The organism is Paenibacillus sp. GP183 (assembly GCF_900104695.1).
In the GTDB taxonomy this organism is placed as follows: domain Bacteria; phylum Bacillota; class Bacilli; order Paenibacillales; family NBRC-103111; genus Paenibacillus_AI.
On sequence record NZ_FNSW01000002.1, the window covers coordinates 115,344 to 346,029 of the forward strand.

The window sequence follows — 230,686 nt, forward strand, 5'->3', positions numbered from 1 at the left end:
CCGCTAATTCGACCGCATGCCGTTCCCAAAAAAGTTGCACGGAAGATTTGGTGCCATGAGATTTCGGAACGACCAGTATCAATTTATGAATGGCATCCGGATAGTCAGCAGCCAAACCCTGCGCGATATAACTTCCTCCCGAAACGCCGATCACACGGGTTTTCTCTATACGCAATTCCTCCAACAAAGCCTTTGCATCTTGAATATGATCATTCAACGTATAGCTTGCCGGCTTATCCGAATTTCCGTGTCCGCGACAATCATAAGCAATCGTTTTGTACTTTGTGGACAACCACTTCATATCTGCACGCATTTGATCGATGTTGCCGCCCAGTCCATGGATGAGCAGAAGCGGCTCTCCCTCACCTTCAATTTCAACGTTCAGGTGGATCCCGTTTACAAGAAATTTCGACATATTGTCAGCCTCCTAAGAGTCATTTTCAGTGTAGTCTATGAAGCATAACTAAAGAGATCCCTGCGCTTTCTTCCTCGTAATAAAGTTCCCGTTTAAAATGACTCCTCCCGTTAGTTCACGTTGAGGTTGTTGCCGACGCGTTGAAGGTAGGTAATTTTTGATGCTTACTTGGACTGCTGATCACTACTTGTAGATCATCCGACCGCTCCGCCCCATATCAGTGACAGACGACCTTCTATTGGTTTAATTTGGCTCGAAATGATTCCAAGGTGATGGCTTCGTGCATCAGGGCGAAGTTAAACAACTCGCAGGCGGTAATGATTTGAAAGGGGCCCATTTCAAACGGCGATTTCAGATTCTTGTCCAGCAATTCTGGCGTCTGCCCGGAGAGACGGGAAAGTTGTGCCACTAACAATTGGGTCAGCTCTTCCTTTGATGGGAGCTATCGTCCAATCAGAGGGCTTCGTTCCAGAGCTAAACAGTGCCTCATATTGAGCCGGAATTGCAGACGGGGATCCGAAGGATAGGGTGGAGTACTTATCCATCCAATAAACCATGTGACCGACGTTCCAGCGAATTGTATTATTGAAGCCTTCTGGTTGAATGTCGAATTGAGCCTCTGAAACGTCCTGAAGCTGCCCGATAACGATCTGACGCAGAACTTTTCCCGTATTAATGATCGATTGTGACATCATTGAAACGCCTCCCGATAAATTGTTGAATGTGTTTCGCTTTCACATCCAAAGTGTACCTTTCCCTCCACAAAGCAACAATCACGAGATTCCGATGCAATTGATCAGTTTTAGTAATAATTGAATAGAAATTGTTTGGATATATTGGATTGACCGTAATAATGCCATTATAATTAATGAAGGGAGATCGCTTATAGGAAGGGGCATGGAGGATGGAACTTAGACAGCTTGAATATTTTGCTGCCGTATGTAAGGAGATGCATTTTTCAAGAGCGGCCGCAAACCTCTGCACCACACAATCGAATTTGAGTCAGCAGATCAAGTTTTTGGAGAACGAGCTCGGGCTTCCTCTATTCGATCGCATTGGCAAACGTATCGCGTTAACGGATGCGGGTAAGATCTTATTGGAGCAATGTCATACTATCTTCGAACGCATCGACTATATTAAAGGAGCGATAACGGATCTTAAGCGAATGGAAGGCGGCAGGCTTGACATCGGGATACTCCCTGGCGATGGGGACTTGCTATTTGATGCGCTGTTGATCAACTTCCACCTTGCATATCCTAAGCTCTCAATAAGTGTTACGGAGACCATGGAGGTGTATGAACAGGTTGTCGACGGCACAAGAGATCTTGGAATTACCACAGTGCCTATGAATCCGGATGACCGAATCTCTATCATCCCTTTGTTCCACGAGGAGTTTGCTTTAGCCATCCAATCGGATCACCCCGTTGCGAAGTCAAAGGCAATCCCCTTCGAACAGTTACAGCAGCTGAAGATGGTGATGTTCGGTCCTGAGCACCAGATTACGAAGGTCATCCATTCTTGTTGCCAAGAAAAAGGGATTTCAATAGACACTCCGATTGTAACCTCTACGTTATCGACGCTTCTGTCCTTAGTCGAACAAGGGTTAGGAGCCTCAATTCTCCCACGAATGCTGCTTGATTATCTGAACCGCGATAACATCTCAGCGGTAACACTGCTCAATCCTACACCTAGTCAAGATATCTGCATTATATATCGGACGGATAAGTTTATGGGGCAGGCAGCAAAGTTATTCATAGACGAATTGAAGTCTTTCATTCAAAGTGTAATGGAGCGTACCATTCGGTCGTTCGGGTAATAAAGGGATCTAATTGGATCCACCACTAAGAACATCGCGAACATGATTCTACTAAACTGCCCGTTGAGCTGAGCGAAGGCATCAATGTGAGGTGCTCTGAAAACCGAAGTTCTGCTTTTGGATCGGCAATGGATGTAAGTTCTTGTCCTTGGCCAAAGACAAGAACTTACATCCATAAAATTAAAAAACCGCGCTTGGCGCGGATCTCAATAGATGTATGTTCTTGTCCTCCGACAGATGATAGAACTTTATCTCATTCCCGCGATTTGCAATTCGGATGTGTCGGATGTCTAAGGACACAAATCATCCTACATTAATGACACAAACTTCCCTACATTCTCATCAAACGTGCATATTGAGATGCCAGGGTACAATGCCAACATCCGCGAGTCCGATCAACGAGTACTTGGTATTGTCACTGATCAGGATCTTATCAATAGTAACTTTTATTATCCCTTAGCGTGCGAAATCCGTGTTTTTTTGGCAAAATACCTTTACGTCCTTAAAATGTTGGCTGAACCCCTTACATGAAAGGGGCGAATATCTTCCTCAGGCATGCTTGCCACGGCGAAATTTGGGTGAATATCAGGCTTAAAAAAGCAGATCCAGCCGAGAAAGCCACTCAATTTGTAATAAAAGAGCCACGACACTGGTCCGCGACTCAAAATTTGATATTCAGCTTTATGCATCACGCTGTTTTTGCAGTCTTTGCTGTTTTCTTATGTACAGCGCTTGCCTTTTTAAATTTGCTCACAGCCTGCTTTTTAGATTTAGCCGTAGCTTTTTTCTTAGCTGCTGTTACATTTTTCTTAGCATGAGTTACGGTGTGTTTAGTTTGAACGGTAGTTTTTGTAGCAGCAAATGCGGAACCAGTGAAAGTAAACAGTAGGCAAGCGGAAAGTCCTAATACGAGCAACTTCTTCATCATGATTTTTCACCTCTTCCTTTTAACTGATTTTACTTACATTTTGAGTATAATCATAGAACCTTGCCCCTTTTAAAAGGGACTTCACACTGAGTGTATTCATCGATCAATTATTGTTATTGACCGTTGTCGATATTGCCCATTTGACCATCATCTTTGTTGCCTTGTGGACCGTTGTCGATGCTGCTCATTTGAGAGTCATCTTTGTTGTCTTGTTGACCATCATCTTTGTTACCCATTTCACCGTCATCTTTGTTGCCTTGTTGACTATCATCTTTGTTACCCACTTCACCGTCATCTTTACTGTAAGTTGCTTCTGTGACAGTTAAAGATTGTCCAGATATTGTTGTTGTAACGTCAGACGATGCTGCATGAGCGACAAGCCCTCCACCTACTACTGTCAATAAAAGAGAAGCTACTAATAATTGTTTTTTCATTTTAAACCCTCCTATTCCTTCTACACTTCTACACTATTATTCGTTTTTATCAGTTTTTTTAAGGGGGTAATGATCTGAAAATAGTAATTATTAAGACTTTCCTTCCTTATTCGGCCATTTGAATGAACGTTCAAGCAGCAGTATATCTTTCCCTATTCACTTGCGCAATCATCAAGCAGGACCCACCACCCGAGCCGACTCACTATGCTGCCCGTTCAATAAACCAAAAGAGGAGGTGCCTGAAGCAAGCTCCTCCACTATCGTTATCGGTTAGTTGAAGAACTCATTGTTATATAAAACCCATTTATGCCGACCCGATCTGACAGCGCATGGCCGAACAAGCAGTGCGTCCATATATTGGGCATTCCGCAATTCCTCCAACATACCAAAATAGTCTCTTTATTTCTTGAGGTTGATTCACGCCACTTTACCTGCTGCAATTATTGTAGCATAACCTGTTCATTCGGGTGTGTCCGGCCGCAGTGATAGAAAGGAGTTATTCCGCTCGTCCGTGACGAGGCGCTGTCAGAGTGACTTGTGCCGACGCGTTTCCAATCAATCAGCACTTTTTTTTATTTTTGTGTAAACTGAGGTTTTTAACGAGAATAGTAATGTACAATGATACTAAGATTTTATCTCGGAGGGAATGCCTTTGAAGCTGGGACGGCTGTTTACGTTGTTTTTACTCCTTAATGTCGTCAATTATTTGGACCGCAACATTACTTCGGGTGTGCTGCCGCTGCTGAAAGAACATTTTCATGCATCGGATATGGCGCTCGGCTCACTGGGCACCGCATTTATGCTGACGTACTCACTCATCGCACTGCCGTTCGGAGTATGGTCGGACCGTTGGAAGCCACACAAAGTGGCCGCGATCGGCGTCGCAATATGGAGCGTAGCTACGCTGCTGTCGGCATTCGCCTGGTCGATGACCTCCCTTTTTGCATTCCGCGCGCTGGTCGGAGTCGGCGAAGCAGCGTATGTGGCGACAGCCAGCACGATATTGTCGTCCCATTTTCCGAAAAACCGGCGCTCCGTGATCCTAGGACTGTTCAATCTCGGCATGCCAATCGGCGGAGCCGCCGGCGTCGTGCTCGGCGGCATGATCGGTGTCGCCGCCGGCTGGCAGGCGGCGTTCGCGATCGTCGGACTACCCGGCCTTATTTTGGCCATCCTGACTTGGCGGTTGCCATTAGGCACGCAGGCGGAAAGCGGCGAAACGGCAAAGCGCGATGACGGGGTAAAGCTGGGTCTCCCGGCCATAGCCGCGCTTTTCCGCAATCCCGCATACGTCTGCGCATGCTTGGGCTACGCGGGCATCAGCTACGCGTTCGGCGCCATTGTCTTGTTTGCTCCGTCACTATTTGAGCGCGATTTCGGCTATACGGTAGACCAAGCAGGCATGGTTACTGGTGCTATACAAGTGGGCGCGGGGCTGCTTGGTGCCCCGCTCGGCGGCTGGGTCGGCGATGTGTGGCAAAAACGGCATCCGAGGGGGCGCGTTTACGCGCTTACTTTGGTAATGGTGCTTTCTGCATGCTTCTTATATGCAGGTCTGGCTATGAACAATATGGTGTGCTTCTTCTTCTCGACGTTTTTCGTGCTGTGGCATGTCGGTGTGGCTTCGGCTATCGTGTTCGACTTAACGGAAAAGCCGATATGGAATACGGCCCAATCACTCGCTATGCTGCTAATGCACCTGCTCGGCGATATACCGAGCGCGGTTATTACAGGCTATATTTCGGACCGGACGAACCTGCATTATTCGTTGTCAATGCTGCCTATTCCTATGCTTTTTGCGGCGGCATTCTTTCTGGCGTCCGGCTATGTACGCCGTTCCAAACGCAACGGAAGCTGGATTGAGGCGTAATTATGTGATGTAGTGGTACTCGCTATGCAATGGACAGGCTGCCGCGAGGCAGCCTTTTTTTCGCCGCAGCATAAGAAAGAATTTTCACATCCGAAGGTCGAAATGCATTGGATTCTATTAATCCTCGCCATTATAGCCGAAGTCGCTGGTACGACAATCGATGAAACTGTTACTGGATTCAGTAAATTTATGCCTTCCTTATTGATGTTCGTATTCTATGGACTGAGCTTGTCTCTTATGAATTTCGTCCTGAGAGGCGTTGATGTCAGCATTGCCTATGCCATCTGGTCGGCGCACGGAATGGCGCTTATTGTGACAATCGGCATTTTGTTCTATTCCGAACAAATGACCTTGCTGAATTGCTGGCGTCATTGGACTGAACGTCGGCAAGCAAGTTAGGAAACGGCTAACGCGGCATACACAGTCAGATTCCCGACATTAGAAGGACGCCCCCTTCATTCAGCTACTTTCATTTATTCGGAAGCCTGTACCTCTTTAATCGAGAAAAGGCTCCCGACATGTTCTTCGGCAGCCTTTGCGTTTCGTTCAACTATCGTTACCCGTAATAAGAGAATATAAGTCTTTCTATTTTCTCTCCATAACTGGAATGTTATTCGACAGGTATTAATAGCTCAACTTTCTCTTCTTCTGCTTCTTCTATGTAAAAAATCTCAATAGAGCAAGCTCCATTGAGTTGCTTGTACCCATGTTTTTGAATCCAATCAAATACATGACCGTACCCGTCACGGATTGTTTTATTGGTGCAAGTCACCTTTGCATATGTATGACCAGGAAGCTTGAAGCTTACGACACCTTCTGGAATTGCAGTACCTTCAGGTACCTCATAACATGCAAAATATGTAGCTAGATTGTCGCACACATAATACGGACTAAAAACAACGTCTGTGTTTATGCTTGGAGTAAATTCAGACTTTCTGCTTCCAAGTTGTTGCTGAACTTTCACAGCTTCAGAAGGAAATGATTGCGGGAAAGGTCCTGAGAAGCTAAATCCAGCAAAATTTCTGGTATCTCTTGTTATGAGTTCACAATCAAACATGACGCAGTTCACTCCTTTATTTTTTGAATTCCTTATCCACAAGGAAAATACTAATGCAAATGTATTTATCTGTAAACGTTTTTTTTAAAATTGAGGGGTAATTCAAGAAATCTGCCCGTTTAGCACAGCAGGCCACCGAGCGAATCTTCGGCAGCCTGCTTAATTGTGATGTTCTATCAAAAGTGCCTTGCATATCTCATAATGAATACAGGTGGCACAGCAGTGATAATCTTTCATGTCCTTTTACTCCATATTGATATCGTAACCTATTTCATCACAAGGAGATAACATGAGACATTTGCTGTTAAAGAGGCCCGATCACACTGGTATAACAACAAGTTAATCTAGGAGTTCAACAACACTTTATAATGCTTGATTGAGTTGAAATGCATGCCCTCATGATACAAACTGAAGTTCAAAAACTCTCCAATGGTTTCAAGTGTCATCCCGCTGGATGTCGTATACGGCGAAGGTGCTTTTTCCCCAATGCGATCCTTTAAAGCCTGTTGGATACGCTGCTGCTGCTTTCCCAGCATGTCTGTAACTTCCGATAAAGACGGCGGGGTCTCAGTCCAGGCTAGCGGCGTTGTCCCCGGGGCGAACAATGCCATAAACGGTTCTGGGAGATGTGCGTCGAAACCATGAATCAAAAATGCAAACCTTTCTTGGACCAAATAAATATGCCCGGCCTGCCATAGAATATGGTTTCTAAATTTTTCCGGTATGCGAGCCACCATGCTCGCAGGAATCCCCTCGAGTGTTTTAAGCGTTTGATTTCGGACAAATTTCAACTGCTTGAATATGAAAGTTTCCATTTGATCTGCTCCTTTAGACACGATAAAGAGATAAAGTGATTTTAGTATACCATAATTGAATAAGGTTCAGCTTTAACCACTTTACCACTCACTGTCATCATATTATTCGGCCGCCCGTTAGTGACGCAAAACGAGCAGACCGCCGTGGAAAACTGCTCGTTCAAGTTTCATTCAACTATCGTACCCGTCCCTCGGTTTTAAGGGGTTCTCTCACGTATACTCACTCATTCGCAGGATTTCATCACCATTGGATACAGTGATCGTTAGGGATGTAAGCTGATGAGAGCCCGCCGTTACATTTTTGGGCATGCGGGAATAGAAGAAATGGCTGGAGCATTTCCCCAAAGCCTTTTTTTCTACTGCACGCTTCCTCCACCATTTCCCTGGAAGTTCACCATCCCATGGCTCAACGGGTCTAGGCCCTTACATTCCATCGTCATACTTGTCCAAGGTGTGGAGACCGATAGCGTTTAGCGGATGGGTCTGTGCCCTTATCGGATACGAACTTGGTTCTCCGTGCTTTCTTTGTTTGAAATCCTGCGAATGAGTCAATCTACGTGGCTTTCAGATTTCTTATGCAGCGTCTGTAAAAACGGCACTCGCTTTTTCGGGAGAAAACGTTTCTCCTCGTTGGACGATGCCGATCAGTATCCGAGCCAGTTTTCCAAGCAGTTTAAATATCGACTGTTGTTTCTTCATTTTCTTGACTTGAACATTGTTTTCATGCATCTGTCGAAAGACGGGATTCGTTCCCACGAGGGTGATCGTAGCCAGATACATATATTTTCGCAGCTTCGCATCTCCCCGTTTGGAAAGCACGATCTGCCCCTTGCGCTTGCCAGACATGCTTTCGGCCAGATTTAAGCCCGCTTTACGCAATAACTGACGTCCATGGGCATACTGTTTGAGGTCGCCTGCACCGGAGAGAATGGCCGCGATGAAGATCGTGCCGAGGCCTTTGACCGACCGTAGTTGCTGGGCCATAGGGATCTTAACGAGAAGTGCCCGTACTTCCTGTTCCATCTTCTCTAGCATTTCAACGATACGCTCATACTCTTCCAATAACCGCTCTAAATCCTGCTTCGCTTCGCTCAGAGCTGTCGTGTCTCCCACACTCTTCTTCGCTTGAGCGATGAGTTGCGCCGCTTTCTCCATTCCGGTTGACCCGCCCGCTCGCTTCATATGCTGCTCTCTCCAACCGGTGATGACCTCCGATACGGATAGAGATTCTAATTCTAGCGGAGAAGGAAATTCTTTGAGCGTAGCCAAGGATCGTGGGCAGGTCCAATCCTTGAAAACCGACGTGTACTCGGGGAACCGAATGTCCAACCAACGGATGAGCCGATTCTGCAGACGGACGCTATGAGTCACCCAAAATTCCCGATCACTCATCATCGTACGCAACCTTTGGAACACGCTTGCCTGTCGAGTATAATCGTAGTAGTATCCTCGACAGACGACGTCTGCAATGACAAGTGCGTCCTTGGGGTCACTCTTGGATGGACTGTTATCGCGGTTCTCCTTGTTTCTTTTGGTGGTGGCCGGGTTCACCATGACGACGTTAAGGCCTTTGTTTGCAAGCCAATTCGCCAAGTTCCACCAATAGTGTCCTGTAGGTTCCATACCGATGATGACGGTCTTCAGTCGGTGCTTTCGTTGTAATTCATCCATCCAACGTTGTAATTTTTCATAACCTTCAAGCGCATTTTTGAACGTGAGATGTCGCTTAGCAAGAACGATGCCTCGAAAGTTAGTGGCTTGAGCTACATGAGTTTCCTTTGCCATGTCGATGCCTACAACGAGCTGAGTCGGGGAAATTCGTTCAATCCGTTGATTTTGTCCGTTGATTTGTTTAAACTTCATAATAAGAGCGCCTCCTTTGATGTTGTTGTGGAAAAACCCATCATACCGAGGCGCTCCTTTTTTAGCAAAGGCCATTTCTTAGCCCATACAGGAATGTTTAGCGTAACGAAGGGCTGCTGGATGCATCATAATCTCACCTTCATCAACCTAATCAGGCATCCGCATAAGTGCAACCCTCAGTATGTTTTTGCCCTCTTCACTATTCAATAAATCGATAGGCTTGACGTTATCTAAAGCTGGTACCGATTTAAATAACCATGTTCTAGCATGATTCCTAAGTCTATAGTTCAGTACAATCGCAATATCTTTCGGTACACTGATATCACCGAATTCGATTTCACTCTCAACAACACTTTTACTGCAATTGTCTACAAACTTGAGCCAATGATCTTCGTGATAGTCTTTTAAGGATACTTCAAATCCCATGACCATTCTCACCTCTTGTATCCGTTAGCTCAGTCCTTTAACTTTTTCTTCAACAAAAGCTCGTCATCTTTAATATAGTTGCAATGATACCAGAATGATGCACTTCCACGACAGAGTAGTTTAGTGCAATCGTTGACTGCTTCTTTATGGACGACGTGGTATCAAGACTTTGTTTAATCAATATTAATGTCACCTCTATATTACTCATATAGCCTCTGCCGGAGGTATAAATTATTGGCTACAATTCATTGATAAATGCATAATTTCCTTGAACTTGTACGTATTCGTGTGCTGGTGCAGAAATCTTGTCTACCTTGCTCGCTTTAATCATTATGACTTCATTTCCTTTATACGTTGTTTTACTTATTGTACCTGTAACTTTAATCCAATTGTCTTTGGCAAATTTCTCAGCATGGTCGAATTGGACCAATACTCCGAAAGGGAGAGCATCAGCCGAACAGCATTGAATTTCAAATCTGGAAATCGAAAACATGTTCTGCGGCATCGCCTGTTCTCGATAAACAAATCCGCTGTTGATTTCGATCTGTTTTCCAACAAAGCTGTCTTTGAACATCTCAAGTGTGGACAATACTTCTACAAATCCTTTGTCTTTAACCTTAATCTTCTCTTTTTTATACAACTGTATGGCGAAATTTGCAAAATCATTGCTATATTTGTCCAATTTAAGTTCTTCTTTAATTTGTTCATCTTCCTTAGTCAATGACTCTGTCTCAGTGTTGTGTACTATGGCTGGATTGTAGGAAACACCGGATGATGAATATGCAGCTTTAACAATATTAGCCGAACCAGTCAGATTCATTCCCTTTTTGGCAGCCATTGCACTGCCGACCGACGTATCAGGAAGGATAAACCCAAGCATCAGAGGAAATAAGAACAAGCCGTAAATCGTACCTCTAAGTATGAGCGAATTGGAAGGTTCATGGTGGCAATCGCAGTCGATCTGCTGTCCCCGGAAGATGCGGTAAGCCGAATAGCCTTGATAGGCCGCTATAACGTATAATCCGACTGCCGATGCCTTCACATAGATTTCCATATTCGGTGCAATATAATAAGAGATATGGCCGGAACGAACAAGATATATAATATAAACGGCAAATCCACATAAAATGATAGCCCGGGCCAAAAAGTGATTCATACGGTTACTTTCCATAAAAATCCCCCTATTGTTAAAACGGTAGCTCTCCAATTGGCATTATTAGTATAACCGTTGCAAGTATCAACACAGTGAGCAACAACACAAATTTACTTTTGAATATAGACAAAAGCATGATCGTACCCTTTAAGTCTAGCATAGGACCAAAAACCATAAATGTAAGAAGCGATCCTTTGGAAAAAATCGGTACAAACGATGAAGCGACGAATGCGTCAGACGTGGAACATAAAGACAAGAGATAGGCATAAGCCATCATAAAGAAGTGTGAGCTCCAGTAACCCGTTCCCAAAGATTCAAGATTTTCTCTGGATACCAGAACTTGAATAAATGCAGTAATCAGAGAACCGATCAGCAAATATTTGCCCATTTCAAAAAATTCCTCACCCGCATGGCTAAGAACATCGGTAAAACGATTTTCGCCATGATTGGGATCGTTTGGATTAATCCCATGCCGGACTCGTATCATATTTGTGAAAGTTTTGCGCTGAATACGAATCGGTTTATTAACATGCTTTACAACTGATTTTTTCAGTTTGGGCCACGAAGATTTGGATTCGGCACGCAGTGGATTTGTTTTGATAAACTTGTAAACGATCAAGCCAATAATACATGCGATAAAAAATGCTAGGATCAACCGGGTATAGGCCATTCCCGGTTCCGTACGAAACGCCATGTATGTCGAAAAGAAGACGACTGGATTAATGATAGGGCCTGCAAGGATAAAAACAATCGCCACATAAAGCGGCATGCCTTTATGCATTAAACGTCTTACGACAGGCGTAAGTCCACATTCACAAATCGGAAAGACAAAGCCAAGTACGCAGGCAAACATGACAGCAAGTAATGGATCACGGGGTATGAACCTTTGCACAGTCCGTTCCGACACGAAAACCTGCAGGATGGAAGAAAAAAGAACTCCTAGCATCATGAAAGGAAGCGCCTCAAGAATGATACTGATAAATAAAGTTTTAAAGGTGGACAGAAACTCGGATGAAGAAGTTGAGTTGGTGTACATCTTGATAATAAGTACAGCCAGTCCGATCATGATGGCGGGTGCGGCTAATGGCAGGATTGTACTCATATAGCTGTTCCTTTTAATGGAGACCTGCAAACGAAATCCTCCCTAACAGTGTTTTTCTATATTATATTCCTTAAAATGACATACTGCATCCAATCTTTTAAACAGAGATTGATTCGCAGTAATGGTTATGAAAATTTCGAGATGGATTAATTAAGGAAGGATCTTGCCGTAGCAAGATCCTTCCTTATTTTTCCAAGATCTCATTCTTGTTATCACATTAATTGTTCAAAATTTTTCTTATTCCCGTTACCATGTAAATGACCCCTTCACCAATATTGGTTATATGGTCCGCAACTCGTTCTAAGTGATGTGCTACCAAAATCAAATGGGTTAGTTGACGGTTTTTCGCTGTTTCAGAACCCATTAATTCAACCATTTCGGACATAATCTTGCTGTAAAGTGTATCGGCTTGCTCTTCCTTCTCCGAAAGTGCGGCGGCACGATGCACGTTTCGCTCCGTGTAAGACAACAAACTCTCCAACAGCATTTCCTTAGGCAGATTTACCATTCGGGGAATGTCTTCCACCGCCTGTACCAGTTCTTCGCCACTCAATCGAATGGTAATCTTTGCAATATCGACAGCATGGTCAGCGATACGTTCCAAGTCTGTGGATATTTTCAGTACCGTTCCAATAATACGAAGATCGCTGGCCATCGGCTGCTGCAGGGCGATCAATTGCAAGCATAGTTCTTCAATATGTTGCAACGACTCATCAATTTTATCATCGCTATCTATAACATCATTCGCCAACTTATCGTCGTGACGAGCTAGGGACTCCCCGGCTGAATGGATCAAATGCTCCACACTTGCTCCCATATCAAGCAATTTTCGTTGCAATTCATCTAAAGAATGGTGAAAACTGGATCTAGTTTCCATGCTTTAGCCTCCTTTACCCATATCGGAAAGATTTTCACTGGAAAATCTCACTTACCACATATTTCCAAATCCAATAATAATTAAACTATGCCCCTCCTTTAAACCTATGTCAAAGTTCGCTCAGACATATTTTTAAAAAATGGCATGTAGGTTTTTTTGGGCTTTTGGGAAGGCTTTGTTTACGGACATGATCACAAAAGCGAGTGTTTTTGTTCAGATGACCTTTTTTTGAGCTATCATTCTCAGTTAGCATTGAAGGGGTGGATTATATAAGTGCCTTTTTATATCTGATTTGACTTAGTTCTATATCTCTAAAGATTTTCCTTTCTATTCCGTCATGCCAAAACCCTTGTTTTTCATAAAAGCTAATAGCATTTTTATTTTCTTTAAGTACCCATAATATTGCCGTAGTATATCCAAGATCTTTTAATTTTTCTAAGCACCAGTTCAACAACTGTTTTCCAAGCCCGATAGCCCTAAAGTTTTGAACAAGATATATTGCTGAGATTTCACCACTACATTTTTCCAATCCTTGTCACTGCAAGCTTTTAGTATCAAACAGCCAACAGCTTTATTATCAACTAACATGATTGCTATTCGTTCCGCACCTTGAATAAGAGTATTATAAAAGTACCTCTCTCTAGCGACGGGTGTATACTGATTTAGAAACTCATCAGGCATTATGCCATTATATGTATTTCGGTAAGATTCTGAATGGACAAACCCCAAGTTCCTTGCATCTTCTAACCTAGCCCATCGTATTTCTGTCATTAGAAGATCTCCTTTAAATCAGGTATTTCCTAACATTATTCGGCAATTCTTCACCCATTCCTTCTTCAACTAATCTGCCCGTTTAGTTGGTTGTTCCATCAACTCACGAAGTCCTTTTTTATGATGTTCTAATTTCCCCATGTGACATGCTCCCATGCCTAAAGGCAGGGGCTTCTCAGATCATCGGGGATCGTAACCTTTCCCCTCCTTGGAGGCTCTATCCAAGCCTAGTCTTTTTTAGGTTACGATACGTTTTTCAAAGCTAGGTTTAGTATGTTAATCGCCGCATTTACGTCCCGATCTGCAACATATCCGCAAGAACATTGATGCGTTCGTTCGGATAGTGTTTTTTTGACGATTTCACCACAGTTGGAGCATTGTTGAGATGTGTTGTATGGATTCACTTGCACGACTTGACGACCGGCACTTTCAGCCTTGTACATCACGAATTGTACGAGTTGCTGCCATCCTGCATCAACAATGCTTTTTGCAAGATGATGGTTCTTAACCAACCCTAATACGTTTAAATCTTCAAAAGCAATCAATTGGTACTGGTTTACGAGTTTACGAGAAACTTTGTGCGCATGATCTTTTCGCTGATTGGCTACATGCTCATGCAATTTCGCCAATTGATGTACAGCTTTGCTTCTACGTTTCGAACCTTTTTTCTTTTTGGATACGGCACGTTGTAGATGTTTCAATCGTTGTTCACTTAGACGAAGATATTTGGGTGATTCTATCGGTTCTCCTTCAGATGGTATTGCAAGGTGTTTGAGTCCTAAGTCTATACCAACCTTCATGTTTGTTATAGGCAAAGGTTTGGCTTCAACTTCACACGAAAAACAAGCATAGTATTTTCCGTTTTTGACAAGGATGGAACAGGTTTTCATCTTGCCTTGCAGTTCTCGATGTAGTTTTATTTTCACTTCACCGATCTTGGATAGCTTTATTTTATTGCCATGGATTGTGTACCCGCCTTGCGGATAGGTAAACGAATCGTACCTTGATTGTGGTTTGAAACGTGGGAACCCTGGAGTCTCGGCTTGCTTCACTCGTCTAAAAAATGCTTGATACGCCTTATCCAATCGTTTCGCAACATCCTGTAACACTTGCGAATGCACTTGCTTTAATGCCGGAATGTGTTGTTTACGCTCGTTGAACGTGTTTGCTTGATCGTAGTAGTTCGGTGTTTTCCCTTCTTGTTTGTAGGCAAGAATACGTTCCTCTAGTAACCGGTTATACAACAAACGGCAGCGTTCAAGAGTAAATTGTATCTGCTGTTTTTGCTCTTTTGTTGGGTATATTCGGTATTTGTAGGCAACAAGCAATACTATTCACCTCGTTCTTTTTGGCTTTCAATATATTTTTTGATTACATCCCGTTGAACTGTACCTACGGTTGCAACAAAATACGAGTTTGTCCATAGGGAAGGGAGTCTACTTTTTAGATGGCTAAACTCTAGTCTTAGCACTCTTGACGTGTACCCTTTCAAATGTTTCACTACTTTGTGGATTCCAAACTGTGGATCGCATTTGATGAGCAAATGAACATGATCGGGCATAATTTCCATTTCAACGATTTCTGTGTTTAACGCTTTAGACTTCTCTAAAAACAAACTTTTTAGCCTTGTATCAATTGGTTCTTTGAGTACCTTTTTTCGATACTTAGGACAAAAAACAACATGATATTTACAATCAAAAACGATATTATGATTACTTTCTGCTTTTCTACTCAATGTCATCACCTACAGTAAATTGTACCACAAATAGTTAGTTTAATGTAGTTTATCTAACATGTTTTAAAGAGAGAATTTAAGAATTTTGCTCTTAACATCCCTAAAGGGATGCAGAGCAAATTGCCTTATATCCCCATGGCTAAAGCAAGGGGTTTTACGGCGAATTTGATAAGTTGCTAAAGTTTGTGGAGTGTTCAAAGCAGAAATCCCACTAACCCTAAATATTTTTTGATCCATTCAACACCAGTGTACCGGAACCTAATTAAGTATTCGCTTATAAAAACAGGGAAATATTGACATAATATAGTAGAGGTGATGCCCTTGAATTTTGAACTTTACATTAAACTAACCTATGCCCTGTTTTTAGGATTGCTTATCGGTATAGACCGGCAACTCAAACACAAACAACTGGATATTAATACGACCATTGTAATTTGTGTTGCTTGTTGTTTAATTACGATCATATCTATAGAATCGGTAACGAAGTTTGCTGTCCTTGGGCTTAACAACCGGGATCCCATGCGTTTAGCAGCACAAATTGTAAGCGGAGTGGGTTTCTTAGGCGCCGGAATTATTTTGAGAAGAAACAATGATGTGATTTCTGGGCTTACTTCTGCAGCCATGATCTGGGCCGCTTCCGGTCTCGGTATCGCAGTTGGCGCAGGCTTTTATTTAGAAGCGTTGTACGTAGCGGGTCTTCTTTTACTAGCCGTTAATGTATTTCCTCATGCGATTAAACGGTTGGGTCCGGTCAAATTAAGACAGCGGGATGTATCCGTAAAAATTGTCATGGAAGCCAATTACAAACTAACCGATCTGATCAAAACCATTGAGGGTAAGAAGCAAACAGGAATAGAACACAATCAAAAGGTAATGGATATTAGACATTTGAAAATTAAAGATTTGGATTCAAGCTTCCAACAAGTCGAATTAATTCTAGCCGCACCTGAGAAACAATTTACAAGCGAGATCTATTATTTTATTAAACGCATTGATCATGTTGTATCGGTGGAGGTAGAGCATCTATAAATAAATAGCCCCCATATCGTTACACCAGAACCTCAAAAAAAACAAGATTGTTAATTTTAGCAATTGTGACTTAAAAAAAAGAAAAAACAGCCTGAATTGGCAACTAATCTCAACTAAAGCACCCATTCGTGAAAAATAGAAAGAATGCTCAGGACATACAGCAGTTCTCTTGTACCCCCTGCTGCTAGCGAACTGCTTGAAAATAATAGCCACTAACTAAATATAGGGGAAATAATGAAGATTGGTTTGCTCATTCATTACTTAACGAAGTTGGTCATCATCATCAACCAAAAGAAATGGATTATGAGGAATCAGAAATTAGACGCCCATTGTTAAGCATTGAAATACTTGCAAAATTTTAAAAAACAATTGAGCTTAATCCTCATCCCAGATACTGGCCAATACATTTGACTGATAAGAACAAGAATCCGAGGGAGAAATTTTAAAGTTTGAAAGTTCAAAGAAAACCCTGGGTCAAAATAATCCATTATATGGGCTGGGTAACAAAAAGAAAAAGAATCCATGGATGCTTAGTTGTTCGTTAATGTAGGTAATCCGTAATAAGTGAAGACGTAAAATCCAATTCTATAATGGTTGTGGAAATGAATATGTTTTGATTGTAAGGAGCGTAGATAATGAAACATACAGATAGTTTAAGCCCGATGAACCTGTTTGACGAAAACATTTCCAATTTAAGCGTAGAAGAGTTCATGTATTTGTTCTTACATTGTGCAGCTCATGGAGTTGCGATACCAAGGGTTTATTTTCTCTATCCAAGCAAGCCAAATCCTGCATATAATGCAATCGTCAATTTGTTAAACAAGGAGTATTTATTCTCTAGTGCTCCAGTCACTAAAGATGAGCATAGTTTTCCTAATTATGATCAGATATCCTTTAAGTTTCAGGGATATGAATCATTTTTGATCAGCAATGATGGCTTAGAGTACTTAAAGTTTAACTCCAAAACAGAGAAAGCGATGGAAGCTATCGAGCGTGTCGGGGAAGTCGCTGCGAATTTAGCTAGGCCTTTTGAGGTACTTTTTATGTTAACGCTCGTAGAATGAGTGTCGTGTGTTGAGGTATCCTAAGTCACCTGAACAATTGCATAGGTTCTGCGTGCTTCGTTTGCGCAATAATTCAAGTTATATCTCGTGAAGTATTGGTCAAATTAACAGGTGTAAACCCCATTATCCGTTAGTCATTCATACAGCGCAAGAACAGCGCTGCACCACAGAGGATGAAAATGGATAAAAGCGGTCAATACTGCTACTACGGCTGGGTGAGGAAGGTCGATCAACTATGGTGCCATAGAGCCCATCCGTTTGTCTGACTCCAACGACCACGGTGCATCACAGAATGTCGCTCCCTTTCGGGAAGCACTCATGGTAGATTAATCCTATTTTGGTTTTTGCACCAGCCTTACCTTCATCTAAGAAGAAAGTTGCTTAAATACCACCCAAGTCTATAAGGATCAATCAGAGGCTCAGCCTTTTTTTAAATTTTAAAAAGTGTTTTCCTGGGTCTGCTTTAATTTGCTCTTTTTTAACATTTAAAGCATTTTAATTTTCATGGGAGCTTAGTAAACGCTTCGATCTTATTGCTCGAGAACACGCTTAATGAATGCCGATTTCGCCTCTGTATATGCTTCCCGATCATGCATAAACTCTTGTGCCAGCTTAAGTTTTAGATTTTTGTATTCGTCCAATAAATGGGGATTTCCCCTTAAGCGGTCCCGAAACAAAAGTTGTTTCTCCCAACGTTCCTCTCCTGCTCGTATAAGGTGTAAGTGAGCGACTCGTTTATCGTCTTTAACTTTCACAAAAAATCTTCTCCACGGTTTATTGTCTAATTCATGAGGCACGTGACATGCTCCCATGCCTAAAGGCAGGGGCTTCTCAGATCATCGGGGATCGTAACCTTTCCCCTCCTTGGAGGCTCTATCCAAGCCTAGTCTTTTTTAGGTTACGATACGTTTTTCAAAGCTAGGTTTAGTATGTTAATCGCCGCATTTACGTCCCGATCTGCAACGTATCCGCAAGAACATTGATGCGTTCGTTCGGATAGTGTTTTTTTGACGATTTCACCACAGTTGGAGCATTGTTGAGATGTGTTGTTTGGATTCACTTGCACGACTTGACGACCGGCACTTTCAGCCTTGTACATCACGAATTGTACGAGTTGCTGCCATCCTGCATCGACAATGCTTTTTGCAAGATGATGGTTCTTAACCAACCCTAATACGTTTAAATCTTCAAAAGCAATCAATTGGTACTGGTTTACGAGTTTACGAGAAACTTTGTGCGCATGATCTTTTCGCTGATTGGCTACATGCTCATGCAATTTCGCCAATTGATGTACAGCTTTGCTTCTACGATTCGAACCTTTTTTCTTTTTGGATACGGCACGTTGTAGATGTTTCAATCGTTGTTCACTTAGACGAAGATATTTGGGTGATTCTATCGGTTCTCCTTCAGATGGTATTGCAAGGTGTTTGAGTCCTAAGTCGATACCAACCTTCATGTTTGTTATAGGCAAAGGTTTGGCTTCAACTTCACACGAAAAACAAGCATAGTATTTTCCGTTTTTGACAAGGATGGAACAGGTTTTCATCTTGCCTTGCAGTTCTCGATGTAGTTTTATTTTCACTTCACCGATCTTGGATAGCTTTATTTTATTGCCATGGATTGTGTACCCGCCTTGCGGATAGGTAAACGAATCGTACCTCGATTGTGGTTTGAAACGTGGGAACCCTGGAGTCTTGGCTTGCTTCACTCGTCTAAAAAATGCTTGATACGCCTTATCCAATCGTTTCGCAACATCCTGTAACACTTGCGAATGCACTTGCTTTAATGCCGGAATGTGTTGTTTACGCTCGTTGAACGTGTTTGCTTGATCGTAGTAGTTCGGTGTTTTCCCTTCTTGTTTGTAGGCAAGAATACGTTCCTCTAGTAACCGGTTATACAACAAACGGCAGCGTTTAAGAGTAAATTGTATCTGCTGTTTTTGCTCTTTTGTTGGGTATATTCGGTATTTGTAGGCAACAAGCAATACTATTCACCTCGTTCTTTTTGGCTTTCAATATATTTTTTGATTACATCCAGTTGAACTGTACCTACGGTTGCAACAAAATACGAGTTTGTCCATAGGGAAGGGAGTCTACTTTTTAGATGGCTAAACTCTAGTCTTAGCACTCTTGACGTGTACCCTTTCAAATGTTTCACTACTTTGTGGATTCCAAACTGTGGATCGCATTTGATGAGCAAATGAACATGATCGGGCATGATTTCCATTTCAACGATTTCTGTGTTTAACGCTTTAGACTTCTCTAAAAACAAACTTTTTAGCCTTGTATCAATTGGTTCTTTGAGTACCTTTTTTCGATACTTAGGACAAAAAACAACATGATATTTACAATCAAAAACGATATTATGATTACTTTCTGCTTTTCTACTCAATGTCATCACCTACAGTAAATTGTACCACAAATAGTTAGTTTAATATAGTTTATCTAACATGTTTTATAGAGAGAATTTAAGAATTTGCTCTTAACATCCCTAAAGGGATGCAGAGCAAAGTGCCTTATATCCCCATGGCTAAAGCAAGGGGTTTTACGGCGAATTTGATAAAGTTCCTTTTTTAGTGTCAGTCCTTTTTCTTTCCAGTTAGGATTGTAATCCTTTATTTCGACCGGCTCTGTTGCCCAAACAGGCCAATCTGTCATTTATATCAATCCCCTCCTTGAGCTATAAAATAATTAAAGATCAATATTCGTCATTTTATTTCACTATCCTGCCCGATCGTATTATGAGGTCACCAGATCTTTCTGGTCGACCTCATTTTTATGTGGTTGTAATACAAGGCACAAATGTGCAAAATTCGATCTTTTGTGGAGTTGTCTTATTACAAGGTTTTACTAAAGTAATCTAGTCCTCCGGACTTATAGAAATGATTAGAGTCTGTCAGTGTTCCTAAGTACCCCTTAAATTCTAAATCAGGGTGATTAGGATCTAAGTTCTGATTACCTTGGTAGTCCTCTTTAGGAACAAAAAAATTCAGCATTAGTTCGTTACCGGGTGAGATGTTGAGTTTGTTCCCTGTTGCCTCCACTTTAAGTTTATTGCCTTGACGCTGGAGTCCATTATTTGATGTGATAGGATAGCTCAAGTACAACTCATTTTCCACTATTACATAATTTGACTTGTTACTGAGTTTAAAAGTATATGCTGTTCCACTTGGCTGCTCAGATTTATCAACTAATACAATTTTGATCTTATCCAGATCTTGAGGTTGAAAATGGTCTGTAGATTTGCAACCAGAAATAAGTATTAAGATAACTATTAGCGAAAAAATTATCCTTAACAAAAATACACCTCACTTCAAATTTATTTCTAAATTATACCATGGTCTGTATAGGTCGTTCCCCTGATTTTAAAAATTATGTATAAAGACCCGTATTTTGTGAGGTGAAAAGGAGCTGCCGCGGCAGCTCCTTTTCAAGTAAGCATTAGACTGTCTTCATGCACCGAAAGCGATGCAGTAACCATTATTTTCACGGATGGTCATCCACTCCATCCATCGGACAAATGAGGTCCAAATTTGGGGAACTGTATGACGTTTCCATCAGATTCTGAATGAAACCTTTTGGCCATTCGGCCACCCCTTTTTTCCAGAAGAGGAAGGGCACAAGAACTTTGGTTCATTCCATGTAAATGGGTGGGTAATTCAATATGTGTGAATAAGGGTGTTGAATTGCTGTGAGTCCAAGTTACCAGACCCCAAACGCATACCCTGGAATAGCAGAGGAACTAAAAGAGGTTGTTCTTATTTATAGAATCCGTCTTGCTTCCAACATACGTTGCATGGCCGTAAATAACTCTACGGCGAAAAAAATGACGGTCAACCAGATAAGCCACTGGGGCAGCAAAATCATCAAAGTAAAAAGAATAAACCCTTCCGTACGCTCAGCCAAACCTGCCTGATAGTAAAAGGATTTCATCCCCTTTTTCTCTGTTAAAGCGCCCACGGTCAGAAAAACCGTCATAGAGAACACAATGGAAGCGGTGAGAAGAAGAAGCACAAATTTAGCTTCTGGAAACTTCGCAGCCAATCCGATAATAACCGACAGTTCCACTATACGGTCAAATGTAATATCCATCAATGTTCCCCAAGCGGTCGATTTCTTTTGTATTCTGGCCATGGAACCATCTACGGCATCCAGGAATCCCGATATCCAGAGAATCGCAGCGGCCCAGTAAGAATGACCAATATATATAAGAACTCCCGTGGAAATACCAAGAAAAAAAGCAAACCAGGTCACCTGATTAACAGTAAAACGAAGCCTAATTAACAGATTTGCGGTTGCACCTATAGCTGGCTGCACCAGATGCCTGGCATGCGTATCCAACATCTATTCTTCCCTCCTTTCATGCAGCGTGTGGAATAAAATACGCTTGTCTAATGTCAAACTGGACTGAGACCGCATCACCCGGTTTGGGTGGTGTTCGAAACCCTGGCTTCTCTATCATAAAAAGATCTTGAGTATCGAAACCTATCTTGAGATGATATAATCCTTGGCGATATGAAATCTCCTGAACCGTGCCTTGGAGCGATCGAGAATACTTGTCTTTAGCAATATCCGTTCTCAAATCAAAGTCGGCCTCCGACAAATGCACGCTTTCCGGACGGATCACGAGCCATCCTCGCCCGTTCAGTTCGTCCGTCGTTGGACCAAGCTTCACTTTTACACCACCGGAAATAAAATGTCCATCTCTCGTCTCGCCTTCCCAAACATTTTTTGCCCCCATAAAAAAAGCAATCTCAGGACTTTGCGGATTTTCGTAAATATCCTGCGGGCTGCCGATCTGGCGTATGCTTCCTTGCATCATAACTGCCATGCGATCAGCTAACAGAAATGCTTCCTCCCGGTCATGGGTGACAAAAATAATGGTCGTCTTGTACTGACTATGAATGTACTTCACTAATTCCCTCATCTCATCTCGCAGGCCGGGATCAAGTGCACTAAATGGTTCGTCCATGAGCAGCAGTTTCGGGGTAGACACAATAGCCCGTGCTAGCGATACCCTCTGCAGTTGACCGCCACTCATTGCGGAAGGGTAACGAGGCCCGTAACCTTTCAATCCGACGCCCTCGAGGATTTGCTCTGCCTGATGCAAACGCTCTTGCCTGCGGATCCCCTGCATTTTCAATCCGAACGCCACGTTTTCCTGGGCGGTCATGTGCGGAAACAGCAGTGGTTGTTGAAACACCATGCCGAAACCTCTTTTTTCTGCAGGCAGTGCGGAGACGTTTTCAGAGCCAAAGATGATCTCTCCTTGGTCGGCGTGGAGCAGACCTGCGATCAGCTTTAACAATGTGGTTTTGCCGCATCCTGAAGGTCCGAGCAGTGCAAAAAATTCACCTTCTTCTATGGTCAGGTTTACTGGCTGCAATGTAAACAAAGGGGAAGTATCCTTCATACCCCCTTTATAACTTTTCCCGATGTTCATTAGCTGTAAGTTCGGCAAAGGTTCCCTCTCCCATTAAACAAGAATGGTCATCTGTTTGCGGTAATACCGCCGCAAAGCGATATCCATCAGCCAAAGTAATATAACCGAGACCGCAGCAAAGAGTAATGTATAGGTAGATCCAATGGCGGGATCGCCGCCACTGATAAATGGAAACAGGATAATCGGCAGCGTAATCACTTGCCCGCCACCAACAAGAAACGTAATTAGATACTGGCTCATGGAAACGAGAATGCTTAAGCTTGCTCCTGCAACCATTCCCGGTAAAATGTGAGGCAATACGATATATCGGAACCGATGCCATTTTCCTGCCCCCAGCATACGTCCCTGATCCTCCCACTGAAGACCAAGCGTGCCAAAGCTTACCATAAGTGCCCGTATCATATAGGGCATCGTTGGCGAAAGGTGAGCTAGGACTACTCCGGTAGTTGTTTCTGTCAGATTGAGTCGGATAAAAGTGGTATAAAGCCCCATTACAGCAACGAACGACGGTACGATCATAGGCGCATACAACATGCCTTCCACGATCCGTTTACCTTTGAAATCCATTCTTGCGAGCGCATCTGCCGCCGGAACGGCAAGAACCAAATTAATGAGGGTAACGAGTAATGCAATGAAAACGCTCGTCCCGATGGCATTCCATGTTCCGGAGTTTACGGAGAACACATAAGCCCATGCACGGCCGCTAAACGATTCGGGCCAAATCTCCGGCCATCGCCATCCTGCAGAAAAAACGGAGAAGATGAGCGGAATAAAGGGCATGACAATGACGACAATTAATATTGTCGTAACGAACGAGTGTACCCTATGCATCCGTTTGCCCATTACCTCACCACCCTTCTCTTGCCCCCGTTAACCAGCGTTTACTTATCCGGTACGCCAGCCAGCCTAACACTGCCGTTATCAGTGCCAGCAGAACATTCACCGCCAGCGCTTCCGGGCGCTGTTCGAGCCCGCCGCTCGTATACAGTTCGTACGAAAGGACAGGAAGCATTTTGGGATAAGTGACCCCAAGCAGAAAAGGGACCTCAAACGCAGAGAAGGAAAAGGCAAACACAATAAATGAGGCAGACAGCCAAGCCGGAAGAAGAAGCGGAATCACGATTTCCCGCAGAAAATTCCATGAATTTGCACCGAGCACCTGAGCGGCTTCATACCAGGAGCCATGTATCCGCAGCAGAACCGGATAGACCATCAATGCAATAAAAGGCGCTTCTTTCCAAGCATAAGTGAACACGATTCCCCATCCGAACGGATCATTAATCCATACTGGGAAATCACTAATTTCTCGGATCAACCCCAAATGGAAACCGATTCTCGACAACCAGCCACTTTGCATGAACAGAAGTACCATCAAATAGGCGCCAACAAGATGAGGAATGATTAAGGGAAGCTCGAATCCTTTCGCCAGTAAGCTTCTCCCAAAGTTATTCCCTTTTTGTTTCAGCATAAACAAGCAAACCGCAACAAATACTCCCAATACGCCGGCTGTAAGGGTAGACAAAGATGATATTCGCAGTGTAAGCAATAATGAACTCCAAAATTCCTCGGAACCGAGGAGCTCAGCATAAGCAAATAAGGAAAAACGGGATTGACCCGCTGCAGGAAAATATCCCATACTTTGGATCAATCCTTCAGCGAGTCCGCCAAAAAACAATACCGTAATCACGATCCATGCGGGCAATACAAGAACATACGGCTTACTTCTTAGCCACATTGGAAGCCCACCCTTTGTCCAGAACGTCTACATATTGGGAAAGCATTTCAGGAACACGGTGACTGGCCAATACCTCTGAAGGAAGTGTTGCCTCTCCTCGGTCTATCACCGCTACCCTCTTTTGATCCTCAGCCGACAGCTTTTTAGGGTTGAGAGACATGTCTTCTCCCCAAATTGCCGAGTCCATCTTGGCAATTTGGGCATCTGGGGAAAGCATCAGATTAATTGCGGCCATCGCACCTGCTTGATGGACAGAATTAAATGGGATAGACAAATAGTGGGTGTTGGACAGCGTACCGTGCTCGAGCACAAAGGTTCGTGTCGATTGGGGAAAAAATCCTTTTTTGATTTGATTTGAAGCATTAGCCGGGTCATATCCCATTGTCATCCATACTTCGCCGCTGCCGAACAATTGATCCAGTTTGGTAGAGCTTTCGGGGTAGGTTTTGCCTTCCCTCCACAAAAATGGTTTAAGTTGATTCAAATACGCCCATGCTGGTTTAGCTTTGTCTTCCAGAGTTTTGGCATCAATTGATTTCGTATACTGCTCGTATCCACCCGTTTGTTCATAAAGAACGTGACGAATAAAGGCGCTTCCCGTGAAATCCGGAGGAGCCGGATACGTAAATTTACCAGGGTTTTGCTTTGCCCATTGAAGCAGTTCGTTCATCGATTTGGGCGGATTCCTCACCTTGTTCGAATCGTAGACGAAGACAAACTGGGCTTTCCCCCACGGTGCTTCCTTTCCATCCGTCGACAGGCCAAAATCATTTGCGATATCCGGGGCGTTAACGTCGACATACTTCTGAATATTGGGGAGCGTACCTACAAAAGATCCCCACAACAACGAGTTGTCTTTCGCCGTCTTAAAGTTTTCTCCATTAATCCACATAATATCGATACTTCCGTCTTTTTTCCCCGCCTGCTTGTCGGCTAGCAGCTTGTTAATGGTATCCTTGGAATCGTTTACTGGGATGCGTCTTAGGTTAACGCCGGTTTCATTCTTCAGTCGGGGCGCCACCCACTCGTCGATATATTTGTTAATGGAGTCACTCCCGCCCCACATATACATTTTAACATTTTGACCCTTGGCCTCAGTCAAAACATCATCCCATTTTGCGCTGAGCAAGCTGCTTGAACTGTTGCTTTTCGACGCTTCATTTGCATTTGATTTTTTAGATATTTGCGAGCAACCCGCCGAGAGGATTCCGAATGCAATGATAAACGCAACACTAATCCAAACCAATCTTTTCTGCAAATCGAATCCCTCCCAGAACATTTTGTTTTCTGCAATTCAATACTAACAAATTTTATGTTCAGGGCTCTGTATGCTACCTTACAAAGCTACAATTTTTCGTTTTTAAATATGGAGCACTCCTCAAAGACGATCTCTTTAATCCCTGTCAAACCCATTATAATCACTCTATTCCTAGACTCGATATTTGTCCATAAAAGCTTTATCGATATGTCGCTTAAGCTTCCAACACCATCTACCGTGCATAGCCATACTGCCGTACAAAAAAAGTGCCTCTCGGTTACCCGTAGAAAGCAGTGACAAAGATCTTTTCTGCGGGTGATATTTCTTCATAGCAATACCCCTAAAATACGCTTTCAAGTTGCTCCATAAAACGGGGGCTTCTTTCACAGCATAAACCCCTGATTTCGGCAGATCGGGATAACCGATGATTGAAATACAGTCACCTGCACCAAATACATTCGTATATTCTGTTGATTGCAACGTCGGGAAGACTTTCATATATCCATGATCATCTGTATTCAAACCGGATTTTGCAAAAAGGGAGGGCGCCTCAGGTCCCGTGACCCAGATTAGCTCATCGCACTGAAGTTTTGCACCTGATTTCAAACAAACGTGGTCCGAGAAAACGGATGTGACCGCATCGCCTACGCAAAGCCGAACCCCTTTTTGTTTGAAGATATTGGTTAATTTTAAGGAAGTGTGGTGCCCAGTATTTAGCATAAGGGCCTCTGTACTGATCAGAGATACATGCTTCGTCTTCCTGCCTCCACTCGCTCTTATCGCCAAGCTTAATTCGATACCGGATGAGCCCCCACCAGCCACTACAATTTGTTCAGCAGATTTTAGCTTCTCCAATAAATGAACAAAACGGTCCATTGGTTTGACTAAAATTGCATGTTCTTTAACTCCAGGAGTGGCGGTTTGCGCTGTAACGGATCCCATGTCTAGCGATATTGCGTCATATGACCAGCTTCCACTCTGCTCCGTGTACAGAATTCGTTTCGCCGGATCCACAAGGACTGCAATGTCCTGAATGAACTGTATGCTGGCTGATTGAGACAAGCGGCGCAAATCGATCCTGATTTCATCCAATGTATAAAGATTTTCCACATAACCGGAAATCATACCCGAATAATATTGATACACTGAAGGGGAAATTAGGACAACCTTGACATTCGGCAAAGGTTCCGACTGCAGCATTTTCAGGATATGAAGATGAGCGTGCCCGCCGCCGATTAACAATAATGTTTTCATTGGCCACCTCTCCCGCTCAACGGAACCATTCTATATACTTTTTTAGAATTTTCCCAATTGTCCCCTCAAATAACCGTCTCCGCCAGTACAGGTCTGCGGTCTGCTGAAGCGCAGCGGCGTGCGTCGGGTATGGATGAATGACGGTCGAAATGTCCCCGATTTTATGCCCGTGCTGTTTAGCGAAGACGATTTCCTGCATCCAGTCCCCTGCATTTTTTCCTGCAGCATGGGCACCAAGAATTCGACCTTTCGCATCGGTTATGACTTTGACCAAACCAACTGTGTTTCGATCTGCAATGAACCGATCCACTTCGCCAAGTGTGACCTGATGCACACGAATGCCATCACCATGCTTTTCTTTCGCTTGCTTTTCTGTAAGGCCAAGGTGAAATACTTCAGGGTCTGTAAAGGTTACCCAAGGAACATGGTCATAGTTCACTTTTCTTCGTAATCCGAGTAAAGCATTACTTACAATTATCTTGCCTTCCATAGCCGCTGCATGCGTAAACGGAAAATCTCGTAGTACATCACCGGCTGCATAAATATGTGGTACTGTTGTCTGCAACCTATCATTAACAATAATATATCCCTTTTCCGTTTTCACTCCTGCTTCATCCAAACCGAGATTGCCCGTATTCGGCTTACGGCCGGCGGCCACCAGAATCCCATCTGCCTCCAGTTGGATTTCTTTCTGCTCCTGTGACACCACGACTGCTTTGCGTCCATTATGTAATTTTTTAACCTGCCGAACTTTGGCATTGAAAAGAAATTGAATTTCCTTCTCCAAAGCCGCTTTAACGAATGGCACCATATCAGCGTCTTCTTTTTCCATCAAAGCTGGAGAATGCTGAATCACAGTCACCCCAGAACCCAAACGTGAAAAAGCTTGTCCAAGCTCCAATCCAACAGGACCGGCACCAATCACAATTAAAGTCTTCGGTAGTTGATTCAAATCGAAAATGGTTTCGTTGGTTAGGTATTCGACTTCGTTGATCCATTCAATGTCTGGAATGACTGGCTGGGAGCCAGTTGAAATGACGATTCGTTTTCCAAGAATGACCTGGCCGTCACTGATTTCCACTTGATGACTACCTTTTAACCGACCAAAGCCATAATAAACATCCACTCCCATTTTATGAAATCGTTCTGCGCTATCGTGTTTTTGGATTTTTTCAATTGCCGCTTTCACCCGTGTTGCGACTGCGGAAAAATCAACTTCTCCTTGCAAATCGAAACCGAATTCGAGCGAACTCTTTTTCGCATAATATACTTGCTTGGCCGATTCGATCAACGCCTTTGAAGGGATGCAGCCATAATGCAAGCAGTCTCCTCCGAGATTACTCTGCTTTTCGACCAATGCCACGTTCGCCCCCATGGCGGCGGCACCGGCGGCAACGGTTAGACCTCCGGAACCGCCGCCGATCACAACAAGATGATATTTTTTCATGGCCGATGCCTCCCTTCACGAGAACCTAACAGATCAACCTTTTTTCGAAAAATGAAAGGAATGGCTAGAACCACGGCAAACATCAAAGCTGCGATGACGATAGCGTATATAGATCCTTTCGTAAAGCTGGATCCCAGAAAATTGTAGGCAAATGTTGCCGGAATGATTCCGATAAACGTTCCGAGCAAATAAGGCAGTAGTCGTATTTTCGACACACCGGCAGCATAACTAACAAAATCAAACGATACGACAGGAATTAAGCGAATGAGAAGCGTATAAAGGAAGCCATGCTCTTCCAGCTTCATTTCAAGCTTGCTCCATTTACCTGTCCATTGTTTATTGACCAGCCGTTTGCCGAAATAACGTGAAACGAGAAACGACAACAACGCCCCCAGTGTGGCTCCGATGATCGTGTATACGGATCCCCACAAAGCGCCGAACGCAAGGCCCCCGGTCAACGACAACAGTGATGCCGGAAATAAAATCAGGGGCCTAAAGGTGTATAAAAAAATATACAGCGGCGGAGCCATCCATCCGAACGACAAAATCCAATCACGGATGTTCTGCGGAGTAATATGCAAATATTGGTGATTCATCCAAAGCAATATAGAGATTACAAAAAGCAGAAATACGAGTTTTATGACAAGCGACTTCTTTTTCAAGTCGTCACACTCCTTCCTTCCTTTTAAACGTTTAGCATTTGTTCCGCCCGTTCGATATCGATATGGACGGACATTCTACCGGTTTGAATCACACTTTCTTTAGACAATTCGTTTAAGACGACCGTAACGGTTTCACGGGTGGAACCGATCATATTGGCTATCTCTTGATGGGATAATGGCATATCAATATTATGATATTTCTCTTCACGTACTCCGAACTTTCTCGCTAAATTGACCAGCAAATGCAGCACTTTATCTCGAACATTGCCCATAGCCAACTGGACAAGAAGAGCATCTCTTTCCTGTAAAAGCGTGCTTAGCTCTTTCATTATTTTCACGGCGAGATGAGGCCGATCGATCAGCAACTGCTCAAATTGTTCTTTCCCAAGCGAACAGAGAAGCGTATTCTCCATGGTTTCAATAAACGTATCCCGAGTCCCGAGAGAAAAGGAGTCGATTTCACCGAACACATTCCCTGCACCCAAAATGCTCACGATAAATTGCTTGCCGTCCGAATTCATTTTATATAACTTGAGCTTACCTTCCTTGATCATGTACAACCCTTCATGGAAAGTCTCAGGAGTTTGGATTAACTCACCTTTTTTCAATTTGGTCATTGGACTCATTTTATCGATTTCCATAAGATCTTCCATAGGCAGCGCATCAAAAAGGCTGATTTGCGATAAATACCAAAGTTTATTCAATGGACTCCCTCCAACATTCGATCCAGTTTCTGACGGTCAAACGAATGAATGACATGCTCTCCAATCACAATCAGCGGCGTGGCAATCCCGCCCAAACTGAGCATTTCTTGAAATTTATCTTGATCATACGTTACATCGATTGTATCAACCGGCAATTTCTTCTCTTCAAAATATTCTATGACGCTTTTGCACTGGCTACAATGTTCTCTCCAATAGACTTTGATACTCATTATTCAATTACTCCTTGTAAGAAGGAATGACTACGTATTGAATATAACATACAATGACCAAATCCTACTGTAAGTTAACTTACACAACAAAGGACCGCCAGCTGTGGTGACCCACAGTCTCAGCGGTCCTTAGGTTTTTGTTACAGTGTAATAATTTGATAATCCTCAGATGCTAATTGCGCAATACTTGGATGTCCGTTTCGATCCCCAAGCATCGTCAAGCCGGATGTTTTCACTTCTTCGCTGACACCAAATGCACCAGCGCAATATTCGCAAACCCCTGTGATGACGCCAAGGTTTTTTACAGCTTTATATAAAGGATTGTACTTGTTTGCAGGATCTTCAAAATGTTTAACCCATACGGTTCCGGCACCATCAAAAATGACCTTTACCTCGTTACCGGCTTCTTTCAGTTCCTGTGCATATAATAAAGCATGCAGCGCTCTCCCCGATTCCTTTTCAGATGCGTGCAAGATAATGGCAAATTTTTTCATGATACTCCTCCTGTTTATTGCTTTTATTATTGTTCCAATTTGTTCTTCAAAAATTCCTTGCTATGAACTCCTACCATCGTGTCCACCAATTTTCCGTCTTTGAACATAAGCAAAGTCGGAATGCTCATTACCCCGTATTCAGACGCTAGCTCCGGTTCGTTATTTATATTCACCTTCGCAATGGTGGCCTGACGGCCCATTTCTTGAGCCAATTCCTCGACGATCGGTAGTTGGATCTTACATGGGCCGCACCAAGGTGCTCAGAAATCCACTAACGTAGCTCCTCGTTCAACTTGCTTGTTAAAAAAGTATCTTTTGTTAACACAACCGCTCCCATGGTACTCAATCCTTTCGGTTAGATGAGTCCATCGTATCTGAATTCAGCGCTCCCTTCTGTAATGTAACTTACAATGGTTTTCCTGGGTTTATTTTTATTTGCCCTTTTTTAAGATTTCGAGCTATTAATTTTGAAAAACTAATTGCCGGGCAGTTGGATGCCGCGCCAGCCGCTTACATCGCATTGGCCATATTCATTATCACCCACAGCAACCACCGTGCCGTCCGATTTAAGGCCGAGAGTATGAGCGCAACCCGCCGCAACCGCCACAATATCGCGCCAGCCACTTACATTGCATTGGCCATGCTCATTCCAACCCACAGCCGCCACAGCACCGTCCGATTTAAGGCCGATGGTATGATTACTACCCGCCGCTATCGCCACAATACCGCGCCAGCCGCTTACATCGCATTGGTCATGCTTATTCCAACCCACAGCCGCCACCGTACCGTCCGATTTAAGACCGATTGTATGAAGATAACCCGCCGCGACCGCCACAATATCGCACCAGCCGCTTACATTGCATTGGCGATACCGATTATTACCCACAGCCGTCACCGTGCCGTCCAATTTAAGACCGATGGTATGCCAGTCACCCGCCGCGACCGCCACAATATCATGCCAGCCGCTTACATTGCATTCACCTTCATTATTTCGGCCCACTGCTACCACCGTGCCATCCGATTTAAGCCCAATGGTACGACGCCAACCCGCCGTAACCGCTACAATATCGCGCCAGTCGTTTACATCGCATTGGTCATGCTTATTCCAACCCACAGCCGCCACAGTACTGTCAGATTTAAGACCGATTGTATGAGCATTACCCGTGTTCGTCGCCATATGAACATTACCAGCCGCGACCGCCACAATATCGCGCCAGCCGCTTACATCACATTGGCCATATTTATTATCACCCACAGCCGTCACCGTTCCGTCAGATTTAAGCCCAACGGTATGACGACGACCCGCCGCTATGGTATCTTTAGGCCAGCGTTTCACCTTTAACGCCGCTTCTTTCGGAGAAATGTAATCCATGTCTTACCTCCTTGAAAACATGACCTATTTTATTATATAAATTCATGCACCATATACTTCTGTATTCAACCGATAGAGATGATTGAGCAATAATAATCGGGTGTCTATTGCCATCATCGAACTGATCAGTAAGTGAATAAATACCAGCAGTCCTCATTTCGCAACCTCTGGTCGTCAAGTACGAGCTCCCGTATTTGGTCGTGAAGTTGTGCACGTTGCCACCGGCACTCCCGGCGACCAGACTCATCACGCTCATCTTCAGGAACCGCCGCACGTATGGCCCTAATCCCATAGGCTGCTGCACCCAACTCGTGAGCGGCTACATGCGCCACTGCCACGGCTTGTCCAGCGTGAGCCGCTTCCCTTGCAGCGCCGGTCACCTCTCTGGCTGCGGCGTTAGCAGCAAAGGTGTCCTTACGTGCTTGAGTCATTGTTATTTCGCCCCGAACCCAAGCGTGAGTGAGTTCAATTGCTCGGCGCGGACGGTCGTCATTTGGTTGTGCTTGCTCGAAATAATGTAGCACATGTTTTGTCCAATCGGCCGCCCATATTGCAAGAAGATGATGATCCGTATCCTGCAAGGTACCACCGCGACGCATAGTGACGAACCTAGGGTCTCGGATCTCGCTGAAATCATTCGTTTACCCATATTAATAACTCCACCACTTTACATTCATAGTTGGCTGGGGATGTGCTCGTTTTCCATCTTTATCATGGAAGATTCATTTTTAAAGCAGGACGCACACCATAACCGTCTATACTGTTATTCCCATAGCTGCGAATACTGCAACCTGTACCTACAAAAAACGCACGTGAAGGCTTGTTTCCTTGTGTTCGCAGCCACCACCAGGAACAGCCAACTTCTTCGCCGTCTCTGATGATATAGTCATCTTTGTTCGTTTTTTCATATACATATAAGCTGCATCCATCGGGCTTTTTCGTCTTGGCAAAATCGGTTCCAACAGCGCGCCTCAAATCCTTGCCGTGGATCTCAGATAAATCTTTTATCTCGGCAACGCTAAGCAGAAAGACCTTGTCCTCCGTATCCGGGCAGCCCTCTCCGTTGTCCGTGCAATGAGTCGTCTTTATGAATTGCTTTTCGGCGGCATTTAATGCGGCGTTATAGAATTCATTATTCAGCCACTCGCGCAAATCGCAGTCATGCCACGTAATTTCCATGCAATCACGCCACTTCAGATCCGCGCTCTTGCCGTGATACCTCTTGCAGTCCAAAATATACTCACTCAAAACAAACAGCTCGCTTCCTGAATTTTGAAGAACACGCCATTTAATCGCCAGTTCTTTACCGTCTACAGACTGCGGATACGTGCCGAACGTAATGAATTCGCCGGGCTTTAGGTTCCGGTACGTTAAAGCAAAATGACCCTTTTCCATTAAGTTTTCCTCCTCGATTTTTCATTCCAACTTCGATCATATAACATTCATGCAAGATTTCATTTGATATACCAAGAATCCTTGTGTGGACGGCCATTGTCTCTTATAATATTGTTGCCGTACTTTAGAGTTTGACTTTAAGAAAGGTGTCGCAGATGGACAAAACCTTTACGCCGAAACAGATGGCCAAGAGACTTCATGTCAGCACCACAACCTTGCGAAGATATGAAAGTCTCGATTTGGTGCCTGACGTACCTCGGACAGCCAGTAATAGAAGATATTATACTCCGTTGCATGTTCAAGCTTTCCTTGCTTTACGGTCCTTGATCAAAGGATTCGATCTGCCTATCGCCTACGATGTCATGAACTTATTAAAAAAAGGTCACGTTGAACAAGCACTTTGGATGATCAATTTACAACAGTACAACATTCAGGTTGAGAAGCAACGAGTCGAGGAGGTCATGAGCCTCATTCATCAAACTGATTTCTCCATGTATAGGAATATTCAGGTCACGGATGAAATGAAAATCGGGGAGGTCGCCGTTATCGCTGGGGTAAACCCATCCGCTATTCGACATTGGGAAAAGGAGGGGCTTATTCGCGCTAAGCGGAATCCGGAAAACGGATATAGAGTCTTTACATCGCGGGAATTAAAAAAGATTATTGTGCTAAGCAGTTTAAGGAAAACCGTCTTTTTCATTGAAAGCATGAAACAGTTGCTTGAAGCTTTAGAGACACATGATCTAACTACGATTGAACGCTCCTTCAAAGTGGCTCTTCAGAAGCTGAATGAGCAATTGGAAAAGCAAATGAATGGCAATCAGAAATGATGAGATATATACAATTTTGCAAAATAGAGTAAGTGGTTCAAATTGCATCGCGGCACCTTTCATTTCATTTTCCTAATTACATCTGAGATTTTTCAACCACAAAGTCCGATATAACAATGTTATTGAGCGTCATTCAACTATATTTTCCGAAGAGCCAATTTTTCTAATGCAGTAACAAGCTCTTTTACCAGCATGTCATCGATTTGTTTAATTAACTGTGAACCGGCATCTTCCTCACCATTCCATGAACGAACAAAAACCCGGCTACCTTTTATACTAAGTGCATAGCAATTGCTTTCAAAAATTTCATTCAAATGATACTCACGCAAAAGGGAATCAAGAATTGTCATAAAGTGCCTCCTAAGTAAAGTTATGATCATGTAGGGGTCACCTCACGAAACGGAAATAATCGTACGCTAAGTAATGCATCCGGGTACTTTCTCTTTGGACATTTACACAAAAGGGATGCTGCCTTTTAAGGATTGAATACATATCCTGCAATTGATATTAACGCTAGGATGACAAATATAATCATAAACCATATCATGCAACCCAACTTGGGTTTATTCGTGCGTTTCTTATTTCTGAAATAGTAGTTTGTGAAATGCCTCGTTAATACCTTTGCAAAGATTCTTGATCCACCATTATGACGAGACATTATAAAAATCCCCTCCCTTACTTGTGTGAAGGTATATATGTACAAAACCACTTATTTTGTGAGCATGTCAAAAGAAGCTGCCGCGGCAGCTCCTTCATCGGTTGTATAGAATCCTTTATTGAGCTATCGTTCTCCGTTAGCGTAACGAAGGGCTGCTGGATGCATCATAATCTCACCTTCATCAACCTAATCAGGCATCCGCATAAGTGCAACCCTCAGTATGTTTTTGCCCTCTTCACTATTCAATAAATCGATAGGCTTGACGTTATCTAAAGCTGGTACCGATTTAAATAACCATGTTCTAGCATGATTCCTAAGTCTATAGTTCAGTACAATCGCAATATCTTTCGGTACACTGATATCACCGAATTCGATTTCACTCTCAACAACACTTTTACTGCAATTGTCTACAAACTTGAGCCAATGATCTTCGTGATAGTCTTTTAAGAATACTTCAAATCCCATGACCATTCTCACCTCTTGTATCCGTTAGCTCAACGATGACGTTCATCCTTTTTTGTTTTTGCTTCATAAAGACAATGTTACATAAAATAAATAAGCGATAAGATTTTGTTCCCTATCGCTTTGAAGTGATTCCTTAATTATTATTTATAAAAGACGTCACTATTTCATTAAACTCATCTGGACTATCAATGTTAGGGAAGTGGGCTGAGTTTTTAAATGTTAAGTGTTTCGCATTAGGGATATTGGTTACTAACAAATCTGCTGTTTTTATAAAATCGAGATGGTCTAATTCCCCTGAAACTACTAAAGTCGGTACTTGCACTTCAGATAAACGTTCACTAGGATGAGGATCCAACCATTTTGGTTTGCTCTGATTCATGGGTTTGCTATATATATCACGAAAAATCTCTTTTAACCATTCCCTATTTATTTGTACTCGACCTATATCCTGTTTTGGACCATCTAAAAATAAATGAAGGTTTATTTCTAATGCTCTCTCAATATTTCCTGAGCTCAATTCTTCATAGAACTTTTTCATCAGCAATTGCCTGTCCTCGGATATTGGGGCGAAACCGCCTGAACAAACAAGAATTAGACTTTGTACCATGTCTGGATATGCCAATGCGAATTCTACACCTGCATAACCACCAAATGAAACACCTATAAAATTAGCACTTTGGATATCCAACTTTATAAGCAAAGCATGGAGATCCTCATAAAATGTAAAAGGCAAACCAGGGTCAATTGTTTTCCCTAGACCTCTCATGTCAAATCGAATTACTTGGAACTTTTTAGACAGAGCATCCATTTGCGGTTCCCACATACGACTATCCAATGGAAATCCGTGTAGAAGTACAAGCGGTTTTCCTTCCCCAGAGACTTCATAATAAACATCTATACTGTTAACATTTACAAAACCAGTTTGTCCCAAAGTTTTCACCCTCTTCAATAGAAGTTAACCCATTATTTTCTATATAGTAACATTTAACCTGCATGTTCACAGTGAAAATATTGTGACAATACAGAATTTATTATCTCATCTAAGGTAGCAGTAAAATCTGGTGGTTTTGTTACGCTATTCTGCCCGTTCGTTGCACTATCATTATCCGTTAGCTTAATGACGTAAACGTTGCATAGATGTGATGTCAGCAAAACCACCTTCAATACAAGTGTGGTAAAATGATTGCAATCAAATGATAAAATGGTATAATATGTTAATTAGTTAGGGAAAGGTGGTCGCTAATGTTAAGACAAATCTCAGATTATTTGTTTATGGGTTCGTTACTTCTTCTTGTAATTACATTCATATTGTATGGACCAGGTAAACGAGGGACGACGGCGATACAAATGAACAATGATGGGTTCACTGGTGCTATTACTGACTTACAAATGGCACAAAACCATAAAGAGGTCACAACTAGACAAGATAGCATGCTGGGACGGATTTTAAAATCATATTTGTTTTGGATTGGTATTATTGGAATAATTGTATCAATTGTCTTATCAAAGATTTAAGAGCGATATTCTAGCCAAAGCGAAGCAATAAGCCATGAATTAAAGAAAGTGGTTCAAGCATCAAATAAGCATAGTTCAATGAAAGATTCTGTTAAAATGCCACTCCATTTATTGGGAGTGGCTTTTATCTTTATTCACATATAATTATTTCAACTTATTTTGTCAGCCCTGTTTGGTATTGAACTATGGTATCCGTTAGTTCAATCAAAATTCTTGTAATGATAGACTACCTCAGTAAATGGACGCCACCCATTGTGATTCCAAAAAGAAAGAGCATTTTCATCTTTTGTGCTTACAAATAAAAATCCATTATCTATTCCCGCTTCTGTTAAACAATTTATACATCTTTCGATCATTTGTTTTGATAACCCCATTTTTCTATGATCTTTAGAAACTACGACATGATACAACGAACCACGTCGTCCATCATGTCCACACAAAACTGTGCCCACTACTTCTCCATTAAAATATGCAATACTGCTGAATCCTGGATTCCTTCTAAGATATGAATCAATTCTGTTCTTACTATCAAATTCCAATGAGATCGTAAATTCTTTGACCTCACTCCAAAACTTTGAAACACCTTCATAATCTTGTATTGTCATAGCTTTAATTTCATACATAAAGTACCTCCTTTTTTGCTACCCTTGCCTTTTATCTTATTTGAATTATTATACGTTTTAGATAACCCATTTTCCTTCTAAACATTCCGCTAAACTGCCCGTTACTTCAATAAACCAAAAAAGGAGCTGCAACTAGTCAACTCCTCCGCTCTCGTTCTCCGTTAGCTGAATCGACCTGATTGATATTTTCCTGATGTTTATTCAGCTATCTTACCGTAACATTTAGGACTAAATAATTTTCGAACTTTTCGTCCATTTGTTCCTCCGCTCACGGACCTGTGCCGAATTCGCTGACTTTCCAGCCGTTTGCGAATTTCATCATTATAGCGAAGCGAGTATTGATACCGGCTTCATCGTCATTATGTGTATTGAATGCATTGTCCCTCCATTTAAGCCTGAGCCGAACCTCGATTTCTAAAGTCGTGCGGTCCCCAATGTCGTTGATTTCGGTTATGGTCTGGGGGTCCATGAGCTTGAAGGAAGTGGGTTTTGCCATAAGGAGATTTTCAACCATAGAGTTGTTCTCGCCGAATCCGGAATTGTAGAGCAGCGGCTTTCCGGCAATATTCACGATTAGCGAGTTCAACATTTCATTTGGACTCAGGCATGCATAAGCCCGTGTTTTGTTGCCCTCGTCCGCAGCTTTCAGGAACGCCGCAAGCACTTCTGTCGGACCCATCGCCCCCAAATCCGCGTTCTTGCCGGGATCGCTGAATAAGCCTTGCAGCGCGACCCACTTATCGAATGGCAGACCGGTGATTTCGGGCAAGTACCGTTTATTTACAGAAGGTCCAATGCTGAAATAATTGAAGGCGAGCCAGGCGCCGGCCGTATTCCCCGAGTCGACAAGTAGCACGACATTGGAAGGGTAATCGAAGTTGTTTTGTGGATTCGGGGCACGCAGTCCTTCGGCCAATGCATAACGCCAAACTACCACGGTTTTCCCTTTTAACTGAACCAAGTCAAGGCCCGCGTCTTTGGAATATTCGTTGGCAAGCCGCCAAAACAAACCCTGCGGAAATTCGCCCAGTTTTACGTCCCAGTTTTGAGGCACCTGTACGGTGAACTTCTCCGGTTCTCCCTTCACCTTGAGACCTTTAGAGTTTAGGAAATCCTCTGGCGATTGCAAAACAGTTGCTGTCGGGGTTTCGATTGCCGGGGCAAGTTGGATCTTATTTACGTGTACTGTGTTTTCTGGAGTGTTTTTTCTGTCTGTTATTGTACATCCCGTAGTTATAATAGCAATGGATATGATAATTGCAAAAATCCGCATATAAGCACCTCCAATTCTTAGACGTACTGAATAACAAAATTGTTACTTTTTACCATTAGGCTATTGAACGAATCTGCCTGTTCGGAGCAATAAAAAGCGGCTGTCGAAGCAACCGCCATTTTGCTATCGTTCTGCGTTAGTGCAGAAAAAATTTTACAATTTCTTCTTCCATCCACGGAGTTTAATGTAATAGTAGGTCGGTATTACTGCACACAGTATTATTAGGACCGCCATAAGGAATTTCATATAGTTCAATCCTCCAGTCGGTGATTATTCCGAAATAAATACTATACTAAATATACACTAAGGCAATAACTTTTTCCAATTTTTGTAACTCAACTATACTGCCCGTTAGTGCAGCGAGGCGACCGATAGTTGTGTCGGTCGCCTCTCTTTTTTTATTCAGCTATCGTACCCCGTCGTTCAACAAGATTAAACATTTCTACCGATATACAGTAAATGTGAAGCCGTTGCTCCTAATATGTAAGGGTCTTCAGCTGATTCATAAATTAATTCCATAAGCATTTCTTCTTCACCACGTGAAGACCAGTAGTCCCAATTTTCTTTAGTTAATCTTCCACCTATACCTGCCGAAGAAAGTAATTTTAATGTTTCAAAGCCATTGCTTTCAAAAAAAGGTTTGATATCTTCAATATTAAAAAAATATGCTCCTGTAAACCTGCCTTTGTCTGCATGATTAAACACACCCGTTTTTTTAAATTCATTTATTTCTGCCATACCGTCTAATGGCTTCCATTGTGTTGGGAACATTAATGTAGTTAGAACCTTACTTATTCGTGGCCGGATTGCAACAAAAACCGTACCTCCATCTTTTGTAACCCTTCGAAGTTCCTGAACAGCTTTAACTCGGTCTTGTTCATTTTGTAGATGATATAGTGGCCCTAACATAAGTGAAGCATCAAATTGATCCGATTCTAAACCAGATAAATCTCTTGCATCTTTGACTAGAAAATCCGAAAAATTATTTACAAGACCGAGTTCAGTTGCTTTTTCCTTTGCTACATTAACTAACCTTGGTGTTAAATCAGTAATTGTTACGTTATATCCAAGTTTCGCTAACTCCATCGAGTATTTCCCTGGTCCCGCCCCGTTGTCGAGAATTTTGCCTTTAGGAGGAAGGTTAGTCTTAATAAAATGCCAGTTAATCATGAATTCAAGTGGTTCTCTATCTAACCGTCCCCACTCATCAAAACTTGAATAATAATCAATTATGTCACTCACTAGGCACACCTCCAAAAATAATGTCTTCCGCAATACTGCCAAGAGAAGCTGTCACGAAGCAAGCTTCTTCACTATTGTTATCTAGCTTAATAAGAAAAAGACCAAGTTAATTCGTGAGAACAAATTATTCATTATTTAACACACATTCTTTTTTTCAGTTCGTTTACAATTGGTATAACTGGCGGACTTATTTCTTTAGGAATATCAAAGATATGTACGAATGAACCTTTCCTACTTTCATTATTTATCTTGACTTTACCACTAAATTTGTTAGTTATATATACAATATCTACGTTGTAGACTTCATCTCCATGCGGATATATATAATGTAAGTCTGGTCCCGAAAACACGCCAAATAACTCTAAGTCTTCAACCTCAACTTTTAATCCTGTCTCTTCATATGCTTCTCGCATAGCCGCTTCCTCTACTTTCTCTCCAAGCTCAACCGCACCACCTGGGAAACACCAACTGTGATTATCAGCCCTGTGTAACATAAGAACTTTGCCTTCTTCATCAAATATAATCACACTTGCACCGCACAAGAGAATCGGTCTTTTGCCAACGAAACTTCTTAATTCTTTAATATAATCTTTCACTTTTCTCCCCCTTAAAACTACATGTAAAAAGTCACTTTCACCACTGTACATACTTTTAAGACGGCTTGATTAGGGATTAGACAACTTTATTCAACTCAACTAATAACTTATTCTTTAATTCTTCCAATGCATCGTTACTTGGTTTAACACTTTCTGAATACATGGTATCTTTTGGAGTCCACCAAACAGGAAATTTGGGGTTGGTTTCAGTCAATCGTCTGGGGAAAATGTGCCAATGCATATGTGAATCACCGTTTCCAAGAAGTTCGTAGTTAAGCTTGTCTGGCTTGAACGCTCTATAAACTGCTTCAGATACTTTACTCATTTCATCTAGAAACTTCTGCTTATAATCGCTATCTAATTCGTGAAGCTCATTCTTGTGTACCTTACAAATATACAGTGTATAGCCTTCGAAATATTGATGGTCTCCAATCACCACATAGCCCGTTTCGAGTTCAGCTACAAAATATTTATTTATGCCTTCTTTAATCATGTTAATACGGTTGCATATTAAGCAATCTTCCATTAATGGAACCTCCTAAATATAATTGTAAATCCAACTTATTCCACAGTATCACAAAATTTTCCTGCATAGAGACAGAAGTTAAAATAGGAATGTAAAAATAGCAGCAATATTTATAAAAAGAGCCATTAGAAAAGAGGAGCTGCCACGAAACAAGCTCCTCCACTATCGTTCTCCGTTAGCTTAACACTTTATTCCGTCCACCAATAATAATGGGTGTTTTGGGGTGTTCATTTAAGACCCCAATTCGCTACAAAAGATTCGACGTATCTAATTAGTTTCACCTCGCATCTTCGAGACGGAGTTAACCCTGCGCAGTGGGACGGACAATAATCTCGCTCACATCAACGTCGGCCGGCTGCTCGATCGCGAACGCAATAGCGCGAGCAATCGCATCAGGCGGCAGCGCGAACTTGTCCCGGGACGCTTCGAGTTGGACTCTCATCTCCGGATTTGTCACACCTTCGGCAAAGTTTGTCCTAACGAAGCCAGGCGAGATGATCGTCACGCGCAGCTTATCGCCGGCCTCCTGGCGCAAACCCTCGGAGATGGCGCGCACGGCGAACTTCGTGCCGGAATAGACCGACTGGTTCGGTACAGTCTTATGTCCAGCTGTAGAAGCGGTGTTGACGAAATGTCCGAAGCCCTGCTTGCGAAAGACAGGCAGCGCTGCAGCGATGCCGTACAAAACACCTTTAATGTTAACGTCGATCATCTCCTCCCAATCCTCGACGCGCAGGTCATCGAGGGGGGAAATTGGCATAACGCCGGCGTTGTTGACCAGAGCATCAAGTTTGCCGAACCGTTCGCATGCCAGCTTGACGAGGGCGGTTAGGTCGTCGCGTCGTTTCACGTCTGTGCGTGCATAAACGACTTCACCGCCCATATTCGCGATGCGAGCCGCCACAGTCTCAAGGCGATCCAATCCGCGCGCCCCAAGCACAACTTTCGCGCCGCGCTCAGCGAGCAGAAGCGCAGTTGCCTCGCCAATTCCGCTGCTTGCGCCCGTAATTGCGATGACCTTGTCTTTGATTCCCGTCAAGAAGTTCTCTTCAAAACTCATATCCGAATCCTTCTTTCTTTTACTTATTGGTAAAGGCTTTCCTGTTGACCTGCCCTGTAAATTATAGATATTATCCATTCGAAACAGGTAGACTATTCATGTCCGTTCCTTGCCTAATCCTATCCGAATTGCTACACTGTGCTCATCAGACTGCACGTGAAAGGAACGCTGAACATGAACCAACTCATTGCTCCCCCTGCTATTGCGGCCTATCAACAAGAACTGGCTATGCTGATTCAGCGTCATTCCCCATCGGACGGCACGCACGCTTCAGCTCTGCCTGAGCTTCGTTTCAGGCGCTCATCCCATGTATCGGAGCCGATACATACCATTAACATGCCCTCTCTCTGCGTTATCGCACAAGGCTCTAAGACCGCCACATTGGCCGGAGAAAGCTACCGGTACGATCCGGCCACCTATTTCGTCAGCTCCGTTCATCTGCCGATTATCGGAAAGATTACTGAGGCCACTCCGCAAGTCCCTTACCTGAGTCTTCAATTAGACTTCAACGCAGATATCATTCTGGATATCGTCAAGGAGACCAATCAGAAATGGAACGGGAAGACGGAACGCGCCATTTTAGTAAATAAATTCACCCCCCCGCTGCTAGATGCTATACTCCGGCTTGTCAAACTTTTAGATACGCCTGGGGATATTCCGATCCTTGCGCCACTCATCATCCGTGAGATTCTTTATAGGGTGCTACAAGGCGAGCAGGGAGAGTTAATTAAGCAATTCGCCTATATCGGCAGCCAGGCCTATCGCATCTCAAAAGCGATTCATCTGATTAACAGTGATTATTCCAAGCCTCTCCTGATTGAAGAATTGGCGAAGGAAGTAAACATGAGCCCCTCATCCTTGCACAAACACTTCAAAAAGGTAACCACTTTGAGCCCCCTGCAGTATCAGAAGATCCTCCGACTACAAGTAGCACGCCGTTTGTTGCTTACGGAATCTTTGGACGCCGCCGATGCCGGATTTCGCGTCGGTTACGAAAGCCCTTCCCAGTTCAGTCGGGAATACGCCCGAATGTTTGGACGTCCGCCGAGTAGCGATGTCAAGCATTTACGTAATCTATTAAATGTACCGGTTATTTAAAGTCAGTACCACGTTGAAATCAAAACCAAAAACGAATAATGGCAAATAGGAGAGGACCAATTTTGTCCTCCCCTATTTAACTCTCCTGCCCGTTAGCTTAGCGATGATCAATTAAAACCTGCGATCACCACAATGTAGGAAGTTTTGTGCGTTTTTCCACGACACAAATCCTCCTACAATAAAAAAGAAAAGCCTGATTTCTCAAGCATTTTACTCTAATGTTATGTAGGAACATTTGTGTCGCTAGACATTTCCGGATTCTTCAATACCAGGAATGCGGCATGAATTCGGCCAAATGACGGTCTCCGGCTGCTGCGATCAGCCCGAATTTGCGAAAAAGGTCAAACTTCACCCGCTCCGCCTAGGCAAAATGATTGTTCATCCAGTGCCCCTCTCTTTAGGGCGCAGCTACTCCCTTTGTTTCGACGATATCGGTATTCAAACCGCAGACGTTTTACTTGCAAATCAGGGAACGTTCGTGTGCTCTTGGCGGGATTGGTTCGATTGGCATAAGATTTCTTTGACCTCTGAAAACGTCCCAGCCTCAAGCGGCGGTCATGTTGAAGCGGATGCTTCAATATTTGCAATTCATTAACTAACGATAACCCGGTTACCCTCTTAAAAAAAGACCGCTCTTCCATCCTGCTTTCTTGGCAAGATAAAGGGCGGTTTTTCATTTATTTATACAAAATCATTTTATGATGCAAGAATCGTTTCAATACGGTCGAGAACGTCTTGTTGCAGCTCGATTCCAGAGGCTTTCGTGTTTTCTTCAACCTGCGAGGGACGACTCGCTCCGACGAGCGCGCTGGCCACGTTCGGCTGGCGCAAAATCCAGGCGAGCGCCAACTGGCCGACGGTAATGTCCAGTTCGCCGGCGATTTTTGCGAGTTGGACGACTTTTTCGATCTTATCCTCGGTGATGCCGTTACGTATATTTTCCAGCTTCGCAGCCCGGCTGTCCTGCGGAAAATCCGACGCAGACTTGTATTTGCCCGTCAGCAGGCCTTGCGCCAGCGGCGAGAATACAACTTGACCGACGCCTTGCTTTTCTCCGAGCGGGATGATCTCTTTTTCGATGTAACGGTTCAACATGTTGTAGACCGGCTGGTTGACGACAATGCGGTCGAGCAAATATTTATCGGAGACGGCGAGCCCTTCCGCTATTTGCGCTGCTGTCCATTCGCTGACCCCGGCGTACAAAATTTTGCCCTGTGTTACGAGATCGTCAATCGTGCGAAGCGTCTCTTCCACAGGAGTTGCCGGGTCGTATCTGTGGCAATAGTAAATGTCCACGTAGTCGGTGCCGAGCCGTTTCAAGCTGGCATGCAGCTGCTCGAATACGTGCTTGCGGGACAATCCGCGATCATTAGGACCATCGCCCATTGGCCAAAATACTTTCGTTGCAAGCACATAAGAATCGCGGGGATACGGCTTTAACGCTTCCCCTACTACCTTCTCGGCTTCGCCTCTCTCATATACGTTGGCCGTATCGAAGAAATTGATGCCTAGGTCATAAGCTTTATAAATGGAATTAACCGCGTTTTCTTTTTCGACGTATCCTCCATAGGTCAACCAGCTTCCCAAGCTGATTTCGCTAACCTTCAAGCCGCTTCCGCCCAATCTCCGGTATTTCATGTTACCACTCCTCTATTATTAATATGCCGCTATATCTAGTATCATATCGAAGTTCCCTAAAGCTGAAAAGTACTGAAATATTAGTTAGATAGTTATATATAGTAAAGTTACCTAAAGTAGGGTAAGCCGACAAATTGACATATATAAAATGTTCACATATCATAACAATAATAATTGAATAGAAAAAAGTTCGTATAACCTCAAAAATTGGTTTGGGGGCTCTACTAGGGACCGAAAAAACCCTAACTACGAACGCAATATTTTCTTCGTATTGCGTTCGTAGTTAGGGTTTTTTTATCAATTGAGGAATTTGGAATATTTTACATAGAAAGGGTTTGATAGAATGTCTACACTGCTGATTAATAATGCGAGAAACATCATTACTATGGATCCGTCGCGGAATCGTTTTCCCAATGAGTTCGTCCACATTTCAAACGAATTAACGATTCATGGCGTTGTTCTCAAACCACCACCTCAAATCCACTCATAAATCAAGATGCAAATCGGACACACTTATTTTTCCCCGTTGTTTTCGCTTGGTACATTGCTATGTCTGCCTGTTTAATTAACACATCATGCGTGATACCCTTACCTTCTAATTTGCTGTATCCAATGCTAACAGTAACTATCGTTTCCTTTTCAATCCTAAAACGAATGCGCTCAGTCAGTTGCTTCATATCTATGCTCGGATCGGAAATCATAGCTACGATCTCTTCCCCTCCATAGCGCCCCGCCAAGCCTATTCCACCGACTTCCTCTTTAACAATAGTCGCCACCTGCTTTAAAACATCGTCACCAGCTTTGTGGCCCTTCGTATCGTTCAATCGCTTAAAATTATCGATGTCGGAGAAGATTATGGACGGTTTCTGATCGGTACGTATGGATTTTTCAACGGATAAATAAAAATGACGACGATTATATAGCCCTGTAAGTGCATCCGTGATGGAAGAAATATAAGACATTTGCATGACCTCGATTACACGTTCAAGCAAAAGGAAAAAGAGAATGGAATAGGATAAAGCAGGCAATGCCTTCTCTAAAAACGTTTCCCAATTAGCTGCTTGGTGCATGAAATGCTCATTCCATACTTGAATGACATCAGTTAAGAGAAAGGATCCTAGCGCCCAGCGGAATTTAAAATCGTTACCTACTTTTCCACCCAACGCAAGCAAACTGCCAATAATAAAAATCAAGATAAATGCTCTCCCTATCCAAACATTAGCAATTTCAGCTCCGCAAGAGGCTGCGCATAAGCCATAGAAGATCCAATGAGTACGTTTCTGCGTTACATGGTACAATTGGTAAAAGCCAAGTATTAGAAGTATAAGCGCACAATTACCTAAACAGGTTATTGCGTTTTCTATTCTTATTACTTTGATGAAGTGCCCAGGTTTGGGGCCTAAAGAAAGCCATATCGCACATCCGCGGTCTAGAAGGGTCATTGTTAGTGCTATCGTAAGTGTGAGGTAAGACTTTTTCCTCCTGCGTTTATACAGGTGAAGGGTTATTAACCACATCAGAATGAAAATGGGCAGCAATATCAAAGAAGATATGATGGTTCCTTGCTGACCGGAGAACAGTTCAAGAAATTTCAATTACATCACCCTTCCTCTACAACTATGAACATTAATTGCTCAAATTCTCCTTTAGCGCTGCAACAAAGACATTGGTTTTTATTTCTTGTTCTCCATCGAAAAGTGGACAAATTACTCTCTTAAGATAAAACTTTTCATATTAACCCCGCTTCACGAAATAGAACATAAAAAGGGGCACACCATATAATGGCGTGCCCTTGAGTCATTCTCCCGAGGCATCTTGATTACAGTAATTATAATGCAAATTTTATACAGATGGCAATAGTGACTAATATCTCATTGATCACCTATTCGTTATAATGAAGGAATTCACTTCTATGTGTAGAATCACTATTTATCGGAGGTGCATTATGTTAGAAAAATATCCTTTGCGGGAAGAATTGGGTAAAACAATGTTTGTGTTTGAGAAATTTGGAAAGTATTATGGCCATATTATCAAAAACAGGACAGATAAGGCACCAGCTTTATTTTTATTCGAAACTACTAAGTTAAAAGCTGAATATCCTCCTTCTGTTGAGGAGGTGTGATATGTACAAAAGCGGATTCGTTATAAAAACAACTGCTGATTTCGATAATGCAATAATGTTTGGGCTTAAAACTGAAGTCTGGCAAAACGGAGAAATCATTGATTACGCGGGTGTTATTGAATCTCATACAAATGACTCCGTTACGTTTATGAATGAGTCAAAATATTTAAAAGCCACTTGCGAATTCAGAGTTCGCTAAGTGGCTTCGTTTGTAGGCAGCCGCTCTTAATTGCTAAAAAGAATTTATTTCATTGGACCCATTCTTTAATCAACTCTTCTCCGTTATTTCTTACATTCCCGACTGCTTTTGAAACCGGATATGCTTTCATTTCTTCAGTTGGGTAGGGTACAAGTAAGTGACGAACCATTTCAGGTTCTGTCATCCCCGGATCAAGCCATAATTCTTCATCTTCTTTCTTTAGTAAAACGGGCATTCTATCATGGATTTCAGCCATAAGTTCGTTAGGTGTAGTCGTTATAATTGAGCATGAATTAATTATGTTTCCTTCCGGATCTCTCCAGGACTCATATAACCCTGCCATGCTAAAAAAATCCTCATTCTTAAGTAATATCCTCATAGGCTGCTTATCTGCTCCGATCTTCTTCCATTCAAAAAATGAACTGGTCGGTATCAAACATCGTTTACGCTTTATTGCATTTCTAAAAGCTGGTTTCTCAGCTACAGTTTCAGCTCGGGCGTTAATTGTTGTATAAGCTATTTTAGGGTTCTTCGCCCAGGTAGGAATAAGGCCCCATTTGAACTGATCCAATTTAGTTATTTCACCGTCAATCATGATGGCCGGTATCATTTGAGTCGGAGCGACATTATAATTGGGTCGGTTAAAAGGTGAGATAATTTCATCAATATCGTAACGAGTGATCAGTTCATCCATTGTAGCTACAATCGTAAATCTACCACACATATAGATCCCCTCCTACTGGGATTATACCATTTTCCTTACTATTACCATGTAATCTCCTTTAATTACCACTCCTCTAAACTATCGCCTATTGATAAAATTAATTTAGGTGATGCTTCTATGTTTATTCCTCCAATGCTCCTCGAGAAGAGCGATGAACCATTTAACGATCCTGCATTTTTATTCGAACCTAAGATAGACGGCCATAGATTGATAATGACGTACAAGAATGGTGAAACAAGGTTATTCACAAGACACAACAATGAATGTACCCGGCAATATCCGGAGCTCTGGAATCCTGCAGTCTCAGGCGATAATTTCATACTGGATGGGGAAGTCTGCAGCATTGACCCAAATACTGGAGCAATCGATTTTGAAAGAGTCATGGAGAGATTCCAGCTATCCAAGCAAACAAAAATAAAAGCCGCGGTAAAGAATAGGCCTGTGCATTATATTGTTTTTGATGTTTTGAGACATAACGACCGGGATCTGCGTCGAATGCCATTGATAAAGCGGAAATCTATACTGGAATCCATAATAAAGCCGAATCCATACATCAGCATTATCCCTGCTACTGAGAACAATGGAACCGACCTTTACAACACTATTTGTACTAACAAAATGGAAGGCATTGTCGCCAAGAGAAAGGACAGTCTTTACGTCAGTAAGCGCAGCTCCGATTGGCTGAAGATAGTAAGGTATGAATATGCTGAAGTATTTATCTCGGGGTACCGTAAGAATGATTTCGGTTGGATTGGACAAGTAGAGGAAAACGGTACAAAGCGGACGGCTGGCATCATTGAGCTCGGCGTACCTCCCAAACATAAAAAGGCATTCTACGGGATCGCCAAACAGCTCATAACCGGAGAAGATAAGCACTTTGTTTATTTGGAGCCCGTATTAAAAGCCAGGATTAAATTCCGGAACTGGACCCGCAACAATATGCTGAGAACTCCATCATTCGTTGAATTTGTTTTATAAATCAACAACATACAATAGACTGTTATCACTCAGAGAATGGCGAGTGATAACAGTCTATTTGTCTTTATTTAAATTACCGGGTTAAGCCACTCAATTGCTGCTCTGCAATCTGTACCATTCTTCTTACCATATGGCCACCAATAGCTCCTGTATCTCTTGTAGTCATATATCCGTAGTAACCATCTTGAGGAATCGCAATGCCCAACCCCTGAGCGACTTCATACTTTAATTGCTCTAATCCTTGTCGCGCTTGCGGGACTACCAGAATGTTGTTGTTAGATCGGTTAGCCAAGAAAATCACTCCTTAAGTGAGATTAATGGGTAGTATGAGAAGTGTTTTACTTATTTATCCATGAATGCAAAAGAAAAAAAGTTATATTCCAAAAATTTCACTTGCATACTCCATACCTTTTCGTTATATAATACAAAATACGAATATATGTTCTTATTTTTGGGGTGATGAATTTGAGTACAATTCCAAGGATTGAAACCGAAGAAGATTTTCAAGTTATCAAAGACTATACGCTGCTGCCCATTTTGCTGGATATGCTAGCCAGAGATATCGCTGAATTGCAAATCAATCAGGACAAGATTGTATACAGTCATGTTATTTTTTACCTTAAAGAAGTTGAGAAATTGATATTTATAGAAATGCAAATTGCCAGGAACATGATGAAAAAGCTTGACATTAAAATATTGAGCACAGACATGAATGCAAAGGGTATTGAAGTAGAATACAAGGTCCGCGGCTATTTCCATCGTTTCTGTATGCTTAGGAGTTTGGTAAAGGCAGAACTGATGACTATGCTTATGAATTTAGGGGGGCGTTTGTGGTGAGCAGCTTTGATGGATTAGGAGGTCGTTACACATTGGAAAAAAAACTCGACGGTCTGTGGAAATACTCACGGTTCTCCATTCCCCTGCATGCAGAACAAAGCCGAAGGTTGGAGATTCAGTCCAAGCGCCTGGAGCGACCGGTTCTAGACGATCAAGAAGTTGAGATCATTAGCACTGTTCTTTTTCAATCTCACCGATACCAAAAAGAGGTCAGGTTAACTCTATACACTGAGTACGATTCACGAAGCGTGACCGGCATTGTGACATGCTGCCAGCGTGACAGCTTCCGTCTGGATAACGAAGATCCCTATACAGGCGAAGCTGATTGGGAGTGGATTATGTTTGGTGATGTGATTAAAGCGCAGTTGTCCCAGGAGTGGGATCGAGGCTTAAATGTTTGATCCTTAGTCACGAAAAAACCTGATGGATACTTTCTCCTTCAGATTTTACCAGCGATTCCGGAATAAATATTATAGATAGAAAATGAACTTTACTCTCATTCACAAAAAAAAGACAAGCAAATCCATTACCGTAAGTCTTATTCTATTACAAATATATGATTACAAATCATGTTAATATGGAATATGGGTATAAAAACACAATTTACTAGTGAATACTATATTTGGAGATAATTTTGCGTCCGGACGCAATAGATCTACGTTTATTACTTATAGATATAGGCTTATTATTATATAATGAGAGGAGTGAATATGGTAACGATGCAACTTAATATACATATTAATAAGCAAAACCAGATAATCAACTTAGGACAACCTCTTGAAGTGGAATTGAAAGATGGTCAGATTATACAAGGATCTTTCTATGGAAAGCGGGAAATGACAAACAAAGAACTTGAAATGGTTATTATACAAAAAGTTTCGGATGAACAAGATAAAGTACATTACTTTAAAGAATCGATTATTTCAGAAGTACGTTTCCTCGGCCCACACGGCAAGCCTAACTTATATCGAATCAAGTGACATGCTCCCATGCCTAAAGGCAGGGGCTTCTCAGATCATCGGGGATCGTAACCTTTCCCCTCCTTGGAGGCTCTATCCAAGCCTAGTCTTTTTTAGGTTACGATACGTTTTTCAAAGCTAGGTTTAGTATGTTAATCGCCGCATTTACGTCCCGATCTGCAACGTATCCGCAAGAACATTGATGCGTTCGTTCGGATAGTGTTTTTTTGACGATTTCACCACAGTTGGAGCATTGTTGAGATGTGTTGTATGGATTCACTTGCACCACTTGACGACCGGCACTTTCAGCCTTGTACATCACGAATTGTACGAGTTGCTGCCATCCTGCATCAACAATGCTTTTTGCAAGATGATGGTTCTTAACCAACCCTAATACGTTTAAATCTTCAAAAGCAATCAATTGGTACTGGTTTACGAGTTTACGAGAAACCTTGTGCGCATGATCTTTTCGCTGATTGGCTACATGCTCATGCAATTTCGCCAATTGATGTACAGCTTTGCTTCTACGTTTCGAACCTTTTTTCTTTTTGGATACGGCACGTTGTAGATGTTTCAATCGTTGTTCACTTAGACGAAGATATTTGGGTGATTCTATCGGTTTTCCTTCAGATGGTATTGCAAGGTGTTTGAGTCCTAAGTCTATACCAACCTTCATGTTTGTTATAGGCAAAGGTTTGGCTTCAACCTCACACGAAAAACAAGCATAGTATTTTCCGTTTTTGACAATGATGGAACAGGTTTTCATCTTGCCTTGCAGTTCTCGATGTAGTTTTATTTTCACTTCACCGATCTTGGATAGCTTTATTTTATTGCCAGGGATTGTGTACCCGCCTTGCGGATAGGTAAACGAATCGTACCTCGATTGTGGTTTGAAACGTGGGAACCCTGGAGTCTCGGCTTGCTTCACTCGTCTAAAAAATGCTTGATACGCCTTATCCAATCGTTTCGCAACATCCTGTAACACTTGCGAATGCACTTGCTTTAATGCCGGAATGTGTTGTTTACGCTCGTTGAACGTGTTTGCTTGATCGTAGTAGTTCGGTGTTTTCCCTTCTTGTTTGTAGGCAAGAATACGTTCCTCTAGTAACCGGTTATACAACAAACGGCAGCGTTCAAGAGTAAATTGTATCTGCTGTTTTTGCTCTTTTGTTGGGTATATTCGGTATTTGTAGGCAACAAGCAATACTATTCACCTCGTTCTTTTTGGCTTTCAATATATTTTTTGATTACATCCAGTTGAACTGTACCTACGGTTGCAACAAAATACGAGGATAGGGAAGGGAGTCTACTTTTTAGATGGTTAAACTCTAGTCTTAGCACTCTTGACGTGTACCCTTTCAAATGTTTCACTACTTTGTGGATTCCAAACTGTGGATCGCATTTGATGAGCAAATGAACATGATCGGGCATGATTTCCATTTCAACGATTTCTGTGTTTAACGCTTTAGACTTCTCTAAAAACAAACTTTTTAGCCTTGTATCAATTGGTTCTTTGAGTACCTTTTTTCGATACTTAGGACAAAAAACAACATGATATTTACAATCAAAAACGATATTATGATTACTTTCTGCTTTTCTACTCAATGTCATCACCTACAGTAAATTGTACCACAAATAGTTAGTTTAATGTAGTTTATCTAACATGTTTTAAAGAGAGAATTTAAGAATTTTGCTCTTAACATCCCTAAAGGGATGCAGAGCAAATTGCCTTATATCCCCATGGCTAAAGCAAGGGGTTTTACGGCGAATTTGATAATCGAATTGATGATTAACGTACCATACCATATCGGAGCGAACTGGATCACAGGGTTGGACATCAGGATATCCGCCATAAAGAGTTTGTCTCTTCCCTTCTATTTGCCAATCGTCGCTGTCTGTAAAGTATTTATAGTATGTGTCCACTTCATCGTTAACAAAAAGGTCCTTTAGATCCGGACGTTTTTTATACTTCGCAGGAAATTGATAAAGCTTTCCCATCTCGCTTTCCCCTTTCTTGTTAAAAGTACTTAATCATACTAATTAGTGCTATTTGCCGATTCCCCGTAGAATCCAAGAACGATGTACGGAAGTAAGATAAAGATAATTGTCAGAATAACCATTCCCCAAGAACTAAGGATCCAAAATTTTGCAAATACCATGTTCTTTCGGATCTTGGAAAGTTTATAAAAAAAGATAAACATAATACAGCACATGATGGTAACCAGAACGCCGTACTTTTGCATGATACCAAGAATATTCATAAGATAATTTTCAACCGCTAGTGAGCTTGGCAAGCCAGGGAGTAAGTCTTTTCCACCGGTACTCGGAAGTTTATCAATTGCTAATAACGTAATAATCCCTCCTCCTAATAGTCACTGGCCAGCTTAGTGCTCTTGGTTTCAATATCAAAAATGCACCCTCCGCTGAAATAAAAGTTGATGCTTCCAGAATTCATTCGGCCTCGTTGTAAAATAGTTTCCATAAGGTCTAGTTGCCACGCTAAGTTATCTTCATCGATTTCATTTTTCACGAAATCAAGAAAAACTCTGCCTTTATCATACCGCGGCTGAATGGATGTCACTGTCTCTACGCGAGGCAGATCATGACGAGGTGTATAGTGCAGAATAATCGTGCCCTTATTTTCGCCACAATTTTGTTGGGTAATAAAAGGACACTCGGTAACAATCGTCTTTTTTATCAGTTCGATCGTGTGATCAATAACCAGTTGTTTCGGTAACATCGTAGTCATCCCCTCGAGATTAATGTATAAAATATTATGTATGAAATATCAAAAAGTAGTAATTAGTACTACTTATTGATTTGGAATTCACTGATTTCAATATTATGGTAAATAGGCATTTCTTGTCAATACAATTTTTAGGATAAAAGTTATACAAAACTAATGGATTTTGGAAATTTTACAGCCTTTGGTCATGGGTCAAAAGATGGAAACAAAGGTTGCCCAATTAAGTGGGCAACCTGAAAGTTATGCTGTAATAGCTGCTTTTTCAGATAGCCATACATTCACAACTTCTTTGTTCCTATCATTGACCAATACATGTAAATCTACAGGATCGCCTACCTGAAAACCATGAAGCTTCTCTGTGGAAAAATGATACTGATGGGTTCCGTTCGAGATTAGAGAAAAATCTTCGCCAAATTTTTGAACAATAGTCCCCTTCCAGAAATAGAGACCATTTTTATTTAGCGATGGAGCAGAAGAGATATGGGCGATTTCAATCTCTTCAAATAAGGAAGGTTGCTCAAAATGGTAACTCTCTTCCGGCTGCTCCTCAATTTGAGGGATAGCATGAAATGTTTCAAGTTCCAGTTCCGCATGATTCAGATCCACGCCAAGCTTTTTCAGAAATGCTGCTTGAGTTTCTCCGATTTCCGTTACCTCCAAATCTTGTGGAGGTTCAGGCAAATCCATTACCGTATACATTTCATGGTAAGGTTCGTCTGAATGTAACGGGTCAGCGTAATTTTGAGCAGCTGGTCGAAACGAAGTATCTTGACGCTGAATAAGTCTTGCTTTAAGCATCTCTACTTCCTGTTCCAAGTGTTCCTCTCTCATTAAAAAATCAAAAGCCTTACCTTCCAAAAAGGAAATGTCGGCTTTTGCTTTCTGCCATGCCATCAGAATAACAATGCACATGGCCATGGAGATCAGCAGAGCCCAATGCATAAGCTGTCCCCTCCTCATATAGAAATATCTATAATAAAAAAACCCCATTTGATGGATTTTCCTCAGGGAATGGTCTGTCCATTAAAGACGTAAAGTCAAAATGGACAGACTTATTCCGGGATCATTCCACCCAATAGGGTTTCTATCTTCGGCATCGGGCTACTGCTTGCCTATAATAAATAGGTCAAGTGAGCAAATAGAACAGGTTACATCACGATTATATCATAACTCTCCATAGATCGACAATCCATTTCCAATTGTCACCAATAAAAAAGCGCCTTACCGGCGCTAGAATAATCTTAGTTGTTCTGGCATTGATAGTACAGTTAAGCTCATCGATTCCTCTTTTTCCTTCATGATACTAGATCGAGAGTAAACTCTCTAGACTTTTGGCCTTATCATCCCTAAGTCCATATCCCTCCAGAGAATGAGCAAAAAAGGCAGCATTAAAACGAATTTCATTTTCGGGCGGTTCCAAATACGACAAATGCCATACCTCCTCCTTGAGAAATAAAAAAGCCGAAAAAGCAAGGAATATATCCTTGTTCTCCAGCCTTTTCGTAAACCACTCCCGAAACACAAAAAAGCCCAGTAAGCGACTATCCTCCACTTAAGGATAGACATAGCTATCTTAAGCAAATTCATACCGCCAACTAGGGCATTTATCTCTTCGGGATCAAGCTCATCCAAGAGCAATTTAATGTACAACTAAATTTTACCATAGCATCGGAAAAAGACGCAACCAGCAATATGCTGATCGCGTCATTGATACTTCACTCTCTCCAATCTATTAAACTAGGTGGAAATGTCATTTCGGTCACGAGGATCACTGGCTCGGAATGAACCATGCATATAAGCAGACACTAGGACCATAAGTCATCCATTCCAATCTTATCGCACATAAATAAGGCCCGCCTTATTGGCGAGCCTTGACACCAGTGCGTTCTTGTTTTAATTTAGCAATTGCTTCACTGATCAACTTATCACGTTCCGGATTAGGACCCGGCATAGACTGCACAACATAATGTCCATTGGTGAACCGGCGGGCAGCATCATCAAGACTTTCGCGAGGATATTTATCATTCTTCATAAGTCATCACCTCTTAGGATAAGTATAGCATAATAAGCTCTTCAGCAACAGATTCAGATATGATCATGTGTCCGCCGCCAATATGCTGAGCATGTATATCACGTATGTAATAAGCAAGAAGTCTCGGCCTGGTCTTCGAACGGAAGGCTACAAGTCCATCATAGCCAATATCCATGCTCCGCTTACAAGCAAATGCTACCAGATGTTCGCCGATAAGATCAAACTCCTTATCGTAGCGATTATTAGGAGCGCTCTCTATAAGATGTATATACACATGATCCTCTTTACGCTCCAAGGCAATAGCCCCTTGAATCACATCATTTCCTGTAATCAGCATCTTATACACTTCAACGCCAGGCTGGCCGAAATAAACTGTCCAATCGAATGCTTCATCCCAGTTATGTATCTGTTGTTTAACATCATATGGCTGAAGCGATAAGAATGAGACAGGATAAAGCTCATGACTTTTCACATGTAAGAGCAAAACCGAGACCTCCTCAAAAATTACGACCCACCTCAGGTGAGTTCATGATCATCATCATAGTAGCACCCACCAAAAATCTGCTAAGTATTCATTTCTTTATAAGGTGTACATTCATGCAGTGACATGCTCCCATGCCTAAAGGCAGGGGCTTCTCAGATCATCGGGGATCGTAACCTTTCCCCTCCTTGGAGGCTCTATCCAAGCCTAGTCTTTTTTAGGTTACGATACGTTTTTCAAAGCTAGGTTTAGTATGTTAATCGCCGCATTTACCCGATCTGCAGCATATCCGCAAGAACATTGATGCGTTCGTTCGGATAGTGTTTTTTTGACGATTTCACCACAGTTGGAGCATTGTTGAGATACAGTAAATTGTACCACAAATAGTTATTTTAATGTAGTTTATCTAACATGTTTTAAAGAGAGAATTTAAGAATTTTGCTCTTAACATCCCTAAAGGGATGCAGAGCAAATTGCCTTATATCCCCATGGCTAAAGCAAGGGGTTTTACGGCGAATTTGATAAAGAAAATCTCCTGGCTGTAGTTTCCTCTTGCTTGTCCCCTGCATACCCTGCTTCGCTACACCTAACCCGAACCATCTTTTGTACCTCGGAAAAGTAGTCCTGAATGGCTTCCTTCAGTTCTCGATCATATTCTAACAATTTCATTTGAACGAACATACTAGGATCCTCCTAATCAGAAAAGAGAGGGCAGCCGGAATACATACGGACATCCCTCTCCTAATATTGGTACAAACTCATTTCCAGTTGCAATTCAGCAACAGGGCATCGACTGAAGCCTGCTGCCACAAAGTCGCCTGTTTTCTTGACAATTCCGGCTTCCTCCAGAGCTTCCAAGATTCCTTCGTTTTCACTGTAGTTTTTAATTACGATGTGCCGTTTAGACGGAAGTTTCTCTTTCGTATTGATGGTCGCCGTAGCTACAGGAAAGCCGTCTTCGACATCATTCAAGATAGTATCACCGGATTACAGAAGAAACGTTTGTCCCTTATAGCCAGAAAGGAATAAATCATCTATTCCTTTAGCAATTTCTTCCGGCCAGATCGAGATCGCAAGTTCGATACCCTTTTCGTTCAAGATCGGCTTTGCTTCTTGTACACACTTTAGAACGGCTTTACCGACACTATCATCTTTCGATTGAGAGTCGGCATCGAAACCGAGTATGACACGTTTGGGCTTGATCTTCAATGTGGGCTCTAAAAGAATTTTCCAAGAGGAAACACCGGCGACTTGAAGATGCAGTTCTTCGGTGTAATCCGAAGAAATATCACCCTTGATTGGGCCTTCACCCCACCAAATCGTTGACGTATCCATAACCTCTGAAATATGTTGTCCTGGGTGCCAGTGTTCAAGCACCTCAGTAGGAACAGCTGCATGATAAGGAGCAGGGTCTCCATTCGCAGTACCCTTCAATATTCCTCTCTCAGGGTCTGGATTGGATGCCAGCCAGCCATACCAACGATACTTCTTCGAAACCGATGCTCCGTTTTCGAATTTCATATGGTTAAGCTGATCTTCGGTCCCTTCCCACAATATTTCACTGGTTTCCAAATCAATCACTTGAAGTGGATTTTTTTCAATCACCTTGATATTCCCGTCTACTTTAAAATTGACATTGGGTCGATCATAGCGAATTTGAAAACCAGTAATGTGATTGTAAATGTCCCTAAACGGAAGAAGAATTCCTGCTTTGCCCAAAATGGTCCAATAGTTAAATTGACTACCTTTGCAGAAAGCAAAACCAGGAATTCCCTCGGGTTCACCCAACTCCTTCATCACTTTGTCTGCAACCTGATACCTTTGTGTTTTGTTATCGAATAATGACCTATACTCACGCGTATGGATCTGCCGATCATTCATCTGTCGCTTCGTTCTGAAATGCTGAGTATTTTCAACTGTGAGAGGAAATTCTCTCATCATTCGCCGGAAAAATCGATCGAGCGTCGGATTGTCTTTTTTTAAATTCTCTCTGATTAACTGCGGCGCAGCTTTAACTCGAGGTGCTCCTGTATACGCTGCCGGAGTTACAACCTTCCCATCCTCATACTCAATCAGGACTCCTGCGATCTGCGCCACAGCCTCTACTGCTTCAATAAATTGCTCACCTTTAGGTTTTGGCGTGTTCCACTTGCGATATGAAAAATAGCTTATGGCCCCAAAGCCAGATTCGGTCGAACCAAAAGCGGTCCACATCCGTTTTTCCGGAGTGATACATAGGCTTGGCGTTTTCTCACCACCATTTCGATAAGTGTAATAATGCCTCCCTTCCCGCTTCAATTGGTCACCTAATTGCATTGCAAAGTCTGCTAAATCTAATTCTTCAAGTCGGTCAATTGTCGTCTGGCTTATCCTGGCCATAATATCCACATCTCCCTTGTTGGATTTTTTTGCAGGCGGAATCCACTTTTTTGATGTATAGCAAAGGCCGGTGTTAGTCAAAAATGGTGTAGCTGGACTTGCTTAACAAATATTCCACTATATCCGAAAAAAAGAATCGGGTTAGCCCCGATTCTACATAAAGCCTTTTTCTTTAAGACTGCAGAAGTCATTTCCAACGATGACGTGATCGAGCACTTCTATACCTATAACGCTACCGACTTCCACTAAACGCCCAGTCAACTGAATGTCTTCCGGTGATGGCGAACAGTCTCCGCTTGGATGGTTATGGAAACAGATAAGTGATGCAGCATTATTCAAAATAGCAGCTTTAAAAACTTCCCTCGGATGAACAAGTGAAGAATTGAGCGAGCCTTTAGATAAAATATGCATCCCAGCAATTACATTTTTCGTATTTAGAGTAATAATCCCAAATAACTCAGAAGCTTCATTGCTCAAATCGAGTACTTTTTCTACCAATTCATGAACATCTTTTGGCGAACGAATGACTTTGGATTGAAGGTCATATAATCCCGCCTTCTCTTTGACTTGCTTGATGGAATAGATATTAACTTTAAACATCGTTGAAAGCCTCCCTCGCATTATTTTCTTTCGCTATAAGCGCATCACATTGTGGCGCTTCTATGTACTTGACGCTCCCCATGAGAGTGTAAGGTGTTTCATTAACTCAGGTTTACTCCACCCCATGCACACTGCTCCACAGCCACAACATTCTACTTTAGACCATTATTCAAGAACTCGTCAGTACCGGAAATTTTATCGCTAAACCTACTTACGACCTTCACCATTATTTTAATGCCATTTTTTTCTTAGTTGCTGTAGTCATACTTCCATCTCCTTTAAATGTTTTGTATAACCTCCCAGGAACGCAAAAAAGCCCCGAGACGGTTTCCTCGCTTGAAATAGACGAAGCTATTCAAGGATTTCATACCGCCTCTAGGGCTTTAATCTTCAACGTAACGATTAACAAAGTGTTAATCAAAGGGAAATAATACCTCTTTATTTTAGCACGAGACGTTAAGTGTGGCAATATGCTTCAATGGGTTTCTTTATTGTCAACTTCAAAACTTATTTGTAAACAAACGCCTCAATCTATTTATCTTTTTTTCGCGGGAATTTTTCTCTAAGCTTCCTTATAGTTTCCTCACGTTGTTTTCTACGAACCTCTATAACGTCATTGATTGATTTCTTGGTTCGATGAATCGGAAATTGATAGAGTTTTCCCTTCATTTTACTACTCCCCCTATAAATGGAATAGTAGCAAGTATGGGCAAAATAATATAAAAACAAACATAAAAAAAGCCTTAGTTAGACTAAGGCTTTAGCTTGTTCAACTTTTTTATGGACTTGATCACGAACTTGCTTGATCAGCTGCTCTCTTTTCTCACGGCGATGTTCAATGATCTCCTTTTGTGACCGTGAATCTATGATTCCATAATTCGTCTTAAGCGCGTGTCTCATTGATACCATCCTCCTCTGAAAAAAGATTACTCTTTTGCATTAGCAAACAAAGTGCATGAATTAACCGGAATATCTCATTTGTTTCAATTATATCATCACTAAATGTAAATAACAAAGCTTTCTCATTATATGTTTCATCAATATGAAAATTAAATACCCATTTTTCTCCATTATGCATTTTCATAAAGTAAGAAACAATAACATGTCCATGGATCGAATTATTATAAACAGGCTTTGTTTGCTCCTCCTTCACAGCAATTACAGCGGCATAATCCGCATAATTCGGATCATCTAAGGAGATTACTGCTGGTGTATGACCTGTTGTTCGAATATCGGCCCGCTTAATTAGTCTATCATTTTTCCTCACATAAATTGAATAGCCCGAAATAATATTTAAGTCAGACTTATCCAAAGCATTGTTGTTCATCCGAAAGAGGATAATATTTATATCCTTTATGAGTTGAATTAAATATCCGATCGCTTTTTCAGCATCATAAACTTGTTTGTTCAACTCATCAATAACATCATTAAAGGCATCTAAAGCTTCCTCATATTTTTCTTCTAATTTATCAATCTTGTTTTCATACTTTGCTCGATCCTCATTAAAATGAGTCAAAATGAGCTGTACGGCTTGCTTTTGGTCCCTTTCCCCTAATAAAGCACCTGTCACCATATCGTACAGACCCGTAAAGGTGAAATCTTTTCTCAGAGCGTGTCGCATCAACTCATATTCCTTTGGTTTAAGGGTCTTGTACGCCCCTATGTGAAAATTAACATGGCCTAGTGTTGTCATCTGAAACAGGTATTTTGGGAGAATTAATACATAGAGCACAATAAAAGAGATTAATGCAATAACAATCTTTAACGACAAGTCAGCAGCAACAAAGTACCCGCCAATACCAACCAATATAGCTCCAAATACAGGCAAGGTTGCTACTTTTACAGACTTGAAGGATTTAGCTAGCTTTACTAGACTAACTAAATCCGAGATCGGTTTTGTCAGTAACGCACCTACCCATCCTTTTTCCCTGGTATCTATAAAACTATCTCGGAACTGTTTGAGCACGGGATCCCAAATTTCAGCTATCTCGCGTAATGAACTATGGTAATTCGTCCTTATTTCTTCGGTCAATTTTTTCACCTTCTCAACTTTTATTAGCAAGGGCCTCCCTCGCTGCCTCTAAATGCGGCCCTTGGAAATTTCCAGGCTTGTCCCGCGGGAACAAAGACATCCTCTGGGTTGAAAACTCCAGTCCTGATCTATTCAAGCGCCTTTGGCTCGACATCATCTATGCTGCTTTTAGCATCACCGATGAAAGTATTTAGATCCACCTTGTTATCAAATTCGCCGTAAAACCCCTTGCTTTAGCCATGGGGATATAAGGCACTTTGCTCTGCATCCCTTTAGGGATGTTAAGAGCAAATTCTTAAATTCTCTCTATAAAACATGTTAGATAAACTATATTAAACTAACTATTTGTGGTACAATTTACTGTAGGTGATGACATTGAGTAGAAAAGCAGAAAGTAATCATAATATCGTTTTTGATTGTAAATATCATGTTGTTTTTTGTCCTAAGTATCGAAAAAAGGTACTCAAAGAACCAATTGATACAAGGCTAAAAAAGTTTGTTTTTAGAGAAGTCTAAAGCGTTAAACACAGAAATCGTTGAAATGGAAATCATGCCCGATCATGTTCATTTGCTCATCAAATGCGATCCACAGTTTGGAATCCACAAAGTAGTGAAACATTTGAAAGGGTACACGTTAAGAGTGCTAAGACTAGAGTTTAGCCATCTAAAAAGTAGACTCCCTTCCCTATGGACAAACTCGTATTTTGTTGCAACCGTAGGTACAGTTCAACTGGATGTAATCAAAAAATATATTGAAAGCCAAAAAGAACGAGGTGAATAGTATTGCTTGTTGCCTACAAATACCGAATATACCCAACAAAAGAGCAAAAACAGAAGATACAATTTACTCTTAAACGCTGCCGTTTGTTGTATAACCGGTTACTAGAGGAACGTATTCTTGCCTACAAACAAGAAGGGAAAACACCGAACTACTACGATCAAGCAAACACGTTCAACGAGCGTAAACAACACATTCCGGCATTAAAGCAAGTGCATTCGCAAGTGTTACAGGATGTTGCGAAACGATTGGATAAGGCGTATCAAGCATTTTTTAGACGAGTGAAGCAAGCCGAGACTCCAGGGTTCCCACGTTTCAAACCACAATCGAGGTACGATTCGTTTACCTATCCGCAAGGCGGGTACACAATCCATGGCAATAAAATAAAGCTATCCAAGATCGGTGAAGTGAAAATAAAACTACATCGAGAACTGCAAGGCAAGATGAAAACCTGTTCCATCATTATCAAAAACGGAAAATACTATGCTTGTTTTTCGTGTGAAGTTGAAGCCAAACCTTTGCCTATAACAAACATGAAGGTTGGTATAGACTTAGGACTCAAACACCTTGCAATACCATCTGAAGGAGAACCGATAGAATCACCCAAATATCTTCGTCTAAGTGAACAACGATTGAAACATCTACAACGTGCCGTATCCAAAAAGAAAAAAGGTTCGAAACGTAGAAGCAAAGCTGTACATCAATTGGCGAAATTGCATGAGCATGTAGCCAATCAGCGAAAAGATCATGCGCACAAAGTTTCTCGTAAACTCGTAAACCAGTACCAATTGATTGCTTTTGAAGATTTAAACGTATTAGGGTTGGTTAAGAACCATCATCTTGCAAAAAGCATTGTTGATGCAGGATGGCAGCAACTCGTACAATTCGTGATGTACAAGGCTGAAAGTGCCGGTCGTCAAGTGGTGCAAGTGAATCCATACAACACATCTCAACAATGCTCCAACTGTGGTGAAATCGTCAAAAAAACACTATCCGAACGAACGCATCAATGTTCTTGCGGATACGTTGCAGATCGGGACGTAAATGCGGCGATTAACATACTAAACCTAGCTTTGAAAAACGTATCGTAACCTAAAAAAGACTAGGCTTGGATAGAGCCTCCAAGGAGGGGAAAGGTTACGATCCCCGATGATCTGAGAAGCCCCTGCCTTTAGGCATGGGAGCATGTCACCCAGTGTAAATCCAAGCTCTTTCTCGGCGTCTACGACCTGCTGAAAAAGATTAGGGTAGATCAATTTGACCGATGCCCAGTGGCTCGGTGAATTGAATACGCAAATAGCACAGCTGCATCGATTGAAGATCTCATAAGTAGGACAAGGTTGAATCCGAAATCTACGAATTTTTTCCCACACATCACTTAATGACCAATCAATGATCGGCCGGAAGACGTGTACGGTTCGACGATTTCGGATTTCCGCATTCATGCCGTGAATTTCACACTCATTGTAACGGCTGCGATTAAGGCTCTCGCCTCTGCGTTCACCCGAAACCATGAGAATCTTACAATTCGCCTTTGTCTCGCTTGAGTGAGCGATTGCTGTTGCACCGACCATGATTTTGAGATAAGCACTGCAGTACCGTGTACTGAGATCAGCTCCCTTTGCGGGAAACTTCATCCTAAGTCCCAGACCTTCAAGTTCTTCCTTACATTTCTGCAACAACACTAAATTATCCTCTAATTCAGCACTTGTTGCATCATCTTTTTCAATTCCAACGAACGCTGCCAAGCTTTTGGCTCGATCGTTTTAATTCCTTTATCGTCTTCAAAACTAACTGGTGCCGTGGATCCGAGCCTGTAAACCTCGCCCCACCAACCGCCTTCGCGCCAGCTTAGCTTAAGTTTAATGCCCAGTGCCTTCGCTACAGCTTTTGCATACGGTAACGTCACTTTATGATCTACCTTCCGATCCGATCCCTTGTCCAAAATATGATGCCATAATTCAATCTTTTCCTTGGGAACACCAAGCTCCAGTAAGTGAAGCAAACTGGCCAGGCTGTCTTTCCCAGATGAAAACAGCACGATAATTTTTGAATAGGTCTCCAGTGGAAGCAGTTTCACCAAATAATGGGCTTTATCGTGGTCCGTCTCCGTTCGTCCCTTTACCCGAGGCACTAACTCGATGCCTTTGCCGTAAATCGGGTCAACGGGTCCACCGAACTTAACCGGTGTTTCGATCGAACAATCGATATCTTTAATGACTTCAAATACATCCACTATATGGCCACTGTCAAAGTCAAATTGCATGCGTGTTACCACATCGCTACTCATACCACCACCTCACTCGGTAATCCTTCATTCGGATCCACTGTCGGTTGAAAGCAGCAGTAAAAACCGGGGTAATACGAATCTGTCATTTGCAATGACACCTTTTTGGCAAAATCGGCGGATAAGGTCCGGATTCTAAACCAATTTCCGTCCTCTAACAATCCCCATATGGTTAAAAGTCCTTCTAAGCTGAGTGGGCATGATATTTCTAATTCGGTTTTCATCGAATTCCTCCTAAGGTTATTTTAAAAAATAAAAGGGCACTGCATAAAAATGCAGAACCCTTATTTTTATTTCAGTGTGTCACGGAGAGCAGTTCGTCAAATTCCATTTCATCTGGAATAGGTTGACGATGATTCAGCCTCCATAACATCTCCTCATCAATCACTGATTCAATTTGCACATCCAACAGAAAATCGCCCATTATCTGGCCACAATCTTTGCATTGACTGCGCGGTACACCTTTCAAAGTCAATGAACGGTCTGTACCCGCTACATCCAGCAGCAGATGTTGATCTTCATTAACGATATGTAGCGACTCACTTCCGCAGCTGCAAGTCTCTACAGGCTTAGGTGTTCGATTATCATTGATCGCTAGATCACGGATATACGCCGAAACGTTACCTCCATTGTGTAGTTGTGCTTTCATTTGGATCATCCTTTTTTCCTCCCTGGTTAATCGAATTTCCGGCAGAGAGAACGTACGGGGGTTATCAGATTGGGGGCGGCCACCTTTATTAGCCATAACTACCAACTCCTTCATCAAACTGTGTACGCTCATTATACCGAAAATATTGAGTTTTTGCACCTACAAAAACTCAATTCCTTTGTTTGCTTTCACAAACACAAATACGCTGGCTATAACTTTTGTTCCACTTATATTTTTTGGTTCTCGGGTCATACACCGACTTTAACTCAATATGAAGCGGTTTGTCCTCTTTCATGACCACGGGTACATGAAAGGGACGATACTGGCCCGGACCAATTTTGAAGAAATGGCTGAGAAGAAAAATATATTCTCTGCTTTTCTTAAAGTAATGGCACTCAATAATCTCGCCTTGTTCTATGACTTCAAGTACTTGTCGCTTACTCACCGCACGATCTAATTCACGAAAAGTCTCGTGCGGCACAAACGTCATTGTTGCTCTCTTTTCCTCTAACGCCCTCCGATACTGCTCCATACGATCATAGGCCTTAGAAAAATGTGGCTCCATACGCACATAGCGTTCATTCGTGATATCACGACATTCATCTGGATTTTTACAGACCATCCGAACCCTCCTTCCAAGTTTCTAATGATAAAGGAGCCTCGAAGAGGCTCCTGCTTTTTAAGGTCATTCTGTAATCCGAATAGGGATTACAAGACCTAAGCTTTTGACTTCGCCCACTGGTAAAACGAGAACCGGTTGAACCGGACTCATAAAACCCAAACGAACCTCTTTTTCCCCAAATGTCTTCAAAGCTTCAATCAAGTAGAAGACGTCGATTCCAATCCGCATTTCTTTACCCAAGGTTTGGCAAGGCAACGAATCAACCACCTGCCCCACTTCCGCACGGCTGGTAATAGACAATTCATTGTCTTTCAGATTAAAAATCGCCATTTTCTTGTTTTTCGCAAACACAGTGGCCCGGGTCAAAGCCCCAAGCAGTTTATCTCGTTCAAACGTGACTTCCACTTCGTAATTTTTGGGGATTAATTTATCCGTTTCAGGAAATTCTCCATCAAGCAGTTTCGTAAAGAACATCGTCCCCGGTCCGGTGACAGATAAAGCTGATTCGGTGACCGCTACCTTCAAATCGGTTTCGATTCCCTCAAAAAAGCGAATGATTTCTTTACATGAAACAGCAGACACTGATGCCTTAAAAGGATTGATTGCAATCTCATCGATTTGAAAGCGAGAGAGTCGATTCCTATCGGTTGCAGTAAATTTCAATTCGTTCTGACCTTCATGCGATTGGATGCAAACCCCTTGCAAGACTTGCATAGTTTGGTTAGTAGAGCATGCATACATTGTGCTCCGAAATGCAACAGTCAATTGAGAAGCAGGTATCGTGAAATTGGTTATCGCAGATCCCCCAAAAGAGATAGATGGATACTCCTCTACATCTAGCACCTGTAGCTCAAATTTGGCTGTGCCCGCTTTAATAAGAAGAGTCTTCTCACGTAGAGTCATTTCAACAGCACCTGACGGCAGCTTATTAATAATTTGGGAAAATAAACCAGCTGGTACAGCAATAGCCGTATTTTCGTCTGCTTCCACAATATCTTTTTCTCCGATGCAAATTGTCCGGATCCCATCGCCACCCGTGAAAACTACACTACCAGCCTTGACTTCAATTTTCATGCAGGTAAGGATCGGGATACTTGACGAATTCGAGCAAGCATCTGCAACACGGGAAATCTTATCGCTAAACCTACTTACGTCCTTCACCATTATCTTAATGCCACTTTTTTGTTTAGTTGCTGTAGTCATACTTTCATCTCCTTTAAATGTTTTGTATAACTTCCCAGGAACACAAAAAAAGCCCGAGAACGGTTTCCTCGCTTGAAATAGACATAGCTATTCAAGGATTTCATACCGCCTCTAGGGCTTTAATCTTCAACGTAACGATTAACAAAGTGTTAATCAAAGGGAAATATTACCACATTATTGTAGCACGGGACGTTAAGTGTGGCAATATTGATTACGATACTAGTTTAATAATGAATAATAATAGATGTAGAATAGGCCGGAGTGCGGGAGCACCCCAACCAGGTCAGATTACATTACTGCAGTATATACTTTGAGAACCCATCAGTGTCTAAATAAAGTACAATCAATGTTGAATAATTGACGCGCTTAGTAATCTTCGGTGGATATTCCACCTGTTCATAAATTGGCATCATAATCTGACATACTGGCCATTGCGATTACTTTACCTGTCTTCACGTCTATTACGACCGCATAGCCTGTTGTAGCATTTTCTCCTGGTTTAATATATGGATTACTTTTTGCTTTATGGGATTTGAAAAAAGCTAATTGCAGGGTAATAGCTTTCTCTGTAGCAATCTGCTTATTAAGTGTGACCTGCAGGTTGCTCCCTTTGTCTATGGTTATCTGCTTGTTAATTCTCATTATAAGAAGCGATGAATTGAACTATTGTTACATGAAAGTCACATCAGTCAAAATAAAATCATAGTGGCTTTATTCATAAATGGCACCGGCAGTTGACCCATCAGAATATACATAATATGTGACTATTTTTCCTGATTTAGTGTCCTTGTACCATAGTTCTATTTTATCTACCTTACTTTCATTGGTCCAATTCACAATAAGTTGGGCACCTACTTTACCTTGTTCTAAACCTTTAAGATCAATGTTTAATCCGTCGTAGTGATAATCAGATGAGGGTGAAATATCATAACGCCAACCTGCTTTCTGCATATCGTCATTTGTTCTTTCTGCTACAGGTTGACCAAGAAGTTCTTTGACATATTTTTGATCATTGCCTACATTCAGTCGATATTGGATTAGCCAAGCCTTTTTAGTAACTTCATCAACGTTTGTAGGTTGATTCATAATTGAAATTACATTATCTCGATCAATATACCTTACACCTAAACCAAGACTTTCCCCTATAAAACGTATAGGAACATAAGCATGACCATTGTAATTCAAAACTTTGTATTCATTAGGTAATTCCTTACTTTGTTGTATTCGCTAAAATAGAATTGAGCCACTTAAGGGCAGTTTGATAACAATTTAAGTGAGCCACCGAATTACCAATTCTCTTAGAAACCTCGTATGCTAGAGTTTGCCGACAAACTAGCAGAGAGGAAGAAAAGGATGATCACAGTGGCTCAATTCCATCTTATCAAACATTGCATCGAGCGTGAAGGGCTCAGCCAGCGGGAAACTGCTCAAAAGCTAGGCATTTCCCGGAACACATAGGTAGGGCTCTCGAGCCAATTACTATATGATTCTTGAGCAATTCCCCATGCTTCAGTCCTCGATCTCCAACGATTATCTTTGAGAGTCGGTGGGGTAGGAGATCCCTGCTCCCTATCTAACCCGCATAAAGATATGATTGCGAATGCAAGACTCTGTTCGGAAGTATTTAAATGGTGAGCAGGCTGAATAGGAAAACCGAATTTGTACTCTAATGCTCGAAAAGTGTTATCTTGGTCAGGCCAAATGTAACTGGTTCGATCTTTGTTATGGTCAAGTTTATTTACATTGCAATATTTGCAAGCAAGCAAGAAATTGTCCCAATCTAGCTCTGGCCCTTGGTTGGCTACAGGAATAACATGTTCCACTTCGGGCATGTTTTTTATTGGCATTTCACAGTATGAACAATACCAACCAATTCTATTGCCCTTTTCAGAATCGTAATTATTTTGAATACTTAGCCGCTAAATCTACCGCCTTGTTATACTCATCCGTATACCATTTCACAAAGTCGTTGATCCCTACTTTATTCGCATCAGAGATCATTTTCTCCTTCAATGAATTATACTCGGCATCGTCTTTGGCAAAGACCATCTTCCAGGAATTGGTCTTAATGATATCCCCGGCTCTTGATGAAATATCTACCATAGCGTCCGTCAAGATCGGATATGTTGCTACCGCTTCTGTTTGTGTTTTGCTTGCGTTCTTTGTGAAGTAGCTATTCATATCATAAGCTCCAAAGTCGGCTTGCCACTCGAGTCTAAGCTTGGTATCTGCAGGAGCATAAGGCGATTTATCCCAAAATACATTTCCTACCGCAGCGCCGTCACTCGGGTTAATGCTGGAACCCCAAAGGGAAAGTGCATTCAGCGGTGAAGCACCCTTCGAATAGGTCTTGCCGTCAGCAAATACATAGTCCGGGTGCTGCTGTATATCATAGAATTTTTGTGTCAAAGCAGGCTTACCGTTTGCATCGATATCCCACGTAACACCCTTAGGACCATTTTGCGTAATGCGTGCGGCGTCGAAAGAATAATTCCAGTTAACAAACTGCATTGCTTTTTCAATATTCTTGGAAGACGCGCTCACGGACAGCGTCCATGGAACACCTACCGGCTGTAAAGCCGAAAGAAGCCTTGTGTAACCAAACGGGATCGGCATAAACCCAATATTCTGATTTTGTCTTTTCACTGTGGAGAAGTCACTGGTGCCCCAACCGTCAAGAGCAAACAGTACTCTACCCGCGGTTGTCTTTGCAACGGCATCGTTAAAACGCTGCGTAATTGAGTCAGGATCCAGCAGACCCATTTGATTTGCTTTATAGAGGAAATGCAAGAAGCTCATGTAGGAGCTATCATCACTCAGTATGGACTCAACCTTGGACTGCCCATTGGCGTTATGGATTTCTGCCAGACTTCTTTCATCGGGAATTTTACTGCCCATTAAAGGTGCTGCAAACATTCCCATTGTCATATAGGACTGGTCCCAGTCCTTCCAGATTGATAAGGCGTAAACTTTCTGTCCGTCAGCATTCGTTGGTTCCGCATCCTGCATCTTCTTTAAAACAGTAAGCAGGTCATCCAAAGTATTGATTTTCGGAGCCCCAACTTTTTTATATAGATCATACCGAATAAACGGTCCGACATCTCCCTTTGTTTCAGGTGCTGTCTTAATCTTTACGCCTACTCCATAAGCTTTTCCCTTTCCTTGGCTTATGTTATCTGCATAATACTTCAAAGAAGTTGCTGCATTCGCATAAAGATTCGGAACAAGTTTCTTATAACCATCATATGCTAGGAGCATACCAGCATCAACTGCATTCTCCACCTCTTTATAATCCTTAAATACAACGATATCCGGAAGACTTCCGCTCGCCATCAACGCTTGCAGTTTCTGTTCGCCCTTATCGCCGGCAGGCACAAAATTCAGGGTTACGCCTACCGCTTTTTTAACCTCATCTGCCCACCAGCCTTTCGCTACGCCCGATTCATTGGCCGGTAAACTTAACACGGTAAGCTCTACATTGTCCTGAGAACTGCTTGTATTTGATGGACTTGCATCTGATGTGCTTGCATTGGGCGTACCCGAACTATTGGCATTACTTGGTGTATTACCTTTGCAAGCTACCAAACTTGTCAGCATCACACTCGCAAGTAAAAATGCCAAAACTTTTCTTCTCATAAAGCGCCTCCAAATTTTATTTGTATTCCCTTAATTAGGGAATTACATTTGTTTTTATCCTTTGACTGCTCCAATCATGATACCGTTTACAAAGTACTTCTGTAAAAATGGATAGACACATAAAATGGGTATAACAACTACCATCGATATCGTCATTTTTACGCCTGTCGGCGTTAAAACCGTCGCAAGATTTACCTGTGAACCGTTCGCCGCCGCTTGTCTCAGCGAATCCGCCAACGCATTGGACTCGTTTAAATACTGGTACAGCATATACTGTAAGGAGAAATATTTTGAATCCGTCATTAAAAACAGAGTATCGGTAAATGAATTCCACTGACCTACTGCGGAAAACACAGCCAGGGTTGCAACAATCGGTTTGGACAGCGGCATAATCAAGCGTACATATTTTGTGATATATCCCGCTCCGTCCAGGTCCGCAGATTCTTCCAAAGACGCAGGTATGCTCTCAACATAGGTTTTAAACAAAATTAGAGAAAACGGCGCTACAATTCCCGGTATGATATAAGCTAAAAAATTATTTAAGAGACCCAGGTTTTTCATATTGATATACCAAGGTATGATTCCTGCATTAAAATACATGGTAATCAGTACGAAACGGTACCATAACTTTCGTTTCCAGAACTCAGACTTACTGAAGGCATACCCTAAAAACGTTGTGCCAATCACAGTCAGCACTGTTCCCAGAACAGTCCTTCCTACTGAAACCAGAACCGAATTGGACAATCCATCAATTTTGAGGATCTGAATATAGTTCTCAAACTGAATTCCTTTTGGAAGCCAAGTGATAAGACCTTTTGTGACTAAAGTGTTATCACTTATCGTATTGATAAACAGATAATAAAACGGTATCACACAAGAAAGAGTAAATAATGTCATAAATAAGTAATTTACGGAATTAAAAATATAATCGCCCATTGATAATTTATGTTTCAATACTCTCACTCCTTTCAATTACGATTAAATGATTGATTCCCCTCTTGATATCTTTGACAAGAAATTTGCAAAGATCAGCAGTAAAACGCTTACTACTGATTTCAGCATGCCCACCGCAGTAGCGAAAGAGTAATGATACCCCACCATCCCTTGGTTATATACATAAAGGTCCAAGACTTCGATGGCATCTTTATTCATGGCATTCTGAAATACAAAATAATGTTCCAACCCGTTATTCAGCAAATTACCGATTGACAGCAATAAAAGAACGAAAAATGTTGGTAGCAGGCCTGGAACCGTGATATGCCAAATCGATTGCATCCTGCCTGCTCCGTCAATCTTGGCTGCTTCATACTGCTCGGCATCGATACTAGTTAATGCGGCAATATATATAATTGCACTCCAGCCCAGACCTTTCCATATTCCGTAGCCCAACATGGAAAGCCAAACATGATGGCTGGATGCCAGAAAATTAATGCCTTCCTTCAAAACACCTGAATTTACCAATACTCTGTTTACAAGGCCGTCACTTGTAGAAAACATCGCATAGGCAATGGAATAAACCAAAACCCAGCTAATAAAATTGGGGATCGTTACCAGAGTCTGAACTGTTTTTCTGAATCGCATGATTTTTATTTCCGAGAGGAGTATTGCAAAAATCAATGGAAACACGGAAGTCACAATTCCCAAGAAACTCATTCCGAGCGTGTTTTTCATGACGCGTACAATATTTGTCATAGAGTAATGATCGGTAAACATCATTTTAAAATTCTGAAAACCGACAAAATCAGTGGAAAACAAATCTCTTCCCGGTTTGTAATTATAAAAACTATAGATCCATCCATAGAGTGGCATGTAAGAAAATACAAACACCAATATCAGCAGCGGCAATACCAAAAGAAACAATCTAAAACCCTGTTGATTCAATAGCGTTTTAAAACCAACCATTTTCAGACCTCCAATTGGCTTATTCAAAAATCCCTACAATATCAGACCAGCGGTCTTGTAATTGTCTCTATCATTTTTGCGTGTAGGTGCTGACAACGAATGTACGCGCGTACATTTTTTTCGTTAGTTGTTTTTACGCCTTACAATATTAAACATTTATGTAAACCAAAAAGACGAAAGCGCTCAATTGATGTAAGTTTATGTACATGTTAATTGCGTTAGTTGTTTAGCGCTCACATTGATGAAAATTAATGTACACGCGTACATTAATTAGTTGTAAGCGCCAACATTGTTTCAAAAATAATGTAACACAAGAAAATACAGAGCGCAATATATTATTTGATAGGTTGTCCACTTACGTATTTCCATCTCGAGAATAAATAATCCATGTCCAATTAACATTTTCTTTGACTACATCAATTCCTTTAATTTCATCCCAAATAGAATCCGCAATCTCGTTAAATGCTTCATGTAATGGTACACCTAAAAATAAATCAAATAAACTTAGAGTATGATTATCGGCATTAACTTCAATCTCAAACCATAAATCTTCATTGAGACTTATAATCACTACAATACTCTCCTTTTGATAGCCAAAATTCGTGTCATTAGAGAGAAAAAAGACTAGGAATCTGCTCGCTCAACAGCAAGTTGCATTACTTCGGATAAAACATGGGAATATATTTGCGTCGTCTTACCATCTTGATGGCCAAGCTGTTTCCGAAGTGCCTCGATGTCTTTGTTTTCATCATAATGGTTGCTTCCGAAGCTATGGCGCAGTTTATGGACAGTTAAGTAGGGACGTCCGAATGCCATAGCGTACTTTTCAATAAGCGCCTGAACCGCTCGTACTTTGAGTCTGCCGGCAGAGAAATTCGATGATTCTGGAGTAGGAAGGAAGAGGGCATTCTCGTACCTTTCAGGCCGATAACGCTTCTTCCGGATCCTTAAATATTCATTCAAGTCAGCAGCAGCTCTGGTACTTATAAAAATAATATCATCGTTACCGCCTTTTCGGGATACTTGAATAGTATTTTTCTTCGAATCGTAATCATTAACATTAAGGCCCACAAGCTCAGATACACGAATTCCGGATCCCAAGAAGAGGGGATTTCGGAGAATGGACGCAGGTATTCGGCGATGAGAAGCTCACCGCCGCTCTGCTCGACAGGCTCACGCATCGGGCTCATATTTTGCTCATGAATGGGGACTCTCACCGCTTCCGTCAAAGCATGGAACAGCTGACGAAGGAGGAGAGCCGTGCGTAAGCTGGAGTCGATTTATTACGACATCGAGCAGGAGAAATGGTGCATGAGACAAGGAGTCCGTTCATACGGTCTTCACTGCGGGGAATGTTTTGATCTGTACATCGGCAAAACCGCGTATCCTTGCCGATTGGAACTCGACACCGATTGGTACGTGATCTTACCCGAGACGAAATTTACCCTTCATCTCCGCACCGTGTACCAGGTGAGGATGTAAGCTCAAACCGCCAATAAAATGGGACTAATTTACAGTTTTCGCCCCCTAGGGGGTACCTTTTTAAACCTTTACGCCTTACAATATTAAACATTTATGTAAACCAAAAAGACGAAAGTGGCTCACTTTAATTATTATCGCTCTGGCTCAAAAAGATATTGACAAAAACACTTTGTCCATTAATTTCAATTTTAGCTGGAAACAAGTATGCCTGAATAGTATCAGAAGCATAAACAGCAGTTGTAGCAGTTAAAGCAATACCACAAGTCAGACCAATAAGAAATTTCTTCAATTTTCCCAACTCCCATAATCAATTTATTTCGAATCTTTTAAATCCATTTATTTACAGTTATTATACGTTTTTAACTCCGATAATTCCGCTTGGATCATAACGATCCTGGAACGAATATACGAAATCACCGTCATATTGATAATTACCTTGATTGTCTTTCTCTTTGTCCATCAGGGTCATGCTCATACCATTCGATGTATTTGTTTTCACGCCGTCCTTCCAATATTCGATGCTGATTGCTACCAAATTTTTCGGCCCCCGGTAATGAAGAGCAACCGCCACCGACATAGTACCCAGAAACGGCTTAAACTTCATGTTCTTATTGCCGTCAATTAGCGGTTCTGGGGAAGCCAACCATGTTGAACCATATGCTATTTTATCTATCGCCGAGATTGGCAAGTCCTTAACTTTATGACTCACAGCGTCATGTATCAAGGCTAAAGTGATCATGCCTGCAATGAAAATAATCGCAAGTATTCCTACAAACTTATTTGCACCCATACATTTGTTCCTCCCATTCTATTAGCACTTCAAGCGGTTAATTCCTTGACGTTATTTTAAGCAAAAGAAGAATTGCCCTCTCTTCTGTTTTCCGTATTGTGTCGAAATGTGAACTTCAATCAAAAAAAGAAAATAGAATCTAGGGCCATTTTGGTTCGTTTGGTACGTATTTATCGTAAACTGCCAACTGCCAACCGAAAATTCGATTTTAGTGGAAATTAGATCATGAGATAACCACCCAATTTATATGGACAATTGTACTCATTTCTCATTTCGGCATAGACTAATGTATTCTCAAATCAGAAAGGAGAAATTTCAATGGCTCTGGGATATCAACTGGAAACGACAGATGATCGACCCGTACACGGATACCATCCGCACGGATATCACGCATACGGATACCATCCTTATGCTCATCCCTATGGATATCATCCATACGGATACCACACGTACGGATATCATCCTTATGTTCTTCCCTATGGATATCATCAACACGTATACCAACACCACTACCGTTGATAAGTTATCACTACAACAAGAGCAGCTCAGTCCAACTTAGCTGCTTTCTTTACATATTTGTAATTCATTTTTGGTTTAATACCCCCACCTACTCCGGTTGTCATGAGCAATCAGGAAGATCGTCCAAAACCACTTCAACAACTTGGTTCGCGTTTTTTCAAATACGGTCCCTGACGTTACCGTCGTCTGATGATGGCAATTTGTAAACTCGGGTTATTTATGAGTCCTGAAAATTATTCTTTTTGGATCTACTATTTTAGTGACCCCATAAATGGCATAGATGGCTGCAAATATTCCGCTGGTTAAACTGGCACAGCGATGGAACTCGCTGAATCGGGCACAATTCCTGGGGATGGTAGTTATTGTTCCCTGAGTTCTGAGAGACATAAAATTGATTGTTATTCGTTAGCGGAACAGGCTATCGAGATTAAATCTACGGTAGCCTGTTGTGGTATTTTTATTAAGCTATCGTTACCCGTTTAGCGCAATGACGGCTGCCCTGCGGCAGCCGTTTTGGTGTAGAACTATCGTTTTCCGTTAGCGCAGTGCTTTCAAATCTAAAAAAGAACCCATCTATACTTTATACTCAAACTTCCATTTCATAAAAAGAAGTTTAAATTGAGCTAACGGGCAGTAATGCATAATACACCAAGTAAAAAAGGAAATAAACGGTAGTTACTCGAATTTGTATTAGTTAAGAGTGACATGCTCCCATGCCTAAAGGCAGGGGCTTCTCAGATCATCGGGGATCGTAACCTTTCCCCTCCTTGGAGGCTCTATCCAAGCCTAGTCTTTTTTAGGTTACGATACGTTTTTCAAAGCTAGGTTTAGTATGTTAATCGCCGCATTTACGTCCCGATCTGCAACGTATCCGCAAGAACATTGATGCGTTCGTTCGGATAGTGTTTTTTTGACGATTTCACCACAGTTGGAGCATTGTTGAGATGTGTTGTATGGATTCACTTGCACCACTTGACGACCGGCACTTTCAGCCTTGTACATCACGAATTGTACGAGTTGCTGCCATCCTGCATCAACAATGCTTTTTGCAAGATGATGGTTCTTAACCAACCCTAATACGTTTAAATCTTCAAAAGCAATCAATTGGTACTGGTTTACGAGTTTACGAGAAACTTTGTGCGCATGATCTTTTCGCTGATTGGCTACATGCTCATGCAATTTCGCCAATTGATGTACAGCTTTGCTTCTACGTTTCGAACCTTTTTTCTTTTTGGATACGGCACGTTGTAGATGTTTCAATCGTTGTTCACTTAGACGAAGATATTTGGGTGATTCTATCGGTTCTCCTTCAGATGGTATTGCAAGGTGTTTGAGTCCTAAGTCTATACCAACCTTCATGTTTGTTATAGGCAAAGGTTTGGCTTCAACTTCACACGAAAAACAAGCATAGTATTTTCCGTTTTTGATAATGATGGAACAGGTTTTCATCTTGCCTTGCAGTTCTCGATGTAGTTTTATTTTCACTTCACCGATCTTGGATAGCTTTATTTTATTGCCATGGATTGTGTACCCGCCTTGCGGATAGGTAAACGAATCGTACCTCGATTGTGGTTTGAAACGTGGGAACCCTGGAGTCTCGGCTTGCTTCACTCGTCTAAAAAATGCTTGATACGCCTTATCCAATCGTTTCGCAACATCCTGTAACACTTGCGAATGCACTTGCTTTAATGCCGGAATGTGTTGTTTACGCTCGTTGAACGTGTTTGCTTGATCGTAGTAGTTCGGTGTTTTCCCTTCTTGTTTGTAGGCAAGAATACGTTCCTCTAGTAACCGGTTATACAACAAACGGCAGCGTTCAAGAGTAAATTGTATCTTCTGTTTTTGCTCTTTTGTTGGGTATATTCGGTATTTGTAGGCAACAAGCAATACTATTCACCTCGTTCTTTTTGGCTTTCAATATATTTTTTGATTACATCCAGTTGAACTGTACCTACGGTTGCAACAAAATACGAGTTTGTCCATAGGGAAGGGAGTCTACTTTTTAGATGGTTAAACTCTAGTCGTAGCACTCTTGACGTGTACCCTTTCAAATGTTTCACTACTTTGTGGATTCCAAACTGTGGATCGCATTTGATGAGCAAATGAACATGATCGGGCATGATTTCCATTTCAACGATTTCTGTGTTTAACGCTTTAGACTTCTCTAAAAACAAACTTTTTAGCCTTGTATCAATTGGTTCTTTGAGTACCTTTTTTCGATACTTAGGACAAAAAACAACATGATATTTACAATCAAAAACGATATTATGATTACTTTCTGCTTTTCTACTCAATGTCATCACCTACAGTAAATTGTACCACAAATAGTTAGTTTAGTGTAGTTTATCTAACATGTTTTAAAGAGAGAATTTAAGAATTTTGCTCTTAACATCCCTAAAGGGATGCAGAGCAAATTGCCTTATATCCCCATGGCTAAAGCAAGGGGTTTTACGGCGAATTTGATAAAAGTTAAGAAGGTGAGCGAGGAATAAAACGAGTACACGTGTTTTCTGCCTTAGCGATCAGATTCAGAATTAATACGTATGCAGATTGGGAATGATCTCACATAACTAAAGAAAGGGCCGGTAATGTGTGCGAACAAACAAAATCACCTATATCATCTGTCTCTTTATCCTTTTTTGTGGGCAGACAACAGCCTTGGCAGTTCAACCAATAAACCAAGATGTCCCGTTCTTAATCAACAACGGAAAATGTCCGAATGCTAATGAAGTAGTCAATAACCCTACAAACGAAGGACTGAGGGAAGCTTTAGAAAGAATTATTCCTAATGCGTACACATGGGACAAGAAACATAACGAATGGAAAGTCCTTCAGATAACTCCACTGCCAACAACATATCCTGAATCCTATTACGATATGGGAAAGCATTACTGTGGCGAATATATAGCGAATAATTCTTGGTAATCATGGTAGATTTCCCTGCACCATTGGGACCGAGGTATCCAACTGCCTCCCCCTGTTCAATCTTGAAAGAAATGTTATCAACTGCTCTATTAATCGTATATTCTCTTGTAATCAAATTGCAGAAAGCACCGAATAATCCGGAAAATCTGCGATACTGCCGGAAGTCTTTCACTATATCAATAACTTCAATTGTTGCCACAGTTAACTCCTCCTAGTTCTATATAATCTGGAAAATATTCTTCGATTAAATTCGGTAATTAATGTTATTGTATTCGCTTCCAAAAAGTAATTTCCTTCCAATGACAACGTATGATTTGTTGCACTATTCTGCCCGTTTGCGGAGGGAATAAACAAACGGCTGCCGACGAGCAGCCGCAATTCAGATATCGTTTCCCGTTGGTTTAACAAGGCAACCCATTACCATCCCATGCGTTTTTTAAGTGAGGTAATTTGTTCAATATGGTGTTGACCATGCCAAGCATATCTTTGAGTTGCAGCGTCAAGACTCATTAGACCATGAGTTGGACTCGTAAATTTCCTTTATCGAGATACTTTTCCCTAATTTTTTGCCAGCATATGATGCCTCTCATGGTCAAATTTTTGTAGCAAAGGATAAGGAAAAAGGATGGTTCGCTTGGTTTAGATTTCATTAATAACTTTCAGGTCCATTTAACCTGCCCGTTACCACAACAGGCTACCGAGAAAATCTGCGGTAGCCTATTGTCGTATTTTTATTAAGCTATCAGTGTACCGTTAGTTCAATGCGAACATACGATCAAAAAATTGGTTATTGACGGGCATAATGGAGAAGTAACAACCGAAAAAATATATAGAAGCAGTCTTATCCTTCAACCAGGCTCATGTTATACTGCTTCTGACGTACTCTCTAAGGCAAGGATACGGACCACCAAAAATATGAGCCATGGTTACGATAAATTGGTGATGTTCCTCCAAAATTTTTGGGGAAATGCCAACGCGATTGGCTAGTAATTGTTGAACCGCTAATTCCCTTTCCGAACTTAGTGTGTTTAGCAACTCATTGTTTTGTGCGACCGTTCTGCTTATTTCCATTAAAGTCCGTGTTTCGACGCCTGATGACTGATATGCCAAATTCGAAAATTGAATGTCGAACTCCTCCAGCCGTCGCTTTAAGTGAAGAATCTCTTCTTGTCGTTGTACAGAAGCGTTTGACCTTTTAAATAGAAAAAGCTTCTTTACCTCTTTGGTTACGCTCTTAAAAAGCATGTCTAATTTCTCCTTCTTTCTCTTGACCGAAAAAAGGAAGCGAGGGAATAGAGCCCTAAAGTTTAAAGGTCCCATTTAATGTTTCTATCATTTTCTTTCTACGCTGACGAAGTTAGCTGACGGACTCGGGTCGAAAGTTAACCCTAACACTTAAAAAGTGTACTCACCCCAGAAAACTTGGTTCCCCCGCTTCTTTAATCCAAAGAATTAAGCGTAATATGATTCATTCTTACTTTATCAATATATCCCCAATACATATTTATAAACAATAGTAATATTTACTTATAATTTCTATGTCATTAGTCTCATACCGCCGCCACAAGGTTATGTATCCCCGTCTGGCTATCACAACTAATAGTTCAATTTTACTGCCCGTTACTTCAATAAACCAAAAAAGGAGCTGACGTTGAGCAAGCTCCCCCACTTTCTCCGTGTAAATACGTTCACATCCACCAGATTTAAAGCATCAAGTTGCATGTCTAATGACTGATCGATTGTTGATACCCTTGCGTAACCAATTTTCATTTGGTATCACAGCTCTTTTATGTTATTTATTACCTATTATTATTATAGAGTTCTTTTTTTGGAACGATGAGATCTTTCTATGCATTATTCTTATTTGTTCATAAAATGTCTAATAGTGATAAAACGAAAGAGGAACATTTGTGATACATGCTCCTCTACCTTAACATTTTAAATTGGCAACACTAATTCAAATGCAATCCAGCTCTCCATAAAAATGCACCCCTTTATACAGATCGCTATTGAGTGATGTTTTCTCAATGTCTATTTTAAGGGGTACACATCTCGAAGCCAGTGGTGAAATCATATTATTGGTAAATATCTATAATAATTAGCGATGGTAATACCTTTGGCGTATTCTCTGGTTTTGCCGCAAAAATAATTATGCATTGTTAGAGACTAGTCTTCAATCGGTTGGCCGGAAGCTTTCCGAAATTCATTGGCCAGCCGATGAAACCCGGCTTTTACCACATCATCATCTGTGGCTTTATAAGCTGCTTGCAATAATGCAATTCCTTTATTGGCGTCATCGGGCGAAAGCACATATGCTGGAAAAGTTTTTTCAATCTTAATTACAGCCACTTTATTGAGGAGTGGTTCAAAGGCATAGATCGTATTCGTATCAGGCATAATGTCTAATGTATGTGAGCCACCTTTTTTGCCGCCAACATACAAGTCAGGTAACCTTCGCATAGCATCCATATCAATGACCTCTGCCAACCCGGTAGATGATTCCGCAGCGAACAAAATACGATTTTTAAGATCAACCGTTATTTGGTCTTGTCCTGCAGTAGCATCAAACTTGGCAACTATGTTACCCGACGTTGCATCCACTGCAAACATCTGCTTGCCTTTTGTAGCGATCCAAAGGATTTTTTTAACTGAATCAAAATACAAACCTCTTAAAGGTTCTTTTTCTGGCAAGTCATATGTAAACATTTTGCCAATTGTATGTGTTTTTGGGTTAATGACTAAGACATTGTTATCCTCTGGTTGGTATAGCGTATTCGTCTCTGGTACATAAACTCCCAGATCTGGACCTACTTTGGGGGAATCTTTCAAATTCATGGTGGCTATAACTGAAAATGGACTTTGAGCCGAAATGAATGACATCGTATTACTCCCATTGTTGACTACAGCAACAGCATTTTCTTTAGAAATGTAATTTATGCTGTCCGGTGCTTTGCCTCCCGTAGGGACTTTCTTAACGATTGACCAATCTTTTTTCGATATGACTACAACAGCTTCGTCTTTCTCTGACGCAACAAAGATATAATCAGAATTATACGTCAAACCATTACCTACATTTACACCGTACACGGTTGCAGCCACTGTATTCGTGTCCGTATCAATCACAATAACGTTGTTGTTTCCTTTTTGGGAAAGGTAAACTTTGTGGAGTAAGGGATCAGCCGCCACAACATCTCCTGCACCTGGTTTTCCAGGTAAATCGATTGTTGTCACTAAGTTAAATTGAACGTCTGAAGCGGCTGATGCCACCGTAGGCACTAAAGCGATTCCCAGACAACAGAGAACCATTGAAGTTTGCTGAAAACGTTTGAATAAACTGTTTGAACTACCTCTACCCATAATTCCACTCATTCTCCACATACTCATTAGATCACCTCAACATTTAATTTTACTTACTTTGAAATAATTTCAAAATATGGCTATACTCAGGTTGACATATCAATCAGAACATAATGTTTGATATAATCGATACAAACGTATGTTTGGAGTGATTCACATGGCCATTAAAATACAATTCCAATGAAGTATGTTTATCTTGAAATTCCAAGGCATTCATTATTTCGTTATTAAGACTTACAAAGCAAGTTACCAATTTTCGGAAGTTAAAAGTGAGGGTCCACCGACGGAGAGCATTACTCTTCGAGCAGAGCAAATGGAATTTGAGTACACAGACATGAAGCCGGAACGACGGGAACAACCAATAAAATCAATATTGATCAGACGAAATACATTGCGAATTAATTCTGCGCTCTGATGTCAGGGAAGGGTAACCTTCAGGCCACTTCTTTTGGTATAAGAAATCAACTCCCTTCATAATGATACGTATTGTATCATACACCTCCTTTAAGAGCAATCTTTTTCACGACCAGAATTTTGTAAAGATGACTTATCTAATGTTATTGAAGTAACTATCCTGCCCGTTCGTCAACAAACGAAAAAGGAGCTGCCACGTAGCAAGCTCCTCAGCTATAGTTCTTCGTTAGTTGAATGATTCAATATGAAAGTAACTGTTTTAATCGCTTGTCTTACCATTAATATTCCAATAACCACCCGTTAATTTTGCATCCATAACTGGGAAAGATGTGCCAGCGACAACATTCCCACCCGCTAGGTGCACATAAACTTCCGTTTTTCCTTTGGCTTTCGTGTTACCACTTTTGTAATTATCCAAAGGGTGGTTTTTAACTATAAATTTTTCTACTTCCACTGTTTTTCCATATACATTTTCAGGGTTGTTTCCTGGGAGTGTCCAGTACATTGAATAAGGCAATGTTTTGACTAAATCTTTTGTTAGAACGTAAGTCCAAACAGAACCTTCATACGATAAAACTTTGTAACCTTCATTTTCTATATATGTCTTTGCGGTTTTTGCATTTTCCGTAAATTGCTGGTTTTCAGTGGCTCTACACCCAAATAAAAATGTAGTTATTATTAAGAAAGTTAAAAACAAAGCCGTTTTTCTCAAAGAAACCCTCCTTCAAATTATTATTTAATCCAATTTTAATGTGTTACTTGATTTTCTTATTCCCCTTGGTGTTCTCACGTTCTTTACCCTAAGTAACGAAAGCTCGCTAACTAATGTTGCAGTGGAACTATACTGCCCGTTAGCGTAGCAGGCTACCGTGATTAAATTTGCGGTAGCCTGCTGTGGTATTTTTATTGAGCTATCGATCCCCTATAGTTCAATCATAAAATATAGAGAATTCCTGATAAAACTCTAGATAGTGAAAGAAAAACAGTGTTGTATGCGCCTTCACTTTAACTATTATCTTTATATTGTCATCAATTCATTTAACATCCGATTTTACATTATTTACAAGTAGGAGTATTATTCAATTCATCAATTAAATACTGTTCCTAAATCGCTGAATCCTGATAAGGAACGGGGGAACCATTGACGATAACTTTTGGTTATCGTATGGGGTGAATCCATCAAGCAGATATTTATTTGCCTGGTGGTAGGGCAATCTCGTTGCCCTAATCCGTCAGCTAACCTCGTAAGCGTTGAATGAGAGAGGATGACCGCCATGATCAACTATCATTCACCACGGAGAGCCATGTGCTTCTGTGGTTTTTTTAATGCTAGATGCCAAATAATCGGATTCATAATCAAGACATTGGGATGGTCATGATTATTGGTTTGATTGAATTGCAGTACCATATGTTAAGTCAGAATCATTTCGCAACAGAACGTACCGTCTAACGAAAAGAGAGGTGATATATGTTTATGCTTACCTTGTATATCATAAGTTTTTGGGTAGGGCTGATTCTCACCTTGATTACAAGCTTTTTTGGGGGACACGGTGGCCATCATTTGAATGTCCATTTGGGTAACCACTCTACTGATTTTCATGCAGGTCACTCGCCGCTCAATCTTTCAACCATTCTTGCATTCCTTACTGGGTTCGGAGGAATGGGTTATATCCTTCTCAATAATAGTTTTATCGGCGGAATACTAATTATTTTCATCGCCACTATCACCGGTTTTATTATTGCTGCATTATTGTTCATTTTCTTATCTAAAGTATTATTGCGCGATGAGAGTGTGATGAAGGAAATGGATTACCAACTTGCCGGAACACTAGGTACGATAAGTATTCCAGTTCAAATAGAAAGCATTGGTGAAATGAAATTTATTTTAAATGGAACGACACGCTCTATTGGTGTGAAGGAACAAGATGGACAGATAATCCCTAAAGGTACAAAAGTGGTTATTTTGAAAATTGAAAAAGGGATTGCAGTAGTTTCTAAGTTTGAGAACAATGAATTCTAACTCCAAAAAAGAGGTGCATGTACTATGGTTGTTATTTATATTATCGGTGCCATTGTAGTTGTCGTTTTATTGCTCTTATCCAGTATGATTAATGCCTATAAAAAAGTCCCTCCAAACCAAGCGTTAATCGTCTATGGTCTTGGGGGGAAACGAGTTATACAGGGTGGAGGCCTGTTTGTAATGCCCGGTTTACAAAACTCTAAAACAATATCAATGATGCTTATGAGTTTTGATGTAGTTCCACAACAATCGATGTTCTCCAAACAAGGTATTGCACTCAATATTGAAGCAGTTGCACAGATCAAAATCAAAAGTGATCCTACAGCAATCCTCACTGCAAGTGAGCAGTTTCTGGACAGACCCGATACTGAGCGAGAAAATATCATCTTGCACTCCATAGAAGGGCACCTTCGTGGTATTGTGGGACAATTGGAGGTTTCCTCAATATTGAAAAACCCTGAGGAAATTAACAGTAAAATGCGTCAGACGTGTTCGGAGGATTTAGATAAAATGGGGTTGGAAGTCGTAAGCTTCACTATTAAGAGGGTAATGGATAAACTTGGGTATATAGATAATTTAGGGGTTCCAGAAATTGAAAGAGTTAAGAAAGAAGCCGCTATATCACGTACCCAGAATGAGAGGGACGTTGCAATTAACAAAGCTGAAGCAGATAAAGCAGCAGCCATTGCACAAGCTAGCGCACACCAAGAACGAATTGAAGCTGAATCTGCTTCAAAAACCAAAGAATCCGAACATCAGAAAGAGCTTGAAGTGAAGCAAGCTGAATTCAAGTTGGAAGTAGAAGCAAAGCGGGCACAAGCGGACCTTGCGTATGAGTTGCAGCAATCCAAGCTACAACAGCAAATTATCACTGAGAAAGTCCGCATTAATCAATTAGAAGCTGAAGCAAATGCCAAGGTACGTGATGCTGAGATTGAGTTGAAGGAAAAAGAATTACAGGCAACCATAATTAAACCTGAGAAGCAGATAAACAGGCTGCTGTGCTTCGTGCAGAAGGTGATAAAGCACAAGCTATTCTTCAAGCGGAAGCAGAAGCAGAAACCACAATAAAACGTGGAGACGCGGATGCATTAGCAACGCTCGCCAAAGGTAAAGCTGAAGCAGAGGTCATTAAGATGGCTGGTCTTTCTGAAGCGGAAGCATTAGAGAAAAAAGCTGAGGCTTACAAGGAATATACACAACAAGCATTAGTCGTCGAAATGCTGAGGATCTTACCTGAGCTTGCAGAACGCATTGCACAGCCACTAACTAATGTGGACAAAATTACCGTTATCTCGCAGGATGGTGCAACTTCCGGTATAAATAAAATCACTTCGGACATCACAAAAATGATGTCCTCAGTTCCAGAGTTGACTCAAACATTAACAGGCTATCCGCTAATGGATATTATCAAAAACGTACTTCACCCATCGAACAAAGAACCGGTTGAAGTCATGAAAATTGAGTCAGTGAAAAACTAATAATTGAAAAATAGGGGTGTGCTTCTCAAGTTTGCAAGGAACCGCATTACAGCATCTCCATCATCTCGCGTTTTATTTCGAGAAGTACAAAAATGGCTTTAAAAAGAAGGATTTTTTTATGATAGGAAGAATTTAACTATCAACGGCGTTAACACTTCTAACAAAAAATAACTTTAGCGAAGGGCAAGTGATTGAGCCATGATCAAACAACGATTGAAATATTGGAGATAGAAATTCCCGATAAAAACAAAGATATCGTACTTTATACCAAACACGTGATCAAATCGCTGGATGAATTTGAGGAACATCACCGAAAGCTAGTAGCGGCTCAAGCCATTGCTGGTATCAAGCCAATAGGTGATCAGGAAGTGGCGTTCTACGAAACCGTGAGACAGATGAAAGAGCAAATCATCTCAACGCTAGAGCAAACCATCGACGATCTCAAACACAAGGGCGACAAGTATTACGAGAAACAATTTCCGGACGGAGTTGAATAAATAGCGCATTCCCTATTGGTTCAGAAAGATCTTCTTTCATGAAATCGTCGGGCATTTTTTCGACCATATTTAAACAACTTTATATATCCTAACTGAACAGGAGCTACGTTGGCGCAGCTCCTGTTTTGCACATGGTGTTTTGTGTACATGTCCTTTATTGAGCTATCGTTTTCCGTTAGCTTAACAAACTAACGATTAAATAGGCGGCTGACCGTGGCGTCGTGATAGGTGTTTCCCATACCTGACGGACATACACATTTCATACGCTGTACGACTGGTGATGCAATACCGATTCAGGATGCGGCCATTATCATTTTTTTTAGGGGTTTAAGACGGTTAACGGGAGTTACCCGCACGCAACGCTTATCAGGGAAGAACCGGTGACGAGGACATGTAAATCGGAATATAATAGGCACAAAAGTGATTAGGCGGGTGTTGAATAATGGCGGTTACCAAAGATACTTTTGTGCCTGGTTTTGTTCCGGAGCATAATCATGGGTCAGTTGATTACACTTCCGTTGCCCAAGGACACGTTCACCAATGTTTGGATGTAACCTCCCCACCTATTCTGACGGCTGACGGAGGACATATTCATTTCACGGAAGGTTACGTAATGTTTGAAAATGGACACAAGCACTATTACAAAGCACATTCTGGACCCGCGATTCCGGTTGGGAACGGTATGCATGTCCATTACTATGATTTTTACACTACAACAGATGATGGCCATAATCATCATGTCCAGGGAGTGGATATGCCAGCGCCGGGAACCAAGTAAATTACCAAAAATGTTTAATACCGTTGTTAATGGGCTTTACCCAAGCATAAAGCCCCTTGTCCTCCCAAAGAATATCCCTGCTCAAAAAAAGTGTCTGTTAGCACAGCAGGCTACCGTGATTATTGTCGGTGGCCTGCTGTATCTTGTTATTGATCTATCGTTTCCGTTAGTTCAATCATTCAATAACTGTTTTAATCTCTTGTCTTACCATTAATATTCCAATAGCCACCCGTTAATTGTGTATCCATAACTGGGAAAGATGTGCCAGCGACAACATTCCCACCCGCTAGGTGCACATAAACTTCCGTTTTTCCTTTGGCTTTCGTGTTACCACTTTTGTAGTTATCCAAAGGGTGGTTTTTAACTATAAATTTTTCAACCTCCACCGTTTTTCCATATACATTTTCAGGGTTGTTTCCTGGGATTGTCCAGTACATTGAATAAGGCAATGTTTTGACTAAATCTTTTGTTAGAACGTAAGTCGAAACAGAACCTTCATATGATAAAACTTTGTAACCTTCATTTTCTATATATGTCTTTGCGGTTTTTGCATTTTCCGTAAATTGCTGGTTTTCCGTGTCTCTACACCCAAATAAAAACGTAGTTATTATTAAGAAAGTTAAAAACAAAGCCGTTTTTCTCAAAGAAACCCTCCTTCAAATTATTATTTAATCCAATTTTAATATGTTACTAACAACTCTACCAACTTTTTTTCTTATTCCCCTTGGTGTTCTCACGTTCTTCCTAATTAATGAAAGCAGCAGTGGAGTTATACTGCCCGTTACTTCAACAAACGAAAAAAGTACGGCAAACTCATCTACTTTCTTTTCCCGTTACTGCAATAATTGTAGCCTTACTTATTCTAGGTACTCATTACTAAGAATTTGATTTAAATACCTCGCCATTCCCGTTCTCACTTTTTTAAATCCAAGCTTTCGGTAAAAGTCTTCATTTCCAGTAGTTGAAATTAAATGAACGCATGAGACATGACAGAGATTTTCAAGTAAATTATTTATAATCTTTTTTGCTATTCCTTGCTTCTGAAATTCTATGTGGACGACAACATCATAAATTGCAGCATTAAAAACTCCATCTGAAATTGCTCTACCCAATCCAACAGTTTGACCATTAATTGTAGCTATTGCAATAACATTACTTGCTTCATAAATTTGTTTAATAATATCATTTGTGTGTCTTATCCAACCAACCGAGTTATAAATTCCTCTCATCTCGTCCAGATTAGCTTTAGAAAAATCACTATGTATTTTCAAATCCATCTTAATCCTCCTTATGATATATTGGGTTTTTGATATCCTTCTATTTTAAAATTAGATAATCCTTTCTTTGTTTCAGTAACTTGTAGCTCGTGTTATGAACAAGCTAAAAAGGAGCCGCAGCAAAGCAAGCTCCTCAACATAGCCTAGTGGGAACTCGCATGTACTAGATGTTGTGATAGGACAGGACTAACCATCTCCTCCTATTCGATTTCCGATTTTTTTATGCTGATTGATTGCCGTGTGCGGAATTCTGCTCACCCCTTTGGCGAAGAAGGAGAACGATCGCCGCAAGCAACCACCAAAGTCCTTGCCCCATTGCCAGATAATCGACCAGATATTGAAATTGGCCGTAGAGCGCAACAACTCCCATGATGGCAAAAGCGACCCCAATGAAAAGCGCGGCATAGCCGAAAGGGCGTGGGAGAGTCTTAGCTCCGAGAATGACGGTACCCAGCGAAAGAAACAAGGCCGGCGCCCCCACCTGAGAAGAGGTGTTGGGTAGACTTGATCAGATCGATATTGGCCACAACCGTCTCCCTCGTACTCGTGAGGGAATTAAGATAAAAGTTCACTTCGATCACACTGACGACCATCAGGAGCATCCCTCCGAAGAAGGAGGCCCAACCGGAAAAGCGATTGGCTGCTCCGGACAAATGGACAATGGCGAAGGCGAACAGAACAAGCAGCATCGTGCCCATCGTCTGCATCCAAGCCCCCGTAAGAATCGAGTTTTTATGCGCGGTGCCAAATGCGATTAATTGATCCAATGTATCGTCAGCCGGCGGTGCAGGATTAATGATAAAGGAAGTGATCAAAACAATAACGCCAATTATCCCCATGATGCCTATCAACTGTCGAAATCGGTTTTGAACCATTTTCATAATCCCTCCTGATTAATAATGATTTTGTTCTTATTAAGGCGAATCGCTTTCTTGATCGTATCGATCGCTAGGTCAATGATGAGCAAAAAACTTTGGTCATCCAGTTCATCCACATGCTGTAACAGCCATTCGTCTGTAGCCCCGTCAATTCCTTTAAACCAAGCTAATAGCAATTCGTCGGGCAAATCCTTGCGAATAAGCCCAAACTCTTGACCCCGCTTTATTATGGCACCCATCCCTTTCCTCATATAATCGCTCATCATGCGAATCTGGTTGGCAATTTGTTCATGGTGTTGTAGGGAGTCCGTAGATAAACGCTCGAGCGACCTCAAGGCTCCAAACAACCAAGGTTCGTGCTTGAATTGAAGCAGAGGTCGGTGATGAATCGCGGTCAGCGTCTCCCAAAATGTTTCTGCGTTTAGCGAATCAAGCTCGTTCGGTTTAGGTGCCAACTCGAGCTGATCAACACAATGTCTTCACAAGACAACAAAACTTATTTACCGAATATTAACTTTTTATCAACCAAATCCATGTAGTTTTTTTCAGCATATTCGGATAAACCTGTCAAAATATCAGTAGCCACTCTTGCATTTTTCTCCAATGATAGTGGATGATCATCTGTTTTGCCTTTAATAATTTGGTTCCAGTTATGGGTGACGTTCAGGATCGTATTTATTTGAGTTCGTTCGTTCTCGTCAAGATTTCGAATATCTCGAATCATTGCTTGCTCGTTACGAAAGTACATCCAGATAAGATAAGCAATATTCGACGTATAATTGTTGAGTACGGTCTGATTTCTCGAATCGATGGTTTTAACAAGGTTAAAAAGTTCACCTGATTGTTTGGATAAGTCCAAATATGTGTCCGTCAGCTGGTTTAATGTCGAAGCCGATAGCGTACTGTCTTTCAGTAGTTCATTTAGCATTCTTTCGTTGTCAGCCGTCTCTTGCACCAAACGATCGGCTACTTGATTAACTCGAGAGATATGCTCGTGTCGAGAAGTTACAATCGTCCTATACTGATGAAAATTGACAACTAGGGAAGCCGCCAATAAGATTCCTAGCACGATGGACGCAGTTCTTAGAAGGTACATTGTCTTCCTGATACTGGTTCACCTCCGGAACACAATAGAGCAAAACAATATTAATCTAAATCCATCTTGAGTTGTAAAGTCTCATCAAATCCTAATTGGTATATATTCCCTTAAAGCTGCATCATTCCTTTTCAAATCAAAAATATTAAGGGGGGGATTTATGAAGGTGTTCTATAACACAACCAACCAGTTGTCGTGGATCTTTGGCAACTGGTTGGTTGTTGTTATTCACGAGGCAACCCTTGAGATTGAACTATCGTTCTCCGTTAGTGCAATTACATAGTTAGATGTTAGTAATTTCATATTCCATTCGCTTTGCGGTGTTTAAGGCTATATCTTCGCTTATTAAACGACGTATTACATGGAAAGACATATGTATTCCTGATGATATACCTCCAGAAGTAATAATATTACCTTCATCCACATATCTCTTATTTCTTAACACTTTAACGTTTGGAAATTCAGTTTCAAGTCGATTTATATCCATCCAGTGAGTTGTTGCTGTTTTATTATCTAATAGTCCAGCTTTTGCGAGAAGAAACGCTCCTGTACAGACTGATGTAAGTAGTTCTACTTTTGTAGATTGTTCTTGAATCCATTTAATTACCTCCAAATTATGAATTTCTATTTCCTCTGCTCCATAACCACCTGGAACAATAAGAATATCAAATGAAGTAGCAGTTTCAAAACTGTAATCAGGTTTAACCATTAGTCCATTACGGGCTCTAATTAGATCTCCATGTTGAGATACTGTCTTTACATGAAAAGTCTTTTCTCCGGTTTCAGGAAACTCAGTAATGGAAAATACCTCGAAGGGACCCGCAAAATCTAAGACTTCTACCTCGTTAAATAAGAGCAAACCTACATTCCATTTTAAACTCATGTAAACAACTCCCTCACGTTTCTATTGTTTTATAATTCAATACAATCATTCAACTCCTGCAACTTTACTTTTGAAGTAAACTGCCCGTTGATATGAAAAAAAGGTTGAGTTTAGTCAAACTGTACCTATTGAGATTTTTTCATTAAAATTTGTGACCCAAAGGTCATGGATGGTTACTTCAATAAAAGGAACTGCAACAAAGCAAGCTCCTCCAGTATGTACCCGTCCCTCAATAATTTTCTTTAGAAATGAATTGAAATCCTAGGCCAAAGGCAGGATTGTTTCTCGCTCCGCATGGAAGAACAATTTAAGCGACTCACAAACAAAAAACGCTCTCACCATTACGTGAGAGCGTTATTCTATTGCGACAAGAGTTGTTGAGCTACAATATAGCCCGACCCGCCATTCACCCCATGACCTGGCCAGGTCGCGGCGCCGAGTATATACACATTCGGAACCGCCGACTGATGGCCTGGTTGTCCCGGCAGCGGGCTGAGCAGGTAGCTTTGTGCCAGATCGTGCGCACCGCCGTAGGGATCCCCCGGTCCCGCGTTCGGATTGAATCGAGCGATTGAGTTCGGTGTAACGACATGTTTTCCGATCACCGCGCTTGGGATGTTCGGAATATGTTTGCTCACAACATTCAGAACGCGTTCTGTAAAACGCTCCGTGAGATCATGCGTCCAAATGCCATCCCCCACATCGATCTGGCCGGCAGCATCCCCGCGCGGACGGGTTGGCACTTCAAGCACTTGGATGCGCATGATCGCCTTGCCTGCAGGCGCACGAGTGGGATCGAGGTTAGTCGAACAGTCGACGGTAAAGGTCGGCTTCGCCGGTAGCAAATCGACCATCCCCTGTGCAATCGCCAAAGTAAATCCGTCCAGCCCATCTGTCAGGTGAGGCTGACCGACTCGGTTAAAGCGTGCATCCGGCCAGCGTGGCGGCTCATTGAGTGCCAAATGAATCTGCACGCAGCCGCGTCCGTATCGATACTGTTTTGCTTGGGCACGCAGTGTCGGGGAGATGTCGCTATCGGAGAGCAGCGAGATATACAATTGGTCCGGTGTGGTCGAGGCCACGACCGCCTGCTTGGCAAGGTATTTTTTACCCTTTGCTGTACGGACGCCAACAGCACGACCGTTCTCCACTAAGATGCGCTCGACCTGCGAGTCCGTGAAAATCTCTCCGCCCTGATCCATCACCAATTGTGCCAATGCCTGAACCAGTTTTTCACTGCCGCCTACCGGAATAGGCATCCCGCCGCTCATAAGTGCCATCACGGTGAGCGGGACCCAAATTCCGCTTCCGACTTCATCCGGTGTACGGCCAAGATGGGTGACCCAAGAGGCCAACATACCCCGCATCACAGGAGACTGGAGGGAGTTTACCGCATGACGAGCAGTCGTAAACAACGACCCCGCGAACGACGAATAGCCGGTGCGACCCTCTTCGTGAAGTAAGCGCTTGAGGATGGGAGCGGCTTCCAGGCTGGAAAGATCCATGGCAAACAGGCCGAACACATCGTTGACATAAGGATTTAACTGTTCAAAGATGCTTGCCAAAGCAGTGCCGTCTCCAGGAGCCAACCGTTCCGCCTCAGCGATGAGGTCCTCAAAGGAGCGGGGTAGTACGGCCGTGCGCCCATCTTCCATAGAAACACCGGTCGGCAGGTCCGTATTCACATAGCGCAGCCCGCGAGCTTCCAAGGCCTCCCGCAGCTCTGCATAAGCCGGTCCCGTCGTAAAGAGCGGATGAGCGGCCGCATACACATCATGTTTGAATCCCGGGAGCGTGAGTTCTTCGGTGCGTACGAAGCCGCCCGGGCGATCGTTTTTCTCCAAGACAAGTACGCTGCGACCCGCGCGCGTTAAGTAGGCAGCAGTTATCAAGGCATTGTGCCCGCTACCGATAATCACTATATCGAAAGTTTCCATCGTATCTCTCCTTAAATGATGTGGCATCCGTAGAAAGATATTCGATTGGTTTATGTCTGATTACAAAAAAAATTTTGAACTCCAGGTTCTTGCTTCCGGTCTGACTCCCAACGCCATAGCCCCCACGCGACCGCTACCAAGAAGCATCTTCAGACCTCCTTTAAACACCAGGCACATGACATATTCCAACTATCGTTTCCCGTTAGTTCAATCTAGACTGATGTGGATCTTGTTCATTGCCAAGCCAATCAGGAGTTTTAAACCGAAGATTTTCTTCAGAGCGGTTGATGTGCTCACGAATATCTTTCACGCCTTCCGAACAGAGGGCGAGTAAAATACGTCACAATGCATATGCTGAATTTTGTCCCAGTTGCCGGGATTGGTCGTGTCTGGAGAGCGGTGCTCCAGAATGGCCTGATATAGAGCGGTTTTTTGTTCCAAATGGGCAACATGCCGTCTGGCTTCTTCGAGCTTAACGAGCGCCGCTTCTTTATGCTCCATCATGAGTGCGCTGCGTTGCGGAATGGTCGAATCCCCTTCGAGACAGAGGTCGACGTACGTTTTGATGACCTCAATCGGCATCCCGGATTGCTTGAGGCATTTGACTCCATGCAGCCAGTTGATCGATTCTTCGTCGAACATCCGAATGTTGTTTTGATTGCGCTGTACGCTCGGCACCAGGCCTTTATCCGTGTAAAAGCGCACGGCGTGCTCGGTGAGTCCCGTTATCAAGGCGGCTTCTTTGACCGTATGCATGTGGAATCCTCCTTGGGAAATAATTTATTGATGACGGCTTGACTTCGTGTTACACGAAGGCTCTAAGCTTATTGTAATGCAAATCAGCCGTAAGCGGAATCCCCGCTGCGGTGCCCAATTCCCGGGATGCGCGCCATTTGCTGTTTTACATTTGAACAATGGGAGGAATTACAATGCAAACTGTAACATTGAACAACGGAGTGAAAATGCCGATCATCGGCTTCGGTGTCTACCAAGTTCCCGATGCTGAAGAATGCGAGAACGCAGTATATGAAGCGCTGATGGCCGGTTACCGACTGATCGACACCGCCGCCGGTTACCTGAACGAGGAAGCGGTCGGACGTGCGATCAAACGCAGCGGCGTACCACGTGAGGAGCTGTTCATCACGACAAAGCTCTGGGTTCAAGATGCCGGCTACGAGAGTGCCAAGCTGGCGTTTGCCAAATCCTTGAATAAGCTACAGCTCGACTATCTCGATCTATACCTTATTCACCAGCCATTTGGCGATTACTACGGCGCTTGGCGTGCGATGGAAGACCTGTACCGCGAAGGCAAGATCAAGGCGATCGGTGTCAGCAATTTCCTTCCCGACCGTCTGATGGATCTCATCGTGCATAACGAACTCGTGCCCGCCGTCAACCAGGTCGAAACGCACCCGTTCTACCAGCAGATCGAGAGCGCAGCTTTTATGAAAGAGCAGGGAGTACAGCACCAGTCGTGGGCGCCGTTCGCTGAAGGACTCAACAACATGTTCGGCAACGAAGTGCTGATCTCGATCGCGGAAAAACACAACAAGTCCGTCGCCCAGGTCGTGTTGCGCTGGCTTGTTCAGCGTGAAGTCGTTGTTATTCCAAAATCGGTACGCAAAGAGCGGATCGTCGAAAACTTCGACATTTTCGATTTTGAGTTGAGCGCGGGCGATATGAAACATATTTCCGCCCTCGATACGCGGGAAACTCTTTTCTTATCGTACCACGATCCGAAGTTCGCCAAGATGCTGGGCACCTTGAGAGTCGATCTGTAAACCTTGATCGAACCGTAAAATCATCACGCGTTTATCCTCATCTATTAAGAAAGGACAGGGCGGGCGCCCCTGTCCTTTCTTTACTTGAATTGCAAATTCTAAGAATAGCAAAACTGCTTCTACCGGTGTAACGAAATCTATACTCCCACCAATACAGGTAACACACAGAACCACCGAGACCTCCATAACTATCCTGCCAAATAGCTTAACGGCTGCCAATCTGCCGGCAGCCGTTTGTCTCGTTTCGCTATAGTTCCTCGATAGCTTAATGACACAAGGCTACGAGACTTGTCCTTTACTCATTCAAGTTATCGTTAACTTACTTAGAAGTTGTTGCATATTTCGAGTACAGCATTAAATTCTCATTTTGCTTCAGCCGCATCATTCGTTGTACTTAATTGAACGAATACACCAGTTTTGCACCGACTCTACTTTTATGTGAGATCCCTCAGCCTGTGAATATCTTCATCTTTTCTGTCGCCGTGGATCACAATTTTAGCAAGTTCATTCTCAATTTGATTATATTCAACATCTGTTAGCTCGACGTCAGCTGCCCCTAGATTTTCTTGAATTCGCTCAAGTTTTCGCGAACCAGGAATTGGTACTATAAACTCTTTTTTATGCAACATCCATGCTAGAGAAATCTGCGCCGGGGTGGCACCCTTTACTTCTGCAAATCGGGTCAATAAATCCAGCAATGGCTGATTGGCCACAATATTCTCGTTGTTGAAGCGAGTGATCACTCTCCTTGCATCAATTCCGACATACTCAGTATCGCCTTGGACTTTCCCGGACAAAAATCCGTTACCAAGCGGAGAGAACGGAACGAAACCGATACCGAGTTCTTCACAAGTGGGGATCACATCCTTTTCAAATTTCCGTTCCATCATAGAATACTCGCTCTGAATCGCCGTCAAGGGAGTTACCGCATGTGCGCGCCTTATTTCATCTTCTGTGGCCTGCGACTGCCCCCAGCCCAGGATTTTTCCTTCTTTAATCAGTTCGCCCATGCAGTATGCGATATCTTCAACGGGAATGTCCTTGTTTACTCTAGCTTGATAATAGAGGTCGATATGATCGGTTCCAAGTCTTTTCAGTGAAGCTTCCACACGCCCCCTGATTTGCTGCAGCATCTTCTCGGTAGAGCTCGCTTCGTCGTTTTTTTCATACAAAATCTTGGTCGCGATGATAACCTGATCACGGATCGGTTTAAGTGCTTCACCCAGCAGTTCCTCATTGGAACCCATGCCATAGAACTCGGCCGTATCGAAAAGAGTACTGCCTAATTCATAAGCCTTGCGAATCAGATCAATAGCCTCTCTGCGGTCTGTTGCATCGCCATAGCCTATAGATAGGCCCATACAGCCATAACCGATTGCGGACACTTCTAAATTTCTTAATTTTCTTGTATGCATTGCTTTTGCTCCCTTCATTCTCTTCACTTCCCTTCTAATGTTATGGTAAGAGCGCTTGAAACGGAAGTTCAAACAAGTTAATATGGTATGAACTAAGAGTTTATACAAAGAGGTGTCTTTGAATGAATGAACAATTGAACACGTTTATTCAGGTGGCAGAGACGGGTAGCTTTTCAAAGGCAGCTGAAAAACTATTTGTTTCTCCAACCGCAGTGATGAAGCAAATGAATTTGTTGGAGAAGCATGTAGGAGTTCCTCTTTTGATTCGCACGAACCATGGTGTTGTGCTCACCGAGGCCGGAAAGTCCTTTAGCAAGGATGCGGCATTTATGATGCAGTACTTTCAAGAAGCCCTGCTGCGTACACATCATGCCGCACAGACAAGTCAGTTTGTTATTCGCGTGGGAACTTCTATGCTTAATCCCTGCAAGGTTTTGCTAGATTTGTGGAATGAAATCAGCGACCAATATCCGCAGTTCAAAATCAACATCGTCCATTTTGAGGATGATGTTTATACGCTCCCAACCACTTATCGTACAATTGGCAAACGTTTCGATTTTATCGTAGGACCAACCCTTGCGGAAAACTGGAAGGATTATTTCCGTGTACTTGAGCTCGGACGTTGTCGATTTTGCTTTGCCGTATCTCGCAACCATCGGCTGGCTTCCAAAAAAACATTGTCCGTCAAAGATTTGTATGGAGAGAAGTTGGTTGTGGTAAACGGTGGAAAAAGTTCAGTAATTGATGAAATTCGTGATTTTTTAATAAGGAACCATCCTAAAATCAAAATTAAAGATATTCTGCGACTTTTTGATCTTGATGTATTCAACCGTTGCGAGGAAAGTGGTTCTGTCCTCTTAACATTGGATGCATGGGCAGATATTCACCCGTCCTTAGTGACACTCCCTAGCGATTTGGATTTCACAATACCCTATGGTTTGCTATATCCCTTACATCCATCCGAAGATGTCAATCAATTTTTAGGAATCATTAAAGAAATGCAATCTAAGCACAGTTAACCGGCGCATAATGTAGTTTTTCCAGATCTAGGTATGCCTTATACAATGATTAATTTCGTTTTGAAAATGAGGAAATCACTAATAAATCACATTCCTTTTGTAATTAAATTATAACTCCATTTGTTGTACTCTTCTGCCCGTTACTTCAATAAGGCTGCCGATTTATATAACACGGCAACCTCATCTGATGTTTAGAATTATCTAACTGTTATTGTCCTCATATCCCCATCGTTCCAGAAGCCAGCCATATTCTTCTATATCCTCCTTAGTAAGTCGGTCCAGTTTCATTTTTGCAAGGAGAACGAGTTCTTTGCGACCTGTGTACTCGAAGTCCTTGTAAATTTCCTGGTTCTTTTTATGGAATAGGTGGATTCGCTCAGTTAGTTCGAAATATGGCAATTTCCCTTGTTTCCATTCTATGAAAGATTGATACAATGGCTCCAAGGCTTGTTCAGTTACCAATTTGTGATACTCATCAAGAAGTTCACGTTCTTGCTGTTTTTTAAGTTTGGAATTAAACTTTCTCTCCATCTTGTCAACCTCATTGTTGTGTATTTAGCTCTCGTACCCGTTAGTTCCGAAGGCTACCGATGATGCCGGCAGACTGTCTGTGTGATTTATTTATTTAGGGTATTCGGATTTTATGGTGGAAAAGGGCTTATAATTCGCCCTTCTCCAATTTCTCAATCAAGGTGGAAAGATCGATACCGAGCAGGGTTGTTTCTTCTGGTTCACGAATAACAGGTAGCATTTTGAACATCGGGAAGTTTTCTTCCAGTACGTAGTCATCGATCCGCCGCTGATACTTAGGCTTCCGTTGTTTTGCAAGCCCCTCTGTAAAAAGTATTTTGGCTCGTAAAACTTCGAATGAATAGCCCCTACCTAAACGGTTAATGACACGGATAAGGCTATTCAGAGACTCCGTATAAGCGTTGGTGACGCGGTAGTCGAAGTAGGCGAATATTTCAGCTTCCCAGTTATCCATAGCCTTTGTAAGAGGCTCAAAAGCGGATTGTAGTTCTTTTGGTATCATAGCTTTCCAAACGTGGTATTTGAGGTATGCCATTTGTCTGCTGTCGCTATCCCACAAAGCAAAGTTGGCTGTTGACCCGTAGCAAGCAGGCACGTTTAGAAAATAGACGACTGCTTTTCGGTACTCGGCCGGCAAGTGATCTCTGATTTTTCTGAAATGAATACGCAACCCCCTTGCCGGACTCAGATCTCTCTCGTGTACATGTTCAGATCTTGCAATTGAATCAGTACTTTTCCAAAACGTCCGCCTTCATGGATGACGACTTTTCCGGACGGATAGGCTTGCTCCAAATAGTCGGCAATGATGTTCCGATTCCGCTCATCAACAGGCAGACGGTGATGGCCAAGCCAAGTCATCGCTTCCTGCAACGCCGCTTCTCTGGAGACTTCCGTCGTTTTCGCTTCCCGCGTGATAAGTGATTCGTATGCATAACCTTTAAGATACAGCAGATGCAGCAAATATCCCATTTCCATAAGTTTCGTATGGTAGGGCTGACCAGTGATGAGCGGCCAAATTTCATTCACTAGGCTGTGCTCCGCAGGAATTACGGGCATACTGATATAACAGAACTTTCGAGCGCACTGGAGCACCTTCTCCACGCTCTCCCAATTGTGAATGACCGGGCACATCGAGACAAAGACGAGATCGAAGGCCTGGTTCCAGCCCTTGGCCTGAACATCAATATCTTCAAACTTTTCAGGAATAATCTTCACCTGGTCTTCGGCGAAGTTTGATATGTTTTCTTCCAGCAATTCGATCAGCGGGGGAGAAGTCTCTATGGCGGTTACACGGGCCCCTCGCTCCGCAAACGGTACTGAGAATACGCCCGATGCGGCGCCAATATCCAAAATGGAGCTGTTTTCGAATTGAACTCCTTGTCCTTCCAGCCAGTTCATGATTCGTTTGGTTCGCTTTCTTCCTTCTTCGTTAAACGATTGTTCGTTGAAGGTCTTGGCCTTATGGTCAAATGATCTGGCAGGATCGATTCCGGCCCTTCTCATCTTGTTTACGACGGTATCGGAATCGTCTTTCCATGCTTTTTCCCAAATGGATGCATTGAAAAAATCGTTCATGATCGTTCCTCACTCTTTCCTTTTGGTTTATGGAACCGGCGGTTATTCTCATCCTGCCGCCTGTTCATGCTTCGGCGATTTCCCTTTACGAAGAAAGAGACCGAGTACGAGCGCAACGAGAGCGATGATGCCGCCGAACCAGAACGCGTTGTTGATACCGGCTGCGAGTCCATTGGCGATTTCCGCCGGAGCCTGCGGATCGCTCGCTCCGCTCAAGTAATGCTTCTGTCCGCCCGACATAATACTGATGTACAGGGCAGTGCCGATTGCGCCGGACACCTGCTGCAGCGTATTCAAGATCGCTGTCCCGTGCGGGTGCAGATGGTTTGGCAACTGGTTGAGCCCCGCTGTCTGTGCGGGCATCATGACTAGCGCGATGCCAATCATCAGTGCGATGTGAACGGCGACGAGGAAACCTGTGCTCGTCGCTTCGTCGAATCGGGTGAATTGCCACAACGAGACGGCGGTAACGGCCAGTCCTGGGATGATCGTTACGCGAGGCCCAAACTTGTCAAACAGCTTGCCTGAGATCGGGGCCATGAACCCGTTCACAATCCCGCCAGGAAGCAGGATCAAACCAGACTTGAATGCCGTTACCATGAGCACGCCTTGCATAAACATCGGAAGCATGATCGCAGATGAGAAAAATGTCATCATAAGCACAAACATCAGCACCGCGACAAGCGCAAATGTCGGATACCGAAACGCCCGTAAATCCATGACAGGTTGCTTTAACAATAGCTGTCTCCAGACGAACAGCAACAAGGAAACACCGCCCGCAGCGATCGTCCAGGTGACTTCCGGTCCCGACCAACCGTGTTCGCCAGCACTGCTGAACCCATAAACGATTCCGCCGAAGCCGATCGTCGACAACACGATGGATAAGAGGTCCACTCGCGGTTTGGTGACTTCCGTCACATTCTTCAAGACAGCGGCTCCTATAATAATGGAGAGCAGCGCAAATGGTATCACAAGGTAAAACAGCCAGTGCCATGATAGCCCGTCAACGATTAAACCCGATATAGTGGGGCCAATCGCCGGCGCGAACATGACGACGAGCCCAAACATCCCCATTGCGCCTCCGCGCTTTTCCGGCGGATAAATGGTCATGATAATGTTCATTACAAGCGGCATCAGCATGCCGGTTCCTATCGCTTGAATAATCCGCCCGACCAGCAGCACGCCGAATTCCGGCGACACCGCCGAGGTGAACGTACCGACGAAGAACAGACTCATCGCCGACAGAAATATTTGCCGGGTCGTGAACCATTGCTGCAGGATTGCCGTCACCGGAACAAGCACGCCAACAACGAGCATGTAGGCGGTGGATAGCCACTGGCCCGTTGCAGCAGACACACCAAACGATTTTATCAATTCAGGAAGGGCATTGCCCATTAGCGTCTCGTTCAAAGCGGCGACGAACATGCCGATAATCAGAGCAAACATGATCGGACCGCGCTTTATATTATTTAAATCGATCATCCGTTTTTCCCCCAAGCCTCTGTATTCAGTTCACCGTTAATGACCGCGGCGGCTAATGCGCCCATCGAAGCCGCAGCTATGGCCTGATGCATTCGCGATGCTGAATCCCCGGCGCTATATACGCCCGGAATGTTCGTTTTTCCGAATTCATCGACAACGATCGCCCCCCATTCCGTAATCTCGCATCCGATCGTTTGTGGCAAGTCCGATCCTGTAACCAGATCCGGTTTGAAAAAGATCCCCGTGCATGGAACGGTCGTCCCGTCTTCGAGAATGACTTGCCGAACGATCCCGTCGCTAGAGTCGATGTGCCGGATCGGCGAGTCGAACAGAGGCACATGTTTCCGCTGGAGCTCCTCGCGCTCGGCATCTGTCAGTTCATCGGGGCCATTCGTGCAGACGGTAAAACGGTTCGTCCATCCGGATATGAGTGGAGCGAAATGCATAAGCTCAGACCCCCTATTAATGATGACAAGCGGCTGATCCCTTAACTCCCAGCAGTCGCAATACTAGCAGACGAAAGCGCTCTTCCCGTATACCTCCGCCAGTCCCGGAATGTTGAGCGGCCGATCCTTCATGCCGACGGCAAACAATACCTTTTTGCTTGCAAAAGTTTGTCCCTGCTCCGTCTCAATTTGAAACTGGCCGTCGGTTCCCACGATCGACACCGCCGTATCCGCCACGAATGATACGGAGGGATAGGCGCTGATCTCTTCTTTCGCAATTCGCCGAAACTCACTCGGACTGATCCCGTCGCGGGTAAGAAATCCGTGGACCTCGCGAGTCACAGCGTTGCGGGGACGGCTTTCATCGATTACAGCAACCTTTTTCCTTGCCCTCCCAAGCACTAGGGCGGCGTTCAACCCAGCCGGTCCGCCGCCAATAATTGCCACATCGAAAAGTTGTTTTTCCATTTATAAAATGCACCTCCATAGATCTAGAATATCCATAATTAAAACACAAAAAGTACATCACTTCTTGTTTACTTCATGGTTGCAACGCTTGAAAGCCTCATCCAGTACCGACTGGATCGTGTGTTCCCGCAAGTATTGATACAGATGCTGTTCCGCGCCGTCCATCACCTTCTCAACTAAACATTCGCTCTTTCCTGGATGTTTTTGATCTTGCTGTGCATTCCCCTCTTCAGCTAACAACCGATGCTGCTGTGATTTTGAATTTGAGCATTCAAACATCTGTTGTCTTCCTTCTATCACTTGAATAACATCAAGAAAAGTTATCTGTTCGGCCGGACGTGCAAGCTCGTAACCTCCGTTCGCCCCCGGCACCGCACGTACGATTCCATCCTGTCTCAGCTTGGACATGATTTTGGATAAATAGCTTTCCGAAACGCCAAGTGTCGTGGATAATTCCTTGATTCCGATGTTGTTGCGACGCTCCGAGTGACCCAAATGAATCAAGGCGTGCAGGGCGTAATCTGTACTTTTGGAGAACTGCATGTTTCCCTCCTCCCTCCTAAGATTAATATTAATATGGACCTACAATGTCCATAATATACGATTTGACTCCAATTTGCAATGACATTCTTGATCCGAACTTCGCTTCCAGTGGTGAGCGAATCTGGAAATCACATCAGTGGTGGCTGTCTCGCTCTCCTTATGTTGAAAAAATGAAAATTCATGCAACGATTCTTATTGTCCGGAGGAGAGTTATCCAAGAATTTTCAACCATATAATCCGATTTTATTAACAATGTCGCGAAGAGCTTTTCCACCACAAATTCCGAATAGCCTTTATTTAGTTCTTGTTTTCCGAGAACGTAATTAACAGCTTTATAATCATTACCTTACTGTCTGCGTTCAAAAGCAATACGTATAGCAAGACCAGTCAAGACACTTCCCATGAGCCAACGCTGCACCCGTAACCACGTAGGACGCATACCAAACCAAGCAGCAATCCTGCTAGCTGTAAGCACAATCAAGAGGTTGACAGTAAAACTAACGGTTATTTGAATAAGACCCAAAGATGCGCTCTGAATTAACAGTGATCCTCGTGCAGGATCTTCAAACTGAGGAAGTAGTGACACATAGAGGATAGCAATCTTGGGATTGAGCAGGTTGGTCATGAAACCCATCAGAAATAACTTCTTTGGCGGGTCAATAGAAAGAATTCGAGGCGACAGAATAGATGCAGCTCCAGGCTTGATGGCATTCCAAGCAAGCCAGAGTAAGTAGGCAGCACCTGCGAGCTTGACTGTTTCGAAAACAAATGGAACCGCAGTAAAAAGAACCGTCAGCCCTAACATTGTTGCAATAATGTAAACAAGAAAGCCAAGCATGACGCCAAGAAGAGAGATAATCCCAGCCAATCGCCCTTGCGTAATAGAACGAGAAATTAGGTATATCATGTTAGGACCAGGAGAACAAACCATACCAAGCGAAACTAATGAAAAAGCTAACAAAGTACCGAAACTCACCATGATTTTTCTCCTTAATGTATTCTGTCCAGTTATTCATATCAAGACCATCTTTTTTACCAGTCTATATTCCATTATGATTAGTGTCAATTCCGTCATGTTGCGTTATACTGCCAGTTAGCTGAGCGGATATCAACTGTTTTATTTTATCCTCAAGATTGCTTCGTCGGGAATGAGTACAAGTTCTTGTCACCCGACAACAACAAACATTCAGACGACATTCTATCACCTGCATATGCACCCCTGATACGAAAAAACAGTCGCAGAGTACCGGCGGTCATGCCGATGCCCTGCGTCTTTTCGGCGCGTCTTAGTTCATTTGCCTTCCTCGTCGGCCGAGGGACCGTAGAGGCCCGGCACCGGAATATCGAGAAGCCGCAAATAAACCCCGAGCTGCGCCCGGTGGTGGACCATGTGGCTTAATCCGAAGGTGCGAAGCGCGATCGCCCGCGGTTGGCGCAGGATGATATGGTCACCGTTCCGCAAGGTCCATTCCTCGCCGAGCGTTTTCTCGTCGCATTCGGCTAACAGCTTTTCAAGCTTGACGATGTTCGCGTCGAATTCCTCCAGCACGTCTTCGCGTCTTTCCAAAGGTTCCCGCCGAAGCGGCACGGTCGAAAGATCGAATTCCGGGTAAAGAAAAATCGCGACTTGCCAGTTCAGCAGGTTGATCAGGTGCGTGGCCAGCCCGCCCAACGTCATCGATTTCACGTGCGGCTTCCACGTCATATGCTCCTCGGGCAAGCGCTCCAGGATGCGGCGCGTAGTGGCCAGCTCATTCATGGCGTCTCCGACGATCAGTTGTTTCATCATAGATTCCCTCTCTTCCCTTATATGGCTAGCATACTATAAACCCGGTCGAGTGGAAAGGCTTGTCTCGGTCGTTCGGCATCGGATGACGGTGCGACATGCAGGGCAAACATACGTCCGTCCTCTGCATCCGCGGGCTCAGCCGTCCCCGTAAACGGCCGCCGGCTCCGGCAGCGGCCGGCCGATCGGATTGACCGCCACCCCCTCACTTTGCCCCCTCCGTCGGTGATCATCACGGCATCCTCGGCCACTGAAAAACGGACTGATTTTGTCTCCTTTTTTTTCAACTATCGTTCCTCGTTAGCGTAATCACGATGGTTAAGTCCAATGCACTGACATGGTCAGTACGTAGTTGTTAAGTCTAATGGTGTCATTGGGAAACAGTACTTACATCAATTCACCCAGATCTGGCGGACGACGGAAAAGTGTTGCCTGCTCAAAACTATAGGCGATGCTGATTAGTGTGGGCTCACTGAAAGCCCTCCCGGAAAAGACAACACCAAATGGACCCTGTGTCGAATCGCCATCCACATCAATTGTTCCTTTTGCTGAATAACCGGCGGGCACCGCAATAAGAGGATACCCTAACCGGGCAGCAATGTACATGCCATCAATGTCACCGGGTAACATTAATGCATCTAAGCCGTGTTGGTCTAGTGCATACTCAATCCCTTGCGTTACAGCCGAATGGTTATATTCTTGACGTTTAAATTGATAGGTTGTCTCGTTTAGCGCATTTTGTTCCGAGCGAATCAGATTGTCTTGGCCAAACTTCAATGCGGAAGCAGCGTGTTTCTGATTATAAGCAATCAGTTCTTGAAGAGAATGCACGGGCATATCCGAGTTCAATTTCGATAAGTAGCGATTCAGGCCTGTTTTGAATTCGTAACAGATAACATCATTGTTCCATGGCTGCTGTTCCAAATAGAGGTCCACAGGATCGATAACTGTAGCACCTTGCTCACGCAGAACATCGATGGCGGATTCCATGATGGAAAGTCTTTCTTCATCCAACGACCGATAGTAATGTCTGGGAATCCCAACACGAGCTTTACGCAGAAAGTCTCGGTCGAGATAAGTTGTATAGTCATGTAAAGTACGATGTGGGCTAGTCCATGTTGCCTTATCGTTTTCGTCAATCCCGACGATTGCCCCGAGTAGAATCGCTGCATCAGTGACTGTTCTGGAAATTGGTCCTGGTGTATCCTGACTTATGGAGATCGGGATAATGCCGCTGCGGCTCGCAAACCCTACAGTAGGCTTTATTCCGACGAGAAAGTGTTGGCTGGCCGGCCCAATAATCGAACCTGCGGTTTCTGTTCCGATCGCAGCTGCTGCCAGGTTTGCCGCTACGGCTGCAGCCGATCCTGAACTTGACCCGCTGACGAAGAGCTTGCCAGGTCCATATGGATTCAACACATATCCGCCTCTGGAACTGTATCCAGCTGGCATACGGTTGGACATAAAATTCGACCACTCGGTCATATTTGCCTTACCTAGAAGAACTGCGCCGGCAGCGCGCAGCTTTGCGGCTATGAACGAATCTTCAGGAGCAAACGATTCAGCCAATGCGATTGAACCAGCGCTCGTATGCATCCGGTCGTGCGTATCGATGTTATCCTTGAGCAGGATTGGAATTCCGTGCAGCGGCCCCCTACTACCTGTTGTATTTCGCTCAAGGTCAAGATTCCTTGCGATTTCAAGCGCATCTGGATTGATCTCTAATACGGCATTGATCAAAGGATTATACCTATGAATACGTTCGATATATGCAAGAACGAGGGCTTCGGAAGTGCATTCACCCGTAGTCATTGCCTTTTGCATGCTCACCAAATCGGCTTCCTGAATCCATTCTTGCAAGTTGATTCTCATATATTTAGATACCCTCCAGTACTGGTAAATTTTTCAGTAACAAGTAGTATGGTACTATACTGACTTACCAAGAGTATAGGGAAAGTTTCGTTTTGATAAAGAAAGTATCAGTTTAGCCCTTTTCCTTTATTTGTAACTAAAGAAATCTGCCCGTTAGCAGAGCAATGAAAAAGAGCTGCCTGCAAATCCAGCTCCTCAACTATCGTACCCGTCCAACGTCTGCATAAAATTAGTCTTTACTGAACGAATTTTAGCCTCCGTTCATCAAAAGTCTTTTCGTCAAGTGTACCGAACCCGTATCCGTCGCTAATTAACGATTTAACTGGAACAAGTGGAGTTAAGACAATTTTTCTTTTGCCATCCTCAATAGCAGTTACGATAAAGAAGTAGTTCACTCCGTTTATGTGATATTTGTCCTCCTTATATACTTTAAAGTCAACAGCCACATAAAAAATTTGAGGAGCGTTAAATGATTCGATATAACGAGAAGGTAAATAAATCTGTCCGTATTCATAGGGTATTTGCTTCGAAGCGACAAGATGAGCTTTTTTGATATTGAATATACCAACCATTTGTTTTTTATTTTGCTTGTTGTTGAAAAAATCAATCAATTCATCCCGTTGACCCTTAACCCACAAACCAGGGATGTCAGACCAATTCTTTTCATTTATTGATTTGATGTAACTTGTAACTAATTTTTCAGCGGACGCATCTTTTGCGTAAACTAAATTAGCCGTAAACATGTTCAAGCTAAGTAAGAGTAATAACGAAAATATTCGTATTTGCATTTAGGTAATCTCTCCCAATATATTTCTCAGTGGTAGTATGCCCACAAATGCTGACAATTTGTAACAGGTATTATCCACAATCCTGCCCGTTACTTCAATAAGAAAAGAGGAACTGCACCAAGCAAGCTCCTCCACTATCGTTATCAGTTAGCTTAATATTGCTACGATAATATATAGGAGCTTCCTGTTGTTACGCAGTTATTAAACCTTCAACAGTCGAAATAGAGTTTATGTTAAAAAATTGTAGGCACCATGCCCCCGTCCATACGGATTGGAGAACCTTTAAATGCGGATGCATAAGGGCTGCATACGAATGCAGCCAGCCTGCCTATTTCAAAAGGCTTGATAAACCGCTGTATTTCGGATTGGGGCAGGTTTGCAGCCATAAATTTTTTCTCTTTATCCGAAAATGCCATATCATCAGGAAACAAACTTTCAATGATTTGATATACATTTTCGGAAAGCGTTGGTCCTGGCATGATCGTATTGGATGTGACTTCCGTTCCTATCGTTAGTTTAGATAAGCTTTTTGACAGTGATAATAACATAGATTTGGTCATACAATACTGAGGCATTTGCCCTGAGGGCATAATCGCTTCTTCACTTGCAATAAAAATTATTCGTCCATAATTGTTTTTCAACATTTTAGGCAAATAAAATCTAGATAATCCATTAGCGGCAAGGACATTCGTTCGAAAGTATTTTTCCCATACTTCATCGTCAACGTCCTCATATGACATGATTTCATAAATACCCATATTGTTAACCAGAATATCAACATGGGGATATTTCTCAAATAAAGCTTCTCTTTGCTGCATATCCACAATATCGGCTGTAGCATTCTGAGGAGAAGTGGACGGGAACTCCGACTTCAATTCATTTACCGTTAGTTCTACATCTTCATTATTCCGTCCATTAACGAGGACATCGACGCCTTCTCTTGCAAGTTCAATGGCAATTGCTTTCCCTATACCTTTCGTCGATCCAGTTACTAAAGCTGTTTTGCTGCTTAATCCCATATCCATAACATATTCTCCTTTGTTGTCATTCGCGGCAAGCTGATTTTGTGCTCCGGATAGAGATTATATTACTTTGTTTGGATTGTTCGGTAACTAGCGTACAACGCCAAATTTCTTGTTTAACCCGCCAAATAATGAAACCCGGAAAATGCTATCCCTATGTAGAACGGGTTAGGTTGGGGATTCTATGACGGCGGGTTTGCCCCTAAATATTCGGAACGCCAATCTGAAGGAGTATTGCCTTCCCAAAGGCGAAAGGCGCGGTAAAACGAGTTCTGGTCTTCATATCCAATTAAGAAAGCCACTTCTTTTATATCGAGCTTGGGGTCTGCTAAGTATTCTCGTGCCTGTTCATGCCGAGCCTGTGACAACAGCTGCTTAAAAGTTGTCCCTTCGTTAGTAAGACGGCGCTGCAGGGTACGATCGCTCATGCCCAACTCACTCGCCACAGCCCGAATGTCAAGGCGCCCTCCGGTTAGGCTGCGCTTCAAGATCCATTTGACCATCTCGGGGATTGAACGGCTGCGCTGTTCATCCAATGATCGGTCCAAGACGGGAGTTAGGATCTCCAACAACTCTTTGTTATATGAAATAAAGAGGCGGTCCAGATCTCTTCGATGCAGCGTCAATCGGTTATTGGTTGCACCAATCCGGATAGGGCACCCGAAGTAAGCTTGAAGGGCCTTTACATCGCCCATCGAGTGAGAAAATTCCACGGATCGTGCAGTTAAAGGCTGGCCCGTGCCCCGTCGCCCAAGCTCAAGAAGAAAGGCCAGCGTGGTGCCAACCAACACTGGCGGTCCGGGTTGCTCGCTACGCATCCATTCTAATTCGATTGTACAGCGTTCGCCCTCTTCGGTTATACGCAAGCTTTCGGGAGGGCACAGTTGTTTGTACCGGGCCATTCGGTTAAGGGCGTCGCGATAGTCACGAGCATGGTAGGTCGCTAAGACGGTCGGTGGGTATTGTGTCGTTTCAAAGACGGTTACAAGCTTGATGATTCCGATGGCCGTGTCACCAACGAGATCAGAGTATGCTTGCCAGATTCTGAAATATTGGGCGGCGGTGACTGCAGCTGGTTCTGTAATAATGGTGAGCGGCAGCCGCGCTTTGCGAGCTACGTCGTGTGGGGCAATTCCTAATTGTTGTAATCCCGCCCAAAATCCCGGCGGTAATTTTATGCGGTCAGATTTCATCACGTATGGATCTCCTTTTGTTGCTGACCTATTCGTTCCGGCTATGATTAAGTATACATAAGAAAGTTCTTATCTTTATTAAAGACATTTACTTTTCTCTACGTATCAGATACATTATTTTCACTCTAAACTGCCCGTTACTTCAATGACAAAGCAGACCACCGCGGCAGTCTGCTCATTTTCACTATCATTTCTCGTTAGTGCAATCAGCTAATTGGTCTTCCAGCCGCTGTTTTTTGAACGGTTCCCGTTAACGTCACCGTTAGTTGAGATTCGACTATCGGACGCCTCGTCATATGAGATGCTGAGTGAGGAAAAGCGCAGCACGGTCCAGAGCTTGATCGGCTTCATCGAGGACACCGGCGAACGCCTGGAAAACGTGCGGGACGTCGGCGGTAACATCGAGGATCACGTCCACGCCTGCTGCCCGTGCACGGTCGGCCATCTGCGTGGAGTCGTCAAGGAGTAACTCGTTGGTTCCGACCTGGAGCAGGAGCGGAGGGAATCCGGTGAGATCGGCGAGCGTGGCGGGGCTCAGGAGTTCCTGATTCGGGTCCTGTCCAGCGAGGTACATCGCATCCGTGTAGGCAATGCCCTCACGGGTGAAGAACGGGTCGATCCCAGCCTTGCTATCCCTGCTCGCTCCGGAGTGAGTCTGATCCAAGACTGGCGAGAACGCCACCACTGCTGCTGGCATCGGCAGACCAGCGTCCCGTGCCATGAGGCAAGTCGAGACAGCGATACCACCACCGGCAGAGTCACCTGCGAACGCGATAGACGTGGCCTCGACTCCGTTGTCCAGAAGCGCGCGATAGGCGGCGAGCGCATCGTCTAGCGCCGCAGGGAACGGATGTTCCGGAGCAAGACGATAGTCGAGCGAGATAGACCGGATACTGGTCCTGCTGACGAGGTTCGCGGTGAGAGACATGGCAGTGTTGGGAGAACCTAACACGTACCAGCCGCCATGAAAGTAGAGGATCGTTCCCGGATGGGCAGCCCGTTCGGGTTCGACGAGCACACCGGGCCGATTACCTAGGTTCGTCGGTGCGGTCCGCACACCCTCAGGTACTCTAAAAGTCGCCATCATGGCAGCAAAGCTTGCTCGCATCTCCTCGATGGTTTGTGGGTTGGACGGTCGTGGGTGCCGTAGCATTGCATCCACTGCCTTACGTTGTTCTCTGCTCATTTGATGTCCTCCTCTTTCATTAAATAATTTCTTTCGAGATATAATATACTAATTAAAAAACAAATTAGTAAGTACGAACTTTAAAGTAACGTAGTACCCAATTCGTAACCAATGGAGTGTTGTATATGAGTGGATGTCCTGTGGAGGCAACCCTCTCGGTAGTCGGGGGGAAGTGGAAAGTCCTTATTCTTTGGAATCTAGTTAATGGTACAAAACGCTTTAATGAACTCGGGCGTTCCATTTCGCAAGTTACTCGCAAAATGTTAACTGAACAACTCAGAGAATTGGAAAGCGATAAGTTAATCGTGAGAAAGGTCTTTCCGGAAGTCCCACCAAAAGTGGAATACTCACTAAGCGATTACGGTAGAACATTTATACCTGTCATGCAGGCAATGGCTCAGTGGGGGATGACTCATACTGAGAGTAAATCTTGATTTCTCAGGTAGGAGTAACAATGATGCCAGACTATGGATGGTTCAGTTTTGCCAACAAAATTGACCGTCCTGACCTAGTTTCCCCGTTAAAGCTTGGGATATACCGTTTCGATCACTGAGGTTTCTTGATTTTACGGTATCCAGGATAATTAATTGACTCCGGTGCTGCACCTTTAAAAAACTAAAGAACTGCACCCCTCTTTGGTTTTGTCTTTTTTAGATGTCACTTCGATGAATTTTCATGGTAGTTGAACAAAGGCAACCGCTCAATCTGGCCGGCTGCCTACTTATTTTTATTGCGATTGCGTGTCCCGTTAGTGTTGCTTTGAAGAGAGCGTGATGAGTTACAACAATGAACGGACTGTGAAAGAGTAACGGTCCGTTTTTTTTGTGCTAGGCGTTAAATGTTGATTTGCGTTCAAAATAACACCGCCTTTATTAGAGGCGGTGATTGAACTATCCTGCCCGTTAGCTCAACGCCCAGCAGTACAAATGTATAAAATCTAGTGTTTTATACAAATGTCCTATATTGAGCTATCGCTGTTTAAATCACATAATCCAGCACTTCGCAATAAGGAGTGTACACTTTGATGCTGCGCAATGCCGGAGTGTAAACATGCAGCGAGATCATGGCTTCCTTTCGCGGGTTAATCATCTCATGGATTTGCCCGTAAGGCACCTCCAAAATATCTCCTTCTTTGATAAGGGATTCATTGTTTTGCCCCGGATACCCGTATTCATTCGCCAAATACGACCTGTTCAAAAACTCGCCTTGAACAACGAATGTGCATCCCATGGACTCGCCATGGTCATGTATCGCCGTAGCCCGATTCCCAGGCAAATAAACGACGATAATTTCATAATCGTCGTTCAAAAGCAGCACATTTCTGCCGTAGGGCAGCTTTTTAGGTTCTGTGCAGTAAGCTAGGACTTCCTTTACTAAATCTCCGAGTGAGATGACTTTTTCTTTTAATTCCTCCATAGTGAGTTTGTTCCCGGCAGTGAATGTTTTTTCCAAAACGTTTAATAGCTCCATACCTTCTCCTCCAAGCATGCATGTATTAAGAAACCTTTGGTTTCCTATAAAAAACTTTGATACATCGTATGCCAGAGGGAGGAAATGGGTGTTTGTACCCTGGATAAATACCCAGAAAAGGCGGCCTGTTTTCTGCGACTTATTCATGATCGACCTCGATCATCACTTGTTTCATTGTAGCAATAAAAGGGGTTCAGCCCATAGCATGGGGTTCAGCCAACATTTTGACGAAATTATACGCTAAGGACGTTAAGACGCATGAACAGCGGATTTTCTTTACTCTAAGCCCATTAGATTCCAGTATTGATTATCCAATGCACGTTGCAAAATCGGACTTCCTGCAGTTCGCCAATACCCTTTTCGGGTGTTTCCCTACTCAAAGGCTTTATCCTTGGGCATGCCTAAGGAATGCTTTGATAATTAATCGTGATTCCTTCAGACTATGCTTGCTTTACGCTTTAATGGAATTGGGTAAATACCCCTGTCGGGACATGACTGATATCCCGTAGACTGATGGTGTAGTTCAAGAATTGGAGGTATTAGTTAATGGCTTATAACCCTTTCGCTTTTCCATATGGTCAATTCCCAAGTTTGTTCCCTGGACAGTACCCAAACCATTATCCCGGGCAGTATCCAATGATAACGTATCCACCCTATTACCCTGGGTCTTATCCATATGAGGGAACTCAAAGTGGTCCAATTCAATACGTCGGGCCTCAAACTGGACAAATTTTTTTTGTGCCGCTATCTGGTAGGCTTTAAAGTAGGGCTTGCTGAAAGTTTCATGAAACGTGAAGACATATGTACAAAACCCCATATTTTGAACAGAAAGGCCCTATTTTACCACTTTCCCTTTACCGTCGAATTAACGTACGTTATTGGCTTTTTGTTAGGGAATGGCCGTAACCGATCCTTTTATCAGAACAACTTGAAGGATTAAGATCGAACCGGAACCCGGCGCGCGGTGCAATTCAAACTAACCAGGACATATGTATAAAATCACTTATTTTGTGAAGAAGTAAAAGGAGCTGCGGCGGCAGCTCCTTCGTTTTTTATGGATCGTTATTCAACTAACGTTTACATCAGTAGATCCCGTCATGCCCGATTCCAGTTACCTGGAGGAGTATTCATACCTTCTTGGGGCTCGTAGCCCTGCGGATATTCGACATGTTCCGTCAGTCGTTCCCTGCGGTACCATTTGAAGAAAACATACGCAAGCACCGAACCATAAACAATTTCCTGAATGATCTTCATAAGGACTCCGCCCAGCTGCTGATCGTCTAAGGGGGATAAATGGGCAAAAGGCACCGTAACATGGGTATACATATCATAAAGCAGACTGCCTGAAAAAATTATCAAAGCACATGCGGGTGTAAGGATAACCCCGTTAGCGAAGATATACGCAATCTTCTTCAAATCACAAAGCCGATGAGCTCAGGTAGCTGACCAAACACCGGGAACCACATGAGGAACGCTGTAACCAGGAGTACCAAGTGATAGCCAAGCAGCCATAAGGAGTGCTCCATTAAGCCATCCATAATAAACGGCATATGATAGATCGATAGTAGGATATTAAACATGAATATAGCAATTAACGGCTTGGTGAAAAAAGATAACAGTGCAAGCACCGATCGATTTCTAACCAAGGGCCTAAGCATCCATTCCGGAATTCCCGTCCATATGAAGATGGGCACCGTCAAATACAAAATCGATTGCTGCAGCATATGAATACTAAACAAATAGTGATGTCCGAAATAGTTAATAGGACTGCCTTGCCCGATATAAAAGAGCGTTAAACCTGTATAAAATGCAAGCTTTGACGCAAACTTACCGGCTCGGCACCTTTAATTACGTTAGCCAGCTTACCATATACAAACCCAACTACTACAACCAAGAGCAAAAGCACAGGATTCCAGAGATCAAAAAATCCTGCAGCTTGATGCATTGGATCCATTATTACCAGCTCCTTTCCAATCATGCTTCAAGAAAAAAAGAGGAGGCCCCTTACAAACAAAGCCGCCTCTTTAAGATCCTGCACCCAAAAACAACAGTGGCATGAAATGTCCTCGCTCCTTGGCATGCATCCAGAACAAGAGCTGGACCGCTCGGGGTTTACACCCGATTCCCTGTTACCCCTTGTCTTCACAAGGGACCTAGTTTGACGATATGAAATTTTAAGCATTGCTTTATTTATATTCGTGATTCGAACTCGAATTCCTTTTTTGAAGCGATGGATCGAGACATATGTATACAATTGGGTGTTTTGTTCATATGTCCTTTATTGAGCTATCGTTTCCGCTTAGCAAAGACGATTTTTTACAGCAATTCACCTAGAATATTTAATCTAATTTGCTTTGCGTTGCCATTGTACGACCATATAATTTGGTTATTCATGAAAAACAAATGTAAATTATTTATATCATTCTTAACCGAATAACCATATGATTCATATTTATTTAAAATTTCTTCGTAAGACAATCTAAGTGGATATTTGTGTTGACTAAAATAAGGGAATGGATGCACTTCAGTTAAACCCATTTGTGAAAGTTTTTCTTGATATCCATCGGGAACATAAATACGGTCAACCATAGCAATGTCCTTATTTGAACAACCATTGAAAAAGAGCGTGGCTAAAATAATTATAAATAACCACAGAAATCGTTTCACAAATATCAACCCCAATTCCATATAAAATTCAAAATTTTCTAACCTCACCACCTGCCTTGGTTTCTCCATATTTTACAGTTTACTCATAAAAATATCCATTATTATTGAACTTTACTACCCATTAGCATAGCGAAGGGCCGCCAGCGGCAGCCCTTCCGTCATTTAACTAACGTTCTCCGTTAGCTGAGCGGGTTGCCGATCGATCCCGCGGCAACGTCGTATTGTAGTTTATTGAGTTCTTGTTCTCCGTTAGCGTAGAATATCCGGCTCTATTAGGATCACAACATTTCCTTTTTTGTGTCCTTTTTCAACATATTCGTGAGCTTGAGTAATTTGGTCAAAAGGATAGCAGCGATCGATGACTGCTTTTAATGTTCCGGATTCAGCAAGTTCTTTAAGGAATTTCAAGTCTTCAACATTTTCTTTTGCAATTCCGTGTGAAACCGAAATATATTTGCCGCCCACTGATAGTGCATCTTTGCAATGGGATTTTGAGCTTTTTCCAACGGCATCGAAGATAAGGTCATACCGATTTTTCGTAAAATCTTCTTTCGTATAGTCAATGACGTGATCCGCTCCCAGGGATGTAACCAACTCAAAATTTTTGCTGCTGCATACTGCGGTAACCTCCGCTCCAAAACGCTTGGAGAGCTGTATGGCCGAAGTGCCTACTGACCCGGAAGCACCATAAATGAGCACCTTTTGGCCTTTGCGAATGTTTCCTTTTCTAAGAAAGTACAGGGCGGTCGTTCCTCCAAAAGCAATAGCTGCCGCCTGCTCATACGTCATGTTTTCCGGTTTGATGGTCAATGCCGCATGTTCGGAAAGGGTAATATATTCAGCGTGTGCACCGAATTTCATCCCGTTATAAGCAATGACAGGATCGCCCGGTTTGAATTTTTTCACGTTTTTGCCCACGGCCTCAATCTTTCCCGATAATTCACTGCCCAATATCGGTTTTCTTGGTTTTCTTATACCAAAGAGCAGTCTCATTGCCCACATCTTGCTCGTTCGCACCACGCAATCGCCGGGTGTTACGGTCGTTGCATATATTTTAATTAGCACCTCGTTGTCTTTTACAGGAGGCTTCTCAACCTCTTGAATCTGAATGACGCTGGGTGGCCCGTATGTTGTGCATATTGCAGCTTTCATTTTAATTGCCTTCTTTCTCATTGGATTATTTTACGGCTGTGACTGTTCCCGCCATTTTATTGTGCATAGCTGCCGGACCAGCACTTTCATATGAAATTATATGAAATTCAATTAAAATCCCCCTACATGTTATTCTCGTTTAATTTATCATTTGTTATTACGCAATTCTGCCAGTTAGTGCAGCGAAGGGGTGTCTCGCGGTACCTTTTCAATGTTTCGACTATCGTTTCCGTCGTGGAATAACTGATTAGAAAAAGGAGGTTGCCCATAAAGGGCATCCTCCTTCCAATTATAACGGAATCTCAAATTGTCCCTTTTGCTTCCGATCCAGACTAGCGATATAGGAACGCATCAGCTTCATGGAAAATTGAAAGATCGGGCTTTGAATAAAGGTATATGCTAACGTCATAATAAACACTGGACCGCCAAGGATGAAGCCGATAATCAAGACGATACTCTCGACAACGATTCTTGCCCGGCTGACCGATAACCCGGTTTTTTCCGAAATGGAAAGCATGAAACCATCCCGAGGACCGGCCCCGATTCCCGCAGCCACATAGATGCCTCCGCCAATGCCAGTTATGATGATACCCATCAACAAGATGAGTAGATTCAACCACCAATGATCCGTTTCATGAGGAAGAATGTTGAGATGCAAAAAGAAATCCATGATCGGGCCGATTGACAAGGTATTTAAAAACGTACCAATGTTAATATACTTCCTATCAACGACGAAGGCGATCAGCACAAGTACTAAGCCGCATATGACACTCCACGTCCCAATCGTGAACCCGAACCGATGGAACAGGGCGACGTTTAATACCTCCCATGGATGCAGCCCCAAAGATTGAACTTTCACCGCAATCGCATTCCCTAATCCAAAGAAAGTTAAACCAAGAAAAAAAATAAAATACCGTAATAGCCGGTATGCCATCTCTTCACCTCTAGATCATATATATCCATCTACTTTAGATGAAGAAGGATAAAAGTACAAGATTTATGAAATTCAAAGGTTGTTACCCGGTATTTCAAAAGCAATTTGTACTATTCTGCCCTTAGCTTGATGGAGCTATCACTCGTTCCGTAGCAGCTCCATTGCGTAATAATACTTAACTCTTGTATCCGTTAGTTCAATGAACTTTCCCGACTTCCTTAAGGTTTGCGCATTATTGAAGCTGCGAGAAATCATACGAAAATGTCAACATTCCACATTTTTCATGAGTGACCCAGATTTTTAGTGATTTAATAAATTCAAAGAAGAACTTGGAATTATTATGCTGCATTAAACTGCCCTTTAGTGCAGCGCGGCGTGCAAACGAAATAGCGATGGATCGGATCCCACCGCTGTTTGCGCTTTTGCTTACTTTAATATTGTCCTTTAATTACAAAAAACGAGCCCCGGATTGTTCCAGCTAGTTTAGATTTCTGCCTAGCAAACTTAAACTTCACTTCTAACTCCTTTGGTACCTCCATCCCCTCAGAAAGCTTAAAACCAACGGCCCGCTTCTTAGGCTCATCAATCATGACGTTGACCACAAGACCATCCTCATAAAAAACGTAGGCCATTTTGATATTTTCCACTTGAAAGCTCGACGTTTCTAAAGGTTTGGCTGCAAACTCAATATCACGTTCTTCTTTCAAAATTCGGTTCACATAATCAAGGGTCTCCTGGCTTTCACTAGCTGGTACAACCGTAAATTCATGTTTGTATTTGTTCATGAAGTAACGGGCTTCATTAGCACGTAAACCAGCAAGCGCTTCTACTACAGGTGAAGACTCTAAACCAACCGTAGACACATTATTAAAATCAACGGTATAGGACATTTCTATCTCTCCCTTTTCCTCTTTATCATTTCACAAAAACTAAGCCGTTTCGGTATATGTTGATTCGAGTCAATCAAGGTTCATCTTTCATTGCAATCTTGCTTCATTAGTGCGAACAAAGCAGTGAATTTCTGTATCAGATTGTATTACAAATCGGCCAACACTTTTTCAAGCTGTCCGCACATGCTCATCCAGCCGTATTTTGCTCCTCCAAGAGCTTGATCTTTGCTGAAGCCGGTTTGATCAAGATGCAGATGAACAGTTCCGTCTTTATCTACTTGCAATGTCCAGATCATCGTAGTGTTCTCTCCTCCGCTGACCCAGGTATAGGACAAACGGTGCGGTTCGTCCACTTCCAGCACTTCGCAATGGATGATGCCGTCCCAATCACCATACGGTTGCTGACGAAACTGAAAACGATGGCCGACAATCGGTTTGAAATCGTTGTCCATGACCCACTTGGCCAACGTATCCGAATCAGTAAGGGCGGCCCATACTTTTTCTATGGAACTGTTAAATTGATAATCCAGTGAAAGATCCTTGCTCATTGTTGTTCCTCCATTAATAAATGGTCTAATTTTTGCAGATTTGTTGTCCAGAATTTTTCGTAGTAAGATAACCAGTCTTCAATTTCTCTCAGCGGCACGGGGTTCAGGCGGTTGCGCGTTTCCCGGCCGACTTTGCGATCGGTTACGATGCCAGCTTCCTTCAAAATCGTCAAATGCTTGGCAACCGCGGTGCGGCCCATTGAAAAATGCACCGTCAGCTGGTTGAGCGGCAGTTCATCCGCGTCCGCCAACAGGCGAATGAGCTTGCGACGGGTCGGATCGGCAACAGCATGGTAAACATCACACGTTGATGCGCTTGCGTTCATCATCAGCCTCTCCTCTATATTATATATGACACCATATGGTATCTTAACCATAATACAATAAATGATGTTGTGTCAAGTGATCAGGGGATCAAGCAGAGCTGACGCATAAAAAAGTATAAAATTCCATATATCATTTTAATTCATCTGCATAATACTGAAGACCTCTGGCAAAAGGTTTAACAGTGTCAGGGGAAAGAAGCAGTATTGCATTTATGAGTGTGCAAACAGACTCTTTAGACTCACCTGAACTAAACTGAGACAAAGCATAGAAAATATATTCAAGCCGGTGTTCACTCCCATCTATATATAATCCTCCACTTAATTTATATTCAATTATTCATCTTTAATTTAATATAACTGCCCGTTAGCTCAACGAAGAGGCTTTCCTTTTTGACAGGAAAGCCTCTTCGTTGAATCACAAACTTTGACGCGGCAAGCTGTTGAGCAAGTTATTTCCCAACATAAAAAAGCAAATAATTATCCACCATCGATTTCCAATAGTCCCCATCATGCTTTCCTTTATTTAAGTGATATTCAACGGAGACTCCTTTAGCTTTTAAAATACCATATAATTTTTCCGAACCCTCGTAAAACTTGTAGCCATCTTGATCTCCACAATCCAAGTATACCTTCATATTTGATAAATTTAGATTTTGCGAAAAAATAAGCGGATCACGGGTTTGTCGGACTGTATCGGTTGGATAAAGAAAAGATTTCAAACCATTCTCACCGCCAGTTGTAGACCAATCGTTCAAGAATAAAGCAGGACTGTTCCCTCCAACCTTACTAAACAGATCGGTATGCAAGAAAGCAGTATGCAGGCTAATAAATCCACCCATTGACATCCCACCGATGAAACGACTCTCGCGTGTAGCTAATGTACTATAATGACTATCGACATATCCAATAACATCGTTGTTCAGATAGTCCTCATACATGCCGTTATAAGTCGTGTTTGGATCTCCTGGATTGGTAACAGAGTAGGTTTGAGAAGAGTTAATGCCGTAGCTGTTATCCAGCTCTGGAGAAACCATGATCAGCGGTACGATTTTCCCCGCCTCGATTAATTTGTCCGCAGCTTGATCGATCCCCATTCCGGGTACCCAATTCGTCTCATTCCCTGTGTACCCATGGATAAGGTATAAAACAGGATAATGTACTGCAGAACTATAACCCTTTGGGAGGTAAATGTTCATTTTTTTATTTTGATTAAGAGATTTACTATAAAAGGTTATTTTTTGAATTTCCGAAGCTATTAATGGATTATTCTTGTCCATTGCAGGTGATTCTTGGGAGAGTGTCTGAATGGATTTCGGTTCATTGTTCATCGCACAACCTCCGATAAACATACAAAGAACTATCAAAATTGTCATGTATGATGAATATCTGAAACGATTCATACCTGTTCTCCTTCACTTGTTCTTATTCAATTCCAACACGATCAATCGAACTGGAACGCCAGTGGGACTTTTTCATGGTATACAATAATTAAAGGTTAATGCATTTGGGTGAGATTTATCATAAATGCTTGCAATATCCATTGTAATAAACCAACCGGTGACATGCTCCCATGCCTAAAGGCAGGGGCTTCTCAGATCATCGGGGATCGTAACCTTTCCCCTCCTTGGAGGCTCTATCCAAGCCTAGTCTTTTTTAGGTTACGATACGTTTTTCAAAGCTAGGTTTAGTATGTTAATCGCCGCATTTACGTCCCGATCTGCAACGTATCCGCAAGAACATTGATGCGTTCGTTCGGATAGTGTTTTTTTGACGATTTCACCACAGTTGGAGCATTGTTGAGATGTGTTGTATGGATTCACTTGCACCACTTGACGACCGGCACTTTCAGCCTTGTACATCACGAATTGTACGAGTTGCTGCCATCCTGCATCAACAATGCTTTTTGCAAGATGATGGTTCTTAACCAACCCTAATACGTTTAAATCTTCAAAAGCAATCAATTGGTACTGGTTTACGAGTTTACGAGAAACTTTGTGCGCATGATCTTTTCGCTGATTGGCTACATGCTCATGCAATTTCGCCAATTGATGTACAGCTTTGCTTCTACGTTTCGAACCTTTTTTCTTTTTGGATACGGCACGTTGTAGATGTTTCAATCGTTGTTCACTTAGACGAAGATATTTGGGTGATTCTATCGGTTCTCCTTCAGATGGTATTGCAAGGTGTTTGAGTCCTAAGTCTATACCAACCTTCATGTTTGTTATAGGCAAAGGTTTGGCTTCAACTTCACACGAAAAACAAGCATAGTATTTTCCGTTTTTGATAATGATGGAACAGGTTTTCATCTTGCCTTGCAGTTCTCGATGTAGTTTTATTTTCACTTCACCGATCTTGGATAGCTTTATTTTATTGCCATGGATTGTGTACCCGCCTTGCGGATAGGTAAACGAATCGTACCTCGATTGTGGTTTGAAACGTGGGAACCCTGGAGTCTCGGCTTGCTTCACTCGTCTAAAAAATGCTTGATACGCCTTATCCAATCGTTTCGCAACATCCTGTAACACTTGCGAATGCACTTGCTTTAATGCCGGAATGTGTTGTTTACGCTCGTTGAACGTGTTTGCTTGATCGTAGTAGTTCGGTGTTTTCCCTTCTTGTTTGTAGCCAAGAATACGTTCCTCTAGTAACCGGTTATACAACAAACGGCAGCGTTCAAGAGTAAATTGTATCTTCTGTTTTTGCTCTTTTGTTGGGTATATTCGGTATTTGTAGGCAACAAGCAATACTATTCACCTCGTTCTTTTTGGCTTTCAATATATTTTTTGATTACATCCAGTTGAACTGTACCTACGGTTGCAACAAAATACGAGTTTGTCCATAGGGAAGGGAGTCTACTTTTTAGATGGTTAAACTCTAGTCTTAGCACTCTTGACGTGTACCCTTTCAAATGTTTCACTACTTTGTGGATTCCAAACTGTGGATCGCATTTGATGAGCAAATGAACATGATCGGGCATGATTTCCATTTCAACGATTTCTGTGTTTAACGCTTTAGACTTCTCTAAAAACAAACTTTTTAGCCTTGTATCAATTGGTTCTTTGAGTACCTTTTTTCGATACTTAGGACAAAAAACAACATGATATTTACAATCAAAAACGATATTATGATTACTTTCTGCTTTTCTACTCAATGTCATCACCTACAGTAAATTGTACCACAAATAGTTAGTTTAATGTAGTTTATCTAACATGTTTTAAAGAGAGAATTTAAGAATTTTGCTCTTAACATCCCTAAAGGGATGCAGAGCAAATTGCCTTATATCCCCATGGCTAAAGCAAGGGGTTTTACGGCGAATTTGATAATTAATGATGCAACACAGCTCATAAAATAAATGGCAGACTCAAACTGGAATCTAACCTCATGGTAAATAATACCACATAAATCTAGACATTTGTACAAAAACCATTATTTTGTACGGATGTCCTTTGAGCTATCGGTTTTCCGTTAGCGTAATAACTCGTTTGATCTTTGACCTGTCTTTACCATACCACTTTCCTAATGACTGTAAGCCCATCTTCAGTTAGTCAGGAGACCGTTGTTGTCGATATGGGCCTGATTTGCAATGATTACCGTGCCTTTTGCGTCCATACCTTCCACCTTGAATGTTGTGTTCCTTCGATCGGCTAGGTAAGCATACCATTGAGTTGAGAATAGCCTCGGTGTGCGTCACGAACCACTTTAGCCATTTGTTGTACATCGTTATCGTCCGTTATTCGAACTTGGGCGATTCGTGGATCTATGGTGGTTCCAAACATCAATGGAAATGGTGCACCCTCTTTAAAACTGATATATTTGTAGATTAAAGCTCTTTTGAATCCTTTAGTTAGCCCTTCGTTATATTCGTTTATTGTCACAAAATCAATCCAAGTTTCTCCACCGCTTACCCAGTTCCAGCCCTGAGATTTTGAATTTATATATCCGACTTCCCAAGTCATTCCCGGTTTCTCAGTACTTAACTTTTTCGTGAATATTAATATACCGTTTTCACCACTGTTTTCCTTGTAGAGCATCTCCCGGCTAGGATCGGGATTTTTTTGATCAATTATTTTAAGAAGTTCGCGGTCTGTAAAAGAAGCTGCCATTTTTTCCTGATGAATTTGTAAGGGATTGTTAAACAGCATTACGCTTGCTATAATCGCAAGACATAAACTTACTGGTACTATCCATCTTAAGCCCATATACGCTCTCCGTCCCTGTTGGCTCTTTTGCACCTTCTCTTGTAATTCCTCTATTGGCATCAGCAGTCTTTTTGCGTCGACGCCGCTATGTTTCCGTTAGCTTAACAAACATTGCTTTTCTGACATCATACCCAAGGCACTTCGTTCCCTCTAGGAAAACGAAATGAAGGAAATTTGATTTTTATATCGAATAATTTCAAATAATGATGAATAGTTGGTATAGATGAAAACGTTATTTAAGAAGTGAAGGTCGTATAAATGATAAAACTCCCAAAGCAATTGAGGAATAACGAGGACTGCAATATCTGTGTCAATCTGAGAGTCGCCGTTAAAGTAATCTCTGCAGATCATGTTCAACTACTCCAACGCGGTCTAATCACCGGGTACGATCGAAATTATATATCCGTAGACGGCGCAGCTTTCGACCGGAGATATTACATCTTCTTAACGGTTGGTAGCTATGATTAAGGGGTTAAGGACCGATGTGGAATTACTAGCGGCCGCGTTATTCCAGCGACCAGTTACCGTCTGGCTCCATCGGGGTCTCGGTGATAATTACGGCGACATTCCACTTGATAAAGGTGGAATCATCGAGCAGATTACGCCGGTTAGCGTGAGAATACGCTGTATCGATGGAAGTAAAATGTATTATTCCCGGGATAACGTAGAGTTCCGGGTTTAACATTCGGAGGGTAGCAAAACAACCTGTTTTGTTCAGATGTCATTTATTTAACTTTCCGTTCTCCGTTAGCGTTTAATGACCGGATATACGTATAAATAAAGGCGGTTTTCACCCTGAAGTTAATTATTTACGCCACTATCCTAGCACATTCGGCGTCTGATTCTAAATACTCTTTTTCAATAATATCTATTGCCACGAAAAGTAAGTAATTAGAATTTTATTTTATAAACACAAATTTAAAAAAGATGGCTACATAGATGATACCAATTATTAAAGTGAAAACAGAAAATAGTGTGTAATTTAATGGGATGTAGTATTTATCAATATTAAAATAAATAATCAGATATAAGAATGTCATAATAAAAGCTAATTTCCATGCTCTTGGAGATTTTGTTGTCTTTATTAAGTAAATTGTAATGAGTATGCTAATCAAATTCCCTATTATCCCCATTTTCAAAAGCTCCTTTTTTTATTTGCAACATTCGCATAACTTCACCTTGGTGGTAATATTCCCTGGCAAATATTTCATTATTCTACACGACAGCGGAATAGGCTACCGTGATTAAATCTGCGGTAGCCTGCTGTGGTATTTTATAAAGCTATCGTATCCGTCCCTCGGTTTTAAGGATTTTTCTCACGTATGCTCACTCACTCGCAGGATTTCATTACCTCCTTCATATAGGGTATTCCGTTCTTTAAGATGGATCTGCTACCTTAACAAGCTGCTTACCCAAATTTTCTCCAGCAAATAAACCAAGAAACGCTTGAGGGGTGTTCTCAAATCCGTCAATTATATTTTCTGCATATTTGAGTTTTCCCTCCATCAGCCATTGTGCTAATTGTGTAATTCCCTCTGGAAAACGAGAGGCATAATCACCAATGGTAAATCCTTTCATCATCACGCTGTAGGTAATCAATAGGCCTTGCACACGAGGACCTACCTCCACCTGCTCTGAATTGTACATGGAGATTTGGCCGCAAACTGGAATCCGTGCGTGTTTATTCACATTACTGAGCACAGCATCCGAAATACTTCCACCTACATTATCAAAATAAATATCGACACCGTTCGGACATGCTTTCTTTAGATCTGCAGCTATATCCGTGCTTGTTTTGTAATTAATGGCAGCATCAAACCCGAGCTCATTCACTAAATAATCGATTTTTTCTCCAGAGCCGGCAATACCTATGACTCGGGCACCTTTTAATTTGGCAATCTGCCCCACAACCATGCCAACGGCACCTGCAGCACCTGAAACCACAACAGTTTCACCTTCTTTGGGTTGGCCGATATCCAACAAACCAAAGTAAGCCGTTAAACCAGTCATGCCCAGAACGCTTAATGCAGTTGATATAGGTGCTAAATCTGGATTAATCTTCGTTGCTTGTGTTGCCTTCACAGTAGAATATAGCGCCCAGCTTGAACTACTCACGACAATATCACCTTTTTTAAAGCCATCGCTCTTTGACTCGACAACTTGACTAACATTACCACCTGTAATAGCCTCTCCAACTTGAAAAGGAGGAATATAGGATTTGCGATCGTTCATTCTACCGCGCATGTAAGGGTCTACTGAAATATAAAGCGTGTGTAACAACAGTTCTCCTTGTATCGGCTGCGGTATAGGAGATTCAACAATTGAAAAGTTTGCCTCAGTCGGCATCGCCTGCGGTCGGCTTGCTAAAATAATTTGTTTATTGACTGACATAAATAAGCCTCCTCATATCGTATTTTCGGTTTTGTTGGAAAAATTAAGACAATAGTTCTTATTGTGTCTCGCTTATTCTATCTTCATTACTGAACTTTTATTTCTGACGAATTTGAATGATAAAAATATCGGTTATCTCCCCTTTCTGAGCATCCTTCCAGTAAAATGTAAAGATGAATATAGTCTGATTGTCCACAACAGATGGAGGAAGGTCAAAATAATTCGTACCCAAACCGCTTTCGATCATCTCTCGATTTTATCAAAGCATCGGTCTGATTGATTTCACTTTGCACTTTATCGTTCGGCAGCTTGGTTAGATTGTCATGGTCCCAAGAATGATTTCCTATCCTGTGTCCCTCCTGCTCGATCCGCTGTATAATTTGAGCAAGCACCATTTGCGAAAAAAAAATCACCCCGTAGGTGATGATCACTTTAACTCCTGGTTTGCTGTTTTTTTGTCTTCCGGTCTATAAGCCGGATCAGGACCCAAAACGCGATTATACTCAGTACGGCGGCAATAGCCGATCCCCCGGCATGAATTAGCGCGACGACGGCAAATGCGGTGGTCAATAAAAAATGCACTTTCCGCATGTATTTATTGGGCACACGCCGGATTAAGAAACCATATCCACCTAAAGACAACAGCAATGCGAAAGCAGCGATTCCGGTGTACGTTTCTCTTTTCACCGCCGCTTGAACCAGGAAATAAAACCCGTGTATGGTAATCAGAAAAATGGCCGCATAGCCTGCGAACTGATGAAGTTTATCAAACCATTTTACGAGGAATTGAATGACCGAAGACGAAGATCTCCTCTTCTTCTTCAATTGCAGCCAAGCATAACTGACAGCCCCGCAAAAAATCGCGATCGTCCCGATTGTCCGGAAAACCCCTTCTCTGCCTTTTTGCCCTCCTAGTTCCATAGTTTGAGGCGGGGAACCTATATTCATCGAATTCGGCCCTTGGTGGGCCACTCCAAAGAACGAATATAAAATTAAGATTATACTTGCCGCTGTCACTAGAATGGCGGGAAAAAATATAGATTTCAAATTTTTCATGACGATTCCTTCTTTTTTGTTATGGTGCAAAAATTAGAAAGTATAGTAACTACCCACATTAAAAAATCCCCAACCATTTTTTTCTTTTCTTTGATGAATCCAGGTTAGCTATATATGAACGAATCTCAAACGATAAGTCTGGATTTTCATCATGCAGTTTAATCAATTTTAGTCTGGCCTCTTCACTTTCCTTTTTGGAAGATGAATCACTAATGGCCAGATTAAATAAATCGAGACATTCACTTTTAAGCTCACGGATACGGAGCTCTTTTTGATCTTGTTTATACTGGCTAAGTTTTAAAGTAGCCGAACTTTCATACATTCGGATCGTAAAGGCTTGATTAGGGTATTCAATTTCTAGTTCTTTTAATTTCTCAATCAATTCTTCTTTTTGATTTATATCTGTTGCAGGATTAGTAAAATTATCATAGATGCTTTTTATTTTCTCTTTACACTCTATCTCACTAGTTAAGGAATATTGTTGTAAAATTTCCAATTCAGCTTTAAGGTCAGTGGCAGATACTTTAGAATCAATCCGCTGTTTCAATTCTTCAAGTTCTTTGTTAGCCTCGGTTAATCTTTCTTCCAGCTCTTCCATCTTTTTATCAGGCAAACTTAATTGTTGCCTATCTTCTAAACTCTTTTCAATTAAAGTCTCTAGTCTTAAATCTAGCCCCCCCTCTTCGTTTACCTTAAGGGCACCAGAATTTGCTAGTGCCGTCATAAAGTTCTTTATCATGGCCATATTCTTTAGATCATCTTGGTTAAATACGGATGGTAATGTCTCTTCTGTATCTCGCCTGATAGGGCCTATTACGGATATTGAGGGTCTAACACCTGCAAGCTCCGCTATCATAGCGGGCTTCATACCATTTTTTCTCAGTAAAAGTAGCATTTTAAGCCGGAACACGGCTTTGTAATCAAGTACGGCTAGTCTCCCTACAGACCTACTTTCTATATATAGATTATATTCCTTTAGCCAGTGCCTCATAGTCCCACCGGTTGATAAATATTGTGGATCATCCGGTGAAGAACAATACCAATTCTCAAATTCTGTAGTCGTATATTCTCTTCTTTCAGCAAGTTCTTCTATTATTTCGTCAAATAAATCCTGATCAAGTTTTTCACGGAGTATATGTTTATATACGGGATCTTGGCTAAATTCAGTTGCCAACGTAACACCCATAATTCTATCTTCCAATTCGTCCATTTTTTTCACCTCAAGAAGTATAATACCACAAAAATCTACGTTTTAAAGCATATTTTATCAATTTGATTTCAATTGAGTTTCATCGAATTTAATAAAAATATTAAAATCCACATATGAAAAGTCTTTATTGAGCTTGATAAATGCAGATTTATATTAAAAATATAAAAAAATATAAAAAATTATTAAAATTAATTAAAAATTATGAAATTCGATGAATATTAATTTGAAATAGGCTTTATTGAGTTTCATCGAGTTTTTTGGTTTGAAAAACACATATAACATTGCTGACAAGGGGGTTGAGGACAACTCATCAAGTGGTAAAAAGTATCATCTATAGGCCGTTTATACATCTTTGTGGACTGAAAATAGAACGTGAGGCTTCATCTTATGACGTTCAAACTCAGATAAATGAAATAATGAGGGGATAAATTTATTGGTTCTTAAAGAACCAGTACTGGTTCTTTAAGAACCACTTTCTAAAAATCAGCATAAAAAAGCGCATCGGAAGAAATACCGATACGCTTTTTTTATGCTGATTTTCAAATATCTTCAAGAGTTACACGTTTCTTTTCAGTCGTATTATTACCTTGATCCATTAGATCATCTAATGTAACTTTCTTTTTAGCTGCAACTGTTGTAGTGGTTTTAGCAAAGACACTGTCAAATCCCTCAAGAGCTGCGCTTACCTGTCGTGTAGCCAGCTCTTTTTCCTCCTTACGTCTTTTTTCTTCTGTATATTTGGACATAAGTGTTTCAAGTATGGAATCAGGAAGTTTTGGTGTTACGGCTAGTCCCATTAAAAAAGATTTTGCAGTTAGTGAGTTTGTTTGTATAACTGCTGAGTGTAGAATGCTAGGCTTCCCTAGAATTTTATTAGTAATAGGTTTGACTTGATCAACAATAGAAGGGGGGAGGCTCTTATGTTTGCTCGTAATGAGGGCGATCCCACCAGCTAAGGTGTTACCAACATCCAAAGAGGCGAATACCTCATTATTCTTGAATAGAGAATCAATTTCATATTCCAAATTGATTTCATTGTCATAGGTAAATTCTCTCTTGTTAATCGTTAACCAACCTGGGGTAGTAAGGATTTCTATTAACTCTGCAGAGTCCATGGATACTTGCCCCGAAAGCAAAGGAAGAACCATGATTTCAAAGAAGGTTCTGGCCAGCATAATGTTACTGTAATCGAGAGCGGAGAAAGAACGGTTATGATAAGTTAGTGGTTCTTGCTTTTCGTAATAATTTCTTATCAATTCATTATCGATGAGAATCACAGAACCAATCTTTTTTTCGCTGATAAGATCTTGCAGGTATTTCAATCCCGATAAAGCGTTTTGCCAGATGTCGGGATTAGATTCATCTCGAGCTGGCAGAGAGGCTACAACCATAACAGAGGAATTACCCTTCTCGGTTATCTTACCAGCCATCTCACGCACTTTTGTGATCCATTCGGCAGCTGTGGGGATGGCACCGTTTCCTTGACCACCGCCTAGGGCTACAGTTAGGATAAGTAAATCAGAATCTTGAGTTTCAATAGCAATTTTTTTGAATGCATTGATATTTTTTTGAGCAATTGAGTGACCGATCGCCGCGTTTTTAGCTGTTCCTTCAAGCTTACCGCGTTCTGGGTCTGTTAATATTATTTTTCTTTCTATCCAATCATGTTCTTGCATATCTACGGTTGCTGAATTTACCATCCAGATATCCCAACCAAAGCGTGCTAATTCAGCACCTTTGCGTCCACCACCTTGTCCAAGCGTTACAATATTTATGTTGAGGACATCTTTAAGTCGCTGTTCAACCTCAGTGCTTAAGGCAAAAGGTGCAATAGTAGAGCGTATCGCTCCTAGATCCATTTCTTTAAAATTAGTTTTAAGCATTTTGTTCGTCTCCTTTGTCAGTGGAATCCCGTAATTTGTATGTATGCATAAATGATTCGTATTCTTCAGTGGTTAACTTAACAAAATTATCCTTATCCAATTGGAGATCATTGATTAGATACAGCGCTAGCTGCGTCCCGCGTATCGTAGGAAAGTAAGGTGTACTGGAACCTTTTTCATTCCTAGTGATGAATTTAGTTGCTTCTAAAATTAAAAATGCATTATCATACCGGCGTCGTTTTATCCCCCAATCAGGGAGATATGATTTTTTATATCCTCCTCTTTCCCGGAACCTCCAAACTTGTTGGAAAATATGTAAGACGTCTTCATCTTCGAGATTAGTAGCTAGTAATTCCAATGTGGAAGGTTCATATTCAAAGTTGTCAAATGGATTCATAGCCTCTTCCTTTCAGTAGGATAAAAAGATAGGATTTTAATGGTTCTATAAGAACCATTATTATCTAATTTCAGCTGCTTGTCCAGTATTTTGATATGGATTTTACTCTAAATGAAGCAAAATCCATACTAAAAAGGTTCTTTAAGGACTAAAAACTGATTATTTAGCATTTAATTGTGGTTCTTAAAGAACCTTATTAATTAATGTTTATCACTCTATTAAATAGTCAATACTAATAAAAATAAGATGACTTTGGAGGCTGCTAGTTATGAAAAAATGTCGGGATTGCGGGTGCGTTTGTCGATGCGATCAAGAAACCTTTATTGAGCGTTGGGGATTGTGCGGCAAATGTTTCAAGGTTCATAAAAAATTGGGACCGTTAAAAAGAGTTCAGTATCAATAATCTAAAGTGCCGTCCTCCTTACGAAAAGGGATCACCCTAAATTCGTCTAAAGCTTGGTACTTTTTTTGAAAGTAACTGATCCATTCCGGATGATTTACCACTATTTTGATGATCTCTCCAGCTAATGCGGTTTTTGATATGTCGCAAGCTATTGATAGTCGTTTTAATTTACGGTGACTATCCGGATCTAGAGCTGGATTCACATTGGTTTTCTTATCATTCCTGGTCTTACGCTGCTGCATGTCTACTCCCGCTCTATTCTTTGCCATTAATATCGCCTCCATATTCGAATTACCTGACTAAATGTTTTAAACTTTTAAATCTTTAATCATTTAATATGCGAGTTGAGGAGGGGTTTAGAACAGGGGATTGGTTTAAAAAGGCCGAGCTATTGAGCATGAATGACCTCTCAAAATAATGAATTAATTTTGTTGATTTTCATCGAGTTTTATAAATTTGATAGAGCTCATTACTGTATGGTTCGATATTTAGATGCATGTTACGATTTCAGGATTCGTAATAATGAACCGTAACCATATTTGCGAATGATTTATATAGACAATTCGTAACGGCTTAATATGATAAATATCTGTAATCATGCAGGTAAGGATCACTTTCTACTACTTGCCGAAATAGACAATCTATCCACGCCTTTTTTTTCACGAATTTGCTTCGAAAGAAGTCCGACTAACTAGTGTGCATGACCCCTAAAAGTGGGTTCAATATATGCGCATTATCCACTCCCGATATATCATCTGGTAGGATCCTAAAATTCGTGTGCTATTTTCCCAATCGTTGGTGTATAATTTGGTCATATTCATACTGTGGAGCGGAAGACGCGATGTATGCCTTAATGGCAGGTCGCGTCTTTTTTTCGTTCATGGAGGAGGAAAATGTTTAGTGGCCGATTCTAAAATATTTACGAAAGATGATTTTAGTATGGAAGAGTATGATCCAAGCAATACGTTTCCAAGCTCCGACCATCTGGGAGGAAACGCGATGAATAATTATCATGAACATTTGGAGGATGAAATTAATGAAGAAGATCTGATTGATGAAAGTAATAGGATCAATAAGTTACCCGCTTCTGGTTCAAAGAAGCGTTGGGAGAAAGGTCAAACCAGCCGATTAAAGAGTAGCATTGGTGAGTTGCGGCTTATAAATATCACAATTAATAATCCGAATAAAATGATGATATTGCGCTGTCTGTATATGTCTCGATCACTCGACATTTTTCAGATTGCACGTGTAGCTGTTCCAGACATGAATATGAAGGCTCTCGGTAATATGATGTCATCACTCACGGGACAAAGATTAGTGAAACGTACATTATCTAAGGCACAGTGGAAAACCAAAGGTGATGAACAGAAATATCATTACAGCTTAGATTTAGAAGGCTTATATATCATCGCCTGCTATTACTTAGATGCTGAATGGTTTTATGATAATCGAGACATACCTAAGCAGCATTACTTCTTAGCAAACTTAAATATAGCTGACACACAACTTGTCCATCATTTTGAGATTCAAGATTTATTAACCAGGTTAATTCATAATCTGGCCATAAAGGGGATTAACTTTCCACATTGTGAATGGAGACGTTATCCCTTACAGGATCCACGGATTATATCTGAAAAATTTTCTGCCTATAAACCAGATTGGATTCTTTTCGAACCCAACAACTTTTATTCTGAAATGTTTCAAAAACAAAACACAGGAATGTGTCCCTTGCACACTCCGATCTTGTCCAGAGACGAAGATCAAAAGAAAACACTGAAGGATCACTATAAGATCATGCTTTCTCTGGAGTGCGATATGAAGACGGAGGACTCAAGAAAGCTTGAATACAAATTCGAGAGGTTCAAATATTCTCTTAGTTATCAACCAAATAACCTGGCCTTTTTTTCGGTTTTCGATAGACTGCTGCGTGATGAGCTCAAACCGCTAATAGATAAACGAAGCAAGAATCGTCTCCGAAATAACCGAATGAGCATGATTAAAGTAATGGGCGAGAACATGATTGCCGAACAAACGACTATCTTGCATGGGGATGAATATACCTGCCGAATTGCCTGTGAATTTTTCATTGAGCATGAAGGTAATATGAGGATGGGGTTTCCAACAAGTGAGGAGTTCGCCTCCTATGTAAACGCCGGCTCATATACGACAGATCACAGCTTGTCCTATTATTCACCCATTCAGCTAAAAGAAAAAAGAATCGGGCGCCCGCTTCCAGTTATCCCAGATGCAGCAGTAAGAGTGGAGCAATGGGGAAAGACAAAAGAAATGCATTTGATATTTTTTGCAAGACTTGGATGGGTAAATCCGATTGCGAAGGCAATTGAAATGCAAAAATGGATTAATGAAGGCGATGAAGGCAATGAAGTGAAAGTGGTATTGCTCTACCCAAACGCCTATGACATCGATAATGAAATTCATATGGAGGAGTTCCCGTTTTATTACGTCAATTGGGAGGAAGTAATGGATTTAGGGATATGGGGTCATTATAAGGTGCCGGAAAAGGTAAAGACCTCTAAAAATATGAGTTGGAAGGATGTGAAGCCATGAGTCATTTATTCCAAAAATGGATGGCTAGTTGGAACTGGAAGAAGTCTATTCCAACAGGGATCATCTGGATGATGTATCTTACTTTATTTTTAATTTTCGTTTCCGCTATGGGAATGATCATTGCCATGCTGCAGGGACGGTTTGACTTACCGAGAAGCGGGAAACTTATTCCCATTCTATGGCATCTCATGATATTTTACAGTCCTCCCTCCGGAAACCATTACTTCATGGTAGCGAGTACCGGCTTTCTTTCGATAGGGGCTTGGTTGTTCAGTACAAGAGTGAGCATGAGCACGAAAACACTGGGCAGACGAATGTTATTTTTTGCAGCAGCGGTAATCACATTTATGATCGTATTTGATGTTTTTGCAGCCAATTACTTGAAACCAATCACCTACGATAAGGTCATGTTACTGGATAATATGGTGAAGGGCGCATATCGCCAATATGTCGATCCCGGTGCTCTTCGGTTACTCGGAACCGCACTCATGATGATTCCAGGTTTTGTGTCAGTCTTATTCCTATTTTGGTTACATGGTGTATATCGGGAAGACAAAGTGGTTCAGGACTGGTTTGCCGATTATAAGTTCCAATGGAAAATGATCGGCCGCTTCGGTGAGGAAAACGCTATGAAGTTTCCTGATATTAACCTTGCGTTCGATGCCCTTTTAAGGGTTCCGATTGTGCTGCTTGGAGTCTCTCGGCAGCTGGGTACGCTATTAATAGGTCCGCCAGGCAGTGGTAAAACGTCACTGAAAATTACTAAGGCTGTACGGCAAGACCTTGCGCATATGCAGAAGATGATTAATGCATTCCCTATGCTCGTGGAGAAATATGGATTAGGCACGAAGCCATTTTTGAAGGAAATGGGTAAGCACCTCATTGGTACAGTGGTTATAGAACCGGCGAAAGATTTATGTGATAAGAGCTACCAATTAGCAAAAGATCATGGAATTCCGCAGCGAATGGTTGTTTATCTCGATCCATCGAATCATGCAACGCCGGGCATTAACTGTTTGATCGGGCCAATCGAACAAGTGGCAGAAACCATTACAGCTGTACTCGACGGTATGAGTGAAGTGAGTAATGAATTTTTTAGGCAGGCTTGCCGTACCGTACTGAAGCAGTACATTTATTTGCTCAAATTTGAAATGAAAAATGATTGTACGATTCTTGATTTAGACCATATGTATCAGGATCCCCGCTTCACAAAAGATATGGTGGAGATTGTCAGAAAAAAGATACCCGGTCAGGATGATATCGTGCGAATGCCCCAGGACATGCAGATTTACTGGATGCTGGTGAAACGCACGATCCGTTGGTTTGATAATGACGGCTTGGAGGAAGAAAGAGACCGGGATGGCATGCTGCTTAGATACGAAAGCGGTGAGCATAGGGGTGAGTTAAAAATCAAAGACAAGCAAGCGGAGTTTACCCGTCAGACGCGAAACCTTTTGGCTGACTTGATTACAAATCCGTACCTTGCCCGTATTCTTACGGGTCAAAATGCCGTTGATCTGGATAAATTGATGTCCAAGGGCGGCATATTGCTCTGTAATACAGATAATGGTTTGCTTGGCAACGTGTCGGATGCTTTTGGGAAACTGGTTCTGATGAGTGTACAGAATGCAGTGTTTCGTAGAAAAGGGGATGAGGATACACGCCCACTCGTATCCGTTTATGTCGATGAGTTTTATGATTACATGAATACGCCTTTCCTTAAATTGGCCGGACAGGGGCGAAAATATAAAGTTGCCTTCCTCGTTGCGTGCCAGTCCCTATCCCAGTTTAAATTTAAATTCGATGAAGCCTTTGTCGATGCGATGATTGGTACCATTCGGAATTACATAGTGTACGGCGGGGTAGGCCAGTACGATGCTAAAAAGCTGATGCCCATTTTCGGTACCCAAATTGTAGAAGAAGTTGAAATTAGGGAGAGCATTTCACCGGAGATGGGAAGTAATCCGTCTTATAGTTATGCTAATTCCGTCACTCGAGAGGAAAGGGAATTGGTATCTGAAGATGAGATCATGTTTAACAAATTCAAATTTAGTTATATCAGACTTGTGGTGGAAGGCAGCACGACAAAAGCAGTTAAAGCGGAAGGAGATTTCTTAGATTTCGGAAAAGCCGACGAATGGAAAAAGGCTCTTAATCCTGATGCCGTAAAAGCTTTCATGAAGTATTGGCAGGATGATAACGATTCAGTTTATACCTTTGATATGAATTGGATTGATAACTGGGGTGATATTATTAATCCGAGTGAGAACGAGATCTATACTTTAACAACTAGTGTGGATACCGCGGGCAAGCTTACGGAATTTGAAGAGATCAAAAAGACAGAGCAGCAGGATAGAGAAAGGTTTGCAAAACTAGAGGATATGGCCTTGCCACTTGTATACCCAGATTACATCCAATCTATGGAGAGAGAGGGGTTACCGGCTCCGAGAGCCTCGCAGATCGTGTATAGTCAGATGAAGCAACAAATCCCTGCTTCGTCATCTACAGTTCACAGTAAACAGGCAGCAGCACCAGGTGTGGCTACAAGAGCAACTGAATATCAGACCTCAAGGCCTAATACGGAAAAACAAGGAAGTGAGCAGAAAAAGCCGCTAAAACCCGCTTCAGAGGTGGTCAATTATTCTCATTTGTTTGGGAAAAAGCCACTAGCTCAGGAAACTGTTTATCAGGTACCCGATAGCCAGAAAAAGCAGGATCAAGAGATGGAGCATAAACAAGGCCATGTAGGAGCATCTCCGGAAACAGTTGGTGCAAATGCTCAGTTAACAAAAAACAAGCGCCGCATGGAACAATTGAAAGAGACATTTATTGATGTTAGCAAAAATAAGTTTTATAAACAGGTATTTGATGCCTCAAATAGAGAGGACAAATAACTATATGTCTCATAGTGTAAATTTTTGTATAAATTAATCTTGTCAGCTTCTCTTGATTTAGGTATAGTGTTTTTAATATCATATCTTGCTATTGAGCGATGAAGCGGAAGACGCACGCGACCTATTGGTTACGTGTGTCTTCCTTTTTTTATGCCTTCAACGACTCGAACATTTAAGGAGGTTTCACATGAGCAGCAGTAGTCACGCAGCTGTTTTAGAAATGCTACAGGAGTCCATGAGAAGGAAGTTTGTACAATTTGGGACGGTTGAGAATATTCGTCCAGTTAAGTTAGGCAAAGACACCACAGAGGAAATTATTCTGATTAACTTTAACGATGTGATTGTGTATTGCCGAAAAAATGAATTCGTGAACCGGGATTTATCGTCGTATAGCGGATTTTTGCAAACGCAAGTTCCTTTCATCGTTAAGAATATTACCTCAGACGGAAATGTGATCGTCAGTCGCAAAGAGGCGATACCGATCGTCAGTAAGAACTTTATACGAACTGTGAATGTGGATGACATTGTGACCGGATTTGTTACAGGTGTCACTGAGAACAATCTTGTATTTGTAGACGTTAAAGGCGTGCCTTGTCTAATTCCGCCAACAGAGTGGGATAGTGTAAGGACGACCAATCTGCGGGATTTTTTGAAAATCGGTACGGAGCTTGATTTAAAGGTATTAACGATTGAAGAAATGAACCCCAAAAGCGAAGAAGAAACCGATAAGGAAGTGCAGGAGTCATCCAAAAAGACATCTGAATTCGGATTTCGTGTACGTCTCTCCCGTAAGGCGATCCTCAATGAAGAAATGGTTAAAATGTGGGATCGTATTGAGGATTATTACTCACGTGGTGACACGACGGTTGCACGGATTATCGGTTTCGGTCAAGGACATAACAGTTACTTCTTGGAATTACCAAAGGGCCTGATTATCATGGGGAATCTGCAGCAAAATCTGAAACGCCAATATGGTGGAAGTTTGCCAGCTGGTCTAAAGGTGCACGTTGAGATTGTTTCCATGGATAAAGAAAGCCGACGCGGAAAGGCAAGAATCTTTAAACTCGATCCTACGCTACAAGCATCCTTGCGTAGAACGTATGCGCTCAACTCTTACACCTCCTGATGTTGAACCTATTCGCGTATGGAAGTCATTAGATGGCAGTGTCCCGATATTCGATGATCCTACACTGCGCATCAAAATGCTCCCGTGGCGGAGTCGTCCGGAAACCAATTTGGAGGTTACGATTTTCCGCGTCGAAACCGGACAGATTACGGAAAGCGATGTAGAAGTGGCCGTTACACTCGCCAAAATGAAGGTACTGACTGAAAAGCAAATTCGAGTTCTCTACCAAGATAAATTTGAAAAAGCTCATAAGCTGGCTTCACGATTGCGGTTTTTGCAGCAAATCGGTTGGTTCGACGGGTGGTATATGGAAAGTGATTATAATGGACGTGAATATGTGTGGAGCATAGGGATTGCGGCGAGAAATTACTTAGGGTTTGTCATGGGCATGAAGGACCTTCCCAATCCCATCAGCTTAGCACAAAACATTCCGCATTACCTTACCATTTGTGCCGTCAATGAGCTGCGGATTCAGCTGCTGCAAAAGGGGATTATCAAGGAGGAGGATTTTATACTTTATCCTCACTTGGCACCAAATGAAGAGAACCCCCTTGCTCTGGTGAAGATGAATACGCCGATGGGTTCGGTAGTGATGTACGTTGAACGCCTGCAGCAGACAAAAAAGCCCCTGCGGTTCATGAAATACAAATTAAATCAATATGCGGACTGGATTGCTCGGGTGGGACATCTTCCGAGCCCCTTTCCTTCGGATATCCCGCCTATAATGCTGTGGAGCTGCGGGACTGAACAAGCAGTCAGAGAGATTGTCGGATCGCTCAACCGCTTACCGGAAGAAATGATTCATCTGTTCTTGATCGATGAACATATGCATGATGCGAAGCAGGCTTTCTTCATTGCTGAGAAGGGTGAAGAGGCAGGTAGGGTCACTTTAAAGCAGTTTGTGTTTGATTTTTTTGAAGACTAATTCCTTTCGTCTCACTTTAGACGGGTCGAGCGCTGATGACCGTCTAAAGTGAGACGATTTTGGGAATTCAGGAGGAAGACGATTATGCGTGTAAGAGTCACAGTGCTGTTTATCTTCGCATTTATTATGTTCTTTGCCGGCATAGGGATGTTTGGAATCCTTTATGTGAAAGGACAGGACTTGCTGCCAAAGACCATTGTATATGAGCCTAAAGGTGCAGCTAAGATAGATAAATTCACGGAAATCACACCGGAAAAATTCGATGCTTTGTTCGCGCCGAAGGAGATATTACAGGCTTCCGTTAATCCAACCATGATTACAATATCTCGTAAACATGAGGTTATGAATAAGGTGATGACGCAGACGCTTCACCAGGGCGATTATCTTTCGATTAATTACATTGGTGACGCCATGTTAACACCAAAAGAAGGAGAAAAAGAATATCCGATTCCATCTTCTTGGTGGGAAGTACTCGATTGGACCGGAAGAAATGGGGATATTGGTGAAGTTTGGTTATTTCCTACGGATAAACTGAAACAAAATTTGGCGTATAAGACTTCAGGTACCGGAGCAACATCGACAACGTCGACAATTGGGGGAAGCGGGTCAAACGGCGGCACTACACAGCTAAATGGGCAGTCTAATGTTAATGCCATTGAGGTACCCGATACAAAGGCTCGGCCACTCTCGAAACCCGTTTTTGAGAAGGTGCGGCTGCGGTACGTTATGGATTCCTCTAATAAAGCTGTAACCAACGTTAAAGGGGTAGACGATCGCTCAGAAGGAACGGGAAAGCCAAGTGATGCAAAAATATATTTGAAGCCAGAGCAATATGCCGTATTGAAGACAGCCGTACAAGAGGGTTACAAACTTATCTATGCTGCAGATCAGGAGTGATGAAAATGAAAGCTGTTGTTATTGGAAATACAAGCCGACTGGCTCCCATCATCCAAAACATTAAAGATATGCAAAATACGAAGTATGTATATGCACTTTCCGAGCGAATTGAATTCGATGTGTTGATTCTGGATCACACCTCGCTTCAAGTGCTCGAGTACGCGATGACGGAATACCCCCATTCGCGGATATTTTATGTTTACGGGGTACGCCGTGGTCTTGACACGGACTATGAGCAGGCAAAGGAAACGTGTGAATTAAAAGGAGCCGCTTTTCTTGTCGACCGAACCGATTCACAAATTCAAGAAGATATTGCGCGAGCTGTTTTTCCCGAACGTTTTCAGGTTCAGCGCCAAACGGCTGTAGCTTTTGTTTCCTGTCACCGTAGATCGGGCACCTCTAAAATTGTGGATTCGATTGCCCAGCAGCTGACAGAGAAGACGAATGCACATATCGGGATCATTCGCCTCAATCCGTATGACTTTAATTCAAAGCAAGAAGGTATGTTTCAGCTGTACCGTGAGTATGAATCAGGCGGTCTTACCGCTGAGCGTGTTCGTGAGATTGCTTCTGAGAACGACAGAATTTATGAAATCACCGGGAACCCTCATTTGGAATATGCCCGTACCTTCATTCCGAACCGAATGGAACAAATCATTGGAATTGTTCAGCATGCGTTTGATGTTACATTACTAGACGTGAGTCCTTACTGGGATAATTCCTATACGCTTGTGGCTTTAAAGGCAATACAACGCAAATACATGGTGGCAACAAGCAAAACAGAAGAAATGAATGAGTTTTATGGGGTTACACCTCATTTACTGCACCAATTTGATATCGATCTGCGTAAGTCGTCCTTTATTATGAACTTTGAAGGACAGGGATCAGAGACGAAAATGAATATCGCGACCTACCTGAATTCAGCGAATGTCGCAAGTGTGCCTTATATAGCGCTTGCAGCTCAAAACTCAAAGCATTACAAAACGGGCCTTACCAAGTTAGTGGATTTGCTAATTGCTGACTACAATTTGCCGCTTCAAGAGCAGAAAGCCGAAAAGTCAGGATTCCTGAAATCTTTACGTTTAGGAACGGGGTGAAATTGAAGTGTCTGTTTTAGAAGAAAAGCTAAATGTTAGGTTATATAAAGAGATTCCAGTCAGCTCACTTATGGATTATACAAAGGAAAACACAAAAAGACCGGAATCTTCTGCTCAGCAGGCTTACTCGCTTGCCGCGTTCGACCATACGATGGAGATCATGAGCAAATTCTTTGATGGCCGGCTTGAAAATGCGAAAAGCGATGATGAAAAGAAAGCGTACCTGCTTCAGCAGCACCGAGCGACCATTGGTCATCCGGAAAATGTGGAAGCAATCAAAACCATTATTAAGCAGCAGATTGACCAATTGAAGCTGCATGATACCCAGCATCCATCCGTTTACCAAAATCTCGTTGATGCCCTCTTTCATGAAATATGGGGTCTTGGCGTTGTGAGCGTATGGCTCGAACGTCACCGTTCGATAGGCAAATGCAGGGTAAATGGGACGGAAGTAAAATACAAAAAGGTTGGAGAGAAGCATCGAACGCATGAACAATACCGGAATATCAAAGACGTGTACCGGTTAATTGAGAACCTTATGCGTAATGATGAAAACGAAGTCATGAGTCGGGATAAGCAGTATTCCGAACTTCAATTGTATGATGGTACCCGAGTTGTCATTACGCAGCCGCCTCTATCCAAATGGCCGACAATTGTATTTCGGCGCAGTACGGTTAATCATTTCACTTTGCTCGAGCAAGCAAAGCTTAATACCATCCCGGCGCTAGCGATCCCGATTTACCGAATGCTTGGACGCTGCGGTACTAAATGCATCGCCACAGGAGAGCCGGGAACAGGGAAGTCTACACTTGTACTTTCGCTTTTTGCAGAAACGGAGACGGATAAGATCACAGTTCTTGCGGAGAATGCGTGGGAACTTAACCTGAAAGCCCACTTTCCAGATCGAGATATTACCGAATTTGTAGGCGATGATAAAACCATGGTTTCCGTTGTATTTCCAAGAACATTACGGCAGGATCCGGGGCAGTATGTCATTGGTGAGGTTCGTGAGGTTGAAGCAAGCATGTACAAGGAAGCATGTGCCAATACAACAGGCTTTGTTATAACAACCATGCATGAGAAGGATTCAACGAACGTACCGGGGACGCTAGCGCGGAAAGAGATACGCTGGGTTAGCGGTATGAATTACCGAATTGCTCTGACGGATTATGCGAATCACATCGATTTTGTTTTCGTTATGGAGCTGGGTGAAGATCAGACAACGCTTCGTAATGTCGAAATTTCGGAAATCGTTTTTAATGCTTTAACACTGACGGTAACGAGTCGGCGCTTGATGTGGTTTGACGGACAGGACTGGTTATTTAATGACAATATCGATCCTCGTTTGAAAAATCGGATGCGTCGTAAAAACCGTGAAAGTTTTGATGAGGGCATGAAAGCACTGAAAAATCTCGCTGAGTTACATCCAATTCCTTCGGAGGAACTTGAGATTTCCCTTCAATGGGGAGGGAATGAATAATGAATGTGATTTCCAATATTATGTATTTCATCAGCTATTACTGGATCCCAATTTCCATGATTTTAATTCTCTTTGGTGGGATTAGCGGCGGTATTCTAATTTTTTTGCAGGCTTCCCAGATGCTAGCCAAGCAGCACGAAATTGACTCGCGTTTTTATGATAACCCTGCCTTTAATGCAAAGGGAAAAACCGAGGATTACTTTAAAGATTCTTGGTACCGAGTTCTCGCACTTGATTTGAATGCATTGGTGATACTCACTCCTATCATGACACGGCTACTCATTTACGTTTTATTATCAATCAGTGTGATTCTGGGTATTGGAACAGGCATATGGGTCGAGCAGAATTACTTTAATTCTGGGCGCAATCCTCTTCCTTTTGGTCAACTCAGTTATATCGTTCCTATTATTATCGGACTTGGGGTTATGACTATACCTTTTTTACTTTTGCGAGCGGTTGTGCAGCGGCGCCGAGCAAAGCTTAGCCATCAATTTTTGGGATATGTGGAAGAGTTCGAACGAAAATACCTACAGAAATTTGACGTATATCCAGCCCTTATAGATTTAACGGACGTTCTGCAAACGGGAACATTCAAAAGCATGACATTTCGTGTTGTACAGGCTATGCAGCGTAAGCAAGAATCAAAGTTACATTTTGAACTAGAGGTATTTGAACACCAGATCGGATCTATCTTCGCGACAACGTTTTTCATTATGTTCCGTGAATCTTATGGATTGGTACAAAACTCCTCGGGGAGAAGGGAATCGAAGAAGATATCTGAGGGTCTGCGCAGTCTAATTGAGCAAATGCATGGTTATCTGCGCGTAAGTCATGAGGATAAACCGAAGAAGCGGGAGATCGTACAAGTTGGTTTCTTTGCATTTCCCCTTCTATATGGAGCCCATTATTTCGGTATTAAGATGATGGGGGCCGCGGGAGCAAAGAAATTTATGTTTGATTCCCCATTAGGTTCGACCATGTTTGTGGGTGGGATATTTTTTGGCTTTATGGCGATCGTGGTCAATTTAATTATTTCACGTAGGAAATTCGATTTGTAAGGGGTTGAATGTGAATGTCGGTTTTCAATACTCATTTGTATGACATCATCTTATGGACCGCATTCTCGCTAATTCTACTGGCATCGGTCTCCATGATACTTTCAATTGGAAAGGGGCAGCGGATTGTTGCTGTCAATGAAATGAGGATATATGTACAGCTTGAGGCCAAGGAACGCTTAAGCAGCTGGCAGAAGCTTTATGCTAATGAGGACGAAAGTACACTTGTTCGGAGTATGGGATTGCGAGTAAACGCCGCAAAAATAAAGGTATTCCGAGACATGATCAGTGGTGTTTTCTTGATGCTGATTATGCTCAGATGGTTAACGAACAATGGATCCCTATTATTTGGTCTTGTGGCGCTTTTGGTGCTTTACAGCAGTTTATGGCCGAGCACGAAGAACTTTACCGTTTTCTCTAACATTATTGCTCCAACTTTTCAGAAATTGCGTCGATATCGGGTAACACGAGAGACTCACGTACTTTTACAGCTTCTTCGCAATGAGGTGCAGGAAAGTTCTCAAAGAAGCGTGCTGTCCCTTATGCAGAAATATCAAGGTTATTTTAAAATCATTAACTCAGATTTAATCCTTCTTGAACATGAATGGCGCCACGGGAAGGACATCGCGCTTATCCATCTGCAGCAAAGGCATCCTGTTAATGAGGAGATAGCCTATCTAGCTTCAATGATTCGAGATATGGACAGTGTACCCTACGCTGAGCTCTCTAAGATGTTAAGGGAAAACTCCGAGACTTTAAACAAGAAACAGCAGTCCAGCTATGAGGCAAGAGAGAATGATTTGAATCAGATTCTCTTTATGGTGAATATAGCCGGAACCGGCTTAGCCGTACTATGGTTTGTGATTGCCATGTTTTTATGGTCTTATTCCTTTGATATAAATTACTAATTCGAAAGAGGTGTTTTTAGGATGAGCTGGACATGGCAAAAGGTATTAGGTTTTGGCATTACTGCTTTTTTAGTGGCAACACTCATATTTGCAGCAGGGACAGGTTTGGTTCCAAAAACAAATGATGCGCAGCAAAAAGCGAACTCCCGTGTCGATACGGTTGTTGGCGGATATGCCCCTTAAGGAAACTCGATTGATCGCATTCAATAACTAAAAAGGAGCTGTTCATACAATGAGTTGGACATGGCAGAAAGTATTAGGTTTCGGAATTACTGCTTTCCTGGTAGCTACTTTAATCTTTGCAACAACATCCGGTTTGGCGCCAAAGACCTCCGATGCCAAGGATAAAGCAACCACAAGGGTTGATAGTGTAGTAAATTCCTATAAGTAAGTTAGGGCCACGTAAAAGGGAGGGCGGGATTACCCTGCCCTTTTCCATTTCTTTTCGATTGGGGGTATATGATGAGTTTTACTTTTAAAATGATTCTTTATTTGTTAATTACCACTTTCATGATGATTGCTCTCATTTTAAATCACGCAGATAGCAAAAACGCAATGTATATTGAGATGGAAGCAAGCGAAGCTATATTAAAGGCGCCTCCAGCTGGCTACATAACCAATGCTCTTCAACAGAAGATAAAAGACAACCTAGTTGCAGTACGAGGGATGAACGCCTCGGCTATTACCATTGAGGGTGATGTCAATATAACGCAACGTAAAGCAATAGGGCAGGTTAATGAAGACATTCTACTAAAAATTAAATACCCTCGTCAGCTATATATCTTTTTTGGAAGTATGATTAACAGTGAGTATACAGCTTATCGCACTATCAAAACCGAGTATGCTCCTTAGAATGTATTACGAACCAGTGGAACGGGTGATTACTCATGAATATGGTTTTTCGAATCATCATAACATCCATTATTTTTGCTCTTTTTCTGCAATATGAGACCTTTGATAGAATCATGTTGACTGGTGAAATGAGGTCATACTCTGCAACTATCGACGCATGTCATGATGCAGCTGTACCTCTCGTAACCGAGATGGCAGAGGGACGCATCGTTTTTGATGAAACCAAGGGACTAACTAATTTTAAGCACGCACTGAGAAGTACATTGATGCTAAATTCTGATCTTTCGCCTAAAGAAAACTCTATATTTGCCGCGCCGATTAAAATCGTTGGTATGATTTTTGTTGGCGATGATAAAGTCCCTAAAGATATCTATGGGTTTGCGATTTACCCTTATGTGTTTCAACAAAATGTTGTGTATCGCGGGCAAACTATCACTGTGAAAGAAACCTTATACGGACCGAGTGTAATTGGAATAATTGAAGTTGCATACAGGGTAAAAGGGGAACCCGTTACCATCAAGCAAGCGATTTATCGATATAAGGACAAGTCGATTAAAAAATGAAAATTCTGGTTGTCATAATTTGTATAACCATGCTAAAATAAGCGGGTAAATAACTAGTTTTTTTGAGTTTGACCTCGAAGGTATAAACCCTATGGGTGGCATGTGGCAGTAGGAAGAATTGCGTCATTTTGTTGCATTCCATGGTCTCAAATTGCATAGATGGGTTAATTAATTGATTAGGGCGAAAGACGCGGGGATCACTTCCTTTCGTCTTTTTTATTTTCCCTAATACGAGGTAAGGCAAGGTAATTCATTAAAAAAACAATAAGGAGGATAATCATTATATGATCAAACAAACGTTATTTTCTATCCTTGCTTTTTCTGTCTTCATGGTTGGATGCGAAGCCCAAAATATTAGTGCCACTGGTACCCTTGTAGTTACGTCTACGAAGGCCAATGTTAACCTTTCTGATATATCCAACCATTGGGCATCGGATGCTATTAATAAAGCAGTTCAAAAGGGGTACGTAGACGGTTATGAGGATGCAACATTCCGTCCGGAGTTAAATGTAAGCCGCGCTGAGTTTTTGAAAATGGCCATTACAGCCATGAAGCTTCCGATTACGGGTGATACAACGGGATCTGAGTGGTACAAGCCCTATATAGCAGCTGCTACGGATAAGGGAATTCTACGACCTACTGATTTTCCTTCAGCTGATATTAGCAAGCCCATAACTCGACTCGAAATGGCACGGATATCAGTTAGATCTACAGATGACAAACTCCAAGACAAAGACGCACAAATCGAGGATAAATTGCTAATGTACAATGCTGCTAAAGCGGGCCTGATTCAAGGGTTGTCCTATGGAGAGCTTGCCCCTGAAAAGTCTACAACACGCGCCCAATCGGTTACGATCATCGAGAGGATCTTAACGGTAAATGGGGGAGGCAAGCTGGAGGTTGATAAGTACGCCTTATCAAATGCGGAAATAGCTTGGCATAAGACGAATATTGTAACGGTGCTGCCACGTTATTTCTCCAATGGGATCGGGGAATACACAAACAATAACTTTAAGGCTGAAAACATGTATTTTAGTGCGGACAACGGAAATTTCATCAACGAAACTATGAAACTGGTTGTTGTCGATATGTCCGACCCTACTGATCCGAATAGAGGATTAGTTCCATCTGATCTTAAATGGTGGGGCTCTGATAGAAAATACAGATCGATTCCAAGCAATTCCTATGTGATCTTGGGAATAAACCATATTAAGGTTAGTAAAAAATATGGGATTTCTCCTGCCTATCAATTCGGTGAATTTACACCTGGGCATATCGTTCCGAAAAATGTAGATTTGAATGCTGCTTATGCGAAGGATCCGGACACTCTTCTAGATTTGGAAGTTGCAGATTCAGTGTCAAAAGTTGGTGATAGAGCCATTGAGATCAATTATCCTGGACACGAATTTAATGACTTAAGAGAGCAGGATTACACAACAGCATTCGTGCTCCCAAAAGGGGATTTGTTTGCTGAAAATGTTGATCAAATCTTCGTTATTAATTATTACCCTTCTAGTGATTTTAATGGCAAACCTGTTCGACTCTTTGAATCTAAGCTAGACCCTAACATACATCAATAGGGATTCTTTATCACAAAGTCGGGTCAATCTAAAATTGACCCGACTTTACATCAGTAGCAATTCTATATCGTAAAGGGGGGGGAGTCATGAAAAAGAGGGTCATAGCTCTTGGTTTGGCTGCTTTAATGATTATAAGCATTTTCTTTATGAATAATACGAGAGTTAGTGCAATGGATAAGGGGGCAGTTTCGTATTCCACTTCAACAAGCACAGTTTTACTTAGCGATGGATTTTATAGTTCAAGTGCATCCTTAACTCCTTCCCCATCCAAGGTAGATATAGGTGTAAATCCTGCTACGATTCAAAAAGTTGTCATTGAGGATATCACAACGGGGGTACAAATCGGCGCCCCTTTGACACTAAGCAGCGGATCGATTTATAGTTTACCTGCAATAACAGGCCAAGCGAAAGCCGTAAATGTTCGCGGGCTTACTTCTTACAGTGGCTATTTTAAATGGCTAAGGAACGCTCGAAGCAATACTTGGACGTTTGATGATGATAATGCCGTCACCCATCATAGCACTGATGCAGCGCCGCCAAACGATTCATACAATTATTATACAATTCCTTCCCAATCCTATGTTTGGGGTGCTGATCCCAATGATAACGTTTTTCACGTAATCACTCATCCGAGCGGATTTGCTGTGAGTGGGGGAACAGTTCCAATTGAAGCAACCAACGTGACTTTGACACATGCAGGATTTGAACTTGGTTCAGAACCGGCTCCTAACTTACAAATCAAGGCTACTTCTTTTGTGAATGGATATGATGCAAAAATAGAGTTTACTGAAACTTTTAATTATTCAATTACACGCTTAGGGATGTTTGGAAATTATGTTGATCCATCAGCTATATGGTATCAATATAACAACAAGGTACATGTTGATTACGAAGCAACGACATACTATTATCCGAGCAATTGGCATATCGTCGCCTATGTTAATACTCTCACACCAACGCCTACACCATCACCTGTGATTCTCGGTGATTTTCAAGTAAATCCATCAACCATAAATTATAGAGATAGTTTCACATTGCACCCTTTAGCATTTACGATCCCCGCTGGATGTACATACACTGATCATTACTACAAGATTGAGCGCGGCGGCATTAGTGTTCAAACTTCAAAATTAACAGCTCAGACACAAGATACTACTTACACCTATAGTTCTTATCCTTCCGTTATCGCGGTAGGCACACATAATATATCACTAATGATTGATACCTCCTGCGGTTCATCTGGATGGATTGGACCCAAGACACTCACGGTAAATGGTCCAACAAGTAACCGTCCACCTGACTTTATATTAGGATGGGTCTATCCGGGAACCAAAACACCCGTAACCCAAGTGGTGCAAGGTACCAAACTGGATCTTGTTTACATTGATGATCCAACTGTTCCTACGCCAATAGATCCTGACGGAGATCCCATTTTTTTTGATGGATTTAACTTTAGCAACTCCGATGCCTGGACAAAGACTATCCCTACAAAATCAGGAGTTGGCCTATACACAGACGGTTATCACAGTATTACGATGGATGGCCTGGGCAATCATTCAGCAAGTGCTTCTTTCCATGACATATTTGGGGCCTCGGCTACCAAATCTACCTCTGTAAATGTCATTCCACCTAACCCGGTACCCGTATGTAAGGCTCCGGTATTTGTGAAGGAGAATCGTCCCATTGCAGCTGGTGCGATCAATGCGGATAGCAGCTATAGTCCTTTGAATCGTACTATCGATCACACCAAAGATGTGTGGGTCAACAAATTATCTAGTTATATTAATGGAACGTCTTCCGATATCACTGTACAAGCCACATTGCAAAAAATTACAGACAGTGCGGGACTCGATTCACTCGGTTCCAGCACATGTAATATTATCGTGCATCCGGATCTGCCTCCAGTGGGGAGTTTGGCCGTACCGCCACTTGGCATTAGAGGGCAGTCCTATGATATCTTTAACCAATTTACTAGCCCTGATGGTGACACCCTCGTATCTATTCAATACAAATATAAATACGATGCGTACAATAATGGTTTCAGTGATGATGCTTGGACATCCTTACCTGGAGACCTAACCAAAGCCGTTTTCACGCCAACCAAAGTAGGTAAGTATTTATTTTATGCAATGGTCTGCGAGGATTATGGAAAATGTGGGGATACATCGACCCAAAGCCAAGCGACTCTCACTTTAGATATAACCAATTTACCTCCGGAGGTTTCTTTTAAGGTAGAAGGGAATAACCCACTACCCAATGTAAATGTTCCTACTTTATATACAGCAGATGTGATGATCAATAACTGGAACCTCTATCAAGTGAATAAAAATATCCATGAAAGCAAAATGGCTTGGTACAAAAACAGTTTAGGGGCGTTAGCTGTTGGTTTAGGAAAAGGCATGGAATCACAGAATAAATGGAGTTATACCTATTGCCCAGGTCAAACCTGTTATCCTGCGGGTGGTTTCTTGTGGGCGAATAATAATGGTTTTGGGAATAACAGGATATCAGCTTGGAGGGCTATGCAATCCGTACAAATTAATTCTCCCATTTTGATACCGATGGGTGGTTACTATGGAGATCAGAGAATATTGGACCCTGCAGCTCCATACTCAAAACTTATTCCTGCCATGTATTCATCTATGATGTTTTCGAATAAAAAGTATTTATTTTTTGATCAAAGCGACCCTATTTATTGTAACGGTGGTAGTTATTCATACGTATGCGGTGCTAATAAATACATTTATGCAATGAACAAAAGTAAAGTGCCTAGATACCAGTACAATATTGCTGTGGATGCTTATAACAATGCTACATTAACTCACCAATGGTTAGATCCGAATCCGTATGATTTCATTCTTGGTCCTGGAACATCATATAGACCTTCATCGCAAGGGTACAGTGTACAAGGTTATAGCGACTTTACGATGCGATACCCAACGGGTATGGTTCCTGGTGCTATTGAGACTTACATAAATCAAGATTTTAAGTTTAGTGATTCAAACATAGCAAGGATAACTTCATGGTATCATCCTACTGCTGCGGTTAATTCTTGTGATAACAGTGGTTATTGTAATTACCAGTATACTAATAGTTACTATGTTTACGATATCAATGTTTATGATTCAACCAGTGGAGCAAATATAAAAAACTTTCAGATCGCACCTAACACTGATCCTGTTCTCGCAGGTTACACTTTACCTTCATTTGAGTTGAAAGGCGATAAATTCATTGCTTCATTGAAGGCATATAACTTTAGTCGATGGGATTATAGTTGTTGGTGTAGTACACCTATGTCGGGTCCAGCTAAAACCATAGAATATGATTTTAATGGGAATATTTTATCGCAATACAACCCAACTGCTCCTGCGGGTCTGAGTCCTTTTTGGGAAACGATAAGTGCTAGATATCAGAATTGGATGACGGGTGTTTGGTATTCTTCCGCACCAGCCGCCTATATATGTACTCCTAATTTGCTAGGTGATCGTAAATATGACGGTGAAGGCAATAGTTACCAATACATGAGAAATAACTGTGTTCTTCCATCTTCTACCTCAGGCACAGGTATCAATGGGTTCGATAATCCCACAAGCTCTGCGGGAGCCAATCTTGTGAAGTTCGACAAGAATGGAGCTGTTGTTTGGGTGAAGAGATTACGTGGAAATGACGCTTATGCCAACCCTTATTATTATCAAAGAAATGTGGAAAGCGGACAATTTCTCTTCGTGCTGAATCCTTATACTCGGCAAATCATCGTGAAAACTTTGAATACAGCTACGCCTCCGGGTTCTTTTTATGCGTGGTCTCAAGAGTATGATGATATGGTCAACATGGATACCGGGGCTGTTGTTCCATCGCCTTTAGGTATCGCAACTGAAACTAGTTCACCATCTGTAAATCCAAACACGGGGGCATTTGAGGTAACGACATGCTCCTATACGATAGAAGGTTTGTGTTCAGGGAATACAGCCCCAACAAGTGGTAATTTAATGAGATTGGGCAGCAACTCATGGGTACAAGATGTTGATTATTTAGGAAATTGGCAATATAGTGAGTATTTTGGTGACGGTTTAATGTTGAGTATGTATGAATTACGTAATAATTATAGTGCTCCTGGCTATTCTGCGAGTGGACAGTTACGAGGATCAGGGCTGATGTGGATAACAAAGGGACCACCTACCACAAGTCCAATCGTGCGAAATGCTTTCAAACTCGGGCAATTTATTTCGCTGCAACCTTGGGACAATGCAGAGATAACTTTTACGATGCAGATGAATGATGATACGGATGTAACCAATCTTGCGGGGATGTCTTTTAGAATGCAAGATGCAGAAAATCGATATGCGGTTGAAACGAATGGAACCACTTTGTATTTAAGCAAGTACGTAGGAAGTGCTAGAACTGTTTTAAGTCAGATACCTTGGACTTTTGTAAGTAAAAGCTCCTATGATTTTAAAATCCGAACACTTGGAACTAAGATAGAGGTATCACTGAATAAGGCCCCGGTGTTCTCAGTTGTAGACTCGCATTATGCTTCTGGAAAGCTTGGACCGTTTACGCAGAAGTCTTTCGTATCCTTTGGTTCCTTGCTTGTGAAAAATGTGCAGGATCTTAGTGTTTTTGTAGGCGGCTATGCAATTTGGGATCAAGGGTCGGCTACGGCTTCAGTTCGTTACTCAAACATTTTATTTACAGATCCCGAGAATGATCCTATGTCGAATACGTTTCAATGGAGCTATACACACATACCCAAATTCATCAATAATCAGGGTATTTCGGCGTTAGTTGGCCAAACATTTTCTTCTAGCCAGCTGCAATTCGATAAAGTTGGAGAGTATACGGTTTCGTTGAGGGCACAGGATGATCCCTATCCGGATATAGCCTTTAAGTATCCCAGCATGGTATTCGATGCTTATCGCAAATGGTCCAATACCTTTCAATCCAAATTGATCGTTCATCGCAGACCGATTGCAGTATTCACTTTAGCAGCTGATGCAAGCGGAGTGATCACCTGGACAGATACAAGCTATGATCCGGATCGTTATGACAATTTAACGGGAGCATACTCAACAGAAAATACAGGATTAAACTACCAGGCCACACGCGGGGTTTTCGATTGGCAATATTATTACATTACGCCAAGCGGTGTCACGGTAAATTCAAAGCTTACACGACCACAAGAAATGGGTACGTATATAGTTGGTATGCAGGTCAAGGACGAATATGGTGCGTGGAGTGATTTTGCCACACAGAGCTTTACTACAGCGAGATTGGCTCCACCTAATCAACCACCTGCTGCTGCTGTAACTAATCCAAATGGAACTCTAGCTTCTCCAACCATAATGAGTACAATTAGGCCAAATATAACGTGGAGTCAAACCGATCCGGATGTTGGAGCCATATTCAAGCAATATCAAGTACAAATATCCAATGAATCGGGTAGTATCGTGTTGGATTCGGGGATACAAAACCAAAATACAACTTCAACGACTGCAAATTGGACAGTAAATATGGATTTGTTACCAGGTCAAAAGCTGCAAGTACGGGTAAGAGTCAATGATGGGATGGATTGGTCCAATTGGTCAGCACCGACATGGATGCTCATCAATAGCCCGCCTACAGCAACAATGACCGTTCCAGGAGGAACACAAGCGGCACCAACGATATTTTCCTCTCTGCGGCCAACGATGCAATGGAGCCAAACCGATCCGGATGCAGGGACGATATTCAAAGCCTTTCAAATCCAGATCACAAACGAAGCGAATAATGTTATGATTCTCGATTCGGGGCAATTAGCTCAAAATACAACATCCACGGCCGGCAGCTGGACGGTTACCAGCAACCTTCCTGTAGGGCAAAAGCTAAGAGTATGGGTAAGGGTCAATGATGGCAATGTATGGTCCAGTTATTCTGCTCAAACATGGATGTTCATCAATCGAGCGCCTTTAGCAGACTTTGATTGGTCGCCTAAACCGGCTTATGATGGTGATACGTTAACGATGAAGAATCAATCGAGTGATCCGGATGGTGATGTGCTGACGCATCAATGGACGGTTACCGCTCCAAGTGGAGGAACCATTGTTTCATCTGGTCTCAATATATCGTTATCTCCAGCAGAAGTTGGTACGTACAAAGTTACACTTCAAGAATCGGATCCTTATGGAGGCACAAATTCAGTAATCAAAAATGTGATTGTCCTTCCTTTAGGTGTCATTGGAAGTGTTACCCATACCGCGGATTGGGAACATAATCGTCAGTTATTTAATATAGAGAAAAGCGGCGATGCCAATACTCCTTGGAGTATAAATCAGTTTTTAATTGGTGAACGGTTTATGCTCGATGGAACAATAACGACAATTATATCACCAAGCACAGTTTCTGCAATAAATGTTAAGGTCACATTTGAACAAACGGGAGATGTTACTTGGTTAACACCAGATACCAGTAAAACAAGATGGACTGGTGACCTATGGAATGTTACCTATAATGATCTGACTCCTGGAACAGCTACTTTTAAATTTACTGCGACATTCTCAAATGGAGCTGTAAAAACGGATATAGTGCCAGTCGAAATTCTGAAACAAAGCGTTCGTGATTTTTGGTTACTCAAGCGTGACAAATAATAAATAGGGGGGAGCAGCATTCCGAAAGGGGTACTGCTCCAACTTATTTTTAGACGAGTTTATATCTAAGCGCTACAATTTAAGAAAATGGAAGCGGGTATAGCGGGTATGGATCGTTTACACTGTGATAATGTCATTCATTGCCGTTTGTCGCGGCTGCGATCATCGTACGGAGAAGGCCATAGAGGATTATGGATTGATGAACTACAAGGCGCTAGAAGCCAAAATGATGCCGGCTCGCTCATAAAAATACAATCGGAACTTTATTGTTTAGCCAGACAATCCCTTTTCGAATCCTTGTCCCTGCAAACCACAACTGTTTTCTGTTGGAAAGGGGTTCGGTACCCATAGTTCAAACTAATATCATTAATAGTGTCATTACCGTCATTTGCGTCATGGGACGCTTTGACGGTACTGACACTTTTTTGTTGTTACGGTTAGATCCATTATCTAATATACTACCCATAATATTGGACAAAATTAGGAAATTACTGTATTCTAATACCTAGAATACATATGCATAGTTATTCAAGGTATTATGTGGAGAGAGGAGGATAAAAGGATGAAGACCATTTTTCCAAAAGAAATGCTAAAAGGTAGTACTGGCACCTTGGTGCTTACGCTACTAGAGCGTCAAGATCTGTACGGTTATGAGTTAATCAAGGACCTAGAACGTCGTTCTGATGGGGTATTCGCACTTAAAGAAGGGACCTTATACCCGATCCTGCACGCAATGGAGGCGGAACGGTGGGTGGAGTCCTATTGGTCGCAAGTCGAAGGGCGTAAACGTAAATATTACCGCCTCACGGAGATAGGGAGAGGACAGTTAACTGAGAAGAAGGCGGAGTGGACACTATTCCGAAATGCAGTCGATAGCGTTCTTGGGGAGGGAAACACATGATTCGGGATCATGAAGCGATCCGCCGATACTTGGATGAAGTATGCTCCCGTATCCGTGCTTTAGAAGCACACCGGGAGATCAGGCATGAGTTGGAGAATCACCTGGAAGAGCTCGTGTTGGAACAGGAAGAAGAAGGGATCGGACGAGACGAAGCAGTACTCTGGGCCATCTGCCAGATGGGTAATCCTGCAGAAGTGGGAGATGGACTGCATTCGGTGCATCGTCCACGGATGCATTGGGGACTGTTTGTAGGTGTAATGGTGTTCGTGATTCTCGGGATTTTTGCGATGTATGCTGTAGAAGAAGTAACAGGACACAATATATTAAATCCACAGTATTTTAAGTTGAAAATATGGTCCGTTAGCATCGGTATGCTTTTTATGGGTATCCTCTATTTTTTTAATTATCTCAAGATAAGATCTTATTCCTATGGCCTATACTTTGTCATTATCTTAGGCATGTTGTTTACCAAGCTGTTCGGGACTCAAGTGAATGGGACAAGTTATTTACATCTTCCCTTGTTCTCACTTGACTGGTTTGGCATTAGTCCCTATTTGTTCATGGTTGCAGCTCCTGGCATGATAATGAGTTGGGAGAATAATAAGCGGTTCTGGCTGTTAACAACCACAGCATTCTTGATCATCCCCATGGTCCTTTTTCTATCGTTTTCTTCGCTTGGTAATTTCATGCTATATATGGCTGGTTATCTTCTTTTACTCCGGTTCATTTCGAGAAGTTGGCGGGGAACATTGTTTCAGGGAATAACTATGTGTTTATTTACATTGCTAGGAATACTGCAGAGGCATTATCAAATGGAGAGACTAACCGCTTTCTTAAACCCCAATAAAGATCCACAAGGGGCAGGTTATTTGTATCATGCGTTGGAAGCAGGTATTCGTTCGGCAGGTTGGCGGGGCCGTGGGTTAGGGGAGGAAATGCCACAGTCGATTCCAGATATTCCGACCAACAATATCTTAGTCTTCTTGATCTATAGATACGGCTGGTGGATCGGAATTCTCATTTTAATCGGCATAGTGTACTTTGTTGGACGTCTTCTTCAATCGAATCGAGTTGTGAGGGAGCCCTACGGTCGACTTCTTGGGGCGGCGGTGGCGGGTATGCTAACCTTCCAGATGGTATACAGTTTGCTCATGCCATTTGGTTTAGCACCTCTCGTGGGTATTCCTTTTCCTTTCCTGAGTTACGGAGGTAGTCATCTATTTATAGAAATGGCAGTAATGGGTCTGGTACTAGGAATCTATCGTAGAAAGGACCTAGTGAGGAGTAGTGGGGATAGGCAATCTCAAAGACCTTAGTCTTCAATGAAAATACGGCCGATGGGTGTATGTGCTACCAGGAAGGATTTTGAGAACGCTAAAGCCGCAAACAGTTTTGGATTGTTAGTTCTAAATTAAGCTACCTTACCAAACATCCTAAGCATCACGCGGTGGCTAATTGTGGTTTTGCACAACCACGGCTCGCTCCATACTCTATCAACATTACTTCTTACTCCCATAGGTCTTGTTTCAGTTAGAGATGCGTCTACTTTGGAATCATCTAAAAAGAAGAGGGACACAACCATGTTAAAAAAATATGGTAAAATTGTTTTTTGAATGGGAAATTGTTCTAATTTTCTTCCAGCTATGTTATAATCATGGTGGGCGAAGGACGCATATTTACAGGCGTCCTTCTCCTTTTTTTTGTTACGGAAGGGGATTAAATGATGAGACATACCATTATCATAGGAACTGGAAATGAACAACTGGATGATCTAATAAAAACGGATTTAGAAGAAAAAGGTGTGGGAACGGTTGTCGCAAAAGTATCGACACGTAATAATATCATCAAGCGCTTTATGGAAACTGAAGCGAGTATGTTATTTATCGGTGAAGACCTCGTTGGAGAAGCGGGTACCGATGAAGAATGGGAGAATATAATTGATGAGTTGCGGCGGGTTAGCCTGCAGATTCGGATCATCTATTTGTGCCATAGACCTGCAGAAGATATATTTCTAACAAAGCTTACTACTTATTCCGTACATGATATTTTTAATGATGGCCAGCTGCCTCCATCATATGTGGAACAATTAAGTAAGGCCCCAGCTTATAAGAATATCGAAAAGTTCAGGGGTAATATTGCTAGTGTTGCTCAGCAATTTATTGAAAAATCGCGAGAGCAGCGGGCAGAGGAAATCATAAGTCAGGGGAAAAAGCCGAAACAACCAAAGGAACTGAAGGAAAAGCGCGTTATTGAAGTTCGCGAGAGAATGGTAGAGGTGCCAGTTTACGAAAAACTCTATATTCAACCGCAACTCATAGTGCTTGCATCTGCATTTTCCGGAGCAGGATCTTCCATTGTCGGTCGTATGCTTGCTGAGTACCTACAGAGTTTTGGTTTGCAGGTAGGTATTGTTGAATCACCTTTTGCATCCTATTCATGGTATGAGCTGATCCATGCTTCGAAACTGATTAGGGAAAACAAAAAAGATTTGCACGAGTGGCGTAGCTGGCACCGCCAAATTGCTGAAGAGGAAACCGTTGGACTAGATACCGAGCTCAAGTCTAATGGCGTTGGATATATAATCAAGGAGCGGGAAGATAATTTGAAATCGTGGGACTTGATGAAAACCGCGGATTTAGTAGGCTTTTCCCGGCATTACCCCATTTTGTTTTATGACATGAGTACAGGCATCTCCGATGAGCGGGAGAAGATTATTCTCCGGCAAGCGAATAAAGTGATACTAGTGAGTGGATACGACCCGCTTCGAGTCAACCGTGAACACAAGGAGTACAAGGATGTCTTATCAGGTATTGTAAAGGACAAGCTAATCGTCCTGGCTAACAAATCATCATCATGGCTTCATAAGGAACATAATGATGGTTTAAGATCAGCGTATGGGGTAAATCACATTTATTCTCTACCGGTTATTCCATCTATACCCGATGTTTATATGAGTGGGGAGTCGTTTTGGGAGAGTTCTTTCATCAAGAATGATGTGAGGGATCAAGTGAAATCCGTATTGGACGAAGTTGCTGGTGAACTGATCACTCCAGAGTTGCTTCGAAAGTTGGCGCACAAAGAGAAACGTGGACTTTTGAATAAGTTAACGGGTGGCTTAAGAAAGGAAAGAGCGCAGCAGCCTAGTGAGATGGACGATAGTCCTGCTTAATGGCTTTCAATAAAACCTGACGGATCCGCTGTAATTGATTGTTTATAGTGAAAATAAAGATATAGACTGCTAAGTTGTGACGGAAACGTTAGTGGAGGAGCTTGCCTTACGGCAGCTCCTTTTCTTGTTCATTAAAGTAACTGGGCAGATTAGTTTAAAGTGATACGCTGAACCGTACCACAAGTAACGGCAAGTTTTTTGGAATCGGACGCGCATGAGGCGTGAAAAGGTCTTTGTGTGGCATCGGTTTGCCTTCGGCCACTCTGCCGGAAAAGACTGCTTTTTTAGGCTTCAGCGTTCTGAGAACGGCTCAAATGACACATGGAGTACTTGGAGGGGAGCTTTTGCTTGTGAAAAGCAAAAGCCCCCTCTACCGTTTTGGTAGAAGGGGCTAAGCCTAAAAAACACTTTTTCACATGCTCGTCAAACTCCAGTTCGATGCCCTCGAACTTTTGACCCTTCTGTACGAAAATCTGTTTGACGATCGTTTGCAGCAGGGTCTTTTGTGTTTCCGCTGGCGAAGATTCGAGCAGTTCGTGAAACTTGCCTAGCACGCGGCGGACTTGCTGGAGCGGGATGGGTTCCGAGACGTTCTCTTCCAGCTGCTGCTGCACTTCGGACTTGCGCCGCGAGAGCACGTCATGCTTTGCCTTCAACTCATTCAGCCTGCCAAGAAGAAACTCGTTATCGACCGCGTCGCTCTCGTACAGTTTGAAGTACTTGTTTCGTTGGGCTTCAATCGTTTTGAGTTCCTTGTCGATGGCTTCGACCTCTTTTTGGAGTGGCGCTAAGCTCTTGATTCTGTTTTTGTTAATCTTGGTAACGATCTCTTCCAGCACTTTCGGCCTTTGGACGACTTCTGAAATCCTGTCGACAACGAAGTTTTCGGCGGTCTCCGCCTTGACTGAGTTTGAACCGCAAACTCGTCGGCCCTTGTTACGGAAATTGCTGCAAACGTAGTACCGCCTGACGATCGTGCTTCCGTCTTTTAACTTGTCCCTAGTCCTGTGGGCGACGAGCGTTGCGCCGCACTGGGGGCATCTCATCAGTCCTGTCAAAAGGTACGTCCCGTCGAACACTCTCGGCGGCGAAAACGACTTCTTGGAGAACAGCGCCTGCACCGCTTCCCACAGGTCTTGGGAAATGATCGGTTCGTGGTCTCCGTCTGCAATGATTGGGTGAGGGTTCGTACCGCTTCTCCGCTTTTCGCTCCAGTTTTCGCGCACGTTGTAGCGAATCTTCCCAACGTAGACGGGGTTGTTGATGATCGTTTTGATGGAGACAGCGCTAAAATCTTTGCCGGGCTTGGTCTTGTATCCCTCGTGGTTAAGCTGGTTGGCGATGCTCCGAAGACCTTGCCCGCTGGCGTACATCCCGAAAATCTTTCGAACCAGTTCCGCCTCAATGGGGTTTATCTTCAGCACTGACTCTTTGCCTCGCAGGGTCGGAACTTCTACCACGTCGTACCCGAGGACGGTTCCGCCGTTCCACTTCCCTTGTCGCGCCCGTTGCTTCATCCCCATCTTCACGTTCTCGACTATCGTTTTGCGTTGGTACTCGGCCAGCGCCCCGAACATGCTAATGGTTAGGTAGCCGTCGGACGTCTGTGTGTTGAAGTTCGGCTCACTGTAGCTCCTGAACTTCACGCTGTACTGGTCGAATTTCTTGACCATCGTGAGCACATCGAGCAGGTTCCTTGAAAGTCTATCGAGCCTCCAGACCTGTACCTCCTGAATGTTACCCGTCTCGATCTCCCGCAGCAGTTGCTGGAGGGCGGGGCGTTTGTCAACGTTCTTCCCAGAGAAGCCTGCGTCGACAAACTCGCGGTACACGACCTTATGCTCCGATTTGCAGAACGTTCGAAGGGTTTGCAACTGAGCTTCGACACTGTATCCCAGTTCGGCTTGTTCAGCGGTACTGACTCGCGCGTAAATGGCGACTTGGACAGGCTGCAATGTCTCAGGGGATGTATCTAGGTCAAGTAGCTTCATTTTACGGGTCATGGAAACCATCCTTTCTTTATGCTATCCGTTTGAACTCTTTTGTCCCAAGCAGATTTGCTGTCAGTTCCGCGTCCGCCTGTTCCTCTTCTTCCAGTTCAATCCTGGCGTTGATCCACTGAATGAGCCGATTGTCGACGACTGCTGCTTTTTTCCGCTTTGAAGTGGTGGAGAGGTAGTTTGTGACCATCGCCGCCAAAATGTCGATCATCGTTTCGAAGTTGCTGGTAGCTGCTGCTTGCACGCTGGCACGACCTTTCAGAAAATTTTGGGGAGGGTGGAAGGCGGCATCCTTCCAAAGTGCCACCCTTCAGCCCTTTGTTGCGGGACATGGAGTTGCACCCGCCCCTTTGCCGCCCTGAGCCGCACTGTCAAGAGAACGAGAAAGTGCGGCAAGTGCAACTACAGTGTGATTCGTTTTCACCTCCAGCCCTTGAGCCGTTTGGCTAGGGCGGAAGTACGTCAAAAGTTGCCTTTGTGGACGGCGATGAGGTTGAAGTTTTCAAAACACTGCACTTTGTACTCGAACTCGGCAGAGTTGTCTTCTTCGAGTTGCTCGTTCCACGCTCTAGGGGAGAGTCCCTTCGGCAAACCGTTCAGAAGAAAGTTGATGTCCGACTGAATCGATTCGTTATCGTAGGATTCGTCTAAGAAATCATCGTTGAGTTCGTCATCGAAGAGATCGACCAGGCTGCTTACTCCTACGGCGTGAAATTCCAGTCCGGGGAAGTAGCGCCAGCCGTTGCTTTGCTTTTCTTCTGGCACAGGAAGTCCAGCATCGAGCAGTGCCGTCTTGAACGCTGTCCAAAACAATTTGCGGTTCTGACCTTTGGCTTTGGAACAGAAATCCGTTTCTCCGTTCCTTTTGGCCCAGAGTTCAAACTGTTCGAACAGTTCGTTCTTTCCAAGCCGTTGGTCAGGAGAACCAGTCGTTATGTGTTGGTTAACAAAAAGTATGACAGGGTTTTGCTCTTCCTTGTACTCGGCTACCGCTTTGTCCACCGCCGCTGCATTGGAGAACGTGAAGCTTTGCTCGCGAAGCCGCTTCAAGCCTTCCATCGCGAAGTTGAAAATTCCGGGCAGTTCGGCAAGAAGTTTCTCTGACAGCGACGTGTCCGCATCTCCGCGAAAAGTACGCTTGAAAGGAATGATCTTAACCCTTCTGTAGAAACCGTGCGACTTGTCGCGAGCAGGCGGCAAAGCATTGAGGCCGAACATCAGCTTGCAGGTAGGCTTGTAGCTGAAACCTTTTTCATGCTTGTTTTCTACCCGAATCGTGTCACCAGCAGCCAGAAGTTTGATGTATTCGGTATTGAGCCCTTTTTCACTGAATTCGTTTTCCGACGAAACATTCAAAAGTTTTCCGACAAGTTCAGCGCGGGCAAAGGACTGGGACAAATCGTTCATCGGAACGTGTGACACGTTGGCTTTGCCGCACAAGTGCTCTGCGACTTCGATCAACGTAGACTTGCCGTTGGAGCCGCTACCTACAAGGATGAACATCTTATGTGCGCGTGTCACAGCCGAACAGCAGTAGCCCAGCATTTCTTGAACAACGTGAATGGTTTCGCCATCGTTGAGGAAGACTTCTTTCAGGAACTTTTCGAACAACGGGCATTCAGCCTCGGGGTCGTAGACAATCGGGTTTTGAATGCTGGAGTAGAGTTCCTTCCGATGCTCTTCCAGCAGAAAGTTCTCGGTGTTGAAAATGCCATTGGACAAGTTGATGCATTGCTTGTTCATGTCGAATTCCTCGACTTTTTCAGCGGCACGCGAGAGTCCCCAAACGATGCTGCTTTCCCAGTTCGGGTTACAAACGTTTTCTTGGATTTCTTCAATTGTGTCGAAGAGAAAGCGTTGCAGGTCGTCATCCTGAAACGGCTGCCACACGCCGTCTTTGAAGAAGAAAAAGCGTCGAGGTGGCGCTACGACAATGGAGCAGTCGCTCAAAAGGTGCTTGGCGAAGCGTACGCCGTGAACCTCTCTAAGTCCCTTGCAAGGGTCGACTACGAACCCTTGTGCTTCTAGCTCTTCGATTCTCTCTTTTGAGAAAATCGCTTCGCCTACGGGTTCGCTGTTCCCCGCCTTTTGTTTTTCCTGCTGCTGTTTCAGTGCATTTTCTAGGCTCCTTGGAGAAACCTTGGCATCTGTCAGCAGGCCTCGAAGCCTTTCGAAATCGGCGATGCTCTCCGACTTTGCAGCCAACAGCACTTCCAGCACAGGCTGCTCAAAAGGTGCGCCGTAGTTACCATCTTTGTACTTCTCGACCGCCTGGCTGACGATCTCTGCGTTGCTTTCATTTGCTTCTAACATCTGGCCCACTTCCTTTTTTTAGAGAGTAGCTTTATTCTACCAAGAAGGGGAAGTTACGTCTTTTCAGGAATTGACCGTTTTTAGCCGTTTCTGTTTTACTTGAAAAGCGTTTGGAATCGAAATTCGATCTCAAAAAGGTTACCAGATTTATGGTATTTGCCAAAAACCAAAGTAAAACCAAGTTTCTTGTTGAATTGCTCTGTCTTTCTTGCAAATCATTCAATGTAGGAAAATAGCCTTTGCTGCCTTCCCGATTACTTGGGTACTTACAGCATCAAATGCAGCGCTGGCGAAGCTTCCGAAAAGCGGGACGGCCTTAGTCATGTTTACTGCAGCAGATTGTCCAACCTTGGCAAGCAGTTTGACTCCAACGGCAGCGTTAACCTGTTTGAGTGCCTCGCGGGACAATTGGGAAAGCATTCGTTGGGTAAGTTTTGCACCAAGCTTCAGCCCAGCCTTTGTTAGAATGTCCTTTGCTCCGTTTCCGCACAAGCAGGCGAACGACAGCACCTTGACCTCGTCGCAGTTGACGTCGTACCCGCCCATGCAGGCGATCGAAGCGACTAGGCGGAGCTGGATGCAGAGCGAGCTTAGGATGCTGGCTGGAACACTGAAAGGCAGGGTGGGGAGGCCGCCCAAGCCAGTCAGAAAGCCGGAAGCGGCGCTTTTCGTAGTTTGCCATAGAATCAGGGAATTGACCTTTTCTTCAAGCGTTCCTGATCTACGCAGGTACTCGTCGGCAAGCTCTTTAGCGGACTTTGTTTTTGGGAAACCGTAAACGGCCTTCTTGTAGGCCCAGTTTAGCAGCTTTTCGGTTGTTTGTTGGTCGAGGTTCATTCCATTCTCCTTTTGTTTTTTGGGAGTGTGTTGCTGGACGCGTTAGCTCGTTCGAGCCGCCCTGCCACCCTGTTGCTCAAACTCCTTGTCACTCAAGGGCTTCCAGCTGAGGTGGTGCCGCCCTGCACCCGCCCTTTGCCGCACTTTTACACGGAAGAGAAAAGGGCAGCACAGGGCGGCACAAGGGCAGTGGAAGTTCCTTGAGCCGACTGAAAAAACGGGCAGGGCGGCTGTTTGAAGGAAAACTTTCGGATGGATTGAAACAAACGGTGAAGTTGAAAAGAGTCTCTAGGCTCCTAGCACCCACACTCTGTTTTGCTGAAAGGGCAGCTCAGGGCAGCGGAAGGACGGCTGAAAGCCTTGTGGCGCTTGGAAAGGGCGGGAGGGCGGCACGTTTCGGGGTTAGCAGGCGGGGGTCAGGTGCACTTTTTCATTTTGCGGGCAAGGCTGTTCTTTTCCAGCCTGAGGTCTAGCAGTTCGGACTGCAGCCGCTGGTCGATGGCGTGGATGGTTTTGAGGATTTCCTTCACAGTGGTTTGGTCGGGTTCCCGTTCGCTTCTGTAAAACGTGTCTAACATCGCGTTTTTTGCCAGTTCGCAGACTTCCAGCTGTTGGATGGCGCGGTCTTCCTCCTCGACGAGCTTCTCGTACTTTTCGTGCGCTTCGGTCAAAGCCATGTTTCGTCCTCCTCTTTGGTCTGGACTTGTTCTCTTCGTCTTGCTGGTGCGGGGTAGACCTCGTCGTGTCCGTTCAGGACAAGTCGTTGTTCTTTGGTCAGGAAAGGGTCTTTGAACTCGACGTGAAACGGCTCACCCAGTTCCTTCACCCAAAGGGTAGCGTTGACAACTTCTCCGCCGTGAAAAAGAGGGGCATTCCCGAAGCTTTCGTCTTCCCAAACAAAATCCGTCGACTGTTGCTGCTCGTCGACGGCGAGGAAAAAGTCGGAGCCGTCAACGTACGGATTCGTTCCTGTTTGAGCGTCAGTGGTTCGCAGGACAACGCGGACGCGGTGCGTCGGCTTTTGGTTAGACGGTGGGTACGGGAGGTCCTTTTCAAGAAGATCGGAGCAAGGTTCCGACACGACAAGCATGACCCAAACGTTCGTCCCGTTGCTGTCGGTGGTGACGTTTCCGTTCCTATCGAACGTTTCTTTCAGCTTCTGGAGAACCAGTTCGTTTGCCGTCAACGTCTTTCCGTTTGGTCTTTCAGCCATTGTTCCACCTCCTCGTCGTGTGCTCCGGCCTGCGTGAAGAACGTCATCAGGTAGTCGTTGTCGTACAGCACCGCGACTTTGTACATTTGGAGTCCTTCGCCTACGTTGAACAGTTCGACGTACTCGGGGTAACTGCCCAGCAGTCCGTTGCCTTCGCGATCGAGCCCTACGTTGCTGAGGTCGCGGACGTTGTCTCCCACTTCGAGAACGACGATGTAGCCATGCCTGCCCAAGCGAAATTCGCTCTCCGCTTCGTCCTCCAGTTCAACCCTTAGTTGGTTGAAGTAGTACTCGATCTGATTGAGGAATGACGCCGGAAGTGCTCTGGCGTTGCGCAGTACATCAAAGTCCTGCTGTGCCTTGATGATCCTCATTGTTACATCCCTCCTGAAAATGAAAATGACCCCTCGAAAAAGGGGTCTTGGTACTTGGTCACTATCATGATATATGTCTAAAAAGTTTTTTGAAGCTGTATTGAGCGAGCGGGCAGGTTAGCGACGCAACTAGAGAACATGATTTCGTTGAAATGGGGGCGTGAACCCAACGTCTTTAAGCTGGTTTGGAGTCTTGGCCAACTAAATTTACATTAGACATTTATATAAGTTTGTGATATAGTTTTATTCATGGAACCTAAAAATAACCTGACTGAGTTGAACGTTAGCGACTTCACTATGGTGTTCGAAGATTTAACGAGGATTTTCATTCGGTTGCCGTCAATTGAAAAACTAAGCTTCACTACAGTTTCCGTCCTGCACACGTTGTCCCTCAAGAGTCCCATGCGGCTTACTGAGTTGACAGTTAATGAGCAAGTTACGCAGTCGGCAATCACACAGTTGGTGACCCGACTTGAACAAGACGGGCTCGTCGAGCGCCGACCAGATCCAAATGATGGCCGAGTCGTTCAAGTGCATATTACCGCACTGGGGGCAAATGTTATTGATTCGCGTCGTTTGGATCGTATGACGAAGCTGTCGAAATTCATTGAAGGGCTCACTCTGGAGGAAAAACGGGCAATTGCATCCGCAATTCCCGCATTGAGGCGTCTGGTCGAACTGGGAACCGATTCGTAGTCTCAGTCGCGGTTGCATTTCCGTTGTTCATACCCGAGTGACGGACGAAACAAACGAATACAAGGAAGTGCATTCCATTCGTACAAGGAGGAACATTTATGACAACAGCTCCTTTCGTGCTTGAACCCAGTCCGATCTACGTATCGGATGAGTTACTTGCTGATCTTCAAAATCGTTTAAAGTCCACTAGATGGCCTCTCGATGCCGGTAATGATGACTGGTTTTACGGTGTTAGTCGGAACTACCTTGAAGAACTCGTCGACTATTGGATTAACGAGTTTGACTGGCGCAAATCCGAGAAGGCGATCAACGTCTACGAACACTATAAAGTAGATGTTGACGGAGTTCCTGTGCACTTTATGCGTAAACCGGGCGTGGGGCCCAACCCTGTACCATTGATCCTGTCCCATGGTTGGCCTTGGACGTTCTGGCATTGGTCCAAGGTCATTGATCCACTAGCGGACCCTGGCGCATTCGGGGGCGATCCGGCTGAAGCATTCGACGTAATCGTGCCCTCGCTTCCTGGCTTCGGATTTTCGACGCCACTGCCAAACAACCCGGACATGAACTTTTGGAAAATCGCCGATCTCTGGCATACGCTCATGACCGATATTCTCGGCTATGCGAAATACGCGGCAGGGGGATGCGATGTAGGCTCTCTTGTGACCGGCCAACTGGGACACAAATATAGTGACGAGCTCTACGCAATACATATCGGGTCTGCTCAAAAACTGAGCTTGTTTAATGGAGATCGCGCTTGGGATCTCTCCGGAGGCCGTCCCATTCCCGACAACATCCCTGAGAAAATCCGATCGCAGATTTTGGAGTTTGATCGCCGTTTCGCATCGCATCTCGCCGTTCACGTTCTTGATCCCAGCACACTCGCCTACGGACTGAGCGACTCGCCAGTTGGAATGCTCGCATGGATCTTGGAACGATGGACCAGATGGAGTGACAATAACGGCAACGTCGAGAATGTCTTTACAAAGGACGACATCCTTACACACGCAACAATCTTCTGGGTCAACAACGCCATCGAAACCTCAATGCGCGTCTATGCGAACGCTAACCGCTATCCATGGACACCCGATCATAATCGCTCGCCTGTCATTGAGGCACCAACCGGTATAACCTTAGTGGGCTACGAAAATCCGCCGGGTATCACGACTGAAAATCGCGTACCGAATTTTCTCGACAGCGATCGGGCTCTTTGGTATAAACATGTCAACATCACAGCCCACGAACATGGTGGACACTTCATCCCTTGGGAAATTCCGGACAAGTGGGTTGAGGATTTGCGCCGCACCTTCCGAGGACGTCGATAAGAGATTCAACAGGATCAAGCCTTCAATAAAGGATCACGGTTCTTTGGTCGTTTGCTATTGAGTTAACGAAGACGATAGTTCAGCGTTATTTACATTTTGGTTCAAAGAAAAGGCCATCCTACAAAGGATGGCCTTAAAACTTGCCGTTACAGACAGCGCGGTGAACCCTACCACAAGTAAAGGCAAAGGAATTAATAGGGCTAATGGCTCTTAGTCTCCCCGATAGATTTAAGGAAGCGGATCGGCAGAAAAAATTACGTCTCACGTCTCTTACAGCACTAAACTATTCTCGTTAGGGTCTCTGAGATTTATATAATCACAGCGGAAGTTCAACTCTTATCTCAAGGAACCCGCCTTGTATGGATGCACCTGTGTTGCCGCCCATCTGACCCGCCAATATCCTAACGATAGACAAGCCTAAACCTGTACTATGGCTTCTTGCTTGATCGCCAGTATAGAAACGGTCGAACAGACGCTTCACATCGATTGAGGAAGCATTTATCACAGGATTTCTAAAAGATATGACGGCTTTGTCCGCAGTCAATAAACTTACTTGTATATCTCCATTGGAGTGCTGAATGCAATTACGAATTAGATTATGGATAATTCTCGTGACCATTTCTTTATCAGCATGGACAAATATAGGTGGTGTCTCCTCGAGTTGGATAGCTAGATTGTTGTCTTCCAATGCGGGAACTGACGCTGCTAGACACTCTGCCACAAGATTAGTAAGGTTTATTCGTTCGATATGAAGTTCTGGTTCCGCGTTTAGGAGATAGGTATATTCAAAAAATTTTTCGATCAACCGCCCCAATTCATCGGCATGTTTTTGGGCAATGTGCAGTTTCTTTTGTTGATCGTCGTTCAACTGACCATTTCCCATAAGCTGCTGATAGCCCTTTATAGCAGTTAGCGGTGTTCGTAAATCATGAGAAATATTTGCAATGAGCTCTTTAAAGCGCTTTTCCTCACGAATGCCTTTAAGACGAAGGATTTCCTCCGCCTTTAGGCATTTGTTAATGTTAGCAGCCAGAGTATTAAGCTCCCTGCTCACGAGTTCCAAACTGACAGGTTGATGTGTATGTTCAGTCAGCCGCTTGTCCAACTGTCGGTTGATGCTGCGCAATTGCCACTGTAAAAAGGCGATATACAAGGCGAGCAAAATAATAAGAATGACCAAAGTGCCCGCCACAATTATCAACGCTTTCACCAACCTTTCAGCTACTTAATTTCCGATTTTCTAAATGCTCTGTATGTGACGGCAAGCATTACAATAATAAAGCCCAAACTAACCGCGATTGCCTTGACCATGTCTCCCGTTCCCGTATTCAATGTCACAAAGGCGTAGTTCCCTCCATATGGCGTAGAGGAGAAAATACGATCAAACACCGCAGAACTTTCGCTTAATTTTATTAATTGCGCACTAAGAATTGAAAATCCATAATAAATAGCAACTACGAAAATGGGCTTTTTAAGTATAAAGGCAAGTGGTACACAGATACTCAATTGTGCCACATATACAATCATCAAGGTCAACATGACAGCCAACAGTTTCAGCACGCCTGATGCAGACAAGGTTGTACCATCCACTGATGTTAGTACATGCAGGAAGCCCACTGCTACGGAGCCCATACTGAACTCGGAACCTGTGCTAAGGGCAATCCCGGTTATGATGGCATAGGGGAGCAGGATGAACGCCAGGGCAATGCCCAATACGATTGCCTTGCTAATGATGACAGCCCCTCGGCTACTGCCGGTTGCAATAGCATTATGGGTTGTTTTATTATCGAAATCACCACAAATTAATAGGGCTGCGGTAACACCGCCGAGAATGCTGATGATGTTTATATCAGAGAACATGAACCCGATTCCTGTCATGCTGGCTTCAACCTTACCCTGTGGGATCAGATATGCCATAACTGCCATGGCTACCGCACTAATCGTTGTGATTCCCAATAGAATCATCATTGCTTTTGATTTGCGCAATTTAAATAAATCCGCCTGAACCAAATTAAACATCTTGATCACCACCTATTACAGAAATAAAGTAGTTTTCAAGCGTATCTCCCTCGATAGAAAATTTCGTAACGACAATCCCATTTTCATAGAGAGCCTTTGCCACTAAATCCTTTCCATCCAAATAATCATATAGTTTAACGGTCTTATCCGGCATGACCTTAAAATTGGAGGTGTCCAGCTGCATCTCCAATACGCTCGTTAATTTTTCCGGCTGGTTGCAGCTGATATAGATGTGATGCTTGCAATTTTCTTCAAGCTGCTCAAGGGTGAGGGTTTGCCTGATCTCGCCTTTATGGATGATGATATAATTCGTTACGGTCTGATATAGCTCCGGCAAATTATGGCTTGAAATTAGTATGGTCATTTGCCGTTGTTCGCACAGCTTCTTCAGCAGTTGACGAATTTCTACGACGCCCAACGGGTCGAGTCCATTGATTGGCTCGTCCAAAATCAGCAATTCAGGGTTGCCAAGCAGAGCGAGCGCAATACCTAAACGCTGCTTCATGCCAAGCGAAAAGTTTTTTGCTTTCTTAATTCCTGTGTCGGCAAGTCCGACCAGTTCCAACAGTTCTTCCTCAATATCTTTGTTTGGGACACCACGCATAATTCTGTGAAGCTTGAGATTTTCTTTCGCACTCATATGGGGAACAAATCCGGGATTCTCGATGATGCAGCCCAGCCGTTTCCTCTCACCCTGCAAAGCACGCTCGCCGCGATGACCGAAAAGCTCGATGCTGCCCTCCGTGGGAAATGAAAGCCCGGCCAGAATGCGCATCAGCGTTGTTTTTCCTGCGCCGTTCTGCCCGATTAAACCGTATATTTTACCGGATTCCAACGTAATCGACACATCACGCAGCGCAAAAGAGCCTCGGTAGCTTTTCGTAAGGCTGTTTGTTTTCACCACATATTGTTTCATTTTGCTCACCTGCCCTTTCTGACTTTAGTGTAATTTCCATTGGTTTAGAAAAGGTTAAGGGTAGCAAAGAAATAGTCAGGAAACAGATAATTCTTTGTATAGGCGATAACCCAAGCCCCATACCGTTTCGATATATTCTTCATTCGGATTTGCTTTCTTGAGCTTGTTGCGCAGATTGCTGATATGAGTCTTAACTGCATTATCATCACCGAGGTATTCATCTTTCCAAACCGATTCATAAAGGTTTGATTTTGTAAAAACCTTACCTCCATGCTTTAGCAGCAACTCCAGTATCAGAAATTCCTTTGCAGTCAGATCAATCTCAGTCTCGTCTATAGTAACGCGCTTGGTATTGTCGTCCAATGCCAAATCTTTATATCGAAAAACTTTGTTTTCTTGTATTTGCTTATGCGCACGCCGCAGATTGGATTCTACACGTGCCACAACTTCCCCTAAATCAAAGGGTTTGGTGATATAATCGTCCGCCCCCAGCTTCAAAAGATCAATCTTCGTGCCAACCATATCCTTTGCGGAGATGATTATTACAGGGGTATCAGAAAACTCTCGTGTCTCTTTAAGTATTTCATCCCCGCTTTTGTAGGGAAGCATAATATCAAGCAGTATCAAATCATAGGAGTTATCTTTGATTTCCTTTATTCCATCGGTGCCGGTATAGGATGTTTTCACGTTATAACCGGCATTGATCAATGCTTCTGCCAACATTAGATTGATATCTTCTTGATCTTCAATAATTAGAATCGTTTCCACTAAAACCACCCAGTCCTTTTCCGTTGTTCCGTTATCTTTATATCGGTGATTTTTAGGTTTTTCTGTATCACATTTTTTCGAGAGTTCGGGTGAAATTGTGTAACGCCCAACTGGAGATAAAACGGTAATAGTGACAGCCGAGAGGGATTTTTCGCCGATAGTGTCAGTGCAGTCGTAATAAACTTGAAAATGCATTTGAACTCGCACTTCTCTAAACTCCCTCGGTACGATAGTTGATTGAGGCAGACCGCCACCACGGTCTGTTTTTTTTCATTGAACAAATGGGCAGGAGAGTATTAATAATACAGAAACTTTCCAAAATGATGAGCTTTCTATCTGGTAAAATCATTAAGTGATTAACGTAAAGGATGGAGTGAATATCCAATGGAAATTAGGACAGAAAGAATTAGTGATTATGATGAAGTATTTCAGTTAAATTACCTGGCTTTTAAGAACAGAGAAGATGAATCAAGATTGATTGAAAGAATTAGATTATCTAAACAATTCATCCCAGAGTTGTCCCTTGTAGCAGAAGAAAATAATCACATAGTTGGTCATGCTTTATTTAGTAAAGCTGAGGTTATTGACGGAGAAAAAAATCATGATGTTATAGTACTTGCTCCTGTTGCAGTATTACCAAGTAATCAGAAGAAAGGAATAGGTAGTATATTAATTCAAGAGGGGTTAAAAAGATGCACAGAATTAGGTTATGATTTTGTATTTTTGATAGGACATCCAACTTATTATCCCAAGTTCGGATTTAAACCAGCGAGAAAATATGGATTCGAACTAAAACAATTTAATGTATCTGACGAAGTCTTTATGGTGTATGAATTAACCCAAGGAAACACAAACAGCTTACAAGGTGAGTTAAGGTATCCGGAAACATTCTTCGTATAATAGCAAAATATTCATGCTATTTTATTCCGCTTAACGAGTACGATAGCTGAATAATAAAGCTGAAAGGCTGCTGAGTCACAACGATCGGCAACCTTATTTTTCAAACTTCCTTTTTGTACCTATTATCCGCCTGCATTCCGCAATGGAGAAACAGGCGGCTTTTTACTGCTCCTGCTTGGGCGATTTGGAGTTTAAGTAGTACTCAATGCCGTCCAGAATTCGCTCCAGTCCGAAATCGAAGTCGTTTAAGACAGTGTGATCTTCTTCGTTCTCACCTGTATAGGCACCAGACAAAATGATTTATGGATGACTTCACACTAGTTATCACAAAATAAATTTGTTCACAGAGTTTAAAATATTTAGGACCTTTCAACCGGATGGTGCATGATATAATTTTGGAATAAACGAGTTTAGAGAGGTGAGCAACATGGGGTTATATGGATTTTATATTGTGTTTGCGACGATCATGTTAATTGGGGTGATATCCACATTGATGGTCGCCAATTCGAAAAAGAACAAAGAGGGGAATCCAGATTACGATAAAAAAACCAAGGGAAATTGGCTAAGGTTGTCCTGGATCTATATTGTAATCATCGTGCTGGGATATGTTGCCTTCATTTCGTACATCGTTGGTGTCAATAAATGAAGTTACGTTTTGAAGCTTGTCGTAGACTGACGCATTATAATGAGAGTAGATTACCCACGGATTAGATCCATGGTTTTTTTGACTGGACAAAATCCCTTTGATTAAGCTAACTGGCAGGTTTGCACGAAAACGTAAGCACAAAAATCTAACTAAATGGAATAAGATAACCCAAATTTCAAACAATGTATGATACGAGGGAAGTAAGCTTAACATGCTTCAAATAAAAAATGATGCTCCAGTATGAGAATTGAGGAGCTGCCGCGGCAGCTCCTTTTTCTTTCTTCACAATGTCTTGTACAGACGATTTTTGCAAAGTCAGCTTTACATTAAATGCAAAGTATACTATACTATAAATGCAAAGCAAACTAAACATGTAGGCGAGAGGATCGCGGATCAAGCCATGAAGACGAGGATTCAAGAGTTGCGTAAAAAGCACAAGATCAGTCAAGAGGAGCTTGCACTCGCGGTCGGCGTGACGCGTCAGACGATAACGTCGCTCGAGAACGAGAAGTATGTTGCCTCGCTCGTGCTGGCTTATAAAATCGCGAAATATTTTCACTTAACGATTGAAGATGTGTTTGATTTCAGTGATGTGGAGGTTGATGGGTCATGACGGAGTTTCGAACGGTCGTAACGCGGAGATTAAGATGGCTAAACGGTGTAAACGGCGTGTTTTCTCTGATCGTCATTTTGACGGCTCTAAACAGGTATGAGGTCGAAAGCGACGCGGGCGATCTCGTGCACGGACTGCAATTCGGGATTTTTATCGGCATGCAGATCATGATTTTATTGGTAGGGAAAAAGTTGCGGACCGCGCTGCGAAACGAATCGTTACTAAAGACGCTATACATCGAAGAGCATGACGAACGGAAGAAGCTTGTCATGCAAAAGGCGAATTCTTTGAGTTTGTACGTGACGTTGTTTTCCATCTCTTTGACGGCGATCGTATTCGGCTTCTTTAACGTTACGATTTCGATCACGCTGTTTGCAGCGCTGATTGTGATCCTTCTCACAAGGATTTTCACCAAACAATATTACAATCGGAAGTTTTAAGAAAAGCAACTTACGGCTGCCTGGTCATTCCGCTAACGGAGAACGATAGCACCATGGCGAACAGGCTGCAGGCATCATCGACAGCTTGCACAACTATCGGGCAGGATTATTGAATAAGGGACTTGATAATTAAAGGGATATATAATTTACTATCGTACTTTATAAGAAGAATAGAATTATAAGGAGTGGCTTAAATTGCCTGTTATCACAGTAAAGATGGCTAAGGGTAGAACTATCGAGCAAAAACAACAATTCGTTGAAGCGATTACCAATGAAGCAGTTAAAACTTTAAATGTGAAAGAGGAATGGGTTACGGTCATTTTTGATGAATACGATAGAGAAAATTGGGCTTCTAATGGACAACTTCATTCACTTAAATTCGGTGATGGGTTTGGCAAAAAAGGAACAGAATAATTATTTCTTATTACTCCTTTTATGGAACTTAAAAGACACCTTAGAATTACAGATTGAACCGCCGGCTCAACTACGGAAAACGAGAGGTAAAAACAGAATAAAGAGGTTGACAATATGGAGAGCAAGTATAATTCGAAACTCAAAAAACAGCAAGAACGTGAACTTCTTGATGAGTATCATAAATTGGTAACTGAACAAGCCTTGGAGCCATTATATCAATCTTTCATAGAATGGAAACAAGGGGAATTGCCATATTTCGAACTTACTGAGCGTATCCACCTATTCCATAAAAAGAACCAGGAGATCTACAAGGACTTTGAGTACACAGGTCGCCAAGAACTCGTTCTCCTTGCAAAAATGAAATTGGGCCGACTAACTAAGGAGGAAATATTAGAATATAGCTGGCTTCTGGAAAGATGGGGATATGAGGACAATAACAGTTAGATGATTCTATAATTCATGATGAGGTTGCCAAGGTTATATACCCGGCAGCCTCATTGAAGTAACGGGCAGGAATTTGGAGTATAGATTCAAACTTTCGTCTAGGTAAATACTCTACTCAAGACTATTTCCATTGGAGTAATTGTTCTGTGATTTTTCCGAATGATAACCAATTTTTTCATAAATTTAACTTGACCAATTTCGTTGCTAAATGGTAATCTTTTCTTAGAAAAGAGCTGTGAAATGTAGAGGTAACTGGTCGCCTTATCTACATGGAGCTAGTGGCGAACCCGACTTTTCTGATTTTTTGCAATCAGGGAAGAAGCGATGAACTGTAAACCGTAATTTGGTCGCTTGGTTTACACGGAGCAAGTAGCGAACCCGACTTCCTCTCTATTTATAGGGAGGAGCGATGAAGTGTAAGCCTTAATTGGTCGCTTGGCTTACGCGGAGCAAGTAGCGAAACCACCCTCCCTCCTACTCAAAGGAGGGCAAGGAAATGAAATTGAAATCGCTTTTTATTGCATTTCTTATCGTGGTTGCTATCGTAGTAGCAACTGCAGCAGATTTTAATGTTGTGTAAGTAGCCTCGACGGAAGGAACACTACTAAGTTTTTATTAGTAGTGTTCCTTCAAATTTTAAGGGGGAAAGAGATGCTGCTCGATATCATTATTTTGTCTTTTGTCGTCGCGTTTTTACGCGGAGGCAGAATAAAGGAAATCCCTAAATTTCATAAATTAGTATTTTTGCTGATCAGCGTCATTCTGCAGGTGTGTTCCATCTTTTTACCTCACGGGATAGGCAAAGTGATTGTGTCGGTTGCTTATTTATCGGCTATCGTCTTTTTGTACAAAAATAGGATGTGGGAAGATGTACGCGTAATCATGATTGGCTGGATGTTAAATGCAATCACGATTTGGGTTAATCTTGGCAGGATGCCGATTGATCTCGAGCAAGCGAAGAAAACTCCTTTTGATGTGACTGCTCTTTTAAATGGAGATGACTGGAAGCATGCGATTATAGATAATACTACCCGTTTGTCGTTTCTATCGGATATCATCTATGTACCGTACCCGGTTCCGAGGGTTATAAGTATTGGAGATATTTTTGTTGCGTTTGGCGTCTTTTTGCTAATTCAGCGGATGATGAATAAACCCATATCACTAAAAGGACTACACGAGGGGAAATTGAATGTTACTGACAAACAATCTTAAGGAACTTTTGAGAAAAGTCGTACTAATGACATTCCCTTGCCTGGCAGTTATTATTGTCGCAACTTGTATTCCCTATTATGAACAAAGATCATTATGGCCCATTTTGGTCGTTTATTCATTGTTGAGTATTGTAGCGTCATTTATTTCAATTTTTTCAAAAAATTTTGTTTTGACACTGACATCGGCAGTTAATTTTTCAGCAATTTTATTATATGGCCAGCCTGTAGCTATATGGTCATCATTAATTGAAGTCATACTTATTGCATTCTTATATTCTAGCAAACTTGCGACTGCCTTAAATAATGCTGGGCAAAAATTTGTGTTTATTACTATTGTCGCTGTTGTGGCTGCTTACTTGAAGACTGTCCCAATCCGATCTGAGTTTTCTGATTTGCTCCTTATTGGAATATATTGGATATCGAATATAACCATGTGTGCAACAGTGCTGAGTGTGATCTACAACAAGTCATTTAAAAGTATTTTCGTCAACATGATGAAAACCGGCCCTATGATTTATTTCTTGGTATTAGCATTAGGTCTAATCAGTGTCAGGCTTTATGAATCTCTTGCACTATACGGGTTAATCCCAATGTTGTTTGTCTTTGCTCTAATTAGTCGAGTTTTCAAACAATATCATGCTTCCTTGTTAAAATTGGAGTATAAGGTTGAACAAGAGAAACAATTAAATATGTCTCTTATTACCGCTATGGCTTCAGTAATTGATGCAAGAGATCCATACACAAGTGGACATTCCTGGCGGGTAGCCTATTGGGGTAAACGAATTGCAACCGAGCTAAAATTAACAAAGATGGAGATCGATAATGTCTATTTCGGCGGGATTCTTCATGATATTGGGAAGATTGGCATTGAGGATGATATTTTAAGAAAAGAAGGAACATTGAGTGCGGAAGAATATGAAAAAATTAAATTGCATCCGGTTATTGGTTACCAGATTTTAAAAGACGCAAACATTTTTTCGGAATTGTTACCGGCTATTCGTTCTCATCATGAGAGAATCGATGGAAATGGCTATCCAGATGGTTTAAAGGAGAACGAGATACCGTTGATTGCAAAAATACTAACTATAACAGACGCTTTTGACGCTATGATATCAGATCGCCCATATCGAAAAGGACTTTCACTGGAGGAAACGTTGAGACGCATTAATGAGGGAGCTGGCAGTCAATTTGATACGGAGCTGACGGCCGTGTTTATTAAATTAATTGAGAAGACACCTTGGGATGAAGTGGTTGAGCAATTTAAAATGAATCAAGCACAATTGGAAGCAGCAGTAAGTGCACCCATCCCGGAAAATGAAAATTAAAAAGATGGGGGATTTAAAAACATGAAAGAAAGGCGGCAGGGTTGTGCATTCCCGGGCCGCTTTTTTGATAAATTGGGTAAATCAAAAAAATGTCGATGTCTAGCTCGGGAACTACCGCCTTTGGTTTATTTATCCTAGAATTGGGCACGCGATCAACAGTTCTAATTTCGTTAAAATCTGATGCATACTTTGCCTGTCAATGTAGCAATCACTATTATTAAAAACGATACTTAGATGTTGACATAATTGCTACCATTTATTTGCTTTGCTTGTTTTTTAACTCTAGCGGCTTTTAAAGACAGCTCAGAAAGGTCCGTAATTTGTTCAGAGGATATATTTAATATCGCCATTGATAAACTTATTAATGGAAATTTCTTGATTACATGATCCCTATCTAATGATTCAATATTATTTTTTGAATTATCTTCCAATGAATAATAATTCCGCTTTTCGATTTCAAACAATTTAATTACCTGCTCACAATAGTCCTCAGCAGAGCTAGTGGGAAGACAGGTGACAAAATCATCACCACCAATATGTCCAACGAAAGAGAGTTCTTTAAACTCAGTCGAAGTAAGTAATCTACCCACCCATCTAATAACATCATCACCGTATTTAAAGCCGTACACATCATTGTATGCCTTAAAATGATCAATATCAGTATAAATAACTGAAATGGCTTCTTTCTGTTCAATTTTAATTGTTATGTAATCATGAATTCGTTCATTTCCTGGAAGTCCTGTCAATGGGTTTTGTTGAACAGCTTCCCTAAGCTTAAATTCAGTCATAAAGGTCAGCAATTCATAAACTGGTATAACTCCAATGAAATCCTGATCACGAGTGACTATAATGTCATCGTAAATGTCTTCATAAATTCTTACAGTTGCTTTTCTTGATACTTCATCGATTTTCATATTCCAATCGACAGTTAGAATATTTGAATACATAACTTCGTTTAATCGCTTTTTATAGTTTAATGCGACACCATACAGAGTCCCTAGTAAACGGAACATATCTATACTACGAATAATTCCGACTGGTTTAGTGTCCCTCATGACAATATATGTACGATTAGAAGACTTTTGAGTTCTGATCTTATCCATAAAGTCGCCCAATGATTCATTCTCGTCAACGGTATGGCCTGGTTGGATATGAATGTCTTTCAAACAAGGGATACTATCCCATTTACCCATAAGCTTACACTCCAAGATCATTTTAAAAACTAAATTGGGAATAACCAACGGTCAAAAACCAACAAAATTTATTATAGCACTAAAAGCTATATAAATGGTTATTTTTACAAAAAAATATACAGTTTTAGGTATTCATATATTAATCAAGAGGTTTTTCAAAGAAGAAAGGTTACCAACGATTGACTAACCAACAATTCAATACCGCGTTAACGTATGAGGGTATGGAGCATGGCTTTTTCAACTACGGATTACATGAGAACAAGCCTTATCATGATACCAACCAACGTATAGAAGCATTTTTGCAATCAATAGCTTTGTTAAGCTAACCGGATACTATAGCTCAATAAACATCAGAAGAAGGCTGCCGACTGCAATAGGTCGGCAGCCTTCTAAGCTAACAGACATTTAAGTTGAATATACAAGAGCTGTAAAATGATGGAACTTATTTGAGCGTTGAACGTCAAATTGAGTAGTTAAAACATACTGGAAGGAGACAGGACAAATTGAAGCTACTTAAAAGCGTTCTCGAAAGAAGGAGAAGTTCTGGTTCAAGATTATCCGAGAATAATCCAAGAAAAAAGGATAATTTAAAGAAAAGCGTGAATCTATTTACCGCAATTTTCATAACCGTGATGTTATCGGCATGTACGGAGCAACCAAAAGCGGAAGTTCAATCGCCACCCGAAAGCTCCCAACCCGTTGCCATTCAGGAACCAGTAGCTGAACTTGAACTGCCCAAAACAGGAGAAGCACCCCCAAATCATTCTTCTCCTCCTAGGGATTGGGAACAGGTGAGCCGACTCCAGCGTGTACTGGGTACAATTACAGATATCCAAATTTCGGATCGTAATGTTCAATCTATTGACCTAAAGGTGAAACAAAACATAAATCCAGTCAATAACCCAGTCGATTACGATTACATTGGGCAGACGCTTCATTTAATTCTAGATGAACCAATGAGTGCTGCAGGAAGTCTCCAAGACAAACTGAAAAAAGGTTCCTCCTTCCTAGTAAATTTCGCTCAATTCGCCATTCCCCCAAAGGGTGAAATCGTACTTGCGTCTAGATTTTCCTATAATTATTTCTTTTACGAACTTAATGGATCTTTTATGGCAGAAAAGGTCAGCCTTTCGATTTAAATGCGGAATTTGAAGCGGCAAAACCAACTACGGTGCCTTCGCCAAAGACGGATAGAAAAATACTGTATGCACTGGATGAAAGCCAACTTACCAAACCGCTTATGCAAATTCCTTACTACCGACATGGAAAGTCCGAACCCTTGCCGGAGACCATTTTCAAACAGTATAACGAGGGACATCAATCGTGGTTAAGCAATCCAGTGACTGTCGCAATAGTCAACTGCTCCAATTTGATAAGCTCAGATGTAGTAGATGTGCTGCAAAATAAAGCGACAATTGGCGAGAAGAAAATCGTCATAGATTCAGAAAGGATCATTACCGAAGTCAGCACGGAAGACAAAGATGTCAAGGTGGGGATGACCAAACCCGGAGGTATCACCTACGACATTACAATGTACGCACCGCAGGGAACGGAAGTATTATTCGTTAAGCAAATTGTTGAAAACACTCCAAGAAAATAACTGACAAGATTTCCGCCAGAAATCCGAAGAGCCAATTTAACGGAGAACGAGAGATTAAATGAACAAGGCCACCGAAATTACTCGGTGGCCTTTTGCACTGCTAGGCGCGCAGCTCAATTGCACAGGTAAAGTTACTAGCAGGAAGACATAAAGCCCACAACAAGTTCCTGACCTTGCCTTAAAAAGGTAGACACACATAAAGCCTCGGTTACTACCGTTAGTCTAATGTCAAAGACTCACCAGTCTTGTATGGCGGTAAGCAATTATTAGACGAATGTGTTCGCGACGATTATAGAATAATTCGATGTATTCGAACACTGCCTTTTTAGCCTCAGAGCCATTCCATGAATAATCCTCACAAACCTGTGAAATAAACTTCTGAATATTGGAAGTTGCCAGTCGATTCTCTATAATGGAGCTTATCTGGGAAGAATTCAGCAATTTTCATGGGAGGTAATAGATTGAAAACGAAAGCATGGTATGTCAAAGCGCCTTTCAACTTCGAGCTTCGCGAAGGCGAGCTGGGGGAGATCGGCGACGAAGAGGTATTGATTCGCGTGAAAGCATGCGGCATTTGTGGAACGGACATGACGAGCGCCAAGACGGGCGCGGCTGACTGGGAGCCGATCGGCCATGAAATTTCGGGCATTGTCGTGCGGAAGGGATCGCGCGTCCGGCATGTCGAGGAAGACAGTTCGGTTACGTTGGAGACGAGCACGTTTTGCCGGACTTGCGAATGGTGCCGGGACGGCCGGTACGATCTATGCAACCGGGGCCCGAGCTTCTGGGGGCGCAACTTCTCCATGGGGTTCGCCGAATTCATCGTCGCCCCTAAGGAGGTTGTCGTTCCGTTCGAAGGGCTTTCCTTCGCGGTCGCTTCGCTTGTGGAGCCGCTCGGCGTTGCGGTCGATCTGACCGAGACGGTCGACATCCGCATAGGCGACGACGTGCTGGTGCTTGGTCTTGGTCCGATCGGCCTCATGGCGCTCAGGCTGGCAAAGCTGCGGGGCGCGCGAAAAATTTATGCGGCGGCCCATTCCCACTCCGTCAAACGCATCGAGACTGCCCTTGCCTTCGGTGCGGACGAAATCATCTACACGGACAAGGTGCCACTCGAAACCTATGCTTTCGACCGGGGCGGGGTGGACCGCGTACTCGTAACGGCTCCGCCGGCGACGATCCCGTCGGCTTTAAAGGCGACGCGAACGGGCGGCGTAATTGGCTTTATCGGCATCGAATTCGGTTCCGGAGCGAATATTACGTTCGACGCGAACGAGTTTCATTTCAAGAAACTGCAACTGCGGGCTTCTCATGCCACCCCCGCGCTCTTCTTCCCGAAATGCATCGAGATGCTCAAGTCAGGCGTGGTTGAAGGCGGCGCGCTGGTTACGCATACGTTCGGGCTAGAACAGTTCGCGGAAGCAATGAAGGAACTGCGCGATGATCGCGGTTCCTCGATCAAGATGGTCATGGTCAACGATTAAGCGAATCGTGAATCAGCAGTTAATCAGGGCCGGACTTAATGAAATTGAGCAGAATGCCGCGGCGTTCTGCTTTGTCATTGAAGTAAAACGGGCAGTTTAACGCAATTAAACTCTTGACTATTATGTAAGTGGTGGGTATTATTGCCATAATGTTAATGAAATGAGGGAAATACATATGTTTAATCAGATGTTAAAACAACAATTTAATCATCACGATAAGCGTTAATACATTCCTTAAATTAGGGGATGGGTTAACGCTTTCCGCGCTTCCCCCCTGTGATATACAACGCGCAGGACCAAGGGTGGTCTAGCGCGTTTTTTTGTTTCCTTTTTTTATAAACAGAAAAAATGAGGGATTAGAAAATAGCGATCATGACAGATGCAAAGGGAAATATCTTTTTAGAATTTGTAAGAATCGCAGAGGAGCAACTCGATGTAATCTCACTCGATGCTCCACTAACACATTCTTTGATTGTGGTGAAGTGTCAGGATAATTACCTATTCCTGTACAACAAATGGAGTGGCACGTCGTGCAGTAGCAGCAGGGCCGGGTGAAGCCTACATTGCAGGTGTCCAACACGTCAGTCAACGATGATGCCGATCTGGAGCGGGAGGCGGTCGAGATGGGAACGAAGTTAGCTTCGATCCCATCTCGATATCGGCGACGACGATTCCGCATAGCCGCTACAGCGGGTTGCCACGACCGGTTCCGGCGCCATCATTCAGCGTATCTTTGGGAACGGGCTGTCGGGTTGTGGTGCAAAGCTCAACCGTGAGATGGTATTTAAAATATAGTTTAAGCTATCGAGACATCGTAGAAATGATGAGCGAGCGGGGTTTAAAGTTATCCCATACAACGATCATGAGATGGGTCCATGAGTTTGGACCCGAAATAGATAAACGAATCCGCAACTATTTGAAACCCTCAAACGATTCGTGGCGAACGGACGAAACCTACATCAAAGTCAAAGGTCAATGGAAGTATTTATATCGGGCAGTTGATTCGATGGGGAAAACGATTGATTTCATGTTATCTGAATATCGTGATATGCCGGCAGCTAAGCGTTTCTTTACAAAAGCTTTGTCCTCTCCACATCATCAATTACCTCGTGTGATCACTTTGGATAAAAACCCAGCATATCCACCAGCCATACAAGAATTAATACATGAAAAAGCCTTGCCAAAAGAAACCTTGATTAGACAGACAAAGTATCTAAACAACATTGTGGAGCAAGATCATCGATTCATAAAAAAAATCACAAAACCGATGCTTGGTTTTAAATCATTTCTAACTGCAGAACAGACGTTAAAGGGAATCGAGGCTATGCATATGATTAGGAAAGGGCAGGCCGAAAATAATTCGTCTGTCCTCTCTGCTGTTGAATGGCTCAATAAAATATTTGGTATTGTGGCATAGCTAATTACAATTTATTAGGTAATTGCTATCTTTTTTAATTCTTGCACCACAACCGGCTGTCGTCATGGCTGACACCCCGTTGCGCAAAATCTGAAGAAAATGGCGAAGTTCATGTGTGGTATCAAGTCACGGATCTTCACGACGGCTTGTCCGGAGGCCATCTGTACTGGCTCTGCGACTTCTGTGAGGAAGATCCGGTCGAGCAGTCCGAGCTAGATCTGACGGACCCGCGCAACACGGAAGATTACGTCATGTTGGAGTAGCTCTATAGCGATCATAAAGCGAAGATTTTTAATAGGGGATAGCAACACTTACTAGTATATGATATGATTTATGCAGTTACTTACTTTTGCTCTATTTTGAGCTTGACTACGAAGATAAAAACCCTATGGGTGGTATGAATTTTTTGGATAGATCTGCCTATTCAAAAAGAGGATACTGCGTCATAGGTTTTTTTGCGTTTGGCGCTTTCAAGTCGAAGTATCAAGGAGATTACTCTCTTTGCTTACTTCGACTTTTTATTTTATAGAGGCATTTAAAATCGATGTGCAGGAGGAGAAGCAGATGACCCAAGTAAGCTTATTTGATCAGCTAAATGCACCATTCCCTTTTGATGCATACGCCGCTAATTATCAAGGTTATGCCTCAGTGAATCCTCAATCTACATCCGATAGGTTGAACGAAGTATTCACTCCAATGGGTTGGAGGTTGGAAACAATCGAGAATCAAGTGGACATGAAATTATTCTCCGTCTCAATTCTTGCTATGATTTCCATTAGAGATGAAAAAGGAGAATGGATCGGAAAAACGCAATTTGGTGACGCAACTATGGTTATTGAAAAAGACGCGAAGACACCCACATCACAGGCAGTAATGGATGCCAAAAAGAAAGCAATGTCTGATGCGTTAAAAAAGTGTGCTTCCCTTCTAGGAGTCGCCTCCGATGTCTACCAGGGTAGAATCCGAGTGGTTAAAGCAAAAGGTGACAATAGGTACTTTCCACTCCTTCAAAAGTTCAATCTTCATTCGGCAAGATTTCCAAATGGAGTTTGCATCCTTCCTGATGATTACAAAGTTTATTATGAGGAGAAAGGGTGGAGCGGAGTTTTTGAATCTGATCTTGCATCTTTAAAGGATAACGAAGGAAAGGGTGGAGGCAACAAAACTACCTCAAATCCAGAATCACTTTCCAAGACAGCTGAGAAGGAAAAAGTAATTGATCCAAATGCAGCCTTAAAAGAGAAATATAAGAAGGGACAAGGCAACTTAGATGGCTTCGATGAATGGTTTAAGAAGATGCAGGAAAAAGGCATGCCATTCTCACAAATGGACTACGTTCTTCAGGATGCAATTAATAAGAAGACCGAGAAAGCGAAACAGGATGCTGCCTCTCAAAAGGCGAAAACTGATGAAAAGAAAACAGTCACAGCGTCCCCCTCAGGTGAAACTGATGGCAACAAAAGCCCGAATACAGATAATGCTGTATTTGAATTATCGGACTTAGAAGCCCTGGGTGACGTAGAATCTCCTTATCTCAAAATGGTGTTTAAGCATAAGGGAATTCCTACTGAAGTTTTCGCATGCGGATCTGAAATGATTGAAGAAGTTGAAAAATTGAACTTGACCGAAGGTAGTAGATGCCACATTTTAACCCGTGAAGCAAAAGGGAAGAATGTTCTGCGTCAAATCCGAAAGGCAAGCTAAAAATGACATAAACAATGCCCCATAAGCCGTTATCTCAAAGGTATCGCAGGGGCTTAACTATGAGGAGGATTTTATATGTTGAATCGTGTCATACTTATCGGGCGGTTGACCAAAGATCCAGAGCTTCGGTACACTCCGGCAGGAGTAGCGGTTACTCAATTTACACTTGCTGTAGATCGTCCTTTCACCAGTTCGCAATCAAAAGAGCGGGAAGCCGACTTTATCAATATTGTTACGTGGAGGCAGTTAGCCGAGACGTGTGCGAACTATTTGCGAAAAGGCAGACTAACAGCAGTTGAAGGCCGCCTTCAGATTCGTAATTATGACAACAACGAGGGCCGCAAGGTCTATGTTACTGAAGTTGTTGCCGATAATGGTTCCTTGAATCAAGCGGATCTACCAACCGTGAATCGGAAGCAGGTACAAGTTCCGGAAATGGGAGATCGAGTGAACAACAAGATCCTTTTATTGATGACGGAAAACCGATAGATATTTCTGACGATGATTTGCCTTTTTAGAATAATTAATTATTCCCTAAAAGTACGTAATGAAATTAGATTAACTGTCCCTTAATCAAAAGGGACTGATAGGAGTCTGATATCGATGCGAGCGAAGGAAGCCACAGCATATTGGCTTATTACCTCTCGCCGCTTCAATAGACTCAATTAGTTTAAAAGACTCTCCAGAGGATCTAGACCAGGCTAACCCGTATATCATTCCGGGAAAACCGTATGTAAGATTCTCCCCGAATTTAGCAGGAAGGGTTGCTGAACAAGATTATTCCTTTTTGAGTGAGGAAGATCCGGACCGTCTTGTTAAGTTATGGAGAGAGGAAAGGAAATTCCTAGACACGTTAGTTAAAGGGTACGATGCAGCTAAAGAGGAGATGATGAGAAGCCGACTTTTAAAGAAAGAGCGCAAACTCTCCTGTAATTTTGGTTCTGTATCGTTGCTCGAGGGAAAGCCGTCCTATGATGTAGAAAGCATCTACCGAGAGCTGGGTGATCAATTTCTTGTGAAATATGGGAAGGTTGATATGCTGCAACTAGACGAGTATATGGCCATGGGTTTCTTAAAGAAGAAAGAGTTAGATCAATTCCGTAAAATTGTAGACGTCAGGTTGAAGTTTGTACTGATTGAGCAAGAAGCGGAAGCAAAGCTATACGATTTTTTCCAAAGAAATTTACAGCGGCTATCTAGAATCTCTCGCGTAGGTTAGGGTGTTGTGGTACAATAAAATTGCCCATGACAACCTGCTCTATAAAGGGTAAAGGTTGTGATTCCAAGTGATATTTATTTTATTTAATGAATCTCCTGTCATGTTGGGACTGCGCCATTATAAGCAAAAGGGCCCGTTCTTTATCATTAAGATGAGACGAAGCACTGGTGATATGATTAGTTACCACCGTGTCGATAAACTCCCTGCTAATTGGTCAGAATCATTCATCGCGGAAATGAAGGAAATTGCTGATAGGTTTTATGTTAACAGCGACAGAAGAATTAATTAGAACAAGGCCACTGCATCCAAAAGGATGAGAGTGGCCTTTCTTTTACTACACTAAATAATTAAGGTATGCCATCATATGGGTTTATATTTGTTTTTAATCCATATGTCGGTAAATAAAAGCCTATAATGCTACATATAAACTAGACAGCAAAAAAGGAGTTTCTTAGTTGTATGACGGGTCCTAGAAGAAAGTTCACCCCTGAAGAAAAAGCACGAATCGTACTGGAAATTCTGAAGGAAGAAAAATCGGCTTCACAGCTAGCAACCGAACACGGCATTCATACGAATGTCCTCAACCGATGGAAAACGGAGGCGATCCAGAACCTCTCGCAATTGTTCGTCGACGATCGGAAAGGCATCACGAAAATGAAAAATGACTACGAACAGAAGATCGATGAACTCTACGCCGAAGTTGGAAAGCTGACAACTCAATTGTCGTGGCTCAAAAAAAAATCTGGCCTCTAACCTTACTCGTGAGGAGCGTGTGGAGCTCTTGGACTGGGAACACCCCGAACATGCGATTGCCGTACAGGCGGAGCTGCTAGGCCTCAATCGCTCCGGTTTGTACTACAAGTCGGTCCCTCCATCCCTGGAGGAAGTTCGCCTCAAGCACCGGATTGACGAAATCTACACCCAGTATCCGTTTATGGGTTACCGAACGATTGCAACGATCCTGAATCGTGAGGGAGATGCGATCCACAAAAATACGGTAAGGATCTACATGCGAGAAATGGGTATTATGGCCATTTATCCCGGTCCCAATCTGAGCAAGCGTAATCTCCAGCATCGAACGTATCCCTATTTGCTCAGAGGGTTACAGATCACACTGCCTAACCAGGTGTGGAGCGTTGACATCACGTATATCCGGATGCAACGTGGCTGGATGTACCTGTATGCCATCATGGACTGGTATTCCCGCTACATTGTGGATTGGCAGTTGGATCAAAGCCTGGAGATCGGCTTTGTGCTAGAAACGATGAACCGCGCTTTAGGAAAGCATCGGCCATCCATTATCAACAGTGATCAAGGCAGCCATTTTACAAGCCCACAATATCTCGATCTGTTGAAAGAGAAAGATGTTCGTATTAGCATGGATGGCAAAGGACGAGCTGTAGACAATATCGTTATCGAGCGCTTCTGGCGCAGCTTGAAGTATAATGAAGTGTATCTCAATGACTACAAGAGCCCGCGAGAGATGAGGCAGGGTGTAGAACGCTATATTCATCTTCACAATCACTACTTGCCCCATCAGTCTTTGCAAAACCATAGCCCTGTTTCTGTGTTTAACCAAAGTGTCGTATTCAGACCCAAATGAGAATAAAGGAAACCAACACCTTTCTCCCGCGCCTTCGCTTGGGCTTTGTCCTCCACATGTGGACAACGCTTTGATGGGAATATTTATCATTTATTCCAATTGAACTCGTGGAAAACAATCCTACATCATGAATTTCATAACGACATTGTGAAGCATTTCACACCTTAAACTAATCTAAAAAACTGTCTTGACATCTTGTAGCACCATAGCCAAGAGTACTTTCGCATAAAAATGCGAGCATTCTCTTGGCTTTTTCTATTATCTAAGGAGGAATGAAGTTATGACAAACCGCGTAGAAAACTTGCGTAAGGACCAGTATTTGAAAGATAGGTTTGAGGAAAAAGGCATTCACAGTTTACTTACCGATATTAAATTTACGGCACATATTGAAGATACCTGGGATGAACTCTGGAAAAAGTATGTTCTATCGGTTATTAAGAAATTCAGATCGGTTGATGCCAACCTATCAAATTGCGAAGAAGTATCTTTCGGGCCGAAGAAGGTAACCTTTGAAATTATCGATGATTTTGGTGATTACCCCAATTTGTTGGGGTTATTAGGATCCATTATTAAATCGAATCCGGAAGCAGTAAATGAAGCGCATGTTATAAAGGTTTCATATGATACGGGTCAGAATTTATTTGAAGGATTTTCCTTGCTTCATCGAGAGATACCTGAAAAGTATCATAATGGGCGTTGGAGGAATATAGGGAAAGAATACCATCGCATTTTTGATATTAAGCGCTTGCTTGGCGAATGTTACGCTTACAATGCCTTTATTCGATATACGAAAGCCAACAAGGAGTATATGCAGCATCGCATAGTAAAGGATATTGTTGAACAATCTCATCGGCAACAATCCACGATCATGCCGAAGGATGAATCATTTGCTAAAGATTTGCTATCCCTAATGAAACATTTTGGGTATGAACAATTTCGAGGCCCGAAAGTTGATTGCCAGATCCCAGCTTGCCTCTTTTACTTAACAGAGAAGGAAAATGGTGATTTAGAGACGAATTTCGGTGATGCGTGCATAAATTTTAGGAATATCATGATACCCATGTTTATTCGGGATATGGCCTACTTACGCGATGATGCAGAGCACATGTCAAATTCAGCAAACGAGTATAGCCGTGCTTGGCAGACCAAGAAAAACATTACCCAAAAGATTCAGCAGCGTATGCAAGACAACGAGTTTTTATCGATGTTTGCCACTGTTGAACTGGACAATGACGTTGAAGTGGAGAAATTCTCCTTACTTGAAAAAGAGCTGGGGGAAATGCGGAAGTTGACTTTTCTGCCGGTTATGAAAGACCACTCGTTTCGAATTCGTAAACTGGGGAATTATCGAGCATTAGGCGTTTACTTTTCCGCTTTTAAAGCTTTGGTTATCGACCTGGACGGACCGGACTCTTTTTTTCATGAAATTGGTCATATGAATGATTACACGTTCAGGCTAGATGGTAGGTTACTTAGTGAATCTTTTGATTTCCTCCCTGTCTATGAAGCATATGTGGAAATGGTTAGGCGGAATGTTAGTCAATTGGTTCCTGGTGATCATTTTTTAGCACAGTGGTTCGGAAAAACAAAATATAATGCTAGTTACTATCTCCGAAATACAGAAGTGTTTGCAAGAAGTTACGAAATGTATTTGTTTGTGGTGAAGGGTATTCGATCTTCGTTCTTGCAGGAGACCTATGAATCACCGGTTTACCCTATGGAAGATGCGTACTTGGAGACAGTTAAACGGTATTTTGACCAATTGCTTCCAGTACCCGAGGTGAAGGCGGAAATTACGCCTGAACATAAAGTATCGTTGTTTGATGCTATCTTTAATAACGACATTACAGCAGAACAGATTACATTTAACATGTGAGGTAGGAGTACCGCTTCAAAGGAGAGCAGAATTATGATGCTCTCCTTTGTTTGGTGGCAATTATTGAATCATGTATCAGATATGTTAAAATAAAGAACTTATACTTTTGGCTTTTTCTATTTCGCTTCAAATTATCCCTGTTGGATTATATAATTGTAAGTAAGTAATGATAAAGTTTTCTTAGTGAGATAAAAAGAAAGGAATGAATGAGATGGATCATATTATAAAAACAGAAAGCGAAATTCGCTCGAAGTATCAGATAACTATTCCGGAAGAAATTCGAAGTAAAGCAAAATTGAATATTGGTGACAAGTTGATTTGGCAGTATGACGATGTAAGATCTGAAATCATAGTTATGCCAAAACCAAAATCCTTCTCCGACAAGTTATGGGGGCTTGGTAAAAATCTGTGGGAAAATGAACGAGCGGATGACTATGTCAAAAAGGAGAGAGAAAGTTGGTAAAATCAACACTGCTTACCGGTATAAAAAATATAGCGATAGATACGAATTTGTTCATTTATCAAATTCGCCGTAAAACCCCTTGCTTTAGCCATGGGGATATAAGGCACTTTGCTCTGTATCCCTTTAGGGATGTTAAGAGCAAATTCTTAAATTCTCTCTTTAAAACATGTTAGATTAACTACATTATATCGAAAAAAGGTACTCAAAGAACCAATTGATACAAGGCTAAAAAGTTTGTTTTTAGAGAAGTACTGTGGTGAAATCGTCAAAAAAACACTATCCGAACGAACGCATCAATGTTCTTGCGGATATGTTGCAGATCGGGACGTAAATGCGGCGATTAACATACTAAACCTAGCTTTGAAAAACGTTGTTCTATTGGCTTACCCATTCCGTTATGGGTTGGGCTTGGTCTGTGCTAGGGATTGGATTTTGTGGTTTAACGTAACTTATTATGCTGACGGAAACGATAGCTAAAAATGGAACTTACAAAAAATTGAACTAAACGGGAAACGACTCTCTGAATTAACCGCCAAATTAAGGGCGGTTTTTCGTATTATCACGCTATCCATTTTTCTGGATAGCCTTTTTTTTGACGTTTTAAAGCAGTAGCCTGGAGAGCGTGGCGGTTTTAGGGGCAAGGATTCCGTAAAAGAAACAGTTCTTCCACTATCCCCAATGACCATGTTTGAGTTGGTACAGCAATGACCTCGCATCACAAGCGAAGCTTTAGGTTTGGAACCATCGTGGGAGTGTCGGTGAAATATCAATTAGAGGTTGTTATCTAGTGTAGGAGTGGATGTGTCCAAAGGATGTAGATTCCTTTGTGGTGAAGTTGCCAGTGATCAATATTATTAAAGGGGCCTATTCTTTGTTGGAAAAAAAACAATACTATGGTCTCATAAATCTGACAAAACCTATCATTTTTAGCGATAGAGAGAATCGATTTGGGGGTGATATAATAGGTTTGAAAGAAACTGCAAATGAAAGGATGTGTTAACAGAAAATGAGAAAAATAATTTTAATTTTGGCTGCAGCAAGTACACTGCTTCTTGGAAGCATTCCAACCGCATTTGCTGACTCGCCTGAGAAATCCGTACCACAAGGAGTAGGTTCGACAATTCTACAAAATTCAGACTATTTTGGAGGCGTTCCGGCCGATACACCAGAAACGGTGGACATTGTAATGAAGATTCAAGATCAGGGTAAACTCGCTCAGTACATAAAGTACATCACAACCCCAGGAAGTGAAAATTTCAGAGAGTACCTAGGTGTGGATCAGTTTAAAAAACTCTTTGCTCCGGAGCCATTCAAACTAAAAGCGGTTACGGAGTACCTAGCACACTTCGGAATTAAGACCTCGGTTCATGCGAACAATTTAGTGATTACTGCAAACGGTACGGCCGGACAATTCAATCAGGCATTTAACGTCGTCATTCAATACGCCAACTATAAAGGCAAAGACTATCACGGAACGAAAACTGAACCCAAAGTACCGTCTCTTGTGGCGGATAACATCCTTTGTATTCTTGGGCTAAGCAATTACTCCAATCTTTCTTCTCGAGCTGTTAAACAACCGGCTGCTTTGGATGAAAGCACACCTACAGGTCCCTTGGCCTTGTCTCCTAGCGATTTAATCAGTAAATATAATGTTAAACCTTTGTATGACAAAGGCGCAACCGGTGCGGGACAGACCATTGGCATCGTGACTTTGGCTGACTTTAATGTAGATGATGCATACGCATTTTGGAATGATCAACATATCACGGTTAAACCGAATCGCATTACCAAGGTGAATGTGGATGGCGGTTCCGGGTGGAACGGATATGACGAAACGACACTCGATGTTGAGCAGTCCGGTGCTCTCGCACCGCAGGCCGATATCCGTGTCTATGTGGGTCCTAACTCTGATACTGGATTTCTTGATACGTTTTCAACGGCCATCAGTGAAAATATCGCACAGCAGGTATCTGTAAGCTGGGGTGAAAGCGAACCAGCAATTAATCTGTTTGTTCAGTTGCAATTGGAAACTCCTGAATATGCTCAAGCCTTTAATCAGCTATTCATGGAAGCCGCTGCTCAGGGCATCTCTATGTTTGCAGCATCAGGTGACGAAGGTGCCTATGATGCTGTTCGTGAATTCGGGTTGGGATCGGGAATTCCGGGAGTAGCCTCACTGTCCGTCGATAATCCTGCAGACAGCGCGTATATTACAGCTGCTGGCGGCACAACGCTACCATTCCATTTCCACTCGAACAAATACAATTATGATGTTCATAACGATCAAGAGCGGGCTTGGGGCTGGGATTATCTCTACGGCTATTTCGATGTTCGCGGCTTAAATAATCCGATAGGCTGGGGTGATCGCTACCTTGTAGGCGGAGGCGGAGGCTTCAGCAAAATGTTTGCAACGCCGTGGTATCAGCAAGGAGTTTCTGGTGTAAACACCTATACCTCCACAAAGCAATGGACAACTAATTCTGACGGTTCTTCTCTCACTCGTGATGCATCCCCAACGATCTTAACTGGAACTGGAACTGGCCGAAATATGCCTGATATATCCATGAACGCGGATCCTTATACAGGCTATAAAGTATTATTCAGTAATCCAGGAACGCCGGGTACCAATCTAGGGTATGCCGTTTATGGAGGCACTAGCTTCGTATCACCTCAACTGAATGGTTTGTCAGCACTTATTAATGGCTTGGGCAACACTCGAGTCGGTTTCTGGAACCCACAAATCTATAGTTTTGCACAAGGGCCTAATTCCCCGCTGCATCCGCTTAATACAACCGGCACTTCTAATGATAACGGGTTCTATACCGGCACAGCCGGCACTATTTACAATCAAGCTACAGGTTTAGGTACCCCCGATGTAGAGGCTTTGGCAAACGCATTCTTAAATATAAAGAAAGATAATAAGTAAATTCGTTTAGCATAGCGAGAATGTCATTGTATAATTCAATAAATGGCCAAAAGCAGATCCAACACGGATCTGCTTTTGGTCATTCACAACAGATCTGTTGATTATAAAGAAGATTTCGGGCACGAGGGTAATGGTAATTTTGTTTATAATCTCGTTCAGTTCAGTTTATCGTACGTGAAGAGTCTGTCCGGACAAAACAAGAAGCAGAAAATTTCGTTGAGACTGGATTGTTGACGAGCCAGTATGGCAACCATTGCCGCATTGGGTATTGGAATAACCGATGATTCGAAATTGAAAAGGCAGGAGCGTAAATGTTGAAGACGGAAAACACGAAACTATTTGAAAAAGTTTTATCGAGTGATTAAATCAAAAAACGTGACTGCTTCATTTTCAGCAGTCACGTTTTTTTAATTGCACACAGTTTATGCGATCGAGTGAAATGGGGAAATAGCTGCATGATCTCCGCAATCGAATTTTGTCTTTCTCACCGCGATGCTAACCGGAAGACCTTTGCATACCCAGGCCATGGATGTTTTGATTTGAGCCTCATTGTTAATGCTGTTTTTGATATAGGTAATATCGGTTGAAGAAAGCTTTGCTTCCAGAAAAGCAATATCGGCATTAGCATACTCAGATATCTCATTTGGCGACACTTTCATGTAATCTTTGGCTTTAGGCTCTTTTTTCGTCGCCAATACATAAACTCCATTGGTTTTCTTCAACATTTCCACAATGGTAGATCCGATCAGGTACAGCAGCATGATGGAAAATATAATGCCAATCATGAAGCCTATTCCAATACTTCGGGCGACTTCCTGATCCTTTAGCCATTCCTTTCCGATCAACCCCATGCCAGCCATTCCCTTAGAGAACGAAGGAGCAACAAAGAAAAAAGGATAGAAGAGAGCGAAGATTGCGATAACAGAGATTGAAAGAGCGAGCCATATCTTTGAGTTAAATTTAGAAAGTCCGTAAATGATAACTGCCCCGAATAGAAGAAAAACAGGAATGTCAGACTTATAATTCATGGCTCCTTGCACATAAAAAATAACTTGATCAAACATGAAAACAACTCAATTTGTATGTATTTTGTAGGCCCATGGCCTAAAAGATACCAAAATTCTAATTCTAGTCTGTAATCAATCCGTAGGTACGGTAAAACTTTACCGATTCTTCTGTAATAAAACGATTGTAGATAGGATGGTCGAGCGCATTCTTGAGTTGACTCACCTGATCATCGCCTATAACCAAGGCTTTGAAACAGTCTTTTCGGCTAGTTTTTATTTTTTCATCAAGCCATTCCCGATCAATGGATTTTCTTGTTTTGTCTGCAAAACATTCAAAATAGTTATCTGCCTTATCTCTGTAGAATACCCTATAGCCGAGATCCATAACGGAGGGGGTTGCTTTTGACATAATGATTTCACCCTCTGCATTGCTAGTAAAATCTACCACCGATCCTACATTCAATCCTAAATGATCCCTCAACTTTTTTGGAATTGTTATTTGTCCCTTGCTTGTTAATGAAGCGGAATACATGTTAACCATCTCCTTACTTTTCCTTACCAAAAAGTGTAAGGAAAAGTAAGGAAAATGTAAAGAAGTATTTTTATTGCCAGAACCAACAATTTTCGATAAAATAAGTGTAAGCAATAGTAAAATATTGGGCGATATGTGCTCAATTATAATAAAAAGAGCGGAAGACGCAAAAACAGTACCCTACCCAGGGTTAAGTTTTTGCGTCTTTTTCATTTTCAAGGGGGGTGAACCTGTTCGGTTTGCGGTAGGACAACTTAGCTAACTATTAATCAGGAGGTTTTCGGGAATGTCTAAAAAGAAGAAATTTTGGAAAAATGCTTTACCTTACTTAATGGTTTTTACTTTAATGTTTTCTTTTTTGTCCTTTATAACTTTGGTTTCACCTCATGCCGCACTAGCAGATGACTTTACCAATGGTGCTAAACTCGGAACAACCGGTAACGGCGCAATAACTGATATTACGAATGAGCTAAAAAAATGGATCACAAACATACGCATTGTTGGAGCTGTGCTGTGTGTAATCAGTATTGTCTGCGGAGCTATCGTTTTTGGATTCTCATTAGGTAACGCACAAAAACGTGCGATCGGAACTGGAGCTATGATTTCTGCAGTTATAGGAATTGTTGTCATAGCAAAAGCTCCAATGCTGGCTGACTACTTTATTAATGCCGCAACAGCTGCTCCTACTACGACTACACAATAAAAAGAATTCCCCTAGTCTTGCCCCTACAGACGTAGGGGCTTTTATCATCCTATAAAGGAAGTGAAGTGCATGCGTGCACGTATGCCTTTTGATACGGAAAAAGAGCGGCGTCCGGTGAAAATATACGATTGGAGTTTTTCTTGGCGGCAGACTGTTTATTTTGGCGCAGGTGCGCTTTTGCTTCTCCAATTGTGCCAGTGGGTATATACGGATTCTCTTAGTTTGATTATTAATTTTGTGTTTTTTGTTGTATGTCTGCCTGTGGTGATTCCATTTGTGATTTTTGCTTTATTCAGACACCCGCAAACAGGACATTATATGGATCGCCATCTATGGTATATGTTCAGGCATAAGAAGACCCAGAGTGGGGTTTGGAGGAGACGTTAATGTGGGATTTGTTTATGTACGTTGGGATTGGCCTTATCGTTTTTATTATGTATCGGGGTATGAATAATAAGCCAATCATCCCTGGTATGGGGGGGGAATCCAAGAAACTGAAAGTTAACAAACGGGAGGCGGCAGCAAAGGGGAAGGAGATTCTCGGAGATTTCAAAAATTTACTCGGCATTAAGGAAATGTACGGTAATATCGTTGAACTCAAATCTGATAACAAGGACGTTCGGAAATTTATTGGTTCTGTTAAGTGTGAGCCAATCAATTATGACCTAAGATCCTATGATGAACAGGCTGAAACGGACAGAGCTTATGAGCATTTACTTGCCAGTCTATCACTTGGGCCGGGTAGAGAAGTAAAAATTGCGACTCACCTTCACTCACGCCCGATTGAACTTTTTGACCAAATGAAACTTTATTATGACGCTTTTCCAAATTTGGACGCCGTTGCTCAGCGGTACGCGCAAACCATGTTTTTTCCGTTTATGGAGAGCTGGCAAAAGGGAGTTGAGGAATATGACTACGCAAGATATTTCATTGTGATGTTGGAGTATACGGAAAAAATGCTAGGTGATATGGATGAAGACTCAATTCTCGTCAAAGTCAGAAATGAGTTCGGACGATTATCGGGAAATATCATCAGTAATTATGGTCGTATGGGTGGTATAGCGGAAGTCTGCCAACAGCAGGCGGTATTCGAAAGTTTATATTTTGCCACACATAAAAAGACCGGGAGCATTGAGAAATTCCGACGTATTTTTGAAGCGGTGAATCCACTTTCATCCGTTGTTATGACTGACTACTCTAATGAAAATTCTCGTGAAGCTTATCGATATCTGGAAGAAGAGGAGGAGGCCAAGGAGAATGAATCTAAAATTGCTGGATAAAATCAGGGGAAAAAAGAATATTGAGCTGAGCCTTACGGAAGTTGATTATACAACTGATTCACATGAGATTAAGCGTTCAACTTTCTTTGATATGATTGGTTTGAATGGCCATGACATCCCCGCGAATATTCGCGATATTGGTTACCAGAGTGAAGGGGCGGTTAGTGATTATCCTTTTCGTTCTTTTATTTTGGAATTTGGAGCAACAACATTAACTACAGGAGCACTTGAAACACTTTATCGTGCAGGCGCCGTTAATGTTACTTTTTATATGACCAAGTTGACTAAGAGCCAAGCCGTTCGTGTTTACAAGTCCGCCGCTACCGACGAAGGCGCACGACTTGTTAACATGTTAAAGAGTGGAAATGATCTGGAAGCAGCAGATGCACAGAAATCAATGGAGCAAGCCAAGCGGTTATTAGACGAAATATCAGATGGTTATAATGATGGATTCTTAGGCACATGTGTGGCGACTGTCTACGCTCCGGATGAGAAGACGCTCGATAATATAGGGATGATCATACAAGATGATTTGATTGGAAACGACCATAATTTACGCGTTCTTTATGACCGTCAGCGAGATGGATGGTTATCTACGCTACCCATTGGTAATAATCGGCTTAACGAACGTGGTGATCGCCGTTTTTTTGAACGTACATCGCTTGTTGCCGCTTCTCCTTTTTATTCATCCAAGATTCCTTATTCAGGTGGTGTTCCAATTGGGATCAATAAACATACGTACACGATGGAGTTTCTTAATGTTTTTGCGAAGTATTTAGATTCTTATACTTCTGTGATTGTAGGAGCAAGCGGCAGCGGTAAATCATTTAGCAATAAGTATATAACCTCTTCGCAAGTACTTCTTGGATACCGCATTTTTTCGATAGATCCCGACGGAGAGAATGGCCCTGTTTGTCGCCTCATGGGAGGCAGAGAAGTAGAAATTCGGGAAGGCAGTAATGTTTGTATCAATGTATGTGCAGTAACAGAGGAAGAGATTGAAGTCACTCAGGCTAACGGACGTCGGGTTAATAAGGTAGTTGTTCCACTAGGTTCAAAGAGCGGGCAACTGCTTAAATTTTATGATAAGCTTGCCGGTGGTTTATCGTCGGAAGAAAAAGCAGTTATTAAGAAAGCGATCATGGATGTTTATACGGAATTTGGTATCAACGACAATCCGGACTCTCTCTACGAAAATGAAAAGGTTCCTTTCCGCAATGAGGCAGGCGGTATTGAGTATAAGAAGCAGCGGAAGCCGGAAATGACCTTAACGGACATATATAGACGTATCATGATGAATTGTACTAGGGGCGGAAATCTTGAAACTTATCAATATGAGGAAATAACAGATCCGTTTGCAGCGCGTTTACTCAAGGTACTTCGCAGTTTTCTACGCGATTATCCGGATGGTAAACTCTTGGATGGGCAAACGAATTTTGACGATGGAAAACCAATTGACAACATGCTCGATGAGGTTTGCTGGATTAATTTTAATATCAAACCCATCGAGGGTAGTGATATTTACGATTTAATCAACTACGTAATTTATACACTAGGCTGGGAATATTTCATTAAGCGGCCGTCTCTTCGGAAATATAGAAAACGGGTTAAAGCGGAAGAAGCTTGGCGCCTCAAACGTATTCCCGGTGGCATGGAATTCGTAGAAGATATGGGGCGCCGATCCAGAAAGTATAATGGCGGCATCGATATTATTACACAAGATTTGACTCCATTTCTTGATGATCCCAATGGGATTGCTGTTGTTAAAAACGCAACGACGGCCCTATTCTTACGGATTGGACAAATAGCCACAGATGAGAAGCAAAGGCTAAAATCTATCTTTAATTTCTCGGAAGGTGAACTTGATATTATTTGCCGTAGACCACCAGAGTCTGAAAAGGACGATAGTAAAGGGGAAGGCATTCTCCGTGTCGGCGGAAGCTCGGCGTATGTCAAAGTTACCGTTTCCGATGAAATGCGTAAGTTCATTGATACAGACCCTGACTATTTGCAAACTCATGGATTGCTGCCTGAAGTCGAAATTGATGAAGTCCTTGATCAGATAGGTGCTGAAGAATGATGAAACCGAGAGGGAAAGTATTTGCGGTACTCATGATATTGTTCATTACGACAAGCATCTTTCTTCCAATAACTGCTATGGCAGCACCAGTTTCCGATACTGATCCTTGGTATGTTAAGCCCATACTTTGGATCCTTGATCAAATTCTTTCGGTTTTCGGTGGTATTCATGACCCGGCAGACCATGTTTTTTATCACAGCTGTTTTAAGGATGAGGTAGGTTGCGACAATAAAGTTTGGGGTATGTACACTCAGGATAGCTATAATCATGTGATTCGGCGCGGTTTTGCTTTATTTTCTGTAGCAATCACTTTTATCATTACCGCAGCCATTATTAAAAGCGGAGTACTTCTTTCAACAAGCCCTCTTTCATCAACTCTTAAAGTTGAGACAACTGAAACTTTTATCAAATGCTTATTGGCAATGGTATTAATCGGAAATTTTTTCACAGTTTCCGGAAGTTTCTTTAAGGCGAACAACATGATCGTGAGTATGGTCTACCAGGACATTAAGAATCCGGTAGATTTATCTAGTTACGGTCCGGATCTCAATGGAAATATGCAATCAAAGGTACCGGATGGGCAGCGGGTTGTGATGAGAGATTTTAGTGCAAATCAGAATGGATTAGGGAAAGTAATTGTTTCCTTTGCAACTAGAGGATTAGCCATATGGTGGGAAGTGTTTTACCTTCAACGATTTCTCTTTATCTCGCTCATGATCGTTTTAGCCCCTCTTTGGATTGCCGTCATGTTTTACCCGATGCTTCAAGGGATCACAATGGCGGCTTTCAAAGAATTATGGTCGCAAATTGTTGCGCAAGCTGTTCATGCGGGTTTATTTTGGCTCTTCTTTAATATATTCGACAAGGATATAGGATGGTTTCATGTTACAGTCGCCATGGCTTTATTCATTCCACTTTCTGAATCTGTCCGGTTTATCTTTGGTTCAACAAGCCAAACAGGTTCAAAATTAGCCATGGCTGGAACAGCAGCTGGGCTAGGAGCTTTCATGCATATGGGGAGAGCTGTGGGTGACCTGAAAAATGGCTTTTCTACTGTACGTGAACACTTAACTAAAAAAAGTGAAGGAGCGGAAAGTGAGGGAGCTTCTTCGTATGGAGGCGGAGGACAACATGTAGCTTCCCGGGTTGCTTCCGTAGCGGGGATAGGTGGCTTTGGAGGACCCGGCGGAAGTAGAGGGGCAATAGCAACAGGCGGCGGCGATTTTGGAAACCGTATGCGTTTAGCTGGAGGCATTGCCGGAGCGCTTGGAAAAGCGGGCGGGCGTATTGCCGGTGCATCGATGGGTACTGGTTTAGGGCCGCTTGCTCAACATATCTTCGCGGAAGCAGGGGCTTCAGTTGGTGATGGCGTCGGTTATCGAGCGGGAGCCATTGCCGCAGCCGGTACCGAAGGAGCTATTAATGGTTCTAAAGCTTGGGCTAATAGCACAAAACAACATTATGCAGATCGGATGGATGTAGTTAATAATCATGAGCCACTGCAAAATACTGATCCCGTTACAAAGGCTGCGGTCAAAGGTGTCGAAGCTGTTGGTTCAGCTGTAAAAGGAATGTTTGGTGGTGTTGGTCCGTCTGACCCGGCCGTTAAAAGATCGAACATGCAAAAAGTATATGGTGCAATCGGAGAAGTGGTTGGAGGAAAAGGCGGTTATCAAATAGGTGAAGGGTTTGCCAAATCTCGCTATGCCGGCACACCACTCAGCCCTAAATCTTTTAATCATGATCAGAATTTATTCACGGTTGAATCGCGAGATGGAAGTTTTCTAGCAAGAGAAGGGGAAGACGGCCATTATGAACGCATTTCGAATATTGGAAAAGGAAATGCGGCTCTTGCAAAAGGCCAAGTTGTTGCAAAGCCATATGTGGCAAGCAAAGAGAATGGGCAACCATTCTCGATCAAGCCTATTATGCAGCCATCTGCTACCAAACAAGGGTTTATGGATGAGGCTCCTGCAGTTACTTTTAATTCCGAGGGACAACAAATGGTATATGAAGGAAAAACGGTTAGTCCGAGCGATTTCTTGGAAAAGGGCCGTCCATCAAGTTATGTGGACATACGCAGAAAGCAGGTCAATATTCCTACGTTGAAGCATCCATTACAGGCTTCAAATCCATCTGCTATTAAGCGATCACTCCCATAATTTTATCTAAAGGCTCATTGCGTCTAAGGATGAATGAGCCCTTTCAAAGTGAGGGGGAATAGCGCCCGGGCAGTGGCGCGATATCGTATGAGTATGCTCGATGACTTAGCTTCAGGAAATGCCCTCGGTGCAGCGGGGAAAAAGGTAAAAGATAAACTTAAATCAACTTTAAAAGCAGCCATTAAAAAGCTAGTAAAAAAACTAGTCAAGCAGCTGTTTAAATTATTATTAAAGTTGCTTGCAAAAGCAGCAGCAGCACTTATCGCTTCTTTTGGACTTCCTACTCTCCTTGGTCTTGTAGTGGTCTTTATTGTTGGAGGTGCGTTAATATATGTGTCTTTTACTTTTGGCTGGCTAGGAGCAGATAGTTCTAAAACCGCCTCGGAGCTTTCGGCAGCCTACACAAGGGCTATCGAGAGGACCACTGATCTGCCAGAATATCGACCACCAATGATTGTAGTTCAAGCGATTGACAATATGAGATTAACCAAAGAGGGAATGGTAAATGTTACGGATATAGATCCTGAGGCCGTAGCCAGCGCATTAAAACCTGATCTGACTTATAAAAATTTCATTAATACAACCACGACTGTCACAACAACGACTCATGAGACAGAAACAATTAATGAAGATGGTACAACGAGTACATCGGCATATACCACTTCCAGTACGAGCGTTTCGCACACAAACTTTAGTTTGCTAGTCAAGGCTCATGCATGGAATCGCCTCGAAGATATACTTTACCATCAAGTTACCACTGTGACTAACAGTTCATCGGGTGATTCGTCCTCGGTAATTACAACAACTGTTTGGGAAAGAGATCCCGAGGCATGCAATTTCGGTGGTTCTGGTGACACAAGCGGGGGTGGTTCTCCAGCGGCCGCTCCTTTAACTGGCATTGGAAACAGTACAAATCCTTTTTTTATAAGTTACTCTCCTGGTGCTATCGAAGAAAGCAGGAAAAGTGGCATCCCAGCCAGTGTTATACTTGCTCAAGCCGTGCAAGAAGGGGGTTGGGGTAATAGTGAGTTAACCTCAAAGTATTTTAACTTCTTTGGGATTAAGGCACAGGCGGGAGACGGCTGGACAGGTCCAACTGTGAATATGGGTACCAGTGAATATCAAGGAGGTTGGACGCTAATTATTGCCCGCTTCCGCGTATATGGAAATGCGAGAGAAGGATTTGCCGATCATTCAAAATTTCTATTAGAAAATGGCCGCTATAAAACGGCTCTTTCCAAAAAGAATCCGTATGAATTTGCCAATGAATTGCAAAAAGCTTCATATGCTACAGATCCAGGCTATGCAACGGCACTTAAAAATATCATGCATCAATACAATCTACTTCAATACGATTTAGACGGTGGGATTGATGCTGTCACAGGGAAACCTTATGAGGACGTCGCGTATGTTCCTGGTCCGGGAAGCATGATTGTCGGATGTGGTACACCGGATTTTACGAAGTTTGATGCCCTTCTACATAAATATAATTTTTCATCAGATGATGTCATGATCATTTCGGAAGGAATTAAGGAAAACGATCCAAGCCATAGTTTCCTTGCCGGTTATAACGGAGACTTTGGTAATGCTCTTTCCGAAACTCCTTTAGTTGGTTCGATTAATGGAGATTATGTTGAATCAATCCCCGTTCAAGCTGGACAGATGCTTTGGCCAACGACCGCACAGAATCTCACTTCTGGCTTTGGCATGAGGGTAAATCCTACAAATCATGTGTTAAAGCTACATAAAGGGATAGATATTGCTCCATCCAATTTCGATTATCGGGAATACCCGAACATAGCAGCTATGGATGGACTTGTTGTAGCTGCTGGATACACGGAAGATGGATATGGTTTTAAAGTAATCATTGATCATGGAAGTGGTCTTGAAACATTGTATGGTCATATGAAGGCTGGCAGTTTGAAAGTCAGTATTGGTCAAAAAGTTAAAGCGGGTACTGTACTAGGTATCATGGGCGCTACAGGTGATGTAACGGCAAGACATTTACATTTTGAGGTGCATTATAATGGTAGGCCAGCTAATCCTATTGGTTATGTTCACAGGGAGGCGAGTTAATTGCGTATATGGCCTACCATTATAGGTGGATGGCTGATCATCATGGTTTGTATATTCGTTCTTCCCAACATGTTCCATAAAGCATCTGAGCCTGTTACAGCCTCGCGTCCTATGGATGTCTTAGATAAACAAGGAGGACCCGTTATAGGCGATTCTGGGTCTCCTGAAAAGGTGCGAGACGTAGTAATGGCTTTTCTCAATTTAATCAATGAAGGAAAGCTGGATGAAGCCGCAACGTATGTGGATGGAAATCACTTACTCAATTTGATGGCAAAAGATAAACCTAAAGATCAAAACGATTATATTGATAATTACGTTCATTTGTTTAATGCGGGAGAAATGGGGCGGGCCAAGATCAGCCCCCCGAAAGTTATTTCATATAACATGAGCTGCACGGTGGAGATCGAACTGAAGAATAATAAGAAAATAACTTTTGTCATTGGGTTATCAGAGATGGTTAACGATGAGGGACCACAGAAAGAGAAGCAATGGTTTTTAACGAAGATCGAGAAAAAAACATAATAAATGAAGGGAGACTTTTAAATGGGATACAAGGGACATATCTTAATAACAATTTGTAGTATTATGATGTTTTCAGACAGGGGTTCGACTCCCCTCGCCTCCATACTAAAAACCCGCTCATAGAGCGGGTTTTTGCTTTTCCTAGGATTAAATTGTAGACGAATTGTAGCCGAGAGATTTTAAATGACTCATTTTCTTTGAATCTTGTAGACGAGTTGTCTACAAGTAAAAATTTAGGACTTTTTAAGATTTAACACTTAGTTGCTGTTATTGATGTTAAGCAAACCGTATCACCTTAACAGCAACTTTTTATTAATGGAGAACAACCGCCGCTTCCGTTAATGCCGAAAATGCAGATAACGTTTGTGTATCTATTTGTAAATGTTTGTTATCTTGCTACAATGTATAGCGTTGCACTAATAATCATTGCTTACATTTTTGAATAATGTAATCTATTACATTCCCTCGTGGAATACGATGTTTTCGTCCCACTTTAAATGATTTTATTTGCCCGGAATTTAAAAGAATATAGGCAGAATTACGGCCTATTTGTAAGATATCCATCAATTCCTCTACATTTAAAATATCACCGTAATCATGAAACATACGGACACCAACCTTTCATTATTTTACATTAATGTTGATCTTGTTTAATTGACTTTAGTTAAAATCGATTACCTCGTATTTTAATTTTGATGTAAAAATTCTGGGATAGTAGTAAAAAAATCATATTTTTCAAAAAAAATTAGGGAACTAATAAAAAAAAGAAGTATGAAGACTTAGCGCTTCATACTTCTTAGCCAAAATATTTTTTTTCAATCACCCTACCGCCGCATTAAGCTCAAATGTCTGCATCATCTTTTGAAGAAGGTCCAGTACCTTGTCGAGCTCGTCGCTCAACCCAACTTCAGAGATTGTTACCTCTATATGGCAAGCTTCCCCATTCTTAAAAGCGATATAACTGATTGTGTTTGTCATCCCTGGTTCCAAATCAATAAGATATGCTTTTTCAGCATTCTTTACGGAAATCTCTGTTGCGGTTGGGGTGTAGTTATTCCGCGTCAACAGTTTCTGATATTCTTTTAAGTAGTCTTGGTATGTGCCATTCACCTTGTTCCCATAGGAAATGATTTTTACATTCTTGCTCTCGTAAAATGTAGTATAAGTTCTAAAACCATACTTTTCACTCTCAGTGACTTTAGGTTTTCCCCAAGCTAACGGATAGCTAATGCTGAATCCTATTCCACCGTCGATATATGTTCCAAACGTGCTGGAAATTTGATGAGTATACTCTTTTTCATACCATTTCGTTGGTGTATCGTTGCTACGATTAACAGTTCCACCGTAGGACAAGGTTATCGTTTGAGTTGCGCCGTCCCAGTCTAGCTTGCTACCGAGATTTTCAGCAACAAAGCGGAGGGGCAGCATGGTTCGCTGATTAATGATTGTCGGTGGGACATCTAACATTTTATTAGAACCATTTACAATAGCAGTTTCTTTATCGATCCACAGTTCAACTTTCGTGCCATTCAATTGGATGGTGATATTCGGATTGCTTCGAATAAGGAAGAATGTTCCAGTATATTTCCAACAGCAGAAATATCAGTCAGATGAACCTTGGATAGATGAGTCATGGGCGATACCATCTAACATTGTGGCACCCGAGATAGTGTTTTTAAAGCATTCGCTGCGAGTGGAAGGAAAACGAGCAATACATTTCGACCTGGAGAATGTCAAAACCCTCTATGCCGCATTGAAACATTTGTCACCTGCAGAGGCTTCAAATGAACGTCTTTGGTCTTACTTGACACATTCAACTTTTTGGAAATATATGCACTCTCGCTGGCCCATTGAAGCTACGGATGAAGAGGAACTACCAGATGGGGAAGAGACTAAAAAGAAGAATCCACTAAATCGTGTGGAAACTAGATATTTTCTATCTGGGCAGAAAGCACCTGTCCGTAACGGTTTAGCTAGACTCTGGTGGTTTGGGTATACAACTTATGATGAGGCGTTAGACAACCCCTGGGAACTCACAGAAAATTTACTCCATAATTCAGATCTGACTTTAAATCTTGTTGAGCGGAACTTCTCTAGAAACTTAGAATTTACTAAAGCAATTTTGTCAACGCTCGCAGATATAAAGAAAAACAGTCCGGACTTCTATAATCGTGATCGATTCCGAGAGCTCATGAAATATTTTAACTTTGCTGGGGGCATGTCCCTCGTAGATTTGATTAATTTAAGTGATGTAAGAGATACCGTTCGGAAAAAACTAACATCATAACTAAAATTATAAGCAGAAAATCCCGTCAGCTAATGAGGTTGGCAGGATTTTTTACTTTTGTTGCTTAACAGGCAGTGATCCTATTTGCAACTAATAATAATTTTTATTAGTCAAGAAAATCCAAATTTTTTACCACTTATACCTGAAATATTCATGGAGCCCTAAGCTACTTAGTTGAATTGGGGAAATAAAGATAAAAATTCTCACGATATCATTCCTATCTGTGTTTAAGAGATAGCAGAGAGTGGATCTTTTAAGCGGTTATCGAGAAAATGAGCAACATTCCTTCTTAGTGGTGTGGAAATGGACGCACTTGCCCGTTACGCCGGAGTACTACTTTTGGATTTTGTCAGTCAAATCCAGCCATCAACCGAACCGAGGCAAGCATTGGATATTGTTCAAGGTTTCAAGGAATGGCTCACGATAAATACAGGAACTGCACAATTTCCATGTCCAGTAGCGGCCGGAATAGATCAATTTCCCCGCAATTTTAATCAGTTTGGTTCGCAGCGTTTCCATACGACTTGGCTTGAGTCTCTCGGGTAAACACAACCTGCGAAACCAATTGTTGAAGTTATATGCCAACATCGCCAATTGTAATTTAACGGCATTGGTTTCGAATGCAGTGCTACTCATCTTATGGCAAGCAAAGCCGTTCTTCGCTTCCTTGATGAAATTCTCCATGTGACCTCGTTGAAAGTAAAAGCGAATGACGTTACGTGCTTGCAAAGTCATGTTCGTAGCAATAAAGGTGAATTGAAAAATCAACTCTCCTGCTGGCCGTTCCATCTTAACGATTACACGACGCGCACAATTCCAAGATTTCGCCTTGTATTGGATTTCACGGTAGTGTACTTGTCTCTCATGTAGCTTTTGGGGATTAAGCACTTGGTCTGCCATCTCTTGTGCAGCAGATTGCAGACGGGCATTGGCTTTCAGACGGATCGCGTATTTATGCCCCTTCGTTTCGGCAAAGTCAAACAATCCCGGAACGGCAAAGCCGCTGTCCCCGCGAAAGACAAGTAAGGCCTTCGGTGCCCAAAATTGATAACGTTTCAGGATAGGCCCCATAAATCGTACAACCTGGCGGGAAGTGTACACGTTGCCGGCACGAAGTTCCGCCCGTAAACAGTCACCAGTCAATCCATCAAAGCAAAACAGCGGATGGAATCCGGTTTGTGCGTAGTGATGATTATAGTTCGCTCCATGTTGCTTACCTGAGGTAGCAAAGCCGGAGGAATCCAAATCTAACACAAACTGATCACGTGTCTCGATTGCATATGCCCGGCCCTGTAGCATTTCATTGATGTTCTCCAACGATTTGGCGGTCGCGATATTCGCCTTTTCATTAAAGCGAGAGATTGTCGGCTGAGAAGCCAGCCGTTCTTTTGCTAACAAGGCGGTCAACAACGGTTCGTGAGACAAGTCATCTGCATGATCATCGGTATGGTAGCCACACAGATGCTGATAGATCTTCTGGAGCACAACATCTGAATTGGAATGATCCCGATGATGAACGGGATCGTGTACAACGAGTAATTGCTTAACGGTCTGAGTAAGACCAAGTTTGTGGTCGAATTCTTTATATAGAAGTAGGCCAGCGTCCGAAGTCAGATCGCCGCCTTCAAAATTCACTTTCATTCGGGGGTTGAAGTTCATGCCGTACTCTTGTAAACTTGACATAGAAGAGTCTCCTTTGTAGTTTTGTTGTGTTTGGTCACCATCAACACTACCAAAGAATGGACTCTTTTTCCATGTTTTCGTTTCACTTTTTAAGTGACCCATTAAATCGCTTAGATCCCTTGTCACTACTGCTTTTATAGCATTGTTAGTGAAGTGCTATGAATATTTCAGGTTCAATCTTTTATGTGAATCTTTAGCTTGCATATTAGATCACCGCCTAGTGATGTTAAATCATTTCAATTTTTGTCAGAAAAACATAGAATTGACAATTATCCTGTCAAGATATAATTTTCGTGTAAGCAATGGTCCTACAGTTTAACTGATATATTATCCCAAAGTGGCTATGTAACCAACAACTTTTTTTTGGTGTACGGAACGTCCTTGGTTAGATAGGCGAAAACATGTTAGGATTCCGTCCTATGTACTTTATTGGAATAGTGTAACTTTGTATTGGCCATCCACTACCTTCTCGATTTTATAGTCGCATTTCAATGATTTAAATAGGTGGTCGATATGGTGGATTACATCTTCTGCAAATACTTCACTGGTATTTGTAACAATAATCGTTTCTTCATTCTCTTCAAGCAGTTTCTTTAATATTTCTTTAAGCTCCCATAATATCATCGTCGTCACTCCTTCCTCAGTTCTTTCCTTATTAAATAATATAAACGAATATATATTAATGTATTCAATATTACAGTACGTCTTACGAAGCTAGAAAGTCTAGTTAACAAATCTTTAATTATGGCTTACTTATAGAAAGAATTATAGGTATTAATGCAAGTACACTTTGTAATTTTCCTCCTCCTTCCAATTTTCTGTAATCACAGGAGAATTTTGTATCCGATGCGTGGAAAGCGGGAGGAAAATAGGCCACTTTGTCGAAAAGACTAGGTATAAGGTTTTTATTGTCTGGAGGACTAATTTTGGAGCTAACACAACATGCTACTGGCAAACACATCTTACCTACACCTTGTTACTCATTATGTATTTTCACAGTTCAGCAGATGTTCAGCCATTTGGAAAAGGAAATATCAGAGCTTTTGCATAAAGGCATTAAAATAATGATTTTTTCGGACAAAGAGGATAAGTTCCCAGCTCTAACAGCCTTTGAAGGAGAGCTGTTATATTATTATGTTCACGATCCTGTACAAAGTGAATTTTCGATTATCATAGACGGTCAATTTACATCCTCTCAGAATAAGTTGCTTATACTATTTGGAATGGGCTCCAAATTTAATTACGAACAGTATCTGGCTGAGCATGCACCTGCGACAGATGATCTTCGTATCGAGGCAGGGGCTGGAGCAGGGAAGACATCTGTTATGATTCAGCGAATTATGTTTTTGCTTCATACGGCAAACATAAAGTTAAGAGAAATTGCGATGGTTACCTTTACGAGAGATTCAACTACCGAGATGCGCAGAAAGCTTCGCAAGGAACTGTATACGCGTTTTAAATTAACAAAACAAATTAAATATCTTCAGATGATTGAAGATCTAGGTGATATGAGGATCAGTACCATCGATTCCTTTGCGAAATTCTTGCTTCAAGAACTGGGATCGGCAGGCGGATTTGGCAGAAATGTTAAAATCAAATCTTATCTCAGAGAACGCAGAACGATCATCGAAGACATCTTAAACGAGAAAGTAAAAGATACATTAGAAAATGAATCGCTGGAGTCCATTTTTAAGGGAATCCCGCTATATAAAATAATTGAACTGTTTGAAAAGTTTTGGAACGAACTCGAAAACAAAGGGATTATCATTCAAGACAAAGCAACAAAGATAAATTGGGGCTCTTCAAACAAAAACAGTGCAACACTGCATGAGTTAATTCAGCAGGTATTTGAAGCGTGTGCACACAGGCTTCAAGAGGCGAAGGAGCAAGATAACGCCGTATCTCTGCATGATCTTTCCCATCAATTGGAGCTCTTCAGAAAAGATGAAACAAGCATTTCGAAATTAACCGGTCAGATTAAGTACCTCTTTATCGACGAATTTCAGGATACGGACGATACGCAAATCGGGATTGCCGCTTGGCTCCGTAATACGATTCATTCACGATTGTTTGTTGTTGGAGATATAAAACAAAGTATTTACCGCTTTCGAGGTGCCAATTATACTGCATTCGATCAGCTAGAAAATCAACTTGGACATAAAATGAATGGCATTTCCCTAAAAAAAAACTACCGTACGTCAACGGAATTGCTAAAAAAGATGGACACATTTTTTTCGATGTGGGGTAAAGAAGAAATACTTGTTTACCAATCTGAGGATCGTTTAATCGGTACCAAAAACGATATTCCAGGCACTTTAGAAATAATTTATTTAAATATGAAATCATCAGATCTACATTTTAAGAGTGAAGTTTTGAGCTTAATTGAAGCTGAGCAAAGCCGTCTTGCGGATCCGAAAAAACAACGTGTTTGTGTATTGGTCAGGATGAACTTTCAAGCAGACCTTATTCGCCAGTGGTGTGAAGAACGGAGGATACCGTTCCAATTAGACATTGGGGGTACCTTTTTTAAGTCGGATTGCGTCACCGAGTTTTTACATTTAATCGAGGGACTGCTCTACCCCGATGACCCGAAAAGTCTAGCCAACATGTTATCGACCTCTTATTCCAGTCATCCTGTTCACTGGTCAACTTTGGTGCAAGCAGAAGGCAATAAAACGTCACTGCTGAATCTTTTGCGCGGTATTTCGCCATTAGAGAAACCCGAGGATTGGAAGAAAACAATCGATCTTTTGCGTATTAATCCTGTATTTTCTGTGGTGCGGGAAATCATACAAAATGCACAACCTGAAAAAAGATATGCGAACAGCAAATTGCAGAATCTCAATGCGGCATTTCCAGAGAAACAGGAACAGAATGAAAAAGAAGCTCAGCTCCAAGAAATAGAATACGAAAGAGGATTAAATCTCCTTCTCGAACTTCTTCATCAACAGTTTGATGATGAGTTTGTTTCTTTATACGCCATTGCCAGATGGCTCAGACTTCAGCGGGCCGTCAATCGCGATGTAGATCAACCCAAAGTTAATGAACAAGAAGCTGAAGGCCGCGTGCTCATTAAAACGGTTCACAAAGCCAAAGGACAAGAGTTCCACACTGTTATTCTTCCATTCACCGACAGCGTTTTTCGGATGAAGCGAAGCGAGCTCTTGTTAGAAAAGAAGGCTGACAACGAATGGCATGTTGGTTGGCATATACGCTCCGGGGGATTCAACGATCCAACCTACAATAACAATTTCTATTACGACATGTCTTCGATTGAAGAGATCCAAGCAAAACGTGAGGAAACGAGGCTTTTGTACGTAGCGATGACACGAGTAGAAGAACGGCTAATCATTGTAAAAAGCAAAGGGCAATCACCCAATTGGGCAGGACTCATAAGTGCAGGGGAAGGAGGGTAACCATTGAAGGTAGCAGCATATCGCGAACCAAAGGATTGGATAGATCATCCTCTTGAGCAACAAATAAAATCTTCTATTCACGTCTGTGCAACTTTCAGCTTGTTTGAGGGCGTATCCCAAAGCAAAACACACAAAAAATACTTTGAGAAAGGGATCATTTCACTTGGACAGCTGCTTCAAAAAATGCTCCCCGATTGGTACTCACCTGCCGTACAACTGGTCCAATACACGAGATTGACCGGTGTCATAAATAAAAAGAGTGCAGGACAGTCAGAAGCATACAAAAAGAGAATGAAAGCTTTCCGTCGGAATCAAAAAGATGTATTAAAAAGCATTCGGACCTTTACCGAAAGCGGAGTACGTCCGCAAGATCTGCACGCAGACACCGAAGAGGAAGAACTGTTTCTTGATATTTGGTCTGAATTTCAACAAGAGGACAGAGCGATCCAATTGTTTAACAATAGGGTTTACGGTTCATGGGAGAAACAATCGCAAATGTTTAAGCGAGCTCTCACCAACGGCATTGCAGATTGCTGGGAGAAGACCGAAAGAGAACCGCAGCTCACAAAATCTATGGTGTTTCATGGATTCTACTTTATTACCCCTTTGCAGTATCAGTTTATTCAGTTAGTCAGCAAAAATGGTTATGAGGTTCTTTTCTTAAATCAATATAATGATGAGCTACCGGGTGTCCATACTATTTGGGACACGTTCTTTAATGTCGAAACAGGACTTCCCGCAAAAGAGAAATGGACATTTCCCACCGTGATTAGGGAGACGAACAGTTGGGGGAAACGGTTTGCTCATTATTTTGAAACAGACGAATCAGCTGCTTATCTTCCGATGAATAAAGCTGTCATCCAGGCATTTGAGTCTTTCACCTCATTCCAGAAGCATATTACTCAGCAGAAAAAAGTGTGGGGTGCAGAAAAAAATCAGAAAGAATATGCCTATTCGCCTGAAGAGGAAGCATTAAATACAAGACTTCGTGAATACTACCCGGATGAGTATAAGGAACGTCATTTTCTTTCCTACCCTATCGGTCAATATTTGTTTCATCTGCACACCATGTGGGACAGTGAAAGAAATACCTTTGTCATAACCGAAAAAGCACTCTTCGAATGCTTCGCATCTGGTTGGCTGCATGAACACGGGGTAAACGGCAAGTTGCTTTTACGTTCCCTTCATCGTGTTTTTCCATATTTTCAGGGCTGTAAAAACATGAATCAGTGGCGCAATCGGATGAAGGAACTCAACACATCAAGAGATACGGCAGTCGGTTCCTTTGCCTCAATGTTAGAAGAAGTCAAAGCTGACCGTTTTGAACGCATGATGGGAATCCCGTTCGAACGTTTTTCATTTTTTAAAATTTCAGAAGAAGAGCTGGCCTTGATATTTGCATTGATCGAGAAGCTGTTCCATACAGCGGAGTCATTGTTTAATCAAAACAGACAAAAAGTAGAATTGTGGAAGCACTTTGAAAGCATCTCTGTATTAGTGAAAGACGGCGTTCCCAATGAAGAACTTTTGGATGAAGAGAAAAAACTATTAGAAGAGTTAGAGGTTCATTTGGCTGCCTCCACCCCTGAAGAGTCTTTTGATTTATCAGATTTGTCGGAGGCGATCGTTTTATATTTGGGCGGAGAATTTTCGAAAGATAACGAGCTCAAACAACAGAAACTCATTAGTTCTTTAACTACACTAGATCGAATTCCTTATGTTGAAGGAGCATATATTCATATTTGCGGACTTCATGAAAAAAGTCTTCAGACCATGAAAGGTCTATTGCCATGGCCTTTTAGCCACAACAGCTTGCAAAAAGTTGGCAACAATCAACGCATTCAGCTATTAATGCTGCGCCATGAGCAGCAACTCAATGAGCGGCGTTACTTACTGTATACAGCACTTCATTTTGCATCACATATCAGACTTTCTTGGATTAAAGATTGGCAAAATGAACAGCTTGAAGAAGCCTTCTACATTGAACTTCTGCGTGATGCAGGGGTAAAAGAAAGCTCCTCTGAAACAAATATTGCAACGTCTATTATAGAAGAAACAAAGCAACCCGTTATATATTATGATGCAATCAAACAAATGGAACATTGGCCAATAGATGCTTTTGCGGAAATGGCGCTCTGTCCGCGGCGATTTTATTATAGTTATATCACCGAGGATGTTGCAGATTTTGAAAGCGAGTTTCACCATGAGTTTTTATTTCGTGGTCTATACAGTGCGCTGGATAGTATAAATTTTACTGATCCCAACGATTTGTTTAAGGAACTCTCCTTGCTGTTTCCGCAATGGAGTGAATTGCGCAAACGCGATCTAGCGGATCGATCAACCACCAGCAAAGAACTAACAAGAACAACAAGGTATAAAGATGCTGAATATACGCTCGGCCGCCTGAAACTGCAATTTTTAGTTCGTAACTTTATAGATCCTGCCACCAAAGAGAATCTTATGAGGCCTGCGTACCAGTTGTTTGAAGATCCAGACGGGAGCCGCCTGAGTGAAGTGAAAAACAAGTTGAAAGATCAAGTCGCACAGAATAAGATGAAAAGCAGTGCTTCGGGAATATGTAGATATTGTCCGCATACCGCTGTGTGCGCAGATGCGAAATTTGCCATCGATGATGAGTAAAGGGGGAACCGCTTTGTCCTTTTGGGAACAAGCCGCATCCAATTGGATGAGCAGGATTTCAGTAAAAGATAAAGTACAACTGGCGGAATATGCTCGAAGCATCGTCGCGGAGGATACAGAAAGTCAAAAACGGCATGATTCAAAAAGCAAAATTAAATCCCCGCTTGAAGAAATTTTTTCGGATGACGATGAGTGGGAAGATTAGAAAGAAGGATTGACCTTGGAATCTTTGCAACTGACAGCCAAGCAACAAGAGTGTGTCGACTACAAAGGAGAGCATCTCCTTGTGCGAGGCGTAGCAGGCAGCGGGAAAACAACCGTCTTATTAAAAAGGGCAAGAAAACACCTGGAAGAATCCAAAGGTGCAAAAATTCAGTTGTTTACCTTCAATCGCACGCTTGCGAAGTATGCTCGTTCATTAGCATCTTATATTGATCCCCATGCCATAAAAGCAGACCATTTTCACGGTTGGGCTAAACCGGTTCTCCAATCGCTAAATATTCAAATACGGCATGTTAAATATCCAAAGAAAGTAATTAAAGACTGCCTTGAGGCTCTTGAAAAAGCGAAGCCGTACAGACTGTATAAAGAATCGACGAAGTTTTGGGAAGAAGAATTCAGCTGGATGAAAGGGCGCCAGTTGTTAACGCTCGAAGATTATTTAAAGGCTGATCGTAAAGGCCGCGGCGCGTCCGTGCGGGTAACGATGGAAGACCGCCCTTATATCTTTCAAGCATTCGAAAAATATCAGCAAAAATTGAAGTCGATGAAAGCCGTTGATTTTGATGATTATGCACTGCTGTTGCTGCAAAACTTTGATCGGATCCCAAAAGGCGCCTTTATGGATCACATCCTCATTGATGAAGCGCAAGATTTACATGAGGCACAAATGAAAATTATGCGCAAACTATCCCTCAAAAGCATGACAATCGCAGCAGATAAAGCGCAAAAAATATATAAGACGACGTTTGCTTGGAAAGACATTGGCATTAATATCAGGGGCAAAGGAAGCAAGTTCCTCAACAACTCCTTCCGTTCGACCAAACAAATCATTGAATTGGCACGAAGTATTCAACAGTCGGATCCGCTTTTTGATGAAAATGATGAAGAGTATCTTCCTTCAGTTACGCCAGACGTCGAGGGAACCATTCCGTCCGTATTTTATTTAAAAGACCGTCTTCATGAAGATGAATTTGTCGTTGAGTTAATAAAGAAGAGTATTGAAGAAGATAATGAACAAACCATCGGTTTGCTGTCGCGTTTTTGGGAAGATTTGAACCGTTTTCAAGAGGAACTGCAAAAGCATGGCATCGAAAGTGAAATCATTAGAGATGAAGAGGGAGATGTACTTACGCCGGGCGTAAAACTAACTACGTTTCATTCTGCAAAAGGTCTTGAGTTTGATACAGTCATCCTAACGAGATTAGAAAACAAAATTCTTCCCTATATAAGCAGACGTCAAGAACTGGATGATGAATACCTCTCCACCGAAAGGAAGCTTTTCTATGTGTCGATGACACGAGCGAAACATCTTTTATATATGACTTGCGGCGGTCGGGAACCGTCTCCTTTCTTTGATCAAATGAATCGCAACCTCTACAGACTTAAGCGTTTGGAAAAATTATAACAGTTGGGATTTGGTCATTATGACAACAGAAAAAGATGATTGGACCCTGCAAACCCGCTCATCCGTCAATCGAATTGGAATAGGTCGGGGATGGAACAGGTTGCAAACAGCCTTTGGACAAGTGCGAGACGACCTTGTTTTCAAACGGGGATCAAAAGAGAGAGACAGAAAAAACACCATTACAAAAAGTAACATAAATAAAGAGATTAACCCCAAAGAAGAATGGACGAAATTAATTCAGGCAAAAAATGAGTTGGATTTTATGATTCATGAGTTGTATAAAATTGAGCGGTTACTGTCTCCGGAGGGAAAAAGGTGTGTTCAACAGTTAATGAAATTATTTAATGAAACACACTCTCTCGTTGCGAACGCTGCTTATCAAGAAAGGTATCACCCTTTTTTCGAAGGCGCAAACAACAAACCGTCCGTTATAAATAAAAACGCTTTAATAACAGGTTTAAAGACGGAGTTAATGATGCTTTTTAACAATCGTCGTCATCAATTAAGAGCAAGTATAGCATTGGATCAAGATATTCAACAACTAACAAATTGGGGGGAAAAAAGTGGATCCAGCGACAATATTTGAAGAAAACCAAAAATCAAAAATGAATGAATTAAGCAACGAAGAGTTTAAACAGCTCGTTCAAATTATGACTACCGAGCATGAATCAATCCGTTCAAAGGAATTTTGCCGCTACATCTTTATGGAATTATGTTCTGAAAAGAAAACCGATGCCTTTATACGAGAATTGAGCAAAACGCCGGAACATCCGCTGGTAAAATATGCATTAAGTATCATTGAAAATAATCTTAGCGATAACAGTAAAGCGTATGGATCTCTTATAAAGAGTAGAATACCGGGTGTTTATGCCTATCTTGTTTATAAAAAAAACACTTTCAAAGATTACCCGGTTGTTGTTTTTAAACATCCAAGCTTCTTTTATGGTCAATTACTCATTCCCTCGGCAGAAGTCCTACCCTTTGTTAAATTTCTAGCTGGAAATGAAAATACTCGAAATAAGCTCGCTTCTCTTATTAAAAGAACCAATATAGCTGAAGATAAGCCGGATTTTGATTCTGCCCTCCAAGAAGCTCGAAACCGCTGGCTTGAGTTGTATGGCGATGTATTCTATTCTCATCAGAAACTTAATAAGGCTGAACCTTACAAGGTGAAGGAAGAGGAAATATCGGAAGTACATGTTGGAAAAACCATTCAACAAGCACGCATAAAGCCGCATTTTATTAAGAGGTTATTAAAATTTCCTCTCAAGCAACCGAATAGTAATGCACATCCTGAAATTAATAGAAGTTATTCTTTGGACACTCAGTTTCTGCTTGCTGACGAGGATCAAAAAGTGAATATCATCCAATCCAATACTCTAAAGGCAGATCATTTTTTGTCCTTATGGCTGCTAATCTCAGAAAACGTGGAATGCTTTCTTTCAGTAAGTGATCGCATTATCTACGTACATGAAGCCTTTGGTACACGTTCGAGGCTGGCATTTATTCAGAAAGGTATTCAATTGATGCAGGAGTTTTCGCTAAAACCAGACCTTTTTGCTGAACTCATCATGCGCTTTAACCTTTACAATGTCTATTTCTCATGTTTATCCGAGTTGAAAGATGAAAATATACATAGATTCATTATTCAACAGTTAACCAAAGATGGCGATGTAGAGCAAGTGGCTGAAGGTCTGTTTACACTCGCCATTTCAAATCGGGATGAACTTGCTCAAACAGCCGTAAGATTACTATTAGAATGGATAGAAAATAACAGAATCGCACGCAGGGTACTGGAGCCGCGTATTCGCTCCCATGCGACGAGTCGAATCATTTCTACGCTTATTAGCAGAGTCACGGAGCTGTCTTTAGCCAATGAGGACTTGTTTGCCCGCGTACAAGAACAAGAGAGGCAAATACGAAATCAAAAAGTCTACACGGTACAAGAGTTCGGCGAGGCGCTAAAGGACATTGTTCGCATGTTAGAAACAAAGTCGGCAGAGCTCATTGCATATCAGGAAGAACAGCATTTTCTTATCCCAATGGTTCAAATCCTGCGAAAACAACTCGCCACAATCGGCCTCTTTTCTGTAGAAGAGTTCTCACATTTGGGACATGTAGTTGAGGCACAGAAAGGAATTCATCTCAAAGATGGTGCAAGAAACGAGCCATTCATGTTAAAGACCTTGGGCATGCGGGCGAAAGAAATAAGCGGTTCCGATTTTATTTTGGATTATCCAAGAGTAGAATCCGTTATTTGCAAAGAAGAAGGGGATCTAGATGACTAGGACAGCGTATGGAATTGACTTTGGTACAACTAACTGCTCTATAGCCTTAATGCGTACAGACGCTTTCAGTGGCGGCAGGTATACACCGCAATGCTTCATTATTTCGCCTAACGGTACACCGCGTGAAGTCATGTCATCCGAGATATCATTTGATACCGCGGGTAGTGTAGTGTCGATTGGCCGCCGGGCTCGTATGGATGTTGCCTCCGGCGCCGCGGACAAACTCGTTGATAATGTAAAATGGCTTCTCCACAACGATGATTTCCGTCTTCGTTTTGGCAGAAACAAAGAATACACATCTATAGATTTGGCTGCAATGATGTTTGATCGTATTAGTCAACAAATTAATGCCGTCCCTCACAATAAACCAAATGGGATTGTAGTTGGAGTACCAGTAGGTTTTAGTGACCATGAAAAAGAAAGGCTTTTAGAAGCAATTATTAAGTCCACCATTGCTGAAGGGATGAAAAAGAGCGACATCCGTTTTTTATCTGAACCCATTTCAGCAGCACTCGATTATGGACTGGAGCTGGAATCAAATCAAAAAGTTTTGGTTTTTGACTTCGGTGGCGGGACGTTAGATATTACCTTAATTAATATGTCTGTCTTAGAAGGTGAAGTACTTGCAAAAGAAGGTGGTCATATTGGCGGACGCCGGTTAACAACCCGCTTGTTAACAAACCTGTTTATCCCTCGTTATGGTTATGAAAAACTGGCACGGGAACTCAACCTGCCAAAAACGCAACCCGAAGATGAAATATTGCTGCAATGTTTATTTGAATCGGGAGAAGGTGTTGAGCTCTTTGAAAACTTAGATCGTTGTAAAATTGAACTCTCCAACGAGAGTACGTCAACACTGTTCCTCTCACGCGATCGTTTAAATGTAAACATGACAATTACGCGAAGCGATTTCGAAGAGGCCATTGCAGAAGAATTGAGAGAAGCGCATGATCTCGTCATATCCAGCTTAAGGGAAGTCAGCAGCAAGTCAGTGGATATGGTTGTCATGTCGGGCGGATCCTCCTATATACCTGCCTTTCGGATCATGCTGCAAGGGATCTTTGGCAAAGATAAAGTGAAACTCTCTACCGATGCACTCACAAGTGTAGCAAGAGGACTCGCCATTACGGGGTTTACGTCTAATGATGGCCTTTCTGCTGGAATAGACGACATTGTGGACGTGCCCTATGGCATCTGGGATGGCCAAAATCAAGAAATAGCAGTCATTATCGATAAAGGAGTAAAGATTTCTGCTACTGAAATTGAAGAAGCCAGAGTAGATGGGATCTACGAGACATTTCGCTTAGTTGATACCTCATCACCGTTTATGAAACTTCGTATTTTTCAAAAGGATGAGCAAATTGGCATTGTCGAAGTTCCCATTGTGCCAAACGGCATGGACAATCATTTTAAAGTATTCTTCCAGGTTGATAAAGATAAAGGTTGGCTGCAAATCCGTGTGTACGATGTAAGTAACAGAAAGTGGCTTACGATACCTTTTGGAAAAGATAAAATTCGAATTCGAGAGAATTGGGAAGAATAAGGGGGAACCTCTGTGAAACGGTACGATATTCGGAGTACACCACAAGATTACAAAGTTGGAGAGTCATATATCTTTTTAAGTACCGACACAACCGGCAATGTCCAAAAGCGATTAGGAAAAATAATTGGGACCGGGGTAACATTTGACGCGGTATCTTATATTGAGGTGGCTCTCGGCAATGCAACAAAAAAGTACGCTATCACAAATCTCAATCGAACGCTCTACAGTGATTTTTATAATAAAATGGATACCATTCCTGACCCAAGCGTTTTAGGTGAAGTAACCATCGTTCGTAAGCCAGCTGCATCAGTAGGTAACGGAGAAGTAACAAAGGTAAACGGTTTGCCGGGAGATGTAACAAAAGTTGGATTTAAAAAAGCGTCGAATATAGGAGAAGTTACGCGGGTTAAAAAGTAATGCATTAGCAATAGAAGAGGGTATAAGTGGTATTTTTATAATGTCCAGTTTGCCGCAGTCTACGTAGGGCTAAGGAATGTGTTTTCCGGCAGTGATTTCATACGCTGCCGGATGTGCTTTTATATGAATTGGGGGAAAAATATGGAGAATTTGATCAGCCCTATCATAAGCCTGATCGATGAAGTAAAAATCGATCCTGGATCAAATGGAAACATAAGAAAAAGTTTAGCCGATTTAAGACTGTATCTATTAGCTATAAAAAAAGAAGGAGATCTATTTAAATTTTTAACACAATATATTAGCAAAATGAGCGACACGAGACGGGAAATCCAGACTCTAATGAAGTCGCGTGGAATTAAGCCACTTGATCAGGTCTTCCGTGAATTATTGCCGAAAATCCAAGATTCTGAAGAGTTCTTAACGTTAGCAGACTTTCAATTTGGCGAGTACTATAGTCCCTTTGAAATAGCACTATTCAGCGAATTTTATAACATACAGAATGGAATATATCCGATAAAAAAAGATATCAACGATGAAAGAGCTATTTTCATTAAGGCTACTTTAGAAGATGGTATGTATTCAAATAAATGGATTATAGAAGGCGTAGAGATGAAATACTTCGCCAAACAAACTGGTGAAAGCTTTAATCACATTTCTAATCAAGCGATTATTGAATCTAGAATAAATGGGCAGCCAATTTATCTGTTTGTAAAAGATAGTACGGTAATTGGCTCGAATAAAGATTTGAAGTTAATAGGTAAGTTTGAGTTTGTTGATGAGAATTGGGAAGGAACGAAAAAGTGGTTTAAGCTACGTAAGGCAGATCAAAATTCAATTTCAATTTCAGTTACTGAGAAAATAAATATGAAACAATTGATCCAGCCATATTCCATTGAAGATGCACTCCAAGATTCGTTTCTAGAAAGACATGAGCTTGAATCCATGCTGGAGGTATTAAAATATAAACGAAATCTTATTCTTCAGGGACCTCCTGGTGTTGGAAAAACGTATTTAGCTAAAAAATTAGGTTTTGCTTGCATTGAAGAGAAAGATGATGAAAGGTTGGAAATGATTCAGTTCCATCAGTCTTATTCCTATGAGGATTTTATAAGAGGTTATAGGCCATCAAAATCCGGTCAATTTGAATTGAATGACGGTATCTTTTACACCTTTTGTAAAAATGCGGAGAATACTAATAACGATAAAAAATTTGTCTTTATTATTGATGAAATAAACAGAGGGAACTTAAGTAAAATATTCGGAGAATTGATGCTGTTAATTGAGAAAGGAAAGAGAGGAAAGGATAACGCAATTCATTTAACTTACAGGAACGAAAATGAACCTCACTTTTATGTTCCGGATAATATTTATATAATCGGAACTATGAATACGGCTGACCGCTCCCTGTCAATTGTTGATTTTGCTTTGAGGAGAAGGTTTGCATTTATTTCGTTAGAATCTAAAATTTCAAGTATGCGATTTAAACAATTTCTGTTGGATAAACTTGCTCCGAAATATCTAGCGGATCAAATTGTGAACCGAATAAAAGAATTAAATGAAACAATATTACGAGATAAAACTCTTGGAAGAGGATATGAAATCGGTCATAGCTATTTCTGTCCCTCGGAACATGACGAAGTCAATGAAACTTGGTACGAGCATGTAGTAAAAAATGAAATAAAACCTCTCCTTGAGGAGTACTGGTATGACCAGCCGGACCGGGTTGAAGACGAAGTAAACAAACTGATTCGTAGAGAATAAAACTATGAAAATACCTGTCCAGAATGTATACTACTTGTTAAGTTACGCTTATAACCGATTAACTGAGAAAAGTTTAGTAGAAATTCACGCTTCTAGCGATATATCCACTATCAACTTTCTAGTGAGATTACTATGTGGCGCACTTGACGAACTTTTTAGAAGTGGATTAGACCGCTCCTATATATCGGTTTCTGATGAGATCCGAACCATACGAGGGAAAGTTAATGTTTCCGAGTCCATTAAAAACCTCTCCTTTTATCAGGCATTCGCGGTGTACGTATGATGAACTTAACTGCAATAACACACATAATCAAATTATTAAATCAACCATATCGTATATCTTGAAAACTGAAGGAATTGAGCGGCAACTTAGAGAGAATCTCTTTATTGCATACCGTAAGTTTTCATTTGCGAATCAAATCGTACTTTCAGTTGATACTTTTAGGCGAGTCTCGCTTAATCGAAATAATCGAGTATATTACTTTATACTTAGTATCAGTGAAATTATTTACCGAAATCTACTTCCAGAGGAGTCTTTGGGCACATACCGGTTTAAAGATTTTACACAAGATGAGCGAGAAATGAGCGTTTTATTCGAGAACTTTGTTCGAAATTTTTATAGACAAGAACAAAATATTTACAAAGTAAAACGCGAAAATATAAACTGGCCATTTGAATCACTGGATGACAAATCAGCTGGCTATTTACCGCAAATGCAGACCGATATTTCTTTGATAGGGTCCACGAGGAAAATCATTATTGATACAAAATACTATAAAGAAACGTTCCGAAAAAACTATGGAAAAGAAACAATCCACTCATCCCATCTGTATCAAATGTTTTCCTATATGAGTCATGTTGAAATTACACAAGACCAAAATCTCGAGGGAATCCTACTATATCCGTCCATAAAAGAAAATGTAAAGCTTTCGTACATGTTTAATGGCTGCAGGTTCAGTGTTCGATCAATCAATTTGTATCAGGACTGGAAACAAATTCATAAGGATTTAATTGAGCTAATAGAGTGTGAATCCTAGTATGCAGTAATGTTCAGAGAATCAAGGAAAACCCTTGGAATGTTATCAAGGGTTTTTACCTTTTTATAGTTCAAAACGTTCTACCGGAGACTATTTAAGGATACCAATAAACTATACCGTCCTCTGAAAGACCGATTTGCGCCTTATTAGAGTAGGTATAACATTTGTGATAACTTAAGGTAATAATTGAACTTTTAATCTTTACAGTATGGGGGTGAGTGATCACATGTCCCATAACAATTAAGTGATTATTCGCTCATTTATACCTTCTTTCCTCGATTAATCTTTGAGCAGATTGCTTCATATTTGCCAATTTGCATCAAATTAAACTAAGGTTAATAACTATTGCGTATTCCGGTGTGAAACAAGCCCCCAAAGTTCTCTGGTCGGTGCTTTGTCGATATTGCCACGCGGGTGGTAAGATTTGAAGGTTGGATTTTGGCATCAAGGACTTTTGCCAGGGCTGAATTATGTAGGGGAGCCTTATAAAGCAGGGGATACGACTGTTGAAGAGACAGGATGGATTGCGAGAGCTTTGATTGGGCGGATTAAAAAATTGCTATAACGCTATCCTTTTTGGGGAGGATGGATGGAAATAGCAAGAGAATTCAATAATTAACCGAGTTGATCGGTTGTATGAAGACACAGCAAATGAACATCTAACATGGCGGCAGGCTGAACTTCTTAATAGAGCCATTTTGGCATCAATTCACCGCGATTAACGAAGAGCCAAAAATAAACTAGTTCTCATTTTATACTAAAAGTGCTACATTAATTATAATTCTACTACAATTAAGGACAGAATTTAATGACTTAAAAAGGGTGTAATAGATAAATGAATAATTTTAATTCTGAGGATCAATTGGTGAATTTTTTTGCTGAATTGTTGCTTAATAGGAATAATTTTAATCGAAAAAGTAAAATTATTATGCGAGAAGTGGATTGTTGGCAAGGCAGAGCAGATATTGTAGAAGCTGCTGTTGAAAATATTCGACCGTGTTTTACTGAGCATCAATTGCAACTAATGAGCCATTATACGTGTTCGTACTTAATATCATTGCTTCACCATAATTCAGTTAGGACAAGAGAGTATTTGCACAATAATTCAGGAGTATCCATTAAAACAACTGATAAATGGATACAGGAACTGCGATTGGCGAATATATTCACTGAATTGTCTACAGATCGCTTTGTACTGGGTACAAGTTTTCTATTGCCAGACATTTACTTTGTGGCGTATGAGGTAAAGTTGCATAATTGGAAAAGGGCCCTATATCAAGCGATTCAGTACAAGGGGTTTTCAAATGAATCGTATGTTGTCATGCCCCAAAATAATATATCACCCGCCATTAACAATATTGAGGCCTTTAAAGCGAACAACATTGGCCTTATTGAGGTGAATAATGGCGGGACTTATAGAGTGAAATTGAAGCCGCGAAGTTCGCGGCCACGAAGTAAATCCTATAATATTGTAGGAAAGGGAATGGCAATTAGAACATTTTGTAGTGAAACTATTACACAGAAACATCTTGACGAAATTCAGTAAGTGCGGAATTCCATACATCTAAATGATTGCCATTTGATTTTGGATCGAGTTGTATATGCGCTGCATTCAAGATTGCGTATAATCCTGATGCATATGATATAGCACCTTGTAATGAGTCCAATCTTTCTGAGATATCTGCGCAGTTATTAAACAAGTTCTGTGCTTTAATTTCCAAACAAGACCAATGATGTAATGTGCTCGTAGTATCGTCCCATCCATCGAGTGGGTTATGCCTTATTAGAGCATCATAGCGCGTTCCAGATAAAAAGTCGTCGTATTGACCTCTTAGCCGTGATTGTAAAATTGAGTCTAACTCCGACGTTAGAATCGAATTCAGAAGTGGACCCGAAGAATAACGTGGACGAGGACGCCTTCCACCAGCATTAATTGGAGAAATTCTATCTAATGTAAAGCGTCTCAATCCCTGTGACCAGCCTGTCGCTATTTTACTGGCACCTACTGAGAGGTAAAGTATTCCTAAGAAATCAGAAAAACCCAAAAACATTTTGAAGCCATTTATTTCAGTTAAAGAATAGATGAAAGATAGAATATTAGCTAGCTTTGTAGAATCATCAAAGGACTGATGGTATCCCCCAGGATTTCTGCAGATTATCATATATATTCCGTCTGCCTGGATCATGCTAAGCTCATCTAAGAAATCCTCCATTAATCTCTTATCGGAAAATGCGTTTTCATGAATCGCCAATGATAGTAATAATGGTTTTTGATAACCTTTTTCTTCTTTAATATCAACCGCTTCTTGAGCAAAATTTAACATTATCTGTGCTTCTCTTGAACTAAATGAATTGATGTGAATTGAAGGGGCTGTTAAGTAGTTTACATTAATTCCATTTTGGTACGATAAAGTATCAAATATAAAGCCGCGTGTATTTTTGGAGCCCCGAAAAGAGCTAGGACCGTGATATCCAGGGTAATACGGATATTCACTTAAGTTACCATCTTTTGAATTTTGAAAGGTCACATAGTAGAATTGGGGGTCCAGTATAACATCAGCACCATGATTGGAAGCTGTAAGTTGTGTAATGTAATCTTGTAACTTCTCCATTTTCTCATCTCTTGGACTTAAAATAGCCCCACTGAGACTATTATCGGCTAATCCTCTCTCAATTTTATCCGATTTACCCCAGCCATGTTGAGCAAGTATATACATTTTCTACAGCTCCTCTTTAATTTGATTTAATTCCTTCATCAATAGATCACAAGACTTATATCGCATATGCGGACGTTTTGCTAATAAACGATTAATTAATGTAACCAATCTTTTAGGAATATCGGAACGACAGGTTGAGATTGGAGCATGGGGTGATTTTAAGATTGAAAAAATAATGTGTGTCTCACCAGTCCCTGGAAGAATAAAAGGGTGTCTGTTTGTCAAACTTTCATACAAAACGATCCCAAGGGAGAATAGATCAGAACGAAAATCTATTTCTCTTCCTGTTTCAATTAACTGTTCTGGTGAACTGTAGATTCTAGTACCCGGTTGGATAGGACCTTTCGTAATTGATGAAGCGTCGCCTTGATCATATGCGATACCAGCATCAAGTAATAAAAAATCACCAGTATTTTTATACATGATGTTATTGGGCTTAATGTCACGATGGATATATTTTCTCTCAACAAATTCGCTAATTGTAGAAGTTATCTGTAGCCCTACCTTAACACACTCATTAACTTCAAGGGTACGCTGTCGGAGAAAACCATCTAATGGTGTTCCATCAATAAAGCTTTCTGTAAAATGATAGTATTTTCGTCCATTAATTGAAATGACCCCTGGTTCAGTCGTTCCAAGTTTAATAAAGAAAGGAGAGGTCATTTCTCTCATCACTTTTATTTCTCTTTCGGCTCTACGAGTAATATCTGTCTCTACTTGTTCCCCATATTCCTCAAAGAGAGGAATTAGTTTTAATGCGCACTTGGTTCCTTCGTACAAACAGGTATAGACCAGTTTTTGGCCGCCAAAGGTGAGGAACTCAATCTCTCGTAAATCTGTTAATTTTTTTGTTAAATCTTCTTCAGGCACTTTTGATAGTTGCATTTGCTCACCTCTTGAATGTTAATATTTAGATATTACTAGTGTTTTACTAGTGAGTAAAGGGAATATGGGGATATATTACTATTTTTGCATAATCAGATGAGTAATATGGATCATTTGGATTATGGTATAATGTGGTAGATTGTTTTCACTTAATTTACTCTGGGGGGGCGATGTAAGTTGCAACTTACGAAACCGCAAATAACAGCAATAAATACATTGGATGAGAATCTTGAAACCATATAGAACGATACTCGAATAGAGAAAATCTTATAGATCAATGATTTAGCCCACTTCAATAAATTTGAACAAAGTAAGCACGTATGTCGTTAGTCATAAAGTACTAAAATTATTACGCATTGGAAAGGGTTTAAGTTCTTTTTGTCGAAAATAATAGTTTTAATTACTTAGTTTTTCCAACGCCGTTTCAGTAAGCAATCGATAACAGTATGCAGAAGACAGAAAAATGTGAAGGTGATAATGAAAATGAAATTAAAGTTTTATGTGCTATGGGCATTGTTTATCGTTGTGCTTGTAGGGGGCTACTTCCTGATCAACAAAAAAGATTTATTCAGTGGTGACCAAAATAAAGTAGCAAGTGCAGTAACGCCAACAAGCCAAACAATATCTTCAACAACCGCTTTGGAAAAGGGCAACACAGCCCCTACGGTTAGTTCTTCTATAGTCTCTATCCGATCCATTAATTCAAAGATGAAAGGCCAAACGGTTACAATTAAAGCAAGTATCAAGGATAAGAAGCAATCGAAGGACGGCCATCTTTTTCTTACAGTTGAAGATAGCAGTGGACTGTTGGACGTTCCAGTTTTTGCGGACAAGAAAGTTCCTACAGATCTGCTAATTGTAAATAAAGTATTTCAAATAACAGGGCAAGTGGATGTTTACAATGGGAAATTAGAGATAATTCCACAACAGACTGGCGATATTATACTGGCGTCGGACTCATTGGAAGTGACAAAAGCAAATTCAGGAAAGACAATTGAATTCCAAGCTACTGTCTTAACAAAATACCTTCATCCTGATGGTCATATGTTCCTAAAGGTAAAACGGTTAGATACAAACGAGGAGGTCGAAGTTCCGGTTTTCTCAAACCTAAATTACAATACAGAAAGTATTACGATCAATGCTCAGATGAAGATCAAAGGCCAAATCCAAGAATACAAAAATCAAATGGAAGTCATACCACAAAATGCTGCTGACTTAACAATCTTGAAAGAAGGTGATGAAAATCAAGTTATATTGAAAAGTCTTTCGGAGATATCAGACAAAGACCGTGGAAAGATGTTTCAGGTTAGAGGTTCTGTTAAGGGCGTTGCCGATAAAGATGGCCATCTCTTCTTTACGATGTACTTGGATAACAATAAAGAAATGAAGGCAGTTCTGTTTAGGGCAGATGGTAAGGAAATTGTAGGTCGTAAGACGAAGATTCAAAGTGCATCAAAAGAAGGTTTTCCAATCCATGTCTTAGCATTGGTGGATATATATAACGGTAATTTGGAACTCATTATTAACAAAGTATACAATGACTATTAAGTTGTGGGTGGTAGAGTCATGAGGACTAGTGAAGAGACTATTATTTCATCCTTCATTTTTATTGTTGCCGTCCTAGGTCTTTTCTTGCCGGTACATGTATTTATCTTATGTGCTTTGGTAAGTATTTGCTTGGCAGCCTACAGGTTATATCAATTATTCGCTATTGAGTCTCCGACTGCCAGTGTTTCTTCCTTTATGTTTGCTGCTCTTGTATGTGCGATGGCAGCCTTACTATGGAAATATACAAACCTTCGAGAGGGGTTACTTTTATTTGGCGGATATTGGTTACTAAGAGGCGCCTACGTAGAGTATTTTAAAATACTTCGGTCCCGATTAAATCGGCTTTACTATAGTGAAAATTTTCAGAAACCAAGAATTGATGTTACTGCGACTGATGAAAATGAAGCCCTAAAACAAGTGGTTTTCCAAATGGGCCAACATTTGCAACAAATCGCGAATCAGATAGGGGCGGTCTCTTCTGCGGTCAATTCCAGACCAAGTGAAATAACTCCCGCAATTTCCAACCTATCTGCTATAGAGCAAGAACTATTATCAATACGTGAGATCGAAACTCAAAACAAAGAGGATCTACATATCATCAAAAACAAATATGACGAGAAGTTTCAACAACTTCAAAACTTGATGATAACTATTCAACAAGAAAATCAAGCAAGAAACCAAATTTTAGATCATACAGTGAAGAAGCTTTTTTCTATAATAGAAGATACAAAGAGGGAACGGGAACTCACAAAGGATTTGTTCACACCAGAAAAATTGAGTGGACAGGAAGTTCAGGAAGAGCTTGAAAATCAGTTTAGATTCAAGTACCAGGGGTTCTTTGAGGACTCCATCAAAAGTGTAGCTCTAGCGCATCGGTTAGAGAAAGATTTTCAAAACGAACCAGTGTCACATAGTTTGTATGGAGTTTTAACGATATTGTATACAGGGATTATGGAACAAGAACTTCGAGCTATTATCGCGTTTAATGAAGGAAGAACTGAGATACCTGAACGTTTGTGGTATCGCATATGCGACTACTTGAATAGGAATCGTATTTCGGGGCTAATTTACCCAATGCCGGATTTTGTGAAAAAGCTAAAATTAATTAAAAAAATAAGGAATTTAGCCGCCCATGGAGCAGCCGTGACTCGCACGGATTATGAATTAGTTAAGAAATTTGCTTTAATAGATGATGCATTTTACCTAATGTCTGAAACTAAAATATCTCTGAAACAAACGGTAGTATTACAAACTGGATAAGGGTTGCATCCTACCTTCTTCCAATCTAATAAGGCGAACATTGGAAGTTCTTTGTTTGGGAAACACACATCGAAATTCAAGGTAGTAAAAGCAAGTTTTATGTTCAGCCTGAGTTTGTTTCATGATAATGGGAAATCGCGCCTAATCTGAAGGCTTTTTCTAAAAATTTAGATGCTATAAACAATCTTTGAATATTAATTAAAAAGGAGAGGAATTGTTTGGACGTCACACCAGATAAGCAGAATATTGATAAGGTGTTTTCCAGCACGACGTACTACATCGATTTCTATCAAAGACAGTATAAGTGGACAGACGAGCCGGTCCGGAGATTACTAGATGATATTTTTTATAAGTTCAATACGGAATACAAACAGTACAAGGATAACGATATTGAGTTGGATCAGCTTGTTGAACGCTATTCCTGGTACTATCTAAATACATATGTAACCAACACGATTGACGGCAAAGTCTACATTGTAGATGGTCAGCAGCGGTTAACCACCTTAACTCTTATCCTCATCAAATTGATGCACACCGCCAAACAATACGGTTCAGAGCTACGGGATTGGATCTCGGGAAAGATCGCTGGGCAATCCGGCTTTAGAAGGGAATTCTGGATGAATCACGAGCAACACAAAACGGCCATGTCCGGATTATATGCTGACACAGACCTGGATACGATTGACACCACGTCTGGTATTACCGCCGTGAATTTGGTCTCAAATTACAGGGTGATCTCTGTGGTTATAGACCGCGAATTGACGGACAAGCATAGGTTGGAGAACTTCATCTTTTATTTTCTGAAGCGTTTGGTCTTAATTAACTTAAATGTCGAGCAAACCGATGTCCCTATGGTTTTCGAGGTTATCAACGATAGAGGGGTGAAGCTTAAGCCATATGAAATTTTGAAAGGAAAGCTGTTAGGGCAGATTCAGAAGGACGAGCTTGATCAATTGGGACTGAATGACCTCTGGGAATCCCAGGTGAATAAAATAAATGCCTACCAAGATGATGATATCGACGAGTTTTTTATCTATTATTTACGGTCGAAATTCGCGAAGACCGTTGGGGATACTCGTAAATTCGACCGCAGTTACCATCGTAATATCTTTCTATCGGAAGTCGAGCAGAAGCTGAAACTGCAACACAACCCTAAGGAAGTAAAGCGATTCCTGCAAAATGATTTTAAATATTACACAGAACTCTATCATCGAGTCCTGCAATATTATAACAAGCTGCATCAAGGATTCCAGCATGTTTATTATAATTCTCTTACGGAGATGGACAGCCAATTCCTATTAATTTTATCCTCTTGCACGCTGAGTGACCCCGAAGAAACGGAGAAAATCAAGCTTATATCCTATGAGGTTGACCGCCTATTCTCGTTATTACAGCTACAGAAAAGCTATGACAGCAACGATTTCAATGAATTGATCTACCTCATCAGTTCTGAAATCAGGGGTCAAGGCGTTCATACGATCAAATCGATTTTTGACAAATATCTGCTACAAATGATCTCAGAAGCACGCGGCGTTTTAACAACCCAAGCATTAACGTACAGCTATTTTAAGGATACCGGAATTGAATTGAACAAGAGGTTTAAACGATACTTTTTTGCCAGAATAGAGCAGTTTATCGCCGATGAAACCCTTATGCAGATGAAACATTCTCTTTACGATCTGGTTGCAAATACGGGAACGGTGAATGGGTTTCACATTGAGCATATTCTTGCCGACAATTCACAAAATCTTCAAGCCTTCGGCAATGATCAAGAACAGTTCGAACGAGAACGTAATCGACTGGGTGGCTTACTCCTTCTGAAGGGGAAAGATAATATTTCAAGTAGTAACGAAAAGTACAGCAAAAAACTCAAAACGTATGCAAACACCTTGTATTGGAACGAGACGTTAAGAGAGGATAGTTACAAAACTAAGATAGATTTTTCTAATATGATTAAAACTCATAAACTTAAGTTTAGACCAGTGGATGACTTTGGGCCGACTGAACTAGAGGAGCGGCATACATTATTATATGAGTTGATCGGTATTATTTGGGGCTAATGGGGAGACTTTTAAAATGCCTCGTCTAAAATTGAACCACCATGAAGCTAAGCCCTATCCTTAGTGTCGATTGGGCTTCATGGTGGAATTGAGGCTGTAAGATAAAGGGTCTTAGTAGTGCCGTGGTAAGGGGGATATATGTGGACAAGCAGCCTAAGATATTTACTGATAATAAAATTGAGTCCTTTTTGGAAAGTTTGGAAGGTATGTCTAAATTAGATATCCAAGCTGCATTTGGTATTGAATCCTTAGAGAAACACTACAGGGGAATATCGATTACAACTATGAAGCTTGGCAAAGGAGCTTCGAATGAAGGACAGCCACATTTAGGAAGTCGCTTAATAGAAAGGATTTCCTTTTTTCACGAGAGCTTGGAGGCAAGAAATAAGGTTCAAAGAAAAGTACTAGGCAATGCCAATATTGAAAAAGCAGCCTATAGCGTACTAGCTGAAATGCTAAGTTACTATTATTTGTTGAAACAAGAAAAAGAAGTTTCTTGGATAGGGCCATTTGGTGGTTCTGTTGATTTTAATTGTAATGATGGTTGCTATGAGGTGAAATCGACTGTAGCACGTTATGGCTCACAAATTACAATTAATAGTCAATATCAGTTAAAAGCAAATTATTTGTTATTTTATCGTTTTGAGCCTGCTGGATACGGTTTTTCGATTCAAGATATGGTTACAAAATTAGTAGAATTGGACTTAGAAGAATCGGAAATCGAACGTGCACTTGAAAAACTAAATTACACAATTGGCAGTGAAGTTCGTACAAAATCATATCGCCTGCTCGAAGTAATGAAATATGAAATCGATGAAAGCTTTCCAAAAATCGTACCAGAAAGTTTTATAAATGGACAATTGCCTAAACATATTAGTGGACTCATTTATAAATTAGATTTAGATGGTTTGAATGGGGAGGTTATTGATTTAAAGGAATTCTAATAGAAAGTCGATGTTCTTTATACAGATCCATACTCGTATAAAGACAAGAAATGAGAAATAGAAATTATAGGTTTTACAAACTGCACTGATATTGTGGATAGTAGTAATAAACTGGGCTATTAAGGATCTTAAATCAGTAAGGAAAGCATGGATGCAACTAACTTTGATGCAACACTAAAAAAACAATTTCACTCAAAGAGAGTGAAAAACATGATTGGGTTTATATTGGTGGTAAGTTGGACTGTGAGTTGAATTACGGTTTTGCGGAAGTAGTCCGAAGGGATATAGCAATAGCCGCCGTCACCCCATGCAGAACCCCAGGAGTTGCGTACAATCGCGTACACAATGCCGTTGATGGTTTTATATCCGACCGCTAACATAGCGTGACCGCCTAAGACCGATTCTCCAGTTTTAGGCATTGGAAATATTCCTTCTGCACCGATGTACTGAAAAGAATCAAATACTGTCATGCCAAGTACAACCGTAAATCCCTCTGCAAGGGCGTGCTGGAGATCAATGAAGCTGGTGACGCGGTGATACTCCTTGATCTTCTTGAAAGCCCCAGCGTGGAAACGCTTATGCAAGGATCGTTGGATGATCATTGTGTGAGCAGCTTCGAATTTTTTGCAACACAAACATAAATCCAGCGGATTTTATGCAAATTTATCCATGGATGCCCAGTTTGATCCCGATATGTTAAGATAAATAAAAAATTCAACGCTCGGAGTGAAGAAGAACATGCCTGTTTATCCGAAACTTTATCAAGAAGTAATAGAGGATCAATATCAGCGTGGCCTGCGGAGATTGGATATTTTGACGGGTTATGCATCATCCAGTTTTGTGCATCATTTAATTTACCGCTATGAGGATCTGAGGCTGGATGTCATCCTCGGTATGGCGAAGCAGGATGCCATTTCCATATGGGATCACAATGAATATGTAAATTTGAGCCGAAGCACCGGAAGGCTTCGGGTGCGCTATTACAACGGCAGGGTGCCCATTCATTCCAAGATTTTTCTCTGGCTGGACAGAAATTCTGTTCCACAGTCGGCTTACGCCGGTTCGGCTAACTTATCCTGGCATGGATTTCGGGATTACCAGGAATTGCTTGTAACGGCGGATGACGCAGAAGTTCGTTCCGCGTTTCCGGCTGATCATGAATTGATCGATTGCACTTCAGAGGATGTGTTTCAGCATTTTACGATGAGTTTTCAGGAATCCCCGCAGTCCAGCCAAATCGATGCAGGCGCTGTCCATCACATCGTCGGCGACCGACCATGGATTGAACTACCGATCGTGACGATCCGAAGCGGAGAGGTGCACGAAAAAAGCGGACTCAACTGGGGACAGCGTCCGGGACGAGAACCTAACCAAGCCTACATCCCAATCCCGAGCGCCGTGCACAAAGAATATCCTGGGTTTCTCCCGGATCGGAAAAGAGCATTTAACTTAATTACCGATGACGGAGAAAGCTTTGTATGCGTGGTTGCCCAAGACAACAGCAAAGCGTTGGAGTCGAGCCACGACAACAGCATATTGGGCAAATATTTCCGTAAGCGCCTCGGTCTGCCTTTCGGATCGAAAGTCGAAAAAATTCATCTGGATTCGTACGGCAGAAGCAATGTGCGGCTTTACAAAATCGACGACGAAACGTTTTATCTTGACTTCAGCGAGGGGAGATTATGATGATGCAAGCATTACATGGGCCGCGCACACGTCGATTTCTTCGAAGTTTGACAGCCGAGATTGGTGCCGCAGAAGCCGACAATATTTTAAAGAATGCGGCGCCGCTGACCGAAGCATTCGGTCCCTCCGCAGATCGCATTAGCAAACAGGGTCTGCTTTTTGGACAGATTCAAAGCGGGAAAACAAACAATATCATGATGTCGATGGCAATGGCTTCTGACAGAGGCTACCGCTTGTTCATTGTTCTGACTTCGGATAATACTTGGCTGTATGATCAAACCCTGCGTAGAATTAAATCGGCGCTTCCAGGTCTTTTGACGTTGGGAAAAGAGCAGTGGGATGCCAGCAGTTACGACATGCGAATACAAGACGCGCTGGAGCATACCGGTCTTGTGTTAGTTGCGACAAAAAACCACAATATCTTGGCCAATTTAGAAGAATTTATGGAGCAAACTATTCCCAACGGGATTAATTCTATTATTTTCGACGATGAAGCGGATCAGGCCAGTTTGAATACGCTTATTAACAGAGATACCAATGATTTAAGCGGAGTCAATCAAAGTATTGTGAATATACGGGACTATTTCCAATGCCATATTTTCATTCAAGTGACCGCAACGCCGCAGTCACTTTTTCTCCAGTGTGCGGACAGCACCTTCAGGCCGGAGTTTACTGTGACGTTTCAGCCGGGAGCCGATTATGTCGGAGGCGATGAGTTTTATGAGCAACCGCAGCAATTAAGTCCCATGCGCTTGTTTAATGATGATGAAATAGAGAAGATTCAAGCGACTGTTTCTGCCGGCGCAGAAGAGAGCTTGCATTCAGTTCCGACCGGGCTTCGCAAAGCGTTGTGCGCATTCTTCGTCTCCGCATCGTCTAAACTGCTGTCAGGTGAAGGAACGGCTTACTCCTGCATGCTCCACCTGAGCCATCTGCAGGAACC

General features: G+C 42.1%; 240 protein-coding genes, 10 pseudogenes and 6 riboswitches (2 of these 256 only partly in view). Of the genes and pseudogenes, 97 read left to right on the forward strand and 153 right to left on the reverse strand.

The window, feature by feature from the left end; all coding sequences use genetic code 11:
- Positions 1–415: the 5' portion of an alpha/beta fold hydrolase gene (locus BLV33_RS27110; RefSeq protein WP_090799409.1), read on the reverse strand. It extends 209 nt beyond the left edge of the window; the window shows 415 of its 624 coding nt (coding positions 1–415); its start codon is at positions 413–415; its stop codon lies off the left edge, out of view.
- A 194-nt stretch (positions 416–609) separates the two neighbouring features.
- A pseudogene (locus BLV33_RS27115) lies at positions 610–1,107 on the reverse strand (DinB family protein).
- A gap of 212 nt (positions 1,108–1,319) precedes the next feature.
- On the opposite strand from BLV33_RS27115, the gene BLV33_RS27120 reads away from it, so the two are divergent.
- Positions 1,320–2,231, forward strand: a complete 912-nt coding sequence (locus BLV33_RS27120) for a LysR family transcriptional regulator (RefSeq protein ID WP_090799410.1) — start codon at positions 1,320–1,322, stop codon at positions 2,229–2,231.
- A 688-nt stretch (positions 2,232–2,919) separates the two neighbouring features.
- On the opposite strand, the gene BLV33_RS27125 is transcribed toward BLV33_RS27120, so the two are convergent.
- Both BLV33_RS27125 and BLV33_RS27130 read right to left on the reverse strand, forming a co-directional pair.
- Entirely contained in the window at positions 2,920–3,159 is a 240-nt protein-coding gene (locus BLV33_RS27125) for a hypothetical protein (RefSeq protein WP_090799412.1), read from the reverse strand.
- A 113-nt stretch (positions 3,160–3,272) separates the two neighbouring features.
- Positions 3,273–3,593 carry a hypothetical protein gene (locus tag BLV33_RS27130; protein WP_090799413.1) on the reverse strand — a complete coding sequence of 107 codons (321 nt, stop codon included), beginning with the start codon at positions 3,591–3,593 and terminating at the stop codon, positions 3,273–3,275.
- A 652-nt stretch (positions 3,594–4,245) separates the two neighbouring features.
- Here BLV33_RS27130 and BLV33_RS27135 point away from each other — a divergent pair.
- A complete protein-coding gene (locus BLV33_RS27135; protein WP_171909395.1) occupies positions 4,246–5,463 on the forward strand; it encodes a spinster family MFS transporter in 1,218 nt (405 codons plus the stop codon).
- A 24-nt stretch (positions 5,464–5,487) separates the two neighbouring features.
- A complete protein-coding gene (locus BLV33_RS27140; protein WP_090799416.1) occupies positions 5,488–5,862 on the forward strand; it encodes a DMT family transporter in 375 nt (124 codons plus the stop codon).
- 211 nt (positions 5,863–6,073) lie between these two features.
- On the opposite strand, the gene BLV33_RS27145 is transcribed toward BLV33_RS27140, so the two are convergent.
- The 10 genes from BLV33_RS27145 to tnpA (BLV33_RS27190) all read right to left on the reverse strand — a co-directional run bounded on the left by BLV33_RS27145 (position 6,074) and on the right by tnpA (BLV33_RS27190) (position 15,268).
- Positions 6,074–6,520 carry an effector binding domain-containing protein gene (locus BLV33_RS27145; protein WP_090799418.1) on the reverse strand — a complete coding sequence of 149 codons (447 nt, stop codon included), beginning with the start codon at positions 6,518–6,520 and terminating at the stop codon, positions 6,074–6,076.
- 344 nt (positions 6,521–6,864) lie between these two features.
- The gene (locus BLV33_RS27150; RefSeq protein ID WP_090799420.1) at positions 6,865–7,335 is read right to left on the reverse strand and encodes a DinB family protein; all 471 of its coding nucleotides are present in this window, start codon (positions 7,333–7,335) and stop codon (positions 6,865–6,867) included.
- 573 nt (positions 7,336–7,908) lie between these two features.
- Positions 7,909–9,198, reverse strand: a complete 1,290-nt coding sequence (locus tag BLV33_RS27155; protein WP_090799421.1) for an IS110 family RNA-guided transposase — start codon at positions 9,196–9,198, stop codon at positions 7,909–7,911.
- A 147-nt stretch (positions 9,199–9,345) separates the two neighbouring features.
- On the reverse strand, positions 9,346–9,624 hold the full coding sequence (locus tag BLV33_RS27160; protein WP_171909396.1) for an antitoxin Xre/MbcA/ParS toxin-binding domain-containing protein: 279 nt from the start codon (positions 9,622–9,624) through the stop codon (positions 9,346–9,348).
- 238 nt (positions 9,625–9,862) lie between these two features.
- On the reverse strand, positions 9,863–10,795 hold the full coding sequence (locus BLV33_RS27165) for a TIGR03943 family putative permease subunit (protein ID WP_090799424.1): 933 nt from the start codon (positions 10,793–10,795) through the stop codon (positions 9,863–9,865).
- 16 nt (positions 10,796–10,811) lie between these two features.
- Positions 10,812–11,909, reverse strand: a complete 1,098-nt coding sequence (locus BLV33_RS27170; RefSeq protein ID WP_253187279.1) for a permease — start codon at positions 11,907–11,909, stop codon at positions 10,812–10,814.
- A 187-nt stretch (positions 11,910–12,096) separates the two neighbouring features.
- Entirely contained in the window at positions 12,097–12,756 is a 660-nt protein-coding gene (gene phoU / locus BLV33_RS27175) for a phosphate signaling complex protein PhoU (protein ID WP_090799426.1), read from the reverse strand.
- 265 nt (positions 12,757–13,021) lie between these two features.
- Positions 13,022–13,285 carry a GNAT family N-acetyltransferase gene (locus tag BLV33_RS27180; RefSeq protein ID WP_090799427.1) on the reverse strand — a complete coding sequence of 88 codons (264 nt, stop codon included), beginning with the start codon at positions 13,283–13,285 and terminating at the stop codon, positions 13,022–13,024.
- A 484-nt stretch (positions 13,286–13,769) separates the two neighbouring features.
- A complete protein-coding gene (locus BLV33_RS27185) occupies positions 13,770–14,855 on the reverse strand; it encodes an RNA-guided endonuclease InsQ/TnpB family protein (protein WP_090799429.1) in 1,086 nt (361 codons plus the stop codon).
- A 2-nt stretch (positions 14,856–14,857) separates the two neighbouring features.
- Positions 14,858–15,268, reverse strand: a complete 411-nt coding sequence (tnpA, locus tag BLV33_RS27190; RefSeq protein ID WP_139305867.1) for an IS200/IS605 family transposase — start codon at positions 15,266–15,268, stop codon at positions 14,858–14,860.
- 315 nt (positions 15,269–15,583) lie between these two features.
- On the opposite strand from tnpA (BLV33_RS27190), the gene BLV33_RS27195 reads away from it, so the two are divergent.
- Together BLV33_RS27195 and BLV33_RS27200 are read left to right on the forward strand one after the other, a co-directional pair.
- Positions 15,584–16,291, forward strand: a complete 708-nt coding sequence (locus BLV33_RS27195; protein ID WP_139305853.1) for an MgtC/SapB family protein — start codon at positions 15,584–15,586, stop codon at positions 16,289–16,291.
- Between the two features lie 635 nt (positions 16,292–16,926).
- Positions 16,927–17,355, forward strand: a complete 429-nt coding sequence (locus BLV33_RS27200) for a hypothetical protein (RefSeq protein WP_090799433.1) — start codon at positions 16,927–16,929, stop codon at positions 17,353–17,355.
- Positions 17,356–17,885: 530 nt separating this feature from the next.
- Here the strand turns inward: BLV33_RS27200 and BLV33_RS27205 are convergent.
- The 20 genes and pseudogenes from BLV33_RS27205 to BLV33_RS27300 all read right to left on the reverse strand — a co-directional run.
- A pseudogene (locus BLV33_RS27205) lies at positions 17,886–18,155 on the reverse strand (GrpB family protein); the annotation flags it as partial.
- A gap of 98 nt (positions 18,156–18,253) precedes the next feature.
- On the reverse strand, positions 18,254–19,339 hold the full coding sequence (locus BLV33_RS27210; RefSeq protein ID WP_090799436.1) for an RNA-guided endonuclease InsQ/TnpB family protein: 1,086 nt from the start codon (positions 19,337–19,339) through the stop codon (positions 18,254–18,256).
- Between the two features lie 2 nt (positions 19,340–19,341).
- Positions 19,342–19,752, reverse strand: a complete 411-nt coding sequence (gene tnpA, locus BLV33_RS27215) for an IS200/IS605 family transposase (protein ID WP_139305868.1) — start codon at positions 19,750–19,752, stop codon at positions 19,342–19,344.
- 47 nt (positions 19,753–19,799) lie between these two features.
- Positions 19,800–20,012 carry a hypothetical protein gene (locus BLV33_RS27220; RefSeq protein WP_090799440.1) on the reverse strand — a complete coding sequence of 71 codons (213 nt, stop codon included), beginning with the start codon at positions 20,010–20,012 and terminating at the stop codon, positions 19,800–19,802.
- Positions 20,013–20,191: 179 nt separating this feature from the next.
- Positions 20,192–20,653 carry a hypothetical protein gene (locus tag BLV33_RS27225; protein WP_090799441.1) on the reverse strand — a complete coding sequence of 154 codons (462 nt, stop codon included), beginning with the start codon at positions 20,651–20,653 and terminating at the stop codon, positions 20,192–20,194.
- Positions 20,654–21,116: 463 nt separating this feature from the next.
- Positions 21,117–21,698: a CDP-alcohol phosphatidyltransferase family protein gene (locus BLV33_RS27230; protein ID WP_090799443.1), complete on the reverse strand. Its 582-nt coding sequence runs from the start codon at positions 21,696–21,698 to the stop codon at positions 21,117–21,119.
- Positions 21,699–21,714: 16 nt separating this feature from the next.
- On the reverse strand, positions 21,715–22,815 hold the full coding sequence (locus BLV33_RS27235; RefSeq protein WP_090799444.1) for an ABC transporter ATP-binding protein: 1,101 nt from the start codon (positions 22,813–22,815) through the stop codon (positions 21,715–21,717).
- A gap of 15 nt (positions 22,816–22,830) precedes the next feature.
- Complete coding sequence (locus tag BLV33_RS27240) at positions 22,831–23,640, reverse strand: ABC transporter permease (RefSeq protein WP_090799445.1); 810 nt, start codon at positions 23,638–23,640, stop codon at positions 22,831–22,833.
- A 4-nt stretch (positions 23,641–23,644) separates the two neighbouring features.
- The gene (locus BLV33_RS27245) at positions 23,645–24,532 is read right to left on the reverse strand and encodes an ABC transporter permease (protein WP_090799447.1); all 888 of its coding nucleotides are present in this window, start codon (positions 24,530–24,532) and stop codon (positions 23,645–23,647) included.
- Positions 24,516–25,790 carry an ABC transporter substrate-binding protein gene (locus tag BLV33_RS27250; protein WP_253187281.1) on the reverse strand — a complete coding sequence of 425 codons (1,275 nt, stop codon included), beginning with the start codon at positions 25,788–25,790 and terminating at the stop codon, positions 24,516–24,518. Before BLV33_RS27250 ends, BLV33_RS27245 begins: the two co-directional genes overlap by 17 nt.
- Positions 25,791–25,961: 171 nt before the next feature.
- A complete protein-coding gene (locus BLV33_RS27255; RefSeq protein ID WP_090799450.1) occupies positions 25,962–27,044 on the reverse strand; it encodes an FAD-dependent oxidoreductase in 1,083 nt (360 codons plus the stop codon).
- A gap of 16 nt (positions 27,045–27,060) precedes the next feature.
- Positions 27,061–28,491 carry a dihydrolipoyl dehydrogenase family protein gene (locus tag BLV33_RS27260; protein WP_090799451.1) on the reverse strand — a complete coding sequence of 477 codons (1,431 nt, stop codon included), beginning with the start codon at positions 28,489–28,491 and terminating at the stop codon, positions 27,061–27,063.
- Entirely contained in the window at positions 28,488–29,153 is a 666-nt protein-coding gene (locus BLV33_RS27265; protein ID WP_090799453.1) for a TVP38/TMEM64 family protein, read from the reverse strand. Before BLV33_RS27265 ends, BLV33_RS27260 begins: the two co-directional genes overlap by 4 nt.
- A gap of 23 nt (positions 29,154–29,176) precedes the next feature.
- The gene (locus BLV33_RS27270; protein ID WP_253187282.1) at positions 29,177–29,857 is read right to left on the reverse strand and encodes a Crp/Fnr family transcriptional regulator; all 681 of its coding nucleotides are present in this window, start codon (positions 29,855–29,857) and stop codon (positions 29,177–29,179) included.
- Positions 29,854–30,087 carry a glutaredoxin family protein gene (locus BLV33_RS27275; RefSeq protein ID WP_090799454.1) on the reverse strand — a complete coding sequence of 78 codons (234 nt, stop codon included), beginning with the start codon at positions 30,085–30,087 and terminating at the stop codon, positions 29,854–29,856. Before BLV33_RS27275 ends, BLV33_RS27270 begins: the two co-directional genes overlap by 4 nt.
- A 140-nt stretch (positions 30,088–30,227) precedes the next feature.
- Positions 30,228–30,581 (reverse strand): DsrE family protein, encoded by a 354-nt coding sequence (locus BLV33_RS27280; RefSeq protein ID WP_090799456.1) that lies wholly within the window; start codon positions 30,579–30,581, stop codon positions 30,228–30,230.
- A gap of 26 nt (positions 30,582–30,607) precedes the next feature.
- Positions 30,608–30,918 (reverse strand): annotated as a pseudogene (trxA, locus tag BLV33_RS27285) (thioredoxin).
- Positions 30,919–31,056: 138 nt separating this feature from the next.
- Positions 31,057–31,953 carry an RCC1 domain-containing protein gene (locus BLV33_RS27290; protein WP_090799457.1) on the reverse strand — a complete coding sequence of 299 codons (897 nt, stop codon included), beginning with the start codon at positions 31,951–31,953 and terminating at the stop codon, positions 31,057–31,059.
- Between the two features lie 125 nt (positions 31,954–32,078).
- Positions 32,079–32,552 (reverse strand): putative immunity protein, encoded by a 474-nt coding sequence (locus tag BLV33_RS27295; protein WP_090799459.1) that lies wholly within the window; start codon positions 32,550–32,552, stop codon positions 32,079–32,081.
- Between the two features lie 112 nt (positions 32,553–32,664).
- Positions 32,665–33,348 carry a DUF6273 domain-containing protein gene (locus BLV33_RS27300; protein ID WP_090799460.1) on the reverse strand — a complete coding sequence of 228 codons (684 nt, stop codon included), beginning with the start codon at positions 33,346–33,348 and terminating at the stop codon, positions 32,665–32,667.
- 155 nt (positions 33,349–33,503) lie between these two features.
- Here BLV33_RS27300 and BLV33_RS27305 point away from each other — a divergent pair, with 155 nt between their 5' ends.
- Complete coding sequence (locus BLV33_RS27305; RefSeq protein ID WP_253187283.1) at positions 33,504–34,178, forward strand: MerR family DNA-binding transcriptional regulator; 675 nt, start codon at positions 33,504–33,506, stop codon at positions 34,176–34,178.
- Between the two features lie 137 nt (positions 34,179–34,315).
- On the opposite strand, the gene BLV33_RS27310 is transcribed toward BLV33_RS27305, so the two are convergent.
- The 3 genes from BLV33_RS27310 to BLV33_RS27320 all read right to left on the reverse strand — a co-directional run bounded on the left by BLV33_RS27310 (position 34,316) and on the right by BLV33_RS27320 (position 36,232).
- Entirely contained in the window at positions 34,316–34,528 is a 213-nt protein-coding gene (locus tag BLV33_RS27310) for a hypothetical protein (RefSeq protein WP_090799462.1), read from the reverse strand.
- Positions 34,529–35,022: 494 nt separating this feature from the next.
- Complete coding sequence (locus BLV33_RS27315; protein WP_171909397.1) at positions 35,023–35,301, reverse strand: antitoxin Xre/MbcA/ParS toxin-binding domain-containing protein; 279 nt, start codon at positions 35,299–35,301, stop codon at positions 35,023–35,025.
- A gap of 133 nt (positions 35,302–35,434) precedes the next feature.
- Positions 35,435–36,232: an alpha/beta fold hydrolase gene (locus BLV33_RS27320; protein WP_090799464.1), complete on the reverse strand. Its 798-nt coding sequence runs from the start codon at positions 36,230–36,232 to the stop codon at positions 35,435–35,437.
- 311 nt (positions 36,233–36,543) lie between these two features.
- Between BLV33_RS27320 and BLV33_RS27325 the strand changes: the two genes are divergently transcribed.
- On the forward strand, positions 36,544–36,816 hold the full coding sequence (locus tag BLV33_RS27325) for a hypothetical protein (protein ID WP_090799465.1): 273 nt from the start codon (positions 36,544–36,546) through the stop codon (positions 36,814–36,816).
- Between the two features lie 200 nt (positions 36,817–37,016).
- Here BLV33_RS27325 and BLV33_RS27330 read toward each other — a convergent pair whose 3' ends face one another.
- The 6 genes from BLV33_RS27330 to BLV33_RS27355 form a co-directional block, all read right to left on the reverse strand.
- Complete coding sequence (locus BLV33_RS27330; RefSeq protein ID WP_090799466.1) at positions 37,017–37,439, reverse strand: GNAT family N-acetyltransferase; 423 nt, start codon at positions 37,437–37,439, stop codon at positions 37,017–37,019.
- Positions 37,440–37,707: 268 nt separating this feature from the next.
- Positions 37,708–38,712: a DUF4830 domain-containing protein gene (locus BLV33_RS27335; RefSeq protein WP_090799468.1), complete on the reverse strand. Its 1,005-nt coding sequence runs from the start codon at positions 38,710–38,712 to the stop codon at positions 37,708–37,710.
- Positions 38,713–39,144: 432 nt separating this feature from the next.
- Positions 39,145–39,954 (reverse strand): class I SAM-dependent methyltransferase, encoded by an 810-nt coding sequence (locus tag BLV33_RS27340; protein WP_090799469.1) that lies wholly within the window; start codon positions 39,952–39,954, stop codon positions 39,145–39,147.
- A gap of 131 nt (positions 39,955–40,085) precedes the next feature.
- A complete protein-coding gene (locus BLV33_RS27345) occupies positions 40,086–40,550 on the reverse strand; it encodes an NUDIX hydrolase (RefSeq protein ID WP_090799471.1) in 465 nt (154 codons plus the stop codon).
- A 76-nt stretch (positions 40,551–40,626) separates the two neighbouring features.
- Positions 40,627–41,076: an HIT family protein gene (locus tag BLV33_RS27350; RefSeq protein ID WP_090799472.1), complete on the reverse strand. Its 450-nt coding sequence runs from the start codon at positions 41,074–41,076 to the stop codon at positions 40,627–40,629.
- Positions 41,077–41,377: 301 nt separating this feature from the next.
- Positions 41,378–42,136, reverse strand: a complete 759-nt coding sequence (locus BLV33_RS27355) for an SDR family oxidoreductase (RefSeq protein ID WP_090799474.1) — start codon at positions 42,134–42,136, stop codon at positions 41,378–41,380.
- Positions 42,137–42,310: 174 nt separating this feature from the next.
- On the opposite strand from BLV33_RS27355, the gene BLV33_RS27360 reads away from it, so the two are divergent.
- Positions 42,311–43,234, forward strand: a complete 924-nt coding sequence (locus BLV33_RS27360) for an AraC family transcriptional regulator (RefSeq protein WP_090799475.1) — start codon at positions 42,311–42,313, stop codon at positions 43,232–43,234.
- Positions 43,235–43,511: 277 nt separating this feature from the next.
- On the opposite strand, the pseudogene BLV33_RS29060 reads toward BLV33_RS27360, so the two are convergent.
- The 3 genes and pseudogenes from BLV33_RS29060 to BLV33_RS27370 form a co-directional block, all read right to left on the reverse strand.
- Positions 43,512–43,628 (reverse strand): annotated as a pseudogene (locus BLV33_RS29060) (hypothetical protein); the annotation flags it as partial.
- Positions 43,629–43,930: 302 nt separating this feature from the next.
- Complete coding sequence (locus tag BLV33_RS27365) at positions 43,931–44,872, reverse strand: aldo/keto reductase family protein (protein ID WP_090799477.1); 942 nt, start codon at positions 44,870–44,872, stop codon at positions 43,931–43,933.
- Positions 44,873–45,042: 170 nt separating this feature from the next.
- Positions 45,043–45,141, forward strand: a riboswitch (purine riboswitch).
- 222 nt (positions 45,142–45,363) lie between these two features.
- Positions 45,364–46,467, reverse strand: coding sequence for a GGDEF domain-containing protein (locus BLV33_RS27370; protein ID WP_090799479.1), 1,104 nt, complete (start codon positions 46,465–46,467; stop codon positions 45,364–45,366).
- A gap of 350 nt (positions 46,468–46,817) precedes the next feature.
- On the opposite strand from BLV33_RS27370, the gene BLV33_RS29570 reads away from it, so the two are divergent.
- Together BLV33_RS29570 and BLV33_RS27375 are read left to right on the forward strand one after the other, a co-directional pair.
- The gene (locus tag BLV33_RS29570; RefSeq protein WP_171909399.1) at positions 46,818–46,994 is read left to right on the forward strand and encodes a hypothetical protein; all 177 of its coding nucleotides are present in this window, start codon (positions 46,818–46,820) and stop codon (positions 46,992–46,994) included.
- Position 46,995: 1 nt separating this feature from the next.
- Positions 46,996–47,193, forward strand: coding sequence for a hypothetical protein (locus BLV33_RS27375; RefSeq protein ID WP_090799481.1), 198 nt, complete (start codon positions 46,996–46,998; stop codon positions 47,191–47,193).
- A gap of 49 nt (positions 47,194–47,242) precedes the next feature.
- On the opposite strand, the gene BLV33_RS27380 is transcribed toward BLV33_RS27375, so the two are convergent.
- On the reverse strand, positions 47,243–47,917 hold the full coding sequence (locus BLV33_RS27380; protein ID WP_090799482.1) for an SOS response-associated peptidase: 675 nt from the start codon (positions 47,915–47,917) through the stop codon (positions 47,243–47,245).
- 117 nt (positions 47,918–48,034) lie between these two features.
- On the opposite strand from BLV33_RS27380, the gene BLV33_RS27385 reads away from it, so the two are divergent.
- The gene (locus BLV33_RS27385) at positions 48,035–48,895 is read left to right on the forward strand and encodes an ATP-dependent DNA ligase (protein WP_090799484.1); all 861 of its coding nucleotides are present in this window, start codon (positions 48,035–48,037) and stop codon (positions 48,893–48,895) included.
- Positions 48,896–48,968: 73 nt separating this feature from the next.
- Here the strand turns inward: BLV33_RS27385 and BLV33_RS27390 are convergent, their stop codons facing one another.
- Complete coding sequence (locus BLV33_RS27390; protein WP_090799485.1) at positions 48,969–49,187, reverse strand: alpha/beta-type small acid-soluble spore protein; 219 nt, start codon at positions 49,185–49,187, stop codon at positions 48,969–48,971.
- A 173-nt stretch (positions 49,188–49,360) separates the two neighbouring features.
- Between BLV33_RS27390 and BLV33_RS27395 the strand changes: the two genes are divergently transcribed.
- The 3 genes from BLV33_RS27395 to BLV33_RS27405 all read left to right on the forward strand — a co-directional run bounded on the left by BLV33_RS27395 (position 49,361) and on the right by BLV33_RS27405 (position 50,712).
- Positions 49,361–49,732, forward strand: a complete 372-nt coding sequence (locus BLV33_RS27395; protein ID WP_090799487.1) for a YhjD family protein — start codon at positions 49,361–49,363, stop codon at positions 49,730–49,732.
- Between the two features lie 32 nt (positions 49,733–49,764).
- Positions 49,765–50,133, forward strand: coding sequence for a YolD-like family protein (locus tag BLV33_RS27400; protein WP_171909400.1), 369 nt, complete (start codon positions 49,765–49,767; stop codon positions 50,131–50,133).
- 309 nt (positions 50,134–50,442) lie between these two features.
- Positions 50,443–50,712, forward strand: a complete 270-nt coding sequence (locus tag BLV33_RS27405) for a hypothetical protein (RefSeq protein ID WP_090799490.1) — start codon at positions 50,443–50,445, stop codon at positions 50,710–50,712.
- Between the two features lie 97 nt (positions 50,713–50,809).
- Here BLV33_RS27405 and BLV33_RS27410 read toward each other — a convergent pair whose 3' ends face one another.
- The 15 genes from BLV33_RS27410 to BLV33_RS27470 form a co-directional block, all read right to left on the reverse strand.
- On the reverse strand, positions 50,810–51,895 hold the full coding sequence (locus BLV33_RS27410) for an RNA-guided endonuclease InsQ/TnpB family protein (protein WP_090799492.1): 1,086 nt from the start codon (positions 51,893–51,895) through the stop codon (positions 50,810–50,812).
- A 2-nt stretch (positions 51,896–51,897) separates the two neighbouring features.
- Complete coding sequence (gene tnpA, locus BLV33_RS27415; RefSeq protein WP_139305869.1) at positions 51,898–52,302, reverse strand: IS200/IS605 family transposase; 405 nt, start codon at positions 52,300–52,302, stop codon at positions 51,898–51,900.
- Between the two features lie 57 nt (positions 52,303–52,359).
- Positions 52,360–52,689, reverse strand: coding sequence for a hypothetical protein (locus BLV33_RS27420; protein WP_090799495.1), 330 nt, complete (start codon positions 52,687–52,689; stop codon positions 52,360–52,362).
- A gap of 367 nt (positions 52,690–53,056) precedes the next feature.
- Positions 53,057–53,431: a hypothetical protein gene (locus BLV33_RS27430; protein ID WP_090799498.1), complete on the reverse strand. Its 375-nt coding sequence runs from the start codon at positions 53,429–53,431 to the stop codon at positions 53,057–53,059.
- A gap of 246 nt (positions 53,432–53,677) precedes the next feature.
- Positions 53,678–54,331: a hypothetical protein gene (locus tag BLV33_RS27435; RefSeq protein ID WP_139305854.1), complete on the reverse strand. Its 654-nt coding sequence runs from the start codon at positions 54,329–54,331 to the stop codon at positions 53,678–53,680.
- A gap of 409 nt (positions 54,332–54,740) precedes the next feature.
- Positions 54,741–54,866 carry a hypothetical protein gene (locus BLV33_RS30540; RefSeq protein ID WP_290439087.1) on the reverse strand — a complete coding sequence of 42 codons (126 nt, stop codon included), beginning with the start codon at positions 54,864–54,866 and terminating at the stop codon, positions 54,741–54,743.
- A gap of 429 nt (positions 54,867–55,295) precedes the next feature.
- Positions 55,296–55,469 (reverse strand): hypothetical protein, encoded by a 174-nt coding sequence (locus tag BLV33_RS29575; RefSeq protein WP_171909401.1) that lies wholly within the window; start codon positions 55,467–55,469, stop codon positions 55,296–55,298.
- 13 nt (positions 55,470–55,482) lie between these two features.
- Positions 55,483–55,953: a hypothetical protein gene (locus BLV33_RS27445; protein ID WP_090799503.1), complete on the reverse strand. Its 471-nt coding sequence runs from the start codon at positions 55,951–55,953 to the stop codon at positions 55,483–55,485.
- Positions 55,954–56,172: 219 nt separating this feature from the next.
- A complete protein-coding gene (locus BLV33_RS27450; protein WP_253187284.1) occupies positions 56,173–56,331 on the reverse strand; it encodes a transposase in 159 nt (52 codons plus the stop codon).
- 126 nt (positions 56,332–56,457) lie between these two features.
- On the reverse strand, positions 56,458–56,631 hold the full coding sequence (locus BLV33_RS29580) for a hypothetical protein (protein WP_171909402.1): 174 nt from the start codon (positions 56,629–56,631) through the stop codon (positions 56,458–56,460).
- Between the two features lie 60 nt (positions 56,632–56,691).
- Complete coding sequence (locus BLV33_RS27455) at positions 56,692–56,922, reverse strand: hypothetical protein (RefSeq protein ID WP_090799505.1); 231 nt, start codon at positions 56,920–56,922, stop codon at positions 56,692–56,694.
- A 15-nt stretch (positions 56,923–56,937) separates the two neighbouring features.
- Positions 56,938–58,329 (reverse strand): hypothetical protein, encoded by a 1,392-nt coding sequence (locus BLV33_RS27460; protein WP_090799506.1) that lies wholly within the window; start codon positions 58,327–58,329, stop codon positions 56,938–56,940.
- Between the two features lie 153 nt (positions 58,330–58,482).
- The gene (locus BLV33_RS27465) at positions 58,483–58,929 is read right to left on the reverse strand and encodes a JAB domain-containing protein (RefSeq protein ID WP_090799508.1); all 447 of its coding nucleotides are present in this window, start codon (positions 58,927–58,929) and stop codon (positions 58,483–58,485) included.
- A 747-nt stretch (positions 58,930–59,676) separates the two neighbouring features.
- The gene (locus BLV33_RS29585; protein WP_171909403.1) at positions 59,677–59,829 is read right to left on the reverse strand and encodes a hypothetical protein; all 153 of its coding nucleotides are present in this window, start codon (positions 59,827–59,829) and stop codon (positions 59,677–59,679) included.
- Positions 59,813–60,961, reverse strand: coding sequence for a hypothetical protein (locus BLV33_RS27470; protein WP_139305855.1), 1,149 nt, complete (start codon positions 60,959–60,961; stop codon positions 59,813–59,815). Before BLV33_RS27470 ends, BLV33_RS29585 begins: the two co-directional genes overlap by 17 nt.
- A gap of 369 nt (positions 60,962–61,330) precedes the next feature.
- Here BLV33_RS27470 and tnpA (BLV33_RS27475) point away from each other — a divergent pair.
- Together tnpA (BLV33_RS27475) and BLV33_RS27480 are read left to right on the forward strand one after the other, a co-directional pair.
- Positions 61,331–61,742 (forward strand): annotated as a pseudogene (gene tnpA, locus BLV33_RS27475) (IS200/IS605 family transposase).
- Between the two features lie 2 nt (positions 61,743–61,744).
- Positions 61,745–62,830, forward strand: a complete 1,086-nt coding sequence (locus BLV33_RS27480) for an RNA-guided endonuclease InsQ/TnpB family protein (protein WP_090799511.1) — start codon at positions 61,745–61,747, stop codon at positions 62,828–62,830.
- Here the strand turns inward: BLV33_RS27480 and BLV33_RS27485 are convergent.
- From BLV33_RS27485 to BLV33_RS27550, 13 genes are all read right to left on the reverse strand, one after another.
- Positions 62,807–63,421: a phosphoadenosine phosphosulfate reductase domain-containing protein gene (locus BLV33_RS27485; RefSeq protein WP_139305856.1), complete on the reverse strand. Its 615-nt coding sequence runs from the start codon at positions 63,419–63,421 to the stop codon at positions 62,807–62,809. The genes BLV33_RS27480 and BLV33_RS27485 overlap by 24 nt on opposite strands.
- Positions 63,422–63,435: 14 nt before the next feature.
- Positions 63,436–64,029, reverse strand: coding sequence for a hypothetical protein (locus tag BLV33_RS27490; RefSeq protein WP_090799514.1), 594 nt, complete (start codon positions 64,027–64,029; stop codon positions 63,436–63,438).
- Positions 64,026–64,250, reverse strand: a complete 225-nt coding sequence (locus BLV33_RS27495) for a hypothetical protein (protein ID WP_090799516.1) — start codon at positions 64,248–64,250, stop codon at positions 64,026–64,028. The genes BLV33_RS27490 and BLV33_RS27495 overlap by 4 nt, the downstream gene beginning before the upstream one ends.
- A 71-nt stretch (positions 64,251–64,321) precedes the next feature.
- Positions 64,322–64,771 (reverse strand): hypothetical protein, encoded by a 450-nt coding sequence (locus BLV33_RS27500; protein ID WP_090799517.1) that lies wholly within the window; start codon positions 64,769–64,771, stop codon positions 64,322–64,324.
- A gap of 73 nt (positions 64,772–64,844) precedes the next feature.
- The gene (locus BLV33_RS27505) at positions 64,845–65,297 is read right to left on the reverse strand and encodes a hypothetical protein (RefSeq protein WP_090799519.1); all 453 of its coding nucleotides are present in this window, start codon (positions 65,295–65,297) and stop codon (positions 64,845–64,847) included.
- Between the two features lie 63 nt (positions 65,298–65,360).
- A complete protein-coding gene (gene dnaN, locus BLV33_RS27510) occupies positions 65,361–66,500 on the reverse strand; it encodes a DNA polymerase III subunit beta (protein WP_090799520.1) in 1,140 nt (379 codons plus the stop codon).
- A gap of 711 nt (positions 66,501–67,211) precedes the next feature.
- Entirely contained in the window at positions 67,212–67,685 is a 474-nt protein-coding gene (locus BLV33_RS27520) for a hypothetical protein (RefSeq protein ID WP_139305857.1), read from the reverse strand.
- Between the two features lie 242 nt (positions 67,686–67,927).
- A complete protein-coding gene (locus BLV33_RS30955; protein WP_366414923.1) occupies positions 67,928–68,410 on the reverse strand; it encodes an HNH endonuclease in 483 nt (160 codons plus the stop codon).
- Positions 68,400–70,136: an extracellular solute-binding protein gene (locus tag BLV33_RS27530; RefSeq protein ID WP_090799527.1), complete on the reverse strand. Its 1,737-nt coding sequence runs from the start codon at positions 70,134–70,136 to the stop codon at positions 68,400–68,402. Before BLV33_RS27530 ends, BLV33_RS30955 begins: the two co-directional genes overlap by 11 nt.
- Before the next feature lie 54 nt (positions 70,137–70,190).
- Positions 70,191–71,099: a carbohydrate ABC transporter permease gene (locus BLV33_RS27535; RefSeq protein ID WP_253187286.1), complete on the reverse strand. Its 909-nt coding sequence runs from the start codon at positions 71,097–71,099 to the stop codon at positions 70,191–70,193.
- A gap of 15 nt (positions 71,100–71,114) precedes the next feature.
- A complete protein-coding gene (locus tag BLV33_RS27540) occupies positions 71,115–72,038 on the reverse strand; it encodes an ABC transporter permease subunit (RefSeq protein WP_090799528.1) in 924 nt (307 codons plus the stop codon).
- A gap of 355 nt (positions 72,039–72,393) precedes the next feature.
- A complete protein-coding gene (locus tag BLV33_RS27545) occupies positions 72,394–72,609 on the reverse strand; it encodes a hypothetical protein (protein WP_090799530.1) in 216 nt (71 codons plus the stop codon).
- Positions 72,610–72,662: 53 nt separating this feature from the next.
- Positions 72,663–73,109 carry a tyrosine-type recombinase/integrase gene (locus tag BLV33_RS27550; RefSeq protein WP_171909405.1) on the reverse strand — a complete coding sequence of 149 codons (447 nt, stop codon included), beginning with the start codon at positions 73,107–73,109 and terminating at the stop codon, positions 72,663–72,665.
- 89 nt (positions 73,110–73,198) lie between these two features.
- On the opposite strand from BLV33_RS27550, the gene BLV33_RS27555 reads away from it, so the two are divergent.
- Together BLV33_RS27555 and BLV33_RS27560 are read left to right on the forward strand one after the other, a co-directional pair.
- Positions 73,199–73,306: a hypothetical protein gene (locus BLV33_RS27555; protein ID WP_290439091.1), complete on the forward strand. Its 108-nt coding sequence runs from the start codon at positions 73,199–73,201 to the stop codon at positions 73,304–73,306.
- Positions 73,299–73,520, forward strand: a complete 222-nt coding sequence (locus tag BLV33_RS27560; protein ID WP_090799533.1) for a DUF5348 domain-containing protein — start codon at positions 73,299–73,301, stop codon at positions 73,518–73,520. The genes BLV33_RS27555 and BLV33_RS27560 overlap by 8 nt, the downstream gene beginning before the upstream one ends.
- A 124-nt stretch (positions 73,521–73,644) precedes the next feature.
- Here BLV33_RS27560 and BLV33_RS29590 read toward each other — a convergent pair whose 3' ends face one another.
- Together BLV33_RS29590 and BLV33_RS27565 are read right to left on the reverse strand one after the other, a co-directional pair.
- A complete protein-coding gene (locus BLV33_RS29590) occupies positions 73,645–73,809 on the reverse strand; it encodes a hypothetical protein (RefSeq protein ID WP_171909406.1) in 165 nt (54 codons plus the stop codon).
- A 60-nt stretch (positions 73,810–73,869) separates the two neighbouring features.
- Positions 73,870–74,310, reverse strand: coding sequence for a hypothetical protein (locus BLV33_RS27565; RefSeq protein WP_090799534.1), 441 nt, complete (start codon positions 74,308–74,310; stop codon positions 73,870–73,872).
- A gap of 349 nt (positions 74,311–74,659) precedes the next feature.
- Here BLV33_RS27565 and BLV33_RS27570 point away from each other — a divergent pair, with 349 nt between their 5' ends.
- A complete protein-coding gene (locus BLV33_RS27570; RefSeq protein WP_171909407.1) occupies positions 74,660–74,869 on the forward strand; it encodes a hypothetical protein in 210 nt (69 codons plus the stop codon).
- Between the two features lie 53 nt (positions 74,870–74,922).
- Here the strand turns inward: BLV33_RS27570 and BLV33_RS30320 are convergent.
- The 8 genes and pseudogenes from BLV33_RS30320 to BLV33_RS27605 all read right to left on the reverse strand — a co-directional run.
- Positions 74,923–75,027 (reverse strand): annotated as a pseudogene (locus BLV33_RS30320) (IS1595 family transposase); the annotation flags it as partial.
- 603 nt (positions 75,028–75,630) lie between these two features.
- Positions 75,631–76,716 carry an RNA-guided endonuclease InsQ/TnpB family protein gene (locus tag BLV33_RS27575; protein ID WP_090799537.1) on the reverse strand — a complete coding sequence of 362 codons (1,086 nt, stop codon included), beginning with the start codon at positions 76,714–76,716 and terminating at the stop codon, positions 75,631–75,633.
- Between the two features lie 2 nt (positions 76,717–76,718).
- Complete coding sequence (tnpA, locus tag BLV33_RS27580) at positions 76,719–77,129, reverse strand: IS200/IS605 family transposase (RefSeq protein ID WP_139305835.1); 411 nt, start codon at positions 77,127–77,129, stop codon at positions 76,719–76,721.
- A 485-nt stretch (positions 77,130–77,614) separates the two neighbouring features.
- On the reverse strand, positions 77,615–77,953 hold the full coding sequence (locus tag BLV33_RS27585) for an ATP-binding cassette domain-containing protein (protein WP_090799539.1): 339 nt from the start codon (positions 77,951–77,953) through the stop codon (positions 77,615–77,617).
- Between the two features lie 659 nt (positions 77,954–78,612).
- The gene (locus BLV33_RS27595) at positions 78,613–78,999 is read right to left on the reverse strand and encodes a hypothetical protein (RefSeq protein ID WP_090799540.1); all 387 of its coding nucleotides are present in this window, start codon (positions 78,997–78,999) and stop codon (positions 78,613–78,615) included.
- An 87-nt stretch (positions 79,000–79,086) separates the two neighbouring features.
- Positions 79,087–79,223: riboswitch (cyclic di-AMP (ydaO/yuaA leader) on the reverse strand.
- Positions 79,224–79,423: 200 nt separating this feature from the next.
- Positions 79,424–79,524, reverse strand: a pseudogene (locus BLV33_RS30960) (recombinase family protein); the annotation flags it as partial.
- Positions 79,525–79,920: 396 nt separating this feature from the next.
- The gene (locus BLV33_RS30325) at positions 79,921–81,123 is read right to left on the reverse strand and encodes a YncE family protein (RefSeq protein WP_253187287.1); all 1,203 of its coding nucleotides are present in this window, start codon (positions 81,121–81,123) and stop codon (positions 79,921–79,923) included.
- 661 nt (positions 81,124–81,784) lie between these two features.
- Positions 81,785–82,237, reverse strand: coding sequence for a hypothetical protein (locus BLV33_RS27605; protein ID WP_090799542.1), 453 nt, complete (start codon positions 82,235–82,237; stop codon positions 81,785–81,787).
- A gap of 388 nt (positions 82,238–82,625) precedes the next feature.
- Positions 82,626–82,792: riboswitch (cyclic di-AMP (ydaO/yuaA leader) on the forward strand.
- A 201-nt stretch (positions 82,793–82,993) separates the two neighbouring features.
- On the opposite strand from BLV33_RS27605, the gene BLV33_RS27610 reads away from it, so the two are divergent.
- The 5 genes from BLV33_RS27610 (at position 82,994) to BLV33_RS27630 (ending at position 86,301) form a co-directional block, all read left to right on the forward strand.
- Complete coding sequence (locus tag BLV33_RS27610; RefSeq protein WP_090799543.1) at positions 82,994–83,545, forward strand: NfeD family protein; 552 nt, start codon at positions 82,994–82,996, stop codon at positions 83,543–83,545.
- A 24-nt stretch (positions 83,546–83,569) separates the two neighbouring features.
- Entirely contained in the window at positions 83,570–84,616 is a 1,047-nt protein-coding gene (locus tag BLV33_RS27615; protein WP_090799545.1) for a flotillin family protein, read from the forward strand.
- Positions 84,547–85,026 carry a flotillin domain-containing protein gene (locus tag BLV33_RS27620; RefSeq protein WP_090799546.1) on the forward strand — a complete coding sequence of 160 codons (480 nt, stop codon included), beginning with the start codon at positions 84,547–84,549 and terminating at the stop codon, positions 85,024–85,026. The genes BLV33_RS27615 and BLV33_RS27620 overlap by 70 nt, the downstream gene beginning before the upstream one ends.
- 191 nt (positions 85,027–85,217) lie before the next feature.
- Positions 85,218–85,523: a hypothetical protein gene (locus BLV33_RS27625; RefSeq protein ID WP_253187288.1), complete on the forward strand. Its 306-nt coding sequence runs from the start codon at positions 85,218–85,220 to the stop codon at positions 85,521–85,523.
- 439 nt (positions 85,524–85,962) lie between these two features.
- A complete protein-coding gene (locus BLV33_RS27630; protein WP_090799548.1) occupies positions 85,963–86,301 on the forward strand; it encodes a YmaF family protein in 339 nt (112 codons plus the stop codon).
- Between the two features lie 191 nt (positions 86,302–86,492).
- Here BLV33_RS27630 and BLV33_RS27635 read toward each other — a convergent pair whose 3' ends face one another.
- From BLV33_RS27635 to BLV33_RS27660, 6 genes are all read right to left on the reverse strand, one after another.
- Entirely contained in the window at positions 86,493–86,945 is a 453-nt protein-coding gene (locus BLV33_RS27635) for a hypothetical protein (RefSeq protein WP_090799549.1), read from the reverse strand.
- Between the two features lie 213 nt (positions 86,946–87,158).
- Positions 87,159–87,578, reverse strand: coding sequence for a GNAT family N-acetyltransferase (locus BLV33_RS27640; protein WP_090799551.1), 420 nt, complete (start codon positions 87,576–87,578; stop codon positions 87,159–87,161).
- A 220-nt stretch (positions 87,579–87,798) separates the two neighbouring features.
- Complete coding sequence (locus BLV33_RS27645) at positions 87,799–88,044, reverse strand: hypothetical protein (RefSeq protein WP_090799553.1); 246 nt, start codon at positions 88,042–88,044, stop codon at positions 87,799–87,801.
- Positions 88,007–88,459, reverse strand: coding sequence for a hypothetical protein (locus BLV33_RS27650; RefSeq protein WP_171909408.1), 453 nt, complete (start codon positions 88,457–88,459; stop codon positions 88,007–88,009). The genes BLV33_RS27645 and BLV33_RS27650 overlap by 38 nt, the downstream gene beginning before the upstream one ends.
- The gene (locus BLV33_RS27655) at positions 88,456–88,911 is read right to left on the reverse strand and encodes a hypothetical protein (RefSeq protein ID WP_090799556.1); all 456 of its coding nucleotides are present in this window, start codon (positions 88,909–88,911) and stop codon (positions 88,456–88,458) included. The genes BLV33_RS27650 and BLV33_RS27655 overlap by 4 nt, the downstream gene beginning before the upstream one ends.
- A gap of 41 nt (positions 88,912–88,952) precedes the next feature.
- Complete coding sequence (locus BLV33_RS27660; RefSeq protein WP_090799557.1) at positions 88,953–89,552, reverse strand: hypothetical protein; 600 nt, start codon at positions 89,550–89,552, stop codon at positions 88,953–88,955.
- A gap of 160 nt (positions 89,553–89,712) precedes the next feature.
- Here BLV33_RS27660 and BLV33_RS30545 point away from each other — a divergent pair, with 160 nt between their 5' ends.
- The gene (locus BLV33_RS30545) at positions 89,713–89,835 is read left to right on the forward strand and encodes a hypothetical protein (RefSeq protein ID WP_290439088.1); all 123 of its coding nucleotides are present in this window, start codon (positions 89,713–89,715) and stop codon (positions 89,833–89,835) included.
- Here the strand turns inward: BLV33_RS30545 and BLV33_RS27665 are convergent, their stop codons facing one another.
- The 3 genes from BLV33_RS27665 to BLV33_RS27675 all read right to left on the reverse strand — a co-directional run bounded on the left by BLV33_RS27665 (position 89,836) and on the right by BLV33_RS27675 (position 93,128).
- Positions 89,836–90,435: a DJ-1/PfpI family protein gene (locus BLV33_RS27665; RefSeq protein WP_090799559.1), complete on the reverse strand. Its 600-nt coding sequence runs from the start codon at positions 90,433–90,435 to the stop codon at positions 89,836–89,838.
- A gap of 359 nt (positions 90,436–90,794) precedes the next feature.
- On the reverse strand, positions 90,795–92,372 hold the full coding sequence (locus BLV33_RS27670; protein WP_090799560.1) for a phytoene desaturase family protein: 1,578 nt from the start codon (positions 92,370–92,372) through the stop codon (positions 90,795–90,797).
- A gap of 306 nt (positions 92,373–92,678) precedes the next feature.
- Entirely contained in the window at positions 92,679–93,128 is a 450-nt protein-coding gene (locus tag BLV33_RS27675; RefSeq protein WP_090799562.1) for a MerR family transcriptional regulator, read from the reverse strand.
- Positions 93,129–93,301: 173 nt separating this feature from the next.
- Here BLV33_RS27675 and BLV33_RS27680 point away from each other — a divergent pair, with 173 nt between their 5' ends.
- Complete coding sequence (locus BLV33_RS27680) at positions 93,302–94,153, forward strand: aldo/keto reductase (protein WP_090799563.1); 852 nt, start codon at positions 93,302–93,304, stop codon at positions 94,151–94,153.
- 434 nt (positions 94,154–94,587) lie between these two features.
- On the opposite strand, the gene BLV33_RS27685 is transcribed toward BLV33_RS27680, so the two are convergent.
- Entirely contained in the window at positions 94,588–95,586 is a 999-nt protein-coding gene (locus BLV33_RS27685) for an aldo/keto reductase (protein ID WP_253187289.1), read from the reverse strand.
- 104 nt (positions 95,587–95,690) lie between these two features.
- Here BLV33_RS27685 and BLV33_RS27690 point away from each other — a divergent pair, with 104 nt between their 5' ends.
- Complete coding sequence (locus BLV33_RS27690; RefSeq protein ID WP_090799565.1) at positions 95,691–96,587, forward strand: LysR family transcriptional regulator; 897 nt, start codon at positions 95,691–95,693, stop codon at positions 96,585–96,587.
- Positions 96,588–96,788: 201 nt separating this feature from the next.
- Here the strand turns inward: BLV33_RS27690 and BLV33_RS27695 are convergent, their stop codons facing one another.
- The 14 genes and pseudogenes from BLV33_RS27695 to BLV33_RS27760 form a co-directional block, all read right to left on the reverse strand.
- On the reverse strand, positions 96,789–97,118 hold the full coding sequence (locus tag BLV33_RS27695) for a hypothetical protein (protein ID WP_090799566.1): 330 nt from the start codon (positions 97,116–97,118) through the stop codon (positions 96,789–96,791).
- Between the two features lie 127 nt (positions 97,119–97,245).
- Complete coding sequence (locus BLV33_RS27700) at positions 97,246–97,788, reverse strand: transposase (RefSeq protein WP_366414868.1); 543 nt, start codon at positions 97,786–97,788, stop codon at positions 97,246–97,248.
- 14 nt (positions 97,789–97,802) lie between these two features.
- Positions 97,803–98,693 (reverse strand): class I SAM-dependent methyltransferase, encoded by an 891-nt coding sequence (locus tag BLV33_RS27705; RefSeq protein WP_090799568.1) that lies wholly within the window; start codon positions 98,691–98,693, stop codon positions 97,803–97,805.
- 48 nt (positions 98,694–98,741) lie between these two features.
- Positions 98,742–100,175: an MDR family MFS transporter gene (locus tag BLV33_RS27710; protein ID WP_090799569.1), complete on the reverse strand. Its 1,434-nt coding sequence runs from the start codon at positions 100,173–100,175 to the stop codon at positions 98,742–98,744.
- Positions 100,172–101,089 (reverse strand): annotated as a pseudogene (locus tag BLV33_RS27715) (NAD(P)/FAD-dependent oxidoreductase). The gene BLV33_RS27710 and the pseudogene BLV33_RS27715 overlap by 4 nt, the downstream one beginning before the upstream one ends.
- A 57-nt stretch (positions 101,090–101,146) precedes the next feature.
- Complete coding sequence (locus tag BLV33_RS27720) at positions 101,147–101,632, reverse strand: RrF2 family transcriptional regulator (protein ID WP_090799571.1); 486 nt, start codon at positions 101,630–101,632, stop codon at positions 101,147–101,149.
- 346 nt (positions 101,633–101,978) lie between these two features.
- Positions 101,979–102,611 carry a LysE family translocator gene (locus BLV33_RS27725; RefSeq protein WP_090799573.1) on the reverse strand — a complete coding sequence of 211 codons (633 nt, stop codon included), beginning with the start codon at positions 102,609–102,611 and terminating at the stop codon, positions 101,979–101,981.
- A 312-nt stretch (positions 102,612–102,923) separates the two neighbouring features.
- Positions 102,924–103,421 (reverse strand): DinB family protein, encoded by a 498-nt coding sequence (locus BLV33_RS27730; protein WP_090799575.1) that lies wholly within the window; start codon positions 103,419–103,421, stop codon positions 102,924–102,926.
- 17 nt (positions 103,422–103,438) lie between these two features.
- The gene (locus tag BLV33_RS27735; RefSeq protein ID WP_139305858.1) at positions 103,439–103,627 is read right to left on the reverse strand and encodes a hypothetical protein; all 189 of its coding nucleotides are present in this window, start codon (positions 103,625–103,627) and stop codon (positions 103,439–103,441) included.
- A 178-nt stretch (positions 103,628–103,805) separates the two neighbouring features.
- Entirely contained in the window at positions 103,806–105,290 is a 1,485-nt protein-coding gene (locus tag BLV33_RS27740) for an amidase family protein (RefSeq protein ID WP_090799578.1), read from the reverse strand.
- A gap of 236 nt (positions 105,291–105,526) precedes the next feature.
- The gene (locus BLV33_RS27745) at positions 105,527–106,078 is read right to left on the reverse strand and encodes a hypothetical protein (RefSeq protein WP_090799579.1); all 552 of its coding nucleotides are present in this window, start codon (positions 106,076–106,078) and stop codon (positions 105,527–105,529) included.
- 233 nt (positions 106,079–106,311) lie between these two features.
- Entirely contained in the window at positions 106,312–107,103 is a 792-nt protein-coding gene (locus tag BLV33_RS27750; RefSeq protein WP_090799581.1) for an SDR family NAD(P)-dependent oxidoreductase, read from the reverse strand.
- Between the two features lie 179 nt (positions 107,104–107,282).
- Complete coding sequence (locus tag BLV33_RS27755; RefSeq protein WP_090799582.1) at positions 107,283–108,293, reverse strand: AraC family transcriptional regulator; 1,011 nt, start codon at positions 108,291–108,293, stop codon at positions 107,283–107,285.
- Between the two features lie 292 nt (positions 108,294–108,585).
- The gene (locus BLV33_RS27760; protein ID WP_090799584.1) at positions 108,586–109,479 is read right to left on the reverse strand and encodes an alpha/beta hydrolase; all 894 of its coding nucleotides are present in this window, start codon (positions 109,477–109,479) and stop codon (positions 108,586–108,588) included.
- 125 nt (positions 109,480–109,604) lie between these two features.
- Here BLV33_RS27760 and BLV33_RS27765 point away from each other — a divergent pair, with 125 nt between their 5' ends.
- Positions 109,605–109,913, forward strand: coding sequence for a winged helix-turn-helix transcriptional regulator (locus BLV33_RS27765; protein WP_090799585.1), 309 nt, complete (start codon positions 109,605–109,607; stop codon positions 109,911–109,913).
- Positions 109,914–110,457: 544 nt separating this feature from the next.
- On the opposite strand, the gene BLV33_RS27770 is transcribed toward BLV33_RS27765, so the two are convergent.
- From BLV33_RS27770 to BLV33_RS27830, 15 genes and pseudogenes are all read right to left on the reverse strand, one after another.
- Positions 110,458–110,949, reverse strand: coding sequence for a cysteine dioxygenase (locus tag BLV33_RS27770; protein WP_171909409.1), 492 nt, complete (start codon positions 110,947–110,949; stop codon positions 110,458–110,460).
- 276 nt (positions 110,950–111,225) lie between these two features.
- Positions 111,226–111,357, reverse strand: a pseudogene (locus tag BLV33_RS30330) (group II intron reverse transcriptase/maturase); the annotation flags it as partial.
- Between the two features lie 687 nt (positions 111,358–112,044).
- A complete protein-coding gene (locus BLV33_RS30335; RefSeq protein ID WP_253187290.1) occupies positions 112,045–112,365 on the reverse strand; it encodes a cytochrome c oxidase assembly protein in 321 nt (106 codons plus the stop codon).
- Positions 112,362–112,730, reverse strand: a complete 369-nt coding sequence (locus BLV33_RS30340; protein ID WP_366414925.1) for a cytochrome c oxidase assembly protein — start codon at positions 112,728–112,730, stop codon at positions 112,362–112,364. The genes BLV33_RS30335 and BLV33_RS30340 overlap by 4 nt, the downstream gene beginning before the upstream one ends.
- A gap of 11 nt (positions 112,731–112,741) precedes the next feature.
- A complete protein-coding gene (locus tag BLV33_RS30345) occupies positions 112,742–112,903 on the reverse strand; it encodes a hypothetical protein (protein ID WP_253187291.1) in 162 nt (53 codons plus the stop codon).
- A 103-nt stretch (positions 112,904–113,006) separates the two neighbouring features.
- Positions 113,007–113,121, reverse strand: a riboswitch (cobalamin riboswitch).
- Positions 113,122–113,265: 144 nt separating this feature from the next.
- On the reverse strand, positions 113,266–113,685 hold the full coding sequence (locus BLV33_RS27785; RefSeq protein WP_090799590.1) for a hypothetical protein: 420 nt from the start codon (positions 113,683–113,685) through the stop codon (positions 113,266–113,268).
- 180 nt (positions 113,686–113,865) lie between these two features.
- Positions 113,866–114,768 (reverse strand): NAD(P)-dependent alcohol dehydrogenase, encoded by a 903-nt coding sequence (locus BLV33_RS27790; protein WP_090799591.1) that lies wholly within the window; start codon positions 114,766–114,768, stop codon positions 113,866–113,868.
- Positions 114,769–115,057: 289 nt separating this feature from the next.
- Entirely contained in the window at positions 115,058–115,702 is a 645-nt protein-coding gene (locus BLV33_RS27795) for a YczE/YyaS/YitT family protein (protein ID WP_090799593.1), read from the reverse strand.
- A 431-nt stretch (positions 115,703–116,133) separates the two neighbouring features.
- The gene (locus tag BLV33_RS27800; RefSeq protein ID WP_090799594.1) at positions 116,134–116,592 is read right to left on the reverse strand and encodes a phage tail protein; all 459 of its coding nucleotides are present in this window, start codon (positions 116,590–116,592) and stop codon (positions 116,134–116,136) included.
- Positions 116,593–116,738: 146 nt separating this feature from the next.
- Complete coding sequence (locus BLV33_RS27805; RefSeq protein WP_090799595.1) at positions 116,739–117,140, reverse strand: SRPBCC family protein; 402 nt, start codon at positions 117,138–117,140, stop codon at positions 116,739–116,741.
- Positions 117,137–117,466 (reverse strand): ArsR/SmtB family transcription factor, encoded by a 330-nt coding sequence (locus tag BLV33_RS27810; RefSeq protein ID WP_090799597.1) that lies wholly within the window; start codon positions 117,464–117,466, stop codon positions 117,137–117,139. The genes BLV33_RS27805 and BLV33_RS27810 overlap by 4 nt, the downstream gene beginning before the upstream one ends.
- 449 nt (positions 117,467–117,915) lie before the next feature.
- A complete protein-coding gene (locus BLV33_RS27815) occupies positions 117,916–118,743 on the reverse strand; it encodes an alpha/beta hydrolase (protein WP_090799829.1) in 828 nt (275 codons plus the stop codon).
- A 381-nt stretch (positions 118,744–119,124) separates the two neighbouring features.
- The gene (locus tag BLV33_RS27820) at positions 119,125–120,210 is read right to left on the reverse strand and encodes an RNA-guided endonuclease InsQ/TnpB family protein (protein ID WP_090799598.1); all 1,086 of its coding nucleotides are present in this window, start codon (positions 120,208–120,210) and stop codon (positions 119,125–119,127) included.
- A 2-nt stretch (positions 120,211–120,212) separates the two neighbouring features.
- A complete protein-coding gene (tnpA, locus tag BLV33_RS27825) occupies positions 120,213–120,623 on the reverse strand; it encodes an IS200/IS605 family transposase (RefSeq protein ID WP_139305835.1) in 411 nt (136 codons plus the stop codon).
- A 487-nt stretch (positions 120,624–121,110) separates the two neighbouring features.
- On the reverse strand, positions 121,111–121,665 hold the full coding sequence (locus BLV33_RS27830) for a hypothetical protein (protein WP_139305859.1): 555 nt from the start codon (positions 121,663–121,665) through the stop codon (positions 121,111–121,113).
- 258 nt (positions 121,666–121,923) lie between these two features.
- Here BLV33_RS27830 and BLV33_RS29075 point away from each other — a divergent pair, with 258 nt between their 5' ends.
- Positions 121,924–122,133 carry a hypothetical protein gene (locus BLV33_RS29075; RefSeq protein ID WP_139305860.1) on the forward strand — a complete coding sequence of 70 codons (210 nt, stop codon included), beginning with the start codon at positions 121,924–121,926 and terminating at the stop codon, positions 122,131–122,133.
- A gap of 16 nt (positions 122,134–122,149) precedes the next feature.
- A complete protein-coding gene (locus BLV33_RS27840) occupies positions 122,150–122,347 on the forward strand; it encodes a hypothetical protein (protein WP_253187292.1) in 198 nt (65 codons plus the stop codon).
- Positions 122,348–123,042: 695 nt separating this feature from the next.
- Here BLV33_RS27840 and BLV33_RS27850 read toward each other — a convergent pair.
- From BLV33_RS27850 to BLV33_RS27880, 7 genes are all read right to left on the reverse strand, one after another.
- On the reverse strand, positions 123,043–124,056 hold the full coding sequence (locus BLV33_RS27850; protein WP_090799604.1) for an NADP-dependent oxidoreductase: 1,014 nt from the start codon (positions 124,054–124,056) through the stop codon (positions 123,043–123,045).
- A 212-nt stretch (positions 124,057–124,268) separates the two neighbouring features.
- Positions 124,269–124,487: a polysaccharide deacetylase family protein gene (locus tag BLV33_RS27855; protein WP_216234884.1), complete on the reverse strand. Its 219-nt coding sequence runs from the start codon at positions 124,485–124,487 to the stop codon at positions 124,269–124,271.
- Between the two features lies 1 nt (position 124,488).
- A complete protein-coding gene (locus BLV33_RS27860; protein ID WP_090799606.1) occupies positions 124,489–125,112 on the reverse strand; it encodes a hypothetical protein in 624 nt (207 codons plus the stop codon).
- A gap of 58 nt (positions 125,113–125,170) precedes the next feature.
- Entirely contained in the window at positions 125,171–126,322 is a 1,152-nt protein-coding gene (locus tag BLV33_RS27865; RefSeq protein ID WP_090799607.1) for a hypothetical protein, read from the reverse strand.
- Positions 126,323–126,861: 539 nt separating this feature from the next.
- Complete coding sequence (locus tag BLV33_RS27870) at positions 126,862–128,205, reverse strand: FtsZ/tubulin family protein (protein ID WP_090799609.1); 1,344 nt, start codon at positions 128,203–128,205, stop codon at positions 126,862–126,864.
- On the reverse strand, positions 128,198–128,602 hold the full coding sequence (locus BLV33_RS27875; protein WP_090799610.1) for a hypothetical protein: 405 nt from the start codon (positions 128,600–128,602) through the stop codon (positions 128,198–128,200). Before BLV33_RS27875 ends, BLV33_RS27870 begins: the two co-directional genes overlap by 8 nt.
- A 396-nt stretch (positions 128,603–128,998) precedes the next feature.
- Positions 128,999–129,274 carry a hypothetical protein gene (locus BLV33_RS27880; protein ID WP_253187293.1) on the reverse strand — a complete coding sequence of 92 codons (276 nt, stop codon included), beginning with the start codon at positions 129,272–129,274 and terminating at the stop codon, positions 128,999–129,001.
- Between the two features lie 631 nt (positions 129,275–129,905).
- Here BLV33_RS27880 and BLV33_RS29595 point away from each other — a divergent pair.
- From BLV33_RS29595 to BLV33_RS27960, 18 genes are all read left to right on the forward strand, one after another.
- A complete protein-coding gene (locus BLV33_RS29595; protein WP_090799612.1) occupies positions 129,906–131,573 on the forward strand; it encodes a hypothetical protein in 1,668 nt (555 codons plus the stop codon).
- Positions 131,570–134,467 carry a type IV secretory system conjugative DNA transfer family protein gene (locus BLV33_RS27890; protein WP_090799614.1) on the forward strand — a complete coding sequence of 966 codons (2,898 nt, stop codon included), beginning with the start codon at positions 131,570–131,572 and terminating at the stop codon, positions 134,465–134,467. The genes BLV33_RS29595 and BLV33_RS27890 overlap by 4 nt, the downstream gene beginning before the upstream one ends.
- A 187-nt stretch (positions 134,468–134,654) precedes the next feature.
- Positions 134,655–135,593, forward strand: coding sequence for a S1 RNA-binding domain-containing protein (locus tag BLV33_RS27895; protein ID WP_090799615.1), 939 nt, complete (start codon positions 134,655–134,657; stop codon positions 135,591–135,593).
- On the forward strand, positions 135,568–136,518 hold the full coding sequence (locus BLV33_RS27900; RefSeq protein ID WP_090799616.1) for a hypothetical protein: 951 nt from the start codon (positions 135,568–135,570) through the stop codon (positions 136,516–136,518). The genes BLV33_RS27895 and BLV33_RS27900 overlap by 26 nt, the downstream gene beginning before the upstream one ends.
- A gap of 84 nt (positions 136,519–136,602) precedes the next feature.
- Positions 136,603–137,415, forward strand: a complete 813-nt coding sequence (locus tag BLV33_RS27905; RefSeq protein ID WP_090799618.1) for a hypothetical protein — start codon at positions 136,603–136,605, stop codon at positions 137,413–137,415.
- A gap of 5 nt (positions 137,416–137,420) precedes the next feature.
- Entirely contained in the window at positions 137,421–138,512 is a 1,092-nt protein-coding gene (locus BLV33_RS27910) for a hypothetical protein (protein WP_090799619.1), read from the forward strand.
- 7 nt (positions 138,513–138,519) lie between these two features.
- On the forward strand, positions 138,520–139,992 hold the full coding sequence (locus tag BLV33_RS27915) for an ATPase, T2SS/T4P/T4SS family (RefSeq protein WP_090799621.1): 1,473 nt from the start codon (positions 138,520–138,522) through the stop codon (positions 139,990–139,992).
- Positions 139,992–141,050, forward strand: a complete 1,059-nt coding sequence (locus BLV33_RS27920) for a hypothetical protein (protein WP_090799622.1) — start codon at positions 139,992–139,994, stop codon at positions 141,048–141,050. Before BLV33_RS27915 ends, BLV33_RS27920 begins: the two co-directional genes overlap by 1 nt.
- A 14-nt stretch (positions 141,051–141,064) precedes the next feature.
- Positions 141,065–141,955, forward strand: a complete 891-nt coding sequence (locus tag BLV33_RS27925; protein WP_090799624.1) for a hypothetical protein — start codon at positions 141,065–141,067, stop codon at positions 141,953–141,955.
- A 21-nt stretch (positions 141,956–141,976) separates the two neighbouring features.
- Positions 141,977–142,138: a hypothetical protein gene (locus BLV33_RS29600; RefSeq protein ID WP_171909410.1), complete on the forward strand. Its 162-nt coding sequence runs from the start codon at positions 141,977–141,979 to the stop codon at positions 142,136–142,138.
- 49 nt (positions 142,139–142,187) lie between these two features.
- Positions 142,188–142,346: a hypothetical protein gene (locus BLV33_RS29605; RefSeq protein ID WP_171909411.1), complete on the forward strand. Its 159-nt coding sequence runs from the start codon at positions 142,188–142,190 to the stop codon at positions 142,344–142,346.
- 71 nt (positions 142,347–142,417) lie between these two features.
- Positions 142,418–142,807, forward strand: coding sequence for a hypothetical protein (locus BLV33_RS27930; protein WP_090799625.1), 390 nt, complete (start codon positions 142,418–142,420; stop codon positions 142,805–142,807).
- Positions 142,808–142,842: 35 nt separating this feature from the next.
- A complete protein-coding gene (locus tag BLV33_RS27935) occupies positions 142,843–143,370 on the forward strand; it encodes a hypothetical protein (protein ID WP_090799627.1) in 528 nt (175 codons plus the stop codon).
- Between the two features lie 284 nt (positions 143,371–143,654).
- On the forward strand, positions 143,655–144,950 hold the full coding sequence (locus BLV33_RS27940; RefSeq protein ID WP_090799628.1) for an S-layer homology domain-containing protein: 1,296 nt from the start codon (positions 143,655–143,657) through the stop codon (positions 144,948–144,950).
- 86 nt (positions 144,951–145,036) lie between these two features.
- Positions 145,037–151,573, forward strand: coding sequence for a glycoside hydrolase family 78 protein (locus BLV33_RS27945; RefSeq protein ID WP_090799630.1), 6,537 nt, complete (start codon positions 145,037–145,039; stop codon positions 151,571–151,573).
- A 562-nt stretch (positions 151,574–152,135) separates the two neighbouring features.
- The gene (locus BLV33_RS27950; protein WP_090799631.1) at positions 152,136–152,474 is read left to right on the forward strand and encodes a PadR family transcriptional regulator; all 339 of its coding nucleotides are present in this window, start codon (positions 152,136–152,138) and stop codon (positions 152,472–152,474) included.
- A complete protein-coding gene (locus BLV33_RS27955; RefSeq protein ID WP_090799633.1) occupies positions 152,471–153,790 on the forward strand; it encodes an FtsW/RodA/SpoVE family cell cycle protein in 1,320 nt (439 codons plus the stop codon). Before BLV33_RS27950 ends, BLV33_RS27955 begins: the two co-directional genes overlap by 4 nt.
- Positions 153,791–154,194: 404 nt before the next feature.
- The gene (locus tag BLV33_RS27960; RefSeq protein ID WP_139305861.1) at positions 154,195–155,643 is read left to right on the forward strand and encodes a hypothetical protein; all 1,449 of its coding nucleotides are present in this window, start codon (positions 154,195–154,197) and stop codon (positions 155,641–155,643) included.
- Positions 155,644–155,927: 284 nt separating this feature from the next.
- Here BLV33_RS27960 and BLV33_RS27965 read toward each other — a convergent pair whose 3' ends face one another.
- From BLV33_RS27965 to BLV33_RS27995, 7 genes are all read right to left on the reverse strand, one after another.
- Positions 155,928–157,646 (reverse strand): recombinase family protein, encoded by a 1,719-nt coding sequence (locus BLV33_RS27965; RefSeq protein ID WP_171909412.1) that lies wholly within the window; start codon positions 157,644–157,646, stop codon positions 155,928–155,930.
- A gap of 16 nt (positions 157,647–157,662) precedes the next feature.
- Complete coding sequence (locus tag BLV33_RS27970) at positions 157,663–157,950, reverse strand: hypothetical protein (RefSeq protein ID WP_090799637.1); 288 nt, start codon at positions 157,948–157,950, stop codon at positions 157,663–157,665.
- 155 nt (positions 157,951–158,105) lie between these two features.
- On the reverse strand, positions 158,106–159,956 hold the full coding sequence (locus tag BLV33_RS27975) for a DNA primase family protein (RefSeq protein WP_090799638.1): 1,851 nt from the start codon (positions 159,954–159,956) through the stop codon (positions 158,106–158,108).
- A gap of 219 nt (positions 159,957–160,175) precedes the next feature.
- A complete protein-coding gene (locus BLV33_RS27980) occupies positions 160,176–160,793 on the reverse strand; it encodes an EcsC family protein (protein ID WP_090799640.1) in 618 nt (205 codons plus the stop codon).
- Positions 160,794–161,209: 416 nt separating this feature from the next.
- Entirely contained in the window at positions 161,210–161,470 is a 261-nt protein-coding gene (locus tag BLV33_RS27985; protein WP_090799641.1) for a hypothetical protein, read from the reverse strand.
- Positions 161,461–162,006: a hypothetical protein gene (locus tag BLV33_RS27990; protein ID WP_090799642.1), complete on the reverse strand. Its 546-nt coding sequence runs from the start codon at positions 162,004–162,006 to the stop codon at positions 161,461–161,463. Before BLV33_RS27990 ends, BLV33_RS27985 begins: the two co-directional genes overlap by 10 nt.
- Positions 161,976–162,380: a hypothetical protein gene (locus BLV33_RS27995; protein WP_090799644.1), complete on the reverse strand. Its 405-nt coding sequence runs from the start codon at positions 162,378–162,380 to the stop codon at positions 161,976–161,978. Before BLV33_RS27995 ends, BLV33_RS27990 begins: the two co-directional genes overlap by 31 nt.
- A gap of 333 nt (positions 162,381–162,713) precedes the next feature.
- Between BLV33_RS27995 and BLV33_RS28000 the strand changes: the two genes are divergently transcribed.
- Complete coding sequence (locus BLV33_RS28000) at positions 162,714–163,076, forward strand: MarR family transcriptional regulator (RefSeq protein WP_253187294.1); 363 nt, start codon at positions 162,714–162,716, stop codon at positions 163,074–163,076.
- 98 nt (positions 163,077–163,174) lie between these two features.
- Positions 163,175–164,401 (forward strand): epoxide hydrolase family protein, encoded by a 1,227-nt coding sequence (locus BLV33_RS28005; RefSeq protein ID WP_090799647.1) that lies wholly within the window; start codon positions 163,175–163,177, stop codon positions 164,399–164,401.
- A gap of 316 nt (positions 164,402–164,717) precedes the next feature.
- Here the strand turns inward: BLV33_RS28005 and BLV33_RS28010 are convergent, their stop codons facing one another.
- The 4 genes from BLV33_RS28010 to BLV33_RS28025 form a co-directional block, all read right to left on the reverse strand.
- Entirely contained in the window at positions 164,718–165,593 is an 876-nt protein-coding gene (locus tag BLV33_RS28010; protein ID WP_253187299.1) for a sensor histidine kinase, read from the reverse strand.
- A gap of 29 nt (positions 165,594–165,622) precedes the next feature.
- Positions 165,623–166,420: an ABC transporter permease gene (locus BLV33_RS28015; RefSeq protein ID WP_090799648.1), complete on the reverse strand. Its 798-nt coding sequence runs from the start codon at positions 166,418–166,420 to the stop codon at positions 165,623–165,625.
- Complete coding sequence (locus BLV33_RS28020) at positions 166,413–167,336, reverse strand: ABC transporter ATP-binding protein (RefSeq protein WP_090799649.1); 924 nt, start codon at positions 167,334–167,336, stop codon at positions 166,413–166,415. Before BLV33_RS28020 ends, BLV33_RS28015 begins: the two co-directional genes overlap by 8 nt.
- 75 nt (positions 167,337–167,411) lie before the next feature.
- Complete coding sequence (locus tag BLV33_RS28025) at positions 167,412–168,311, reverse strand: response regulator transcription factor (RefSeq protein WP_253187295.1); 900 nt, start codon at positions 168,309–168,311, stop codon at positions 167,412–167,414.
- A 177-nt stretch (positions 168,312–168,488) separates the two neighbouring features.
- Between BLV33_RS28025 and BLV33_RS28030 the strand changes: the two genes are divergently transcribed.
- From BLV33_RS28030 to BLV33_RS28065, 8 genes are all read left to right on the forward strand, one after another.
- A complete protein-coding gene (locus BLV33_RS28030) occupies positions 168,489–169,004 on the forward strand; it encodes a GNAT family N-acetyltransferase (protein ID WP_090799651.1) in 516 nt (171 codons plus the stop codon).
- Between the two features lie 427 nt (positions 169,005–169,431).
- A complete protein-coding gene (locus BLV33_RS28035) occupies positions 169,432–169,650 on the forward strand; it encodes a hypothetical protein (RefSeq protein ID WP_090799653.1) in 219 nt (72 codons plus the stop codon).
- 400 nt (positions 169,651–170,050) lie between these two features.
- Complete coding sequence (locus BLV33_RS28040; protein WP_090799838.1) at positions 170,051–170,263, forward strand: helix-turn-helix transcriptional regulator; 213 nt, start codon at positions 170,051–170,053, stop codon at positions 170,261–170,263.
- The gene (locus tag BLV33_RS28045; RefSeq protein WP_090799654.1) at positions 170,260–170,703 is read left to right on the forward strand and encodes a hypothetical protein; all 444 of its coding nucleotides are present in this window, start codon (positions 170,260–170,262) and stop codon (positions 170,701–170,703) included. The genes BLV33_RS28040 and BLV33_RS28045 overlap by 4 nt, the downstream gene beginning before the upstream one ends.
- A gap of 195 nt (positions 170,704–170,898) precedes the next feature.
- Complete coding sequence (locus BLV33_RS28050; RefSeq protein WP_090799656.1) at positions 170,899–171,117, forward strand: tautomerase family protein; 219 nt, start codon at positions 170,899–170,901, stop codon at positions 171,115–171,117.
- Between the two features lie 114 nt (positions 171,118–171,231).
- Positions 171,232–171,561, forward strand: a complete 330-nt coding sequence (locus tag BLV33_RS28055) for a hypothetical protein (protein ID WP_090799657.1) — start codon at positions 171,232–171,234, stop codon at positions 171,559–171,561.
- Between the two features lie 308 nt (positions 171,562–171,869).
- Positions 171,870–171,954, forward strand: a riboswitch (cyclic di-GMP riboswitch).
- A gap of 1 nt (position 171,955) precedes the next feature.
- Positions 171,956–172,038: riboswitch (cyclic di-GMP riboswitch) on the forward strand.
- Positions 172,039–172,212: 174 nt separating this feature from the next.
- On the forward strand, positions 172,213–172,773 hold the full coding sequence (locus BLV33_RS28060) for a DUF5317 domain-containing protein (protein WP_090799659.1): 561 nt from the start codon (positions 172,213–172,215) through the stop codon (positions 172,771–172,773).
- Positions 172,751–174,097 (forward strand): HD-GYP domain-containing protein, encoded by a 1,347-nt coding sequence (locus BLV33_RS28065; protein WP_090799660.1) that lies wholly within the window; start codon positions 172,751–172,753, stop codon positions 174,095–174,097. The genes BLV33_RS28060 and BLV33_RS28065 overlap by 23 nt, the downstream gene beginning before the upstream one ends.
- A gap of 230 nt (positions 174,098–174,327) precedes the next feature.
- Here BLV33_RS28065 and BLV33_RS28070 read toward each other — a convergent pair whose 3' ends face one another.
- The gene (locus BLV33_RS28070; protein WP_171909414.1) at positions 174,328–175,290 is read right to left on the reverse strand and encodes a GGDEF domain-containing protein; all 963 of its coding nucleotides are present in this window, start codon (positions 175,288–175,290) and stop codon (positions 174,328–174,330) included.
- Positions 175,291–175,793: 503 nt separating this feature from the next.
- Here BLV33_RS28070 and BLV33_RS28075 point away from each other — a divergent pair.
- The 12 genes and pseudogenes from BLV33_RS28075 (at position 175,794) to BLV33_RS28145 (ending at position 189,582) form a co-directional block, all read left to right on the forward strand.
- Positions 175,794–176,429, forward strand: a complete 636-nt coding sequence (locus BLV33_RS28075; protein WP_090799663.1) for a hypothetical protein — start codon at positions 175,794–175,796, stop codon at positions 176,427–176,429.
- 32 nt (positions 176,430–176,461) lie between these two features.
- A complete protein-coding gene (locus BLV33_RS28080; RefSeq protein ID WP_090799665.1) occupies positions 176,462–176,890 on the forward strand; it encodes a hypothetical protein in 429 nt (142 codons plus the stop codon).
- Positions 176,891–177,351: 461 nt separating this feature from the next.
- Positions 177,352–178,374 (forward strand): zinc-dependent alcohol dehydrogenase, encoded by a 1,023-nt coding sequence (locus tag BLV33_RS28085; RefSeq protein ID WP_216234887.1) that lies wholly within the window; start codon positions 177,352–177,354, stop codon positions 178,372–178,374.
- A gap of 733 nt (positions 178,375–179,107) precedes the next feature.
- Positions 179,108–179,791 carry an IS6 family transposase gene (locus tag BLV33_RS28090; protein WP_090799841.1) on the forward strand — a complete coding sequence of 228 codons (684 nt, stop codon included), beginning with the start codon at positions 179,108–179,110 and terminating at the stop codon, positions 179,789–179,791.
- Positions 179,792–180,292: 501 nt separating this feature from the next.
- Positions 180,293–181,495 carry a Rad52/Rad22 family DNA repair protein gene (locus tag BLV33_RS28095; RefSeq protein ID WP_090799668.1) on the forward strand — a complete coding sequence of 401 codons (1,203 nt, stop codon included), beginning with the start codon at positions 180,293–180,295 and terminating at the stop codon, positions 181,493–181,495.
- A 75-nt stretch (positions 181,496–181,570) separates the two neighbouring features.
- A pseudogene (gene ssb / locus BLV33_RS28100) lies at positions 181,571–182,013 on the forward strand (single-stranded DNA-binding protein).
- 269 nt (positions 182,014–182,282) lie between these two features.
- On the forward strand, positions 182,283–182,714 hold the full coding sequence (locus BLV33_RS28105) for a hypothetical protein (RefSeq protein ID WP_090799670.1): 432 nt from the start codon (positions 182,283–182,285) through the stop codon (positions 182,712–182,714).
- 459 nt (positions 182,715–183,173) lie between these two features.
- Positions 183,174–184,317, forward strand: a protein-coding gene (locus BLV33_RS28115; protein WP_216234889.1) for an IS3 family transposase whose coding sequence is annotated in 2 segments (ribosomal slippage) — positions 183,174–183,448 and positions 183,447–184,317 — 1,146 coding nt in all. Because the reading frame shifts where the segments join, the coding sequence is not laid out codon by codon here.
- A gap of 280 nt (positions 184,318–184,597) precedes the next feature.
- Positions 184,598–186,193, forward strand: a complete 1,596-nt coding sequence (locus tag BLV33_RS28120) for a hypothetical protein (protein ID WP_090799674.1) — start codon at positions 184,598–184,600, stop codon at positions 186,191–186,193.
- Between the two features lie 211 nt (positions 186,194–186,404).
- On the forward strand, positions 186,405–186,656 hold the full coding sequence (locus BLV33_RS28125) for an AbrB/MazE/SpoVT family DNA-binding domain-containing protein (RefSeq protein WP_171909415.1): 252 nt from the start codon (positions 186,405–186,407) through the stop codon (positions 186,654–186,656).
- Positions 186,657–186,890: 234 nt separating this feature from the next.
- Positions 186,891–187,133 carry a transposase gene (locus BLV33_RS30350; RefSeq protein WP_253187296.1) on the forward strand — a complete coding sequence of 81 codons (243 nt, stop codon included), beginning with the start codon at positions 186,891–186,893 and terminating at the stop codon, positions 187,131–187,133.
- 529 nt (positions 187,134–187,662) lie between these two features.
- Entirely contained in the window at positions 187,663–189,582 is a 1,920-nt protein-coding gene (locus BLV33_RS28145; RefSeq protein ID WP_090799680.1) for a S53 family peptidase, read from the forward strand.
- Positions 189,583–190,004: 422 nt separating this feature from the next.
- Here BLV33_RS28145 and BLV33_RS28150 read toward each other — a convergent pair whose 3' ends face one another.
- Positions 190,005–190,646, reverse strand: a complete 642-nt coding sequence (locus tag BLV33_RS28150) for a hypothetical protein (RefSeq protein WP_090799682.1) — start codon at positions 190,644–190,646, stop codon at positions 190,005–190,007.
- Between the two features lie 64 nt (positions 190,647–190,710).
- The gene (locus tag BLV33_RS28155) at positions 190,711–191,121 is read right to left on the reverse strand and encodes an AbrB/MazE/SpoVT family DNA-binding domain-containing protein (RefSeq protein WP_090799683.1); all 411 of its coding nucleotides are present in this window, start codon (positions 191,119–191,121) and stop codon (positions 190,711–190,713) included.
- Between the two features lie 286 nt (positions 191,122–191,407).
- Between BLV33_RS28155 and BLV33_RS28160 the strand changes: the two genes are divergently transcribed.
- The 7 genes from BLV33_RS28160 to BLV33_RS28190 all read left to right on the forward strand — a co-directional run bounded on the left by BLV33_RS28160 (position 191,408) and on the right by BLV33_RS28190 (position 199,944).
- Positions 191,408–191,824, forward strand: coding sequence for a pilin (locus BLV33_RS28160; RefSeq protein ID WP_090799685.1), 417 nt, complete (start codon positions 191,408–191,410; stop codon positions 191,822–191,824).
- A gap of 69 nt (positions 191,825–191,893) precedes the next feature.
- A complete protein-coding gene (locus BLV33_RS28165; RefSeq protein ID WP_090799257.1) occupies positions 191,894–192,211 on the forward strand; it encodes a PrgI family mobile element protein in 318 nt (105 codons plus the stop codon).
- Positions 192,211–193,104 carry a hypothetical protein gene (locus BLV33_RS28170; protein ID WP_090799686.1) on the forward strand — a complete coding sequence of 298 codons (894 nt, stop codon included), beginning with the start codon at positions 192,211–192,213 and terminating at the stop codon, positions 193,102–193,104. The genes BLV33_RS28165 and BLV33_RS28170 overlap by 1 nt, the downstream gene beginning before the upstream one ends.
- Entirely contained in the window at positions 193,082–195,184 is a 2,103-nt protein-coding gene (locus BLV33_RS28175; RefSeq protein ID WP_090799260.1) for a VirB4 family type IV secretion system protein, read from the forward strand. The genes BLV33_RS28170 and BLV33_RS28175 overlap by 23 nt, the downstream gene beginning before the upstream one ends.
- Positions 195,181–197,346 (forward strand): hypothetical protein, encoded by a 2,166-nt coding sequence (locus BLV33_RS28180; protein WP_090799688.1) that lies wholly within the window; start codon positions 195,181–195,183, stop codon positions 197,344–197,346. The genes BLV33_RS28175 and BLV33_RS28180 overlap by 4 nt, the downstream gene beginning before the upstream one ends.
- 87 nt (positions 197,347–197,433) lie before the next feature.
- Positions 197,434–199,422, forward strand: coding sequence for a glucosaminidase domain-containing protein (locus BLV33_RS28185; protein WP_171909416.1), 1,989 nt, complete (start codon positions 197,434–197,436; stop codon positions 199,420–199,422).
- Entirely contained in the window at positions 199,423–199,944 is a 522-nt protein-coding gene (locus BLV33_RS28190) for a hypothetical protein (protein WP_090799691.1), read from the forward strand.
- Between the two features lie 423 nt (positions 199,945–200,367).
- On the opposite strand, the gene BLV33_RS28195 is transcribed toward BLV33_RS28190, so the two are convergent.
- Positions 200,368–200,550, reverse strand: a complete 183-nt coding sequence (locus tag BLV33_RS28195; RefSeq protein WP_090799692.1) for a helix-turn-helix domain-containing protein — start codon at positions 200,548–200,550, stop codon at positions 200,368–200,370.
- A gap of 213 nt (positions 200,551–200,763) precedes the next feature.
- A complete protein-coding gene (locus tag BLV33_RS28200; protein WP_090799694.1) occupies positions 200,764–201,507 on the reverse strand; it encodes a copper amine oxidase N-terminal domain-containing protein in 744 nt (247 codons plus the stop codon).
- Between BLV33_RS28200 and BLV33_RS28205 the strand changes: the two genes are divergently transcribed.
- Positions 201,497–202,231 carry a DUF6339 family protein gene (locus BLV33_RS28205; RefSeq protein ID WP_090799695.1) on the forward strand — a complete coding sequence of 245 codons (735 nt, stop codon included), beginning with the start codon at positions 201,497–201,499 and terminating at the stop codon, positions 202,229–202,231. The genes BLV33_RS28200 and BLV33_RS28205 overlap by 11 nt on opposite strands.
- 366 nt (positions 202,232–202,597) lie before the next feature.
- Here the strand turns inward: BLV33_RS28205 and BLV33_RS28210 are convergent, their stop codons facing one another.
- Together BLV33_RS28210 and BLV33_RS28215 are read right to left on the reverse strand one after the other, a co-directional pair.
- A complete protein-coding gene (locus BLV33_RS28210) occupies positions 202,598–203,914 on the reverse strand; it encodes an IS1380 family transposase (RefSeq protein ID WP_171909094.1) in 1,317 nt (438 codons plus the stop codon).
- Between the two features lie 426 nt (positions 203,915–204,340).
- Positions 204,341–204,547: a hypothetical protein gene (locus tag BLV33_RS28215; protein WP_139305862.1), complete on the reverse strand. Its 207-nt coding sequence runs from the start codon at positions 204,545–204,547 to the stop codon at positions 204,341–204,343.
- 245 nt (positions 204,548–204,792) lie between these two features.
- Here BLV33_RS28215 and BLV33_RS28220 point away from each other — a divergent pair, with 245 nt between their 5' ends.
- From BLV33_RS28220 to BLV33_RS28270, 13 genes are all read left to right on the forward strand, one after another.
- Positions 204,793–207,330, forward strand: coding sequence for a UvrD-helicase domain-containing protein (locus BLV33_RS28220; protein WP_139305863.1), 2,538 nt, complete (start codon positions 204,793–204,795; stop codon positions 207,328–207,330).
- Between the two features lie 3 nt (positions 207,331–207,333).
- A complete protein-coding gene (locus BLV33_RS28225) occupies positions 207,334–209,970 on the forward strand; it encodes a hypothetical protein (protein ID WP_090799699.1) in 2,637 nt (878 codons plus the stop codon).
- Between the two features lie 13 nt (positions 209,971–209,983).
- Entirely contained in the window at positions 209,984–210,175 is a 192-nt protein-coding gene (locus BLV33_RS28230) for a hypothetical protein (protein WP_090799701.1), read from the forward strand.
- Positions 210,176–210,184: 9 nt separating this feature from the next.
- Positions 210,185–211,597 (forward strand): 3'-5' exonuclease, encoded by a 1,413-nt coding sequence (locus tag BLV33_RS28235; RefSeq protein ID WP_090799702.1) that lies wholly within the window; start codon positions 210,185–210,187, stop codon positions 211,595–211,597.
- 19 nt (positions 211,598–211,616) lie between these two features.
- Positions 211,617–212,183, forward strand: coding sequence for a hypothetical protein (locus tag BLV33_RS28240; RefSeq protein WP_090799704.1), 567 nt, complete (start codon positions 211,617–211,619; stop codon positions 212,181–212,183).
- Entirely contained in the window at positions 212,161–213,885 is a 1,725-nt protein-coding gene (locus BLV33_RS28245) for a hypothetical protein (RefSeq protein WP_090799706.1), read from the forward strand. The genes BLV33_RS28240 and BLV33_RS28245 overlap by 23 nt, the downstream gene beginning before the upstream one ends.
- Complete coding sequence (locus BLV33_RS28250) at positions 213,878–215,428, forward strand: Hsp70 family protein (protein WP_090799707.1); 1,551 nt, start codon at positions 213,878–213,880, stop codon at positions 215,426–215,428. The genes BLV33_RS28245 and BLV33_RS28250 overlap by 8 nt, the downstream gene beginning before the upstream one ends.
- A gap of 12 nt (positions 215,429–215,440) precedes the next feature.
- Entirely contained in the window at positions 215,441–215,845 is a 405-nt protein-coding gene (locus tag BLV33_RS28255) for a hypothetical protein (RefSeq protein ID WP_090799709.1), read from the forward strand.
- A 141-nt stretch (positions 215,846–215,986) separates the two neighbouring features.
- On the forward strand, positions 215,987–217,606 hold the full coding sequence (locus tag BLV33_RS29610; RefSeq protein ID WP_171909417.1) for an AAA family ATPase: 1,620 nt from the start codon (positions 215,987–215,989) through the stop codon (positions 217,604–217,606).
- A gap of 4 nt (positions 217,607–217,610) precedes the next feature.
- Complete coding sequence (locus BLV33_RS30965; RefSeq protein ID WP_139305864.1) at positions 217,611–217,889, forward strand: 5-methylcytosine restriction system specificity protein McrC; 279 nt, start codon at positions 217,611–217,613, stop codon at positions 217,887–217,889.
- A complete protein-coding gene (locus BLV33_RS30970; RefSeq protein ID WP_171909418.1) occupies positions 217,831–218,643 on the forward strand; it encodes a 5-methylcytosine restriction system specificity protein McrC in 813 nt (270 codons plus the stop codon). Before BLV33_RS30965 ends, BLV33_RS30970 begins: the two co-directional genes overlap by 59 nt.
- 424 nt (positions 218,644–219,067) lie before the next feature.
- Positions 219,068–219,208 carry a hypothetical protein gene (locus BLV33_RS29615; RefSeq protein WP_171909419.1) on the forward strand — a complete coding sequence of 47 codons (141 nt, stop codon included), beginning with the start codon at positions 219,068–219,070 and terminating at the stop codon, positions 219,206–219,208.
- Between the two features lie 270 nt (positions 219,209–219,478).
- Positions 219,479–220,189: a hypothetical protein gene (locus BLV33_RS28270; RefSeq protein ID WP_090799712.1), complete on the forward strand. Its 711-nt coding sequence runs from the start codon at positions 219,479–219,481 to the stop codon at positions 220,187–220,189.
- On the opposite strand, the gene BLV33_RS28275 is transcribed toward BLV33_RS28270, so the two are convergent.
- Both BLV33_RS28275 and BLV33_RS28280 read right to left on the reverse strand, forming a co-directional pair.
- Positions 220,158–221,360, reverse strand: a complete 1,203-nt coding sequence (locus BLV33_RS28275) for a hypothetical protein (protein WP_090799713.1) — start codon at positions 221,358–221,360, stop codon at positions 220,158–220,160. The two genes, BLV33_RS28270 and BLV33_RS28275, sit on opposite strands and share 32 nt — an antisense overlap.
- Positions 221,361–221,363: 3 nt before the next feature.
- Entirely contained in the window at positions 221,364–222,245 is an 882-nt protein-coding gene (locus tag BLV33_RS28280; RefSeq protein ID WP_090799715.1) for a serine/threonine protein kinase, read from the reverse strand.
- 483 nt (positions 222,246–222,728) lie between these two features.
- Here BLV33_RS28280 and BLV33_RS28285 point away from each other — a divergent pair, with 483 nt between their 5' ends.
- From BLV33_RS28285 to BLV33_RS28300, 4 genes are all read left to right on the forward strand, one after another.
- Positions 222,729–223,793 carry an OB-fold nucleic acid binding domain-containing protein gene (locus BLV33_RS28285; RefSeq protein ID WP_090799717.1) on the forward strand — a complete coding sequence of 355 codons (1,065 nt, stop codon included), beginning with the start codon at positions 222,729–222,731 and terminating at the stop codon, positions 223,791–223,793.
- 18 nt (positions 223,794–223,811) lie between these two features.
- Entirely contained in the window at positions 223,812–225,053 is a 1,242-nt protein-coding gene (locus tag BLV33_RS28290; RefSeq protein ID WP_090799719.1) for a hypothetical protein, read from the forward strand.
- Between the two features lie 218 nt (positions 225,054–225,271).
- Positions 225,272–227,113 (forward strand): DUF262 domain-containing protein, encoded by a 1,842-nt coding sequence (locus tag BLV33_RS28295; protein ID WP_090799721.1) that lies wholly within the window; start codon positions 225,272–225,274, stop codon positions 227,111–227,113.
- Positions 227,114–227,253: 140 nt separating this feature from the next.
- Positions 227,254–228,057, forward strand: coding sequence for a PD-(D/E)XK motif protein (locus BLV33_RS28300; protein WP_090799723.1), 804 nt, complete (start codon positions 227,254–227,256; stop codon positions 228,055–228,057).
- A 188-nt stretch (positions 228,058–228,245) separates the two neighbouring features.
- Here BLV33_RS28300 and BLV33_RS28305 read toward each other — a convergent pair whose 3' ends face one another.
- Positions 228,246–228,659 carry a C1 family peptidase gene (locus BLV33_RS28305; RefSeq protein ID WP_090799725.1) on the reverse strand — a complete coding sequence of 138 codons (414 nt, stop codon included), beginning with the start codon at positions 228,657–228,659 and terminating at the stop codon, positions 228,246–228,248.
- A gap of 136 nt (positions 228,660–228,795) precedes the next feature.
- Between BLV33_RS28305 and BLV33_RS28310 the strand changes: the two genes are divergently transcribed.
- On the forward strand, positions 228,796–229,743 hold the full coding sequence (locus BLV33_RS28310; RefSeq protein WP_090799726.1) for a restriction endonuclease PLD domain-containing protein: 948 nt from the start codon (positions 228,796–228,798) through the stop codon (positions 229,741–229,743).
- On the forward strand, positions 229,740–230,686 hold the 5' end (the start) of the coding sequence (locus BLV33_RS28315) for a Z1 domain-containing protein (RefSeq protein ID WP_090799728.1). The gene runs 1,048 nt beyond the window's last position; only the first 947 of its 1,995 coding nucleotides appear in the window; it begins with the start codon at positions 229,740–229,742; its stop codon lies off the right edge, out of view. Before BLV33_RS28310 ends, BLV33_RS28315 begins: the two co-directional genes overlap by 4 nt.

What these genes read in the sequence shown, in the direction of transcription:
- BLV33_RS27120 (WP_090799410.1), top strand. Translation starts at nt 1,320, where the DNA reads ATGGAACTTAGACAGCTTGAATATTTTGCTGCCGTATGTAAGGAGATG.
- BLV33_RS27125 (WP_090799412.1), bottom strand. Translation starts at nt 3,159, where the DNA reads ATGATGAAGAAGTTGCTCGTATTAGGACTTTCCGCTTGCCTACTGTTT.
- BLV33_RS27130 (WP_090799413.1), bottom strand. Translation starts at nt 3,593, where the DNA reads ATGAAAAAACAATTATTAGTAGCTTCTCTTTTATTGACAGTAGTAGGT.
- BLV33_RS27140 (WP_090799416.1), top strand. Translation starts at nt 5,488, where the DNA reads ATGCAATGGACAGGCTGCCGCGAGGCAGCCTTTTTTTCGCCGCAGCAT.
- BLV33_RS27145 (WP_090799418.1), bottom strand. Translation starts at nt 6,520, where the DNA reads ATGTTTGATTGTGAACTCATAACAAGAGATACCAGAAATTTTGCTGGA.
- BLV33_RS27150 (WP_090799420.1), bottom strand. Translation starts at nt 7,335, where the DNA reads ATGGAAACTTTCATATTCAAGCAGTTGAAATTTGTCCGAAATCAAACG.
- BLV33_RS27155 (WP_090799421.1), bottom strand. Translation starts at nt 9,198, where the DNA reads ATGAAGTTTAAACAAATCAACGGACAAAATCAACGGATTGAACGAATT.
- BLV33_RS27160 (WP_171909396.1), bottom strand. Translation starts at nt 9,624, where the DNA reads ATGGGATTTGAAGTATCCTTAAAAGACTATCACGAAGATCATTGGCTC.
- BLV33_RS27165 (WP_090799424.1), bottom strand. Translation starts at nt 10,795, where the DNA reads ATGGAAAGTAACCGTATGAATCACTTTTTGGCCCGGGCTATCATTTTA.
- phoU (WP_090799426.1), bottom strand. Translation starts at nt 12,756, where the DNA reads ATGGAAACTAGATCCAGTTTTCACCATTCTTTAGATGAATTGCAACGA.
- tnpA (WP_139305867.1), bottom strand. Translation starts at nt 15,268, where the DNA reads ATGACATTGAGTAGAAAAGCAGAAAGTAATCATAATATCGTTTTTGAT.
- BLV33_RS27200 (WP_090799433.1), top strand. Translation starts at nt 16,927, where the DNA reads ATGAAACATACAGATAGTTTAAGCCCGATGAACCTGTTTGACGAAAAC.
- tnpA (WP_139305868.1), bottom strand. Translation starts at nt 19,752, where the DNA reads ATGACATTGAGTAGAAAAGCAGAAAGTAATCATAATATCGTTTTTGAT.
- BLV33_RS27220 (WP_090799440.1), bottom strand. Translation starts at nt 20,012, where the DNA reads ATGACAGATTGGCCTGTTTGGGCAACAGAGCCGGTCGAAATAAAGGAT.
- BLV33_RS27230 (WP_090799443.1), bottom strand. Translation starts at nt 21,698, where the DNA reads ATGTTGGATACGCATGCCAGGCATCTGGTGCAGCCAGCTATAGGTGCA.
- BLV33_RS27240 (WP_090799445.1), bottom strand. Translation starts at nt 23,640, where the DNA reads ATGGGCAAACGGATGCATAGGGTACACTCGTTCGTTACGACAATATTA.
- BLV33_RS27245 (WP_090799447.1), bottom strand. Translation starts at nt 24,532, where the DNA reads ATGTGGCTAAGAAGTAAGCCGTATGTTCTTGTATTGCCCGCATGGATC.
- BLV33_RS27255 (WP_090799450.1), bottom strand. Translation starts at nt 27,044, where the DNA reads ATGAAAACATTATTGTTAATCGGCGGCGGGCACGCTCATCTTCATATC.
- BLV33_RS27260 (WP_090799451.1), bottom strand. Translation starts at nt 28,491, where the DNA reads ATGAAAAAATATCATCTTGTTGTGATCGGCGGCGGTTCCGGAGGTCTA.
- BLV33_RS27275 (WP_090799454.1), bottom strand. Translation starts at nt 30,087, where the DNA reads ATGAGTATCAAAGTCTATTGGAGAGAACATTGTAGCCAGTGCAAAAGC.
- BLV33_RS27280 (WP_090799456.1), bottom strand. Translation starts at nt 30,581, where the DNA reads ATGAAAAAATTTGCCATTATCTTGCACGCATCTGAAAAGGAATCGGGG.
- BLV33_RS27290 (WP_090799457.1), bottom strand. Translation starts at nt 31,953, where the DNA reads ATGGATTACATTTCTCCGAAAGAAGCGGCGTTAAAGGTGAAACGCTGG.
- BLV33_RS27295 (WP_090799459.1), bottom strand. Translation starts at nt 32,552, where the DNA reads ATGCGTCGCGGTGGTACCTTGCAGGATACGGATCATCATCTTCTTGCA.
- BLV33_RS27300 (WP_090799460.1), bottom strand. Translation starts at nt 33,348, where the DNA reads ATGGAAAAGGGTCATTTTGCTTTAACGTACCGGAACCTAAAGCCCGGC.
- BLV33_RS27305 (WP_253187283.1), top strand. Translation starts at nt 33,504, where the DNA reads ATGGACAAAACCTTTACGCCGAAACAGATGGCCAAGAGACTTCATGTC.
- BLV33_RS27310 (WP_090799462.1), bottom strand. Translation starts at nt 34,528, where the DNA reads ATGACAATTCTTGATTCCCTTTTGCGTGAGTATCATTTGAATGAAATT.
- BLV33_RS27315 (WP_171909397.1), bottom strand. Translation starts at nt 35,301, where the DNA reads ATGGGATTTGAAGTATTCTTAAAAGACTATCACGAAGATCATTGGCTC.
- BLV33_RS27325 (WP_090799465.1), top strand. Translation starts at nt 36,544, where the DNA reads ATGTTAAGACAAATCTCAGATTATTTGTTTATGGGTTCGTTACTTCTT.
- BLV33_RS27330 (WP_090799466.1), bottom strand. Translation starts at nt 37,439, where the DNA reads ATGTATGAAATTAAAGCTATGACAATACAAGATTATGAAGGTGTTTCA.
- BLV33_RS27335 (WP_090799468.1), bottom strand. Translation starts at nt 38,712, where the DNA reads ATGCGGATTTTTGCAATTATCATATCCATTGCTATTATAACTACGGGA.
- BLV33_RS27350 (WP_090799472.1), bottom strand. Translation starts at nt 41,076, where the DNA reads ATGGAAGATTGCTTAATATGCAACCGTATTAACATGATTAAAGAAGGC.
- BLV33_RS27355 (WP_090799474.1), bottom strand. Translation starts at nt 42,136, where the DNA reads ATGAGTTTTGAAGAGAACTTCTTGACGGGAATCAAAGACAAGGTCATC.
- BLV33_RS27360 (WP_090799475.1), top strand. Translation starts at nt 42,311, where the DNA reads ATGAACCAACTCATTGCTCCCCCTGCTATTGCGGCCTATCAACAAGAA.
- BLV33_RS27365 (WP_090799477.1), bottom strand. Translation starts at nt 44,872, where the DNA reads ATGAAATACCGGAGATTGGGCGGAAGCGGCTTGAAGGTTAGCGAAATC.
- BLV33_RS29570 (WP_171909399.1), top strand. Translation starts at nt 46,818, where the DNA reads ATGTTAGAAAAATATCCTTTGCGGGAAGAATTGGGTAAAACAATGTTT.
- BLV33_RS27375 (WP_090799481.1), top strand. Translation starts at nt 46,996, where the DNA reads ATGTACAAAAGCGGATTCGTTATAAAAACAACTGCTGATTTCGATAAT.
- BLV33_RS27380 (WP_090799482.1), bottom strand. Translation starts at nt 47,917, where the DNA reads ATGTGTGGTAGATTTACGATTGTAGCTACAATGGATGAACTGATCACT.
- BLV33_RS27385 (WP_090799484.1), top strand. Translation starts at nt 48,035, where the DNA reads ATGTTTATTCCTCCAATGCTCCTCGAGAAGAGCGATGAACCATTTAAC.
- BLV33_RS27405 (WP_090799490.1), top strand. Translation starts at nt 50,443, where the DNA reads ATGGTAACGATGCAACTTAATATACATATTAATAAGCAAAACCAGATA.
- tnpA (WP_139305869.1), bottom strand. Translation starts at nt 52,302, where the DNA reads ATGACATTGAGTAGAAAAGCAGAAAGTAATCATAATATCGTTTTTGAT.
- BLV33_RS27420 (WP_090799495.1), bottom strand. Translation starts at nt 52,689, where the DNA reads ATGGGAAAGCTTTATCAATTTCCTGCGAAGTATAAAAAACGTCCGGAT.
- BLV33_RS27430 (WP_090799498.1), bottom strand. Translation starts at nt 53,431, where the DNA reads ATGTTACCGAAACAACTGGTTATTGATCACACGATCGAACTGATAAAA.
- BLV33_RS27435 (WP_139305854.1), bottom strand. Translation starts at nt 54,331, where the DNA reads ATGGCATGGCAGAAAGCAAAAGCCGACATTTCCTTTTTGGAAGGTAAG.
- BLV33_RS29575 (WP_171909401.1), bottom strand. Translation starts at nt 55,469, where the DNA reads ATGAAGAATGATAAATATCCTCGCGAAAGTCTTGATGATGCTGCCCGC.
- BLV33_RS29580 (WP_171909402.1), bottom strand. Translation starts at nt 56,631, where the DNA reads ATGTTCGTTCAAATGAAATTGTTAGAATATGATCGAGAACTGAAGGAA.
- BLV33_RS27460 (WP_090799506.1), bottom strand. Translation starts at nt 58,329, where the DNA reads ATGGCCAGGATAAGCCAGACGACAATTGACCGACTTGAAGAATTAGAT.
- BLV33_RS27465 (WP_090799508.1), bottom strand. Translation starts at nt 58,929, where the DNA reads ATGTTTAAAGTTAATATCTATTCCATCAAGCAAGTCAAAGAGAAGGCG.
- BLV33_RS29585 (WP_171909403.1), bottom strand. Translation starts at nt 59,829, where the DNA reads ATGAGACACGCGCTTAAGACGAATTATGGAATCATAGATTCACGGTCA.
- BLV33_RS27490 (WP_090799514.1), bottom strand. Translation starts at nt 64,029, where the DNA reads ATGAGTAGCGATGTGGTAACACGCATGCAATTTGACTTTGACAGTGGC.
- BLV33_RS27495 (WP_090799516.1), bottom strand. Translation starts at nt 64,250, where the DNA reads ATGAAAACCGAATTAGAAATATCATGCCCACTCAGCTTAGAAGGACTT.
- BLV33_RS27500 (WP_090799517.1), bottom strand. Translation starts at nt 64,771, where the DNA reads ATGGCTAATAAAGGTGGCCGCCCCCAATCTGATAACCCCCGTACGTTC.
- BLV33_RS27505 (WP_090799519.1), bottom strand. Translation starts at nt 65,297, where the DNA reads ATGGTCTGTAAAAATCCAGATGAATGTCGTGATATCACGAATGAACGC.
- dnaN (WP_090799520.1), bottom strand. Translation starts at nt 66,500, where the DNA reads ATGACTACAGCAACTAAACAAAAAAGTGGCATTAAGATAATGGTGAAG.
- BLV33_RS27530 (WP_090799527.1), bottom strand. Translation starts at nt 70,136, where the DNA reads ATGAGAAGAAAAGTTTTGGCATTTTTACTTGCGAGTGTGATGCTGACA.
- BLV33_RS27540 (WP_090799528.1), bottom strand. Translation starts at nt 72,038, where the DNA reads ATGGTTGGTTTTAAAACGCTATTGAATCAACAGGGTTTTAGATTGTTT.
- BLV33_RS27565 (WP_090799534.1), bottom strand. Translation starts at nt 74,310, where the DNA reads ATGGGTGCAAATAAGTTTGTAGGAATACTTGCGATTATTTTCATTGCA.
- BLV33_RS27570 (WP_171909407.1), top strand. Translation starts at nt 74,660, where the DNA reads ATGATCGACCCGTACACGGATACCATCCGCACGGATATCACGCATACG.
- tnpA (WP_139305835.1), bottom strand. Translation starts at nt 77,129, where the DNA reads ATGACATTGAGTAGAAAAGCAGAAAGTAATCATAATATCGTTTTTGAT.
- BLV33_RS27595 (WP_090799540.1), bottom strand. Translation starts at nt 78,999, where the DNA reads ATGCTTTTTAAGAGCGTAACCAAAGAGGTAAAGAAGCTTTTTCTATTT.
- BLV33_RS30325 (WP_253187287.1), bottom strand. Translation starts at nt 81,123, where the DNA reads ATGAGTGGAATTATGGGTAGAGGTAGTTCAAACAGTTTATTCAAACGT.
- BLV33_RS27610 (WP_090799543.1), top strand. Translation starts at nt 82,994, where the DNA reads ATGTTTATGCTTACCTTGTATATCATAAGTTTTTGGGTAGGGCTGATT.
- BLV33_RS27615 (WP_090799545.1), top strand. Translation starts at nt 83,570, where the DNA reads ATGGTTGTTATTTATATTATCGGTGCCATTGTAGTTGTCGTTTTATTG.
- BLV33_RS27640 (WP_090799551.1), bottom strand. Translation starts at nt 87,578, where the DNA reads ATGGATTTGAAAATACATAGTGATTTTTCTAAAGCTAATCTGGACGAG.
- BLV33_RS27650 (WP_171909408.1), bottom strand. Translation starts at nt 88,459, where the DNA reads ATGAAAATGGTTCAAAACCGATTTCGACAGTTGATAGGCATCATGGGG.
- BLV33_RS27660 (WP_090799557.1), bottom strand. Translation starts at nt 89,552, where the DNA reads ATGTACCTTCTAAGAACTGCGTCCATCGTGCTAGGAATCTTATTGGCG.
- BLV33_RS30545 (WP_290439088.1), top strand. Translation starts at nt 89,713, where the DNA reads ATGAAGGTGTTCTATAACACAACCAACCAGTTGTCGTGGATCTTTGGC.
- BLV33_RS27665 (WP_090799559.1), bottom strand. Translation starts at nt 90,435, where the DNA reads ATGAGTTTAAAATGGAATGTAGGTTTGCTCTTATTTAACGAGGTAGAA.
- BLV33_RS27670 (WP_090799560.1), bottom strand. Translation starts at nt 92,372, where the DNA reads ATGGAAACTTTCGATATAGTGATTATCGGTAGCGGGCACAATGCCTTG.
- BLV33_RS27675 (WP_090799562.1), bottom strand. Translation starts at nt 93,128, where the DNA reads ATGCATACGGTCAAAGAAGCCGCCTTGATAACGGGACTCACCGAGCAC.
- BLV33_RS27680 (WP_090799563.1), top strand. Translation starts at nt 93,302, where the DNA reads ATGCAAACTGTAACATTGAACAACGGAGTGAAAATGCCGATCATCGGC.
- BLV33_RS27685 (WP_253187289.1), bottom strand. Translation starts at nt 95,586, where the DNA reads ATGAAGGGAGCAAAAGCAATGCATACAAGAAAATTAAGAAATTTAGAA.
- BLV33_RS27690 (WP_090799565.1), top strand. Translation starts at nt 95,691, where the DNA reads ATGAATGAACAATTGAACACGTTTATTCAGGTGGCAGAGACGGGTAGC.
- BLV33_RS27695 (WP_090799566.1), bottom strand. Translation starts at nt 97,118, where the DNA reads ATGGAGAGAAAGTTTAATTCCAAACTTAAAAAACAGCAAGAACGTGAA.
- BLV33_RS27705 (WP_090799568.1), bottom strand. Translation starts at nt 98,693, where the DNA reads ATGAACGATTTTTTCAATGCATCCATTTGGGAAAAAGCATGGAAAGAC.
- BLV33_RS27710 (WP_090799569.1), bottom strand. Translation starts at nt 100,175, where the DNA reads ATGATCGATTTAAATAATATAAAGCGCGGTCCGATCATGTTTGCTCTG.
- BLV33_RS27720 (WP_090799571.1), bottom strand. Translation starts at nt 101,632, where the DNA reads ATGCAGTTCTCCAAAAGTACAGATTACGCCCTGCACGCCTTGATTCAT.
- BLV33_RS27725 (WP_090799573.1), bottom strand. Translation starts at nt 102,611, where the DNA reads ATGGTGAGTTTCGGTACTTTGTTAGCTTTTTCATTAGTTTCGCTTGGT.
- BLV33_RS27730 (WP_090799575.1), bottom strand. Translation starts at nt 103,421, where the DNA reads ATGATGAAACAACTGATCGTCGGAGACGCCATGAATGAGCTGGCCACT.
- BLV33_RS27740 (WP_090799578.1), bottom strand. Translation starts at nt 105,290, where the DNA reads ATGAGAATCAACTTGCAAGAATGGATTCAGGAAGCCGATTTGGTGAGC.
- BLV33_RS27745 (WP_090799579.1), bottom strand. Translation starts at nt 106,078, where the DNA reads ATGCAAATACGAATATTTTCGTTATTACTCTTACTTAGCTTGAACATG.
- BLV33_RS27750 (WP_090799581.1), bottom strand. Translation starts at nt 107,103, where the DNA reads ATGGATATGGGATTAAGCAGCAAAACAGCTTTAGTAACTGGATCGACG.
- BLV33_RS27755 (WP_090799582.1), bottom strand. Translation starts at nt 108,293, where the DNA reads ATGAAATCTGACCGCATAAAATTACCGCCGGGATTTTGGGCGGGATTA.
- BLV33_RS27760 (WP_090799584.1), bottom strand. Translation starts at nt 109,479, where the DNA reads ATGAGCAGAGAACAACGTAAGGCAGTGGATGCAATGCTACGGCACCCA.
- BLV33_RS27765 (WP_090799585.1), top strand. Translation starts at nt 109,605, where the DNA reads ATGAGTGGATGTCCTGTGGAGGCAACCCTCTCGGTAGTCGGGGGGAAG.
- BLV33_RS27770 (WP_171909409.1), bottom strand. Translation starts at nt 110,949, where the DNA reads ATGGAGCTATTAAACGTTTTGGAAAAAACATTCACTGCCGGGAACAAA.
- BLV33_RS30345 (WP_253187291.1), bottom strand. Translation starts at nt 112,903, where the DNA reads ATGGATCCAATGCATCAAGCTGCAGGATTTTTTGATCTCTGGAATCCT.
- BLV33_RS27785 (WP_090799590.1), bottom strand. Translation starts at nt 113,685, where the DNA reads ATGGAGAAACCAAGGCAGGTGGTGAGGTTAGAAAATTTTGAATTTTAT.
- BLV33_RS27790 (WP_090799591.1), bottom strand. Translation starts at nt 114,768, where the DNA reads ATGAAAGCTGCAATATGCACAACATACGGGCCACCCAGCGTCATTCAG.
- BLV33_RS27795 (WP_090799593.1), bottom strand. Translation starts at nt 115,702, where the DNA reads ATGGCATACCGGCTATTACGGTATTTTATTTTTTTTCTTGGTTTAACT.
- BLV33_RS27800 (WP_090799594.1), bottom strand. Translation starts at nt 116,592, where the DNA reads ATGTCCTATACCGTTGATTTTAATAATGTGTCTACGGTTGGTTTAGAG.
- BLV33_RS27805 (WP_090799595.1), bottom strand. Translation starts at nt 117,140, where the DNA reads ATGAGCAAGGATCTTTCACTGGATTATCAATTTAACAGTTCCATAGAA.
- BLV33_RS27810 (WP_090799597.1), bottom strand. Translation starts at nt 117,466, where the DNA reads ATGAACGCAAGCGCATCAACGTGTGATGTTTACCATGCTGTTGCCGAT.
- BLV33_RS27815 (WP_090799829.1), bottom strand. Translation starts at nt 118,743, where the DNA reads ATGGACAAGAATAATCCATTAATAGCTTCGGAAATTCAAAAAATAACC.
- tnpA (WP_139305835.1), bottom strand. Translation starts at nt 120,623, where the DNA reads ATGACATTGAGTAGAAAAGCAGAAAGTAATCATAATATCGTTTTTGAT.
- BLV33_RS27830 (WP_139305859.1), bottom strand. Translation starts at nt 121,665, where the DNA reads ATGGGCTTAAGATGGATAGTACCAGTAAGTTTATGTCTTGCGATTATA.
- BLV33_RS29075 (WP_139305860.1), top strand. Translation starts at nt 121,924, where the DNA reads ATGATAAAACTCCCAAAGCAATTGAGGAATAACGAGGACTGCAATATC.
- BLV33_RS27850 (WP_090799604.1), bottom strand. Translation starts at nt 124,056, where the DNA reads ATGTCAGTCAATAAACAAATTATTTTAGCAAGCCGACCGCAGGCGATG.
- BLV33_RS27860 (WP_090799606.1), bottom strand. Translation starts at nt 125,112, where the DNA reads ATGAAAAATTTGAAATCTATATTTTTTCCCGCCATTCTAGTGACAGCG.
- BLV33_RS27865 (WP_090799607.1), bottom strand. Translation starts at nt 126,322, where the DNA reads ATGGACGAATTGGAAGATAGAATTATGGGTGTTACGTTGGCAACTGAA.
- BLV33_RS27870 (WP_090799609.1), bottom strand. Translation starts at nt 128,205, where the DNA reads ATGCTTAAAACTAATTTTAAAGAAATGGATCTAGGAGCGATACGCTCT.
- BLV33_RS27875 (WP_090799610.1), bottom strand. Translation starts at nt 128,602, where the DNA reads ATGAATCCATTTGACAACTTTGAATATGAACCTTCCACATTGGAATTA.
- BLV33_RS27880 (WP_253187293.1), bottom strand. Translation starts at nt 129,274, where the DNA reads ATGGCAAAGAATAGAGCGGGAGTAGACATGCAGCAGCGTAAGACCAGG.
- BLV33_RS27890 (WP_090799614.1), top strand. Translation starts at nt 131,570, where the DNA reads ATGAGTCATTTATTCCAAAAATGGATGGCTAGTTGGAACTGGAAGAAG.
- BLV33_RS27895 (WP_090799615.1), top strand. Translation starts at nt 134,655, where the DNA reads ATGAGCAGCAGTAGTCACGCAGCTGTTTTAGAAATGCTACAGGAGTCC.
- BLV33_RS27900 (WP_090799616.1), top strand. Translation starts at nt 135,568, where the DNA reads ATGCGCTCAACTCTTACACCTCCTGATGTTGAACCTATTCGCGTATGG.
- BLV33_RS27905 (WP_090799618.1), top strand. Translation starts at nt 136,603, where the DNA reads ATGCGTGTAAGAGTCACAGTGCTGTTTATCTTCGCATTTATTATGTTC.
- BLV33_RS27910 (WP_090799619.1), top strand. Translation starts at nt 137,421, where the DNA reads ATGAAAGCTGTTGTTATTGGAAATACAAGCCGACTGGCTCCCATCATC.
- BLV33_RS27920 (WP_090799622.1), top strand. Translation starts at nt 139,992, where the DNA reads ATGAATGTGATTTCCAATATTATGTATTTCATCAGCTATTACTGGATC.
- BLV33_RS27925 (WP_090799624.1), top strand. Translation starts at nt 141,065, where the DNA reads ATGTCGGTTTTCAATACTCATTTGTATGACATCATCTTATGGACCGCA.
- BLV33_RS29600 (WP_171909410.1), top strand. Translation starts at nt 141,977, where the DNA reads ATGAGCTGGACATGGCAAAAGGTATTAGGTTTTGGCATTACTGCTTTT.
- BLV33_RS29605 (WP_171909411.1), top strand. Translation starts at nt 142,188, where the DNA reads ATGAGTTGGACATGGCAGAAAGTATTAGGTTTCGGAATTACTGCTTTC.
- BLV33_RS27930 (WP_090799625.1), top strand. Translation starts at nt 142,418, where the DNA reads ATGAGTTTTACTTTTAAAATGATTCTTTATTTGTTAATTACCACTTTC.
- BLV33_RS27935 (WP_090799627.1), top strand. Translation starts at nt 142,843, where the DNA reads ATGAATATGGTTTTTCGAATCATCATAACATCCATTATTTTTGCTCTT.
- BLV33_RS27940 (WP_090799628.1), top strand. Translation starts at nt 143,655, where the DNA reads ATGATCAAACAAACGTTATTTTCTATCCTTGCTTTTTCTGTCTTCATG.
- BLV33_RS27945 (WP_090799630.1), top strand. Translation starts at nt 145,037, where the DNA reads ATGAAAAAGAGGGTCATAGCTCTTGGTTTGGCTGCTTTAATGATTATA.
- BLV33_RS27950 (WP_090799631.1), top strand. Translation starts at nt 152,136, where the DNA reads ATGAAGACCATTTTTCCAAAAGAAATGCTAAAAGGTAGTACTGGCACC.
- BLV33_RS27955 (WP_090799633.1), top strand. Translation starts at nt 152,471, where the DNA reads ATGATTCGGGATCATGAAGCGATCCGCCGATACTTGGATGAAGTATGC.
- BLV33_RS27960 (WP_139305861.1), top strand. Translation starts at nt 154,195, where the DNA reads ATGATGAGACATACCATTATCATAGGAACTGGAAATGAACAACTGGAT.
- BLV33_RS27965 (WP_171909412.1), bottom strand. Translation starts at nt 157,646, where the DNA reads ATGACCCGTAAAATGAAGCTACTTGACCTAGATACATCCCCTGAGACA.
- BLV33_RS27975 (WP_090799638.1), bottom strand. Translation starts at nt 159,956, where the DNA reads ATGTTAGAAGCAAATGAAAGCAACGCAGAGATCGTCAGCCAGGCGGTC.
- BLV33_RS27980 (WP_090799640.1), bottom strand. Translation starts at nt 160,793, where the DNA reads ATGAACCTCGACCAACAAACAACCGAAAAGCTGCTAAACTGGGCCTAC.
- BLV33_RS27985 (WP_090799641.1), bottom strand. Translation starts at nt 161,470, where the DNA reads ATGGCTTTGACCGAAGCGCACGAAAAGTACGAGAAGCTCGTCGAGGAG.
- BLV33_RS27990 (WP_090799642.1), bottom strand. Translation starts at nt 162,006, where the DNA reads ATGGCTGAAAGACCAAACGGAAAGACGTTGACGGCAAACGAACTGGTT.
- BLV33_RS27995 (WP_090799644.1), bottom strand. Translation starts at nt 162,380, where the DNA reads ATGAGGATCATCAAGGCACAGCAGGACTTTGATGTACTGCGCAACGCC.
- BLV33_RS28005 (WP_090799647.1), top strand. Translation starts at nt 163,175, where the DNA reads ATGACAACAGCTCCTTTCGTGCTTGAACCCAGTCCGATCTACGTATCG.
- BLV33_RS28015 (WP_090799648.1), bottom strand. Translation starts at nt 166,420, where the DNA reads ATGTTTAATTTGGTTCAGGCGGATTTATTTAAATTGCGCAAATCAAAA.
- BLV33_RS28020 (WP_090799649.1), bottom strand. Translation starts at nt 167,336, where the DNA reads ATGAAACAATATGTGGTGAAAACAAACAGCCTTACGAAAAGCTACCGA.
- BLV33_RS28030 (WP_090799651.1), top strand. Translation starts at nt 168,489, where the DNA reads ATGGAAATTAGGACAGAAAGAATTAGTGATTATGATGAAGTATTTCAG.
- BLV33_RS28035 (WP_090799653.1), top strand. Translation starts at nt 169,432, where the DNA reads ATGGGGTTATATGGATTTTATATTGTGTTTGCGACGATCATGTTAATT.
- BLV33_RS28040 (WP_090799838.1), top strand. Translation starts at nt 170,051, where the DNA reads ATGAAGACGAGGATTCAAGAGTTGCGTAAAAAGCACAAGATCAGTCAA.
- BLV33_RS28045 (WP_090799654.1), top strand. Translation starts at nt 170,260, where the DNA reads ATGACGGAGTTTCGAACGGTCGTAACGCGGAGATTAAGATGGCTAAAC.
- BLV33_RS28055 (WP_090799657.1), top strand. Translation starts at nt 171,232, where the DNA reads ATGGAGAGCAAGTATAATTCGAAACTCAAAAAACAGCAAGAACGTGAA.
- BLV33_RS28060 (WP_090799659.1), top strand. Translation starts at nt 172,213, where the DNA reads ATGCTGCTCGATATCATTATTTTGTCTTTTGTCGTCGCGTTTTTACGC.
- BLV33_RS28065 (WP_090799660.1), top strand. Translation starts at nt 172,751, where the DNA reads ATGTTACTGACAAACAATCTTAAGGAACTTTTGAGAAAAGTCGTACTA.
- BLV33_RS28070 (WP_171909414.1), bottom strand. Translation starts at nt 175,290, where the DNA reads ATGGGTAAATGGGATAGTATCCCTTGTTTGAAAGACATTCATATCCAA.
- BLV33_RS28120 (WP_090799674.1), top strand. Translation starts at nt 184,598, where the DNA reads ATGACAAACCGCGTAGAAAACTTGCGTAAGGACCAGTATTTGAAAGAT.
- BLV33_RS28125 (WP_171909415.1), top strand. Translation starts at nt 186,405, where the DNA reads ATGGATCATATTATAAAAACAGAAAGCGAAATTCGCTCGAAGTATCAG.
- BLV33_RS28145 (WP_090799680.1), top strand. Translation starts at nt 187,663, where the DNA reads ATGAGAAAAATAATTTTAATTTTGGCTGCAGCAAGTACACTGCTTCTT.
- BLV33_RS28150 (WP_090799682.1), bottom strand. Translation starts at nt 190,646, where the DNA reads ATGTTTGATCAAGTTATTTTTTATGTGCAAGGAGCCATGAATTATAAG.
- BLV33_RS28155 (WP_090799683.1), bottom strand. Translation starts at nt 191,121, where the DNA reads ATGTATTCCGCTTCATTAACAAGCAAGGGACAAATAACAATTCCAAAA.
- BLV33_RS28160 (WP_090799685.1), top strand. Translation starts at nt 191,408, where the DNA reads ATGTCTAAAAAGAAGAAATTTTGGAAAAATGCTTTACCTTACTTAATG.
- BLV33_RS28165 (WP_090799257.1), top strand. Translation starts at nt 191,894, where the DNA reads ATGCGTGCACGTATGCCTTTTGATACGGAAAAAGAGCGGCGTCCGGTG.
- BLV33_RS28170 (WP_090799686.1), top strand. Translation starts at nt 192,211, where the DNA reads ATGTGGGATTTGTTTATGTACGTTGGGATTGGCCTTATCGTTTTTATT.
- BLV33_RS28175 (WP_090799260.1), top strand. Translation starts at nt 193,082, where the DNA reads ATGAATCTAAAATTGCTGGATAAAATCAGGGGAAAAAAGAATATTGAG.
- BLV33_RS28180 (WP_090799688.1), top strand. Translation starts at nt 195,181, where the DNA reads ATGATGAAACCGAGAGGGAAAGTATTTGCGGTACTCATGATATTGTTC.
- BLV33_RS28185 (WP_171909416.1), top strand. Translation starts at nt 197,434, where the DNA reads ATGAGTATGCTCGATGACTTAGCTTCAGGAAATGCCCTCGGTGCAGCG.
- BLV33_RS28195 (WP_090799692.1), bottom strand. Translation starts at nt 200,550, where the DNA reads ATGTTTCATGATTACGGTGATATTTTAAATGTAGAGGAATTGATGGAT.
- BLV33_RS28210 (WP_171909094.1), bottom strand. Translation starts at nt 203,914, where the DNA reads ATGTCAAGTTTACAAGAGTACGGCATGAACTTCAACCCCCGAATGAAA.
- BLV33_RS28240 (WP_090799704.1), top strand. Translation starts at nt 211,617, where the DNA reads ATGACAACAGAAAAAGATGATTGGACCCTGCAAACCCGCTCATCCGTC.
- BLV33_RS28250 (WP_090799707.1), top strand. Translation starts at nt 213,878, where the DNA reads ATGACTAGGACAGCGTATGGAATTGACTTTGGTACAACTAACTGCTCT.
- BLV33_RS29610 (WP_171909417.1), top strand. Translation starts at nt 215,987, where the DNA reads ATGGAGAATTTGATCAGCCCTATCATAAGCCTGATCGATGAAGTAAAA.
- BLV33_RS30965 (WP_139305864.1), top strand. Translation starts at nt 217,611, where the DNA reads ATGAAAATACCTGTCCAGAATGTATACTACTTGTTAAGTTACGCTTAT.
- BLV33_RS30970 (WP_171909418.1), top strand. Translation starts at nt 217,831, where the DNA reads ATGTTTCCGAGTCCATTAAAAACCTCTCCTTTTATCAGGCATTCGCGG.
- BLV33_RS28270 (WP_090799712.1), top strand. Translation starts at nt 219,479, where the DNA reads ATGAATAATTTTAATTCTGAGGATCAATTGGTGAATTTTTTTGCTGAA.
- BLV33_RS28275 (WP_090799713.1), bottom strand. Translation starts at nt 221,360, where the DNA reads ATGTATATACTTGCTCAACATGGCTGGGGTAAATCGGATAAAATTGAG.
- BLV33_RS28280 (WP_090799715.1), bottom strand. Translation starts at nt 222,245, where the DNA reads ATGCAACTATCAAAAGTGCCTGAAGAAGATTTAACAAAAAAATTAACA.
- BLV33_RS28285 (WP_090799717.1), top strand. Translation starts at nt 222,729, where the DNA reads ATGAAATTAAAGTTTTATGTGCTATGGGCATTGTTTATCGTTGTGCTT.
- BLV33_RS28290 (WP_090799719.1), top strand. Translation starts at nt 223,812, where the DNA reads ATGAGGACTAGTGAAGAGACTATTATTTCATCCTTCATTTTTATTGTT.
- BLV33_RS28305 (WP_090799725.1), bottom strand. Translation starts at nt 228,659, where the DNA reads ATGATCATCCAACGATCCTTGCATAAGCGTTTCCACGCTGGGGCTTTC.
- BLV33_RS28310 (WP_090799726.1), top strand. Translation starts at nt 228,796, where the DNA reads ATGCCTGTTTATCCGAAACTTTATCAAGAAGTAATAGAGGATCAATAT.